This is a genomic window from Paenibacillus whitsoniae, from assembly GCF_003955665.1.
In the GTDB taxonomy this organism is placed as follows: Bacteria; Bacillota; Bacilli; order Paenibacillales; family NBRC-103111; genus Paenibacillus_E; species Paenibacillus_E whitsoniae.
Window position 1 is genome coordinate 1 of the sequence record NZ_RXHU01000015.1, and the last position, 230,686, is coordinate 230,686.

166 protein-coding genes, 1 rRNA gene and 2 pseudogenes are annotated in these 230,686 nt (G+C 51.9%); 42 read left to right on the forward strand and 127 right to left on the reverse strand.

The window, feature by feature from the left end; all coding sequences use genetic code 11:
• Positions 1–123 (reverse strand): 16S ribosomal RNA (locus tag EJQ19_RS04770); the annotation flags it as partial.
• Between the two features lie 398 nt (positions 124–521).
• Between EJQ19_RS04770 and EJQ19_RS04775 the strand changes: the two genes are divergently transcribed.
• Positions 522–1,934, forward strand: a complete 1,413-nt coding sequence (locus tag EJQ19_RS04775) for a sigma-54 interaction domain-containing protein (RefSeq protein WP_126140057.1) — start codon at positions 522–524, stop codon at positions 1,932–1,934.
• Positions 1,935–2,008: 74 nt separating this feature from the next.
• Positions 2,009–3,379 (forward strand): lysine 2,3-aminomutase, encoded by a 1,371-nt coding sequence (gene kamA, locus EJQ19_RS04780; protein WP_126140058.1) that lies wholly within the window; start codon positions 2,009–2,011, stop codon positions 3,377–3,379.
• A gap of 71 nt (positions 3,380–3,450) precedes the next feature.
• On the opposite strand, the gene EJQ19_RS04785 is transcribed toward kamA, so the two are convergent.
• Positions 3,451–4,989: a sulfatase family protein gene (locus tag EJQ19_RS04785; RefSeq protein ID WP_126140059.1), complete on the reverse strand. Its 1,539-nt coding sequence runs from the start codon at positions 4,987–4,989 to the stop codon at positions 3,451–3,453.
• A 210-nt stretch (positions 4,990–5,199) separates the two neighbouring features.
• On the opposite strand from EJQ19_RS04785, the gene EJQ19_RS04790 reads away from it, so the two are divergent.
• The 5 genes from EJQ19_RS04790 to EJQ19_RS04810 all read left to right on the forward strand — a co-directional run bounded on the left by EJQ19_RS04790 (position 5,200) and on the right by EJQ19_RS04810 (position 11,905).
• Positions 5,200–6,120, forward strand: a complete 921-nt coding sequence (locus EJQ19_RS04790; RefSeq protein ID WP_126140060.1) for a carbohydrate ABC transporter permease — start codon at positions 5,200–5,202, stop codon at positions 6,118–6,120.
• The gene (locus EJQ19_RS04795; RefSeq protein ID WP_126140061.1) at positions 6,120–6,971 is read left to right on the forward strand and encodes a carbohydrate ABC transporter permease; all 852 of its coding nucleotides are present in this window, start codon (positions 6,120–6,122) and stop codon (positions 6,969–6,971) included. Before EJQ19_RS04790 ends, EJQ19_RS04795 begins: the two co-directional genes overlap by 1 nt.
• Positions 6,972–7,048: 77 nt before the next feature.
• Entirely contained in the window at positions 7,049–8,812 is a 1,764-nt protein-coding gene (locus EJQ19_RS04800) for a cache domain-containing sensor histidine kinase (protein WP_126140062.1), read from the forward strand.
• Complete coding sequence (locus tag EJQ19_RS04805) at positions 8,787–10,394, forward strand: response regulator (protein WP_126140063.1); 1,608 nt, start codon at positions 8,787–8,789, stop codon at positions 10,392–10,394. The genes EJQ19_RS04800 and EJQ19_RS04805 overlap by 26 nt, the downstream gene beginning before the upstream one ends.
• Before the next feature lie 194 nt (positions 10,395–10,588).
• Positions 10,589–11,905, forward strand: a complete 1,317-nt coding sequence (locus tag EJQ19_RS04810) for an ABC transporter substrate-binding protein (RefSeq protein ID WP_164716319.1) — start codon at positions 10,589–10,591, stop codon at positions 11,903–11,905.
• Between the two features lie 66 nt (positions 11,906–11,971).
• On the opposite strand, the gene EJQ19_RS04815 is transcribed toward EJQ19_RS04810, so the two are convergent.
• From EJQ19_RS04815 to EJQ19_RS04850, 8 genes are all read right to left on the reverse strand, one after another.
• Entirely contained in the window at positions 11,972–12,634 is a 663-nt protein-coding gene (locus tag EJQ19_RS04815) for an MgtC/SapB family protein (RefSeq protein WP_126140065.1), read from the reverse strand.
• Positions 12,635–12,753: 119 nt separating this feature from the next.
• The gene (locus EJQ19_RS04820; protein ID WP_241242737.1) at positions 12,754–14,172 is read right to left on the reverse strand and encodes an aldehyde dehydrogenase family protein; all 1,419 of its coding nucleotides are present in this window, start codon (positions 14,170–14,172) and stop codon (positions 12,754–12,756) included.
• Between the two features lie 636 nt (positions 14,173–14,808).
• Positions 14,809–16,143 (reverse strand): 4-aminobutyrate--2-oxoglutarate transaminase, encoded by a 1,335-nt coding sequence (gabT, locus tag EJQ19_RS04825; protein ID WP_126140067.1) that lies wholly within the window; start codon positions 16,141–16,143, stop codon positions 14,809–14,811.
• 3 nt (positions 16,144–16,146) lie between these two features.
• A complete protein-coding gene (locus tag EJQ19_RS04830; RefSeq protein ID WP_241242738.1) occupies positions 16,147–17,442 on the reverse strand; it encodes a peptidase in 1,296 nt (431 codons plus the stop codon).
• Between the two features lie 33 nt (positions 17,443–17,475).
• A complete protein-coding gene (locus EJQ19_RS04835; protein ID WP_126140068.1) occupies positions 17,476–18,138 on the reverse strand; it encodes a 3-oxoacid CoA-transferase subunit B in 663 nt (220 codons plus the stop codon).
• Complete coding sequence (locus EJQ19_RS04840; protein ID WP_126140069.1) at positions 18,105–18,815, reverse strand: CoA transferase subunit A; 711 nt, start codon at positions 18,813–18,815, stop codon at positions 18,105–18,107. The genes EJQ19_RS04835 and EJQ19_RS04840 overlap by 34 nt, the downstream gene beginning before the upstream one ends.
• Positions 18,816–18,817: 2 nt before the next feature.
• Positions 18,818–20,200, reverse strand: coding sequence for an aspartate aminotransferase family protein (locus EJQ19_RS04845; RefSeq protein ID WP_126140357.1), 1,383 nt, complete (start codon positions 20,198–20,200; stop codon positions 18,818–18,820).
• Between the two features lie 46 nt (positions 20,201–20,246).
• Positions 20,247–20,510 (reverse strand): YokU family protein, encoded by a 264-nt coding sequence (locus EJQ19_RS04850; RefSeq protein ID WP_164716320.1) that lies wholly within the window; start codon positions 20,508–20,510, stop codon positions 20,247–20,249.
• Positions 20,511–20,613: 103 nt separating this feature from the next.
• Here EJQ19_RS04850 and ablB point away from each other — a divergent pair, with 103 nt between their 5' ends.
• Positions 20,614–21,477, forward strand: coding sequence for a putative beta-lysine N-acetyltransferase (gene ablB, locus EJQ19_RS04855; protein WP_126140071.1), 864 nt, complete (start codon positions 20,614–20,616; stop codon positions 21,475–21,477).
• A 38-nt stretch (positions 21,478–21,515) separates the two neighbouring features.
• On the opposite strand, the gene rpoN is transcribed toward ablB, so the two are convergent.
• The 8 genes from rpoN to EJQ19_RS04895 all read right to left on the reverse strand — a co-directional run bounded on the left by rpoN (position 21,516) and on the right by EJQ19_RS04895 (position 36,830).
• Positions 21,516–23,036 carry an RNA polymerase factor sigma-54 gene (gene rpoN / locus EJQ19_RS04860; protein WP_164716321.1) on the reverse strand — a complete coding sequence of 507 codons (1,521 nt, stop codon included), beginning with the start codon at positions 23,034–23,036 and terminating at the stop codon, positions 21,516–21,518.
• Between the two features lie 384 nt (positions 23,037–23,420).
• Positions 23,421–27,062, reverse strand: coding sequence for a hypothetical protein (locus EJQ19_RS04865; protein WP_164716322.1), 3,642 nt, complete (start codon positions 27,060–27,062; stop codon positions 23,421–23,423).
• A 114-nt stretch (positions 27,063–27,176) separates the two neighbouring features.
• Entirely contained in the window at positions 27,177–29,444 is a 2,268-nt protein-coding gene (locus EJQ19_RS04870) for a glycoside hydrolase family 30 protein (protein ID WP_126140074.1), read from the reverse strand.
• A gap of 60 nt (positions 29,445–29,504) precedes the next feature.
• Positions 29,505–31,220 carry an extracellular solute-binding protein gene (locus tag EJQ19_RS04875; protein ID WP_126140075.1) on the reverse strand — a complete coding sequence of 572 codons (1,716 nt, stop codon included), beginning with the start codon at positions 31,218–31,220 and terminating at the stop codon, positions 29,505–29,507.
• A 48-nt stretch (positions 31,221–31,268) separates the two neighbouring features.
• Positions 31,269–32,138: a carbohydrate ABC transporter permease gene (locus EJQ19_RS04880; RefSeq protein ID WP_126140076.1), complete on the reverse strand. Its 870-nt coding sequence runs from the start codon at positions 32,136–32,138 to the stop codon at positions 31,269–31,271.
• A 13-nt stretch (positions 32,139–32,151) separates the two neighbouring features.
• Positions 32,152–33,108, reverse strand: coding sequence for an ABC transporter permease (locus EJQ19_RS04885; protein ID WP_126140077.1), 957 nt, complete (start codon positions 33,106–33,108; stop codon positions 32,152–32,154).
• A gap of 402 nt (positions 33,109–33,510) precedes the next feature.
• Positions 33,511–35,046 (reverse strand): response regulator, encoded by a 1,536-nt coding sequence (locus tag EJQ19_RS04890; protein WP_126140078.1) that lies wholly within the window; start codon positions 35,044–35,046, stop codon positions 33,511–33,513.
• Positions 35,043–36,830 carry a cache domain-containing sensor histidine kinase gene (locus tag EJQ19_RS04895; protein WP_164716323.1) on the reverse strand — a complete coding sequence of 596 codons (1,788 nt, stop codon included), beginning with the start codon at positions 36,828–36,830 and terminating at the stop codon, positions 35,043–35,045. The genes EJQ19_RS04890 and EJQ19_RS04895 overlap by 4 nt, the downstream gene beginning before the upstream one ends.
• Positions 36,831–37,018: 188 nt before the next feature.
• On the opposite strand from EJQ19_RS04895, the gene EJQ19_RS04900 reads away from it, so the two are divergent.
• Positions 37,019–37,522: a CBO0543 family protein gene (locus EJQ19_RS04900; protein WP_126140080.1), complete on the forward strand. Its 504-nt coding sequence runs from the start codon at positions 37,019–37,021 to the stop codon at positions 37,520–37,522.
• Between the two features lie 117 nt (positions 37,523–37,639).
• Positions 37,640–38,605, forward strand: coding sequence for a right-handed parallel beta-helix repeat-containing protein (locus tag EJQ19_RS04905; RefSeq protein ID WP_126140081.1), 966 nt, complete (start codon positions 37,640–37,642; stop codon positions 38,603–38,605).
• Between the two features lie 58 nt (positions 38,606–38,663).
• Here EJQ19_RS04905 and EJQ19_RS04910 read toward each other — a convergent pair whose 3' ends face one another.
• From EJQ19_RS04910 to EJQ19_RS04935, 6 genes are all read right to left on the reverse strand, one after another.
• Positions 38,664–40,220 carry an extracellular solute-binding protein gene (locus EJQ19_RS04910; protein ID WP_126140082.1) on the reverse strand — a complete coding sequence of 519 codons (1,557 nt, stop codon included), beginning with the start codon at positions 40,218–40,220 and terminating at the stop codon, positions 38,664–38,666.
• Between the two features lie 76 nt (positions 40,221–40,296).
• On the reverse strand, positions 40,297–41,172 hold the full coding sequence (locus tag EJQ19_RS04915; protein WP_126140083.1) for a carbohydrate ABC transporter permease: 876 nt from the start codon (positions 41,170–41,172) through the stop codon (positions 40,297–40,299).
• Positions 41,173–41,183: 11 nt separating this feature from the next.
• Positions 41,184–42,143, reverse strand: coding sequence for an ABC transporter permease (locus EJQ19_RS04920; protein ID WP_126140084.1), 960 nt, complete (start codon positions 42,141–42,143; stop codon positions 41,184–41,186).
• 128 nt (positions 42,144–42,271) lie between these two features.
• Positions 42,272–44,152, reverse strand: coding sequence for a cache domain-containing sensor histidine kinase (locus EJQ19_RS04925; RefSeq protein WP_126140085.1), 1,881 nt, complete (start codon positions 44,150–44,152; stop codon positions 42,272–42,274).
• 15 nt (positions 44,153–44,167) lie between these two features.
• Entirely contained in the window at positions 44,168–45,778 is a 1,611-nt protein-coding gene (locus EJQ19_RS04930) for a response regulator (protein WP_126140086.1), read from the reverse strand.
• A 100-nt stretch (positions 45,779–45,878) separates the two neighbouring features.
• A complete protein-coding gene (locus EJQ19_RS04935; protein WP_164716324.1) occupies positions 45,879–46,931 on the reverse strand; it encodes a LacI family DNA-binding transcriptional regulator in 1,053 nt (350 codons plus the stop codon).
• Between the two features lie 157 nt (positions 46,932–47,088).
• Between EJQ19_RS04935 and EJQ19_RS04940 the strand changes: the two genes are divergently transcribed.
• Positions 47,089–48,486 carry an FAD-dependent oxidoreductase gene (locus EJQ19_RS04940; RefSeq protein ID WP_126140358.1) on the forward strand — a complete coding sequence of 466 codons (1,398 nt, stop codon included), beginning with the start codon at positions 47,089–47,091 and terminating at the stop codon, positions 48,484–48,486.
• Between the two features lie 96 nt (positions 48,487–48,582).
• The gene (locus EJQ19_RS04945; protein WP_126140088.1) at positions 48,583–49,194 is read left to right on the forward strand and encodes an SGNH/GDSL hydrolase family protein; all 612 of its coding nucleotides are present in this window, start codon (positions 48,583–48,585) and stop codon (positions 49,192–49,194) included.
• A 105-nt stretch (positions 49,195–49,299) separates the two neighbouring features.
• Here EJQ19_RS04945 and EJQ19_RS04950 read toward each other — a convergent pair whose 3' ends face one another.
• Complete coding sequence (locus EJQ19_RS04950) at positions 49,300–50,187, reverse strand: fructose bisphosphate aldolase (RefSeq protein WP_126140089.1); 888 nt, start codon at positions 50,185–50,187, stop codon at positions 49,300–49,302.
• Between the two features lie 188 nt (positions 50,188–50,375).
• Between EJQ19_RS04950 and EJQ19_RS04955 the strand changes: the two genes are divergently transcribed.
• Both EJQ19_RS04955 and EJQ19_RS04960 read left to right on the forward strand, forming a co-directional pair.
• Positions 50,376–51,248 (forward strand): LysR family transcriptional regulator, encoded by an 873-nt coding sequence (locus tag EJQ19_RS04955; RefSeq protein ID WP_126140090.1) that lies wholly within the window; start codon positions 50,376–50,378, stop codon positions 51,246–51,248.
• A 130-nt stretch (positions 51,249–51,378) separates the two neighbouring features.
• The gene (locus tag EJQ19_RS04960) at positions 51,379–51,816 is read left to right on the forward strand and encodes a rhodanese-like domain-containing protein (RefSeq protein WP_241242739.1); all 438 of its coding nucleotides are present in this window, start codon (positions 51,379–51,381) and stop codon (positions 51,814–51,816) included.
• Positions 51,817–53,008: 1,192 nt separating this feature from the next.
• On the opposite strand, the gene EJQ19_RS04965 is transcribed toward EJQ19_RS04960, so the two are convergent.
• The 4 genes from EJQ19_RS04965 to EJQ19_RS04980 all read right to left on the reverse strand — a co-directional run bounded on the left by EJQ19_RS04965 (position 53,009) and on the right by EJQ19_RS04980 (position 60,596).
• A complete protein-coding gene (locus tag EJQ19_RS04965) occupies positions 53,009–53,371 on the reverse strand; it encodes a hypothetical protein (protein ID WP_126140091.1) in 363 nt (120 codons plus the stop codon).
• A gap of 8 nt (positions 53,372–53,379) precedes the next feature.
• Positions 53,380–58,695, reverse strand: a complete 5,316-nt coding sequence (locus tag EJQ19_RS04970) for an RHS repeat-associated core domain-containing protein (protein ID WP_126140092.1) — start codon at positions 58,693–58,695, stop codon at positions 53,380–53,382.
• Between the two features lie 42 nt (positions 58,696–58,737).
• Positions 58,738–59,430 carry a fibronectin type III domain-containing protein gene (locus tag EJQ19_RS04975; RefSeq protein WP_126140093.1) on the reverse strand — a complete coding sequence of 231 codons (693 nt, stop codon included), beginning with the start codon at positions 59,428–59,430 and terminating at the stop codon, positions 58,738–58,740.
• 398 nt (positions 59,431–59,828) lie between these two features.
• Positions 59,829–60,596, reverse strand: coding sequence for a phytanoyl-CoA dioxygenase family protein (locus EJQ19_RS04980; protein ID WP_164716325.1), 768 nt, complete (start codon positions 60,594–60,596; stop codon positions 59,829–59,831).
• A 136-nt stretch (positions 60,597–60,732) separates the two neighbouring features.
• Between EJQ19_RS04980 and EJQ19_RS04985 the strand changes: the two genes are divergently transcribed.
• Positions 60,733–61,512, forward strand: coding sequence for a helix-turn-helix domain-containing protein (locus EJQ19_RS04985; protein ID WP_164716326.1), 780 nt, complete (start codon positions 60,733–60,735; stop codon positions 61,510–61,512).
• A 43-nt stretch (positions 61,513–61,555) separates the two neighbouring features.
• Here EJQ19_RS04985 and EJQ19_RS04990 read toward each other — a convergent pair whose 3' ends face one another.
• The gene (locus EJQ19_RS04990; RefSeq protein ID WP_126140096.1) at positions 61,556–62,611 is read right to left on the reverse strand and encodes an SGNH/GDSL hydrolase family protein; all 1,056 of its coding nucleotides are present in this window, start codon (positions 62,609–62,611) and stop codon (positions 61,556–61,558) included.
• Positions 62,612–62,853: 242 nt separating this feature from the next.
• On the opposite strand from EJQ19_RS04990, the gene EJQ19_RS04995 reads away from it, so the two are divergent.
• On the forward strand, positions 62,854–63,354 hold the full coding sequence (locus EJQ19_RS04995) for a MerR family transcriptional regulator (protein WP_126140097.1): 501 nt from the start codon (positions 62,854–62,856) through the stop codon (positions 63,352–63,354).
• Between the two features lie 3 nt (positions 63,355–63,357).
• Positions 63,358–63,789: an SRPBCC family protein gene (locus EJQ19_RS05000; protein WP_126140098.1), complete on the forward strand. Its 432-nt coding sequence runs from the start codon at positions 63,358–63,360 to the stop codon at positions 63,787–63,789.
• A 53-nt stretch (positions 63,790–63,842) separates the two neighbouring features.
• Here EJQ19_RS05000 and EJQ19_RS05005 read toward each other — a convergent pair whose 3' ends face one another.
• The 3 genes and pseudogenes from EJQ19_RS05005 to EJQ19_RS05015 all read right to left on the reverse strand — a co-directional run bounded on the left by EJQ19_RS05005 (position 63,843) and on the right by EJQ19_RS05015 (position 66,729).
• Positions 63,843–64,709 (reverse strand): SDR family oxidoreductase, encoded by an 867-nt coding sequence (locus EJQ19_RS05005; RefSeq protein ID WP_126140099.1) that lies wholly within the window; start codon positions 64,707–64,709, stop codon positions 63,843–63,845.
• Positions 64,710–64,825: 116 nt separating this feature from the next.
• Positions 64,826–65,415: pseudogene (locus EJQ19_RS05010) on the reverse strand (SDR family oxidoreductase).
• Between the two features lie 423 nt (positions 65,416–65,838).
• Complete coding sequence (locus EJQ19_RS05015; RefSeq protein ID WP_126140100.1) at positions 65,839–66,729, reverse strand: TolB family protein; 891 nt, start codon at positions 66,727–66,729, stop codon at positions 65,839–65,841.
• A gap of 358 nt (positions 66,730–67,087) precedes the next feature.
• Between EJQ19_RS05015 and EJQ19_RS05020 the strand changes: the two genes are divergently transcribed.
• The gene (locus EJQ19_RS05020; RefSeq protein WP_241242740.1) at positions 67,088–67,984 is read left to right on the forward strand and encodes an SDR family oxidoreductase; all 897 of its coding nucleotides are present in this window, start codon (positions 67,088–67,090) and stop codon (positions 67,982–67,984) included.
• Between the two features lie 38 nt (positions 67,985–68,022).
• On the opposite strand, the gene EJQ19_RS05025 is transcribed toward EJQ19_RS05020, so the two are convergent.
• The 6 genes from EJQ19_RS05025 to EJQ19_RS05050 all read right to left on the reverse strand — a co-directional run bounded on the left by EJQ19_RS05025 (position 68,023) and on the right by EJQ19_RS05050 (position 75,335).
• A complete protein-coding gene (locus tag EJQ19_RS05025; RefSeq protein WP_126140101.1) occupies positions 68,023–68,529 on the reverse strand; it encodes a hypothetical protein in 507 nt (168 codons plus the stop codon).
• Positions 68,530–69,146: 617 nt separating this feature from the next.
• Positions 69,147–69,362 (reverse strand): hypothetical protein, encoded by a 216-nt coding sequence (locus EJQ19_RS05030; protein WP_126140102.1) that lies wholly within the window; start codon positions 69,360–69,362, stop codon positions 69,147–69,149.
• A gap of 145 nt (positions 69,363–69,507) precedes the next feature.
• The gene (locus tag EJQ19_RS05035) at positions 69,508–71,706 is read right to left on the reverse strand and encodes a glycoside hydrolase family 88/105 protein (RefSeq protein WP_126140103.1); all 2,199 of its coding nucleotides are present in this window, start codon (positions 71,704–71,706) and stop codon (positions 69,508–69,510) included.
• Between the two features lie 32 nt (positions 71,707–71,738).
• Positions 71,739–72,620: a carbohydrate ABC transporter permease gene (locus EJQ19_RS05040; RefSeq protein ID WP_126140104.1), complete on the reverse strand. Its 882-nt coding sequence runs from the start codon at positions 72,618–72,620 to the stop codon at positions 71,739–71,741.
• A gap of 13 nt (positions 72,621–72,633) precedes the next feature.
• Positions 72,634–73,575: an ABC transporter permease gene (locus EJQ19_RS05045; protein ID WP_126140361.1), complete on the reverse strand. Its 942-nt coding sequence runs from the start codon at positions 73,573–73,575 to the stop codon at positions 72,634–72,636.
• A 71-nt stretch (positions 73,576–73,646) separates the two neighbouring features.
• Positions 73,647–75,335, reverse strand: coding sequence for an extracellular solute-binding protein (locus EJQ19_RS05050; protein WP_206438365.1), 1,689 nt, complete (start codon positions 75,333–75,335; stop codon positions 73,647–73,649).
• 256 nt (positions 75,336–75,591) lie between these two features.
• On the opposite strand from EJQ19_RS05050, the gene EJQ19_RS05055 reads away from it, so the two are divergent.
• Complete coding sequence (locus EJQ19_RS05055) at positions 75,592–77,883, forward strand: helix-turn-helix domain-containing protein (RefSeq protein ID WP_126140106.1); 2,292 nt, start codon at positions 75,592–75,594, stop codon at positions 77,881–77,883.
• A 126-nt stretch (positions 77,884–78,009) separates the two neighbouring features.
• Here EJQ19_RS05055 and EJQ19_RS05060 read toward each other — a convergent pair whose 3' ends face one another.
• Complete coding sequence (locus EJQ19_RS05060) at positions 78,010–80,892, reverse strand: golvesin C-terminal-like domain-containing protein (protein WP_164716328.1); 2,883 nt, start codon at positions 80,890–80,892, stop codon at positions 78,010–78,012.
• A gap of 174 nt (positions 80,893–81,066) precedes the next feature.
• Between EJQ19_RS05060 and EJQ19_RS05065 the strand changes: the two genes are divergently transcribed.
• The gene (locus tag EJQ19_RS05065; protein WP_126140108.1) at positions 81,067–82,299 is read left to right on the forward strand and encodes an MFS transporter; all 1,233 of its coding nucleotides are present in this window, start codon (positions 81,067–81,069) and stop codon (positions 82,297–82,299) included.
• A gap of 61 nt (positions 82,300–82,360) precedes the next feature.
• Here EJQ19_RS05065 and EJQ19_RS05070 read toward each other — a convergent pair whose 3' ends face one another.
• The 12 genes from EJQ19_RS05070 to EJQ19_RS05125 form a co-directional block, all read right to left on the reverse strand.
• Positions 82,361–84,946 (reverse strand): DUF5054 domain-containing protein, encoded by a 2,586-nt coding sequence (locus tag EJQ19_RS05070; protein ID WP_126140109.1) that lies wholly within the window; start codon positions 84,944–84,946, stop codon positions 82,361–82,363.
• Position 84,947: 1 nt separating this feature from the next.
• Complete coding sequence (locus tag EJQ19_RS05075) at positions 84,948–85,727, reverse strand: glycerophosphodiester phosphodiesterase (RefSeq protein ID WP_126140110.1); 780 nt, start codon at positions 85,725–85,727, stop codon at positions 84,948–84,950.
• Entirely contained in the window at positions 85,724–86,506 is a 783-nt protein-coding gene (locus EJQ19_RS05080; RefSeq protein WP_126140111.1) for an MgtC/SapB family protein, read from the reverse strand. Before EJQ19_RS05080 ends, EJQ19_RS05075 begins: the two co-directional genes overlap by 4 nt.
• Positions 86,507–86,547: 41 nt before the next feature.
• The gene (locus EJQ19_RS05085) at positions 86,548–87,267 is read right to left on the reverse strand and encodes a ThuA domain-containing protein (protein ID WP_126140112.1); all 720 of its coding nucleotides are present in this window, start codon (positions 87,265–87,267) and stop codon (positions 86,548–86,550) included.
• Positions 87,264–88,355 carry a Gfo/Idh/MocA family protein gene (locus EJQ19_RS05090; protein ID WP_126140113.1) on the reverse strand — a complete coding sequence of 364 codons (1,092 nt, stop codon included), beginning with the start codon at positions 88,353–88,355 and terminating at the stop codon, positions 87,264–87,266. The genes EJQ19_RS05085 and EJQ19_RS05090 overlap by 4 nt, the downstream gene beginning before the upstream one ends.
• Positions 88,356–88,384: 29 nt before the next feature.
• Complete coding sequence (locus tag EJQ19_RS05095) at positions 88,385–89,416, reverse strand: LacI family DNA-binding transcriptional regulator (RefSeq protein ID WP_126140114.1); 1,032 nt, start codon at positions 89,414–89,416, stop codon at positions 88,385–88,387.
• Between the two features lie 33 nt (positions 89,417–89,449).
• Positions 89,450–90,019: an HAD family hydrolase gene (locus tag EJQ19_RS05100; RefSeq protein WP_126140115.1), complete on the reverse strand. Its 570-nt coding sequence runs from the start codon at positions 90,017–90,019 to the stop codon at positions 89,450–89,452.
• Positions 89,997–91,028: an ABC transporter ATP-binding protein gene (locus tag EJQ19_RS05105; protein ID WP_126140116.1), complete on the reverse strand. Its 1,032-nt coding sequence runs from the start codon at positions 91,026–91,028 to the stop codon at positions 89,997–89,999. Before EJQ19_RS05105 ends, EJQ19_RS05100 begins: the two co-directional genes overlap by 23 nt.
• On the reverse strand, positions 91,021–92,076 hold the full coding sequence (locus EJQ19_RS05110) for an ABC transporter ATP-binding protein (RefSeq protein WP_126140117.1): 1,056 nt from the start codon (positions 92,074–92,076) through the stop codon (positions 91,021–91,023). The genes EJQ19_RS05105 and EJQ19_RS05110 overlap by 8 nt, the downstream gene beginning before the upstream one ends.
• A 23-nt stretch (positions 92,077–92,099) precedes the next feature.
• On the reverse strand, positions 92,100–93,245 hold the full coding sequence (locus tag EJQ19_RS05115; RefSeq protein WP_126140118.1) for an ABC transporter permease: 1,146 nt from the start codon (positions 93,243–93,245) through the stop codon (positions 92,100–92,102).
• Between the two features lie 3 nt (positions 93,246–93,248).
• Positions 93,249–94,247, reverse strand: coding sequence for an ABC transporter permease (locus EJQ19_RS05120; protein ID WP_126140119.1), 999 nt, complete (start codon positions 94,245–94,247; stop codon positions 93,249–93,251).
• A gap of 90 nt (positions 94,248–94,337) precedes the next feature.
• The gene (locus tag EJQ19_RS05125) at positions 94,338–96,311 is read right to left on the reverse strand and encodes an ABC transporter substrate-binding protein (RefSeq protein ID WP_241242741.1); all 1,974 of its coding nucleotides are present in this window, start codon (positions 96,309–96,311) and stop codon (positions 94,338–94,340) included.
• 490 nt (positions 96,312–96,801) lie between these two features.
• On the opposite strand from EJQ19_RS05125, the gene EJQ19_RS05130 reads away from it, so the two are divergent.
• Complete coding sequence (locus EJQ19_RS05130) at positions 96,802–97,068, forward strand: hypothetical protein (protein WP_126140120.1); 267 nt, start codon at positions 96,802–96,804, stop codon at positions 97,066–97,068.
• A 75-nt stretch (positions 97,069–97,143) separates the two neighbouring features.
• Here the strand turns inward: EJQ19_RS05130 and EJQ19_RS05135 are convergent, their stop codons facing one another.
• The 21 genes from EJQ19_RS05135 to EJQ19_RS05235 form a co-directional block, all read right to left on the reverse strand.
• Positions 97,144–99,492 carry a helix-turn-helix domain-containing protein gene (locus EJQ19_RS05135; protein ID WP_126140121.1) on the reverse strand — a complete coding sequence of 783 codons (2,349 nt, stop codon included), beginning with the start codon at positions 99,490–99,492 and terminating at the stop codon, positions 97,144–97,146.
• Positions 99,493–99,505: 13 nt separating this feature from the next.
• Positions 99,506–101,077 (reverse strand): extracellular solute-binding protein, encoded by a 1,572-nt coding sequence (locus EJQ19_RS05140; protein WP_126140122.1) that lies wholly within the window; start codon positions 101,075–101,077, stop codon positions 99,506–99,508.
• Between the two features lie 207 nt (positions 101,078–101,284).
• Entirely contained in the window at positions 101,285–105,106 is a 3,822-nt protein-coding gene (locus EJQ19_RS05145) for a hypothetical protein (RefSeq protein ID WP_126140123.1), read from the reverse strand.
• A 47-nt stretch (positions 105,107–105,153) separates the two neighbouring features.
• Entirely contained in the window at positions 105,154–106,056 is a 903-nt protein-coding gene (locus EJQ19_RS05150) for a glycoside hydrolase family protein (RefSeq protein ID WP_126140124.1), read from the reverse strand.
• A 2-nt stretch (positions 106,057–106,058) separates the two neighbouring features.
• Positions 106,059–107,651 carry an extracellular solute-binding protein gene (locus EJQ19_RS05155; RefSeq protein ID WP_164716329.1) on the reverse strand — a complete coding sequence of 531 codons (1,593 nt, stop codon included), beginning with the start codon at positions 107,649–107,651 and terminating at the stop codon, positions 106,059–106,061.
• A 46-nt stretch (positions 107,652–107,697) separates the two neighbouring features.
• The gene (locus EJQ19_RS05160; protein WP_126140126.1) at positions 107,698–108,573 is read right to left on the reverse strand and encodes a carbohydrate ABC transporter permease; all 876 of its coding nucleotides are present in this window, start codon (positions 108,571–108,573) and stop codon (positions 107,698–107,700) included.
• Entirely contained in the window at positions 108,567–109,541 is a 975-nt protein-coding gene (locus tag EJQ19_RS05165; RefSeq protein WP_126140127.1) for an ABC transporter permease, read from the reverse strand. Before EJQ19_RS05165 ends, EJQ19_RS05160 begins: the two co-directional genes overlap by 7 nt.
• 229 nt (positions 109,542–109,770) lie before the next feature.
• Positions 109,771–110,082, reverse strand: a complete 312-nt coding sequence (locus tag EJQ19_RS05170; RefSeq protein ID WP_126140128.1) for a hypothetical protein — start codon at positions 110,080–110,082, stop codon at positions 109,771–109,773.
• 64 nt (positions 110,083–110,146) lie between these two features.
• Complete coding sequence (locus EJQ19_RS05175) at positions 110,147–111,178, reverse strand: zinc-dependent alcohol dehydrogenase (protein ID WP_126140129.1); 1,032 nt, start codon at positions 111,176–111,178, stop codon at positions 110,147–110,149.
• A 55-nt stretch (positions 111,179–111,233) separates the two neighbouring features.
• On the reverse strand, positions 111,234–112,232 hold the full coding sequence (locus tag EJQ19_RS05180; RefSeq protein WP_164716330.1) for a hydroxyacid dehydrogenase: 999 nt from the start codon (positions 112,230–112,232) through the stop codon (positions 111,234–111,236).
• Positions 112,225–113,289 (reverse strand): Gfo/Idh/MocA family protein, encoded by a 1,065-nt coding sequence (locus tag EJQ19_RS05185; RefSeq protein ID WP_126140131.1) that lies wholly within the window; start codon positions 113,287–113,289, stop codon positions 112,225–112,227. The genes EJQ19_RS05180 and EJQ19_RS05185 overlap by 8 nt, the downstream gene beginning before the upstream one ends.
• A gap of 24 nt (positions 113,290–113,313) precedes the next feature.
• The gene (locus tag EJQ19_RS05190) at positions 113,314–114,114 is read right to left on the reverse strand and encodes a sugar phosphate isomerase/epimerase family protein (RefSeq protein ID WP_126140132.1); all 801 of its coding nucleotides are present in this window, start codon (positions 114,112–114,114) and stop codon (positions 113,314–113,316) included.
• Between the two features lie 22 nt (positions 114,115–114,136).
• A complete protein-coding gene (locus EJQ19_RS05195) occupies positions 114,137–115,042 on the reverse strand; it encodes a carbon-nitrogen hydrolase family protein (protein WP_126140133.1) in 906 nt (301 codons plus the stop codon).
• Between the two features lie 69 nt (positions 115,043–115,111).
• Positions 115,112–117,931, reverse strand: coding sequence for an endo-1,4-beta-xylanase (locus EJQ19_RS05200; protein WP_126140134.1), 2,820 nt, complete (start codon positions 117,929–117,931; stop codon positions 115,112–115,114).
• Between the two features lie 96 nt (positions 117,932–118,027).
• Positions 118,028–121,282 carry a right-handed parallel beta-helix repeat-containing protein gene (locus EJQ19_RS05205; RefSeq protein WP_126140135.1) on the reverse strand — a complete coding sequence of 1,085 codons (3,255 nt, stop codon included), beginning with the start codon at positions 121,280–121,282 and terminating at the stop codon, positions 118,028–118,030.
• A gap of 87 nt (positions 121,283–121,369) precedes the next feature.
• Positions 121,370–122,893: an extracellular solute-binding protein gene (locus tag EJQ19_RS05210; protein WP_126140136.1), complete on the reverse strand. Its 1,524-nt coding sequence runs from the start codon at positions 122,891–122,893 to the stop codon at positions 121,370–121,372.
• Positions 122,894–122,955: 62 nt separating this feature from the next.
• Complete coding sequence (locus EJQ19_RS05215; protein WP_126140137.1) at positions 122,956–123,822, reverse strand: carbohydrate ABC transporter permease; 867 nt, start codon at positions 123,820–123,822, stop codon at positions 122,956–122,958.
• A gap of 19 nt (positions 123,823–123,841) precedes the next feature.
• Positions 123,842–124,792, reverse strand: coding sequence for an ABC transporter permease (locus EJQ19_RS05220; protein ID WP_126140138.1), 951 nt, complete (start codon positions 124,790–124,792; stop codon positions 123,842–123,844).
• A 165-nt stretch (positions 124,793–124,957) separates the two neighbouring features.
• Entirely contained in the window at positions 124,958–126,556 is a 1,599-nt protein-coding gene (locus EJQ19_RS05225) for a response regulator transcription factor (RefSeq protein ID WP_126140139.1), read from the reverse strand.
• Positions 126,553–128,295 carry a sensor histidine kinase gene (locus EJQ19_RS05230; RefSeq protein ID WP_126140140.1) on the reverse strand — a complete coding sequence of 581 codons (1,743 nt, stop codon included), beginning with the start codon at positions 128,293–128,295 and terminating at the stop codon, positions 126,553–126,555. Before EJQ19_RS05230 ends, EJQ19_RS05225 begins: the two co-directional genes overlap by 4 nt.
• On the reverse strand, positions 128,292–129,071 hold the full coding sequence (locus EJQ19_RS05235) for a helix-turn-helix transcriptional regulator (RefSeq protein ID WP_126140141.1): 780 nt from the start codon (positions 129,069–129,071) through the stop codon (positions 128,292–128,294). Before EJQ19_RS05235 ends, EJQ19_RS05230 begins: the two co-directional genes overlap by 4 nt.
• 123 nt (positions 129,072–129,194) lie before the next feature.
• On the opposite strand from EJQ19_RS05235, the gene EJQ19_RS05240 reads away from it, so the two are divergent.
• From EJQ19_RS05240 to EJQ19_RS31720, 3 genes are all read left to right on the forward strand, one after another.
• Complete coding sequence (locus EJQ19_RS05240) at positions 129,195–129,578, forward strand: Rieske (2Fe-2S) protein (RefSeq protein ID WP_126140142.1); 384 nt, start codon at positions 129,195–129,197, stop codon at positions 129,576–129,578.
• Positions 129,575–130,642 (forward strand): amidohydrolase family protein, encoded by a 1,068-nt coding sequence (locus EJQ19_RS05245; protein ID WP_126140143.1) that lies wholly within the window; start codon positions 129,575–129,577, stop codon positions 130,640–130,642. The genes EJQ19_RS05240 and EJQ19_RS05245 overlap by 4 nt, the downstream gene beginning before the upstream one ends.
• Before the next feature lie 115 nt (positions 130,643–130,757).
• Positions 130,758–130,916 carry a hypothetical protein gene (locus EJQ19_RS31720; protein ID WP_164716331.1) on the forward strand — a complete coding sequence of 53 codons (159 nt, stop codon included), beginning with the start codon at positions 130,758–130,760 and terminating at the stop codon, positions 130,914–130,916.
• A 525-nt stretch (positions 130,917–131,441) separates the two neighbouring features.
• On the opposite strand, the gene EJQ19_RS05250 is transcribed toward EJQ19_RS31720, so the two are convergent.
• The 7 genes from EJQ19_RS05250 to EJQ19_RS05280 form a co-directional block, all read right to left on the reverse strand.
• Entirely contained in the window at positions 131,442–131,894 is a 453-nt protein-coding gene (locus EJQ19_RS05250; protein ID WP_126140144.1) for a universal stress protein, read from the reverse strand.
• A 66-nt stretch (positions 131,895–131,960) separates the two neighbouring features.
• Positions 131,961–132,125, reverse strand: a complete 165-nt coding sequence (locus tag EJQ19_RS05255; RefSeq protein ID WP_126140145.1) for a DUF1328 domain-containing protein — start codon at positions 132,123–132,125, stop codon at positions 131,961–131,963.
• Between the two features lie 91 nt (positions 132,126–132,216).
• A complete protein-coding gene (locus EJQ19_RS05260) occupies positions 132,217–133,092 on the reverse strand; it encodes a CheR family methyltransferase (RefSeq protein ID WP_241242742.1) in 876 nt (291 codons plus the stop codon).
• Positions 133,093–133,104: 12 nt separating this feature from the next.
• Complete coding sequence (locus EJQ19_RS05265) at positions 133,105–135,843, reverse strand: CHASE3 domain-containing protein (protein ID WP_126140146.1); 2,739 nt, start codon at positions 135,841–135,843, stop codon at positions 133,105–133,107.
• Between the two features lie 41 nt (positions 135,844–135,884).
• Positions 135,885–136,667, reverse strand: coding sequence for a sigma-70 family RNA polymerase sigma factor (locus EJQ19_RS05270; protein WP_126140147.1), 783 nt, complete (start codon positions 136,665–136,667; stop codon positions 135,885–135,887).
• Positions 136,664–137,107 (reverse strand): anti-sigma B factor RsbW, encoded by a 444-nt coding sequence (gene rsbW, locus EJQ19_RS05275; protein ID WP_126140148.1) that lies wholly within the window; start codon positions 137,105–137,107, stop codon positions 136,664–136,666. The genes EJQ19_RS05270 and rsbW overlap by 4 nt, the downstream gene beginning before the upstream one ends.
• Positions 137,108–137,164: 57 nt before the next feature.
• Positions 137,165–137,602, reverse strand: a complete 438-nt coding sequence (locus EJQ19_RS05280) for a DUF948 domain-containing protein (RefSeq protein WP_126140149.1) — start codon at positions 137,600–137,602, stop codon at positions 137,165–137,167.
• Positions 137,603–137,753: 151 nt separating this feature from the next.
• On the opposite strand from EJQ19_RS05280, the gene EJQ19_RS05285 reads away from it, so the two are divergent.
• Positions 137,754–138,215 carry a Dps family protein gene (locus tag EJQ19_RS05285; protein ID WP_420901662.1) on the forward strand — a complete coding sequence of 154 codons (462 nt, stop codon included), beginning with the start codon at positions 137,754–137,756 and terminating at the stop codon, positions 138,213–138,215.
• A 105-nt stretch (positions 138,216–138,320) separates the two neighbouring features.
• Here EJQ19_RS05285 and EJQ19_RS05290 read toward each other — a convergent pair whose 3' ends face one another.
• The 3 genes from EJQ19_RS05290 to EJQ19_RS05300 all read right to left on the reverse strand — a co-directional run bounded on the left by EJQ19_RS05290 (position 138,321) and on the right by EJQ19_RS05300 (position 140,532).
• Positions 138,321–138,752 carry an ATP-binding protein gene (locus tag EJQ19_RS05290; RefSeq protein ID WP_126140151.1) on the reverse strand — a complete coding sequence of 144 codons (432 nt, stop codon included), beginning with the start codon at positions 138,750–138,752 and terminating at the stop codon, positions 138,321–138,323.
• The gene (locus tag EJQ19_RS05295; protein WP_126140152.1) at positions 138,749–139,081 is read right to left on the reverse strand and encodes an STAS domain-containing protein; all 333 of its coding nucleotides are present in this window, start codon (positions 139,079–139,081) and stop codon (positions 138,749–138,751) included. The genes EJQ19_RS05290 and EJQ19_RS05295 overlap by 4 nt, the downstream gene beginning before the upstream one ends.
• A 305-nt stretch (positions 139,082–139,386) precedes the next feature.
• Positions 139,387–140,532: a SpoIIE family protein phosphatase gene (locus EJQ19_RS05300; RefSeq protein ID WP_241242743.1), complete on the reverse strand. Its 1,146-nt coding sequence runs from the start codon at positions 140,530–140,532 to the stop codon at positions 139,387–139,389.
• A gap of 160 nt (positions 140,533–140,692) precedes the next feature.
• Between EJQ19_RS05300 and EJQ19_RS05305 the strand changes: the two genes are divergently transcribed.
• Positions 140,693–141,034 carry a YtxH domain-containing protein gene (locus tag EJQ19_RS05305; protein WP_126140153.1) on the forward strand — a complete coding sequence of 114 codons (342 nt, stop codon included), beginning with the start codon at positions 140,693–140,695 and terminating at the stop codon, positions 141,032–141,034.
• A gap of 46 nt (positions 141,035–141,080) precedes the next feature.
• The gene (locus tag EJQ19_RS05310; protein ID WP_126140154.1) at positions 141,081–141,494 is read left to right on the forward strand and encodes a hypothetical protein; all 414 of its coding nucleotides are present in this window, start codon (positions 141,081–141,083) and stop codon (positions 141,492–141,494) included.
• A 43-nt stretch (positions 141,495–141,537) separates the two neighbouring features.
• Here the strand turns inward: EJQ19_RS05310 and EJQ19_RS05315 are convergent, their stop codons facing one another.
• The 5 genes from EJQ19_RS05315 to EJQ19_RS05330 all read right to left on the reverse strand — a co-directional run bounded on the left by EJQ19_RS05315 (position 141,538) and on the right by EJQ19_RS05330 (position 147,842).
• Entirely contained in the window at positions 141,538–143,223 is a 1,686-nt protein-coding gene (locus EJQ19_RS05315) for a sensor domain-containing diguanylate cyclase (RefSeq protein WP_126140155.1), read from the reverse strand.
• Positions 143,224–143,513: 290 nt separating this feature from the next.
• The gene (locus EJQ19_RS05320; RefSeq protein ID WP_126140156.1) at positions 143,514–144,143 is read right to left on the reverse strand and encodes a hypothetical protein; all 630 of its coding nucleotides are present in this window, start codon (positions 144,141–144,143) and stop codon (positions 143,514–143,516) included.
• 8 nt (positions 144,144–144,151) lie between these two features.
• The gene (locus EJQ19_RS05325; RefSeq protein WP_164716332.1) at positions 144,152–144,985 is read right to left on the reverse strand and encodes an amidohydrolase family protein; all 834 of its coding nucleotides are present in this window, start codon (positions 144,983–144,985) and stop codon (positions 144,152–144,154) included.
• Positions 144,976–146,922 carry a DUF8034 domain-containing protein gene (locus EJQ19_RS31725; RefSeq protein ID WP_164716333.1) on the reverse strand — a complete coding sequence of 649 codons (1,947 nt, stop codon included), beginning with the start codon at positions 146,920–146,922 and terminating at the stop codon, positions 144,976–144,978. Before EJQ19_RS31725 ends, EJQ19_RS05325 begins: the two co-directional genes overlap by 10 nt.
• Positions 146,919–147,842 (reverse strand): aldo/keto reductase, encoded by a 924-nt coding sequence (locus EJQ19_RS05330; protein WP_126140158.1) that lies wholly within the window; start codon positions 147,840–147,842, stop codon positions 146,919–146,921. Before EJQ19_RS05330 ends, EJQ19_RS31725 begins: the two co-directional genes overlap by 4 nt.
• A gap of 111 nt (positions 147,843–147,953) precedes the next feature.
• On the opposite strand from EJQ19_RS05330, the gene EJQ19_RS05335 reads away from it, so the two are divergent.
• Positions 147,954–148,784 (forward strand): AraC family transcriptional regulator, encoded by an 831-nt coding sequence (locus EJQ19_RS05335; RefSeq protein WP_126140159.1) that lies wholly within the window; start codon positions 147,954–147,956, stop codon positions 148,782–148,784.
• 645 nt (positions 148,785–149,429) lie between these two features.
• Here EJQ19_RS05335 and EJQ19_RS05340 read toward each other — a convergent pair.
• The 5 genes from EJQ19_RS05340 to EJQ19_RS05355 form a co-directional block, all read right to left on the reverse strand.
• Entirely contained in the window at positions 149,430–153,875 is a 4,446-nt protein-coding gene (locus tag EJQ19_RS05340; RefSeq protein WP_126140160.1) for a family 10 glycosylhydrolase, read from the reverse strand.
• A 199-nt stretch (positions 153,876–154,074) separates the two neighbouring features.
• Positions 154,075–154,605 (reverse strand): P-loop nucleotide/nucleoside kinase family protein, encoded by a 531-nt coding sequence (locus EJQ19_RS05345; RefSeq protein WP_126140161.1) that lies wholly within the window; start codon positions 154,603–154,605, stop codon positions 154,075–154,077.
• A gap of 157 nt (positions 154,606–154,762) precedes the next feature.
• Positions 154,763–154,930, reverse strand: a complete 168-nt coding sequence (locus EJQ19_RS31730; RefSeq protein ID WP_164716334.1) for a hypothetical protein — start codon at positions 154,928–154,930, stop codon at positions 154,763–154,765.
• 74 nt (positions 154,931–155,004) lie between these two features.
• Entirely contained in the window at positions 155,005–156,678 is a 1,674-nt protein-coding gene (locus tag EJQ19_RS05350; protein ID WP_126140162.1) for a ribonuclease J, read from the reverse strand.
• A gap of 745 nt (positions 156,679–157,423) precedes the next feature.
• Positions 157,424–158,320, reverse strand: coding sequence for a LysR family transcriptional regulator (locus EJQ19_RS05355; RefSeq protein ID WP_126140163.1), 897 nt, complete (start codon positions 158,318–158,320; stop codon positions 157,424–157,426).
• Positions 158,321–158,441: 121 nt separating this feature from the next.
• Between EJQ19_RS05355 and EJQ19_RS05360 the strand changes: the two genes are divergently transcribed.
• Both EJQ19_RS05360 and EJQ19_RS05365 read left to right on the forward strand, forming a co-directional pair.
• Positions 158,442–158,813 (forward strand): CidA/LrgA family protein, encoded by a 372-nt coding sequence (locus EJQ19_RS05360; RefSeq protein ID WP_126140164.1) that lies wholly within the window; start codon positions 158,442–158,444, stop codon positions 158,811–158,813.
• Positions 158,810–159,487, forward strand: coding sequence for an LrgB family protein (locus EJQ19_RS05365; protein WP_126140165.1), 678 nt, complete (start codon positions 158,810–158,812; stop codon positions 159,485–159,487). Before EJQ19_RS05360 ends, EJQ19_RS05365 begins: the two co-directional genes overlap by 4 nt.
• Here the strand turns inward: EJQ19_RS05365 and EJQ19_RS05370 are convergent.
• From EJQ19_RS05370 to EJQ19_RS05385, 4 genes are all read right to left on the reverse strand, one after another.
• Positions 159,484–160,164: a YjgB family protein gene (locus EJQ19_RS05370; RefSeq protein ID WP_126140166.1), complete on the reverse strand. Its 681-nt coding sequence runs from the start codon at positions 160,162–160,164 to the stop codon at positions 159,484–159,486. The two genes, EJQ19_RS05365 and EJQ19_RS05370, sit on opposite strands and share 4 nt — an antisense overlap.
• Before the next feature lie 68 nt (positions 160,165–160,232).
• A complete protein-coding gene (locus EJQ19_RS05375) occupies positions 160,233–161,135 on the reverse strand; it encodes an S-layer homology domain-containing protein (protein ID WP_126140167.1) in 903 nt (300 codons plus the stop codon).
• 465 nt (positions 161,136–161,600) lie between these two features.
• The gene (locus EJQ19_RS05380; RefSeq protein ID WP_126140168.1) at positions 161,601–162,383 is read right to left on the reverse strand and encodes a putative protein N(5)-glutamine methyltransferase; all 783 of its coding nucleotides are present in this window, start codon (positions 162,381–162,383) and stop codon (positions 161,601–161,603) included.
• Positions 162,380–163,333 (reverse strand): DNA/RNA non-specific endonuclease, encoded by a 954-nt coding sequence (locus EJQ19_RS05385; RefSeq protein ID WP_126140169.1) that lies wholly within the window; start codon positions 163,331–163,333, stop codon positions 162,380–162,382. Before EJQ19_RS05385 ends, EJQ19_RS05380 begins: the two co-directional genes overlap by 4 nt.
• A gap of 203 nt (positions 163,334–163,536) precedes the next feature.
• Here EJQ19_RS05385 and EJQ19_RS05390 point away from each other — a divergent pair, with 203 nt between their 5' ends.
• Positions 163,537–163,899, forward strand: a complete 363-nt coding sequence (locus tag EJQ19_RS05390) for an ArsR/SmtB family transcription factor (RefSeq protein WP_126140170.1) — start codon at positions 163,537–163,539, stop codon at positions 163,897–163,899.
• A gap of 14 nt (positions 163,900–163,913) precedes the next feature.
• Positions 163,914–164,435 (forward strand): SRPBCC domain-containing protein, encoded by a 522-nt coding sequence (locus EJQ19_RS05395; protein ID WP_126140171.1) that lies wholly within the window; start codon positions 163,914–163,916, stop codon positions 164,433–164,435.
• Positions 164,436–164,509: 74 nt separating this feature from the next.
• Here the strand turns inward: EJQ19_RS05395 and EJQ19_RS05400 are convergent, their stop codons facing one another.
• Both EJQ19_RS05400 and EJQ19_RS05405 read right to left on the reverse strand, forming a co-directional pair.
• The gene (locus tag EJQ19_RS05400) at positions 164,510–165,970 is read right to left on the reverse strand and encodes an RICIN domain-containing protein (RefSeq protein WP_126140172.1); all 1,461 of its coding nucleotides are present in this window, start codon (positions 165,968–165,970) and stop codon (positions 164,510–164,512) included.
• Positions 165,971–166,182: 212 nt separating this feature from the next.
• Entirely contained in the window at positions 166,183–167,529 is a 1,347-nt protein-coding gene (locus tag EJQ19_RS05405) for an aminotransferase-like domain-containing protein (RefSeq protein WP_126140365.1), read from the reverse strand.
• 176 nt (positions 167,530–167,705) lie between these two features.
• Here EJQ19_RS05405 and EJQ19_RS05410 point away from each other — a divergent pair, with 176 nt between their 5' ends.
• Positions 167,706–168,665 (forward strand): DMT family transporter, encoded by a 960-nt coding sequence (locus tag EJQ19_RS05410; protein ID WP_126140173.1) that lies wholly within the window; start codon positions 167,706–167,708, stop codon positions 168,663–168,665.
• 72 nt (positions 168,666–168,737) lie between these two features.
• Here the strand turns inward: EJQ19_RS05410 and EJQ19_RS05415 are convergent, their stop codons facing one another.
• Together EJQ19_RS05415 and EJQ19_RS05420 are read right to left on the reverse strand one after the other, a co-directional pair.
• Complete coding sequence (locus EJQ19_RS05415; protein ID WP_126140174.1) at positions 168,738–169,481, reverse strand: protein kinase domain-containing protein; 744 nt, start codon at positions 169,479–169,481, stop codon at positions 168,738–168,740.
• A gap of 558 nt (positions 169,482–170,039) precedes the next feature.
• A complete protein-coding gene (locus EJQ19_RS05420) occupies positions 170,040–170,672 on the reverse strand; it encodes an NAD(P)H-dependent oxidoreductase (protein WP_126140175.1) in 633 nt (210 codons plus the stop codon).
• Positions 170,673–170,806: 134 nt separating this feature from the next.
• Between EJQ19_RS05420 and EJQ19_RS05425 the strand changes: the two genes are divergently transcribed.
• Positions 170,807–171,154, forward strand: coding sequence for a winged helix-turn-helix transcriptional regulator (locus EJQ19_RS05425; protein ID WP_126140176.1), 348 nt, complete (start codon positions 170,807–170,809; stop codon positions 171,152–171,154).
• Positions 171,155–171,710: 556 nt separating this feature from the next.
• On the opposite strand, the pseudogene EJQ19_RS05430 reads toward EJQ19_RS05425, so the two are convergent.
• Positions 171,711–171,938: pseudogene (locus tag EJQ19_RS05430) on the reverse strand (glutamine amidotransferase); the annotation flags it as partial.
• A 251-nt stretch (positions 171,939–172,189) separates the two neighbouring features.
• Entirely contained in the window at positions 172,190–172,840 is a 651-nt protein-coding gene (locus tag EJQ19_RS05435) for an NADPH-dependent F420 reductase (RefSeq protein WP_206438366.1), read from the reverse strand.
• A gap of 123 nt (positions 172,841–172,963) precedes the next feature.
• Here EJQ19_RS05435 and EJQ19_RS05440 point away from each other — a divergent pair, with 123 nt between their 5' ends.
• Positions 172,964–173,824, forward strand: a complete 861-nt coding sequence (locus EJQ19_RS05440) for a LysR family transcriptional regulator (protein WP_164716335.1) — start codon at positions 172,964–172,966, stop codon at positions 173,822–173,824.
• A 458-nt stretch (positions 173,825–174,282) separates the two neighbouring features.
• Here EJQ19_RS05440 and arfA read toward each other — a convergent pair whose 3' ends face one another.
• The gene (arfA, locus tag EJQ19_RS05445; RefSeq protein ID WP_126140179.1) at positions 174,283–175,791 is read right to left on the reverse strand and encodes an arabinosylfuranosidase ArfA; all 1,509 of its coding nucleotides are present in this window, start codon (positions 175,789–175,791) and stop codon (positions 174,283–174,285) included.
• A gap of 120 nt (positions 175,792–175,911) precedes the next feature.
• Between arfA and EJQ19_RS05450 the strand changes: the two genes are divergently transcribed.
• From EJQ19_RS05450 to EJQ19_RS05465, 4 genes are all read left to right on the forward strand, one after another.
• Positions 175,912–176,691, forward strand: a complete 780-nt coding sequence (locus EJQ19_RS05450; protein ID WP_126140180.1) for a helix-turn-helix domain-containing protein — start codon at positions 175,912–175,914, stop codon at positions 176,689–176,691.
• A gap of 87 nt (positions 176,692–176,778) precedes the next feature.
• On the forward strand, positions 176,779–177,873 hold the full coding sequence (locus tag EJQ19_RS05455) for an endospore germination permease (RefSeq protein ID WP_241242744.1): 1,095 nt from the start codon (positions 176,779–176,781) through the stop codon (positions 177,871–177,873).
• Positions 177,870–179,351, forward strand: coding sequence for a spore germination protein (locus EJQ19_RS05460; protein WP_126140181.1), 1,482 nt, complete (start codon positions 177,870–177,872; stop codon positions 179,349–179,351). The genes EJQ19_RS05455 and EJQ19_RS05460 overlap by 4 nt, the downstream gene beginning before the upstream one ends.
• Complete coding sequence (locus EJQ19_RS05465; RefSeq protein WP_126140182.1) at positions 179,348–180,502, forward strand: Ger(x)C family spore germination protein; 1,155 nt, start codon at positions 179,348–179,350, stop codon at positions 180,500–180,502. The genes EJQ19_RS05460 and EJQ19_RS05465 overlap by 4 nt, the downstream gene beginning before the upstream one ends.
• A gap of 269 nt (positions 180,503–180,771) precedes the next feature.
• Here the strand turns inward: EJQ19_RS05465 and EJQ19_RS05470 are convergent, their stop codons facing one another.
• The 4 genes from EJQ19_RS05470 to EJQ19_RS05485 form a co-directional block, all read right to left on the reverse strand.
• Positions 180,772–181,194, reverse strand: a complete 423-nt coding sequence (locus tag EJQ19_RS05470) for a GNAT family N-acetyltransferase (RefSeq protein WP_126140183.1) — start codon at positions 181,192–181,194, stop codon at positions 180,772–180,774.
• Between the two features lie 81 nt (positions 181,195–181,275).
• On the reverse strand, positions 181,276–181,851 hold the full coding sequence (locus EJQ19_RS05475) for a cupin domain-containing protein (protein WP_126140184.1): 576 nt from the start codon (positions 181,849–181,851) through the stop codon (positions 181,276–181,278).
• Positions 181,852–181,864: 13 nt separating this feature from the next.
• Positions 181,865–183,112 carry a DUF418 domain-containing protein gene (locus EJQ19_RS05480; RefSeq protein ID WP_164716336.1) on the reverse strand — a complete coding sequence of 416 codons (1,248 nt, stop codon included), beginning with the start codon at positions 183,110–183,112 and terminating at the stop codon, positions 181,865–181,867.
• 163 nt (positions 183,113–183,275) lie between these two features.
• A complete protein-coding gene (locus EJQ19_RS05485; RefSeq protein ID WP_126140186.1) occupies positions 183,276–184,874 on the reverse strand; it encodes a xylulokinase in 1,599 nt (532 codons plus the stop codon).
• 712 nt (positions 184,875–185,586) lie between these two features.
• Between EJQ19_RS05485 and EJQ19_RS05490 the strand changes: the two genes are divergently transcribed.
• Entirely contained in the window at positions 185,587–188,112 is a 2,526-nt protein-coding gene (locus tag EJQ19_RS05490; protein ID WP_126140187.1) for a septation ring formation regulator EzrA, read from the forward strand.
• A gap of 53 nt (positions 188,113–188,165) precedes the next feature.
• On the opposite strand, the gene EJQ19_RS05495 is transcribed toward EJQ19_RS05490, so the two are convergent.
• Genes EJQ19_RS05495 through EJQ19_RS05510 form a run of 4 tightly spaced genes read right to left on the reverse strand, consistent with a single transcriptional unit; the run spans position 188,166 to position 192,581 of the window.
• Entirely contained in the window at positions 188,166–189,023 is an 858-nt protein-coding gene (locus tag EJQ19_RS05495; protein WP_126140188.1) for an MBL fold metallo-hydrolase, read from the reverse strand.
• Positions 189,024–189,049: 26 nt separating this feature from the next.
• Positions 189,050–190,690: a type 2 periplasmic-binding domain-containing protein gene (locus EJQ19_RS05500; RefSeq protein WP_126140189.1), complete on the reverse strand. Its 1,641-nt coding sequence runs from the start codon at positions 190,688–190,690 to the stop codon at positions 189,050–189,052.
• A gap of 28 nt (positions 190,691–190,718) precedes the next feature.
• Positions 190,719–191,600: a carbohydrate ABC transporter permease gene (locus tag EJQ19_RS05505; protein WP_206438375.1), complete on the reverse strand. Its 882-nt coding sequence runs from the start codon at positions 191,598–191,600 to the stop codon at positions 190,719–190,721.
• A gap of 33 nt (positions 191,601–191,633) precedes the next feature.
• Positions 191,634–192,581, reverse strand: coding sequence for an ABC transporter permease (locus EJQ19_RS05510; RefSeq protein WP_126140191.1), 948 nt, complete (start codon positions 192,579–192,581; stop codon positions 191,634–191,636).
• A 276-nt stretch (positions 192,582–192,857) separates the two neighbouring features.
• Between EJQ19_RS05510 and EJQ19_RS05515 the strand changes: the two genes are divergently transcribed.
• A complete protein-coding gene (locus EJQ19_RS05515; protein ID WP_126140192.1) occupies positions 192,858–195,149 on the forward strand; it encodes a helix-turn-helix transcriptional regulator in 2,292 nt (763 codons plus the stop codon).
• On the opposite strand, the gene EJQ19_RS05520 is transcribed toward EJQ19_RS05515, so the two are convergent.
• The 9 genes from EJQ19_RS05520 to EJQ19_RS05560 form a co-directional block, all read right to left on the reverse strand.
• Entirely contained in the window at positions 195,146–196,714 is a 1,569-nt protein-coding gene (locus EJQ19_RS05520; RefSeq protein ID WP_126140193.1) for a glycoside hydrolase family 43 protein, read from the reverse strand. The genes EJQ19_RS05515 and EJQ19_RS05520 overlap by 4 nt on opposite strands.
• A 76-nt stretch (positions 196,715–196,790) precedes the next feature.
• Positions 196,791–198,149, reverse strand: a complete 1,359-nt coding sequence (locus EJQ19_RS05525; protein ID WP_126140194.1) for an ABC transporter substrate-binding protein — start codon at positions 198,147–198,149, stop codon at positions 196,791–196,793.
• A gap of 76 nt (positions 198,150–198,225) precedes the next feature.
• The gene (locus EJQ19_RS05530) at positions 198,226–199,065 is read right to left on the reverse strand and encodes a carbohydrate ABC transporter permease (protein ID WP_126140195.1); all 840 of its coding nucleotides are present in this window, start codon (positions 199,063–199,065) and stop codon (positions 198,226–198,228) included.
• A complete protein-coding gene (locus EJQ19_RS05535) occupies positions 199,058–200,002 on the reverse strand; it encodes a carbohydrate ABC transporter permease (protein WP_206438367.1) in 945 nt (314 codons plus the stop codon). Before EJQ19_RS05535 ends, EJQ19_RS05530 begins: the two co-directional genes overlap by 8 nt.
• Positions 200,003–200,140: 138 nt before the next feature.
• On the reverse strand, positions 200,141–201,412 hold the full coding sequence (locus tag EJQ19_RS05540; RefSeq protein WP_126140196.1) for a response regulator: 1,272 nt from the start codon (positions 201,410–201,412) through the stop codon (positions 200,141–200,143).
• 4 nt (positions 201,413–201,416) lie between these two features.
• Positions 201,417–203,207, reverse strand: coding sequence for a sensor histidine kinase (locus tag EJQ19_RS05545; protein ID WP_126140197.1), 1,791 nt, complete (start codon positions 203,205–203,207; stop codon positions 201,417–201,419).
• 103 nt (positions 203,208–203,310) lie between these two features.
• Positions 203,311–209,916, reverse strand: coding sequence for a pectinesterase family protein (locus tag EJQ19_RS05550; RefSeq protein ID WP_126140198.1), 6,606 nt, complete (start codon positions 209,914–209,916; stop codon positions 203,311–203,313).
• Positions 209,917–210,336: 420 nt separating this feature from the next.
• A complete protein-coding gene (locus EJQ19_RS05555) occupies positions 210,337–212,076 on the reverse strand; it encodes an S-layer homology domain-containing protein (RefSeq protein WP_164716337.1) in 1,740 nt (579 codons plus the stop codon).
• 79 nt (positions 212,077–212,155) lie between these two features.
• Positions 212,156–217,225 (reverse strand): pectinesterase family protein, encoded by a 5,070-nt coding sequence (locus EJQ19_RS05560; RefSeq protein WP_126140200.1) that lies wholly within the window; start codon positions 217,223–217,225, stop codon positions 212,156–212,158.
• 290 nt (positions 217,226–217,515) lie between these two features.
• Here EJQ19_RS05560 and EJQ19_RS05565 point away from each other — a divergent pair, with 290 nt between their 5' ends.
• Positions 217,516–218,874 carry an ABC transporter substrate-binding protein gene (locus EJQ19_RS05565; RefSeq protein WP_164716338.1) on the forward strand — a complete coding sequence of 453 codons (1,359 nt, stop codon included), beginning with the start codon at positions 217,516–217,518 and terminating at the stop codon, positions 218,872–218,874.
• Positions 218,875–218,922: 48 nt separating this feature from the next.
• On the opposite strand, the gene EJQ19_RS05570 is transcribed toward EJQ19_RS05565, so the two are convergent.
• From EJQ19_RS05570 to EJQ19_RS05595, 6 genes are all read right to left on the reverse strand, one after another.
• Positions 218,923–219,846: a polysaccharide deacetylase family protein gene (locus tag EJQ19_RS05570; RefSeq protein WP_126140202.1), complete on the reverse strand. Its 924-nt coding sequence runs from the start codon at positions 219,844–219,846 to the stop codon at positions 218,923–218,925.
• Between the two features lie 124 nt (positions 219,847–219,970).
• The gene (locus EJQ19_RS05575; RefSeq protein WP_126140203.1) at positions 219,971–222,226 is read right to left on the reverse strand and encodes a helix-turn-helix transcriptional regulator; all 2,256 of its coding nucleotides are present in this window, start codon (positions 222,224–222,226) and stop codon (positions 219,971–219,973) included.
• A 183-nt stretch (positions 222,227–222,409) separates the two neighbouring features.
• A complete protein-coding gene (locus EJQ19_RS05580; protein WP_126140204.1) occupies positions 222,410–227,119 on the reverse strand; it encodes an Ig-like domain-containing protein in 4,710 nt (1,569 codons plus the stop codon).
• Positions 227,120–227,236: 117 nt separating this feature from the next.
• Positions 227,237–228,790: a type 2 periplasmic-binding domain-containing protein gene (locus EJQ19_RS05585; RefSeq protein WP_126140205.1), complete on the reverse strand. Its 1,554-nt coding sequence runs from the start codon at positions 228,788–228,790 to the stop codon at positions 227,237–227,239.
• Positions 228,791–228,843: 53 nt separating this feature from the next.
• Complete coding sequence (locus EJQ19_RS05590; RefSeq protein WP_126140206.1) at positions 228,844–229,704, reverse strand: carbohydrate ABC transporter permease; 861 nt, start codon at positions 229,702–229,704, stop codon at positions 228,844–228,846.
• Between the two features lie 13 nt (positions 229,705–229,717).
• Positions 229,718–230,629, reverse strand: a complete 912-nt coding sequence (locus tag EJQ19_RS05595; RefSeq protein WP_126140207.1) for an ABC transporter permease — start codon at positions 230,627–230,629, stop codon at positions 229,718–229,720.
• Positions 230,630–230,686: the final 57 nt, after the last annotated feature.

A 230,686-nucleotide genomic window follows, 5' to 3' on the forward strand; every position in this document is an offset into this window, starting at 1 on the left:
AAGGCAGGTTGCCTACGTGTTACTCACCCGTCCGCCGCTAAGCACCGAAGTGCTCCGCTCGACTTGCATGTATTAGGCACGCCGCCAGCGTTCGTCCTGAGCCAGGATCAAACTCTCCATAAAAGTAGACAATCGCTTGTCCATTTATTTTAAGCTGAATAGCTCATTTGACTTGCTAGCGAGATTTTGTCAATCTCATTATGGTTGATTGCTCAACCGTTTTGCTTACTCACTCGTTGTTCAGTTTTCAAAGATCAATGTCTTTCGTACACTGCCGCGCTTCCGAAGCAGCGAAATGTAATATATCATATTGCATCGCATCATTGCAAGCACTTTTTTAAAATTCTTTTTCGCACTTGCCGGTCCGTCTTGCGGCCGAGGTGATAATATAGCACGCGCCTCAGGACTGTGGCAATGTTTTATTTTTCCATTTTGATCGTCTGCATGAAACTTGTCTTCTGTTCTGCCCCGCACCGGCATACTAATGAAGCGAAACCTTCCTAGAAGCTGGGGTGAGTATCTTGTCAGGACAACGGGACCAAGGATCGGCTTACTTTGAAAAAGTGCTCAATTTGCTCGATGTCGGTGTGCATCTCGTTAATGATGAGGGAATGACTGTCTTCTATAACGATAAGATGGCGGAGACGGACGGGCTGCCCCGCGAACAGGTGCTAGGAAGAAGTGTGTTCGAGCTCTTCCCCTCGCTGACACAAGAAACGAGCACACTTACGAAGGTCCTCCAAACCGGTACGGAGATCCGCGAAAAGATTCAAACCTATGTCAGCATGACCGGCAAACGCATCACAACCATTAACAGCACGTATCCGCTCAAAGAGAACGGCCGCATTATCGGTGCTTTGGAGGTGGCCAAGGACATAACCAGCATCATGCATCTCCATGACCAGATTCTCGATCTGAGGCATCAAATCTATGAGGCTCCGGGCTGGAAAAAGCAGGCTGGCTCCGCCCGCTATCATTTCAGCGATCTGATCGGGAGCGATCCTGCTTTTCTGCGGACGATCGCTTTTGCCAAAAAAGCGTCGCGTACAAGCTCTCCCGTCCTCATCTGCGGACCGACGGGGACGGGCAAGGAACTCGTCGCCCAGAGCATTCATAATGCCAGCAGCCGCAGGAGCCGCCCTTTTATCGCGCAGAACTGCGCGGCGGTGCCCGGCGAACTGATGGAGGGCATCATGTTCGGGACTTCGCGCGGGGCTTTTACCGGGGCGATCGATCGGGCCGGCTTATTTGAGCAGGCGAATGGCGGCACGCTTTTTCTGGATGAGCTGAGCAGCCTTGATCTTGTTCTGCAGGCGAAGCTGCTGCGGGTGCTCCAGGACGGCCTCGTTCGCCGCGTCGGCGGGACGAAGGAGCAGCAGGTCGATATTCGCATCATCACCGCGATGAATATCGAACCGACCGAGGCGCTGGCAAGAAACGTGCTGCGCAGCGATCTTTTTTATCGGCTGAATGTGGTCAATCTGACACTTCCCCCACTGTCCCGGCGTAAAGAGGATATTCCGCTGCTGACGCAGCATTTTATAGAGACGTTCAACGAACTGTTCGATATGAAAGTGACGGGCGTTGCGCCGGACGCGATGGAGCGTATGCTTCAGTATGCCTGGCCCGGGAATGTACGTGAGCTCAGCCACGCCATTGAATCGACGTATAATATCATGGAGCCGGAGTGCAATATCATTGAAGAAAGCCATTTGCCCGCTTCCCTTGTTCCGACTATGCTCCCCATTAAGATGCCGGACGTTGCTCCTCCGCGAACGGGTCTCCCCGAAAAGGTGAAACAGCTGGAAAAGGAAGCGATCGAACGGGCGTTGGCCGAGCACAACTACAATGTCACGCTTACCGCGCAGGCGCTCGGAATGAAACGTCAGGCACTGCAGTATAAGCTGAAAAGTTACGGTATCGCCAGAAAATAACCTCAATCCGGAACGGTTGGCACGTTTCTTGCATCCATTACAAGTGAGCAAGTATCACTCATGGAGGTGCAGCGATGGAACGACGTGACTGGAAGCAGATCGAGCTCTGGAAAGACGTGACGGTTGAGCAATGGAATGACTGGCTGTGGCAGTTGACGCATACGATTCGTTCCTTGGACGATTTGAAAAAGGTTGTGAACCTGACCCCCGAGGAAGAAGAGGGCGTTCGCATCTCGACGCAGACGATTCCTTTGAATATTACGCCCTACTATGCTTCATTAATGAACCCGGATGACCCGCGGTGCCCGATTCGGATGCAATCCGTGCCGATTTCGGCAGAGCTGCTGAAAACGAAATACGATCTCGAAGACCCGCTTCACGAGGATGAGGATTCGCCGACGCCGGGGCTGACGCACCGTTATCCGGACCGGGTGCTGTTTCTGGTGACGAACCAGTGCTCGATGTACTGCCGGTACTGCACGCGGCGGCGATTTTCCGGTCAGGTCGGCATGGGCGTGCCGAAAAAGCAGTTGGACGACGCGATCGCCTACATCCGGAGTACGCCGGAGGTGCGCGACGTTTTGCTCTCGGGCGGGGATGGGCTCCTGATTAACGATAATATTTTGGAGTATATTCTAAAAAATTTGCGGGCGATCCCGCATGTGGAAATTATTCGGATCGGGACGCGGGCTCCGGTTGTTTTTCCGCAGCGGATTACCGAGAACCTGTGCACAATCATTCGAAAGTATCATCCGGTGTGGCTGAACACGCATTTCAACACGCCGCTCGAAATTACGGAGGAAGCGAAGAAAGCATGCGCGATGCTGGCCGATGCCGGGGTGCCGCTTGGCAACCAAGCCGTCATTCTGGCGGGCATTAACGACTCCACCTATATTATGAGAAAGCTCATGCATGAGCTGGTCAAAATCCGCGTCCGCCCGTACTACATCTACCAGTGCGACCTTTCGGAGGGCATTGGCCACTTCCGGGCGCCCGTGTCGAAAGGACTGGAGATTATCGAGTCCTTGCGTGGACATACGAGCGGCTATGCGGTGCCAACCTTCGTCGTCGACGCTCCCGGCGGCGGTGGCAAAATCGCACTGCAGCCGAACTATCTCCTATCGCAGAGCCAGGATAAGGTGATTTTGCGCAACTATGAAGGCGTCATCGTCGGCTATCCGGAGCCAAAGAATTATGAGCCGGACCGCGCCGATGCTTACTTCAATGAAGTGTACGGCGTGACCGCGCAGCCGGAGAGCACGGGCATCATTGCACTGATGAAAGATGAAAAATTCAACTTAGTGCCAGAAAATTTGCGCCGCCTCGGTCGCCGGAAGGCGTACCTGGCTTCGCCAGATCATGCTTCGTTGAAGGACCGTCGCGGCAAGCGGGATGAGATGAAGGATAAGCTGATGAAGGCGCAGCAGAAGGAGAGCGGCGTGTAAGTGCAAAGCCGCAGCAAAAAAAGGAGCCACCCTACCGCAGCTTATGCGGTCGGTGACTCCTTTTTCACTTCCTAAGCGCCCCAAATGCGCGGCATCGGAATCGGCTCTTTGCCGAGCTCCGCCCATACATATTTGAGCAGCAACTCTGACTTAAGGCTTGCTGCGGCCGGGTCGTCCCACAGATTGTTGATCTCGCCGGGATCCTCCTGCAAGTCGAAAATCTCGCCGTACGTCTGATTGTAGTACACGGTGATTTTGTAACGCTCGTTGACGTACGTTTTCTGATGAATGGTCGTCGGCTGATGATGGAACTCGCAAATGGCATGGTCTCTCGCCTGTTCCTTGTTCCCCAGCCAAACCTGGCTCTGATCCACGCCTGTCATCGTACGCGGAACCGGAAGGTTGCAGAACGACAGGAACGTTGGCGCCAGATCGACCAACGACTGAATCGCCGCGCTTTGCTCGCCTTGCGGAATTTGTCCCGGATACCGGGCGATAAACGGAATTTTGATCAGGTCTTCGTAATGGAACCCGCCCTTTGCTTGCAGGCCGTGCTGCCCGAAGAAATGACCGTGGTCCGTCGTGAAGACGACGATGGTGTTATCGGCTAAGCCGAGTTCGTCGAGTTTATCCAGGATTTTACCGATATATTTGTCCATCATGGAAATCATGCCGTAATAGACGGCCATTTGCTTCGCTTTGTGCTCGTCCGTGATTCGGTGCTTATCACCATAGTGGTAATAGTGATGCGAATGATAGCCGTGCACTTCAAAGGTTTGATCTTCTTTTAAATAGGAGAAGTCCGGGTTCTCTTCCTGCGTCAAGCCAAAATGCGGCGGATTCTTGTCATGTTCGCCCGGCGTGATGGACGGAACGGTCAGCTTGGACGGGTCGTACATCGTGTCCCAAGGCTCCGGCACCAAGTATTCCGGATGCGGATCGAAGAAAGAACTCCATAGAAAGAAGCTTTCATCATTCTCCTTGTATTGCTCCAGCATGGCATTCGAACGCTCCGCGATCCAGGTATTGTAATGATACTCCTCCGGAATCGGCCACTTGTACGTCAGATTAGGGTCCATCGTGCCGGTTGGCGGCAGGAAGTAGTCACGCCAGTTTTTGCAGCCTTTCTCTTCCATCCAGATCGCATAATGCTGGCCAACGTGCGCTTCATTCGTATGGTTGCGGGCAAGCTCGACATGATCGAAACCGTAGAATTTGTCTTTGTAGTTTTTCCAGAATTCCAGGTCTTGAAGGACGGGATACGACTCCAGTGAAGGATATTCCTCCGACGAACGGAGCGGTTGAAAGTGTGCTTTGCCGATCAGCGCGGATCGATAGCCGCCTTTGCTGAAATCTTCCGTCACAACATGGCGGTCTTCCAGCAGCTTGGTCCCTAGTGTCCAGGCGCCATGCTGGCTCGGATACATACCGGTAATAATGGACGCCCGCGTTGGCGTACAAGTTGGATTCGGGCAGTAAGCACGGTTGAATGTGGTTCCCTCCCGAACTAAACGATCGAGATTCGGAGTAGAGATTTCTTTATTAAAAGCGCCGATGGTATCCCAATGCTGCTGATCGCTCGTTATCAACAAAATGTTAGGTTTTTTCATGGTCATATCGCCTCCTGAATATCCTAATCATAGTTGGATAAGCCAATCATGCCAATGTCTTTATGTTGTTTACATTTATCATAATGTTGTGAATCTAATTCGAAGTGTTCGTTAGCGATTGATTTGTGTTCGTTACTCTCATTTTTCATAAGCGTCCTGCCTTTTATACTAAGTGTAACGCTGCAAATATGCTGAAAGGCGGTTGTCGGGATGAACCCTGTCACTAAAAAATTTACGCTAAAAGGGCGCTGGGAATCGCCTATCGCCGGTTATTTATTTATTTCCCCGTGGCTGGTCGGCTTACTGCTGCTGACGATGTGGCCGATGCTGCAATCCATCTACTATTCATTTACCAAATATACGCTGCTGGAATCGCCGGAATGGATCGGTCTGCGCAACTACGAGCGTATCTTCGGTGATGATGAAATTTTTCGCCAGTCTCTGAAAATCACGATCCTGTTCGTCGTCTTGTCCGTACCGATCAAGCTGTTCAGCGCTTTGATGGTCGCGATGCTGTTGAACCGCAAAGTGAAGGGAATTTCCTTCTACCGCACGGTGATCTATTTGCCATCTCTGATCGGCAGCTCTATCGCGGTTGCGATCCTCTGGCAGAATATGTTCAGCAAAACCGGCTTCTTGAACAAACTTCTAGGTGTTTTCGGCCTGGAAGGCATCAGCTGGATCAGCAATCCGCACACGGCGTTGGGCACGTTAATTGTTTTGGTCGCCTGGCAGTTCGGCTCGTCCATGGTTATTTTCCTGGCGGGTCTGAAACAGATCTCGCCCGACTTATATGAAGCGGCCTCCGTGGACGGCGCAACGAAGTTGCGACAGTTTTACACGATTACGTTACCGATGCTCTCGCCGGTGCTGCTGTTTAACCTTGTTTTGCAGACGATAGGCTCCTTCCAAATGTTTACGCAAGCCTTTATCATCACCAAAGGCGGACCGATCAATTCAACTTACATGTACGCCTTGTATCTGTACGACCGCGCTTTCTCGCGCTACGAGATGGGCTATGCCTCGGCACTTGCCTGGATTCTTCTCATCGTGATCGGCCTCGCAACCGCCTTGATTTTTGCATCCTCCCGCTATTGGGTATTCTATGAGACTGAAGGTGGTAAAAAATAATGAACACGCCAGTCCGTTTCAGCCAAATGTTCCGTTCGCACTTCTTTCTTGCCGTATTCAGCCTCGTCATGATCTACCCGATCTTGTGGTGGGTGGGAGCCGCTTTTAAATCGAATGCGGAAATGAGCTCTCCCAATCTGTTTCCTTCCCAATGGTTATGGAGCAACTTCAGCGATGGTTGGGTAGCGATACCGAAGTTTACCTTCACGCATTTTTATATCAATACGTTCGAGCTGATTTCCGGCGTGTTGGTCACATCCGTGCTGTCCTGCAGCCTGGTCGCTTTCGGGTTTGCCCGACTGCACTTTCCACTGCAAAAGTTCTGGTTCGCCATTCTCATGGTGACGTTGATGCTGCCGAGCCAAGTGACGCTCGTTCCTCAATACATCATGTTTAACGCTTGGGGTTGGGTGAACACGTACCTCCCGTTCTACGTCCCGCACGCGCTGGCCGGTGGCATCGGCGGTCCGTTCTTCATCTTCCTGCTTGTGCAGTTTATCCGGGGAATTCCCCGCGAGTTGGATGAGTCCGCCAAAATGGACGGCTGCAGCTGGTTCGGCATTTATTGGCGCATCATGATGCCGCTCACGAAGCCTGCGCTTGTCACGGTAGCCATCTATTGCTTCCTGTGGAATTGGGACGACTTCTTCGGTCATCTGCTCTACATTAACTCCGTGAGCAAATACACCGTGGGCTTGGCTTTGAAGCTGTTCGTCGACGGCCAATCGGCACTGCCTTGGGGGCAATTGCTTGCGATGGCGCTCGTATCGGTTATTCCTTCGTTCATCATTTTCTTCTTGGCCCAACGTCATTTTGTCGATGGCATTGCCTCCGGTGCCGTGAAAGGCTAAACTATAGGCATTCGGTATGAAAAGGTTGCGATTCGTTGCAGCCTTTTCCCTATTTTCGCGTGGAGGAGCGGCTGCCCTTGTTCAGTATTTTCAAACGTGTTCGCATCGGACGGCTGTTTTTTGGAAGCTTCGCCCTATTCATTGCCCTGCTGCTGCTTGTCTTCACGTGGATCAGTTATCACGTCACGTCAAGCGAGCTCGCGCAAAATACATCTTTATATCAACAGGATCTCTTGAATGAGCTTAATAAAAAATTGGTGATTCAGTTAACCTCGATCGAGCAAATGTCACTGGCGGCGGCGCGAAACATCGATATTATCGGCTTCAATCCCTTGGAGAACGACCTGTTTGAGCGCAACCGACGGAAAAAGGATTTGGAGGATCTGCTCGCAAGCATCACCTACAGCTCGACTTTCGTGCAATCTGTCCATCTTTACATTGAACACCCCGTGCTGACCGATCCCCAGGGGCCTGTTCGCTATTTTGATCTGAAGAAATTGAAAGATGAGAGCTGGTACCCCGAGATTCAAAATAACGATTTGGCCTGGATTAAAGAGCGGACAATCGAGACGAATGTCGGTGAGCTGCCGGTTACCGGCCTGGCTCGAAAGCTGTACAACAATTCGGGTATTTACTACGGCTTGCTGCTGCTCAATGTCAAATCATCGGAAATTAAAAATGTAATCCAAGGTGAAACAGAAGGAAGAAGCCGGGCGCTGTTTGACGCAGGCGGCAGGGAAATCGCTGCAATCGGCGACCTGCGCTTACAGGAGAATGAATTTAAGCAGATTACGATGACACAAGGAAAATCCGGCAGCATTCGGATTAAAACCAATCAGCAAAGCGAATCTCTGCTCGTCTGGAGCAAATCGCCGGCCAATTGGATGCTCGTTGAAGTCACGCCATGGAAACAAATCGTGCAGAGCAGCGTGCGCCTCGCCTATATTCTGGTGACGGTCGGTTTATCGGCAATTTGTGTCGCTTCATTGTTTACGTTAATCCTCTCCAGGCAGTTTACGCGGCCGATTAAGCTGCTTGTCGCCTATATGGGCAAGCTTCCCGAGAAGGGACTGCAACCCGAACTCCCAATGGATTATTCCAATGAATTCGGGAATTTATTTGGCGGTTACCGCAAGCAAATGGAGCGGATAGAAGAACTGGTGAAGTCGCTCAAAGAACAGCATAAACGCCAGCGGGAGGCCGAGATTCAGGCGCTTCAGGCGATGATTAATCCACATTTTCTGTACAACACGCTGGATCAATTAAATTGGTTGGCCATCGATTCCGGTCAGGTAAAAATAAGTAAGATTTTATCCTTGATGGGCAAAATGTTTCGTATCGGTCTCTCCAATGGGGAAACGATGATACCGATCGCCGACGAGATTACGCATGTTGAGTGCTATTTGCAGATTCAACAAATTCGCTGGGGGGAACGTTTGGCATTCGAAATCGAGGTGGAGGAAGAAGCAAAAGATCTGCTGCTCCCAAGAATGACGATTCAGCCGATGATCGAGAACGCCATCATTCATGGCTTTCATGGCCGCAAGAAAGGAAGAATCAAGATCTCGATCCGTCTGCATGGGCAGGATGTGCTGCTGCAAGTGATCGATGACGGCGTAGGCCTGCGCCAAGGTTGGGACGAGCCTAGACGCAGGAAAACGGGCGGTTACGGCCTGCGCAATGTGAGGGAGCGGACCGCCGCGTACTTCGGAGCGCCCTATGGGGTGGACATTCAGAGTGAACCGGGCGAAGGAACGGTCGTGACCATTCGCCTTCCGCAAATACGTGATAAAGATGAAGTGAGGGAGCGATACGATGTGGAAGATACTCATCATCGATGATGATTTTCAGGTTTTGGAAGGTATGCAAAAGTCAATTCCGTGGGAGTCCATTGATGCCGAATTTGTAGGTGAAGCTTGCGATGGCGCCGAGGGGCTCGTGATGGCAGAACGTACGAAGCCGGACATCATCATCACAGATATTTATATGCCTATTATGAACGGGCTCGAGATGATTGAAAAGCTGCGCGAAATGAACTATGAGGGTGAGATTATCATCCTCAGCGGATATTCCGATTTCCAGTACGCCAGACAAGCGCTTCGGCTTCAAGTGAACGATTATTTATCCAAGCCTGTCACGCTGGAAGAACTGAGCGAGGTCCTAGCGCGCGTCATCAAAGAGCTGGAAAACAAAGAGCTGAAGAAGCTGGAGCAGGAAGAAATACACAGCCGCTTGCTGATGTATGAACCTTTTATGGAAAAAGAGTGGCTCAAGTCGGTCGTGACCGGCACTTTCAATAAAGCGATAGCCGCGGAGCAGCTGAAGCGCTCGGAGATTGACTTTTGGCTGCAGCGGAGTCATCTTGTCATGGGCATCGAACTGCTGAACTCCGTCCGAACCGCAGGCCTGTCTTTAATTGATTGGAACTTGTTTCGCTTTGCGTATGCCAATATTATTCGCGAGGTGCTGTCTGAGGACTGGCCCGAGTCAGCGTTCGTCGAATTACACAGCCATCATGCCGCGATCATTTTTAATATCGATCCGTTGATCCCCGCAGATGAAGCGAGACGCCTCATTGGCGCCATCGGAGAACGCATCGCTGCCTGCATTTATACCTATTTGCAGTTGTCAGTCCGCATCGGCTTAGGCACGCTGAAAACCAATTGGCTGGAAATCTCCAATTCGACGGAAGAAGCCTTCCTCGAGCTGCTGCAGCAAAATATCGTCCCTCCGCAAGACAAGGAATCCTCCTTGACATTCGACGATTCGGGCGCCATTCGTCCCATTAAGTTTTATCAGGAATTGGCGGAGGCGATCGTCTACGCCAAGGAGGAAAAGGCGCAGGACATCATCGAGGCTTATTTTAACCAGATGGAGTCAATGCCTGCGATAACACCGGCTTACTTGCAGTATTTATGTGCCGAATTGTGGACGATTTTTGCCTACTCGCTGCACAGTGCAGGTATCGTTCTGGATGATCTATTTCCCGGCATGGCGCTGAAGCAGGAGATTGCCCAAATCCAGACACAGACGCAGGTCAAGGACTGGCTCCGCAGCAAGATCCATGTCATTACGACAAGCCGCCACTGGCATGAAAATTCGAAGCATAAGGAAGCTGTCGATTTTATGATTCAGTATGCACATGACCATTATGCCGAAGAGTTCGGACTCGAGGATATGGCGAAGAAACTCTATTTATCGCGCAACTATTTAAATCAAATTTTCAAAAAAGCGACGGGGGAAACCTTTACGAACTACACCATCCGTGTCCGGATGAAGAAAGCGCAGGCCCTCTTGGCCGAAGGCAAATATTTGATCTACGAAGTCGCAGAAAAGGTAGGTTATAAGAGCGTGCCTTACTTCAGTTCGATCTTTAAAAAGTATACGGGGATCAATCCCAGCGAGGCTGGAAAAACTAGCTAGGATGTTTCTGAATGCTCCGATGGGCCGCAGATATTGCCGATGCCCCTGAGCGTGTTTTCAGACACGCCCTAACCTCTGCCCGAAACTGTGGTCGATACGGGAAGAAGTGTGTTCATTACTGTGCTTTAAGAAAAGAGCGTTGTTTATATAATAGAAATAGAAGAGAGAACAACATTCTTGAAAGGGGATTCACGATGAAAATACAGTTGAGAACATGGGGCTTGCTCTCCATGACGGCTATTCTGGCGCTTTCCTTGAGCGCATGCGGATCTGGTTCTGGAGAAAAAGCAAACGACAAGGCCGGTGCTGCGCCTGCTACGGCTGCACCCCAAAGCACAACGCCTGTGAAGCTCAGAATCGTATGGTGGGGCTCGCAAGCCAGACACGATGCAACGTTGAAAGCGCTGGATGCTTATACGAAAAAACATCCGAACGTGACATTCGAACCTGAATTTTCCGGCTTTGACGGCTATGCTGACAAGCTCGCGACGCAAGCGGCGGCGAAAAACGCGCCGGACATCATTCAAATGGACCCCGCCTGGTTAGCCGAGTATTCCGCAAGAAATCAGTTGGCTGACTTGTCTAAAGGCATCAATACGGCGGACATCGACAAATCCCTCGTAGATTCCGGCAAATACAAAGACAAGCTGTACGCCATTCCTCTCGGCAACAACGCGACGGGGATGATTTTCAATAAAAATGCGGTAGATAAGCTCGGCGTTACAGCACCGAAGACAGGCTGGACGTGGGAGCAATACTGGCAATTCGGCAAAGATGCGAAAGCGAAGCTGGAGAAGGACAAATACGTCTTGATGGACGCCACGTCCGACTATACAACCTACGCCTCGTATCAAATCAGCCAAGGCAAAGGCTATCCGATCACGGAAGACGGCAAGTTCAATTTTGACAAGGACACTTGGTTGACTTTTGTCAAAAAGTATTCGGAACTGCGCGATGCCGGTGTCGTCCCGCCTGCGGAAATCGCCAGCACGGATAAAGAGTCCGATGCGAAGCAGGATTTGATGAACAACGACACCGTGCTCATGAAGCGCACATTCGCCGCTTTGCTGCCTGGATACGAAAGCGTGAAGCCCGCTACGTACTCCTTGGTCGGACAACCGAAAGGGACGCAATCCAGCGGATTTTTGAAGCCCTCCATGTTCTGGTCCATCAGCGCAGATTCCAAAAACATCGAAGAATCGAAAAAATTCATCGACTGGTTCATTAATGACCAAGAGGCTGCGGACATTTTGACGACGACTCGCGGCGTACCGGTATCCAAGAAAATTCTGGAGTACTTGACGCCGAAGCTGACCCCGGCTGACAAACAGCAAGTTGAGCTGATCAAAGCCGTAGCTCCTGATGCGCAGCCATTCAATCCTGGCGCGAAGGGCTGGAGCAACTACACGGCAAAAGATTACAAGACGATCGGCGAAAAAGTAATGTTCGGCAAGGCGACGCCTGAAGCTGCATACGACGAGCTCGTGAAGAAAGCCAAAGAATATCAGTAAAAACAACACTAATACAGGAAAGAGACTGCGGTTTATCTGCAGTCTCTTTTTTCGCGTTAAGTCCCTTTACTGCATCTCAACGACATGAACAAAGGGAGCATCCTGGATCAGCGGCAGCAATTTATTCATTTCATAATGGGCCGGCAGTTTAATCGTAATGTCGAGCACAAGCTCGGCCGATTCCAGCAGTTTTTCGCTATGAAAATGTAAAATAATAAGGTCTCTTTCCTTGAGAAACTGCTGAATGAATTGGGCGGCTCCCGGTTCATCCCGCAAGCGAATGGACAACTGTTCGGTCTTGGGGGCAGCCAGCCAAGGGATTTGGCTATGCAATAATTTCTGTGCAATTAAAATGAGCACGGTCGTCCCGATACCGACAATGTACAGGTCGGCGCCGATCGCCATGCCAATGCCGGCGGTTAACCAAATCCCCGCCGCGGTCGTAAGCCCTCTGACGGTTTGCCGCTGCATAAAAATCATGCCTGCCCCTAGAAATCCGACGCCGCTGACCACTTGCGCCGCAACACGCGACGGGTCGAGCGCAACGCCTTCTTTTCCGATCATATCTTCAAATCCGTATTTGGAAATGAGCATCATCAATGCCGCCCCTGCGGCAACGACGAAATGGGTGCGAATGCCCGCTTCTTTCATCCTGCTTTTGCGTTCGTACCCGATGATTGCGCCGCAGACGCCGGCCAGGATAACGCGCAGCAAAAATCCAACCTCCATGCCAATTCTCCTTTCCAGTGAACGACAGTCGCCTGGCTTCGTTATCCGGCCAAACGCCGAAGGACGCTCCCCTCGCTTGCGCTTGAGTGCGTCCTCCCGTTCTATCGTATTATCGTACACTATTTTCGAATACTTACCAACTTCAATTCCGTTAACTCCTCGATCGCGTACTTCACACCTTCACGCCCCGTGCCGCTTTCCTTGACCCCGCCGTAAGGCATGTGATCGACCCGGAACGTCGGAATGTCATTGATCATCACGCCGCCGACTTCCAACGCTTCCGCAGCGGCAAAGGCGGTGCGAAGATCGTTCGTGTAGACCCCGGCCTGCAAACCGTAGCGGGAGTCGTTCACCAGTGAGATGCCCTCCTCGATGGAGGCGATCCGGTTAATAAGGACGATCGGCGCGAACGCCTCCTGGCAGGCGACTCGCGTCGACGCCGGCGCGTGCAGCAGCACCGTCGGCGCCACGACGTTGCCGTCGCGCCGGTTGCCGGCTGCGACGACGGCGCCGTGCTGTTCCGCCTCGGCGATCCACGCCAGCGCGCGCTCCGCGTCGCGGGCGCTGATCAAGGCCGAGACGTCCGTCGCCGGGTCGAGCGGATCGCCGAGGCGCAGCTTCGCTGTTTGGGCGACGAACTTCTGCACAAACGTATCAAACAGCGCTTCATGCACATAGATGCGCTGTATGGAAATGCACACCTGTCCCGCGAAGGAGAAGGCGCCGGTGACAGCTCTTGCGATCATGGCGTCCACGTCGACGCCTTGATCTACCAGCAGCGCCGAGTTCGAGCCGAGCTCGAGCGTGACTCGGCGGAGGCCGGCTTTGCTCCGAATGGCGATGCCTACCTCGGGCGAACCCGTGAAGGTGACCGCCTTCACGCGCGCGTCCGTCACGAGGAGGTCGCCGATGAGGCTGCCGCTGCCGGTCACGACGTTCAGGGCGCCTGCCGGCAGCCCCGCCTGCTCCAGCAGCTCCGCGAGCAGGAGCGCGGTCAGCGGCGTCTGCCCCGCCGGCTTGAGCACGATCGTATTGCCTGCCGCGATCGCCGGCCCAACTTTATGCGCCACGAGGTTCATCGGAAAGTTGAACGGCGTAATCGCCGCTACCACACCGAGCGGCTGGCGCATCGTGTAGGCGATCCGTCCCTCGCCGCCCGGGGCCGCGTCGAGCGGAATTGTCTCGCCGTGAATCCGCTTCGCCTCCTCGGCTGCGAACTTGTACGTGGCGATCGTGCGCTCCACCTCCAGCTTCGCCGTCGTGATCGGCTTCGCCGCTTCCAGCGCGATCAGCTCCGCGCAGCGCTCGGCGTTCGCCCGGATGAGCGCCGCCAGCCGCTCCAGAATTGCCGCCCGCTCGTGCGCCGGCATGCGCGCCATCAGCGGGCGTGCCGCCTCAGCTGCGGCGAGTGCCTGCTCTACCTCGGCCGCGTCCGCATAAGCGACATCGGCCAGGTGCGCACCGCTGTACGGCGCGTATAACGGGCGGTGCTCACGTGCCTCCAGCCACTGACCGCCAATCCATAGGTGTTTTTTCATGGAGTAGACCTCTTTTCTCTTCCAAACTAAGTTTAAGCAAACAGGAAGGGGAAATTGCATACATAGGTGTCGGGAATGAACAGGCTGGTTTGTGATTGTGTTGCTACGAAATGGTGACTACGGCGTTCCTGTGAGTACGCAGACACTTTAACCGTTACCGTTGCAAGAGGTTGCCTCACTGGCGTCCCTATGATTGTAGCTGCTTAACTCCACCGGGGGAGCCATTTGAATTCCTGCAATTATGCAGGAATTTTTTCCAAAAAACGTCGTTTTTCACACAATTCCTGCGAAAATGCAGTTTTTTAGACCAGTTTACTCAAAAAGAACCCTTCTGGCCCAAAATTCCTGCACAATCGCAGGTATTTCCCAAAATCGGGTGGTTAGGAGGAAAATTCCTGCTTTTTTGCAGGCTTTGATCTTCTAGACCGGGTTGGGGCCGAGTAGCGGGACTTTTTTCGACTCTTGACCATATTACCAAGTGTAAAGACAAGTTTGCGTAACCTAGCTTCCTCCATATCAGCGAGCCTGAAGACGAGTTTGCGTAACCTAGCTTCCTCATCTCTGCCCTCACCACCGACGAACATGATTGCCGCGCTTCTCCACCATACCAGTTGTTGCTTATGAAACAACCCACACTCAAGGCCGCAGCTCCGCAAACACCTGCTCCATCACATCCAGTCCCTCCGCGAGCTGATCATCCGTGATGACAAGCGGGCAGAGCATCCTTATCACATTACTATAAATACCTGCGCTCATCAAAATCACACCGCGCTGATGACAGGCTTGGAGCACTCGCGCCGTCCGTTCTTTATCCGGCAGCTTCGTTCCCCGGTCCTGCACAAGCTCCATCGCGCTCATCGCGCCGAGCGAGCGAACATCACCGATGCACGCATGCTTTTGTTGGAGCTGCCGGAACCGCTCCTGCACGGCGCTGCCGATCGCTGTCGCTCGCGCGATAAGCCCCTCCTCTTCCAGCATCGCAATCACCTGCAAGGCGGCGACACACCCGAGCGGGCTACCGCCATACGTGCCGCCGATCTCGCCGACGCCCGGGGCGTCCATGATCTCGGCCCGGCCGGTCACAGCGCTGATCGGCAGCCCGGCGGCAATCGATTTGGACATCGTCACGAGATCAGGCACGACACCGTGATGCTCCATCGCAAACATGCGGCCCGTACGCCCGAAGCCCGTCTGCACTTCATCGGCAATCAGCAGAATGCCGTACTTGTCGCAAATGCGCCTCACACCTTGAATAAACCGCGTGGATGCGATAACGAAGCCGCCTTCGCCCTGCACGGGCTCAAGAATAACCGCCGCCACATCCTCCCCCGGCACCTCGGACAAAAAGAAATCCTCGAAGCGCCGGAGCAGCCCATCGTCTACCTCGTCCGGCGTTATGCCGTCCGGCGCCCGGTAGTAATACGGATAAGGCATCCGGTACGTATCCGGCGCAAAAGGGCCAAAGCCGTTCTTATACGGCTTCACCTTGCTCGTCAAGGACATCGCCATGTACGTCCGGCCGTGGAAGCCGCGCTCGAACGAAATAATGCCTCGGCGTCCGGTCGCTTTGCGCGCGATTTTGACGGCGTTTTCCACCGCTTCCGCGCCGCTGTTCAGGAAAAATGTCTTCTTCGGATGATCGCCGGGCGTAATCGCATTCAGCTTTTCCGCCAGCTCAATGTACGGCTCATACATGACCACATGGAAGCTCGGGTGCAAGTACTGATCGAGCTGTGCTTTCAACGCCTCGACCACACGGGGCGGAGAATGGCCCACATTCAGGCATCCGATCGCCCCTGCAAAATCGATGAACGTGTTGCCGTCCACATCCGTCAGGAGCGCTCCCTCCCCTTTAGCCGCAAAAGTCGGCACGGTATTAAAAGGCCCCCGAGGCACACTCGCCGCGCGCCGCTCCAACAGCTTGCTCGCCTCCGGCCCCGGCAGTGCGGTCTTCATTTGAATATCACTCATCCCTTACGCCTCCATTCTGTCCCACCCGCACCAGTGAAGCAAGGTTAGCGCGATAATCTCGGCGACCTGAAACACATCGTCGAGCACGATGTACTCGTTCGGATAGTGCGCAACCTGTGTAACACCAGGGCCAAAAACGATGCAAGGCGTATCCGCCAACACGGTGAGAAGACCGCCATCCGTCCCCCATGGCGAGGCCTCGATGACCGGCTCCTGCCCGCTGACTTCTCGGTACTGCGCCATCAACACAGCCATAAACGGATGCGACGCATCGACGCTGCCCGGCACCCAGCGCGCCCCGAACCACGTCAGTTCAGGCGGATACGACGCAAACCACGGATCTTTTCCGGGCAAAAGAGCCAGCCACTTCTGCATTTCCCCCTTCGCATCGTCCAATTTTTCCTCCGGCGCGACGCCCATTCGGCCTTCCAGCTTGACGACGTCCGGCACGGACGACGGCCAACTGCCGCCCTCGATGACCCCGATGTTAATTGGAATCGGGATCGGATTCCCCGCGTAGAGCGGATCGGTCACTCGCAGATTGCGCTGCGCCTCAAGCTCTTGCAGGTGAGACAGGACGATCATGCTTTTCTCGATGGCACTGACGCCTTCGTACCGTGTCCCGCCGTGAGCGGAGCGCCCTTTCACCTCAATTCGAAACCACATGGAGCCCTGCTGCTTCGGAAAAATCCGCAAATTCGTCGGCTCCGGAATGAGCGCCGCATCCGCCTTATAGCCCTGCAGAATTGCCGCCAAGGTGCCCGCGCCGCCGCTCTCTTCTTCGATGACGCTTTGAAAAATCACATCGCCCCGCAGCTTCAATCCGATCCCCTGCACGGCCTGGAGCGCCAACAACAGCGCCGCATTGCCGCCTTTCATATCCGTGGCGCCGCGCCCGTACAGCTTGCCGTCCACCACGGCGCCGCTGAACGGGTCGCGCTCCCACTGGGCGAGGCTGCCAGCCGGCACAACGTCCACATGCCCGTTGAGCAGCAGCGATCGGCCTCCGCCTGTGCCTTGGCATACGCCGACAACGTTCGGGGAGCCGGCGAACTGGGTGCGCGGAGAGTAGAAGTAGGGGTGCGTACCAAGCGCTTCTCCATCGGGCTCCCACACCTCCACAACCATGCCCAGCTCCCGCAGCTGCTCCGCGACCAGGAGCTGCACCGATTGCTCATTCCCCTGCGTGCTCGGCAGCCGCACCATCTGCTGAAGCAGTTCGATTCCCGCTTCTCGGTGCTGCTCCAACCAGCGATGGAGCTGCGTTTTCAGCTCGACGTTCTCCTTCGCCTCCGCCAAACGGATCGCCTCCTTATGCCTTAAGTGTACGGATTACGGAATAAATAGGATGGGATCTGCGAGCCGCAGCTCGGCTTCGGTATGCCGGATAACCTCTTCCACCGTGTACGGCAGCATCACTTCTCGCAGCAGCAGCCCCTCCTCCGTCACCTCGATCACCGCCATTTCGGTAATGATGAGATCGGCGCACCGAGGCGCAGTCAGCGGCAACTCGCAGGCTTTGCGGATTTTGGACGCTCCCAGCTTGTTGACGTGGTTCATGAGCACGATGACCTTTCGGGCCTTCTGCGCAAGCTCCATCGCCCCGCCGATGCCCGCCACCCGCTTCCCCGGCACAATCCAGTTCGCCAGATCCCCCCGCTCGCTCACTTCCAGAGCGCCGAGAATCGTAAGATCGACGCGCCCCCGACGAATCATGGCAAAAGCGATGGCGCTGTCGCAGTAGGACGCTCCCTCAACAACCGTCACCGGATAGCCGCCGGCGTTGCACAGAAATGCATCTTCGCTTCCCGGCTCCGGCGCGCCTCCCGCTCCCAGAATTCCGTTCTCCGCGTGAAAAACGACCTGTAATCCCAGCGGCACATAATCCGCCACCTGCGTCGGGATGCCGATGCCGAGGTTCACCACCATGCCGCCGCGCACCTCCTGGGCGGCCCGCTTCGCTATTCGGTCACGGCTTTCTTTTCCCATACCCATGACCAGTTCACTCCTTTGCTTGGAATGACGATGTCGACAAAAATACCCGGTGTCACGATGCTCTCCGGATCCAAATCACCGAGCGGCACAATCTCGTCGGCTTCCGCAATCGTGAGCTGCCCGGCCATCGCGACCAATGGATTCATGTTCCGTCCGCTCTTGTCGTAGACGAGATTGCCGTACGGATCGGCCTTGCTCGCATGGACAATGGCAACGTCCGCTGTCAAGGCCGGTTCGACGATATACGTAGTACCGTTTAGCACGACGGTCTGTCGCCCTTCAGCCATCATTGTCCCTACGCCGACATCAAGCACAATGCCGCCAAGTCCGACGCCGCCGGCGCGGATTTTTTCCGCCAGCGTGCCTTGCGGGAAAAACTCGACCTCCATGGAGCCATCTTCCATCTTTTGTCCGGCAAAAGGGTTCGAGCCGATATGCGAGGCGATTACTTTTTTCACCCGCCCGGCGGTGACGAGCCGGCCGATGCCGATATGCGGAAACCCGGTGTCGTTGCCGATAATGGTGAGGTCCTTGACGCCTTTGGCCAACAGGCCGTCGATCAAGGTGGGCGGATTGCCGATGCCGCCAAAACCACCGTACATCAAGGTGCAGCCATCATTAATTCGGCTTAACGCTTCTTCCAACGTACTTACCTTACTCGGCAAACTCGCGTGCATGGCTACGTCACCTCCGTCATGGAATCGGGATCGCCATCGCCCGGGGCGGTGGGGGCGCCCAATTCCTCCATCACCTCGCGAATCGCAGCCTCCAGCAGCTCCGCGAGCAGATCCAGCTCCGCCTCCGTAATCACCATCGGCGGCGCTACCAAAATCGCATCCCCGACGCCATCGATGGCGCCGGATGCCGGATACACGAGCAGCCCCTTCTGCAAAGCTTTCTCGATCACCCGAGAAGTCAGCCCTGCGGCTTCGGGAAACGGCTCTTTCGTTGCGCGGTCCCGCACGAATTCAATGCCGAGCAGCAGCCCTTTGCCCCGGACATCCCCGATGATCGGGATGCCGCCGGCCAACTGCTGCAGCTTCGCGAGCAGGTAGCGGCCCCGGTCGGCCGCCTGCTGCACAAGCCCATGCTGCTCGATGTAGCGCAGCACCGCCAGGGCCACCGCCGCCGACTGCGGGTTGGCGCTGTACGTATGGCCGGCCATGACGCTGCGCGAGCCTTGCAGGATCGGCGCCATGACGCGGTCTTTGACCATCGTCGCCGCCATCGGCGTGTAGCCGGCGCTCATGCCTTTGCCGAGCGCGATGAGATCGGGCTCGACGCCGTCATGTTCCATCGCAAACATGGCACCGGTGCGGCCGATGCCGGTCATCACCTCGTCGGCGATGAACAGCAGTTCGTGACGCTCGCAGATTGCCTTGATGCGAGCGTAGTAGCCGGGCGGCGGCGTGAGCGCTCCCCCGGCGGCGCCGACGATCGGCTCGGCGATGAATGCGGCGATATGCTCGGCGCCGATGCGCCGAATCGCCGTCTCGAGATCGTCCGCGCACGCCATGCCGCAGGACGGATACGAGCTGTGCAGCGGGCAGCGGTAGCAGTACGGCGGCGCGACGACCGGAAAGTCCTCCAGCAGCGGAACAAAACGGCGCCGGCGCAGCGTATGCCCGGACATCGACAGCGCCCCCATCGTGATGCCGTGGTAGCTCATGCGGCGGGAGATCACTTTGTTTTTGCCGTGGCGTCCTTGCTCCTGCCAGTGCTGAATGGCGATTTTCATCGCGGTTTCCGTCGCTTCGGAGCCGCTGCCCACAAAGAACGACCAATAGTCTTGCCCGGGCGCCAGATCGCTTAATTTGGCAGCCAGCGCCTCAGCGGGTTTGCTCGTAAACTGAGAACGGTACACGAAGGACACCTTGCCCGCTTGCTCCTGCATCGCGTCGATGATGTCCTGCACGCCATGCCCGATTCCTGCCGTGATCGCGCCGGAGGAAGCATCGAGGTAAGCTTTGCCGTCCTCATCATAGAGAAACACGCCTTGGCCGTAAGCGATTGTCGGGTATTTGTGTCCCAAAAGCGGTTTGATTAAATGCTCGCGCTGCATCTTATGGTCACCTCCGTGTTGATCTCCATCCGGATGCATGCTTGCGTTATTTGAGAAACCAGTTCTGTACCCGTGGCGCTTTCATGAGCGCCGAGTAGCTGAACACGCTGCCCAGCGCAGCGACGTCATGCCAATAAAGCTTTTCCTCGATCAACTGGGAGGTCGCTTCCAGCACGTAGGTGCCGCAGGCCGGGCACTCAATCGCGGGGACCTCTGTGATTTGGACTGCCTTTTTACCGTCGGGCAGAATCCAGTAGCAATCTTTTACGCTCTCGTGTGTAGCTTCGGCATCGCACCAGACACAAGGCATGGCGGGGCCTCCTTTCAACTTTTTTTCAAGGTGTGACTGCTTCTTTCGATTCCATATGATGCATATAACCATGATAGGAAGATGGAGGGAGTGGGTGTGCCCAATGTCCATGGAACGGCGCGGATTTGTGAACAAGGTGGAGCACGGAAGGGATTATACGGTCAGCTTTTGCCTGGACTATACGAATAAACGGCTTCGGGTGGACGATTATCATGGAAATGTGGATCGGATGTATGCGCGCGTGGCGGAAAAAGCGCAAGCCCTGAAGCTTACGAAGGTGTTCATCAAGTCGCGCGAGGACGATTGGCGAAAACTGCTGTCCAAAGGGTGCATGCTCGAAGGAATTTATAAGGGCTATTTTCTCGGCAGCGATGCTTACTGTATGGCGGTGTACTACGACCGAGAGCGGCACACCAGCGATTATTGGATGGAAGAGGATGCGATTCTCGGCAAGGTGCTTGAGCTTCCCCGCAAAACGCAGCGCCCGCCGGTGCCCGAGCGGTTTCAGCTCAGACTCGCCGACAAGTCCGATGCGGAGCGGCTTTCGGAGTTGTATCACACTGTTTTTCAAACGTATCCAACCCCGATGAACGATCCTCACTATGTGACGAAAACGATGGAGGGCGGCACCATTTATTATTTGGTGGAATGCCAACGACAGTTGATTAGCGCCGCCTCCGCCGAGGTGAACACGATCTACGCCAACGCGGAGATGACGGATTGCGCGACGCTCCCGGCCTACCGGAGTCAAGGGCTAATGCGCCTTTTGCTGCACGCCTTGGAAGATGAATTGATTGCACAAGGCGTCTCTTGTGCCTATTCACTTGCAAGAGCGCTTTCTTTCGGGATGAATGCCGTTTTTCATCACATGCAGTTTACGTATTCGGGGCGGCTCACCAAAAACTGCGACATCTACGACAAGTTCGAGGATATGAACCTGTGGTGCAAAACGTTAAGTACCCCGTGACAAACGTATAGCCCTTAGCGGTTTCGGATTGCAGGCGCCTATAGGCGCCTTCTTAACGTGGAAGGCGGGATGCCGAGCTCCTCGCGGTATTTGGCTACCGTTCGCCGGGAAATGCGGATGCCTTCTTGCCGCAGCAGCTCCGCTAACTGCTGATCGGAATAAGGAAAAGCGTAGTTCTCTTCGAGAATACGGGTTTGTATTTGTGCTTTTACGGAAGCGGATGAAGCCGTGTCGCCCACATCTGTCTGCAAGCCGGAAGCGAAAAAGGATTTGAGCTCCTTGACGCCCCACGGTGTCTGTGCGTATTTGCCCGACACCGCTCGGCTGACGGTCGATTCATGCAAACCGAGCCGATCGGCGATCTCCCGCAGCGTGAGTGGCTTTAGCCCAGCCGGGCCTTGACGCAAATAGTCCGCCTGCTCTTCGGCAAGCGCCCGAGCCACCCGCAGAATCGTGTCTCTGCGCTGCTCCAGGCTGCGGAGAAACAGGCGCGCCGTGTTCCACTTGCCCTGCACGAATGCGCCCGCTTCGTCATGGGCGGGGGCGTGTAGCAGCCGCTCATAATCGCGGCTTAACGAAAGCCTGGGCCATGCTGCCGGGCAGGCATAGACCGCAATGCCAGCATCGTGCGGCTCAAGGATCACTTCCGGCACGATGTAAGGCGTAAGGCCGGCGTGGTGAAACCTGGCGCCCGGCCGTGGATGGAGGCGCTTGATCTCGTTAAGCGCCGTTTGCAGCTCTTGCGGCGGGGTGCGCAACCTCGCCGCCAACATCGGCAGCGGACGCTTGCCGATGTCAGCCAGGTGGCAGCGGATAAGCTCCGCAGCCAGCGGCCGGCTGCGCTCCTGCACCTCCGACAGTTGCAGGAGCAGGCATTCTTGCAGGCTGCGCGCGCCAACGCCGGGCGGATCCAACTTGTGCAGGACGGCAAGCGCCGCTTCGACCGCCTCCTGCGCTGTCCGCAGGAGACTTGCCGCCTCCTGCACCGAAAGCGTGAGGTAGCCGCTCTCGTCCAGGCTGCCGATGAGGAAGCGCAGGATGCGAGGCAGCGGGGGCGGCAGCTCGGCTTGCGGGAGCAGGCTGAGCTGCTCGCTCAGATGCCGCTCGAGCGAGCGGTCGTTCGCTGCGGTATGGAGCAGCGGGTCGGCGGCATTTGCGCCGGCAGTGGCGGCAGCGGAGTCACGCCCCGCCCGGCGTAGGGCCCGGCTGCCGCCTGGCAGCCCGCCGAAATCACCCCCTCCGGCGTAGTCCAGCACCGGATTCTTATTCACTTCCTGCTGAATCGCCTCCAGCAGCTCGAGGGTCGAGAGCTTGAGCAGCGTGATCGTCTGACGCATATACGGCGACAGACGCAGCTTTGCCGAGGGCTGCTGGAACATGCCGTACCCGGAGCGCATGCGCATCAGTCCTTTTTCGATGATGCTACTATGTATATTCAGGTGGAGGTGTAAAAATAGCTGACGGGATACGGGGAATGCAGAGAAAGACGTCAATTGCCGGGGACATAGGACATTTCCGCCAGACAAAATCAAGCAAGTTAAGGGACTATGCGTGTCCATGAACTGGAAAACCTCCAGTTCATTTTGCCTGAAAACGGCTCCCGTGTCAGCTATACTGGAAAACCTCCAGTTCATTTCAGTCCTTTTCGGAGGATGGCTGCTTAACGGCCAAATGTACTGGAAGAAATCCAGTTCAGTACCCGGACTTCGGCCAAAATGCGAAAATGTACAGGAGAAATTCCAGTTCATTGGATGAGTGGCCGTAGGCGGACGGGTTGGGCACGGCGATAGCTAAGCAGTGGAAAATCAGCGGAGGCGAACACGGCCACCCTCACAAAAAAAGACACCCTCCCCCGCCCAAAGGCAGAGAAAGGTGCCTGCATCGAATCGACTGCGTCCAACCTATTGTGTCCGACCTACTGCGTCCGACCTACTGCGTCTGACCTACTGCAGCGTCACTTTCACATCGTTCAGCCACAGATTGAAGCCTGTCGTGCTGTCCGCCGTTTTGAACAAAACGCGGTCAAGCCCTGTAAAGCTGCTGTTCGTAAACGCCTGATTCATCAGCTTTGGCACACCGTCCAGGAAGGCGTCGAACGTACGAGCATCGACGTCGATGACAAGCTTAACGCTGTACCACGTATTGGCCGAGATGGCGCCAAGCAGGATTTCGTTGCCCCCGCTGTCCTTGAAGGCGAGTCCGCCGGCCGAAGAGGAATCATAGATTTCAATGGCGCTGTCAAGGCCGTTCGAGACGAAGAAGCGCGTCCACTTGCCGACAGCGTCCTGCTTGAATTTGTACTCCACAGTTACGGTACCGTCCAGCTTGCGGTCAAAGTCGCGCGTTGCCTCCACATGATCCGTGGACAACGTATCCGTGCACTTGAAGGAGCTGTTGCCGCCGCCGGGCGTGGAGGTATCGATTTTGCAGGTCTGCGTGCTGTCCGCGCCTGTGACGGTCCAGTCGAGCACCTGAATGTTTCGCGTGCCCACGGTGGTCAACGGGTCCCCGGCCAAAGCACCGTTCGGGTAGCCGTCGAATGTGTCTTTAATGACGGCCTGACTCGTGCCGCCCGGTGCGGTGATGCTGACGTTGTCCAAGTAAGCCGTCGTCGTCGCTGTGTTGGAGGCAGCCGTCATCACGCGCATCCGGTCAAATTGCGGCACCGCACTCGTGAAGGTCGGCGGGGTTGCAGGCGATTTTTTAACGCCGTCGATCCACACCTCGAAGGTCTGCGTCGCCGTATTGGCTACGACCTTGATGTCGTAGTTCGTGCCCGGTACCAGCGTCGCCAGCGTGACCTTGCTGCCGTCCGGCTTGGCGTAAGCGAAGCCAAACACATCGGTGTCGTACAGCTCAATGCCGTTTGTACCATTGTTGCTGAGCAGGAACCGATTCCAGCTGCCGACCGACGTCGTCCGGTTGTACTCGAACTCCCAGGTGACGGTGCCGCTGGCCGGCGCGATTTTACGTTCGAGCGTCGCTTTGCCTGCCTGCACGGTGTCGTTCAGGCGCAGTTTCTGCGCCGTGCCGTCCAGCTCTACGGTTGCGGTCACGCCGGAATCGGCGGCAATCGCCCAGTTCGGCGGCAACTGTCCTGGGCTTACCGTACCGAACGTATCATGGATGTACTCGTAATCCATCTTGCCGATCGTATTGGCGCCGCCGATCACTTCCACGGCATCAATGCGCACAAAATTGTCGATGGATCCTGTGGCGTGAGTGCCCTTTGGGACGATTGTGATCGTGTGATTACCGACGCTTAATCCGGATACCGTATAGATCGCCCGGCGGTCCTCCTTCTGCGGGGCATACGTATCGATGGTCGCATCCGGCGTTGTGCTGCCGTCGAGATAGACGTCCGCTTGGCCGCCGTCCACATCACGCGTCCCCAGCACGATCGCCGTCGTGCCGTTGAAGGCGAACTGCATTTTATCGCCGGCCGTGCGAGAGCCGACTTGGGAGCGATAGTAGTTCTCGTAATCCGCAGCGACATATTCCCAGGCGCCGACATACGTAATCGCCGGGTCTTCGTTATCGTAACGCCCAACTTCGACCTGCGTGGAGCTGTCGATCTTGCGAATGACGAGATTATCAAAACGCGCAGCGTTGTAGCCGCTGCCAAGCTGAACTTGCCCGCTTGGGAAATCGGTATCTGTTACACTCGCGAGCTGCGTGACGCTGCTTGGGTTCGATACGGGATTGATAAACGCCTTCACATTCGTCCCATTAAATCGCAGCTTCATCGTGTACCACGTATTTGGTGCAAAACCACTGTACGTGCCGGAAGCCAGCACACGGGTTCCCGCCCTTAGCTGCCACGCCCCATTCTCATGCATCTGGATCTGATAGCCGTCACCCGGCACATCCGAGCCTTCGTCCGCAATCGTCTTTCTGTTGTGATTGACACGCCCTCCAACCATCACATAGCCGGTAGAGCTGGTCAGTTTCACATCGGACTGCACTTCGTAGTTACGCCATTCCGGGCTGCCCATAATGGAGTAAGGCTCCGGCGTAGAACGATATTTCCAATCAAGCGGTTTATTAGCAGCCGTAATTTTCTGCTCGAGCACTTTACCGCTGCCCTCCGTCGCGACTTCAAAAGCGCCGCCTTGATCGGAGAAGTAAACCGGCTCCTTGCCAACGCTGTAAGCGTCGAAGTTATCCGTGTAGTCCGTCGTCAGCGGGAACGCCTCGGAGGACGGATTCGTGTAGGAGGCTGTACCTTTTTGCTGGCCTGTCGTGGTCGTAAACGTATAAATCGAATACGGATCAATCGTCACTGTGAACGAACCGCCGGATGGCGTAATGCTGCTTTGCTGGATGAATTGCGCGCTTTCGGTCGTTTTCCACGGACGAATCGTCCCTGTCGACAGTCCGCCGGACAAATTGAACGTGTACTCCCTCGGCGTCGCACCCGTGTTCAGCACGATCAGGCTCCAGTTGCTCGAGGCCGGGTCCTTGAGCATCATATAGCCGCCACGGTCATCCGAGTAATTGCCGCTGTTGATATACTTCCATCCGATCTCGGAAAACTGGGTAAAATGCGCAGCCGTCCATAGCCCGGACGTAATCTCGTAGTGTCCCGTCCATGGCGTGTTGGCGACGATCATGCTTTTGTACGTAAACGGGGTATTCGTGTACGCGCTTTCAATACCTGGATGCATCTCGTACTTCGTCATCTTCCCGACGGCATACATGCGAATGATTCGGTTCGCCATGTCGAGCGGGCCTTTCACAAAATCTTTGCGCGAAGGCGCCAAATCCTCGCCATCCCACAGCTTCAGCCCCGTCGCCTGGGCGTTCGCGGTACTCGTCTGATTGTAGTGAATATTCATCGCGACTAACGCGTTCTTCAGCGGGGAATCCGCCACTGCTTTATCGGCGATGAACCAACCGACATTGCTGTCCGCCGCCACGAGACCCACGCTGCCGTAGCCGTCTGCCGTCAAATTCGGCCGCAGCGTGTTCACGACGAAGCTGCGGCTTGCGCCGGTCGTGCTCCAATCGGAGGCTTTCGTGTTTTCATTTTTATCCGCAGAGAGATAGTTGAAATCCAGGCCATAGGTCGCCTTGGCGCCGTCAAGAAACTTCTTGTAGTACGTATAGAGGTCGCTGTCGTTCGAAATCCAGGACGGTGTTCCCCACCGCAGCGCTTCGAGCTCAATCAGCGGATTCAGCGCCTTCGACTGCTGCGCCGCCCACAGATTCGTTCCCCGGGTGATATCAAAATCGGTGGCCGACCGCATATGGCTCGGCTCCGTGCCCGACGACGAGTTGACGTCGCTGCCGATCTCGACCTTCACATGCTGAAGGGAAGCGCCGAACTTCGGCTTGAACAGAAACTTCATCAAATCGTCCCGCTGATTGGCAGGGTAATCCATCAGCAGCTTCGTCATGCCATTGCTAAAGACGGCGCCGACGCCTTCGAACGTGCTGCCGATGTCGGCGCCGTTAATGTTGACGACAGTCGGGGCAGCGGCTGCCGATACAGGGAACAGGAGCGCTCCGCCAAGGCTGGACGCGACAAGCGATGCCGCCAGTACCGCGCTTGACGCGCGAGTAACTGCTTGCTTTTTAAACATGAATTCATCTCCTTTGGATGTGGTAATGATGCTATACAGGAAAAGCAAAAAACACGGCATTCGCACGAACCTCTTACAGCCCATCTGCTCCTTCCGCGTTCCCTGCTCAAACCTCTACTCTAGCAATACTCCTCCTACAACCTCCACGGCGTCAATGTAGACAAATGCGCCCGCCGCCTCCGGATGCCGGATGCCTTTCACGACAAGTCGAACTTCCGTCTCGACAGACGGATCAAGCCCGTGCACGCTCCAAAGCGCTTTGCGGAAGACCGGCTGCGGACGGTACGTATCCACCGTGCCTTGATATTCACCGCCGACATAGATGTCGAACATGCCGCCGCCCGCAGCCTTCTTGCCGATGATGGCAGCACCTTCGCCCCGGAAGCGGAACGTCAGCTCCGCCCCGGCTTCATCGGACGCTGACAATGTGCGCGCGTAGACGTTCCAGTCGCCGTCCGCCCGGTGCCAGCCGCCGGCGTACGTCAACTCGGCGCTGACATCGTCATAGCGGATGCAGTCCACCGCCGCTCCTTCGCGCAGCGGCTCGATGCGCAGCTCGCGAAACGCATGGCGGTGGTAGCTGCTCAGCAGCGCGATCTGCCCGCTCGCGATCTCGCTGTCCGTGAGGGCAAACAGCTCCTCGCCGTTCCAGGCGGCGGAGATCGTCTTGCCTTCCAAGATGAGCTCGGCGGCGTACCACACGCCGGGGACGAGCGCTTCGGTGTCGCCCTGCAAGAGCGGCACCTTGCCCTTCATGAGCTGCCAACGGCCCGTATGCTGCATGCGCAGCCAATACCCTTCCGGCGGCTCGTTGCTCTTGGACGTGTAGCTGACGCGTCCGCACAGGCCGATGTAGCCGGCGCTTGCCTCCAACTGCACCTCCACGCCGACGCGATAGTTCGCCCACTCGAGGCTGCCAAGCAAAGTGTACGGCTCCGGCGTCCGGCGGTACGTCCAGTCGATCGGAATCTGCGCCTCTGTCACCTGCTGGCGCAGCACGAGCCCGCCCTCCGGCAGCGGCCCCCATTCAAAAGCGCCGCCCTGATCCGACGTGTACGCCGGATTGCCGCCGGGACGCCCTGCCGTGAGGCTATCGCGATACGGCAGGGGGAACTCTGTAGACGCTGCGATGCGCAGCTCCTCGTCGCCCTTGCGCTGACCGCTAGTCGTCGTCAGCGTGTAGATCGCATACGGCTCCGCTGTCAAGTGCAGCGAGCCGTCCGCTTCCAGCTGCGCATCCCCCTGCCGAAAGTGCGCGTGCTCGGTCGTAACCCACAGCGCCAGCCGCCCGTCATGCGATGCCGCCAGCTCGGCAGCGCCTTCAATGACGTAGCTCTGCTCGGCGCTGCTGTTATTCAGAACGACGATCGAAATGTCGTTCGTCTCCGGATTCAGCAGCGTCACATAGCCGCCGCTCTCCGTCCGCCCGCAGGCGTCGTCCAGGTACACCCAGCCCGGCTGCATGAACTGCGTGAAGTGGGCGATCACCCAGAGCCCCGGATCGAGCCGGTAATGGCCCGACCACGGCCACGACGCAACCAGGATGCCTTTATAGTTAAAAGGCGTATTCTCGTACTCCGCTTCGAGCAGCGGATGCAGCTCGTACTTGACCATGCGACCGACGACGTACATGTCGATGATCCGCTGCGCGATATTCAGCGCGCCTTTGCTGAAGCTGTGGCGGAACGGCGCCAGATCCTCGCTCAGCCACAGCGGCTTGCCGCTCGTCTGGGCGGTGTCCGTGCTGTCCTGGCGGTAATGCACGCCGTAGGCATGCACCGCCTCGAACAGCGCCGGATCTCCCGCCGCATGATCGGCGATGTCCCAGCCGTGGTCGCTGTCGTCGGCGACCAGCTTGATGTGGCCGAAGCCTTCGCGCTTCAGGCCGGGCGCCAGCGTGTTCACCGTCCAGTCCCGGCTGAACGCGCCCTCGTTGATGTCCGGACCAAGGTAGTCGAACTCGAGACCGTACGTATCCCTCGCCCCGCGCAGGAAATTCAAATAATACGCCAGCTTATCCTCGTCGTTCTGAATCCACAGCGGGGTGCCCCATCGCAAAGCGTCCAGCATCAGCGCGGGATTGATCTTTTTGGCCATCGCCGCAATCGGCAGTCCGTAGCCCCGCGTAATGTCGAAGTCGTCCCGGCTCCGCATATGGGAAGGCTCCGTCCCCGCCGACGTATTCACGTCGGAGCCCAGTTCCACCTTCAAATGCTGCAAGCTTGCGCCGTACTTCGGCTTGAACAGGAGATTCATAATCTCCTGCTGCTGCGCCTCCGGATAATCCATCAGCAGCTTGGACATGCCGTTGCTCGTTATACCGCCGATGCCTTCAAATACGCGGCCATGTCTGCTGTCGGCATAGCGAATTCTTGTCTCCATCGTCCCGTTCCTTTCCGCAGAGGAGGGAGCCTTAGTAAGCTCCCCCTCCGTTACGCCTCTTTATTTTTTAATCTCACTCATAATTTGCTTATATTTCTGATCCTGCTGCTTTGCGATCTCGTACATATCCTTGGCCAGGAACGCTTTATCCTTGTTCTCGTCGTACCACTTGGCCATCCAGTCCTCCACCTGCTTGCCGCCGGCTTTTTCCCAAATCGCAATGGCTTCTTTCAGAGCATCGTCCGTCGTATATTTGTCGCCTTCCACAATCGCCTTCGCCCAGACCGTTCCGTTGCCGGCGCCAACCATCGAATTCACCTGCTTGTCGGTGTTGGCCACAATCGCCGCCAAATCCTTCGGCAGCTGCGGCATATGCTCGGAGTGCGTCAGCTCAGCATAAGGCAGGTCAAACGTCAGATACGTATCACGCAGCAGCTGGTAATAGTCCTGCACGCGCGGATCGCTCTTGTACTGCACCGCCGGCGTGGAGCATTTATTAAAGCGCAGGCCGGTGTTGGTCAGCATTTTCATGTACACCGTGATATCGCTGACTTCTTTCTTGAATTTATCCGCATCAATAATTTGCGGGCAGCCGTCCACGGTTTTGGTATGTGTGCCTTCAATGCCGTTATCCAGCACGTCTGCCGTTGAATCCTTCGCCATGAAGTCGATGTATTTCATAACCGCTTCCGGGTTTTTCGTCGAGGCGGCGATCGCGCCTGTCATTTGGACCGGGTTCTCAAGCGACGGCGTGAAGCGACCAAACGGGCTTGTCGGGAACGGCATAAGCGTCATCGTGGCGGTCGGCACATTCTTTTGCAGCGGATCGAGGAACTGGGTCACAATATCCTGCGGCGTATTGAAGTTCGGCGAGATGATCCCGACTTTGCCGGTGATGAAATCCTGCTTCGCTTTCGCCATGTTTTTATCGTTGAAAAAGTCTTTATCCACGATGCCTTCACTGTACAGCTTTTTCTTAAAATCGGTGGCGACTTTAATATTTTCCCATGCGTACGTCAGCTTGCCATCCTTCACGACCCAAGGCTTGATCGCGTAGAACATCTGATTGATCGTATATTCCATCGAGCCTGCTAAAGCGATACCGTACGTATCTTTTTTCCCATTGCCGTCCGGGTCCTGTTCCGCAAACGCTTTCGCAACCTTGTACAAATCGTCGGTCGTCTTCGGCATCTCCAGCCCCAGCTTCTTGAGCCAGTCTGTCCGGATAATCACCCCGCGCAGCGGATTCACCCATTGAATGTGGCCGACCTCGTACAGCTTGCCGTCCGGCTTCGTTCCGGCTTTGCGGAGCAGCGGATTTTGTTCCAGCAGCTTTTTATACTCTACGGAGTTCTTGGCAATGAGATCGTCGAGCGGCATCAATTGTTTCTGCTCATAGAGCGGGTTGCGGATTGTCGGATCAAACACCATAAGCAGGTCGGGCGCAGAACCGGAAGCGAACATGACGTTCGTTTTTTCTTTAATCTGGGCAAAAGAAATCGCCGTAAACTTCACGTTCTCCGGTCCGTTATCGTTGATCCATTTAGTCCAACGGTTCTGCTCGTTCGTGCCCTCATCCTGGGAGACCCGCCCCGTATCGTAAGCGGTTACGGTAATGTCTTTGCGAGGCTCGGGCGTTTTGGCCGCCGCAGCGGTTGACGCCGAAGATGCGCCGGGCGAGGATTTGGTCGCGTCGTCCGATTTCGAACAACCGATGACGGTAAGGGCCAGCACGGCGGTGGAAGCGAGGGCCAGCTTAACTTTCATATTTCTCATGAATACGTACCCCTTTCATATATGAACGCTATGGAAGCATGGTGAATCCTAACCTTTGACAGCGCCGAGCATGACGCCTTTGACGAAATATTTTTGCAAAAACGGATACAGCACGATCATCGGCACCATCATCACCATCACGCTGGCCGCTTTGAGCGATTCCGGGACGACCTCAACCTGTGCGCCTGTCAGGACGATTTCCTGCAGCAGCTGTTGATTTTGAATCATCTGCTGGACCAGCACGGCCAGATTGTATTTGACGGATTCATTGATATAGAGCATCACATTGAAAAATAAATTCCAATAGCTCACTGCATAAAACAAGGTGATCGTCGCCAACACCGGCTTCGAAAGCGGAAGGATGATTTGCAGCAGCTGACGCCATTGTCCGCAGCCGTCCATTTTGGCCGCTTCTTCCAGCTCATCCGGGATATTCTCGAAGTATGTCTTCACCACCAGCATGTTATAGGTGTTCACCAGCGAAGGAATCCACAGCGCCCAATAGCTGTTTACGAGGCCGAATAATTTCACGATGAGGTAAGTGGGAATCATGCCCCCTGTAAACATCATGGTAAAAATCATCGCCAGTGTAAACCACTTTCTGCCTGGAAAAATTTTTCTCGACAGCGGATATGCCGTCAATACCGTCGCCAGCATGCTGAGCACGACCCCGACAACCGTGATGATCACGCTGTTCTTGAAAGCCGGGAGGATACGGGTACCCTCAAACATCGAGGTGTAGGCATCGGTGTTCCAGCCTTTCGGCCATAAGGTGACTCGGCCAGAAAGAATTTCCTGGGTGTGGCTGAGCGATAGCGACGCAATATGAAGCAAAGGCAATAGGCAGGTGAGCGCGATCAGCCCCAGTAAGGTATAGTTCAGCCCGTAGAACAGGCGGTCTCCGTTGGTTGATTTCATGTTTTCGTTCCTCCTAAAATAGCCCATGCCCGAAGCGCCGAGCCAGCGCATTTGCGCTTACAACAAGGATGAAGCCGACGACCGATTCGAAAAAGCCCATCGCCGTCGTTAGGCTGAACTGCCCGCCTTGCAGCCCTACGCGGTACATGTACGTCGATATGACTTCGGAGACGCTCGCATTGAGCGAGTTTTGCAGGACGAAAACATGATCAAAGCCGATCTCCATCACCTTGCCGAGCTGAAGAATGAGCAGCAGCACAATGGTCGTTGAGATGCCGGGCAGGGTCACATGCCGGATCTGCTGCCATTTGTTCGCGCCGTCGATGTTCGCCGATTCGTACAGGTGCGGATCGATCGATGTGAGCGCCGCCAGGTAGATGATGGCGTTGAAGCCCATCTCTTTCCACACGCCGGAGGCGATGAAGACGCCGATCCAGCTCTTCGTATTGTAAAGGAAGGGGAACGGCTCGCCGCCGGCCAGCTTGATCCAGTTGTTGATCGTACCGGATTCGATGGACAAAATGGATATGATGAGGCCGCCGACGATAACCCATGAGAAAAAATGCGGCATGTACAGGATCGTCTGTACGATGCGCCGGAACCAGAGCCTGCGGGCTTCGTTCATCATAATCGCAAGCGCAATCGGCACCGGGAAGCCGCAGATGATGGTGAGTCCGCTGAGCACGAACGTGTTGCGGATGATCTCCAGCGTCTGAGCCTGCTTGAACAGCGTCTCGAAGTTCGTCATGCCGACCCATGGGCTTCGCAGGATACCATCTGTGAAGTTGTAATCTTTGAACGCGATGATCAGCCCGCCCATTGGCATGTACTTGAACATGATATAAAAAGCAATGCCCGGCAACAGCATGAGGAACAGCGGCAGGCTTTGTTTGGCGCGCAGCAAGCTTTTGCGCCCTAGCGGCTTGGTCTTCGGGATTGTTAGGCTGGTTGCCTCCGAGTTAGGTTGCATCGTCTCTCTCTCCTCTCTGATTTCAATTATACGAATCGCGGGAGGGGAGCGCCTTGAATCTGTTTAGGGAAATCTGGAGGATTCTACTGGAGTGGGGCGAGTTAACGGCTTGTTAAGGGGGGATGGCCCCTCTTAAATTCGAGATTTTGGCTTACTTTTGGCTAGTTAACTAGGGCTGGCCCCTCTTAGCTTGGCGAAATTGGCCGGTTTTGGGGCTTTTTCTGCTTAATAAGTGGGGCTCCCCCCCTTAATTCGAGATTTTGGCTTACTTTTGGCGAGTTAACTAGGGCTGGACCCTCTTAGCTAGATGGGAGGGGGCGTTGCTTTTGAGGAAGGAGTCGTTAGGAGAATTGAACGGCAAAAGCCAGCCCCACAGAACTTACGAGGCTGGCTTTCTACTTGCTACCCCATCCTCCGGAACTCGCTCGGCGAGCAGCGCACCCAGTTGCGGAACACGGTGGTGAAGTAGTTCGGATCGTCGTAGCCGACGGCTTCGGCAATTTCGGAGATTTTCATGTTGGTGTTGCTGAGGAGGATTTTGGCCTTCTCGAGCCGGAACTTCGTGAGGTAGTTCGTGTAGCTCTCACCGGTTTCTTTCTTGAACAGGTTGCTGAAATAGCTCACGCTGAGGTGCACATGCTGGGCGACATCGTGAATCGAGCAATCGCCTTTATAATGCTGCTCGATATAGCGCACCGCTTTATCGAGCAGCTTGTCGTTTTTGCCGGCCAGCCACGAATTCAGCTGGTACATGAACGCCTGCGCCTGCGCGCGCAGCCAGTGCGCCACTTCCTGCGCTTCCCGCAGGGGCTGAAGCGCCTCGATCCAGACGCCGAGCCCCGGGTCCTCGGCGTGGCCCGCCGGCGAGCCGTCCGCGGACGGCTCGAGCACGCGCTTGCGCGCCGCCTCCATCGCCAGCGCGATGGCGAGCCCCTCGAGCTTGGCATCGCTCGGGGTCATGGCGGCGGCGGCCGCGATCAGCCCCTCCCAGTACGACCGGAGGAGCTCGATTTGGCCTTGGACGATGTAGGCGACGGCCTCGGCCTGGATCGATTTGCTCCGCTCGGCATGGTCCGGCACGAGCGGGTCGTGTTTGCTCTGGGCGGCGTCCTGCGGACTGCCGGCCAGGCAACCGTACAGCGCCGCGAAGGAGGCGCTGTCTACCCGCTCGCTGCGCAGCGTCAGCCCGAGCAGCGCGTGTGCCATGCCGGTGGCTTGCCCGGCATAAGCGTCCAGTTCGGCGGCTGCGCCCGCCGCCGCAACGGCAAACACATCGTGCTTCACGCTAACGATGGTTCCCTCGCCTCCCGCCTGCGCGAACAGTTCCTGCATCACGTTCAGCACGGCGAATTGCAGCAGCCGCGCATCCTCGCGCCTGTAGTCTTTCCCCGCCGGCGTGTACGAATCCACCGTGAAGACGAGCAGCGCTCGGCCCTCGCATGTGCGCCGCAGGCGCCGTACCGCCGCTTCTTCCAACGGCAGGCCCAGCAGCCACGCCCGGAGAGTGTGCTCGAGCAGGCGGTTCTGCTCGGCCAGCGAACGGACAAGCTCCTCCTGCCGCTCGGTGAACAGCTTGAACGCTTTCGCCAGCGGCTTCGTCAGTTCTTCCGCCGAGAGCGGCTTGAGCAAAAAATCGATCGCGCCGTACCGCAGCGCCGCCTGCGCAAATTCAAAATCTTTGTACGCCGTTAATACCATAACGTCAATCGGTCGCTCCAATTCTGAAATATGGCGGCAGAGCTCGACGCCATCCATCTCCGGCATGCGGATGTCCGTGATGACGAGATCCGGCCGAAGTTCCTCGATTAGCGCCATCGCTTCCATGCCGTTATCCGCTTCCCCGGCGACAGACCAGCCGGTCTGCGAAGCTGCGATCATTTTCATCAGCCCTCTGCGAATCAAAGGTTCGTCGTCGACGATCAGTACTTTTCCTTTCATGTGAGCCTGCCCCCTTCCCCTGTGCGCGCTGGTAAAACCAGCTTCATCGTTGTCCCCGAATCGGGCTCGCTAAGGATCGTTAACCCATAAGGCGGACCGTACAGCAAATTGACGCGCCGTATGACGGTCTTCAGTCCGATTCCGCCACGCTTCGGTGCTTCCTGCGCCTCATCCAGTCTGCGTTCCTGCAACTGCAGGACAGCCTCGACCTGCTCCTCGGCCATGCCTTTCCCGTTGTCGCTAACCTCAATGCACAACACCTCCGGCTCCTGCAAATACGCTTTAATCCGTAAGATACAAATCCGCGACATCTGCGAAAACGCATGCACAAACGCATTCTCCACGAGCGGCTGCAGAATCAGCCGGATGACCGGCAGCTCCTCTACCCCTTCGTCGACATGGATAAACGTCTCCAGCCTGCCGCCGATGCGCGCGCTCTGAATGTTGATGTATTTCTGGATGTGTTCGATCTCGTCCTGCACCGTAGTATGGGTGTTCGGGCTTTGCAGCGCATAGCGAAGCAGGCCGGACAGTGACAGGACAAGCTGCGCCGCTTGTTCGTCATATTCGCCCAGATACAATTTCATATAAATCGTATCCAGCGTGTTGTACAGAAAATGCGGATTCAGCTGCGCCTGCAGCGCCGTCAACTCCGCTTCGCGCTCATGCAGCTTGCGCTCGTACACTTCCTTGACGAGCGACTCGATGTTCGCCGCCATTTCATTGAAGCTGTGGCCGAGAAACGCCAGCTCATCCTGCGTCGAGATGCGGATTCGCGTATCGAAGCGGCCGCCGCGCAATTTTTTCATGCCGGCAACAAGTGTGCGAAGAGGCCCCAACAACCTGCGGCCGGTGAAAAAGATCAGCAGTGACGCAAGCCCGGTGCTGACGAGACCCGAGTACAGGGCAATCTGGAAAATGCCTCGACTCTTCTGGCTAAACGATTGCAGCGACAGCGCCGAGATCAGCGTCATGTGCGAGCCCTGCGTCGTGCTGCGGCTCACATAGATCGGCTGGCCGCCGATATTCACGGTCTGCGAATCGGCAGCTTGCAGCAGCGCCTCCAGATCGTAGCCGTCTTTTTTATGATTGGTATAGACAACATGGTTACGGTCATCGAGCAGCACCACCTGCGCGTTCTCGCCTTTGGTCAGATCGTCCAGCATCGCGCCAAACAGCGACTCGTCCCAAAACAATATCAGGATGCCGTACAGTTCCTGCTGCTTATTCTTCATATAGCGGGCGGCGGAGATAACGTTCTTGTAGCCCGAGCTCTCAATACTGGAAATACGCATCGCTTTCCATACGATTTCGCCGTTTGAGCCCTCGAGCGACTGCTTGATTGCCGTATAGTCGGCGTCGCTGAGCGGGATGACGGTGCCTGAATTATTTTCGAAAAAGTAGCCCGAGCCCTTCGTATTGTACACGTACATGCTCGACAGCTTGGGCTCGTCGATGGAAATTTGATTAAGCAGACGCGTCAATTCGTCCTGATCCAGCAGCCGGTTGTAGAACGTATCCTCCGCCCGCTCCGCCGAGCGCCGCAAAATATCTTCAATATACGGATGAAAGACGATGTAGTTCGTCGATTTGTACATATTTTGAATCTGGAACTCAACCCGGGCTGCGGCCTGCTCATTCGCCTTGGCAAATTGCTTGGAAATCTCGCCCGTAAACATCTTGAGATACACGGTATAGGTCACATAGCCGGATATCAGAAACACGACCATAATTAAGGCCGAGAGGGAGGCGATCAGCTTGAAAGATAGATTTTTTTTGAACATGTCGGCAGCGCACCTCCGTACCTCCATTATAAAGGAGATGGGCGGCAGATTCCTCGAAAATGTTGCGATTTGTCTCGAAAATTGTGCGATACAGGAACATAAAGCGAATGAATCATAAAGAATCGATAAAGTAAGTTTAATGCAACACGTTATGGTAAATAATGGAATTTTAAAGTCGATAGGAGGACGTGGTTCACATTCATATTGCAATCGCATTATGGGCTATTTTTGCCGCATTACGATGGGGAGATTGGAAAAACTTCAAAGACTATTATCCAACTTTGCTTTTCGTCATTGCCTGTCACTTACTGTACAAAGTTTTCGCCTTCGATCAGCATCACATCTGGCGGCTGCAAGGGGAGGTTTTCCTGAACCACCTTGGGGCTTATTTGCTGCATGTGTTCGTCATTCTTCCGATGGCGATTTTTGTCTACCTTTCCACTTATCCCGTGACATGGCTTAAACAATGCCTCCACATTATCAAATGGATCTTGATCTTTGTCGTTGTTGAGCTCATCGGATGGAAGTATGGACGAATTGCTTATCATCACGGCTGGACGATCTGGTGGTCAGGTCTATTTAATCTGAATATGTTTATCGTAACGCGGATCCATTACAAGCATTACCTTTGGGCCCTGCCTTTAGGTGCTTGCTGCACCTTCTTTTTCTTGATTGTTTTTGATTATGTGTAAAATGGATGGCCGGCTTCCATGAATTATGCATCCTCAGGTAGACTTTTGTTCCTTACCATTTCCCCGCTTGTGGAATCTACTATACTAGCTATATAGATGCTAGTGAGGTGATCCCCCGTGCCCATCTTTCCTGTGTATCCAGGCAGTCCGACCGCGATCCAAGATGCGGTGAATGCAGCGAATCCCGGAGATGTAATTCTCGTTCAAAAGGGCGTGTACCATGAAACCGTTCTAGTGCCGAGCGGCAAAGACAATCTTCGCATCGTCTCCAAAGAACCGCATGCTGCGATTCTTGATGGCAAGTTCAGCTTGGCGGAAGCCTTCGGCCTTGAATTTACGGCGGGGGTTGAAATTAACGGTTTTCACATCAAAAATTACGTATCCAACGGCATTCGCTTGTATAATGGCAAATCTCATCGCATTATGAACAATACCATTCGGCACATAGCCGGCGCAGAGCTTCCACTCGGCCTCTTCGTGCTGCTTTCGACCGGCACCCTAATTGTCCGAAATACGATTGAACGCATCGGCCGCGGCAGCGCAGGCACCGGCATTCAATTGAACAGCGGGTCATCGAACTGGATCATCGATAACAAGCTGCAAGCCAACCGGTCCTACGGTATTCAAGTTTTGGACAGCAATCATAATGCCATTGCAGAGAATCACATCTCCCGGAATCGGGGCGACGGCATCCTGCTCAGCGGTTCAGACAACAACCTGCTTCTGCATAACACGGTGGGGCGCAATCGGGGGAACGGCGTCATGTCGCGAAGCACGAATTCACTGATTGTTGACGGCAGTACGAAAGAGAATCTGGGCAATGGCTTGCTGTTCATGAGCAATTACGGCTTTGCCGGGTTTACTGACCTGAAGAACAACCGCCAGAGCGGGATCAAAGCGTCTTCGGATTTTAACGATATGCAGGAAAATCACATCGATAAGAACGGAAATTACGGCGTGCTGATTGAGGAGCCGCATACCGCCAACCTTGTGTTCGAGAATCAGTTCAACAAAAACGAGCCGCGCAATTTGAAGGATCAGGGCGTAGATAATCCGATTTTGCAGAATCGATTTCGGTCGTAGACAGCGATCGCAAGCAAAACAGCCCCGGACGAAAGATCATCGCCCAGGGCCGTTCGCTTTATTTCTTCACTTTCGCATACCACTCATTCACTTCTTTAAAGCTGGCGTCGCCGCCGGAGGATTTGAATTTTGCGATAAAGGTATCCAGATTGCTTATCTGCTCTGCACCGAAAATCAGCTTTGTCGTAAATTCATTGGACATCGTGTTCAGCGTTTGGAAGTTCTTCGAGAACTCTTGCATGTACGGCGCGTAGCCCAGCAGGTCAACGACCTTTGCTTCAGCCGGCGCTTTCCCGTTCATGAAATCCCAAGCTTCAAACAAACGCATATCTTTGCGCACGCGTGCTTGCCAATAGGTCGGATAGTTTTTGTCGTCGGTGCCTGTCAAGAAGTTGTTCGCTTGGTTGCGCTCATCGGTAAAAATCGGTTGAATCGGCGTATATTGACCGTCTTTAAACGTATAATGCTTGTTCTCTTCCCCGATTGCCATTGTTCTGAACGTATCTTTCTCCAGCTTCGCATTCATCCATTTGATAGCGTCCTCCGGATGTTTGGAGGATTTCGGAATATACGTAATGCGGTCAAAGCCTTTCGCAGCGGACAAGCCCATTTTGCCGTCCTTGCCTTTCAAAGCCGGGATAAAGGCTGCTTTGGCAGTCGGGATATTTTTGGTCAAAGCATCCGCAATGGCAGGCACATCCGACCAGTTCATCATAATCATGCCGGCTTTGCCGCTGGTGAACTTCTCTTTGGCCGTGGCGTCTTTATTGGCGGCAAACTCTTTGTCGATCAAACCTTGTTTGAACAGATCGCTGGTAAACGCAACGTAATCTTTATAGGCAGGGTCCAGTACGCGCGGCGTCAATTTGCCGTTGACGTCATTCCAGAAATTCGGAAGACCGAACGCACCCGCAATATTCGCGATAAAGGCGGAGTCGCCGTTAATGGTCAGCGGAATGTTCTTATCGCCGTTGCCGCCAGGATCTTTTTCCTTAAACGCTTTCAAAACCGCAACCAATTCATCTAACGTTGTCGGTGCCTTCATGCCGACTTTATCCAGCCAGTCTTGGCGGATGTACAAGCTTGTCGCAACGAAGGACAATGTTCTCGTTGGAATCGCATACAATTTGCCGTCGACTTTGGCAGCTTCCAAAGCTTCCGGGTCGATCGCCGCCTTGATGTTCGGACCATATTTATCAATCAGCGGGCCTAGGTCGATCAGCGCGCCTTTTCTCGCGTAGTCGGAATACAGCGCTTTAAAATCGGTAGTTCCGGCCGTAGTTACAGCGTCGTACGGCTCGCCGGAGGCAATCAAAATGTTGAGCTTATCCTGCGGTTTATCCTGCGGCAGCATGTCGTACTGCACTTTATAGCCTGTCGCCTGCTCAAGGTACTTGGCTACCGGGTACGTATTGTAGTCGTCCTTTTGCCAAATTTGCAGCGATTTCAGCTCGGGCTTAGGACCAGCAGGCGTAGCAGCTGCGGTTGCTGCCGCCCCTGTTGCTGCAGGTGCGGAGCTGCTTGTGCTGCTGCCGGAGGAACAAGCGACAAGCGAGGAAGCGGAGAGAACCGCTGTGAGCGTAACGAGCATCAGCTTTTTGTTTTTCTTTAACATGCAAAACCCTCCCTAGATATTGTGTGTATCTTATCATTAAGCCCGAAGCGTTGCCACTTCAGGCGTTAACGCACGCTTACCCTTTCACGGAGCCGATCAAGACGCCTTTTACAAAGTGCTTCTGCAGGAATGGATACACGAGCAGCATCGGTATGATGGACGCGATGACCGTTGCCGATCGAATGCCTTCCGGCGATATGTTCATGAGATCGTCGACGCTTTTGTTCATCGCTGACGAGCTGTCGGCATCCATGACAATATCACGCAGATACAGTTGAAGCGGCTTCAAGCTCGCGTTCGAAATATACAGCATCGGATGGAAGTAATCGTTCCAGAAATACACCGCATAGAACAGCGCGATGGTCGCGATAACCGGTGTGCTCAGCGGCAAAATAATTCGGAACAGGATCGTAAAGTTGCGCGCCCCATCCATTTTCGCCGATTCTTCCAAAGCTTCCGGCAACGATTCGTAGTAGCTTTTGATGACCAGCATGTTGAACACCGAGATCAGCGCCGGCAGGATCAGCGACCACAGATTATTGATCAGATGGAGCTCTTTCATCAGCAGATAGTTCGGGATAATGCCTCCGTTGAACAGCATCGTGAAGATGAATAAGAGCAGAATGAACGGGATGCCCGGCAGATGCCTTTTGGACAATGGATAAGCTGTCAAGGCGGTCAGCAGAATCGAAAGCACGGATCCGACAACCATGACGAACAAGGAGACAGAAATCGAATGTAAAAATTGACTGGAAGACGCCACGTATTTCATCGTATCAAGTTGAAAGCCGACGGGGATGATCCCCACTTTCCCGGAAATAACGGCGGATTCGTCGCTTAGCGCCTTCGACAGCACGTTGGCCATCGGGAGCAGCGTCACTAATCCTGACAGGATGAGCGCGCCGTAGACGCAGACGTCCAGAGTCCAATCGCCGAATGTTTTTCTTCTCATGCCTGCACCTCCTACCAAATGCTGCGTTTGACTAATTTTTTACTAATCTCATTCCCCGCAATGATGAGGATAAAGCCGATCAGGGAGTTAAACAGACCAACAGCTGTGCTAAAGCTGTAATCTTGCTGACCTAGACCCATGCGGTATACGTAAGTACCGATCACATCGCCGCTTTCATAGACGACCGAATTATACATGGTTAGAATTTGCTCCGTACCTGCATCGAGCAAGTACCCTAAGCGCAAAATCAGGATCAGGATAATGGTAGGGACGATGCCCGGAAGCGTAATGTACAGCATTTGCCGTAGCCGTCCCGCTCCGTCAATCGATGCCGCTTCATATTGTTCTTGCTCGATACCGGCGATGGCGGCGATAAAGATTATGGCGTTCCAGCCGGATTCCTTCCAACCAGCCGTAAATACGACTACGCTGCGGAAGAAGTTGTTGTCGAGGAAGAAGGAAATCGGCTTCCCACCGAAAAACACGATGAGATTGTTCACAAGACCGCCGCTCGGCGACAAAATTGTAATGAACAATCCCGAGATGATGACCCAGGACAGAAAGTGCGGAAGAAAAATGACAGTCTGTACAGTTCGCTTGAACCATGCTCTCCGAACTTCATTCAGCAGCAGCGCAATGATGATCGGTACCGGGAACAACAGCACAAGCTTGTACAAGGAAATGAGCAGCGTATTGATGAACACCTGCATGAACTCATCGGAATGAATCAGCTTGCTGAACTGCGCCAGTCCAACCCAATCGCTCCCTGCAATCCCGTCGAAAATATTGTAGTCCATGAACGCGATAATAATCCCGTACATCGGGGTGTATTTGAATAAGAGCAAGAACAATAGGCCCGGAACTAGCAGCAAGTACATATCGAAATTGCTCCGAAACAGCTTCCATCTGTTCTTTTTTACTTTCGTCGATGCAACCTGCTGCAGGTTGTCTGCCGGTGCTGTAATTTCCATCTCACGTTCACCTCCAAGTTGTTATAGCCCTATTATAGAGAGACTTCGCCGGTATCTGTAGATGGTGATCTTTGTGTTTCTGGTATTATTTTATGGTCTTGTTCTAAAAGAAAAAAAGCACCTCTCGCTTAAGAGAGATGCTCTTTCTGTGAGATCGGCCGCCGGGGAAACCGCGCCGTGATGGTCGTGCCTTCGCCAAGCTGCGACTCGATGAACAGCCCCTGCGCCTCGCCGGTGAACAGCTTGATGCGCTCGTTGACGTTATACAGCCCGTACGAGCTGCCGGAACCGTCAGACCGCATCGTCGGCCTCGGCTCGGTCAGCAAACTTTGGGCAAAAGCAGGCTCCATGCCGATACCGTCGTCGCGCACGGTAAGCGTCAGCTCGTCCCCGTCGATGGCCGCGGTGAGCGTAATTGTGCCGGTTTTGCCCTTCGACTTGCGTATGCCGTGAAGGAGCGCGTTCTCGACGATTGGCTGAAGCGTCAGCTTCGGAATGAAAAACGCCGACAGCTCTGCCGCTGCGTCGGTTCCGTCCTCAGACGATCCCGTCGATTGAATGACGATCGCGAACTCGAAGCTTTTGGGGAAACGCGTCTGTTGGATTTCCAGATACACTTTCGCCAGCTCCAGCTCATCCGTCACCGTCACGACATCCTTGCCTTTATTCAGGCTGAGCCTGAAATATTTGGCCAAGCTGTCGATCATTTGGGAGATGTCCTGGGCGCCGCGGCCGATGGCAATCCAATTGATCGTATCGAGCGTATTGTACAGGAAGTGCGGATTGATTTGCGCTTGCAGCGCGCGCAGCTGCGCCTCCCGCTCCTGCACCTTCGTCGTATACGTCTCCTCCATGAGATCACGGACGCGGTGAATGAGGTGGTCGACGCTATTCTCCAGCACCTTGAAATCCCCGATCGCCATCGTGCCGCTGCGGTCCTCCAGCCCCTCCAACCCTTCCCGTTTAATCGCTCTAATCACCGTCTGCACCCTGCGATTCATTCCCTGCACGATAAACGCCATCAGAATGAAGACAAGAATAAGGAACATAACGGTAACGCCGGTCAGCGTCGCCACACTGGAAAACTGATTGAGCGAAACCGCACGCGAATTGATGCCCTTCTTCGGCACCTCGGCGACCAGCTTCCAGCCCGTAGCATTGATTGTCGTATAGACGACGTAGAGGTCTCGGTTCCCTTCCGCAATCGGCGAAACGCCTTCCGCATTCGTTTGCACAGCATTCAGCACCGCCGTAGAACTGAGCTTGGTGCCCAAGAGCTTTTTATCACTGTGCAGTACAATTTTACCGTCCGGCGCCAGCATGTAGACCGTTTGATCCTTATTAAGCTGTATGGTCGACAGAATGCTGTCCACCTGCCGAACGTCCATATCAACGGAAAGAACGCCGGGCAAAATATCGTAGTGATCGGGATCCCGCAGCATACGCAGATTCGAAAAAATATACGTTTCCCCGACGTCGATATAATTTTCCAAATAGGCGCCTGTCCAGGTCATCATTCCGCCCGCCTCGGCGATCTCTCCGTACCATGGCCTGGACTGGATGCTATCGAGCGGAAAGAAGTTGAACTTTTCATGGGAAAACAACTTATCTTCATCCACATAGATGCGCACCCGGAACACATTGAGGTTGGTTTTTGCATTATCGATAATGTATCTAAGCTCCTTCAAAGCTTCCAGTTGGTCCGCCGGCGTAGCCGCAACCTTCAAATATTTCAGCAAGTTCGGGTTCGTGAACAGCGAATTCGACGTATCGCGAATGGAGTTAAACTGGTGATCCAGGTTGATTTCCGCCTGCTTGAGCGTCTGCAGCATCGTGCGCGTCACTTCTTCTTCGAGAATGTGCGAATAGCGCTGCGAATATAGGTACAGAAAAATGGAAGCCGGTATGATGATCAGCACTGCATAGGCAACGAGCCACAGCCTGGCCGCCATCGCCCCCCTAAAGATCAACGAGAGGTAGTTCCAGTTAATTGTCTTGAATGGTCTCATGCGGATCGACCGCCTTTACATGACTTGTTCGCGAAACGTGCTGGGGGTGTAGCCGGTATATTTTTTGAAAATTTTACTGAAATAACTCGGGTCCGAATAGCCGACCGCATAGCACACCTCATAGAACTTGGTGCCGGGATCCTTCAGCATCTCCTTCGCCTTCTCAATGCGCACCTTCGTCATATATTCGTTGATCGTTTCGCCGGTTTCCTGCTTGAAGAGCAGGCATAAGTATGTCGTCGATAAAAAAACCTCCCCCGCGAGGTCGCCGACCTGCAGGTTCTCGGCATACCGCTGCTCGATCAGGTGCCTCGTGCGCTCGATGACGTTGTTCGCTTTGCCGCTGCGCTTCTCACCGATTCGGTGGCACACGTCATTCAGATAGGCGGCAACGAGCATCCGCAGCTCTTCAAGCGTCTCCTGTTCAAAAACTTTGGACATGAGTCCGGTTTCCCGGCTTTCATTATTGCGAATCCCGACTTCAAGGAGAATTCGGTTGGCCAGCAGAATCAGCTGCAAGCTTACGTTGCGCCCGTAGGCGATGCCGTCCGTGCGATTGCGCAGCAGCGCCTGATAGATGGCTTGAAGTTCCTCGTCCACTTTCGCGGTGTCCGCCGCTTTCAGGGAGGAGCTCATCCGTTCATTTTGCGATGGATCGTAGCGGTAGGCGCCGCCTTCATCGTGCTCCAGGTTGTCCATGGAGATGATCTGATTTTTACCGAGGAACCACCGTTGGTCCGCAGCCTCCCGCGCTTGGGTATAGGAGTTGGGAAGCGCACTGAGCAGCTTTGTACGCTCGCCGACGCCGATGGTGACACTGATTTTAAGATAACGATGGAGGCTGTCCCGCACTTCTTCCGCCAGCTTGAACAGCTGGTTTTCCTGGTCTTCTTCTTCCGTCATGCGCAAAATGCCGACAAACTCGCCAAGCTGATGTTCGAAGACGTAGCCGCCGATTTCGCGGTCGATAAGTTCTTGCACGATATTGACGACCGAATAGGCCAGGAGCTGCTGATCCCGTTCTGAGCGCGTCTGCGCGACCTCGCTTGCGTTATCGATCCGAATGGCGATCACCATGTAGGCGCCTTCCATCGGCAGGTTCAGACCAAGGAACTCGATCCGGTCCTGCATGCGCGCAGGGCTGAGCAAATTCTCGCGAATGAGCCCCATGAGGAACTTCTCCCGCAGCAGCGGCATGCTCTGCGTCAGCTTGTACTGCATCTCGCTGATCAGCCTGCGCTCTTCGCGCTCCGCATCCAACTGGCTGACGACCTTCTCAATCACATGGCCGAGCTCAGCCAGATTGACCGGTTTGAACATATAATCCACGGCTTTCACTCTGAGTGCCGATTTCAAATATTCTGCGTCGTCGTGCCCGCTGATGAAGACGATCTTCATATGGGGAAACCGCTCGCTGAGCAAGTTCGACATTTGAATGCCGTCCATCGCGGGCATGCGCACATCGGTCAGCACGATGTCCGGCATTTCGCGCTCCACAACGTCCAGACCGTTATCTCCATCGTCCGCCTCGCCGACGACTTCAATGCCGTAAGCAGCCCAATCGACGTAATGGCATAATCCGTAGCGAACCGTCGGCTCATCGTCGACAATGACCAATTTGTACATGGGGGGCTCCTCCTCGCTTTTCATAACACTTGTAAAATCTATTATAACGTGGAACCTCGACGGATACGCTGGTAGCTTCTTACGATTTCTGGTTGGATTCTCAGGTTGCGTCGGCGACGGCAGGCGGAGCGGTCGTCTCGCCTACGAAAAAATCGCCTTGAATGCGAATATGCTCATATGGCAGCGTAGGGTTGGCGATCCGCCACAGCATGCGGTCCGCCGCCCTGTAGCCCGTCTCGCTGATCGGGAGCAGCGGGCGGGTGAACAGCGGGAGCGTGTCCGGCTGTGCGTTCAGCAGGCCGACGAGCGAAATATGTTCGGGCACACGGAGGCCTAGCTCCCGGCATGCCGCATAGACGTCGGCGACCTCGCCGTCGACGCCGCACAGAATGGCGCTCGGACGATGCGCCTTGATTCGTTCGCGGAGCTCGCTGCGCAGCCGCTCCGATCCTTGGCGCTCGCCCGTGGCGTGCATCGCGGGATCTATTGCGATGCCTGATAAGCGCATCGCATAGTCAAAAGCCTGCCAACGCAGCGCGAAGCCCCGCTGCACAAGCGTGGTGCCCACGTACATGATGCGTTCGTGGCCTAGGCTGCGCAAGTGCGCGACGGCTTGGCACGTCGCCTCATAGACGTCCCAGATCACGCTGTCGATCTTGACGCCGGACGGCGGGAAGCTGAGCAGGATGCGCGGCACCGGCAGTTCGAACAAGGGCCGCTCCCAGGTCTGCGGCAAAATGCTCGGTGCGATAAACACACCGTCCGCATAATGCGCGCCGTTCTCTTCGAGCCAGCCGGCCATCGCCTCCTCGCGGATCGCTTTGGGCAGCTGCAGCAGTTCGATCCGGTGGCCGAACGAGAAAAAACGGTCCTGCAGCCCTTGCAGCAAACGGACGTTGTAAGGAACGGACTCCGCCGTTTGGATAAGTAGAAAACGCATGCGTTCACTCGGATATGGCGCGATGTGGTCGAGTCGCAGGCTGCGGATCTGATCCATCGTGTAGTATCCGAGCTTCTCGGCGGTCTGCACGATGAGCTGGCGGGTCGCCTCGGACATGCCGGGCTTGCCTTTAAGCGCTTTGGAGACGGTCTGGACCGTTATGCCCAGCTCTCGGGCAATCGTGCGCAGCGTGACGGATTTGCGGACAGGCATGGCGGGATACCTCCTTCTTCGATGCGTGTTCTTTTTTCTTATCATAGCATGCGCTATTTTTACGTTAAACAAAAATTAAACTAGTTCCTTGGGGGGCGGGTTTTATAATGAGAAGCAAGGACAGCAATTTCAAGGAGGACGAAAAGTTATGACAACAATGAAAACTACCGTTACAATTCCCGCTCAGCAGCTGGCGGTCAGCTATACCCCCGATGTCGTCGTCATTGGCGGCGGCGCCACAGGCGTTGCCGCTGCGATTGCGGCGGCGCGGGAAGGCGCGGATACGCTGCTGATCGAGCAGCGCGGTTACCTTGGCGGCATGGGGACCGCTGCGTTGGTGCCGGCATTCTGCCCTTATACGGATGGGGAGAAACCGGTCATCCGGGGCATTGGCCTCGATCTGCTCGAGAAGATGAAACAAGCGGCAGGGCCGGATTTTCTGGGGCGGTACAAGGAACAGCTCGACTGGGTGCCGATCGACGTCGAGACGTTGAAGCGCGTTTACGATACCGAAGTGCTCGCAAGCGGCGCGAAGGTGCTTTTCCACACGGTCGCGGATCAAGTGTTGTTGGACGGCGACCGCATTAGCGGCATCGTGATTTCCAACAAGACCGGCCGCTCGGTCGTCCAGGCGAAGCTGTACATCGACGCTTCCGGCGATGCGGATTTGGCGGCGCTGGCCGGCGTGCCGTTCCAGGTCGGCGGCGAGCAGGGCGAGCTGCAGCCGGGCACGATGTGTTATGTCGTAACAGGCGCGGATAAAGCGCGGTACGACCAGTACTTGAAGGAAAGCGGCCATCATCCGCAGCAGGAAGAGCTCGTGTCGGAAGCGCAGAAGAACGGCGACCTGCCTGAAGGCCGCAAGCGCATCTCAGGCAAAGCGTGGATTACGGACAGCGTTGTCGGCTTTAATTTCGGGCATATTTTCGGCATCGACGGGACCAAAGCGGAAGATCTGACGCGTGCTGCCATTGAGGGGCGGCAATTGATTGAGACGCAGATCCGCTTTTTGAAGAAATATGTGCCTGGCTTCGAGAACATCGTGCTCGTCCACTCCGGCGATCAGATCGGCATTCGCGAAACGCGCCGGATTCAAGGCGATTACACGCTCGTTGTCGAAGACTTCTTGTCGATGCGCACGTTTGAGGACGATATCGCCCGCAACTCGTACTTCATCGACATTCATCTTGCGAATGCGGGGGCGGCTATGACAATCAAGCACTTGCCCAAAGGCAAGTCGCACGGCGTCCCTTACCGATGCATGCTGCCGCAGGGCAAGTCGAACTTGATCGTGGCGGGACGCTCCGTGTCGTCCGACCGGCCGGTGCAAGGCTCGCTGCGCGTCATGCCGAATTGCTTCGCCATGGGCGAAGCGGCAGGCATCGCCGCGGCGATGGCGGGCGCGGAAGGCACAGGCTTCCGCGACATCTCGGTGCCGGAGCTGCAGCGCAGGCTCGTCGCGCACGGCGCGTGGTTGGGCGAGCGCCCGGGGCAGGCGGATGTGGAACTGGAAGTCGCCGCGAGCGATGTGACGTTTGAGGCGGAGTGCAAGTAGGCTTGACTTGATCGTGACTTGGCTTGATCGTGACTTGGCTTGGCTTGGCGAGATCGTCTTAGGCACAGGATAGGAATTAAAGGAGATGTATTCGGCATGAGCAGCAAATGGACAGGAAAGTCCTGGGGCACCCTCGGGGACAGCATAACCGAAGCCGGCGGCTACCAGCCGCTGGTGCAGGCGGAGCTTGGCTTCGCGCGCGTCGTCAATTACGGCAAGAGCGGCTGTACGATGACCGCCGGCGGCGAACGTGATTATGGCGCAACGACGCACATCGGTAAAGCGATCGACACGTCGCTGGATTGTGTCACAATTTTTGCCGGTGTGAACGATTTCCGGCTGGATAAGCCGCTCGGCGAGCTGGGTACGGGCGATATTTATACGTTTTACGGTGCATATGCATCGGTCATCGAGGATATCTTAACGAAAAACCCGGCATGCCGGCTAAGTCTCTGGACACCGCTGCAGCGGGATAAAGACCAGTATGACATTTTCTATGTCAATGCGGCGGGACACCGGCTGTCCGACTATGCGGACGCTGTTGTGGCCATCGGGCGCCGTTATGCGCTGCCCGTGCTGGATTTGTACGCAGAGAGCGGCTTCAACAGCTGGACGCTGCCGCATTTTACGTCGGATGGTCTGCATCCGAATGAGACCGGGCACAGGCGTATCGCGGATATGGTGGTGCCGTTTTTGAATCGGTTGTAGGAGGGGAGTTCCAGCCTTTCGTTCGGCCACTTGGCTGCATCGGTGGCTGTCTGAAAACGCACAAAGCCCGCGCTAGGGATAGCGCGGGCTTTGTTGTTATCTCGCTTAAGTGATCGACGCTTTGTAGATGGATTGAATGGTGTCGGCCAGCACCTCATTGAATTGCTCATCCGACTGTTGATCGTACAAGCCTTCCGCCAAAGCGCGCGAGAAGCTGGCAATCAGGCCGTGATTGCGAGCCAGACGCTCATTGGCTTCTTCGCGTTCATAGCCGCCGGACAGGGCGACTACACGGGCAACGTGCGGCTCGTCCATCAGTTCGCGATAGAGATTGTCTTCGCTTGGAATCGACAGTTTCAGCATCACGGTCACGTCAGGCGCAAGAGCGGACAGTTCCCCGAGGATCTCCTCCTTCAAGATGCGTTCCGATTCACTTTTATCCGCGCTGTGAATATCGACTTCGGGCTCGATGATCGGCACAAGTCCTGCCGCCCAAATTTGCTTGCCGATTTCAAACTGCTGCTTCACGACTTTCCGAATGCTATCCGAATTCGCCTCATAAATGACGGAACGCATTTTCGTTCCGAAGACGCCGCGTGCTACCGCCCGCCGGAGCAGATCGTCCAGATCGGGCATCGGTTTTAGCAGCTGTACGCCGCCCTCTTTGTCCGCCAGCCCCTTGTCGACTTTCAGGAAAGGCACGATGCCTTTTTTCTCCCACAAATACTCGGCCGTAAACAGTCCGTCAATCTTCCGATCCATCGTGTTCTCAAACAGAATGGCTCCTAGGATGTATTCGGCATTAAACGCCGGGCTCTTGATAATGCGCGTCCTCATTGCGTGCACCATGGCAAACATCTCTTCATCGCCAGAATACCGGCTCGGCTCGATGCCGTATTGCTGCAAAGCCTTTGGCGTACTCCCGCCACTTTGATCTAGTGCTGCGATAAAGCCTTGCCCATTGCGAATGCGTTCCAACTGCTTTTCGTTCATGTCGGAGCTCCTCTCTGAACTGCTTTTTCTTCATTGTACCTCTGCCGGGCAAGCATCGCAAATGTGCAGGAAAGCCCGGTGGATTCACCCGCTTCCCAACTCTATAGCCCCCTGCCGCAGCCATCTTGCGGGAAACCGGAGATCGTGGTAAAGTGTTTGGAACTTGAGGATGGAGCGGGGGAAAACCGGTGGAATTGACGTATTTAAAAACCTTTCGCGAGGTTGCCAAATGGGGAAGCCTTACGAAAGCCGCAGAGACGCTGGGCTATGCGCAGTCCAGTGTGACAACGCAGATTCAGAAGCTGGAGGAGTCTTACGGCGCCGTCTTGATCGAACGATTCGGGAGAACCATGAAGCTGACGATGGCCGGCGAGGCGCTGCTGCAGTATGCGAACGATATCTATCGCCTGCACGAAGAATCCAAAGAAGTCGTAGCCCGGCAGTCCAAGGGAACCCTTTCGATCGGCACGATTGAAACGCTGGCTTCGTTTTTTCTGCCGCCGTTTCTTCAGTCTTACCGCGGCACTTACCCTGACGTTCATGTGATGATTCAGCCGGGGAACGAACCCTACATCATCGATTCGGTGAAAGAGGGGACGTTGGATGTCGGCTTTATTCTGGATCCACCGTTTCGCGATCCGGAGCTTGAATGCGTCATGCTGAGGGAGGAACCGCTGGTTATCGTTGCGAGTCCCGATCATCGATTCGCCGGACAGCGCGAAATTCGTGCCGAAGATTTGGCGCATGAATCCTTGATTTTGACCGAAGACGGCTGTACGTACCGCGCTATGCTGCTTAAGGTTTTGAAGGAGCAGCAGATCAGTTGCAAGCTTTCCTACGAATTCGGCAACTTGGAAACGATCAAGCAGTGCGTCAATTATGGGCTTGGCGTTGCGCTGCTGCCCCGGATTACGGTGGCCGAGGAAATCCGCAAAGGCCAGGTCGCGGCGATTCCTTTTCAGCATCCCGCCTGCCAATTCTACACCCAGCTCATTTACGCTAAGAAAAAATGGAAACCGAAAGCTTTTCTAGGATTCATCGAGCTGGTTAGCGGTACTTAGGGCCGCCGTCGCGTAGTATCAAAATTATTGAAGTTTGCTATTGAAAACTACCGATAACGCCAGTTTCGAGGACTGTGCTACAGTGAAATCAAGTTATTCACGACAATCCAACTAACTGGAGGTAATTCCAATGACCCTGACAACTCGCCAATCGCTCGTCCTCGAGACACCGTTCGCCTCGCCTGAACACACGCATCGCCATTATATGAACAAGCTTTCCGTCGAAACCGACGTTGCTGATGTCCGCTTTGACATGCTGCACGGTCTGGATGACTTCCTCCTGATCGATGTGCGCAGCGCCAAAGCGTATGAGGAATGCCATATTCCGGGCGCGATCAATCTGCCGTCCAACCTGATAAGCGCGGAGACAACCGCGGCTTTCTCGAGTAGCAAGGCCATCGTCGTCTACTGCTGGGGACCCGCTTGCAACGGCGGCACCAAAGGCGCAGCCCGCCTCTCCGGCCTTGGCTTTATGGTCAAGGAGATGCTCGGCGGCATCGAGTACTGGCGGAGGGAAGGGCACCCCGTAGAGGGAACGCTGGGGCAGTCGGCTCCTTTGGTGGGGTAAACTATTGTGACAAACAACAGCTAATTTAGATACATCGTAAAATAAAGGAAGAACAGCCAGTCAAGCTGCTCTTCTTTTCATTTTGCATCGACAAGTTGATTCATGTTACTGTGAGGTCAGCGACAGAACGTGCAGTACTGGAAAATTCAGAAGATTAGAAGTGGAGATGCGCAAAAAAAACTTGCAAGGGTTAGTCGCAAGGCGACTCGTCTTTTAAAAGGTTGCAAGTCTAGCTATTTGTGAGAGTTTAACACTCAGTCCATAGCTCTCATTTGCCGGGTTCCCCCAGAACTTTGAAACTGTACTAAGAGGATTAACGAACAAATTAGTCTTACCTCTAATCTGGTTCACCACAGGGATATTTCTTAATTCGTCCCACATCCATGCACCAGAATAATTCATTCTAACTACTTCCCAAAATAAGCCGCTGCTTCTAAAATCAACTCCCAATCCACGTCCCTAGTCTCCGATCTTTTTTTCAGGAGCATATCTTCTAATTCAGTTAAAGAATGTAGGGAACTTGAAAAATGATTACTACTAGCAAATTTCTCGGCAATTCTTATCGGGTCTGCGTCTGCAATCAGTTGACGTCCATGTTCAACATTTGTCTCTAAATCGGGGATACTAAGCATCTCTAGCTTCCAATCATATTGAACAGGTACATAAACCCCTTGCCCATTCGCAGATAGGTGATGTCGATTCCCCAGACCTGGTTCGGTCTATCGATCGTCAAGCCGCGGAGCAAATAGGGACGTCTATACTTGGCAGGAGCTCCAAGGATATATGAAAAGGCCTCCTCCTTATTTGTTCGGAAGATGGCCTTTCATGCCGATTTATTGCTGTTCCCCATGTTTCTAAGTTCACCTCGTAAAATACAGAATACCGGGTTGTTTCCGACATAACGTATACAAATTCAAACTCAACGGATTATCACTCTGCCCTTCATACGTATCCTCATTAATAAACCGCCCCATACTACGGATTCTCCACTGTCTCCTAGGTTGTCGGTGGATTGCCCAAATATCTTTACGAATTTATTTTACGTAAGAATATGCGGTGCAGTGTTTTAGTAGCTGCTTTGGTTACTTTGGGATACAGTAGCAGAAAAAAGAACCTTGCGAGGGTTAATCGCAAGGCGGATGTTAAGGAAAGAATTGGACAACCCTACTAGTCTGAAAGCGGCATTAATTTTTCACTCTTCATTCTCTTTCTTTATTGTTTCAATCATTTGGTCTAGTCCTCTAATGTCGAAAATTGCTTCTCTTGTACCAGAGAGATAATATACCTTTAACCAATAAGCATTTCCTGCTGCAAAAGACGCCACAGCATTTTGAATATTTTCTTCCGTAATGCTTTTTACAATAATATCCGGTGGCCGCGGTGGAATGTAGTTAATTCCTTCCTTTTCCATGTACCATAGTTGGTTTTTAGGTGTACTAACTACTAAAGTATAGGTCATTCCATCTTCGAGCTCAACAAAGATGTCGATATTATCGTTTTCTATATCAACTATTTTTGACAATGGTGTTGGATAAAAAATATTTTGTACCTTCATAATAACTTCTATCTCCCATAAATATCAGTTAGTATTTTTATGACTTTGTCTTCATTTGCCTTACTGGATTTTGCCAGTATTTGCATTTCTCCATTTGCCATTCTATAAAAAACCCTGGCCCCTTCATCACCCCTTAAGTAATAAATATCTTTAAACAAGTTTTTTGTTCCAAGTCCTGGGTTTGTATTTCCAGAAAGAAACTTTGCAACCAATTCATCGGCCTCTTTCTGTACCATTTGATTTTTCCCCATTTTTTCGGCAGCCTTTACTAAACCTATCTCATTTTTAATCAAACTGGCTGCTTTACCTACAAATTTTATTGTACCACTGAACCCCATAGCGCTGTCTGCCGCTTCTTCATTTTGGGTTATACTATCATACATTTTAATAAGTTCTTCTTGTGCCCAATTTGCGTTCTCAAGGGTATTCTCATTTGGATCATAATGGTTGAGAGTAGCCATATTAAATAAATATTTAAACTGGTTATTATCAGTTAAACTATTTAATATATTCTTTCTGGCTTCTATCCCCATTGTAGAACGAACATCCCACCAGGCTTGTGACGAAGCACCCTCCAGCCTAGCAATATTTATAAACGTTTGGACTTCAATTCTTTCGTAGGAATTTCCTGTTGGATCAACCCTTGTCAATGGGTTATTATCTACATAAGTGTAAAGATTTAGCGATAGGGGGTTGCTCAGTTGCCCCTCATACGTGTCCTCATTGATAAACCGCCCCATACTCGGATCATACCATCTTGCCCGCAAGTATTGAAGTCCCGTCGTGTCGTCCCAAAACTCGCCTGAATAACGGAACGGCTGCGGAACCGTCTCTTGGATCGTCAGCGGATTGCCCCAAATATCATAGCTGTACGCATTTAAGGTCTGTCCAAGTTCATCGGTCAGCTCGGTGATGTCGCCATGCCCGTTGCGCACGTAATACTGCATCGTTTGGGTTGCAGCATCAAATCTGGCGGCAAGTGTGCCTCCGTCGTAAATATAACTTGCTCTGAGTTGGAATTGTCCACTTGCATTCACAGTGCCTTCGCGGAACAGGTTCCCTTGTTCATCGTAGTAGTAGCGGCTGGTCACTCCGTTCTCTGTTCGCTCGAAAAGTAAGCCATCCCCGTTGTAACGATACGTCACGGTTTCTCCGCTTGCTGTCGTTGCACTAGTCAGACGATTGCGGTCGTCATAGGTATAGGTCGCACCGCGAAGCTCGGGCATGCTGCTGCTTGTCAGCACTTGACGATTGCCACGATTGTCATATGCATACGTTTCATTGAACTGGCTCGATGTTTGAATGCGTTGAAGCGGGTCATACGTAAACGACGAACTCTCGCCGTTCTCATTTTTACCAATGATGTTGCGATTGTGATCATAGGTATAGCTATAGGAAAGCGATTGACCGGCTTTGGCATAGGAGATGGACGATAAATTAAATCCATCGTACGTATTCGTTTGGGTCCATAGTCCGCCATGATAGGACACCTGAGAAATCTGGCTGTTTTTCCTGTACTGCCGCTGAGCAAGCCCTGCATTGTACACAAACCATTGATCACCTTCGACGTGATCGGTACCCTGAATAAGGGTGGAAGTCAGGCGATTGCGATTGTCGTACTCAAATTCCAATCGATAATCGAAAGCCACATACTTGATGGATACATCTTGAACATCGTATTCCAGATCCAGCATAGTTCCGTCCGGATAGAGAATATCCCGCAATCTGGCTGAATTATAGTAGCTGTATTGTGTCGTGCCTGTTCCGTCTGTCATCGAAAGACGCTTGCCCATCACATCGTACGTATAAGAGATGCTCTCCATCGGAGTCGAACTGTTCATCAGGAAGTTGCGATTGTTGTAGGTGTACGTCGTTGTCTGGTTCTTCGCATCTACGCTGCGTATCAAATTGCTGTTGGCATCGTAGAACATTTTCTCTTGCTGCCCGAGCGGATTGGTTGAAGATATGAGACGTCCTAGCTCGTCATAATGTTTTTGCGTCTTTTGCCCGTCGGGGTATTGAATTTCAATTAAATTGTTCGCTGTACTGTACGTATAGCGGGTGACCTTTCCTTCAGCATCGGTCGCGCTGACAAGTCGATTCAGAATATCGTACTCGTAAACTGTAGAATGATTGGCCGCATCGGTTGTTTTCGTTAGATTGCCTTGCCAATCATATTCATAGCTGGACAAAACAATGGTTTCGTTCGGCTTGATCTCTTCTTTGCGAATCACTCTGCCAAGCAGATCGTGAACTTCCCGTATGGTGTTGTTCTCTTCATCGGTCGTTGTCATCGTTTGCGCTACATCGTCATATTGCACGGACGAAGCAGATTGATCCGCATGCGTAGTCGAAGTGAGACGTCCCCATGCATCGTAGGCATACTGCGTTTGATGACCTTTGGCATCCTGGTCCCAAGTCTTCCGGCCATACGAATCGTAGCCATAGGTGGCATAGCCCAGTCCCAAGGTCTCGGCCGTTTTCCAGCCAAAAGGATTAAATATCGCTTCGGTTATTTTGCCCAGTGCATCTGTCGTAGTAATTTTATTTAATACATCATCGTAGACGATGTTGGTCTCGCTATTGTCCTGCATCCTCTGTTTCGTGACACGACCGAGCTTGTCATACGTATTGGAAAGGGCGTTGCCTCGGCCATCAATCAGCGTGGTCAGTTGACCTGTAACTTTGTTGTATTCCATATTTGAAGCTATGGTTGAAATCTGTCCTTCCGCATCGGTTACCTGAGCAATTTGCTTTGTTGGAAAACCGAAGTTGTAAGCAGCGCCATATTCATTCGTAATGTGCACAGTGCGAGCATCGTCTGTAATGTTAATACCAACGATATTGCCGTAGGCATCCAGGTCATAGGCCACATTCTGCTTAATCGCGCCGCTCGCGTTGTTCTCTCTAACTGTCATGCCCGTTATACTACCTTGCGCATTACGCGTATAGGCAGTGTACTTGGTCAATGAGCTGGATACAGGAGCAGCGCTGCTGGCGAGCAAGTGCTGCGCATCATACGTGAACGTCGTCGTCACGCCAAGCGGATCGATGGAAGTGAGCACGTTTCCGTAATCATCGTAAGTAACACTTGATGTCAAAGCTTGCCCAGTTGTTCCCTGAACCGTCACGCTTTTGCTTGTTGCAAGTGGGACTGGACGCATTTTTGCGGGGTCATCAAAGGTATTCGTGGTTGTGACAATTTGTGTCCCGGATTGTTGCGTAATTGTGGTGTTGTAATACACATCCGGTGTATTGGCATCAATAAAATCTTTATTGAACGTGTATGATGTCGTGACAAGTCCATCCGAAACCGTATTGGTAAATGTGGTATCGACTCCATAATTGCCAGGATTCCCATAAGTGAAGTCGTTATGGTTGCTCTTCACCTGCGTCCCGTCCGAATAATCGATGAGGTCTTCTCTAGACTGAACGAACCAGGTGTCCTCGGAGGCTGTGCTGCCGATTGACTTACGATAGGAGCCATAAGTATACGTCGTTTGCGCCTGTGTGGGATGCACCACTTGGGTTAATAGCAAGTTGTAGTTGGAGCCATCTTCATAGCCGCTGCCCAGCAAGTTGTATTTCGTTTCCGCACCGGAATATCCATAAGAGGTTGTTCTTCCTTGTGCATCCGTCACTGAACCGAGAAATTCCTTGTCGGCCCATGGACCTTTGTGGTACGTAACCGTCTGGTCATTCAAGGTCAGCGTGACTTCTGTCGTTGAATAGGCAATCTGAATAGCATTGTCCAACGCATCAGTCACTTTTACCAAGACCTCGCCATAGGGAGAAACATTCGCATAGTAAAACTGGATGGCGTTGTCGTAGTTATCGCTAATTTGGATGAGTTTTCCATCACTGGAGAAATACTGAGATACCCCATTTGTTGACCTCAAGACGTAAGAGGAAGTCTTGCCGTTTACGTTCTTGGTGGCAGGGTCCGGTGCAAAACTGAGATCCTTCCACGGATAACCGATAAGTTGGTTCGAACCCGAAATTTCATACGTGCCTGACCCGGCAATGGATATGAACCTTTTGCTGTCTTTAAATCGGATATAAGAAATGTCCCACGACCAGCCTTTCCCAAGAGGGAAACGGGTATCATTAGCTGCAGGACTTGGAATATTTTTGTAACCTGCGGTCAAGTTGTCATGTAAATATGGAAGTTCAATCACTTGGCCGGTAGGATAGTTCATGTACCAGATTGCTTTCCCATACCCGCTTATACCGCCTTGCCACGGCGCATAGTAGGGCAGGTTATTATGATACTGCGCAACTTCGTTCTGAACAGATGCAAGCGCATTCGTCTCATCGGCATACTCATAGGCAAAATATGCGGGTGGAGTAACACCCCAAATGATATTGTCATACTGAAAGTAATAGGGATCCATGTAAATTAAGGCCGGTGGTAAGCCGCTGCTGCTGCGGAACCCTGTTGAAGGGTCTACCTTGTCCACGTAAAGCTGGACGACAGGGTAGAACCATTTGCGTTGATACTGCTTCCATTTGACGTCATTATCGAAATACGTGGCAGCCGAACTGTTGTACGTCCTATTAAGCGAGAAAGAAAGGCCGTTTCTGCCCGGCAGCGTAAGATCGGTATAGTTGAGTGTCAGCGATCCATCTACCGTAGAGATATGTTCGCTGCCGTTCGATACACTGTAAGGTGCATTGTCCGTATGGAACGTCATTTTATTGGCAGCAGCCTCATCATAGGTAGAAGCCAAGTTCGGAAGTTCAGGAGCAGAATTCGCGCTGGATGCCATCGCTTGCTTGAGAGGTGAGCTTTTCGCTTGATAGACCTCGACTGCAACCGTCGACTCTCCTTCGACGACCTTGGAATCCGCATCAATACGCACAGAAGCTGCTCTCTCCGGTAATGCGCTTTTCGCCTGCTTCGAAGTCGACAGTTTCTCAGAAGTGGACACAAGTTGTTTCTCGACATTGCGAATAGATGTATGAATGTCCAGATCCTTTTCCCTCGGCTCAGGAGCAATCGCATTCAAGACCGTATCCAGAGACTGTCCGTTGTCCTTGGACTGCTGCAAAGCTTGGAATAGTTGTTGTAAGGAATATCCTTTGTTTACCTCAGCAATGAGTGTCTCTTCTTTTTGCTGAAAAGCTTGGCTGAGCCAAGGAATCGTTATAATATCCGCTTTGGCGTCTGGGAATTCTTTGACAGCCTCTTCGTTTTTCTGAGTGACGCGTTGAATCTTCTTAGAGAGTATACCATGATTGGAAATGCCCGCCGCTTCAGCACTTGGCAAAAATAGCGACAAGACGAAAGTGATGACTAGCGTTAGCGATATCCATTTCTTCATAGGGGATACGAAACTCCTTTATCTTAGTAAAATTTGCTTTAATTAAGGGATAATGACGTTGAGCAAATTACCGTTATCGTCGTAAACATACGACTGAATCGTTTGGCCAGTCTGTTGAATCGTGATGGATTGCAGCCTCCCTGCGCTATCATAGTTGTAATGGAGACTGCCATTTAAGAGAATAACAACCTTGTTACTCGGGGAAGATTCGTTTCCGAGACCATCTACAGCTTTAACAACAAAGGAATAAACCGTGTTTGGCATTAAGCCGTTCACATTAACGGCTGAGTACTCCGCCCCTATTCCGCCGAGAAGCACATTGCCATTATAAATATGATAGCCGTATACACCTGCCGTAACGGTAGGTTCACTCCATTTCAGTGTGACAGCGTCGCTGGCTCTTGAAATAACTTTCAAATTAGTTGGTGCTGGTACAGAAGCTTGTATTTGCATAACTTTCGGCTGATAGACCGAATATGTGACACTAGTGACGGTTCCAGATTGAACACGATTTTGAACTTGACCGACAATGGTTGCACCTGTTTTGTCAGCACTTGTTGGCTTCCCCCAGGGGATTACGTAGGGAGCAGCCCATACAGCATTACCTCCAATTAACAGCATGCAGTATACAAGTACTGCAAATGAAACAGATACTGCACATAAACGCGACTTCCTTCTTGAGTTCACTTCACCAAACCCTTTCTGCATGTTTTTTCTTGAAGTGCGTAAGAACATAGAACTCACTCCACGCACAACAAAAATCAGTATAATAACCAGTAATTCCCTTGTAAATCCGATAATTTGTATGTATTTGTAAGATATTGTCGAATAATCGAAAATTCAAATTATTGTAAAATTTTGTTCGTAACTAAACCTAATTGGTTCTAAATACCCTTTCCAGATATTTCTTTTAAAGAAATTGAATACTCAAATACATTGCAAAAAACACAGAAATCGTTTAAATACCTAAAATATATCTTTACGCGTTAAACCAGAAATCCTCGTTGAATTGTAAAAATAAGTCTAAAGTCCGAACACCAAAACGTCCCCACCGCCTTGTCGCGGATGGGGACGTTTTGGTGTTGCAGCGCGCCGACAACTACCGACGCATTCGGCAGCGCTTGCTGCATCCCTTACAGAAAATAGTACTCACTCGCATCTTTGCCTGCGAGCGCATACCGCTTGTAGTGCTGATAGTGCGCCTTGTACAGATCCCCGTCCTTCGCCGGCGAGTAGGTCAGGAACAGCTGCTTGCGGCTGCGGTCCGACGTGTTCGCTCCGCTTTGATGCGGCGTAAAGGAGTGGAAAAGAATGATGTCGCCCGGATTCGTTTCGACGATTTCCCCCGTAGACGGGTCGATTTCGGCAATCTCCTCTGCATTCATATTGCGCAGCTCGCCCGGTGTGGAACGGAGACGATCGTGATAGCCAGGGAACAGCTCCAACCCGCCGTTAACCACCGTTGCACCGTCAATCGCCACCATTACGGAGATCAGCCCCTCAATCGGGAAGCCCTGCCACCACGAAGCGTCCTGGTGCATGCTGTAGCCTTTTGCTCCGGGCAGTTTGAAGATCAGTTTGTCTTTGAACAGCTTCGGCTCATCCAGGTAAATGTCCCGCAACGGAGACAAAATGCGCTCATCCTTTACCAAATCCGCAAATACGGCGGAAATGTCATGAACGGGATCGAGGCGCTCAATTGCGATCGAACCGTCGGTATAGCCTTTGTGCCCGGCACGAACATTGCGCGGTGTCGTGTACGCCTCCAAGGTGAGCAGCTTGTCGCACTCCGCTTGCAGCACGCGCGCCTCCTGCTCGCTGAATACATTCCGCAGCACCAGATAGCCCTTCTGTTTGTAGCTCTCCAATTGTTCATAAGACAGGATGTTGATTTTTTGCATGATCATCTTCTCCTTCACTTTTTTGATTATCGCGCCCTTCATGAGTATCATATTACGCGGAGTTCTTTACTTTTCACATGCACCGTCTTATGATAATTCATATACTTTTTTGCGAAATCAAAAAGGAGGAGCCCACATGCCGAATGTCGCGATCTGCCGAAGCTATTTCAGTGGAGTTCGGACGTCCTTTAACCTCGGGGAAGATCTCTATGAGCATTGGGTACTTCTCGCTGCGCAGTCCGGAAGCTTCTGCTTTCAGCTGGGGGCCGGCGAGGCAGAGGACACAAAACTGATCAAAGCCGGAGAACTGGTTCTTTGTCCGCCCGGCACGCCTTTAAAACGGTGGGTGGTCGATCCGCTGACGTTTGTTTTTATCGAATTCGCCTCCGACAGTCCCCATCCCACCGGCAAAATCACGGTCAATGACGTGCAGCGCCTCACCTCGACCTTCACCTATTTGCGCCAGGTGTCGCAGCATAATCAAGCCGAGACCTCGAACGTAGACTACATGAATCATCTTCTGAGAGACCTGCTCCGGATGATCGATTGGGAACGCAAGCTGGCCGGCCAGGCGGTTCCGCGCGATCAACTCGATCCCCTCAGCCAGCGAGCCCTGGCCTATCTCGATCTTCACGCTTTCGATGAGTCGCTCAACTTGCAGCACCTCGCCCAGGAACTCGGACTCAGCGCTTCCCAATTGACCCGGCGTTTCCAGGACGCCTACAAGCTGTCGCCCATCGCGTACGTCACGACGATTCGCCTGCGCAAAGCGTGTGCGCTGCTGGTGGAAACCGACGACACGCTGGAAGCGATCGCGGAGCAGTGCGGCTATCAGAACGCATTTTATTTTAGCCGCATGTTCAAAAAGAAACAGCAAATAAGCCCCTCGACGTATCGAAGGACTTATCGGATTTAACCGGAAACGATGCGGGGTCCGTCTGTTTCTGTTTCTACGCATGCTATGAACGACGTTTCATTAATCGCAACTTCGAAACCGTCGCTCCCAGCAAGGAAGCCAGCTGCTCGCCCATCCGCATATGCCCGTATTCCGATGGGTGAATGAGATCCGTCGTCAGCGAAGTAAAATCCGTCATAATTTCCCGCCCATCCAGCAAAAACAGGTTCTCATGCCGCTTCGTCTCCCGGTATCTCTTCAACACATCGTTGAAAGCCAGCTCAGCCACCGCGTATGGATGTGAAGTGTCGAAGAAATGCGTTGCCCGATTCGGATAAATCGTCGTCAGAAAAATCGGCTTTGTCGGATGCCGCTCTATCAGGCCATCCAGCATGAGGTTCACACGCCGCTCGAATTCCTCCACCGGCACAACGGCCCGCATATTGACACCCAGCTCCAAATAGGCAAAATCCCAATCTTCTCGAACAGCAAAATGGCGGGCAACCTCCGGTTCGCAGAAGCAGGAGCCGCTGAGCCCCATGTTCAGCACGTCAACACCTAATCGGCGTCCCGTTTGCTGCGCATAGCAGTTATAATGGCTGATGGCGCCCACCCCATGCGTAATGGATGAGCCGTATGCAAGCATCGTCAGCGAAGGCATCTCCTCTTGGCGTGGCGGCCTTAGCCCATAGCCAAACGTATCGATGTCCGCCACAACCGCGCTGTACCGTTCAAAATACACCCGCCACACCTGCGGAGAAAATGCCCCACTCGTCAGCAGTGCTTCCGGCACCTCCGCAAACCGGTCGGGCTGCTCGAGCTCCAGCGTCGTAAAAACGCCGGCTTTCAGCGTGTAGGCCGCGTGGAACAAATCGCCTTTGAAGACGAGCACCTGGCCGTCTTTCTCCTGCGCTGCCAGCGTCAGACGAAACACTTTTGCTTCCGTTACGAACCGCAGCTCGCAACCGCTGGACTCAACGGCTGCGGTCCGTCCTTTTGCCGTCAGCGCCTCGCGCACTTCCTTCGGAAACCGCTGGAGCCTAAGCCCCGGCAGAAAGGCCCGCTCCTCGAGCTCCGCCACATTATGAAAATAAACCTGATCCAGCCTCGTGCTTTCCATCCTTACTCCCTGCCTCCTTTTATTTATATAATGGGAATTACTCTCATTATAAGGAGGCAGGTGAGAGAAAACCATGCATCTTTAAACAAGTTTGCTTTTTTAAAGAGAAAGCGGATTAACGGAATCCAATTTATGGTATATTGTGTAATAAGGTTATTTTAAATTTCCTCTTGCACCTTACGTTACGTCATCTTTTATAGTTACAATACCGGTATAACGTTAGCGCTAACGAAGGAGTTGCGATGGAACGATATTGGAAAGTAGGAGATCTGTCCAGAATGACAGGACTCACTGTCCGGACGCTGCGGTTCTACGATCAGATCGGCTTGTTCTCACCATCCGCACAGACGGATACGGGCCACAGGTTGTACAATGAACGGGATCTCTCGCGTCTGACGCAGATTATGTCACTCAAGGAGTTGGGAATTTCCCTGGAGGAGATCAAGTCCATCGTTGGCGGCAAGCAGATCTCCCCGCTGGAAATCGTCAATCTGCAAATGACCCGAATCAAAGAGCAGATTCAAGTGCAGCAAAAGCTTCTAGAGCAGTTGCAGCATGTCTCCAAGTTAATGCAAGGGAAGGCGCCGCTTGAGGTTGAAGATTTCACGCAGCTGCTGCTGGCGATGAAAACAGTCCATGAAAAGCCGGTCATCCAACAAAGGACAAGCTGGGAGTATCGTCTGGATGTACTTGGCGAGGTTCTCGGTGAAGAAAAAGAAGCAACACAATCAGAGGAGGATTAACACATGACTGAACGATTTGTCAAACACGCGACCTTCGTCGTTGAGCGGACTTATGCAGCGCCGCCAGCGAAGGTGTACATGGCCTGGGCCGATCCAGCCCTCAAGGCAAAATGGTTCTCAAAAGCCGATATTTTCGAATTTCAAGTGGGTGGCAAAGAATACAGCAAGGGAGGTCCACCAGGGGGGCCCATCTTCACCTTCGACGCCTGCTACCAGGAAATTGTTCCCGAGCAGCGCATCGTCTACAGTTATACGCTGGATTCCAATGACACGCGCATCTCCGCTTCGCTCACAACAATTGAGCTGATTCCAACCGACGAGGGGACGAAGTTAATTTTTACCGAGCAAGGAGCCTTTTTCGACGGACATGATACGCCGGAAATCCGTGAGCACGGAACGGGTGAAATGCTCGACGCTTTGGGCAAGTCGCTCTAAATTAGAGGCGGGCCCTCGCTGTTATACTTGCGCCGAACCCGCTATCGCTGCATTCATTCCCTAGCTTGCAAAGCGCTTGCAACCAGTTCTTTTAAAGAGGTATGACGACCGATGAGACACGCTAAATCATCGGTCGTTTTCTCCATATGTCCTTCCGCAATTGTATGATAAATATAAGCGGCTGTCTCGGCAGCCCTTTCCGGCATGCCGGCTTGAACAAGCTGACGCTTGAGGTCTTCCATAGAAACCGATTTGTGGATCACGTTCGTACCGGACACCTCCGACAGCGTGGCAGCCAACTCATCGAAGCTCCACGGCGTACTGGAAACAAGCGTATATGTCTTGTTTTCATGCCCATCCTCTGTCAGAACCGTTGCCGCTGCCAGAGCCAGATCATTGCGACTAACGGCATTCACTTTGCCCTTATGGGCGTTCGTAATGATGGTCCCGTCTTTAATGTAAGTCTGGAGAGATGGCGTGTTAACAAAAAATTCCACATAACCGCCATTGCGCAAGAAGGTGTAAGGAATTGGGGTCGTCCGAATCGCATGCTCGGTAGCCAGATGAACGCGAGCAAACGGATTGTCCTCAGCAAAGGCGAAGCTGGTGTAAGCGATATGCCGGATATTGCGATCTTGGGCTGCTTTGACCACGTTATCATGCTGAACGATACGAATGGCATCATCCATCTCCGAACTTGAGATAAACAGCAGTTTAGCTCCAGGTGTAAAAGCATCGTGCAGCGATTGCGGATCGTTATAATCCGCCTGACGGACTTTAATCCCAAGCTCAGCAAGGGCAGAAGCTTTTTCAAGATTTCGGACGATTGCGATAAGCTGATGTCCGGGAACTTTTTGGAGCAGATGCCGGACAACCAGATTTCCCAGTTGCCCCGTTGCTCCTGCAATAAGTATTTTCATTAAGCGATCTCCCTCTCGTTTCATTCCTGATCTCCGTTAACGCATGCTGTAGTCTTACCATAGCTCGCGCTTTAGGGAGCCGCAAGTGAGATAATCGCTATAATGAAATTCTACTTTTATAAATGAGAGCCCCCGCTTGCATCGAGCAATTGTCCCGTTACCCAGCGACTGTCGGGAGAAGCCAGAAAAGCAGCGATATCCGCAACATCTTCAGGCTGCCCCCATCTGCCAAAGATCGAAAAATCAGCGCCATATTGATGGGAGGCAGGATCTTGCAGCATGGCGGCATTCATATCCGTGGCGATAAAGCCAGGCTGGATTGCATTGAAAACGGCATCTTGACATTGATAGCCATGACTTCATCGAATGCCTCTTCCGTCGTATCCTCAATGGGGACAACCAGACCCATCCCTGCGTTATTGACCAGGATATCGAAGTGATGCTCACCTGTACGCACTTGCAACTGTTCATCCAGGGATTGATACAATGACTGAACGCTTTCGGAAGTACCAAGTTTCGTTCCAATCGTGAATGCATTCCCGCCATTCTGCTCAATAACCCGTACGACTTCTTCGGCAGCTTCCTTGTTCGTGCCATAATGAACAGCAACCAAGGCCCCCTCTTGGGCTAAACGTAAGGCAATGGCACGTCCAATCCCCCGGCTTGCTCCCGTAACTACAGCAACTTTCCCTGTTAATCTCGTCATGACTTCTTCACCTCTCCTGTTTGATAAGTACACGATAGTTATAACACAGGGGGGTTTTTGCAATGTTGCTCTTCTATTTTCTAGGAGAGCGGCGAGACTGCGTGAAGCCTGTGCAGGTCGGGAGATCGGGTCGGATCGCGTTTCAAAGCCTGCAAAAAAGCAGGAATTCCTCTCGTCCCGAGCCTGATTTGATACAATACCTGCCTATTTGCAGGAATTTTTGGCGTGAACCCTCTTTTTGAGCTGAATCCGTGAAAAAAACTGCTTTTTCGCAGGCATTTTGCTGAAAAAATCTTTCTTGCTAAAAATACCTGCCTATTTGCAGGAATCCATCTGCCCACCTCTTACCGCACCGGCAGGTACCTAAGCATGAATAAAATGCCGCCCATACAGGGCGGCATGTAATAACCAACTTGAATGCGATTATGATTTCAATTGATAGCTGACAAAAGCGAGTTTGCGCCCATCGGGGGACCACGAGTTCACGTTGATCGTACCTTGGCCGCCGAAAAGCTGGACCAGCGTCCGATACGGACCACCGCTGCTCGGCATCAAGCGGATCTCCACGTTTTTGTTCGGCGGATGCGCATTCGGAGCGACGTCGCCTTTGCGGTACGCGAGGTATGCAACCATGCTGCCGTCCGGTGACAGATGCGGGAACCAGCTGTTGCTGTCCTCGTCCCACGTCATCTGCGTGGGCTCGCTGCCGTCGGTTCCCATCCGCCACACTTGCATCAGGCCTGAGCGTGTGGAGTTAAACCAAATATGCCGGCCATCCGGCGCGTATTCCGGCCCGTCATTGAGGCCGGGCACATCCGTGAGCTGGCGCTCTACACCTCCATCCACCGGAATCGTGTAGATGTCGTAATTGCCATTCCGCTCGGCGCAATAAGCAAGCTCCAGGCCATCCGGCGACCAGCCGTGCAGGTAGCTTGGCGCCATCGGCGTGATAAGCGTTGGCTTGCCGCCGGCGAGCGGCAGCACGTAAATGCGCGAAAGGCCGTCCTCCGCCGTCTGATGGCTGACAGCGATAAGCGTGTTGTCCGGGTCCGGCGACAGCACATGATCGTTATTGCACGCGTTGGCAAAGCCGGAATCGATCCGCGTGCTCTGGCGTGCGGCGAGGTCGAAGCTGTAAAGCCGCCCTCTGCTGTTATAGATGAGGCGCCGGCCGTCGGACGTCCAGTTCGGCGCCTCGATCAGATCATCGAATTGTGCGAGCACTTCCCGCTCGCCGGTTTGTACATCAACTTCCTCCAAGTAGGAAATCACTTGGCGTACTTCCGCTTGGCGCGGCTGCTTCAGGGTATTCAAGGCGGATACCGTCCTTTCGGTTACGGAGTGTCCACGACCTGATAATGATTGATAATCGCTGCTGCGAAGGTCACCCGGTTGTTGCGGAAAAAATGATACAGCATACGGGCTTCTGGACTCTCTTCATCATACCCTGAAAAGTTGAAAAAGTCTTCATCCTGCCAGCCCTGGCTGCGCAGGTTCTCAATAGATTCCGCAATTTTGATAGGGATTGTTGGTATTTTCAGAATAGGGATACCGTGACTAAAGGGCGCTTATCTTTTTTTAATATGGGGATGAGAAAAGCATTATCCTGGGCACCAAATTCGGCCTCAAGAATAATTTGATACTAGTTAACGCCGAAACGGAGGAAATCCCCTTGCTATCCCATGACCCTCGAGTAACGAAATGCGAAGAAGTCCCGGTCGAGTTTCCTCCACAGTATCAGCCCGGACAGCCTGGATTGGAATATTTGATGATACCCAGGCCTGTTTCGGAACCGCCGGGAATAGCTAGCTCGGGTAAGCTGCAGAATAAGGTTGCGATCATTACAGGGGGAGATAGCGGAATCGGTCGGGCGGTCGCTTATTTATTTGCCCGAGAAGGCGCGGATATTGCTATCGTATACCTCAATGAACACGAGGATGCCTCTGAGACACAGGAGAGAGTCCGGCAATTGGGCCGCAGTTGCTTGACAATAGCTGGGGATATCAGTGATGAACAATTTTGCAGAGAGGTAGTAGCGTATACCTTATCCCGATTCGGACGGGTTGATATCTTAATCAATAACGCGGCTGAACTGATTTATGAAGAAGATATTGCTACCCTAGCATCAGAGAAGCTGTTGCGGATATTCCAGACGAACGTATTCGCTTGTTTTTATTTTATTAAAGCAGTACTTCCCTATTTAAAGCCGGGCAGTGCAATCATCAATACGAGTTCTATTGCAGCGGACACAGGCTATCCGGCAATGGCTAGCTACTCCGCCTCTAAGGGTGCCGTTAGCGCCCTAACCCGTTCATTGGCGGTTTCTCTTGCCGATCGGGGCATTCGAGTCAATGCCGTAGCTCCTGGTCGAACATGGACCCCGCTTATCCCTGCATCACTTCCGCCTGAATTTTATATGTTTTATGGGTCCTATCATAATCCCGGGCCGATCAAAAAAGCAGCACAGCCATACGAAATCGCGCCTATTTATTTATATTTGGCATCGGAGGAATCGCGTTACGTCATTGGTCAGACGATTCATGTGAATGGTGGAGAGTATTTGGGATAGTAACACAGAAAAGCCCTCGGAATCAGTTCCCAGGGCTTTTATGCTTTCTTTTGCAAGGGGGAATTATGTTCAATGAAATGGTAAACCTTCAATAAAATGAAGGCGGCCAATAGATACATGGGGAAGGAATAATACAACTTCCAGCCCGTATATGTCATAAAACCGTTCAGAACGTTCAACCATTCAAAGAAAACCGAGAATGCGCCCCATCCAATAAAATAAAGCACAAGACGCTTTCGATTCTTTTTATCGCGTAGATGCCATTCATCATAAAGAAACAAAAACATAAAAGAAAACGGCGTATACATGAAAATATGAGCAATTGCTGTAATAGGCTCGTAAGATACATTATCGCCGCAATAATAAAACTCAAATGGCGTTGCTGCAAGTCCATAATCAATCGTAGCAACAAAACCAACATTAAACATCCAAATGATGACGATCGTGATCCAGTTAAAGTGCTTTCGTATCAGAAAAAATATTAACATCGCAATCACTGAGCATATTACGACGAACCATTCGTTCCAATCAATGTGAAAATTCATGGTTGATGATATCCTTTATAAAATGTTCTACGAAACATCCTCATAACCATCATCATCAAAATCAAATAACCTAGCCAATATACGCCTGACCATAATAAATACGGTTTCATGTGTTTAAATACGCCTAGCCAATCGGAAATCCACTCTAAACCAAGCAAATATGCTGAATATTTGATGATCGCCCATATTTTCATTTTGGATTCAGCGGCGGCGATTTCATTGAGACATAATAGCGTAACTAACGGATACAGCACTAGGCGTATAAGCAGATGTGAAAACTCATACGTAGCTAATTGCGGAATCACGACAGTTTTAATATTCATCGTATAAATGGCTGACCTGTTTTGAATCAGTACAGAAGCTAAGCACCAGTAGAAAAAAATCTCTAACGAATGAAGATGTTTTTTTCGAAATTTCATGAAGTATACATAGGCAAACAAACTAACCAAGCTATACAACAAAAAAACCATATAGCGCTCCCTCCCTGGGGATCTAATGGTTTTATTATGTACTGTTTTCCAAATTCTATGACATTTTGTCACCAAAAGAGATGACTTGGCGTTCCTCCACTTGACGCGGCTGTTGCAAGGGGTTCAGGGCGGATACCGTCCTTTCGGTTACGGAGTGTCCACGACCTGATAATGATTGATAATCGCTGCTGCGAAGATCACCCGGTTGTTGCGGAAAAAATGATACAGCATACGGGCTTCTGGACTCTCTTCATCATACCCTGAAAAGTTTAAAAAGTCTTCATCCTGCCAGCCCTGGCTGCGCAGATTCTCAATAGATTCCGCAATTTTGATAGGGATTGTTGGTATTTTCAGAATCGCCATCGCTCTCATCCTCCGCTGATTTAGGTAACTGCTTCACTAGTAAAAGCATTGCCAAATCTAGCAGGCTGTAAACGCGCCGCTCCTATTGCTGCGGCAATAAAAAACGACGAAACACATTTTTTTCGTGTGCTTCGTCGTTTTTTTATTACCGCAACGCCGCCTCTTGCTGCAACCACTTCGACATCTTGCCTGTTTCGATGCCCGCCAGCAACACAATGCCTATACCGTGTGTGTCATTTGTCACCGCATTCAGCTCAATTTTATAATACTCCGGTGTAAAGGAATATCTGGAACCCCGGCACACCCCGTGTACATTGCCGAATCGGTCAATTCCATACTTGATTAACGCCTCCCAGCCTCTGTTCACTGCCTTAACCGCTTGGGACTTCATGTCATCCCTGATCCAGCCATGGCGGACTCCTCTGGACAAACCGTAAACAAACATGCTGGTACAAGACGTTTCCTCGTAGGAATCCGGATGCGTCAACACCTGATGCCACAGCCCGCTGGTTCCCTGCAAAGCCATATATCCTTCGGCAAGCTCATTATAGAAGGTCAACAAGACCTCCCGCTCCGCGTGCGTTTCCGGCATTACCTCCAGCAACTCCGACAGTGAGAAGAACACCCAGCCGTTGCCCCGGCCCCACGGGACATTCGTAGGCTTGTTGTGCTTAAAGTCATACACATGGGACATAATCTTGTGTTCAGGAATAAACAGATACTTTTTAAACCGATTAAATTGCTTTGCAGCGTCATCCAGATATTTGACTTCCCCCGTAAGCTGATAGTAGCGGATCAAGAACGGGGTGCTCATATACAGGTCATCAGCCCATAACGTATTCTCCTGGAAGCTGTTTAGACAAATGCGGTAGAAGGCACCGTCCTCAAGCCGTTCCTGTTTATAGGCCATATGATTCGCGATCTGTTCAACTAGATATGGCGTATGAGGATCTTGGGAATCGCTGTATGCTTCGAGCACAGCAGAGCCGAAAGATCCGCAGTCGTCCAGCATATCCATTTCCACTAATTGATTGTTTACCGAGGGATAGCCGTACTGCTCCGCATCCCATCTCGCATATTTATAGATCCGGGTGCATTCGGTGATATGGTTCACCGCATAATCGAGAATTCCCTGCTTCTGCAAGAACCTGCCTGTTTGCAGCAGCCCGTAAAGCGTAACCCCCAAAGGATAATTCCACTTAGCGAACAGCGCATTGTCCAAGTAAGGTCTTACCCATGTATTCGGCCGGTCCAGCCGCCAGAAAAATTGATCATCCCCCTGTTCAAACAAACGGTACAGGGAACAAATGCTATCCGCCGGCTCCTCCAACTGCTTGTCAAAAGGCCCCAGATACAGCCAAGGTTCACCACTCCCTTTGACACCTCTGGGAATAGAGAAGGCAACCTTTTCCCCATCAAGGATAAAGTCAAATTCGTACTCCCATCCATTGTCCGAAGCACATAGTTCCACCAGCAGCTCATGCTTCCCCGGATCCAGTCTGAATTCCACCGTATCCGATGTCTTCAGTATCCCTGAAAACACCTCATTGCCATCAAGCCACATCCTCAGCTGCCCTGCAGAACTCCCCTTCAGACTGCACATCTTGGGATTGGCACTGGAATGACGAATCTCCGACCAGAGGTAAGCTACCTTGTGGGGGATATTGCCAAAAATCCGCGTGCACGGATTTAACCTTATTTTTTCTTCATTCCAGGAAAGTGCAGGATACCAATCCATCCCGGATTGCTCCTCCAGGTCTGTGGATGCCGGAATATGCGCTTCGTTGAAGCCGTCCGCATTCATTGCATCTGAATAGATCCAGCCCGCCTGTCCCCTTCTTTCCTGAAAAGGTGACATAAACTCCATAGGATTCCATTTGGTATGCAGCGTACCAAATACCCCGCCAAAGCCTGATGCTGTCTTGACAAACTTAATGCATACAGAATTCCAACCTTTTTGCAGCTTCGCACGAATGCCTTTTTTCGTATTGGGATTTACTTCTTCATTGATATCGGCTCTATACAGAAATTCCTGGTTTATATAAATAGTAGCAGGACCGTAGCAGTTCAATCCAAAGTCCGTCCACCCATCATGGTTGCTCCAGAGCAGACCAAGGACATAAGCATATTGCCCAGGTTTGGCTTCCGGCAGTTTCTCCCCCAAATTCATGATATATCTGCCATTCCTATTCTTAAGAAAGCCCTCTCGAGAGAAACCGCGGAAATCAAATGGAAGCGCGGGATTCCTCCCCATGTAGGCATTGGCTACGGTTTCAAGAATCTCATCCGTACGGTCATACAACTTGGCATAAATGCTCTCGTGTTCATCAAAATATGGCTTCATTCGTGCCACTCCTTTATGAAATATTCTACGATTTAACCTTTTAATGCGCCAACCATGACACCCTTCACAAAATACTTCTGCAAGAAGGGATAGGCTGCCAGAATTGGGAGTGTTGCAACCATAATGGTTGCATATTTGATCGTTTCTCCGATTGACTGTCTATCTTGCGCTACGGTTCCGGACATCATTTCATCCGTACTGTTGGAAATCAGAATTTCCCTCAGTGCCAGCTGCAACGGCCATAAATCCCGATTTCTCAAGTAAATCATGGCGCCAAACCAAGCATTCCAGTGGCCTACCCCATAATAAAGCACCATAACGGCAATGGTTGGCAAAGCTAACGGCAATATGATTCTGAATAGGATCGTAAAATCATGTGCCCCGTCGATGTGGGCGGATTCGATTAAACTTTCGGGAATTCCCTGAAATGCCGTTCGCATGATAATCAGGTTCCAGGTTCCGATGGCTCCGGGAATGATCAATGCCCATAATGTATCCATTAAGCCTAGATTCTTGACTAACAGGAAATTGGGAATCAATCCTCCACCGAAAAACATGGTAAAAACAATCATAATGGTCATTGGCTTTCTCCAGAAAAAATCTTTCCTGGAGAGAACAAAGGCTCCCATAGATGTCATCATAATATTGTAAACGGTGCCCACCACGACAATAAAAAGGGTATTCATATACCCGGTATAAATGATGGGGTTGTTTAGCACAGCTTTATACGCATTCAAACTAAAGCCCAATGGCTTCAGCAGTAATCCGCTATGAGCTGTAAGCTCATCTGCATTGCTTAAAGATGCAAAAATGACATAAACAAACGGATAGGCCGTTATCACAGCTAGTGCCGCTAATAAAATAACATTCACCGAATCGAAGATGTAATCCCCAGCTGTCTTTTTGACAACCATAAACTTCCACTCCTTACCACAGACTGGTTTCATTAACCTTTCGGCTAGTATAATTAGCTGCTACGATTAGAATCAAATTCACGATAGAGTTAAATAGCCCCACCGCTGCGCTAAAGCTGTAATTGGCCTCCACCAATCCGCGCCGGTATACATAGGATGAAATGATATCCGCAGTCTCATAGGTGCTGGGATTATATAGCAAAATAACCTTTTCATAACCTTCACTCATCATATGTCCAATATTCATGATCAACAGGATCACAATGGTGGGAGCAATTCCCGGCAGAGTAATATGACTAAACTGTCTCCACCTTCCAGCACCGTCGATGGTTGCCGCTTCATATAGCTCCGTGTCAATGGCAGTGAGGGCGGCGAGATAGATAATGGACCCCCAGCCTATGCCCTGCCAAATACCTGTACCTACATATATGGTCCTAAACCATCCCGCTTCGACAAGAAAGATCGTTCGGGAGCCTCCGAAATAAGCAATAATATCGTTAATCAGCCCGCTCTTGGCGAAAAAGTCGATGATCATGCCGCAGATGACGACCATTGAAACAAAGTGCGGTAAATAGGTAACCGTTTGAATCGTCTTTTTAAAATATTTACTTTTGATTTCATTCAGCAACAACGCCAGTATAATGGGCGCCGGAAAAGCAAAGATAAGCTGATAGATATTAATCAGTAAGGTGTTTCGAATGACCCTCCAGGCGGAGATACTGTTAAAGAAATCATAAAAATGTTTTAATCCTACCCAGTTGCTGGCCCAGATGCCCTTTACAGGACTAAACTGTTTAAAAGCGATGATGACGCCATACATGGGGACGTAGTGAAACAAGATATACCAGGCTACTACGGGCAGTGCCATCAAGATCAACCATTTATTTTTTCTATAATCTTTTTTTATTGCCTGAATGAGGCTTGGCTTCGTGTGTATCACTTGTTGTGGCTGCATCGTTACCTCTGGCACTATCAGAACCTCCCTGTATTGTGAAATAGGGGAATTTCTTCCCCCGGTTCAATGATCTATTTGTTATAGATGTCGCTGATATTAAACGATTGCGGATTTAATGCCTGTGGAAATTTTTTAATGAACCGATCGTAAGCACCCTGCCTAATTTTGTTGATATCCTCAATACCCAGTTTTTTGATTTGCTCCACATATTTATCCCACGTAGCATCCACATCTTCTTTGCCCATCAGCCACTTCAGGAACATTTCATCCTTATACGTGTTAATTTCATTTTGTTTGGTAGCTGTTTGAGAAACCTCGTCCGGTGTCAATGTTCCTCTATAGTTTTTATTCGCTTTAGTCACCTGCTTGGCATATTTCGTCCATGTTTTTAACGATTCTTGCTGCTGGGGCAATGCCATATATTGCTCAAAATATCGTTTATCCTGTACGAAAGGTCCGTCTTTAAAAGCACGGGCGTAAAACTGTCCCATCGTTGCAATGGGCTGACCGTTGGGATTATTCGTAACCAGCTCCGTATATTTGGGATATCCGTTCTCCATCTTATAGCTCACACCCTCTATACCGAAGTTATAGAGCATGGAGCCTTCCTTCGTATAGCCATAGTTCAGAAATGCAAGCGCTTCCTTTAGATGTTTCTTAGCTGAGCTTGTAACGTTCCAAGCGCCGCCGCCGGTCGTAGGTCCATCCTTCGGCATAAAGGGATTGAAGTCACCTTTGTTAAGGACGGGATATGGCATGGCGACCAAGTCAAATTTGGGATCCTTGTTCTTCATCAGCGGCAAGTATTTGCCAAGACCCGAGCCGGTGTTTCCGACGGTGGCGCCGGCTTGATTGCCGGTAATTTTGGCATCAATCGTTTTGGAATTATTCGTTGCCAATTCAGGATCCAAGAGACCTTCCTTGTACCATTGCACCATGGTCTTGGCATACTCTTTAAACCTAGGGTCGATCGCTCCATAGACAACCTTGCCATTCTCAATGAAATGATCCTGGTTAATCCCCCAGGCTCCTGTAAAGTAGATGCCTTTAATATTTCCGACATTTCCAGTTAAAGGCGCCGCCGCCCCCTTCTTTTCTTTGAACGCTTTCAGTACCGTATGCATTTCATCAATCGTTTCCGGCACTTGCAGTCCCAGTTCGTTCAACCAGTCCTTGCGCAAGTAACCGCCAAAGTACGTGTAGATACTCTCGTCACCTTTGAGGAAAGGGGCATAAAATTGCTGTCCACTCTCTGTTTCGACATCCATTAGCAGATCAGGATAGGCTTTATAGATTTTGGCAAGATCCGGTGCATACTTGGGTATTTCATTCTTGATGTCGATCAGGATGCCATCTTCGAAGGCTTTCACCCTTCCTCCCGGGTAGTCTCCAAAGGTGCCGACAATAAAATCGGGGATATCACCGGACGCCAGCATAAGATTAAATTGTTCCTTCGCCGAGCCCTCTGTAGGATGAATATACTCGAGGGTAACATTCAATCTCTTCTCCAGTTCTTTATTCAGGGCGGATTCGCTATAATTCTTCATAACCGCAAGCGCCGTGCTTGGCAGAGGCTCCCAGACGCGGAATTTTACCGGTTTCTCAAAAGGTAATTGGATTGCACTATCCGTCGGCGTCGAGTTCTTGGGTTCAACGCCCTTTTCCTCTACGCTGCATCCTGCCATCACCACAGATGAGAAAAGCGCAATCAGGATCGAACCGGTCGTGAACTTGGTCAAAGTCTTTTTACGTTTCAACATTGTTGCCTCCCCGTTTAAAATAAGTTTCATGATTTCCAATTGCTAGCGCCAGTATAGTTTTTCTATCCACATAGATCAATCACAATGCAACAGAATGCGTATTCAAATTCCCTAAAACGCAATATCAAATATGCGAAAACCATCATCAAAAACCAGAAAATGATGCAATACCGTATAGGATTCAAGGGAAATTGTGGTATTTTATACTATGTAGAAACGTTGGCTCTCCACTATTCCTGATACTGAGGGGGATCTCATGAATGTAAAGCGCGTTTTGAATACGAGAAGCAGTATCATTTACTCCCAAATATTGTCCTATATTTTGATTCTGCTCATTCCTATCATTTTCACGGGAATTGTGTATTGGGTGACTGTGAAGACCATTGATCAAGAAACAAACCGAGCAAATCTGGGTATGTTGAAACAAGTTCAACTGAATATGGACAACATCTTAAAGGATGCCGAGCGTTTAAGTTTTGATATCGCATTTAACCCGGATATTCAATTGCTGGCCACTTCGCAGGAAACGAACTGGTATAACAAGCAGTATGAAGTTTCCCAGATCGTCAAAGAATTCAAAAGGATGAATATCACGAATGGCTATATAGATAACTTTTATGTGTACCTGAAAAACTTGGATGCTGTGATTTCTTCAACAGCCGCTTCCAGAAGTAATTATATGTACCCTCTTCTTGTCAGTAACGGCATCCCGTATGAACAATGGATACATACACTACAAAATACGTATAGCGGCAGATACATCTCATTAGACAATAAGGCACATTCATCTGAGGATTCCGGATCGCTTGCTTACATGCGTTCAATCCCCATATCCAATTCAGAGAAGTCACTTGCCACAATCGTCATCCTGCTGAATAAAGAGCGTTTTACGGAAATGATTCAAAATATACAATTGGCGCAGTTTGGAAGTATTTTTATTTTGGATGGGGATAACAACATTCTGGCGTCGACCGCTTCTTTTCATTTATCGGACATTTTACAGGTGAATGAGCTGGGCGATAGCGATACGATGCTCGTGAAAGGGCAAGGGAAGGATTCGTTTATCATCTCCTATACGAAATCCGAAGTATCCAAATTAAAGTATGTTTCCATTGTTCGGCGAGAGATTGTGATGGAAAAAAGTGAGTTTACAGAAAAATTAATGATAGCCAGCATTATCTTATGTTTAATTTTTGGAGGAGCCGTATCGGTTTTACTTACATGGCGCAATTATAATCCAGTTCGCAATCTGATTCGTGTCGTCCAAAATGGAAAAGTAAAGAACGCTTTTGACAGATCCAGTAATGAATATCAGTTTATTTATGAGGCGATCCAGGATGCACTTCAAGAAAAGGAACAAATCAACCTGAAACTTAAACAGCAAAGCAGTGTCGTTAGAGCGGATTTTCTACACAAGCTAGTAAAGGGAAAATTTGGCAACATATCGGTACATCACAATGCCTTTTACGCGCTTGACATGCAGTTTATCTCCAACGAGTTTATCGTAGTGCTCTTATCCATAGAAGAGAAAGGCAAGCTGATTTCCTTAGGGGCTGAAGATGATTTTGAAGCGAAGTCAAAGCTCCCCAGCTTTGTGATCACCAATGTTTTTGAGGAGCTCTTGGGACACAGGTATAAAAACTTCGTTACAGAAATTGATGAGAAAATCGTATTCCTCGTGAACCTGCAGGACTCTGAGGCGGAAGATCATGTGCAGGAAATGGTGAGCATAACAGAAGAGCTGCAAAATTTTTTCGGCACCTATTACAACATGACTCTGACCGTTTCGATCAGCGATCCCCACACGGGTGTCCATGGGATGCAAGATGCCTATCAGGAAGCAGTAGAAGCCCTGGAATACAAATTGATTGCCGGCAACGGAACGATCATCAGCTTCCAAAGTCTGAAACATACTGTCAGAGATTATTTCTATCCTCTTGAAAAAGAGCAAAAATTAGTGAATTGTATTAAATCCGGGGAGTTTGAGAAGGGTAAGCAATTACTTGATGACATCATTCACTCCAACTTTATTGACGGCACTCCCACTGCAGAGATGACAAGGTATTTCATGTTCGACCTCGCAAGTACAGTCGTAAAAACAGTAAAAGAACTATTTGCTGACGAGCCGGTGGAAAAACTATTTACCTGTGAAACCATAGCTGATTTGCAGGAGGAAATTACTAACACGTTATCCTCCGTATGTAACCGCATACAAGCCAAAACCGGTAATCGTTCCTATGAATTGAGCAAGAGTATTATGGAGTTTGTGAACAGCCACTATGGAGAAGTTACCTTGAATGTTGCGATCATTGCAGAACATCTGGGGATTACCCCCAGCTATATGTCCAAGCTCTTCAAAGAGCAAACCGGAGAAACCTTGCCGGATTACATCAATAAGGTAAGGCTGGAAAAAGCGAAAGTATTATTAAAAGAAGAAAAGCTCAATATCTCCGACGCGGCTGTCAAAGTCGGGTATTTAAACAGCAATGCGTTAATACGCAGTTTTAAGAAATACGAGGGCATTACCCCAGGTAAATATAAAGTGTAAGGATCTGAAAATCGCATCGCTTCCTGCCAAGCAGCAAGTCAACTAACTTGCAGATGCCATAAAATAGCAACTGGCGTACGATCCCAGCAATGAGATCGTACGCCAATTTGTTCTTGACGATGCACCCTACGTGACGGTCACTCGCACCGTCTTTTTAAACAGCCCGATGCCGTACGACACATCGAGATAGCTCACCCCGCTCGGCACGGTCAACGTGGCCGTGAAATAATAATCGTTCACGCTAGCCTCGCTAAGCGTGACCTTGCTCCGCGCGCCGGCGCTCGTCGTGACGACGACCTGGCCGGTCTCCACCGCCGCCTCATTGAAATTCAGCGGCGCTTTCAATTTAATGCCAACGACCGAGCCGGCGGCGGCGGCGCTTATTTCGCTGCTGAAGGAAGCGTTCATCACCTTCAGCTCCAGATCGTCTGCGGCGGCGTAAGCGAGGGAGTCGTTCCATGCGGTGTTGAACGCGACCCAGCCTTCGGTGTAGCCGTAGTCCGCGGTCGGCGAGAACGGATACGCCGACTCCTTCGGCGCGCCGTCCAGCACACCGGGGACACTCATCAAATCCCCGTAGCCGCCATTTAGAAACGTAAACCACCCCTTATCCACCCCGGCAATCTCGGTAGGCGCGTCATAGCTGAAATGCCGCCCGAACGGGTTGCGGCCGAATACATCATCGATCTGCGCGATGCCGATTTGCTGCAGCCTGCTCTTCACAGCCGGGTCCGTCAGCACCCGACGCGCCGCGTATGCGGACGCTTGGAAGCCAGCCGGGCTGCCCGGCTCATTGTACGCGCTGAGTCCGCCGGTCCACTGGTCCAGCGTGCCGGTGCCGTCCTGCGGATCGGCGTATTTGCGCAGATCCCACAGATTGGCGGATCGCTTGATCATCAGATCGCTCCAACCGGCAATTTTGGCCGAGAGTCCAGGTGGCGCCTGCGCCCCGTACATCTCTTGAAAATACGCCAAAGCCTCCATCGTCACATGCTCGCTCATGCGCTGCCCCTTGGTGTTGGCCGGATCATTCAAATTCACACTGTTCACAAGCCACGCGCAGTTGTTATACGCCGCATCCCAGAACGCCTGCGCATTCGGGAGTCCGTCTCTTTTGGCCACTTCGTACATCATCAAGTTCGAAACGATCGCGTAGCCAGGCGGCTGCTGGCCTTTAATCGTGCCGATGACCGACTGCGTCGCAAACAGATTGTTGTCGCTCGAACCACCGACATCGTACCACTGCAGACTGCTGTTCGGATTCGACCACTGCGCGACAGTAAAGTCCCGAATTTGCGCATAAAAGCTGGCGCTCACATACTGGCTAATCTCCGGATAAATGTACAGGAAATACGCCAGCTGCCCTTTAATCAAGGCATGCAAGTCCTTGCCTTCATTGACCTTCAGATCGTAATACCGCTCGGCGGCAAATTTCATAAGCCAGATGATGTCGGGTTCATTTTGCACGCGAAGGTCGGGGTACTCGGTCGTGCTCAGATTGGAAATTCCGTACGGCATCCGTTCGTAAGCGCTGGGGTTCGCCATGTACTGCAGGACGAGGGAATTCAGCTCAAAAGAAAACTGATGGCTGTCCCGCCAGCCATACCCCGTGTTGCCGCCGACATCGAACGTGTCCTGCCGGGATTGGTCCATGAACCGCAGTGCCGGCCCAATCGACACCCGCTGCATCCAGTACTTGCCAATCGCGAACGGGTAGGAGTTTTGGCCGCCGCTCTGCACGTAGTATTCTGCAACACTACTTGGATTCCATGCTGAAAAATCCGCAATCTGCCCGCTCACACTGCCTGTAAACACCGTGCTGTTGTCCGAAACCTTTTTCACGTAAAAAGGGGTCCCGTCCGCCACGTTCGTCACCGTCGCCCGCTTCGGCTTATCGAGGTCGTAGCCGCTCTGATTCACAAAAACCGCCACCGTTGTCGTATCTCCGTTCCCGCCTGGCGGCGTCTGCGGCTCCGCGCTGTTCGCGGTGTATTCAACTTTGACCGCATTGGCCCGCGTATTGCCGGAGATGACGTTCAGCGTCACAGTTAACGCTGTCCCTGAAGCGGCGCTGACAGTTGCGATGAGATTCCAGCCGTTCGGGTTCAGCGTTTGATTCACACTTTTCGTCCACGTACCATCTAACGAGTTGATCATGTATTGGGCGTTTGTCGTGTTGTTGCTCGTCGGATACCAGACGTACACGTTGTAATTGCCGGTTGCCGGGGCATACTGACTCCATTTGGCCGTGCTGCCGCCCGTCGTCGAATATCTGGTAGCGCTTCCATTATAACCGGACAGCGAGCTGTTGAGCCAAGTGCCGGACTCCATGTAACTGGCGTCGCCGTTCAGCATCACGATGGGCGCAACTGCCGCTCCATCATCCACCGTCAATGAATCAAAGCTGGCGCTCTGCCCGTACGTGCGCAGCCCGACCGCCCCTTGCGTGATCGTCGCATCGGTCACCGTAATCTTGGCTGTTGCGAGATCATCCACATACCCCTTCAGCGTAGAGCCGTTCATCTCCAGCTTTAGCGTATGCCACGTATTCAAGTCCATCGTATAAGGGGAAGAACCGAGCAGCGTAAACGTCCCTCCGCTTTTGCGGTACAGCTGAAGACCGCTCGTGGCGTGCAGCCGCAGCAAATAATAGTTATTGCCGTCCGCATAACGGCCAATAACGCCGGAAGCCGCCGTCGCGTTCATCGTGTTCAGCTTCATTTCAGCCGACACGGTGTAATTCGCCCAGCTTGAATTCCCCGCGTACGTGAGCGATTCAGCCGTTGAGCCTGTGCCGGACTGTTTGTACACATAAGTACCGTCGATCACTACCGACCAGCTTCCGCTCGAAGCCGTCCAACCCGTCGCATTGCCGTCCTCCCAGTTATCGCTGAATATCGCAGCGGCATACGCCGATCGCTCCAGGGGCAATCCCCCGAAAGCCAACGTCAGCAAACAAATGAACAAGACGCCCATTCTCACCTTTTGACCCCAGCCCCTCCTGCTCATTACCACGCACCTCCCCATGGTTCGGTTTCGCACTTCACTTTACTCATATGATGCGAAAACAGGGAAAAGCACGTGGAGAAGCGGCTATGATGAAAACGTTTTACACGTGTATGCATGAAAAGGCTGAATCGGTGGAAAATAGAGGTAAACGCCGGTAGATAGGAGCGCGGACTTATGCAAATGACTACTTTACTGCGGGAACCCGCAAAGCGAAAATTACTGCTCAGCGCAGGGCTCAGCTGGCTGTTCGATGCGATGGATGTCGGCATCGTCTCATTTGTCGCGGCGGCGCTGGCCGCGGAATGGAAGCTGGGCCCGCAGCAGATCGGCTTCCTGGCCGCGATCAATTCGACGGGCATGGCGGTGGGCGCAGCCTTGGCGGGAGCGTATGCCGATCGGTTCGGGCGGCGCGCTGTGCTGGTGGCGACCTTGCTCATTTTCTCCGTCGCCAGCGGACTTTCCGCCTTCGCGACCGGCTTCGCCATGCTGTGCGCGCTGCGCTTCGTAACCGGCTTCGGACTCGGCGGCGAACTGCCGGTAGCGTCCACGCTGGTGTCGGAATCTTTCCCGGCCAGGGATCGCGGGTCAGCCGTCGTGCTGCTCGAGAGCTTCTGGGCGGCGGGCTGGATCGCAGCAGCGCTGATTTCCTTCTTCGTCATCCCCGTCTACGGGTGGCGGGCGGCTTTTCTCATCGGAGCGATCCCGGCCATTTATGCGATCTATATCCGGCGCGCCATACAGGACTCCCCTCGATTTCAGGGTGAGCGCAAGCTGCCGTTCCGCTCGCGTATCGCAGCCGTCTGGTCAGCGCCGTACCGATCCTCCACAGTGGCCTTGTGGGTGCTGTGGTTTTTCGTCGTTTTCTCGTATTACGGCATGTTTCTGTGGCTGCCGACCGTCATGGTGCTCAAGGGCTTCAGCCTCGTCAAGAGCTTCTCCTACGTGCTGATCATGACCTTGGCGCAGCTGCCCGGTTATTTTACAGCGGCCTACTTCATTGAAAAATATGGCCGCAAGTTCGTGCTCGTCACCTACTTGCTGCTCACCGCCGCGAGCGCAGTGTGGTTCGCTTCCGCGGTCAGCGAAGGCGCGCTGATCGCCGCCGGGCTCTGCCTCTCCTTCTTCAACCTTGGCGCTTGGGGCGCCATGTATGCGTACACGCCCGAGCTGTACCCGACGGCCATCCGTTCCACGGGCGCCGGGTTCGCCGCGGCGTTCGGCCGGATCGGCGGCATTCTGGGGCCGTATCTGGTCGGCTTTCTCGTCGCGCGGGCGTATAAGGTTACCGCCGTGTTCGGGATTTTTTTCGCGGCGATTGTGGTCGCCGCGCTGGCAGTGCTCCTCTTCGGCCGCGAGACGAAGGGGACGGATCCGGACGGGTTGCCGGCGGGCCGGCCGTTGGAATAGCAAAGAGCTCATCTCTGGCTGGAGATGAGCTCTTTGCTATTCGTAACAGGTACCCGCGAGCTTATGGCAGCGCCGCCAGGAAAAGCTTCAGCGTTACAATGCCAAACGGCTGCATGGCCACCGTGAGCGTATCGCCGCCGCTGAAGCCGGCAACCGCCTGCACGTCTCGCTCCACGAGGTCGCACACGACAGCTGATGCGATCGTTTTCGTGAATGACAGCGTCACGGTGGAGCGGACGTCGTGCAGATTTTGCAATCGCAGCACGTACGCATCGTCTCTCTCGGCCTTTTTGAAGGCCAGGATCTGAACCCCCTCTACGCTTTCCTTAAGGAAGCTATAGCTGGAAGGGCTGTCAGGGTCCCAAGCGGCTGTCGCTTGAAGCGGTGTGAACGCCTCCAACGCTGCCTGCTGCACGCGCCCCTGCTTCCAATCCCCGGCATGCGGAGCAAGCCGGAACGCGTAGTGAAAGCTTCCGCCGAGCCACTGCGGGAAGTTGGTTCCCCATTGATTGTTGAACAAGTTAAAATGCAAATCAGGCTGCTGCGGTGTATACGTCTTCGAGTATTGGTAGATCCCTTTTTCGCCGATGGAGAACAACGGCGTATCCATGGGCATAATCGCCAGTCCGACAGGGCCATCCTGGACATCGACCCAGTGACTTGCGCAATGGAGACGTGTATTTGCACCTTTCTCGATGTCTGCCAAGGGGTTCACAACGCTGCCCAGCTTCTGGAAGCGATAGCTCGGATGGGCTGCGTTCAACGCAAAAGTGAAATGCCCGCTCTCGGCATATGCGGTAGAAGCTTTGCGAAGGACATGAACCCCCAGATCCGCAAAGGGCTGCCCCTCATCCAAACGGATCGATAAACGAACTTCTTCCCCGTTTCCGAACCTCTCCCAGCTTTCCTCGGGGGTCGTGAAATGAATCTCAATCGCGCCCCAACCCTCGCCATTCGAAATGCTCACTTTCTTGAGCTGAACGGCATAACTTTGATGATCGATTCGCGGGTAGCCGGGCTTGCCAAAATCATTGACATACCAATCGGTTAAATCGTAGCTGTACGCTTTGACAAAATCCAGGATCTCTACTTTCCCATAGACCTCGTACTCGTACCGGCCGAAGCTTCCGCCCGCGGCCCATTCTTTCTGATTCCGCTTATCATAAAAGCTGACAATCGCGCCGGTTGCCTGACTAACCTCAATGCGTATCGTCTGATTCTCCAGAACTGCATGTCCCGAAGCGATCCCGGCCATTTCGCCTGCCTTTTCCGCTTCCGAATTCGCTTCAAAAACAAACGTCCGGTAACGCATGGGACCGATCCTGTCGAGGCAGACCTCGCCGTCTCTATTCACGCGATACGTTTCCTGCGTCTCTCGGTCTATCAGCGTTCCGCTTCCATAAACATCCAGCGATACCTTCGCCGTCCTGCGTTCCCAAGCAGACGGGTTGTACACGCCGACAATTGCCGAGCCCTCCGCGGTCAAAGGGCGAAGCCGGCTTAATGCTTCCTCGGCACGATCGACGTAGGCTTTCTGCTCAAGCCAGGATGCTTCCGTCTTCGCATAGGAGTCCGGGAATCGCTCACGGTCCTTCGCCATGGCTTCTTTCCCGAAAGCGCGCATGCTATTGCGACCGGGCAGCAAGTTCGACTTGATGTCGATCCCCCAGGTATGCTCGCCAAACAATAAGGTATGCTCATAGGCATCCGCGATAACCGCAGCGTCGCACTTATCGCCTAAACCTTGCACAGCTGCGAGCGTCGATAAGCTCTCCAGCTTGGCAATCGCCGGGCGCAATCGGCGAACACGGGCTACTTCCTCCGGATAGGTGCCGATGCCATGAATCCAGGTATCCGCCAAATCCTTGCGGACCACGGGGATATCCTGGAAATCCCTGCGTATAAAATCCTGTGCAAAATCATCCATGGTTCCGATTTTCACCACGGTATCAGGATACTTCTTGGCGATTTCGGCTAACAAGCCTCGCACGGCATGGCCGTCATGAGGCCCATCGTTATCCGACGTTTGCAGCAGTGCAAGCCAGATCGGATAGGGCCAGTCGTCGGGAGGCGTCAGGTCCGTGCCGTACGCTCCTTTGGAATAGTAGGTCAGCACCCTGCTGCCATCGGGTCCTTCCCATTGAAACAATCGAGGGACATCAACAGGCGCCGAGCATGCGTTAACACCAAGATGCAAAAATTCAATCCCTGCCTGTTTCAGCAGGGTGGGCAGCATCCAAGTGTGGCCGGGGACGTCTGTCATTTTCGCGGAGATTGCCGTATGTCCGTATTGTTGGCGCAGGTTCTCCGAGTAATAGAGCCCCCGGATATATTCCTCTGTCCCGCAAAACTCCGTATGTGTCGTAAAAGGAAGCCCATGCCACCGCAGCTGGCCGTTACGAATGAGCGCCTCGATCCTCGCTTTCCTTTTCGCATCCTTGGTGTCCAAGCACACACTCAGCATCCAGGCGGGAAGCGTCCAGACATAATGATGGTCAGGCCCGTCCGCTTTCGTTTCTTCACACACCGACGCCACTTCATCCATCATCTGCTCTTTGTACTGCGTGACAACATGGCTGGCCAAATCCGTAAAGCCCAGATCTACATGAGTTTTAAAAACAATATAAATTTTCTCCAACTGTTTCACGTCATACGCCTCCGCTGTCGTTCAAATGATCGCCCATTTTCAGCTGCTTAAGTGCTATCAACGCCTGGACATTCCGAGACGTAATCGACTGCACGCCCATTTCAACAAACGGCTTCATCGCTTCTTGCTCATCCACGGTCCATACATAGACGTCCAGCTGATGTTGTGCCGCAATTTCGAGAAGATCGGGTTGAACCAGACGATAATTCACATTAATCCCAAAACAATTGGCGCTCCTCGCATCCTCACAGCTCCAATGCGCGGCATCCCCATAAGCGTTTGCTTGAAATAATGCCGGATCGACGTTCAACAGCTTGCGGAGGCGCGGATTCGAGCGCTGAACGAGACGAGCGCGGCTGGCCTCGCATCCGCTGAGCAGAACTTTATCGTATAAGTCATGCTCATCAACCATACGGGAGACGGGTTCGATGCAGGCATCCGATTTCAGGTCCAGATTCATCCTTGCGCCTGAAGCCTGCAAAAGCGGCAGAACGGACGCTAACGGTAAGAGACGCATCGCTTCGTTAGATTTCCCGTCAGGCGCCTTGAACACACTCGTCTCGATGTCCGCATACCTCGTCTGCGCAATGCTGTATGCCGTTCCCTCCACTGCAGCTACGCGATCATCATGTGCGAGAACTAAGACACCGTCAGCCGTAACGCGGATGTCGTCTTCCACAATGTCCGCTCCGCTGCGGAAGGCAGTTTCGATGGACAGCCGGCTGTTCGCAGGCGTCCCCATACAGCCGGTATGTGCCGTAATTAACGGGAACGGCTTCATGCTTTTCCCCTCGCTTCCTGCACAGGATGAATGGCGCGGTCCCCGATGTCCAAGGATCGCACTTGGGATTCGATTCCCAGCACAAACTCTAGCGCACGAATTCTTTCCAAGGCCATCATGAGCTTGGTTGGATGAGGAACCGCAAGAACAAAATGCATATGGAGAAACGACGCGTCTTCGGCATCCCGTTTTGTGTTTGCGCTGTCGTGGACCGTCTTCACTTTGACAATTTGAAGCCCTTCTTCAACAAGCGTCGTCACGATTTGCCCCAACGCGCTCGGGGTATTCCGCGCCTGAATCGTAAGCTCCTGATTGCGGCGGTTGCGCATCACATATTTCTCCCATTTATTAAGCACGAGCAGGCTGACTAATAGCAGCGCTGTACAGCAATAAGCCGCATATTCAAAGCCAGCGCCTATGCACAGTCCTATGGCCGCCACGACCCAGATGGATGCGGCCGTCGTTAATCCGCTGATCACCGAGCCGTTTCTTAGAATAGCGCCCGCTCCAATGAAACCGATCCCGCTCACCACCTGCGCCGCGATGCGCGCCGGATCGATCCGAACATTCGTTTCATTCACGAATTGGGAGAACCCGTAAATCGAGAGCAGCATGATGGTCGTAGACCCCAGACAGACGAGAATATGCGTCCGGAAACCCGCGGCATGGTTATGCCATTCCCGTTCAATGCCAACCGCACCCCCCATAAGAACGGCTAATACGAGCCGCAGAAACAGCTCGCCGTGACTAATCGTCCACACACTTGCGGATGCCGTCATCGAGCGGGGTCACTTCCCTTCAACAATTAAGTAGGCTGAGCTTACTTTCTAATTTCCTCCAGCGGCGTATGATGACCATAAAAGGTTTTCGCTCTTTGGGTCGGAGCCGTCCACTTCACGGCATTCGCGATGACGCGTTGAACGTCCTTATTGTGGTAGGTCGGGTAGGTTTCATGGCCAGGACGGAAATAGAAAATTTTTCCTTGGCCGCGACGGTACGTGCAGCCGCTTCGGAACACCTCGCCTCCCTGGAACCAGCTGACGAGAATTAATTCCTCTGGTGTCGGGATGTCAAAATGCTCACCGTACATCTCTTCCTCGGCCAGATCAATGTAGGGTCCAACTCCCTCGACGATGGGATGGGACGGGTCCACCACCCACAGCCGCTCTTTCTCATCCGCTTCCCGCCACAGCAGGTCACAGGAGGTGCCCATCAATTTCCGGAATAGCTTGGAGTGGTGACCGGAGTGCAGCACGATGAGGCCCATGCCTTCATGCACACGTTTGCAAATACGGTCCACGACATGATCCTGGAACCCCTTATGCTCCACATGCCCCCAGTAAATCAGAACATCCGTCTGATCGAGCCTTTCTTGCGTCAAGCCATGCTCAGGCTCTTGAAAGGTCGCGCAAGTAATCTCCAAGCCCTCCTGACGGATTCCATCCGCTATCGCACCGTGCATGCCAGCCGGATAAATGCGGGCCACTTCCTCTTTGCGCAGCTCTTGCAGAAATTCATTCCATATCGTCACTCGAATCACACAAGCCCCTCCTTCTGGGTGAGATCTGTATGCAGTGTTCTCGACTTGCCGTCTTTCGCCGAGTCGATGATCGCTTGCAGCACCTGCTGGTTCCGATAGCCGTCGATCAGCGTGGGGACCGTCGTCGTACCCTTCTGTTCCAAGTAATCTACAAAATCCTGCAGCATCCCCTTAAACTGTTTCCCATCCAAATGAATGCACGTCTCGGTCAATTGGTGATTGACCCCGGCTCGCAGCGTCAGATGCACTTCATTCGGCCGTTCGACGGCAATACGGACGGTGCCCAGATCGCCGAACAAGGTGACGTTGAATTGATTGCCCGTGCCGATCGCATTTTTATGGGTATAGAATGATCCCATCACGCCGCCTTCGAGGATGCATTGAAAGCTGGTAAAGTCGTCTACATCGACTTCCCGCAGCTCACCCGTTCGCGCATCCGGGCGCCGATCGATGAACGTGCTCATAAGCCCCGACACCTGAACAAACTCGCCTACAAAAAAGCGCGCCGCATCCACCATATGCGATCCGATATCCGCCAAAATGCCGGACCCCGCCATCGCTTGACTGAAACGCCACGTGTACGGCTTGTTGAACATCGGCGCATTTTCTTCTTGCAAATAGTGCGCCGCGATATGCCGAATACGGCCCAGCGTCCCTTCGGCGACGAGCTGCTTCACATATTGGAAGCATGGCCGATACCGGTAAGAAAAGCCGATCATGCAAGGAATCGGATTGTGCTCATATAAATTCGCTAATTCATCCGCCTCTTCCATCGTTCGGGTAAAAGGCTTCTCCGAAAAGATCGGCTTGCCGCAGGCAATCGCCGTTTTCAAAATATCCGCATGAAACTGATTGGAGACACCAGAGATGAGAAAATCAATGTCAGGGTCCGCGATAATCGCCGTAAATTCGCTGTACCGCTTTTCAGCCGGCACATGCAGACGATCCCCAACCTGTTCAACCGCCTTCGTATTGACATCACAGATGGCTGCAATCTGTACGTTCTCGACTTTCGCCAAGTGATTCATATGGTAGTCGCCAATTCCGCCTAAGCCGATGATGCCTGCTTTCCATTCTCTGCGATTCATCCCGTCCACGCTCCCAATTATGCGCCGATTCACGAACTGATCGTCGACACGGAGTTACGTTCAATGATCTTGCTTTCAACGATCACATGCTCAGGGAACTCTCCTTGCAGCACGCCCAGTTGGTTCATCAACAATCGGACCGATTGCGCGCCTAATTCCGATGGCTGCAAATCCATGCTCGTCAAGGAAGGATCCGATTGCACCATCATCGAGAGATCGCCGCATATGACAAATAGCGAGACATCTCCCGGCACGTTGAGATTCAAATCCTTGAGCGCCTTGAGCGTGCTGAAAGCCGTACGATCGTCATCGGCGATAATGGCGGTTACCTTCCTCCGCTCGGTGCCGAGAACACGGATGGTCTCTGCATAGCCATAATCGAGGTATTCGCTTGAATTCAGGGCCGGTTTATGATGAAGCATATGCGCTTCCACCGGCAATCCGTGCTTCTCCAGCGTTTGGATAAAGCTGGCTTTCCGGTCGAGCGACACGGTCATCAACGCATTCGCGTTAAGAAACATGATAGCGGTATGCCCTTTGTCGATTAAATATTCGCAGATGCTGCGCATGATCTGGGGATTATCGTTATCCACGCTCGTAAAATGGGCAATCTCCTCATTCATCACCTTTCCGACGGTGACGAAAGGAATCTGCCCCGCATGCATCAGCGCAATTCGCTCGTCATTCGTGGTTGGACTCATGACGACCGCACCGTCAATCGGATAACTCGTTAAAAACGGTGTTTGCACCTGCTGCTCAGGGATGATGTCCAGCAATACCCTGTATCCATAATACGAGGCTTCCAAAATAACCCCATTAATGAACTGAGTATGGAACAGGCTAAAAAAGAAGCTGCCATGCGGAATGGTGAGTCCAATCGCCATCGTTTTCTTCGTGACCAAGCTTCGCGCCGTATGATTCGGGACGTAATTCAACTGTCTGGAAACGCGCAGCACACGCTCTCGAACTTCATCGCTTGTCGGCCTTTTTTGGCTGAATACGTTGGAAACCGTTCCCTTGGAAACCTTCGCCAGTCTTGCAACATCATCAATTTTTGCCATGTTCGGATAAACATCCCTTCATTCCAATATCCCTTATGCTAATTGTTCATTAAGCCTCTCTACCAAATCGATCAATTCAACCGGATTGTGAATGGTATACTTCGGAATTTCGCTTTCATCCCCGTGCACCTTCGGATATCTCGGCGTCCAGCTCAGGAAAATACTCGTGATCCCCATCTGATTCGCCCCTTTCACATCGCGGCTCAAATTGTTGCCTACCATCACAATGCGGGAGCAATCCTGCTCTGTCAGTTCCAATGCCCCGAGCGCGGCCTTAAACATGCGCGGACTCGGTTTGGCGGCTTTAATCGTCTCGGAATATATCATTGTTGTAAAATAATCATACAAGCCATGGTCGGTCAACATGTTTTTGAACGATTGCGCCCGGCCATCGGCCACCAAGGCCAAGGTGTACCCCCGCTCAGCAAGCGTCCTGACCATGGTGTCCGCCCCTGGAATCAGGTCCGCTTTAATCACGACATCCTGGTCATCTCTAATTTCCGTACCTTCATCTATGATGGTATCTCCGCAATCCAGAAATACAATCAGCTTCTTGGCATTCGGATCGATCGCTTTCGAATCATTGGTTAGCTGCCTCGCCATGAACGACACCTCTTAAGTTTAATTGTTCTGCATAATGACACGCTACATAATGTTTGCTGCCGATGTCCTGCAGCTCCGGCGCTTGCTGCACACACCTGTCCGTTTTGTACCGGCATCTGGGATGAAAATGGCATCCGCTCGGCGGATTCGCCGGGTTGGGCACTTCGCCTTCGAGGATGATACGTTCCTTCTTATAATCCGGATCAGGCTCAGGCACCGCAGACAACAGCGCCTCTGTATACGGATGCTTGGGCGCGTCGAACAGCGCGTCGACAGGCGCTAGCTCAACGATTCTCCCCAAGTGCATGACCGCCACGCGATCGGAAATATTTTGCACAATAGATAGATCGTGCGAGATGAAGATATACGTAATCTGGAATTGCTTCTGCAGATCCTTCAGCAAATTAATAATTTGCGCTTTAATCGATACGTCCAGCGCAGACACCGCTTCATCGCAGACGATCAGCCTAGGCTGGGAAATCAGCGCCCGCGCAATCGCAATCCGCTGCCGCTGCCCGCCGGAGAAAGCATGCGGATACCGCTTAAGGTAGCTGACATTCAATCCGGTTTTTTCCGCGATCAAGGTTACTTTTTCGTCCAGCTCCGCCTTCGACAGCTTAAAATTGGCGAGCAGCGGCTCGGAAATAATATCATATACACTCATGCGCGGGCTAAGCGAGGAGTACGGGTCTTGAAAAATCATTTGAATGTTTTTTCTGTATTTTTTAAACGCTTTGCCGCGCAGCCCTAGAAAATCAATCTCTTCCTCGTTTTCCGTATGATACATCACTTGTCCCGAGGTGGCGTCCATGCCCCGCACGATGCATCGGCCGAGCGTCGTTTTGCCGCAGCCCGATTCACCGACAATGCTGAGCGTCTCGCCTTCCATCAGCTCAAAGGAAACGTCACTTAACACGCGCACAGAAGTCGGCTTGCTGAATAGTTTATTTGTGGCTTTCACTTCATAATGCTTCGTTAATTGATGAACTTTTAATATCGGTTTAGACATCTGTTTTCTCCTCACCTTCTTCCTTGTAAAGAAAACATCTGACCATATGGTTATCGGATATCCGGGTTTTCGGGACGGCACTTGCATTGCATACGCCTTCCATTCTGTCTTTGCACCGTTCGTAAAAGCCGCACATCGGAGGCATATCAATCGCCATCGGAACAGTACCCTCGATCGATTCCAGTCGGGTATGGCGATTCCCGGCCAATCGCGGCATCGAGCTCAGCAATCCTTTGGTGTACGGATGTTTGGGATTGTTGAAAATTTCACTCACCGTTGATTGCTCTACGATTTTTCCCAAGTACATCACCGCCACTTCATCACACATCTCCGCGATGATGCCCAGATCGTGCGTGACCAGCAGGATCGCCATGCCAAGCTCCTTTTGCAGCCCCTTCATGAGCTCCATCACCTGGGCTTGTATCGTAACATCCAGCGCAGTCGTCGGCTCATCGGCGATCAGCAGCTCCGGATTGCACGATAAGGCCATGGAAATCATGGCGCGCTGGCGCATGCCTCCGGAAAATTCATGCGGATATTGATGAAATCGCTTCTCCTGATCGGAAATCCCGACTTTTCCGAGCATTTCTAAGGCGATTTTCTTGGCTTCTTTCTTATTCTTCGTCCGATGGATCAGGATGGATTCCATAATCTGATTCCCGATCGTATACATGGGGGAAAAGGCCGTCATCGGCTCCTGAAAAATCATCGCAATTTTCCGACCGCGAATCGTTCGTATTTGCTTGCTGCGCGGATGCAGCGACAGCAGGTCCAACTGATTCAGCGACTTCTCCGAAGCGGAATGATACACAATTTTCCCGGAGGTCTCGCACTCTTTGGGATTAATGCTGATGATGGCTCTGCTCGTTAAGCTTTTTCCACAGCCGGATTCGCCGACGAGCCCCAGTGTCTTGCCTTTTTTGATCTCAAAATCAACCCCGTCAACGGCTTTCATTTCCCCATTATCCATCTGAATGCGAATCTTCAAATCCTGAACAGACAGCAGAGGCTGCTCAGCTTGTAAATCGACAGCAGCTCTTAAGGTCATGGACGTCCCCGCCTTACTGTAGTTTATTTCTTATATGGATCGGCCGCATCCCGCAGACCGTCGCCTAGAAAGTTAAACGTTAACACGGCGATAATGACAAAACCGAGCGGAATCAGCTTCCAGGGATACAAAGCGATATTCTCAATTTGCTGCGCTTCCTGCAGCAGTACGCCCCAGCTTGTCGCCGGCGAGCGAATGCCGAGTCCTAGAAAGCTCATCGCCGTCTCGCCAAGAATCATGCCGGGGATGGCAAGTGTCGTCGCCACAACCAAGTAGGAGATAAAGCCGGGCAGCAGATGCTTGATAATGATTTTGGCGTCGCTGACGCCGGCGATTTTAGCTGCGAGCACGTATTCTTCATTTTTTAACGAAATGAACTTGCCTCTCGCTACCCTGGCTAAATCGGTCCAGCCGATAAAGGCAAAAATAATGACGATATACAGATACATCGTGACAACGGGAACACGCGCCGGAATTGCAGCCGATAGCGCCATCCATAACGGAAGCGTCGGAAAGGAACGAATGATTTCGATAATGCGCTGAATCACCGAGTCAAGCCAGCCGCCAAAGTAGCCGGATACACCGCCGATAAACAACCCCAGCACAAAGCTGATGGACACCCCGATCAGGGGGATGCTCAGAGAGATTTGGCTGCCGAGGACGACGCGCGACAATAAATCTCTGCCCATGCCGTCTGTGCCGAATAGAAATAACCGACCAGGCTCATCGACTCCGAAAAGGTGAATGCTCGTTGAGAACAGACCGAGAAATTTATAAGTCTCACCTTTTACCAGGAATCGCACCGGATGGCGCAGCTTCTCGTCCTGCACGAACACTTTACGAAGCGTAACCGGATCTCTGCCCGATTTCAGTTCATTCACATACGGTCTAAGATGAAAGTTCCCTTCGGCATCCTTGAAGCTTAACTTTGTGGGCGGCGCATTAACGTATTTGCTGTCATAGCTTTGCAAGCCGTAGGGAGCGATAAACTGGGCGAAGATAGCGACGAGATAGAAGCAAGCCAAAATGATTAAACTGATACGAGCTAATTTATGTTTTTTCAACCTTTGATAGATGAGGCGCCACTGCGAGCTGTAATACACTTCGTTGTTTTTGGGGCGCTTGACGGCGGTCGAAAGTTGTTTTCCAATTTGTGCAATAGGTTTCATAGGTCACGCACCTCTGAACGCCGTGCGAATTTTGGGATCAAGCCATGCGAGCAGGATATCGGAAATCAGTGTTCCTACAACTGTTAACACGGCCATGAATAATAACCACGTTCCCGCAAGGTACATATCCTGAGCCAACAGGGCGTTGTACATGACTGGTCCTTGAATCGGCAAATTCAACACAATCGCCGTAATGGTCGAGCCTGTAAAAATCGAAGTCAACGACCACCCGATCGTACTCACGATGGGATTCAGCGCCGCGCGTGTCGGGTATTTCAGCAGTATTTTGCCCTCCGATAACCCTTTCGATCTTGCTGTGACCACATTCGGCTTGTTTAATTCGTCCAGCATCTGGCCTCTCATCACACGAATCAACTCAGCCGTATTCGCTAGCCCGATGACGATCACAGGGATGATCATATGCTTCAGCAAATCAAGCATTTTGCCTGCGGACCAGGCGGCATTGGCATACTCGCTTGAAAATAGGCCCAACAGCGGATCTCCAAAGTACACATAGGAGAGATACATGAGAATTATCGCCATTAAGAAATGCGGCGTAGCCATCCCCAGAAACCCGAAAGCGGAGAAAATATAATCGCCAATGGAGTATTGCTTAACGGCACAGTAAATGCCGATCGGAATCGCAACGCCGTAGGTAAAAATCATCGTCGCCAGCGAGACAATCAGCGTTAACGCCATATATTGCGAAATGACAGAGAGCACAGGCTTTTGGTAGCTGAACGAGTACCCGAAATTAAAGTGGAGCACGATGTTCTTCATCCATTCCAAATATTGAATGAACCAGGGCTGGTCCAGCTTCAAGCTGGCCCGCATGAGATCGATATCTTGCTGCGTCATGACCTCGCCCGCCGCAGACATTTTGGCAGCATAAGAGGATACGTAGTCGCCGGGCGGAAGCTGAATAATATAGAACACAATGATGGATATAAAAATAACGACCGGGATCACCAAAATAATTCGCCTTAAAATGTATTGAAGCATCTCTATCCGATCCTCTCCGGTTATTTCAGTGACGCCTTGGAATCGCATAATGGGGAACCCTCGCTCCCCATTATGCGGTGACAGAACGAACTACTGCTTAATGAAGAATTGAGCCGGATGCCCATGACCGATGCTGCGGAATTCGTCGGCAAAGACTAACGTTTTAGGCACATTGCCCATCTTGTTCGACGCAACAATCAATTTAGGCGTAGGACCCGCATAGCCGATCAGCCATTGATTTTTCTGATGCAGCTTAATAATTTCATTGCTCCACTTCAAAATGTCTTCCTTCGTCGTCGAAGATTTGACTTTGTTCCAGTCATCCAGAATTTGCGCCACGTCACCTTCCGGTTTAACCCCCTCTTTACCGTTCGAGGATGTATACAAACCGTAATTCCCCAGCCAAGGCGTCAATACACGCAAAGGCACCAGCGTATCGGGTCTGAAGGCTACATTGACAAGTGAAATATTTTCAGTCGTAACCGGAATTTTATTGGCATATTTGAGATCGTTATGCGTACCTGTGTCCACAACCTTAATATCTACTTTAAGGCCAACTTGCTCGTAATACTTTTTGACTAATTCCAAGAAAGAGGCGCTGTTTGTATTCGGTTCAATAATCGTAATCGTGAGATCGGAGCCGTCCGCGTTCATACGGAAATTGTTCTTATCCCGCTTGGTAAGCCCGATCTCATCAAGAAGCTTATTGGCGCGTGCTTGGTCGAATTGGCTCCACTGTTCGGCCCAACCTTTTTGATACCCTACCAAGCCTTCCGGAACCGAAGCCTGCTGCGGCGCCCCCAAGCCGTTCGTTACAATCTCCGAGACTTCCTTGCGGTCAACTGCAACGGAAACAGCTTCCCTGAAGCGAATGTCCTGGAAAAGCTTACGCAAATTCGGATCTTCAATGGTCTGGTTAAATTGAAGACCTGCGCTTGACCAGGTTGGCGTCGACCAGGACAACACGCTGAAGCCTGCTTTTTTCTCATTTTCCTTCAGGACCGTGAAATCTTTAAAATCAAAATCAAGCAGATTATAATTGCCCGCTAATGCGCCAAGCACCCGCTGTGCCGGATCCTGAACCTTCGTAGCGACAATGCGGTCCATATAAGGCAGTTGATTGCCTTCGCTGTCCACTTTCCAGTAATAGGGATTGCGCTCCATGATGAATTGGTCGCTGTTCGGATCGTTCTTCGCTACCCACGCTCGCAAGGTCGGGATTTGCGGGTTGATCCAGTAGTAATAACCCGTTGCGACGAGGAACGATTTGACATCCGCAAAGCCCCATTGTTTGGCAATTTCCAGCGCCTTGTCTTCCCCTACAAACTCAGGCAAAATCGTCTTCTGGAAGTGGGCGGGCGCAAAGAACCATTTATTATCGATAGCGACACGCTCCAGGAACTGTACGCTTGGGTATTTATGCGTAACTTTAAAGGTGTAATCATCGACCTTCGTCACCTTGGCCAACGCCTTTTCGCCGGTTACCGGATCGACCGAATAATAAGCATCATAGATCTTTTTGCCGAACGTTTCTTTCGTAAGCATATGCTCCCAATAGAAAATGACATCGTCCGCTGTAAAAGGCACACCATCCGACCACTTCATGCCTTTGCGCAAGTGAATCGTGAACTCCGTTGAGTCCTTGTTCACTTCGTAGCTTTTGGCCACGTTAGGCTCGACCCCGCTTCCATCTTTGTTGAAACGGAAAAGCGCCTCTTCCGTCGGCTGGCCAACCGCCCAACGATCGTTAGGACCGCCCCACGGCATTTTCCAATCGCCGCCGTATTGGCCGATTTGATCCGTTACTCTTTCCACCATAATGTCGTCCTTGTCGGGCATCCGATCCGTTACAGGCTTCAACGAGCCTGCGCTGACAAGCTTAGCGAGCATAGGGGCTTCCTTATAACCTGCAATCTGGCTAGGCGCTGCTGCGGTTGGACTTGCGCTCTCTTTCCCTGGTGCACTTGCGCTCGGTGATGGGCTACTTGCACTGTCCTCACATGCCGTAAAAACAACTGCAGAAATCAACAACATCATGGCCGTTAACACCCTGTTTCTTTTCAAGCCAGTCCCCTCCAACGTGTTAGAATTGGTATTCATCTGAATGGCCTTGCTTCACCCCAAGGCAGCATGGCATTAAACCGGTTTAATAAAGAGGCAGAGGCGTCCATCGCCTTGGTGGTAAAGGATGAACCGAACCGTTTAAACCGGTTTAATATAAGCTGAGCTACATCCTAACGATGTCTGGGATCCCCCCCTGCTCCAATACTTCAAACCGGATGTATTAAACCGGTTTAATTCTTGTAAGCGTTTACCCGTTGTTAGTAGTATCTTACCTCGGTATTCATTCGCTTGCAACCGCTTTCTTTGTCATAAATTGGATGAACTTGTCGAAGTGGTCAAGTGTCATCGATCCAGCCATTAGGGCAGAGCTATGATTCAGCCCCATGATTTCTCCCTTGTAGAATTTCATAGAAACGTATACACTTTCATTAGAACATCACAGATTCGTGCTAGATACCATTCATCCAACTTTGTAGGGGGACGTCGACCGATGGCAGCTAATGAAATAAAACGCGTACAAGCCCTGCTGAATCATGCTCAGCAGCTGGCTGGCAGCAGCAAAGGCATAGACGAAAGAGTGAAAAGCCTAAGCAGCCGCTTGGAAGCTCTGAAGCAGCTTCAAGACGGACAAGCGACTGAAACGGAAACTGCTGCGGCAAGTGAAGAGGCAGGCGCTGTGGAAGAAGCCAAGGAAGAGGCGGCGGGGGCGGAAGAAGCCGCAGAAACGGCTGAAGCTTCCGCGGAAGAATCGGCTTAAGCGGGGAGTTGAAAAGGCGGTGCTCGGGATCATCATCCCGACACCGCCTTTCTCATGTTTTCACCATGCTCCCCATTACCCATGGACACGCAACAACTCTGCACGGTACTCCCCTGGCGTCCTTCCGGTCTCCATTTTAAACGCCTTCGTAAACGATTGGACTGTCAAATAACCTACTTGATCCGCAATCTCCTGGATTTTCAGACGTTGATCGCCCAGAAGCATCCTCGCAGCCGCGATCCTTCGCTCCGACACTCTGTCTTTAATCGTCATGCCGGTTTCATCTTTATAAATTTTACGCATATGCGAAGTACTGATAGCAAAAATTTCGCTCAATCGTTCGATGGTCAAGTCATCCGCAAGGTGCGTATCAATGTAAGCCGTAATGGCGACCGCCAACTCCTGATTTTTCATAGAGCGCTTCTGCTCCAGCTGATCGAGCACAAGCTCATATAGCACCTGCATGTAGCTGACCATACTCTGCATCGTTTCCATCTCTAGCAGATCGGTATGTCTCAATTGCTGTATGACCGGCTGAAAGCCTAGATTGGCGTCGATTTCGTAAACGCAGCGCAGCGACGAGGAAAATAACTGCAGGAAGTAATGCCTGACCACCTCAATTTGCCTTGCGTGATGTGCAATCAGATGCGCTTCGAATTCTTGCAACCCAGAGATAAGTCCTTCGCGGTTTCCTGTTTTGAAATGCGTCAGTATTTGCTTCTCCAGACCAAGCGGGTACATGACAATGCCAGCTTCCGGTCGGACGGCCTCATAATAAATGACCGTATTGCCTCCGTATACGAGCTTTTGTCTAAGCGCTGAGCCCGCTTCCTGATAGCATTCGCTAAGCTCCTCAATACTCGTGTGCAGCGTGCTGACGCCAATTGTGAACGTCATCGTCGGTACCTGGCCTAGCAGCGTCAGAAGCTGACGGAGCCAAGAGCGCAGACTTTCGGGCAGCATCTCCGAATCAATTGGCTCTTCGGCCAAATAAAGCACCATCACCATTTCGTTCGGTTCTGCTTCCACGAGATAGCCTTGATAGCCCATCTTACTAAAAGCTTCCTCCTGAAGTCTCTCAGACAATTGCAGAAGCCATGTATTCCGTTCGGATTCATGCATGTTCTGGGTAAACTTGCTGTACTCATCCATAGATACAATCAAGACGACGAAAGAGCCTGTTTCGGGCAAGCTCAAGCCATAATAAGTTAGACGTTCCATAGTATGAGGCGATATCTGTTCGTCACCGCATACCAACCGCTGCAAAAACTTGTTCCGGCTCTGGATTTCATAATCCATAAGCAGTGTAGTCAAATCCCTGTTCTGATCCATCAAACGGCTTACACTGCGTTCAATCTGTACAATTTCCTTGGCATGCTCCGATTTACTATCGTAGGATTTCTGGTCAATGCCACGCATCATATTCAACAATCGGTGCATCGGGTTAACAATTCTTCGCGACAGCAGCAGCGAGCCAATCAAGCTGAGAACAACAGCCATCAGGCAGATGGCAACCGTTAGCCGGCTCCACAAGTGCAGGCTGTGCGTTACCACGGACTTTGGAATCATATAGGTGTACACCCAACCGCTCGTTCCGGAAGTCACATAGCAAACCAGCGAGTCTACGCCGTGCACCTTGGTAAACAAACTTCCGGATGTTTCACTGAATTGTGAAATGTCCAGACCGCTAACAAAATCGCCAAAATCGGAGGTCTCCTCCTCCGGAGCTTTCTGCGAAAGAATATGTCCTTCTTGGTCAGTAACAACCAATTGAACATCCGGATTCGTACTTAGGGACTGCATAATTTGCGCCAAATAATTGCCCTTGATATTGATAACCACATAAGCAGACGGCGTACCGGTTTGAATCACCGGCAGCGTCTTGACGATCGAGATCACAGACTCTTCCTTTGCTGAGGATATTTCCGGAAGAAATCTGGTGCGGACTGTCGATTTGTTCGACGTTCGTTCGACCATGGAGCGAATAAAATCCCGATCTTGAAAGCTGCTAAGCGGTAACGCCCCCTGAAGCGAGGACAAGATCATCTGCGAGCTGGTATAGTAGATGGATACCGAGTGTATATAGTCGCTGGATAGCACGACATTCTCAAGCCGCTGCCTTAGCTGAAGCTGCATGTAAATATCAGCCTGTTCGTAATAATCCATAAAATGGAGAAATGAGGAATCCAAGAATACCGCTTCCATGGCCTTATCGACCTCAGCCAGTACGATTTCTTGCCCATTCTTGATCAAATTCAGCGTATTACTGCTGTTCTGGATGGCATCTCGCCAGAGTAAAGTCGAAGATGAATAATACAGCGCCCCCCCTGAGATCGCTGCAACCAGTAAGGAAAGCGCTAGAAAATAGTTAAAGTATTCAAATAAACTGCTCTTCAAAAAGCGCTTTTCTTTTTTTTCTTTCATATTTGCTGTCCCCCTAAATACCGGGACTCACTTTGCCCGATTTCAACGTGTTATATGTTTTAATTTTGGAGTTGAGCAAATCTTCGCCGCCTTTCCTCTTCCACGTAGCGACATATTCGTCCCACTTGGACAGTGGTTCCTTGCCTGTAACGAATTTGATAAACATCTCTTCCTCGTATTTCGCTACATCGGGACCATACGATTTTTGTTCATCTGTCAGTGGCATGCCATAAAAAACGTCCTTGTACAAGTTGTACTTAGCTGCCTTTTCGATAAAGCGGTTATTTTCGAGCTGCACGGGATCTTTGGAGGAGGCACTAACTTTTTCTCCGAGTTCCTGTCTCGAGACGATTTGGCTCAGCGGGTCCAGCCATTTCTCATCGAACGCCTTCTGCCCTACCGGTGTCCGCCCCGAGTTCATATCGCTATAATGCTCGCCCTTGATCCCATAGTGACTAAGCTCCCAGCCCTCGTCCGTGGATAAATAATCGAGGAAACGAAGAATCGCTTCCACATTTTTCGTCTTCGACGAAATCGCAACGACAGCGCCTAGGTTGCCAAAAGACAGCATGCCGCTTTTCCCTTCAGGTCCTTTAATCCCCGGAAAGACGGGCTCCCAGTCCGCATTCGGAACAATTTCCTTCATTTTAAGCTGTTGACCCAGCGTTTGCGGCGCGAAGGACCACCAGGCGTTGAAGTAACCAATTCTCCCTTGCGCCGCCTTCTGCGTCGCTTGATCCGACTTAATTGTGAAAATCTCTGGATCAATCACCTTGGCGTCCCACAGGTTTTTGATATAACTCAGTGCAGCCTTGTACTCCGAAGAAATCGCAACGGGATAAATCTTGTTATCCTTTAGATAACTGTTCATCGGAGCACTGTTCGCAAACATTCCCGGGGAAATACCAAAGGCTCCAAAAATCGGCATGAAGCTCTCCGCATAAGTGTTAACTGTCCCGATACCATACGTATCATCCTTACCGTTTCTATCTGGGTCCCTGTAAGTAAACGCTTTCATTATCTGCTCAAATTCGTCCAGATTCGTCGGCATCTTCATATTCAGCACGTCCAACCAATCCTTGCGAATGACGGGAACTTCCTTTCCTGCCGCATTCTCGTAAGGGATCACATACTGTTTCCCATTGTACTTCGTCAACTCCCATAACTCGGGCTTCAAATTCTTCTTCAGATTAGGAGCGAATTGATCCAGATAGGGGGTCACATCCAGAAACAAACCTTGATCCACGAATTTCTGATAGTCAAACGATCCCAGCCTGCTCATATCCGGAATCTCGCCCGATGCAGCAAGCGCGTTGTACTTGCTATTGAAGTCGTTATTCGGCAGCATATTCACACTTAACTTCACGTTAGTTCTCTTCTCGATCATTTTCGTAACCGGGTTGTCATCTTTCCAAACGCGGCCTCCATCCGGTTGTATGAGCGAGAGCGTCACCGGAGCAGCAGATGCCTGACCATTCGACGGTGGATGACTGGCTTCCGTGCCGCTGCAGGCCGAAGCCATTGCTGCGACCAACGATACCATGCATAGCAAGGCGATAGCTCGCTTAGATGAGTCGGTTTTCATTCATGGACATCTCCCCTTTTTTCTTGTTTATATTATAAGGCATATCATCCAATAATCACTTTTATTTTTTCACGAAAGCGATTTCATTTGTAGATGACAATGTGCTTTTTTGTGCTCGTTCTGCCGAATCGTCAATTTAGATAAAAAAAAGCAAAAAATACTTGCTCAGCTTTCGAAATTCCCGAAAACTGAGCAAGTATTCAGCTATTACTTCTTTACCGTCACAGTTAACATATCACTTGAGATCACACCTGCGGCGTTGAACAACTCGGCACGATACTGATGCACACCGATTGTGCGGCCGGTGAGAGCTGTAACTGCCTTTTGAGCATTAGGCGAATTGGCTTGCAGGCTTTGGGTATCGATAAGAACACCATTCTCATAAAGGCGATACCCTGTTGCGTTGGTGCCCCACCACATGTTCATCGTGATTCGGTAGTCTCCATCTCCATCCCAGTTATCCTGCGATAAGACAGGGTTGCCTGGGACCGCATCCGTGACGTTTACAACAAGAGGTTGACTGGTTGTTGTTCCAAATGTATTCGCAAGTTCACTCATGTAGGTGTATGTACCGTTCAGTTTATCAGATATCTTCACTTTGGCTAATTGTGCCGTTGGCGAAGCATCCGAAAGTGTTTGCTGGTTCATGAGAACACCATTCTCATATAGTTTGAACAGAGTGCCATTATTGCCCCACCACATGTTCATCGTGACTGCGAAGTTGCCATCTTTTAGACCAGAATAGCCGTTATCCGAGGACAAAACAGGTTTTCCAGGAGCGCCGCTTGATAATGGCTTTTCAGCACTTGGCACCACAGTCACAGTGGATTTGACGGACATCAGTCGTCCGAGCACATCAAAGGCCTTTAGACTCAAGCTGTGAACACCTGGCAAAAGTACCGTAGAAGCCGTTAGCGTCTGGCCGTTCATCAGATAAGGGACTGCTGCACCGTCCACTAGAAGCTCTGCTGTTCCCGCTGCGATGGGAATCTCACCTTGCACCAACTCCGCTGAGATGGCAACATTCCCTGCCGTAAGTTCCTGATTATTTGCCGGAACCAGATTGATAATTTTACTGTACAGACCTATATCAGGCTGCGTATAGACGCCCACATTCTCCACCTTGAAAGAAACATCGGTTGCCGTCCTGGAATTGATACCGATACTAAACCTCCGGACTTGATCGGGATCGAGATGGAAATTGTCATCCGGCGTTCCGAAAGCGGCGAAATCCGACCAAGGCAATTTAACTTGCTGCCATCCACCGACTGGCGTAATGCCCGTTCCTGTGAAATAGCCGGAACCATTGCTTTCATAAATAAAGCTCCGAACAACTACACCGTCTATAGGAGCTGGGAAATAGACATTGAAGGTAACCCCTTCCGTTCCCGCGAATGACAACTCGCTTGGTAAATCATAATTCGGATACGTCCACTTGTCCCCACTACCGAAATGATAATCGAACTGAATGACCCCAGGGCTCGGCTGGGTCACCGTAGCGGTAGAACCCGGCGAAATATTCTCCCCCCACTTGGCAGGATTATCATAGTCAGGAAGCAACAGACTCGGCGTTACTGACTTGTTCTCATTGGAGGCAATCAACGTCACCGACTTGGAAGTAGCCTCTCCACCGAACGAGCCTTGGAACACGACCGGAAACTTCACATCTGCCGCAATATCCTGGCTTCCTGTCAGGGTAAACGTCAATGTCTCTTTCGAATACGGAGCAACCGTTACGTTCTGGGAAGGTGTCGCTAAGGTCCAGCCGCCATAAACGGTGCCGCTGACAGTTCCACTCATCGGTACCCCGTTGAAATTGTAAACTTCCACCTCAATGTTTGTTGCCGCTGTCTTATCCAGCAAGTACCCTTTGGCTTTCGCCTTAGCCGCTGTGGCTTCTGGATACTTTTGTGTAATTACGATTCTATCCGCATTCGAAAGTTCATCTGCCTTAGGTACAGGAGCCGCGTATACCGAAGTGCTCAAGCCTTGGAGGCTGCCAGTAATCCTCAAATAATGTATATCAGGGACTGATGTCAATGCATAGCTGCCCGAGGAGGACGTCAACTGCTGCTCTTTCCCCATAATATCCGTTAATAATGCCGTGTTCGTGCCTGTCGACAAGGTTAGTGGGGTCTCAAGCTCGCTCCAGTACGCGACCACGCTGTCTGCTCCGTCCTTGAACACATAACCGGCCACTCCATCAGGCAATCCCGGCAGCTTACCCAGATAAACGGCTTCACCTAGCGCATGCGTCATCGCTGCTTCTGCATTCACTGCGGCATATGGCGTCCCTCGGGAGGTGAAGCTGCCATAATTCCCAATGGTTTCCTGGTAATTCGGGAACACGAACCAGAAATGCTTATCCACGCCACTAGCGATAGATTGAATCGTGGAGGTTGCCAAATATCGTGCCTGTGTCCGCAACTGCTCGCCGTACAGCGTCTGTGTGCTGTCGGTGAACATTTGGGCTACTCCTGCTTCCGTCACATAAATGGGTTTCGTATCCAAATCGTAGCCCTGAATAAACTCCGTATGGGCGGCGAAGGAAGGCGGCATATCCAGTATTTTCTGACTCCCACTATCGCTGCGGTGACCGTGATAGTTGTAGACGTCGATAAAGGGCGCGATATCGTTCTCCATGAGAAGCTCTGTATATCCCCCTGGCGGATAGGCGATGCCCCCCAATGCTACCCGAGTGCCTGACCCCGAATCCCTCGCTGCGATCGTCGTCGCCTTCACGAATGCGGCATATTGATCGGCGGGCTCACTATCCGCTGTATAGGCAATATCCGGCTCATTCCAAAACTCCCAATCCGACTGGCTTCCATAATGGCTAGCGCTTGCTTTTGCCAGTTGATAAGCATCCAACAGGTTGCGAGGCAGCTTTTTGTCGTCACTCTTCGTCCACGTAGGAGCAATGTGGTTCAATTCCAAAACGCGAATGCCATTCGCCGCATAGGCGTTGTTGTATGGATCATATTTGCTGAAATCATAGGTTCCGCTGGCACTGCTAATGGAGTTCCAATGCATCCGCTCTCGCACATAATCGACCCCCGTCAGCCTGACCGCACGAGCGTATTCCGCCGCTTGCGCGACAGGTATCAGAGAGCCTCCCGCCACATCCAAAGCGAAGGGATTGTTTGCGGTAGCACGGCGATCTGACGTATTCATCACGATGGAGAAGTACTCGCTGATCGGCTTGCCGTTCTGGTCAGCTTCAGCAGTTATCGTATAATGGCCGCGTGGCAGCTGCGGCAACGTAACCGTGTAAGAAGGGGCGTACACATTCATCGTCACGCTATTTTGAAGAACAACATTGCCATCATAATCTTCCACTTTATAGTCAATGACATGTCCATGGCTGGCGGAATCTGTGAATGCGATGGACAATTCCTTGACATCCTGTTCTTCAAATAGGTTGTTAGGCGCATTCGTTACGATTTTGTTCAATCCCCAGGGGAGCTTCTTCAATTCTACATAATCAAGGAAAAAGTAGATGCGCCCATCTGAAGGTCTTCCGTTGGGAATACGAAAGGAGATGGTGTTGCTGCCGGCTTTAAGCGTCACCGGATTCAGCTTGAATTTATGGAAGATGTTCGCCGGCGTATCAATTTGACCGATCTTTGTGGCAACGGTGGAATTGACAGGAAAATAATTGCCATCATTGATTTTCATTTCATACGGCGGGATTGATGCCAAACCGATCGGGCTTCCCATCATCTCCAATCCATAAATGCCGGGAACGGCAATGTTCACTTCATAGTCTACGCTGTAGTTGGACGCGGGAACGCCGCTTAAGCTCTTGAGGTAAAAAAAGTCACCATTGCTCAGCGAGCTGTTCTTATAACCATCCTTCGTACCACCGATCTCGTTGCCAACTTTAGAGGTGTAGTTCTCCCCTTCGATTCTAATCACAGTAGGTTCTGAGCTTGTTTCTGTCTCACCGGCAGCGAGAGATGGATTGACTTGTAAAATAAGCGTGAATGCCAGAATGAAAGCGAGTATAAATGATAAATGTTTTTTCAAAGGTTACTTCCCTCCTAATCGATAGGATGCATGTTAACGCTTACAAATCACTTGCTTGCCTTGCCCGGCCAATCCCACACCTTTAAATCCCGGCTCCAAGCTATACCAATTGAAGCATGTGTATCGAACAACACACGCTCATCCTCGGGGCCGCTGCCGTGAAAAAACATCACAAATGCCTCCACACCTTCCTTATGCCTGAGGTCCAAGACGAATCCAGCCGTTATTCGGCCTTTCGCCCATTCCCACTCCTGCTGGCCGAGCGTAATTAGGCTGTCCTCCTCTCGCCAATGAACCAAATCATACGACCTCATGACGCCAATTCCGTTCTCGGGAGAATGAAACATCACATATTCCCCTTCATCCCGAATTATGCAGACATTCTCTCCTGCGCTTTCGTTGCCGCAGTACGTCCACTGCCGGAAATTATCCGTTTTCGAGAGGCTGACGCCATTTTGCTTATAGAAACAAAACCATTCCCCTGGCTTAGCTGCATTCTCGATGAAGTAAGGATCGATCATCCGGCCCATATCCTTGTCGGCCACATGGTCTCCTTTGACACGAAGCAGCTCCGGAGCCGTCCAATTCACCAAATCTTCACTTTCCATCATCCAAATACGGCAATCACCGTTGCCATATTTCTCGCCATTTGGCCGTGGATACGATTGTAGACACATTCGCCAGCGGTTGTTGACACGAATCACATTGCCAGGACTGGAGAAATTGAGGTGCTGATCCCTCGGTGTCAGAAGAAGCGGCTTGCTCCATTCACGAAGATTCGCGCTTTGGCTCATCGCCGTATACAAATAGACGCGGCCGTCTTCTTCTGTCTCCACAAGGGTGTAGTACAGCCACCAAATACCGTCCTGATAAAGTGCGCACGGATCCCGAAAAGCTTTCTTGTGATCTCCCCTCAAGAGAACGGGCGACGTCATTTGGTAGCCTTCCATCCTTATAGACCTGCGCTTACATTGCTTGATTTCAATTCATTGTACTTTTTAATTTTAGAATCCAACAACGATTTGCCGCCCTTCTTCTTCCATGTCTCTACATAGGAATCCCAGTTAGACAACGGCTCAGCGCCTGTAACGAACTTCAGGAACATCTCAACCTCATATTTGGCAACATCCGGACCTAATGTATTTTGCTCATCCGTTGCTGGGATGCCATAGAAGATGTCTGAAATCAAGTTATAACTGGCTGCTGCATCCGTATATTTGTTGTTTTCAATTTGAATTGGATCTTTCGTAGCCGCATTGATTTTGTTTTGGATATCTACTCTGGACACGATCTGGCTTAGCGGATCCAGCCATTTCTCGTCGAACGCTTTTTGACCCTCAGGTGTACGTGCCTCCGTAATGCTCGTATAGTGCGTACCCTTAATGCCGTAATGATTGAGCTCCCAACCCTCATCGGTTGACATATAATCCAAGAAGCGCAGAACGGCCTCGGGATTTTTTGTTTTTGCCGAAATCGCGATGGTTGCGCCTACATTACCGAAAGACAGCATGCCGCTTTTACCTGCCGGCCCCTTGATTCCCGGAGAGATTGGTTCCCATTTCACATTAGGCACAATCTCCTTCATTTTAAGCTGTTGAGTCAGCGTTTGCGGAGCGACGGACCACCAGGCATTAAAGTAGCCGATTTTCCCTTGCGCGATTTTCTGCTGCGCTTGATCCGCTTTAATCGTAAAAATTTCCGGATCGATTACCTTCGCATCCCACAGCTTCTTGATATAGGCAAGTGCGTCCTTGTATTCCGGCGATACCGCAACGGGTACAATCTTATTGTCTTTCAGATAACTGTTCATAGGCACACTGCTGGCAAACATGCCGGGTGCAATGCCATACGCCCCAAATATCGGCATGAAAGCTTCCGCGAAGCTGTTAGCATTGCCCATACCGTACGTATCATTTTTGCCGTTTTTGTCCGGGTCGTTGAACGTAAAAGCTTTTAGCATCTGCTCAAACTCATCAAGATTGGTCGGCATTTTCATATTCAAGGCATCCAGCCAATCTTTCCGAACGGCAGGTACTTCTTTACCTGCTCCATTCTCATACGGAATGACGAACTGCTTGCCTTTGTGCTTCGTCAACTCCCACAGTTCCGGCTTCAGGTTCTTCTTCAAGTTGGGGGCATATTGGTCAATGAGCTTGGTAAGATCCAGGAACAAGCCTTGATCTACATATTTCTGGTAGTCAAACGAGCCCAGTCTGCTCATGTCCGGAATGTCGCCAGAAGCAGCAAGTACGTTGAACTTACTGTTAAAGTCGTTATTGGGAAGCATCGTTACGTTCAATTTGACGTTAGCTTTCTTTTCAATTTCTTTGGTGGCTGGATTATCATCTTTCCAGACACGGCCGCCATCGGGCTGAATAAGCGAGATGGTTGCTGGGGCAGCGGATGCAGATGCGGATGGCTGACTGCCTCCCCCTGTTGCTGCTGGCTTGCTCGGTTCCGAGCTGCTGCAGGCTGCGGTCAATGCCGTAGCTACCGAAACTGTACATAAGGATGCGATAACGCGCTTCGTAGATTGTTTTTTCATGATTTTGTGTCTCCCCTTGGACATTTTTTTATGATAAGTCAATGCTTTAGCCCTTCACAGACCCGACCATCACACCCTGCACAAAGTACTTCTGCAGGAAAGGATAGACGATGATGATTGGCAAAGCTGACAGAATCACCGTAGCGGCACGAATCGTCTCTACCGGTGGCGGCAGGCTGTCTCCGTCAATCTGTTCGATCGAAACCGTGTACATTTTTCGCAGGATCAGTTGCAGTGTCGAAAGCTTCGGGTCGTTGATATAAATAACCACGTTGATATATTCGTTCCAATGCCCAACGCCATAGAACAGAGCTAGCGTGGCTACGATTGGAAGGGACAGCGGCAGCATAATGCGAACGAGTATGCCTAACTCCGAGCAGCCGTCCAATCTGGCCGATTCGCTCAGGCTAACGGGAATGCCCTGAAAGAAATTGCGCATCAAGATTAATAACCAGGCATTAATGGCGAAAGGCACCATAAGCGCCCACACGGTATCGACCAAGTGAAGCGATCGGACGACCAGATACGTGGGAATCAATCCGCCATTGAATAGCATCGCAATGACGATAATGGTCATGAGTACATTGCGCCCCGGCAGCTCCCTGGTAGAGAGCACATAGGCACCTAAAGAGGTCATGATCAAATTGATCAGCGTGCCTACAATCGTAATAAAGATGGTGACTCCATAGGCGTCCAGCAGTCCTGAATGACGGAGTACATAACGATAACTGTCCCAATGGATCGAGCGTGGATAGAGTAGAACGCCTCCTTGCTGCACGTAATCCTTCATATCTGCGAACGATACGATAAGCACATTCACAAATGGATACAAGGTGCTCAAGCAGAGCAGTGTCAGGAGGAACCAGATGATATAATCTACGATGCCAGCCTTGGACATGGACTTGGATTTTCCGCTCACCATATCGCCCCCTCCTCATCAAGTTTCTTGGATACAAAGTTAGCAATGAGCACGAGGGCAAGCGCGATCACGGAACGGAACAAGCCTACGGCCGTAGCGTAACTGTAATTATTCGTATTCAGTAATCCGATGCGATACACATAGTAGTCGATGACCTCGGCTACTGGGGCTACTTGGGGATTGATCATGACCAACGTTTGCTCAAAGCTAACACTGAGAATGCCGCCCAGGCTTAGCACAAACATAATGCTAATGACGCTTCGAATGCTGGGCAGGGTGATATGCCACAATCGCTGCCATCTGTTCGCACCGTCAATCGCTGAAGCTTCAATCATATCGGGGTCAACCCTTGTTAAAGCAGCCAAAAAGATAATGGCCCCCCAACCAATTTCCTTCCAAATGGCACTGCCTACAAACATCATTCGGTAATATTCGGTAGATGACAAAAACTCAAGTGTATGCCCAATGGACGATTTGAGCAGCAGATTGATCAATCCGCTTTCGGAGAATAAGTTGTACAGGAGCGCGTACACGACTACCCAGGAAACAAAATGCGGCAGATAGGAAACGGTTTGAAAAAAACGCTTCCATTTTGTGAATCGCATTTCATGGATAAGCAGCGCAAACAGAATAGGTGCCGGAAACCCGAATAAAATGCGGTAAAACGCCAACACCAACGTATTTCGAAAAATGACCCAGAAGTCGCCGCTCTCGATAAAGCGTCTAAAATGAGTAAGCCCTGCCCAGCGGCTTCCGAAGATGCCATCCATAAAGGTGTATTGCTTGAACGCGATCACCACGCCGGTCATGGGTGCGTAATGGAAGACCGCGTAATAGACTAGCACCGGCAAGAATAAAAGATAAAGCGGTAAAAAGCGCTTCATCGTTCGCCAAGTTTTGCTCCGTTTCTCTGCAGCCGAGGGCTCCCGGATCAACGACTGGGGCATGGCGTGATCAGTAGCAGGTTTCATCTCTTATATCCCCTCTCCGATTTCTAACAAGGCAATTCATAAAGCTGCATTCGTTTCATGATGTAAGCGATTGCGTTTTACAATTCCCTGCTGTGCCCCCATTGTTACACGAGGAGCGCTGGCAAATATAGAAACGAAATCGCTTTTTTGTGCCCGTAGCGCCGATTCAGCAGTTTGGATAAAAAAAAACAGGGCGCATTCGCCCTGTCCATAAGTCTGATTTTCCTATTTAGCTCGTCATCGCATACACTAAGAAGCCAGCAATCGGCACGATCCACACCAGCGGAATGCCGTTCCAGATCATCGCTGCCCGGTATTTCCTTCTTGCGAACATGATCCAGCTTCCGATCAATCCGGCGAGCAGCCCTGCGGGATAAAGAATAATCGAGATAAAAATCGTCCATGTCATGGCACTGCCGGACGCATCCAGCGAATCGAACATCATCACAGACATGCCTGATACAAACAGCCATACGAATACAAAAAGCAAATAAAAAAGTTGAGACCCCACCAACGTCCATAATGCCGTTTTTCTACTCATACCATAAGCCTCTATTCTCTCTAGGATGACTTCATTAAATAGAAAGGGAGGCAGTTCTGTCAATTTATTTTTGGTGACAATCCACCATGACATGGATCGTATCACCCTTATGCTCGTTACGCAGTTGAAACGCACGATCCACCTCAGCGAGCGGGATAATATGGGTGATCATCTCTTCGGTATTAACCAGTCCATCCAGGACAAGACGCAGTCCTTCATCAAAATATCGCCGGTTATCGATATCCCGCTTCGGCTCTGTTGACAGAATATCCAGTCGCTTCTTATGGATTTTGAAGAAATCAACCGGCTTGCGGCAGGTGCCGATGCAGCCGTACATGACGATTTTTCCGTTTTGGGCGGCGGCATTGATCGCATCCACCATGCCCTCGCCTTCCAGCAGGCACGGAATTACAACGTCGAAGCCGTCTGGAAAATCATGCTGGAGCATTTCCATCGTATCCGCATGTTCATGTGGAATTTTATACGTATGCGTAGCGCCATATTTGCGGGCAAGCGCCAACTTTTCGTCGAATAGATCGGTCACGACCAGGTTGCGCGGGCTGTACAGACGCACCACTTGGGTCATGATGAGTCCACTCACCCCTTGCCCCGTGATCAACACGTTCTTGTTCGGCGAGATGTCGGCCAGTTCGGCAGCATGAATGATGCCTGGCAGTACCTCAATCAAGGAACCTTCAATGAGTGGCAAATCCTTGGGCAGCACCTTGACCGAGAACGGCTCGCAGATGACGTATTCCGCAAACGCGCCCCACACGTAACGCAAAGCGACATGATCTCCTTGTTTTAGTCCTATTACATTAGGACCCACCTTATCAATGACGCCCGCTACCTCGTGTCCAAGACGAGTCGGATACGAAATGAACTCGGGTTCGCGCGCGCCTCGAAACACCTCGACATCACTGCCGCAAATCCCTACCCATTTGACTTTGACACGCACCTCCCCATCGCCCGGCTCAGGAATCAGCGCCCTGCGCATGCTGACTTTCCCAATGCCGTCCATCACCGCACACATTTGCGTGTGGGGTCCTTTATCATCAACCAGTTCCATTGGAGGAACGGACATTTTCCTAACCATGTGTGGCTCACCTCTCTTATTTATGGGTCCAGTTCTATCACTGACAGCGAAACCGTCAGGTCATCAACGCTAATCGCGCTTTGCTCACCCCGTGCTGAATCCCCTCACCGTTAAAATAGCGATGCATATCCCCCACTAAGGTTCGCCCGATTCTTAGGCGGGAAGAGGGATTCACGCCTGCAATATGCGGCCTGACGAGCACATTGGGCAGGCGGCGAAGCTCGCTGTCCAGCGGCAGCGGCTCCTGTTCAAATACGTCCAGCGCTGCGGTAAAACGGTTCGTGCGCAATTCCTCAATCAACGCTTGCTCGTGAATGACGCTGCCTCGTGACGTATTAATCAGCAGGCAGCCGTCGGGCAGCAAGCGAAGTTCCTCGCGTCCGATCATCCCATCGGTCTCCGGGATCTGGGGAAGATGAAGCGATACGATTTGCGCACGCTTCAGGACGTCCGGCAAAGGCATTAACGTCACGCCGAGCTCGGCCGCCTTATCCGGCTTCATATAGGGATCGTACGCGATACAATTCACGTGGAATGGCTTCAGCAAGCGAATCACTTCTTGAGCCACCATGCCAAGGGCGACAAATCCTACGGTTTTCCCCCGCAGCTCATCCGCCTCCATCTCGGGCGACTTCCAGCGGACAGCTCCTCGCATCGCCGCATCGACCAGTTGGATACGATGGCCCACAGCGAGGATTAGCGCCACGATGGACTCCGCAACCGCTTCAGCGATGGCGTGGCCTCCGGATAAAACCGTGATGCCTTTATCAAAAGCCTCAGGCGCGATGACATTTTTTACAGAACCCGCCATATGTACAACTAATTCGAGCTTAGGGGCCGTTTCCAACATCGCTGGCGTGATGGGCGAACTCTCCCACGTCGAGATACAGGCGGAAGCAGTCTCGAGCCGGGTTGCCAATTCATCGGGTGTGAACGGCCGGTCAAACGGATTCAAGACAAGCTCGCCCAACTGCCCCAGCTTCTCCTCGACATCCGGCTCCAAAAAAGCCGCACGCGCATTGGCGGGAATTTGTACGACGATTTTCCTAGTCATGGGTTCTCTCCCTTTCCAGTCCCACTTCATCCAAGCGAATCACGCGATTCGCCAGCATGGACGCAAAGATCGCATCCATCACACGCATAACCCCCAGCACTTCATGGCCCGCCGCTAGAGGCACACGCTGCTCCAGCAGCGAATCAATAAACTCCTCCAGCTGCCAGGTAAAATTGGAACCATGCTTGCTTGGGCAAATCACTTGCTCGCCATTGTCCCAAAGCTCATGTTCATCCTTAAGGTGCAGGATGCCCTTCGTCCCCGTCATGTAGCGCACATACACACTGTCTTGCGTGCTCCAGATGCGTGTGCCGCCGAGCCCTTCCTCGTCGCCTGGCACTCTTCCCGCGTTAAAGGACATCATCACATTCGCCATGCGATTGCCAGCAAACTTCAGCGAGATCGCGACCTCATCCTCCCCATCCCAATTGGCATTGTGGGAGTAGCCTTGCGCATAAACCGTCTCCGGCAATTCGCCGTAAGCCCATACGATATAGTCCAAAATATGGCTGCCCCAAAGCGGGATGATAAAACCGCCGATGTGCTTAACATCCTTCCACCAATCCACGGCCGGCTTATCGATATAGGCTAAAAGCATCGCATGAATGGTAAATAATTCGCCGATTTCGCCATTACGGATTTTCTCAATTGACTTCATGACAGGGGCAAAATATCTTCGGCTCTGCCCTACCATCAGCGTCACGCCGTTCTGCTCGGCGGCCTCAACCATCTGCTGGCCTTCCCAGTAGTTCAGCGCCATCGGCTTTTCGATCAACACGTGCTTGCCTGCCTGCATCGCTTGAATCGCGTAGGGCGCGTGCAGATCGTGCGGCAGCAGCAGCAGAAAAGCATCAATGTCGGGGTCCTGCACTGCTTCCTCGAAAGTCGTATATAGCTTCGCGTTGTCCCACCCTTCAGCCGCTCGCGCTGCCTTCTCCGGGTCACGGGATACAATCGCCTGCAACGTTACCTTATCTCGCAGCTCTTCAATCGCCGGCAGGTGCGAGCTGGCTACCCGCCCCAAACCAACGACACCCAAGCGTATTTTCCGCGTCATTCCGATCCCGCCTTTCTAGGTAAGCTATTCTGCTTGAAAAAGCGATCTCGCATAACGAATATCCTCACGGATCAGCCGATCGACATCCGCCTCCGCCGTATACTCCGCTGTCAGACAAATGACGCCCTCGTACTTCCTTTTCTTGAGATAGGCCGCCACACGCGCCCAAGAAGCCATGCCTTGGCGTCCGGACGTAAAATGGCGCGTCCATTCCGCTTGTTCCGCTTCCGGCCCGTTGGTGCGGGTATAGAAAACGTTTTTGAGATTGACCATATGCAGCTGCGACCAGACAATATCCAAGCCAAATTCAGGCTGCTGCCCAGCCAGCGCATCGTGTGAGCAGTCCCAAACGGCCCCGATATAATCGGGATTCAGCCCTTGCAGCAGATGCATCAGCCCCGAAGAATCCGGTATGAAATCCCCGTAATGCTGCTGAATGCCAACCTTAACGCCGTATTTTTCGCAAAGCAGCGACACCTCCTCCAGATGCTTGCGAAGCGCAGCGACCGATTGGAGATAACCCGCTTCATGTGAAATCGCAGGCATAATTCGAATGCTAGGAATCCCCGCTTCCGCACAAGCCGAGAAAATGCGCTCATCCGTTTGACTTGCCACACTGAAAATACGCAAACCATGATCGGCAAAATAAGCAGCTAACTTCGGCAAGCCTTTCTCCGCGTCAGCGGGCTCCAGTTGGAAGCCTTCCCTCAAGGGAAATTCGACACCATCAAATCCGCTCTCTTTCACAAACTTAACTAAATCTTGCACGGGCGTCGTTCTCCACGGTTTGGTGAAAACAGAAAATTGTACAGGCAGCTGTGCCATACTCTCCACTCCTTCTATGAATTTATCTCTTGTCTTTCTGCGCTTGCTCAGCCCTCATATGATAGTCCCTATTCGTTTCAAGCTGGAACTCCTCCTGAATTCTCGCCATTGGCCACGCCTGGTCGTTGGACTCGAGGGTGAATACATTTTCCTGCGAAAAGCTTTCAATGCTCACCTTGCTTCCCAGTCTGCTTTGAATATCAAGCAGCTTCCCATATTGATGATCGATATGGAAAATCTGTTTCTCCAAGTCGATGGTTCTGGCCGCCCATCCCCCCCACTTGGAAGTCGAAGCCAGCACTTTTCCAGTCTTGTCAATCACCTTGGCATGATCCGTCCTAACGGAAGATATGACATAATAGGCATTCATCCAAGCATGAGCCTCGAGCGGGAAACCGCCGTCATACGCAGACAGCCAGGCGACAAGTTCGGCTCCTTTCGCTTTCAACGTTCGCCAGATCTCGGGATAGCCGATATCAAAGCAAATCGCGATGCCGATCCTGCCAAAATCGGTATCGAACACAGGCACTTCGCTGCCCGGTGTGACACCATCCTCCTTCATTTCATAGTCGGTCGGATGATGTTTGAGATACTTTCCGGCCAACTGCCCGCCTCTATCGAAGACCCAAGCGGCAACATATTTCTTGCCATCGATCCACTCATGAACGCTAGCGATGATGTAGCTGTTGAGCCTCTTCGCTTGCGCAGAGAGCGCACGATACGTTTGCTGCGTTATTTCATCGGAAACTTCCTTACGATCTGTGCTGCCTGACTTGAGAAATACTTCCGGAAAACAAATCAGATCCGGCTGCAGATCGGTGAAGGCATCCAGCATGTTTACCGCCTTCTGGAGATTGTCCTCCGGTAAAGAACCCATGATGGATTCTTCCTGAAAACAGGTGGTAATGACGTTCACTTTTCTTGGCATGGGTTAAGCTCCTTTATGATGGGCCGCCCCCAGGGCGGCCCTTTCGTTCCTTCTATTGCAGTGTGCCAGTTAAGGGGTCTCTACTTTGACGAAATCCATGGATTCGATGACAAAGGAACCACTGCCGCTGCCAGCCGGTATCCCGATGCCGACGGTCGCGCTGACGGGTCCAGTAACCGTGATATTTTTGGAAATGGTGACGTAATCGGTTCCTAGGTTCGTCTTGGGCTCAGAGACATAGTTCGCGCCTTGATACCATAAGTAGACGTTGGGATTTCCTTCTACCTTTTTGATTACCGCTGACAATCGATATGTTCCGGCTTCCTTGATTGAGACACCCGATTGTTTGATCGTAACGCGCTCCTCGCCGGAGGTCGTTTTCACCTGAACCGCATAGTTCCCAGCCTGCTGTCCTTGCACGGTGCAGATGCTGCCGCCCTTGCCAGATAAATAATCCCAGTTTTGCGGAGTCGCTGTACACAGGTTCATCCCGGGATCTCCGGTTAGATTGACAAAGTCCGCGTTCTTTAGCAATGATCTCGACTCCAGCGCAACTGCGCTTTTGACTTCAATCGGCCCTGAGCTTTCAATATAGGCTGTATTCGGAACGCGGATCACTTTATAGCCGTTCGCATCTGTTGTCACAGGGAGCGGCTTGTCGTAGAGATCTACAGCGGATACGATGTTTCCGCTAAACTTCATTTCGTAAGGCCCATCGACCGCATAGTCGGTGCCAATGATCGAAAGCGTGTTGCCATTGGTTAAACCGAAGGAATGTCTGACTTTAAATACTTGGGCAGAGACGCCTGGCCACGTCAGCAACTCCTTGACAGTGCTCGCCTTGCGGATTTTATTATTAAACACGCCCAATACGTAGTAATCCGGTGAAGGAGAAAGGGTATTGCGATTGAAAAACACATCGAACGTCCCCATATTGATAAATTTACTGTAACCCCACTTCAAATAATGAACGAACCATTCGACCGTTTTGTATAATCGTGTATCGGTATCCGGTGTTTGAAAGAGCATGTGCTCGGTCATCCAATATGAAGTGCCGGGACGGGCCGCCTTCAATTTATTCACCCAAGGTGTTGATTTCGAGGCTCCATCGATGATCTCGCTGTACCCATGGACATTATAAATGTCAAAGTAATCCGTGCCATTATGATACAGATTCGCTTGATCGAAAAAGGCTGTCGGCAGACTGACATTATTGGCTTCGTCCGAAAAGCCGCTCGTTAAAACCTGGGCATTCGGGTCTGCGCGCTTCACCTCCCGATACGCAATGGCAAGCAACTCCAGGTACTGGGCATTCGTCCCTGCAAACGTAGCCGCATTGCCTGAGCCTGGTTCTCCATTGAAATTCACTTCATTGTAGATTTCCCAGTACTTGACTTCACCTTTATAACGGCTGACCGTCTGATAGATGTAATTCGCCCATTCGCCTTCAAAATCTCTCGGCACCCACCGTTCAGGTCGTTTCGCCAGGTTGCTTGTATTCATAATGGCTTCCGTCGATGGGATCGTTGCCCAGCGGGATGGGTAGCCCAGCACACCTAGAACGTCAAGCCCTGCTGCCCGGCTTTTGGCAACATATTGGTCTGTCTTCTCCCAGTTGAAAGCCCCTTTCACAGGTTCAACCACATTCCAGAGAAAGACTTTGGCATCCGCCCACGTACGTGAGATTCGCGCATTCACATCTGTCCAGATCTTGGGGTCCCAATCATAGCGGGAATGAAATCCATAGAAGTCCGCATAGACCCCGTCCGTGACAGAGGCATTATTCGCCGGGAGCACGGCAATTGCGCTATCATAGCTGCTAAGCAGGCTGCTCCCTGAGAATACCTTCGTTTTCAGCTTGTAGTACCCTTGCCCATTCAGTTCAGGCAAAGCCAATTCATGAATGGCATATTTGCCATCGTTCGCTGATTGGACGGTGAAGCTTTTACTCATGACATCTTGATCGTAAGGATCCTTCGCGGCGATTTCCACCGTGTAATTCTGATTTTGTCCGCTGTAGTTCAGCGATAGCATAGGGAAGATAACGTTCTCCCCCGCAACGTATTGCTGCGTCTCTGCGCGCCAAGCCGGAGCCAACGTATGGTAATTCGTGGCTCTATGCCAATTGGTTCGATACCGCTCCACCGTCTTCATGTCATTCTTGACGAGCAGGCTTGTATCGCCGTCTGCCTGAAACTTACTATCGGGCACGCTTAGCAATTCTGAAGCAGCTAGCTCTCTTGTTGAGATTTTGAGCTGCTCCACGTTAAAGGGTTCCGATTTCTCCACCTGAAACACATGCGAATACATATCTTCCGTTAACGGCCCTGTAATCGCCACTTCACTGACAATGTTGTTTAAGCTGGCGAGCTGCTGTTGAATCCCATTTAGATATAAGCGGATGCGGCTAATGTTATTCGACGGCGTATAATTCCAGGATAAGGCCACATTAATACGCTCTCCCGGCGTGTAGGCAAAAGAAGTAAGCGCACCGCTAAACGATTCACTGCCATTTTTGCGATACACAAATTTCAATTGCGCGTTCTCTTCAGCAGGCGGGATATAAATGCCTAATAATGTATTACTGCCACTGCCTAGATCTTTCGAGGGCGTTACGGCAAATGCGAACTCATAGTCATTCCCCGATTCTTCGGCTGGCTTGGTTGGATGCATGGTCATTTCAATTGTGCCTTGATCAGGGCGAAGAATGCCTCGCGTGTAATGCTTAAACAATGTGTCGTTCTGGTAGTAATACGTATTCTGTGCATTGGCAGTGGCCGCATTCCCAATTGAGGGCGCAAGCGGCAACGCTGTAAGTGCTAGAACTGAAATCATCAACCATATCAGGATGGCTCTACTCGGGATTCTGTTCCTTGATTTAGATCTCATGCTTTCAACCTCCTTTGATTGTATTAAAAACCAGATTCCCCCAACAACTGGACAAAAAGAAGATATTCCTGACAATCCTACGAACTAAATGCTTAGCTATTCACCGCTTATTCTGGCTGCCATAAACGCCATGTCGCTCATGCCAACGACTCCGTCATGATCCACGTCCGCAACCTGCGCCTCTGACCAATTCGAACTGGCTGTTGTACTGCCATAGTAGTAAGCGACGATCGCCAGATCGCCAACGGTAATACCGGGTTGACCGTTAATATTGCCGGTTTCAGTCAATATGCGGGCCGATTCGAAATAGCTGATCGCTGCTTCCAATGCTTGAAGCGCAGCATCCACTTCAGCTTGCGCAGCGTTGTCCGACTGAACGATCGCTTGTGCGGCAAGAAGCGCTGCGGTAAGCCCCGGCCCTCTAAGCGCAAGAGTCCCAGGGAAATAGCTGCCGATCGCATAGCCTTCTACGGCACCCTGCATAAGCGCTTCGCCTGCTGCAATCCTCGCAATCAGCTCTTCTTTGTTCACATGCCCGAGAATTTGAATCGTATAGCTGGCCGCGCCCACATTCGTTTCCACACCCTGCCCGGTGGCAATTTTCACTTGTTGAGCGGCAAACCCGGACGTACTGGAAACCGACGTTTCCTTGGCTGTAAACTTCAATTCCACTACGCTTGCTGCCCCGGATATCGCATTGCTGCTTCCTAGGCCGGCAAGGACCAAATGAATTTTGCCCTGTGCGGCTTGCTGCTGCTCCTGAACAATCTGGATGCCGCTGCGAGCGCTTTGGGCGCTAACATATTCCAAGCGTTCCGGGTCATATACAACGGAAAATTCCAAAGCAGATACGTTCAGCACATCCTTGAGACCTGCAGTTAGGACCATATCCTCGCCTGAACGGACATTCATCGGCCCTGTGAGGACGAGCGCTGCCGTTGGGTCTGTCCCTGGGTCTGGCTGAGCCTGAATTTGAAAAGAAACCTGCGTTACGTTATAAACATCATCCGTAACCGTTAAACGATAGAAGCCTGGATCGTGAATTACCGTTCCTGACAAGAAGTTGGGATTCACCAGAATCTCCGTCTCCAGCGTGACCGGGGACAAGAGGTACTCGGTTGCCCATTCGCTTACTTCCTTGTCGACTTTGCCATCTGGAGCATCCACGGTTGAGACAATCTCGTAAGTCCCTGTCTCCGTCTGCCTTTCCCCGGTCAACGTTGATAAGCGGTAGAGCATGCCTCTTCCTTTGTTAAATACCGGCGTAACGTCGCCTGTATATAATTGACCGTCGACGACACCCGTCACAACCGGCGCTGCCGTGTCAATGGTGAAACCGACGATGGTCGTCTGCGAGCGATACGTCACACGCAGCTCATAGACGCCGGACTGTGCAATCGGCGTGCCAGACAGATAGGCAATCGGCGTATCGCCATTGCGCGTGAGCCAGGCTTCCCCACGATCGTAGGTCGCTGCAACAACGCTGCCGTAGACCTGCCCGTTCATCACGCCGGTCACAACCGGTGCTGGGATGAACGGATGCTGTTCCTCATAAGCGCCGATGTCTGGCGCATCCCCCGCTGGAATCGGATTGCCTAGAAAATCAACGGCAAGGCCGACATTAGCCCCGGCGTCAATGGCAGGCGATATCGGCTGCAAGGCATAATTGGGCTGACTCGTATCCATGAACAGCGGATCGCCCATTATGGCGTGCAGATCCTGATTCTTTTCTACTGAATAGCTGGTCGAAGCCCCAAACATCTGATTGGCTTTGTAGATCTTCTCGGTTCCGCCTTGATTCCAGTACACGCCGCCAGCGTTCGCATCTGAACGCGCATATAAATTATGGTCGATCGTAAGTCCGCTAATCGCTGCTTCGTTATCGGCGTGGAAGGACATCATGTAGTTGCCTTCATTGCCGGCGATCACATTGTTGACGACAGCAACATTGTGCAGCGCGCCGTACGCCCCTGGAACGGTCTTTCCTTGAACCCGGATGAACACCGCCGCTTCCCTGTTGACCACATCCGCTTTAAAGCGTGAACTGGCAATCGTGTTGTTGTAGACCGTTGTACCGTCAATGAGGCCAAGCTTGGTATTTAAATAAATCCCTGAATTAAAATAGTCTGTCGAAGTGACCTTGCCGGCATGATGAATGAGATTGTGGTGGATCGAGGTGTTGGTAGCATCTGCGGAAGAGGTAAAGATAAGAATGCCTGAGCGGTACACATCATGAATGTGGTTTTGCTGAATGATGGTTTCGGTGGAAGAATCCACTAGAATACCTGCGTGGTATAAGTTCCCCCTTGCGGATGTTCCGCCTTTGCCTTTGTAAATATCACGGCCGATCTGATCGATTTCATTTTTTTCAATCGTATTCTGCTTGGAATTCGCGCCAGCGGCCCCGCCCACGATTTGGATTCCGACGGTGTCTCCATCGTCCGTATCAAGCAGACCAATGCCGTGCACATGATTGCCGCTTATGACATTATTCGAAGCCCCTCCCTCCAAGGCAATGCCGAAATAATTCATATCGTAAATCTCGTTATTGAGGAGCTGAATATCACTAGCCCCGCTAATGCGCACCCCCGCTCTGTCCACGCCATGAATACTGGAATTTTTAATCGTGACATGATGACTCCCCGTACCGATGAACATGACAAAGTCGTATCCGCCACGGAAGTCTATACCATCAAGAATAAGGTAATTTTTTCCATTTGAAGAAAAAGCAAAGGTGCCATTTTTTTTCGCTACTTCGATGACATGATCGTTGAGCGTTCCTGTTGATGGTTTGTAATACACACTCCCCGTGACAGAGTCTGCGACGAAGGAGCCTGGCGTCAACGAACCGATCGTCGGGCCTTGCAATCGGGCATCGATATGATTGCCGGTCAGCCGTTTCCCATCTTCCAGCATAACGATCCTCAAGGCATCCCCCGTCAGTCCCGTTTGCTTATACTCGCCGTTGGCATCCGGGCCCACCCAGGAATCCGCTCGCGCTGCGCCGCTGATCACCGGCTGTGCCAACGAGGGGTCGCCATAGGCGCCGAATCGGATCGGATCGCTGCTCGTTCCGGAGGCTATAGGGCGTAGCGTAACCCCCTGCCAAGTCTGCCCGCTTTTAAACAACACCTGATCTCCGGGCTGCAGGGACACACTGTTCACCTTCGTAATCGTTCTCCAGGCTCCCTCGGATGAAAGCCCATCATTGTTGTCGTTTCCATCCGAGGCATCCACATAGTACGCAACTCCAGCCGCATGAGCGGTATGCGACAGGGCCAACATCCCGATTACACCCAAGCAAACCATGAACAAGAGTACAATTTCTTTGCGAATTCGATTGGCTAACAAACCATTTGCCTCCTTTCGATTTACATGTGAGAGGCCGCTCAGTTCTTCCTGAACATGAACGACCTCCTGCTCTTTCAGTGCCCAAAGCTATTTCTTCTTCGTGTACCACTCGTTCATTGCGTCGATGGCCGCTTTGCCGCCTTTGGCGTTAAACTCCTCTACGAATTTGTCGAACTCGCCAAGATCGCGTTTGCCCATAATAAATTTGAGGGCATTCTCCTCCGTAAAATTGCGCAGCTCTGTAAATTTCGTGTCATACGCATCGATAGCTGGCGCATAGGCCGTTTCTTCGCGGTTTTGTTTGAATTTCAGCAGCGGCTCGTAGTAGGGTAGGAAGCCTTTGGCCTTCAAACGGGCGTTGAAGCTTGGGTCGGTATCGCCGAAGAAGTAGAGCGTGCGCCACGCGATATTGTTGCTCTGATCCAGCGTCTGCACAGGTTCGCCGTTCTCCACCTTGTAATCCTGGCCCTCAATGCCGTAGGTCAGGAACTTATCCGTTTCGCTGCTCAGAATGTAGTTGATATATGCTGCGGCGCCTTCCTTATTTTTAGCTTGCTTCGGAATGACGACATAGGAGGCCGGGATGCCTTCCTCCTGGAAGCCGGACTGTCCGTTCTTGCCGGCAATCGGAGCAATATATTGGAGCGTACCGCCGTTTTTCTTCTCAGCGATGGACTTGTCGATCGCGTAAGCATCCGCCCAGTATACGGAACTAAAGGCGGCTGTGCCGTTGATCATTTTATCTTTAATATCTTTATTAATGGCAAATTCCTGATCAATCAGCCCTTCCGAGTACCATTTTTTCATTTCGGTAAGAAATTCCTTATACTCCGGCTGCAGCCACGAGAAGACCAGCTTGCCGTCCTTCACCATCGTTGCGTTGCCGACGCCGTACGTTGCCGCATATGGAGCGAACGACCCCATGAATGCCCCGGGATTGCCGCCGGTCGCAGTGAGCGGAGCGATGTTTTTCTTCTCCTTGATCGTTTTCAACGTCGTATACATGTCATTCATCGTCGCAGGATCTTTCAGACCGAGCTCCTTCAGAATGTCAGTGCGTTCCAGCATCCCGTTGCCAACTTTTTGCGCGACTCGGACCGGCATGCCGTAAATTTTGCCGTCAAGGCGAGCTGCGTCTGTAATTTCCTTGGGGAGATAGGTGGACATGTTCGGGATATACGTCTTGATCAAATCGTCCAGCGGTTCGAAAGCCCCCTGCTGCGCCAGCTTGAAGTAATTTGATTTGCCGTTGACCCATAGAATATCAGGCACATCGCCGGAAGCGAGAATAATCGAAACCTTTTGATCGGAATTATCTTTGGGCAGCGATTCGTATTTGACGTTAAAGCCGGACTTCTCTTTCAAAACGTTGACGAGCTTATTGTTGTTCATCGTATCGGAGCCCTTGAACTGCTCCATCGACGGATGGTAAACCCGCATGACCGTTACATCCTTGTTCTTCACACCGCCGGCATTCGTTGCCGTACTCGAGGATCCAGGCGTAGACGTGGACGTGCTTGTACCGCCCCCCTCGTTGCCTCCACACGCAGCCGCAACGCCGGCCAGCAGGATCGTCGATAATCCGAGAAATGCCATTTTTTTCATATTCATGCATATACCCTCCCTTTGTCATCTCATGCTTATGTTAAGCTTCGCACAGATCCAGGGCAGCGCTACCCTTTCACCGCACCAATCATAACCCCTTTGACGAAATACCGTTGAATAAATGGATATACGAACAATATCGGCAGCACCGCACATAAAATCGCCGCAGCCCGAACGGTCTCGGGCGTCACTTCGCGAAAGACGTCGCTGACGACCAGATCCGCCGACTTCTCGTCCGTGACGAGTTGGAGCAAAAACATTTGCAGCGGCATCCACGCTCGATCCGTGATATACATCATGGCCTGGAAAAATTGGTTCCAGTACCCCACTGCGTAGAACATCCCGACAGTCGCCAACGACGGCACCGAGAGCGGCAAGTAAATCGCGAACAGAATGCGGAAGTTTGAAGCGCCGTCCATCCGGGCCGACTCCTCCAATGCGTCAGGGACGCCCATAAAGAAATTGCGGATCAGGATCAAATTAAATGGCGCCAGCGCCCCCGGCAGAATCAGCGCCCACAGCGAGTTGAGCAGCCCGACGCCTTTTACCACCAGGTATGTCGGAATGAGCCCGCCGCTGAAGAACATCGTAATGACGAACAGCAGCATCATGAAGCGTGTATACGGCAGCCCTTTGCGTGATAAGGGATAAGCCGCCAGCACGGTAAGCGCCATCGAGATCAGCGTACCGATCACGGTGATGAAGATCGAGTTGCCGAAAGACGTATAGAACTGTTTGTTGGACAGGACATACTCGTATGAAATCGTTGTGAACCCTCGAGGCCACAGCACAATATCTTTCGCCAGCACATGCGCCTCGGAGCTGAATGATTTGGCCGCAATATGGATAAACGGCAGAATCATTGTCAAGGACAGCAGCGTGAGCAGCACTACATTGATATAGCTGAATACATTTTCCCCTTTTGAACGGAGCATCTTGCCGCCTCCTTTCCCTTTAGTATATCCCTTCCTCGCCCATGCGTCTGGCGATCGTATTCGCCATCACGAGCAGGATGCAGCCGATCACCGATTTGAATAAGCCGGCGGCCGTTGTCAAACCGAACTGCATGGTCCCTAATCCCACGCGGAATACGTAGGTATCGATAATATCGCCGACATCATAAACCGTCGGATTATACATGACGAGCACCTGCTCAAAGCCCGCATCCAGCACATGTCCGATCCGCAGCAGAAGCAGGATCACGATGGTCGAGCGAATCCCCGGCAGCGAAATGTGCCAGATTTGCCGCAGCCGGCCTGCACCGTCCACCGTCGCCGCCTGAAACAATTCTTCATTGATGCCGAGAAGCGCCGCCAAATAAATGATCGCGCCCCAGCCGATTTCCTTCCACGTGTCGGAGAAAACGAGAATCCAGCGGAACAGCCCCTCGTCGGATAAAAAGAAAATCGGCTGGAAGCCCAGCGCCTGGATCACTTTGTTCACAATGCCGCTGTTCGGTGACAGCAGATCGACGGCGATGCCGCCGATGACGACCCATGAGATAAAGTGGGGCAAATAAGTGACCGTCTGTACGGCGCGTTTGAACTTCTCCAGTCGGAGCTCGTTCAGCAGCAGCGCCAAGGCGATCGGTGCGGGAAATCCAACAATCAGCTTCATGAGAGAAATCAGCAGTGTGTTGCGGATGACGCGTGGAAATTCATCGAACGTGAACAGCTCGCGAAAATATTGCAACCCCACCCATTTGCTATGAAACACGCCCTGGATCAGGTTGTAATCCTTGAAGGCGATGATGACGCCGTACATCGGCACATATTTGAATATGATCAGGAAGACGAGCGCCGGAAGCACCATTAGATACAAATCCCAGTACCTCAACAGCGGATGCCTTTGGGCACGTTTCTCCCGCTGCCGATCTCGAATCGATGTCAGTGTTGCAGCTTTCATGTTGTCTCTCCTCTCTTGGAAGCGTTTTTTATGAGGTATGAGACCATCATAGACCTTTTTCCGTTCTTTTCGTATTCACCTTCTTTTACTATCGTTGCAACTTTTTTTACTTGTTGGCACAACGCAGGGACAAAAAGAAAGAAGCCGCTGATCGGCTCCTCCCCGCTATTTATTCATCTCGCTGGGCTTGACGCCCCAATATTTCTGGAAGCTCTTGGAGAAATAGTTAACGTGCTTGTACCCGACCTGCTCGGCCACATCGTACACTTTGAGCCCCTTCGCCAAGAGCTCCTTCGCCTGCTCCATCCGCATTCGCAGCACATAGTCGGAGAATGACTCGCCGGTTACCTCCTTGAACGTCCGGCTCAAATACGAATAATTGACATAGAGCTGACCGGCGACCGCGTACAAACTCAGCTCTTCCTCGTGCAGCCGTTCCCGGGTATACCGGATCACCTCTTCAACCGTCAGCTGAGCGCCGGACTTGCGCTGTCCGGTAATAGCGTCGCCAATACGCGCCGACATGCGGAGCAGCCACTCTTCAATCTGCTCCCGTGCGAGCAGGCGGCCAAAGCTTTCAAAATACGCATAATCGTTCCCTAGCGTTTCGCTCAGCGTCCAGCCCTGACCATGCACGATGCCGGCAAGAAGGCACATCAGACGCAGCAGTTGCTCTTTCGCTTCGGTGAGCGGCTTGTCCGGCCCGAAGCCTTGCTCCATCAGCCGGGCCACAATCTCCTGCCTGCGCTCCGCATGGCCGGACAGAATGGCCAGCTCCAGCTCCTTTTCCAGCTGGCCGAGCTCCGCCTGCCGCTTGGCGCCGATGCTCGCGCCTCGGTACGGAATGGCGACATCGTGCCCCAGCACAATCCGTTCCTGAAGCGCAGCGCGACTGTGCTTATACGCCAGAGGCAGCAGCGCCGGCGTCGCGGCGATGGAACCGATGCCCGCGCTGGCCGTTAACTTCAGGCAGTCCTTGACCGTGCCAAGGAGCCGGGCGATGAGCGGATTGACCAGGCTATACAGCTCGTCTTCGCCGTAAGCCGGCGGTTTGATGAATAGCGCGACCACCATGCCGTCGTCCTCCTGAATGACCGCACAGTCCTCGCCCTCTAGCAAATCTCTCGCAATCGTATACAGCGAGAATTGTACCAGAGCCCGGTCGTCCGCTTGGAACCGTTCATTTCTCTTCAAAATCGGATCCATATCCAGCGTCACGGGCAGCATGAGACCCGCCTGCCCTTCCAGCTTCAGATCGCGGCGGTGCCTGTCCAACTCCCATTCGGCATAACGGCCATGGAGCCAGCCTTTATAGAACATTGCCTTCAAATGGGGCACATGCTCCTGCCACCGGCTTTCCAACTGCGCAAGATGATGCGCCTCGCGCAGATCTTTTTCGCGCTGCGCTTTCGCTTCCAGCACCGCACCCGCAATCTCCTCATTGTCTGCCGGCTTGATCAAATATTTCAACACACCGTGCTCGATGCCTTGCCGCGCGTATTCAAAATCATCATAGCCGGTCAGAATAATCAGCTTGATATAGGATGCCTGCCGCCGCACTTCCCCGGCGAGTTCGAGGCCGCTCATTTCCGGCATTTGAATGTCCGTCAGAATGATGTCGACATGATCGCTGCGCACAACAGCCAGCGCTTCGCTACCCGTCGACACGGCATCGACCAGCTCAACCCCTAGCTCCCGCCAATCAATCCCCTCCGCCAGACGCTCACGCACATGCGGTTCATCTTCCACAATTAACAGCCTCATAGCTCCTCATCCTCCTGTTTCACCGGAATTGTCAGGACGACAGTCGTCCCTTGACCGAATACACTTTCAACCGTGACATCCGCCTTCTCACCGTAGTACAGCTTCAGACGGGATTTCACATTTTTCAGCCCAAAATACATCTTCGACGGACTTCCCTCCGCCTGCCGATACGACCGGCTTGTAATCAGATTCAACGCCTGCTGCAGATCAGCCAGCTTCTCCGGCGGGATACCCTGCCCGGTATCCTTAACCTCGATGCTCAGCTTGTCCGCCTCAAGCGAAGAACGAATGGACAGCTCGCCGCCCTGCCGATTGCGTTCCAAACCATGCACGATCGCATTTTCCACCACCGGCTGCAAAATCAGTTTCAGCAGAACAAGCGGCTTCGTTCGCTCCTCGAGCTGAATGTTCACCGTAAGATGATCCGAACGCAGCTGCTGAACCCGAATGTAATACATAAGATGCTGAATCGTTTCCTCCAGCGTAAACGTCTCTCTCCCCTTACCCAGACTAACACGGAAAAACCGCGCCAAATTAATGACCATATCGCTGATCACATGCACCTTATGCTTCAGCGCGACCGAGTAGATGGAATCCAGCGTGTTATAGAGAAAATGCGGATTAATCTGCGACTGCAGCAAGCTGAATTCCGTCTTGGCGAGCCGCAGCTCTTTGGCGTAATCTTCCTCGATCATTTGCCGCTGCGCTTCCGCCATCCGATTGAAGCCGTTCATCACATAGCCGAACTCGTCCTTGCGGCGATGCTTCACGCGGGCGGACAAGTTCCCTCCGCTGAACTGCTTGAACGCGCCGGACAACTCGCTAAGGGGCTTTGCAATTGCGGCATAGACGAGCCAGGCCGTCCAGACGGCCAGTACGATACTGACCGCGATAATCCAGTAGGTGATTTGTTGGAGCTGGTGCGACAGCTTGAACAATTCCACGCGCGGCTGCTGCAGTTGAATCGACCAGAAGCCGTTGCCTGCCTGGATGGACAAGTCTTTCTTTTCCGAATCCAAGGCGACCGCCGGCTGCTGCCTATTCGTATCCAGCACAAACTCCTCGTTGTAATACAGCGTGATATTCATGTTCGCTGACGTCTGTAAGTGCTGAATAATTTGGCGAAAAGAGGACTTGTCCACCGCCAGCACGAGCACGTTCGGCTCCTTGTTGCGGCTGAGCACATCCAGCAGCCTGGCAAAATAGATCGTATCCCGCGTCAAATACTTGGAGGCGCCGGAATTGGAGGCGGTCGGTACATACACGACAAGGCCGCCGTTCGCGTCCAGCGTCCGCCTGAACCACGTCTCCTGATTCACCCCCGGCCATTTAATGCCGCCGGTCGCTGTGGAGAGCCCATTCTCACTGCTCCCATGCAAAATAAAAGCATCTTTGATCGCGCCATTGACATTGGTCAAGGCGGTCAGCTGCTGTTGCACCGTATGAAGCTCATACAGGTGCTCCGGACTTAACGGATCGTCGATATTGTTCCAGACGTCGACAATCGTCGGGTTCGAGCCGATCAGCAGCGTTTGCTGATCCATATTTTTGGTCAGCTGCTCGATGTACTCGAGCGTCGTCAGCAGCGCGCCCCGCGTGCGGTCGTTGATCTGTCCGTTCAGGATGCGCTGCGAATAATCGTTAGAGAAAATGCTGACAAACACCAGCGGCAGCAAAATAAGCAAAAACGTGCCGGTCAGTTTGAATTGAATCGAATGTAAGCGCTCTACAATTCTCATGTCAGCCGCTGCACCTCCCGCACGATGGACGAGGGCGGGTAGCCCATCGTTTTTTTGAATACCCGATTGAAATGCGCCTGGTCGCTGTAGCCCAGATAGTCGGACACCTCGCGAATCGTCATGCGGGTATTCAGGATCAGATCCCGCGCCGCATGAACGCGAACTTGATGCATGTAACTGATCGGCGTCAAGCCCGTCACTTCCTTGAACGACTGCGTGACATAATTCGGCGCTCGGTCGACAAGCCGGGCCAGCTCCTCAATCCGAATCGGCTCGCGGTAGTGCGCCGCAATGTATTTCTGAACCTCGCTCATCAGGCGCAGCTTGACGGAGGTGAACCGGCTGTCCATCGTTTCCTGAACGAAGCAGCCGAGCAGTTCAATCGCGATACCGCTGCAAATCACATCGGCGAAGGGCAATTGCCCGAACCAATGCTGCGATAAAATGGTGAACCGCTGCTTCATATAGTCATAGCTGCGGGCTCGCAGCATGCGATAGCCGCCTGTGTCCGCCAGCAGCTCCCGACCCCGCTCATCCAGATGGAAGTGCGCGGAATATTTCTGATGCGGCCCATCCGCCGCGTTCTCGCCGGCGCGCATGACCCCTTTGCGAATCAGCAGCAGGTCCCCTTTTTCAAGCAGCAGCGTCTCGTCCTCCAAGGTATACAGAACACTGCCATGCGTGACCAAAATCAAAATATCCGTCAACGTCGCCTCGGCTTCCTTGCGCCACTCCGCATGCATATCGTCCAGATACACCGATACCAGCTCCAGCACAGCTTCGCCTCCTCTCTTTTAACAAAACCTTAGAATCGTTCAAATAGAAATGGTTTTCTCAATGGTTTTCGATGCTGATTATCTCTACAATGAAATCATAAACCACTAAGGGAGCTGAGGCAAATGGATTTATATCCAGTCTCCGCAGTAGACGATCTGCCAGAGGGTAAATTTAAAATCGTTCAAGTAGGGAAGCGCTCCATCGGCGTGTACAACGTGAAAGGCGACTATTATGCCGTGCTCAATTACTGCCCTCATCAAGGCGCCGAATTGTGCAAGGGGCCGGTCTGCGGGACGACGCTGGAGTCGAACGTGTTCGAATTCATCTATGGCCGCGACCAGGAAATTGTCCGCTGTCCCTGGCACGGATGGGAGTTCGATCTCAAAACGGGGAAATCGCTGTTCAGCGAGAAAGTCCGCACGCGCAGCTATCCGGTCGTCGTGGAGAACGGCACCGTACACCTGGTCATCGGCGCGGAAGCGAATAAGGAGGGAACTCACGTATGAAAACCGTAACCAAACTGCCTGTCATCGATTGCGACGTCCATAACCAGCTCCGCAGCGGCAAGGATCTGCTTCCTTATCTGGATGAACCGTGGCGCAGCCATGCCGCCCAGTTCGGCATTCCCGGCGCAGGCCTGCCTTATTCTTCGCCGATCGGCAATAAACGCAAAGACGCTAATCCGCCCGGCGGCGGCCCTGTCGGTTCCGATCCCGCGTATATGCTGGAGCATTACGTCCATCCGTTTAACGTCGAGTACGCGCTGTTGTGCTCGGATTCCTTCATTAGCGCATCGGGTTTGGCCGATGCCGACTATGCCGCTGCCCTGTGCCGCGCCTACAACGATTATGTACTCGCGGAATGGATTCCGCAGAGTCCAAAGTACAAAACCTACATGTGCATCGCCACGCAGGATCCCGAGCAAGCGGTACGGGAAATCGACCGCATCGGCCCGCACCCGGACATCGTCGCCGTCAGCGTGACCGGCGGATCTCGCATGCCGTACGGCCAGCGCTTCTTCCACCCGATCTATGAAGCGTGCGAACGGCATGGCCTGCCTCTGGTGATGCACCCCGGCGCAGAAGGCGCGGGCATCTTCAACCCTCCTACCGCCGTCGGCCACGTCACCAACTATTTGCAGTGGCACACGTGCCTCTCCCAGACGTTCATGGCGCATCTTGTCAGCTTCGTTTGCGATGGCGTGTTCGAGAAATACCCGAACTTTAAAGTCGTGCTGTGCGAGGGCGGCGTGACCTGGCTGCCTCCTCTGCTGTGGCGGCTCGACAAGAACTACAAGGCGCTGCGCTCCTCGGTCCCTTGGCTGAAGCGGCTGCCAAGCGAGTATGTCCGCGATCATATCTTCATCACGACGCAGCCGATCGAAGAGCCGGACAATCCGAAGCATCTGGCGGCGATGTTCGAGATGTTCGACGCCGAGAACATGCTGCTCTTCTCGAGTGACTATCCGCATTGGGATTTCGACGATCCCACGAAAATCCTGCGCTGGCTACCCGAGGACAAGCAGCGTAAAATTTTCAGCGAGAATGCACGGAAACTATTTCGGTTGTAGGGGGAGGGGGCCCTCCCTCCGCACCTTCCTTGCGCCTGCCTGTGATTCAGCATCCGTCCAAACGGGTACTGATAAATAGGAAGATTGACCATTCCAAGCGAGGGAGCTGATCGAAATGGAACCGATGAAAAGCGTAGACATTGAAGAGAAGCATATCGAGCAAAAATACGACAAAGGCCTTGTCGCCTCCACCTTCATCAAATATGCGGCGTATATCGTGATCGTCTTCGGACTGTTGTATTTCCTGGTTCGTTACGTGTTTCCGTTATTCTAAGAGTAGTTCCAGTCCTCAGCCCCTGTGTTCGTTCAGAGCGCAGGGGCTTATTATGCGTTGCGGGAGGTTGCCCCTCCATAATGCGCCTGCCGCCACTCCTCCAATGTACTGGAATTTCTCCAGTTCATTATTGCGTTTCTGAACAAATCGGGGGTTCGAACTGGAATTCTTCCAGTATATTTGCCCCGTTTAGCGTTCATTCTCCGTAAATGGCTGAAACGAACTGGAGGTTTTCCAGTTCACCTAGCACATGTGCAGCTTCCACGCGAAATGAACTGGAGGTTTTCCAGTTCATGGACACGCAAAACGCTTAACTTGCTTGACGCCGTCTGGCTCCCCTTGATATCTGTTTAAGCGAACAACCAGTTGCCTTAACCTCGTCACAATGGCTTTGCACCCGCTAAGCGTACACCAAAACGCCCCTTCCAGCTCATCATTGAGCCAAAAGGGGCGTCTACATTCATGTGCGTAGTTCCCGGCCGCGGCCAAGCGTCGACTTCGCGGCTTGCTTCCTGCGTCTGCGCACTACATGTTCTCCTTAACCACCAGCACCGGAATCGAGGCGTTCTGCACGACATCGTGGCTGACGCTGCCCAGCAGGAACTTCTTTATGCCGCTTAATCCCCGATTGCCGATCACGATCAGATCGCAATCGTTGGTTTCGGCAAAGCTTACGATAGCAGCGGCCGGATTGTTATCGATGAGCGATTCATACGAGCACATTGCATGCAGGGCAAGCCTCGACTCCGCTTGTTCCAGCGTCTGCCTTGCCTCCGCTTCCAATTGCGACTGCACCTCCACCGATGCGATAGCCGGCATCATGTAGGCATCCCCAGCAGCAACCAGCTTTGGCTGATTTACATTCAGCACATACACGTGCACATCTTTATTCCATTTGCTGAGCTCGATCGTTTTCTCGAGCGCTTTATTGGCTCCTTCAGAACCGTCATACGCCAGGACAATTTTTCGACAAAACATAAGATACACCTTCCTTCCAGGATTTGAATGGAAATGATGGCTGCTCTTCTGCCAGCCGGGATTCGTCTACACGCTGCTGCGTTTTCCGAAAATAAAGGAGAGGATCGACATGATCAAGAAGACGAAGAACAATATTTTAGCAATGCCTACCGCCGTGGATACGATGCCGAAAAATCCGAAAACAGCTGCAATCAACGCAATAATCAGAAACATGACAGCCCAACCTAGCATAGACAACACCTTCTTTTCATTATTGTAATTCGGCTACAAGATCTATTACCCGCCTTGCTTATCGTTGAAACACCCCAATGTTCAAGAACGTTTATCGCCGAGGCGCTGCTTTTCGATATATTTTCTCGCGAGGAGCAAACTCCTCATAGAGCTGCCGATCCGCACTATTAAAGATCGATTCTTTATTGCCAAGCCCCAAAAATCCGCGATTGGACAAGCTGCTATACAAGAGACGATGCACGTGCTGCTGAAGCTCGTAATCGAAGTAGATCAATACATTCCTGCATAGAATCACATGGAATTCATTAAAAGAGCCGTCCGTCACGAGATTGTGCTGGGCGAATATCAGCGACTTTTTAACTTCCTCGTCCAAATAAGCATATTGGGAATCGGTCGTGTAATACTCCGAAAACGATTTCGCTCCGCCGGATTCCTGGTAATTCCTGGTATAAGCCTGCATCTGTTTCAGCGGAAAAGCGCCCCTCCGGGCGACTTCAAGCGCCTTCTCGTTCATATCGGTCGCATAAATTCTCGTCTTCTCCGCCAGTCCTTCCTCCAGCATCATAATCGCCATGGAGTACGCCTCCTCGCCGGTTGCGCATCCCGCATGCCAAATGCGGATTTCGGGAAACGCTCTCAACTCAGGGACAACCTTGGAGCGGAAAACCGAGAAAAAGTCCGGATCCCGGAACATTTCCGTGACACGAATGGACATGTCATTCAGCAGTCGCGTCAGACATGCTGAATCGTGCAGCACTTTATTGAGCAGTGCAGTAATTGTCTTCAGGCCCTCGGCCTTCATGCGGTTCAGGACCCGCCTGCGAAGCGAAGACCGCACATAATGGCGAAAATCGTATTCGCACAGCTGGTAAAGCCCTTCCAGCAATAAACTCAGCTCAATATGCTCTACGCTGTTCATTTCCTGCTCCTCAGACTCCACCAGGGGACTCATCGGTTGAATGGTCATGAAGCGCCCCCCTTACTTGGCCAGCCATACTCGCATCAGCGAGAAGAGCTGCTGGATTTGAATCGGCTTCATAATGTAGTCCGAAGCGCCAGCTTCAATGCATCGCTGACGTTCACCTTTCATGGCCTTGGCCGTCAACGCAATGACCGGCAGATCCTGCAGATCCGGCTGGCTCCGAATCGCTTTCATCGCATCGTAGCCGTCCATGACCGGCATCATAATATCCATCAGCACCAGATCGTAGCGCTCCTGCTCGAGCTGCTCCAGTGCCTGCTTGCCGTTGCTCGCAGTATCGACTTTGATGTTTTTCATCTCCATGGCGGTGATCAGTGCGTAAATGTTGCGCACGTCGTCATCGACAAGCAGCATTCTTTTTCCTTTAAAAATACGGTCATCGGGAGAAATCGAGCTATCCGCCTCTATCTGAGACGCCTCCAGCGCATTTCCGGAAGCGACATGCTGCTCGGCAAGCGTCAGTTCCCGCTTCACGATCGTCTCTTCCATCATATCCGACTGCTCATCCGGCATATTCGGCAGGTAAAGCGTGAATGTACTGCCCTTATGCACCTCGCTTCGCACCACGATGGCGCCGCCAAGCAGCCGCGTAAATTCACGGCAAATGGACAGACCAAGTCCCGTTCCGCTATACTGGCGGTTCATCGTGCCGTCCACCTGTTGGAACGCTTCGAAAATAATCTGCTGCTTGTCCATTGGAATTCCGATACCGGTATCCGTAATGGAGATTGCAAGCACGTCTGTCTCTTCCCCTCGTCGCAGCACTTCCTTCACACGCGCAGCGGTTGCGCGCTCAATACGCATGTGCACCGAGCCTCGCTCGGTAAATTTAAAGGCATTGGACAGCAGGTTTTTCAAAATTTGCTGCAGTCGTTTCCCATCCGTCAAGAGAACAGGAGGCACATCCGGCCCGATCGTTGCATGGAAGTGCAGCTGCTTCTTGTCCGCAATCGGGCTGAACATCGCTTGCATCAGCTGCGGAAGCTCCGTCACGTTCACTTCTTCAGGAAAGATCTCGACTTTGCCCGCTTCTACCTTGGAAAGATCCAGAATATCGTCGATCAGCGACAGCAAGTCTTTGCCCGCATCATGGACTACCTTGGAATACTCATAAATATCCGTTCGCTGCAGCTCCTCGCTGTTCTCCGACAGCATTTGCGACAGGATCAGAATGCTGTTGAGCGGCGTTCTCAGTTCATGCGACATGTTCGCAAGAAACTCGGACTTATACCTGGAACTCTTTTCCAGTTTAATCGAGTACTCCTCCAGCTCTTGCTTGGCCTGCTTCAGTTTGATCGATTCCTGCTCAGCCAAATAGTTCTGTTCCTCCAGAAACTTGTTCGTCAATTGAAGCTGCTCTTGCTGCGTTTGAAGCTCCTCGGATTGCATCTGAAGCTCTTCCGCTTGCGCCTGCAGTTCTTCGGTCATGACTTGGGACTCCCCAAGCAGCCGCTCAATCTCCATATGATCCAGAACACTGTCCATAACGGAGCTGAATTTGTCCTGCAGCCGATCCAGCAATTCCAGATGCTGTGACAGGAACGGCTTCATCCCCGCCAGCTCCACCACCGCCTCAACCCGGCCGTCGGCCATAATCGGGGCAACCAATAAATGGGTTGGGGCCGACTCTCCTAATCCAGAGACGACCCGTACATGCCCATCCGATAAATTGTCCAGCAAAAACATTCGCTGATCCGCAGCGCACTGACCCACAAGCCCTTCGCCCATTCGGAAGCTGACGGCCGATTCGGCTTTCCCGGAAGCGGCGTAGGCCGCGGTTTTGCTGAACAGCGTCTCGCCGTTCTCCATTGTACGGAAATAAATGACGCCATACGTCGCATCCAGCAGGCGCCCTAACTTACCGATGAACGCTTGCGCCAAAGAAGTAAGATCCGTGAGCCCCTGGTACATAAAAGAAACGTCGGTAACGCTTTTCTCAATCCAGCTCTTTTTGCTGAACGTATCCAGCAGCCGATTGGTCGCTTCGGCGAGTTCCCAGATTTCATCCTTCGTGTTGACATGGATGCGGGTGGTAAGCTGGCCATCGGATTTGCGAATGTCCTCGATCGCGCGCGTCACCTGACGAATCGTCTTGACGATCGTGCTCGACAGCACCAGGCCGATGGCGACTGAAATAACGGCCGCCAGGCCAACGAGAACGAAAATAGCGATACGAAGATTATAGTTGCTCTGTTCCAGCTGCCGCGTCCGAGCGGTCGTCAACTGCTTCTCCAATTGCAGCATCGTATCCATCTGCGTGCGCAGTTGATCCATCAGTTTTTTGCCTGTGTTCTGTTTGAAGTACTCATTCAGAGCAGCGGTCTGGTTATCTTTTTTGAACCGGATCGCGTTGTCGCTGCTTGCAATCCAGTTTCGAAAGACAGGCCTAGTCTGCTCCAGACCGCGCAATTGCTCCGGATTATCTTCCAAGAGCTGATACAGCTTGTTATAGTTGTCCAGCCAGGTTCGGCTCCCAAGGTCGTAGGGTTCCAAATATTGTTCGTCTCCTGTGATGATGTAGCCGCGAACCGACGTTTCCATCTCCAGCATATTCTTCTGCACGAGATTGAGCAGATCGTGAACGTCAATGTCGTGACCTGACACAAAGTCAACCTCCTTTTGCAGCGTTGAAATGCGCCCGCTAATCGTGATCAGCGACAGGCCCAGACACAGAAGAATGAACAAATACCCTGCAAGAATCTTGGTGCGAACAGTAAATCTGATGGGTTGAAACAACGATGACGCCCCCTGCTTTCATTTTATCCGTTGCCGTCTCATTACGGCGTTTCGGCTTGCCATACGCCCGCTTGCAGCGCCGCCTTCATCTTGGCCATCGCCCGCTTCTGAATTCGGCTGACACTCATTTGGGACACTTGTAGCCGGCTGGCAACCTGCCTTTGCGTCTGGCTCTCATAATAAATCAATTGGAGCACTTGGCGCTCTTCTTCCTTAAGTCCTTCCATCGCCTCGCGGAGATCCAGATGGTGTTCGAGCTGCTGATAGTCGTTGGAGGGAACCGCCACCACATCTGCAATCGTAGCGCTGTCCGTTTCGCTCGATAGCGGTGTGTCCAAAGACGTGTAGTGATAATAATCGCGCCCTGCGAGAATTTCAATTGTCTCCTCCAGAGACAGGTCCAGCCGTTCAGAAATCTCCTCCAGATTCGGCGAACGTTCCAACTGCACGGTCAGCTCATCGATGGTTCGCTGAATCGCAGTGCCCTTTTCTTTAATCCGTCTGGGCACTTGAATGTACCAGGATTTATCCCGCAAGTAGTTTTTCAAACTCCCGACGATACTCTTCATCGCATAAGCTTCAAACGGAACGCCCGCCTCGCTGTCATATTGCTTGAACAGCCGCAGCATCGCCATTTGCCCCACTTGGAACAAATCCTCGTACAGATCGGGACGACTGCGCGCAATTTTCCCGGCTGCCATGCGGACGACAGGCTCGTAATGCTGCAGCAGCGTAGTCGCTGTTTCCTCGCAGTCCGTCTCCCGGTACAACTTCATTTTACCGTAAATTTCATATAACGGGTTAGTCGAAGAATGAGCACTCATAGAATGACCTCTTTTCCGTGCAACCGCTTGGTCAGCACAACCGTCGTCCCTTTACCGCTCTCCACTTCAACCTGAACGTCATCCATCAGCGCTTGCATCAAATAGAGCCCCATCCCGCTCGTACGAATCCGGGTAATTTCCGTTGGTGGAACTGGCGCTTCAAAGGACAAGGGGCTCACTGCAAAGCTGCGGCCGTAGTCCTGGACAGTGATGGCCATCTCCTCACCGATAAGCTCCATCCGAATGTCTACCGAGCCTCCAGGCTCCTCGCCATACGCATGCAGAATCGCGTTATTACAAGCCTCCGCGACTGCCACTTTCATGTCCTCGACATCTTCGTACGAGAATCCGGCCTTAGAAGCAAAGCCGAATAAATTCAATCTGACAATATCCAGATACTCGGCTTCGGCCGGTATGGTTAATTGAATGTATGGATGCATAAGATCTCTTCCTTTTTTCACATGTTTGGACGTACACCGCCACGTTCTCGACCTGCGTTACGACATCGGCTTCTTACATTTGGACTCAGCAAATGATTTGCGTCTTGCGCGTATGGTTCGCCAGACATCCCAAGCGATGCCAAGCCCGCTTAGCACAGCGTTCGGCTTGGCCGCCGAGGCCGGCGGCTCGCTGGCGACAGCCATTTGCTTCATGGAGGACGTTAGACTGTGTACGACACGACCGATGTCATTTGCGGAACCGAACCAATGATTGAGCGTGGACAGCTTGGACTTCACATCGATGGCGAGCTCATTCGTATGCTGGATGACGCTTCGCACGTCCCCGCCGATTTCTTTCACTTCCATATTGACTTGTCTCATCGCTGCAGTCGTCTCCTCCAGTGACGCCCGAAGCGACTTTAACGTTTGAACTAAATAAACAACAAGAACAGCAAAAGCAATAGCAACAATTAGCACACTAATCTGCAGCAGCATCACGACCTACCTCCTCTTGCAGCTATACGCTTTAGTTACCCCGAAAGTCGAATGCCGAAACACGCTGGATGTCAACATTTCGAGTTTCAACTCAAGCGGTGTGGGGTAATGATAGGTGTCAGCAACTTTACTCATATTCGGAGGTGCTTCTATCATGAAGACAACAACGCAAACCAAGCCTGACTTGAACGTCATTATGGACAAGCAGGTTGCCAACTTTTCCATCCTGTATATGAAGCTTCATCACTTTCACTGGTATGTGAAAGGGCCTGACTTCTTCACCCTGCATATCAAATTCGAGGAATTATACAATGAAGCCGCCCTGCATCTGGACGCGATTGCCGAGCGCATGCTCGCCCTGGGCAAGCGGCCGACGGCCACACTGAAGGAACAGCTCGCCCTCTCCTCTGTGAAGGAAGCAAGCGGTCGAGAGAACGCACAGGAGATGGTACAGTCCCTGAGCGACGATCTGGAGGTCGTGCGGGCCGAGCTTAGCGAAGGCATCAACCTGGCTGAGCAAGGCAGCGATCAACCTACTGCCGATCTGTTTATTGCCATCCGCGCCTCGCTGGAGAAAACCGGCTGGATGCTGCAAGCCTACCTGGGCAAATAAAGCGCAAGCGGTGATTAAGCAAAGAAGCCTAGCGGGAATGTGCTAGGCTTACTTTGTGCGTTTGGCGCCGGATCCCGCCCACAAACACCACAAAACGGACAACCGTCATTTCGTGGTGTTTGTGTTCGTATACTTAATGAGCGTTACTTCCATGCCATGCTGCGCATCCACTTCAACTTCGTCCATCAAAGCCTTCATCAAATAGAAGCCCAAGCTGGCCGTGCTCGCCTCGGCCGGAAGCCCCGCCTCCGTCAGTCCCGCCGGTACTGGCAAAAAAGCTCCTGCCCCAGGTGCTTTAACCGTCACAGCCAAAGCTTCCGTGCGCGCATCGAAGCGAATTCCGAGCTCGCCGGAGACCGCATTACCCGAGAGCCCGGCATGCAAGATCGCTTGATTGCAAGCTTCCGAGACGGCTACCTTCAAGTCTTCGATATCTTCATAGGCCAAATTTAATCTCGACGCAATCCCGTAGACGGTTAGTCTGACGAGTTCCAAAAAATCCGCTTGGGCTGGTATTTGCAGATGTACTTCGCTCATTTGCCGCCTTTGGCTCCTTCGTTCAAATATGGAGAAATGCCTGTCATATCAAAAAGTCGTTTAATTTTAGGCGGAATGTTCGTCACATACAGGGACGCTTTCAGCTTGTCTCGGGTTTTCACCGCAGACACCAGAATGCCGATGCCCGTACTGTCGATATACGCAAGCTTCTCCAAATCAAGTGTAAGCTCGCGGTCTGCGCTATACACGACGGACTCCAGCGCCTCGCGAAATGCTGCGGCAGCAGCCAAATCCAGTTCACCGCGAAGGTGAAGCTTAATGGCCGAACCGTTCTCTTGCCTGTCAATTTGGAACTTGTCCACTGTCATAAACCTCACTCCTCATGTTTGCTCTCATCTCATGGATGCATGCGCTTTTCATTAGGGGTCGTTCAGATAGAGCAATCAAAGTTCTTGTATTAAAGATATATCATGCTTCTATACTCTTCGTAAATAGAAGCGTAGATAGGACCGCCGCCCGGCAGGAACAACCTCCCTGAAAGGCGGAATTGCGGGACGCAAGCTCCTCTCCTTGCAACTGGTCCATAAAGGTTATATACACACGAATCGTCCCTTTGAAACAAAAACGCCCAAACTCGTTCCGAGAGGAATAAGTTTGGGCGCTTCAAGGTTGGCTAGGAAACCGAAACCATAATCAAACACATATCGTCCGGCACCGGTTCATCACCGAAATCCGGCTGCAACTGCTGGAATAACGCATCCGCATCCTGCGCCTCAGTCTTCTGTATGCCCTGCATGATCCGATCTGCCGCTTCGTCCGGATCCCCTGACATCCACTCGGCCAAGCCGTCGGTATAAAGCACAAGGCGAGCCTCCCGTTCATAGGTCATACTGCCGGTCGTGACCTGAATGTGATCGAACAGTCCCAAGGCGCAGCATCCGATATCCAGCTTTTGGACCTTGCCGTCGACAAGCGCAAGTCCTGCAGGATGACCTGCATTGACGTACTCGATTGTGCGGGCATCCGTGTCCACGACCAGATAGATCGCCGTAAAATAGTAATTCATTAAGTTGTCCGCCCAGTGCAGCTGCATCATGCGCCGGTTTAATTCCTGCATGACGCCATCCAATTCGGATATACCCGTTAGGGTATCTTTTAAAAACGAATAAATATACATGCACACCAGCGAGGAAGCAATACCATGCCCCATCATATCCAATAAAATAATACCGAAGCGATTGGCGCCGATCGGATACCAGGCGTAGAAATCCCCGGCAAGCTCGGAAGAAGGCACGTATTTGACCGTAACTTGCACCTGATCGTTCGCAAACGGCTTGCTGAGCACATTCTGCTGCACCTGCTTCGCCAAGCTCAGCTCATACTGAATCCGTTTGTCCCGCTCGCGATGCCAGTCCTTCTCATATTTCAAACGCAGGGCCGAGCGAATACGCGCCAGAAGCTCCGTCTTGTTAATCGGCTTCATCACATAGTCGGTCGCTCCCGCATCTAACGCCTCCGCCATCTTGTTCGAGTCCCCTAGGGCCGTTACGAAAATGATCGGAATGTCCCGAAACCTTTCCTGCGCCCGGATTGCGCGACAAGCTTCGATACCGTCAATTTCCGGCATCATCATGTCCATGAGAATCAAATCGGCAATGCTCTCCGAAGCAAGCACCGAATCCATGCCCATAAACCGGTACAGCTCCTTGGCCGATGAGAACATCGACAGATTGCTGTAGCCGGCCATATGTAAAATTTTTTCAATAATAAGCAGATTCGTTTTATTATCGTCCACGATGGCAATGTTCATCTCGTTCATAGCGCGATTCCTCCGATTCCCGATCGCCGAAGCTTGCTATCGGTCGGGATATTAGAAAAGAATATAGCATACTTGCCCTTTGTTTCAAATCACTTTCGATGGGGTATAGGCTAGTAGGATCGGTTGCCTACTTATACCCCAATCAAAGGAGAGATGAAACATGAATACAGAGACGGCAGGACAAAGAAGCGGACTTCTATCCGGGATGATCATCGGTGCGGCGTTAGGTGCGGTCGCCTCCTTGTTGTTCGCTCCCAAGAAAGGCGCGGAGCTGCGCAAGGAGTTGGCCGATACGTGCCTGACCTTCCGCGATCACGCGGTGCAGCTCGCCAGCACGGTGAAGGACAAGGCGGAGAATATGGCGCAAAGCGCCTACGAGCACTCCCGCGAGCTAGTCGACGAGGCTCGTGAGGCGGGACAGCAGATTGCCGAAACGGCAGAGAAAATAAAAGACGAAACATTAGAACGACCGAACCGGGAATTCACGACGGAATCGTTATAAGGCCTGATCACGAGAATAAGCCATTCCTATCGAGGAGGGATTTCATATGGAACAAGCCGCACTCCAGCAATTGCTTACCGAACATGGTTTTGAACGTACCCGGCACGCGGAAATATCGACCTATCGACTGAATATCTCCCATGGCGCTTCCGGGAATGACTATCCGTTTATCGTCACAGCGGTTTCAAGCGAAGAAGACGGCGTCACCATTCACTGGGACGAAGCCCGCTTCGAGGGCACGGAATCTGTCCCGCTTCAAGTCCGCAAGGCGGCGTTGGAGAAGCTCATCGAGCTGGAAAAGATGCTGAAGCGACCGACCGGCAAATCGATTGAGGAGGCGGATAACGGCTCCATGTCCCAGGACATGCAAGAGGTCAAAAAACTCGGTGCTGAGATGAAACATATGAAGACGAACAGCGAGCTGATGGCGCAAGGATTGGTACCGGATCCCCTTCAATAAAGGAAACGAGCCGCCTCTATTAACGAGGCGGCCTTAATCATTTTTAACGTTCAGGAAATTTACGGCGTCCATTGTTCATAAGCCGGATAGGACTCGTCAGATTATCCATCTGATGGTTGTTGTCGGCCCCTAATACGCTTCGCTTGCGCATATCCGCTATAACGGTTTGGTTTCTTCCAGACGCTTTAGCTTTATACAAAGCCTGATCGGCTATATGAATAAGCTCTTCTGCTGAATTGGCGTGCGAAGAATAGTAAGCGATGCCCTGGGAAACAGTGACAGGATGCCCTAAGGGATTTGCACTATGTTCCAGCCCAAGGCGTATTCGTTCTGCAACGAGATAAGCCTCTTCAGCAGCAGCATGAGGAATAAGCGCAATGAATTCTTCGCCTCCGAAGCGGCAGAACACATCACTGGGTCGGACAACCGAAGTAACAATTTGTGCGAAATGCTTCAGCATTTCATCTCCAGCCTGATGACCATACGTATCATTAATTGATTTAAATCTATCAATATCCATGATAATCACTGAAAACGGGGTTTTCTCCTCTATCCACTTATGCATGATTGCTTCAAGCGTCCTTCGATTTATTAACCCGGTTAAAGGATCAGTCGTTGCGTCATGCTTCAATTGATCCGTCTGCTTTTTCATATCAATTAGTGCAGTACTGATCGCTTTGGTTAATAAATCAGCCTCTCTATTCCAATGCTGCTTTTCTTCAGGAAGCTTAATCCTATCCTTTGTATTTTGGCTCACCAAGTCGGCCAAAGCTACAAAAGGCTTCGCCAATCTGCGAGCAAGCACGATGACAATGAGCATGAGCAACGAAAATGGGAGAATCATATACAACAGAATCGTTATTATGTAATGACGTAATTGTTCATTCACCACACTGATGGGTGATACGACAACTACACCCCAGCCGTTTTCCGGAACTTTGACGTATCCCGCTAACAAAGACACGCCCCTTAAATTGACCATCTGTTCATAACCGCTCTGACCTTGAATAAGCTTTCGAACGACTTCATTTGCACGGATATCTTCGCCTAATCGAGTACGGTCCTGATGATACAGTAAACGGCCTTCGGATTCCACAATATAAAAATACGATCCCATTTTATCCGTCGGGTTGCTCCCGAAAATCATATTTAAGATGTTGTTTTCTTCAAGATAAAGCGTTCCACCGATAAACCCTCGATAAATCCCTGCCTTATCGAATATCGGTTCACTCATAAATACGATGAGGCGCTTGGAGCTTGCAGTGACATAAGGTTTGGAGAGGTAGGGCTTTTGCGATGCTAATGCTTCCTTGGCAGCTTCTGTTGTAATGGATCTTCCGATGGTGTCGACGGATTTAGGAGACACATTTCGCACAACTCCCGTTTCATCAACCACAGTGACGGAATTAAAATAGTTGCTGCTGTGGCGCATTAATTCGAGTTTATTGCTGACTTCGTCAACATTCATATCATTTATATCTGAGAAGAGGCTTGCAGAATATTGCAGACTGCTCCTCATTGATTTAAACAAGGAGTCAATGGTCAGGCTCATTTTTCCAGCACTTGAAAAATTTAAAGTAAGGGTCGTGTCGATCAACGAAGTTTTCTTGGATTGATAGGAAGCCACGAGCAGAATGGTAAAAGTGAGAAGAACCGATAAGGAAACCAGCGCCGTTAAAAGTGTGGTTAAGCTAATTTTTCTTGAGTTGGCTTTAAGTTCCTCTAGCATAGGTGTCGATTGTCTCCTTTTACTCTATAAGCAAAAAATTCATGGTCGTTCATACGCGCGTCTCAATTATAATTCAAAAATAACGATAAATGGAGTAAAAAAATCCCTTATTTCTTTTCAAGTGCTCTATTAATGGAATCCACATTTGAGGAGGCAGTGAAGTAATAAAAATTTACGTCTTAACGTTCATCGCAACCATCTCATAATGGCAAAAACGGTAATCTTTTCGCTGCCAATCACGTGCAAAAAAGCCTGGTAGCCGCAGAATCTCCACAGCAATCAGGCTTCACTTAAAAACAGTAGATCAAGTTCATTTTCTCCCACGGCACCGGCCCTTGGTCGCCTCCGGGCCATAGCTGAAAATGCGACTCCATGAGCGCATGCCAATTCGTGCTCGGCAGAACCGACTCGGGCCACGCATGGCGGGCAGCCCCAGGCTCGAATACCGGCGCAGGCAGCTCGTGATAAGAAAAGATCAGTTCCTCATGGGCGCCAATTGCATACGTAGGGTTGAAGCCGTACGGCTTCTCTTCCTGCAAGGCAAAGTGATAGAAAATGTAGGAACTGTACATCTCCGGCCGGAGCCTCGCCAGACTGCCCAGCCGCTCGTGGGCGTCCGTTCGCCGGGCATTCGGGGGCTCCCCATCACGGTAAATCGGCATCATCGGCACCGTGTGTCGATGTCCCCCGTCTGCGCCAGGCCACTCCTCCAGCAATACCAGGCAAGGGGCTGGCCATTGCCAAGCTACAGCCTGTTCGCCTACCGCCTCCAAGTAAAGAAAGAGGCTGCCTTCCTTCGCGAAAACCGCAACTGTGTTCACGCCTTGCTCCCGCAGCTCACGTTCCCATTGGCCCGCGGACGCCGTGAGCGCAGATACAAAGTTCACCGCGCCGCCCTTTTTCACCTGCGCTCGGTACATCCATCGCTTCATCGCTGTATCGGGTAGAATCGCCGGGCGTTGCCCGCGCGAATCTTCCCCTTCTCCTCCTCTGCGAGTTCGTCTCCCAGCACCGCTTCAAACAAGCGGATGACGTCACCGTAGCCGCCGGCTTGCAAGGCAATCGGCCAGTCGCTGCCGAACAGCAGACGGTCGGGGCCATAGAGCTGGAGCAGCCGGTCAACATACGGCTGGAGCAGGGCCGGGCGGTACCCGCCGGCCATCGTGATCATACCGGACAGCTTCACCGCTGTCCGCGGAAGCTCGGCTAACCGTGCCATGCCGGTCAGCCATGATTCTGAAGGCTGCTCCCGCACAGGCGGGCAGCCCAGGTGGTTCACAACAGCCGTGAGCTGCGGCTGTTCCTCGAGATAGCCGGCGACCGCTGCGAGGTCGCCGGGCTGCACGAGCAGGTCGAGCGTCAGCCCGACCTGCTGCAAGGACGCGAGCGCCGCGCGCAGCCGGCGCTGCTCCGCTGGGGGGCGGCCGGCGCGAAACGCGCTGCCGCCGAAGCGGACGCCGGCGAAGCGCGTGTTCGCCTGCAGCTGCGCGAGCTCCGCGTCGAAGCGCTCCGCGAGCGGGTCGAGCCCGCCGCTGACACCGGCAATGGCCGGTGCAGTCTGCGCCAGCTCGAGCAGGAACGCCGCTTCGGCCGCTGTCGGTGCGGCCTGCACGGCGATCACCGCCTCGACGCCGTGCACCGTCATCTCCGGCAGCAGCTGCACGGGCAGATAATCCTGATAGAGCAGCGGATGATCGGGCTTGAGCCAGCCGTAGTCACCGCGCGCCGGCTGCCAAAAATGAACGTGACTGTCTACATACATGTCGCGTCGACATCCTTTCGCCCAGCCAGCACGCCGTCCCGATACGGGCTCGGCCATGGCATGTCGTAGCTCGGCGAGTTCGCATACCGCTGCATGCCAAGCTTCAGGCGAATGCCCGTGCCGCGCAGCAAATGGACAGCGAGCCATTTGCCGGCGATGGCTTCAGCGTCGCCGACCGGTTCGCCTTCGCGGTCCAGCCGCTGCACGCTCGTGAACGCATGCTCGCCGAACGTCCCCGCCTGAATGACGACCTCGCGCTCGTCGAACAGGCTTGTGTTGCACAGCTGCAGGGTCACGCTGTCCGCCGTGAGCGCTTCGACGAGCGCCGATACGCCTTGCGGCAGTCCTGGCCGCCGTTCTTGCGCGTCGAAGTAGCGTACCCGCGCATGCTGCAGGCCGCCGTGCGAGATGTGCATCGGGCCGCCAAGCGTCAGCTGCACCAGCGACTCGAAGTACACCGGACACATCTCCTGCCAAATATGAATGGAAGAATAGTTGCCGTCCGCGTACCCGATGCTCCATTGGTACGGATCGCCCTTATCGGAACGCATCCGTTCCAGCTGCCGGCCGATCAGCTCCATATTGGCCGACAGTATCCGGCTCGGATAGTCCGGGTTCAAGCCGCGAATGTATTGGAACCACGGCTCCGTGTTGCCGATGTAGTGCTTGGTCTCCCGTCCGGTACGGCTGTCTCTGCCGGAGACGACGGGCACCGTGATTTCATTCCAATCATGGTCCTTTGGAATCCGGTCGATGCGTTCAAGGTCTTCGTCCGCCATCGACATCGTCCAGAGATAGACCGGGTACTTCGGCAGCGCCTTGCGCCAATCGTGCCAGCCATGATCGCCATGCTTATTCGGCACGAGCGTCAGACCGTTCTCCTCCTTGCGCAGCGCCCAGTTGGCGTCAAGCTGATTCCGCGCCAACGCCAGCTTGCTCATGTCGCCAGTCAGCAGCACGGCGTTCATACACGCATTTGTCAGCGGCTCGATGATCGTCATAAAGCCATGCGGCCAACGCCAGCCGTAATAGCCGCCCCACCATTTGCCGTCGTTGTATTCGCCGATCTGGCCGGAAAGCCCGACATTGTCGGGAATGATGCCGCCATTCTCACGTGTCCGCTCTTCCCAAGCGGCGAGATACTGCGTCACCCATTCGCGCAGCGCCGTGTCGCCTGTATACATGTAAGCGTGTGCAATCAAACCGCTGGCATTGAGATTCAGCGGTACGTCCCCGCGATTCATCCGCTCATTCATCATGTTGAGGAGGTGCTCATACACCTCATCGTTCGACCAAGGACATTTGCGGCTGGCATAATCGACGCCGGGAATATCCTCATACGGTGCAGGATAGTGATCCAAAATCGCGCGATGCGTGCTCCAGTCCTCCGCCGTAACGACAAAACGCGGGCCATCGCTGCCCGTAAGCGGCGACCGGATCAGCTTCAGTTCTTTATCGTAATTCGGCGCTGCCGGGTCGTCTCCCGTATACATGCGGGCAAAGTTTAGGGCTCTTTGCCGGTCCTTCAGCGTGGCCGGCCCCGCCAGGCCAAGGAAATACAGAAACAAGTAGCCCTCTCCGTGGTGCATCCAATCGTAGTACCGATCAAACTCACGGTTCACCTGTCCGTATTCCGTCCATTGCCAGGTAATCGCTTCCCATAGTTGGCGGGATACACCGTGCAGTTCCTTGCTGCCGCCCAGCACATAAAGCAGTGCCAAGTTCATAAAGCCCTCGTACGGGTCGTCCGAGCCGTCCATGCCTGGCCATTCCTTTTGCCAGATGAGGGTTCCATCCGGTTCCGTATACCGCGCCACAAATTCCTTCGCCGCCTCATTCAGCGTTTGAAAAAGCCACTGCTCCTGCAGCGCCCACGCCGGGGGAGCCATCCGCTCCTCTGCCGTAATTCTCGGCAAATTGCTTTGCTGCTGACTCATTTCCCCACCTCCTTCTCCGACGGGAACAAGTTTTGCCCTTGAAAAAGAGTGTACACCCGGCTCAGCTCATCCGGCTCCAGCCCGCGCCCGTCGCAATAGGTCATATTCGCGCGAAGCTTCTCACACGTCGTAGCGCCTGTTAACGTCACATGAATCGCCGGCTGGGTTAAGCTAAAACGCATCCCCGGCTCCACAAGGCCGTGCGGTTCCGTCTTCCGCAGGAACTGAAGCTGCGCCATTCTGCGAGCGGCTTCCTCCACAATCGGCGGCCTTAGAAACGCGGCCGGCGTATCCGCCAACAGGCCGAGTCCCAGCACGCTTCCGTTAATGACGCCGATGCCCTTCTCTTGCGTTAGCGGCAATAATTCATCTTTCGCCGTGTGATCGATCAGCATATACCGCGTGTAGAACTGGATGCTGTCAAACCGGTCGAGCTCCACAAACCGCTTCAGCAGCGGAAGAATGCGCGTCGAGATGCCGATATAACGGATTTTCCCGTCTTTGCGCAGCTTTTCGAGCGCCGGAAGCGTCTCGTTCACGACTGTTTCATAAGGAACTTGCTCGGCATCGTGAATTTGCAGCAGGTCGATCCAGTCGGTCTGTAATCTCGCCAAACTACTTTCAACCGAACGAATCGTGTTGTCGTAATCAAACGATTCCCCCGGGCCCACCGCTTTGGACGCTAAAATAATGTCGTTCCGCCTGCCGCCTGCCAGCGCCTGCCCGAGCCTGCGCTCGGATTCGCCCCGGCCATAGCTCGGCGCGGTATCTATGAAATTAATCCCACCGTCAATTGCCTCATGGATCATCTTCTCGATCTCGTGTTCATCTGCCGGTCCGAAAACGCCGCCTAACGGCGCCCCGCCAAGCCCCAGCTTTGACACGCGAAGCCCGGTACGACCAAAAGTTGTATATTCCATCTCGATCCCTCCTACTGTAAATTGTAGCGGGCCTCCGCTATAATCAGAATAGCCAGAGTTCCCCATCTTATAGCATATCTTCTCTATGCCTTGAAAGGAGCGGATGCAAGCATGGAGTTTATTTATACCGACTCGATCGGGCTGACCGATCTGAGTGTGCTGGAAGTCGGCACGCAGCAATGCCTGCCTGCCATGACATTCGGGCCCAGTGTGCGGGATATGTACATTCTGCATTATGTGCACAGCGGGTACGGCACTTACACGGCTGGCAGACACACGGAGCAGATCGGCCCCGGAGGGCTATTCCTCGTGGTACCGGACACGGTGCATACGTATGAGGCGGATGCGGACGAGCCCTGGCGCTACTCGTGGTTCGGCTTCGTCGGCACGATGGCTCCCCGGCTGGCCCTGCTGGCCGGCTTTACATCCCCGACGCCCGTTCGCGAGGCGCCGCCCTCCGGGGCGGCCGCCGCTCTTTTCGCGGATCTAATGAGCCTGCGCGACGAATCGGCCAAGGAGCTGCTGCTGGTCGGTCAGCTGTATCGGATTTTTGGCATGCTGGCAGTCCCGGACGACACGCCTGCGCTGCAAGCCGATGTCGGCCAACATGTTCGCAAGGCCGTCTCCTATATGAATGCCCGCTATGCCGAACGCATCGGGCTGGATGACATCGCCGCCTACGTCGGGCTCGATACCAAGTATTTGTGCCGGCTGTTTCAGCAGCGGCTTTCGATGTCGCCGTACCGGTATTTGACGGACATCCGGATGCGCAAAGCGTGCCGGCTTCTCCGCCGGCAAATGCTCAGCATCGCCGAAGTGGCGCGTGCCGTCGGCTATCCGGATCCGCTGCTCTTCTCGCGGATGTTTAAGCGAACGATCGGCGTCTCCCCCACCGCTTACCGGGAAAAAGCGAAGCTGGAGAGTACTGCAGGCTCGCCGTGAGCGGAGTCGCCGGGGGAGCCGATGCGAACAAGCATACGGGATAGACGGCTCTTGACGGCCTAGGGGGGGTTGGAGGCACTCAGCCCCTCAAACGGCCGCAAGCGCGCCTAACTTAGCGAATATTCGCCTTTCAACACGTAACGGTTGTGGTGAGACTGTCGATTAATTGTGGCCAGTTTTATCCGTGAACGGACACTCGAAGAGAATGTGTATGATTATTCGAATACATATTCAAAATCAGGCCTCAAATCACGAAATGTGTATGATATTTCGAATAGAATTGATTGATTTTATGGGAATGCAGCACATTATATATGATTTTTCGTATACATTTTGTGTTCTCTCGCAGATTCCCAAAGCATAAACAATTAATCGACAGTCTCGTGGTAGCGGCTACTTGCCAGAAAACGGACGGATTTCACCTTTTTTAGGCGAATAAGCGCTGTGGCAACCGCTATAATTTCAAACACAGCATTTTTAGGGAAATAGACGCTGTGACAACCGTTAATCGACATCGCTGCCCGCTGCCACCAATGGGCTCCTCCGTCCTTCATGGACGGGAGCGTTTAGGGATGGCACAGAGCCGCTTCGAAGCTCTATATGCTTAGCAAAAAGGTGCCCCTTCAAATGAAGAGACACCTTTTTTTATGGCCAAAGCTTCATCGCGCTATAAATCACCTGCGCACTCTCCGCGCGCGTCAACTCAGAGGCCGGGGCGAACAAGCCGCCCTCCCGTCCTGTAATGAGACCGAGCTGCGCTGCTTGACGGACGGCGGACTGTGCCCAATCGTGCACGTTCGCCATGTCAGCGAAGTCCGTAACCGCTGCCGATTCAGCCGGTTTGCCTTGCACTAGCGAAGTGGCTCTCACCAGCATAACCGCCATCTGCTCCCGGCTGACAGGGCTGTTCGGATCGAAGCGATCCCCAGTAACGCCGGTTACGATGCCAAGCTTATAGGCTGCTGCCACTTCTCCGGCAAACCAGTCGGATGCCTTCACATCCTGGAACGGAACAGCCGCAGCTCCCTTACTCAAGCCGAACGCCCTCACCAGCAGCGCAGCAAATTCGGCACGAGTCACGCTTCTCTCAGGCGAATACGAGTGATCATCCACGCCATGGACAATCAGCTTCCGGCTCAGGTCATCGACGGCCGGATAGGCCCAATGGCTGGCCGACACATCGGCGTACGGCTTACTGAGTTCCAATACGCCATATGCGCTAAAGTGGGAGACATCCGCAGTCATCGAACGCTTGTCTTCGGACAATTGCCCTTTGATATACTGCATCGTGCCGTCCTCCGCAATAAAATACACTCCCGCCTTGGAAGCGTCGACCCCCTCCGGTAGTACAAATGTAAGCGAAATCGGCGTGCGGAACGTATTAATGCCCTCTTTGGTACCATCCCCCGAAAGGGTACTCAAATTAAAATTGTACATCGCAGCTGCTTTCAGCTGCGCCCCCTGCGCATGCTCCCCCTTGTCCACTAGAGCTTCCAGCTGCTCACCTTTAACCGGAACGGCGGAGAACACAAGCTTAGCATCGGAACTTTTGCCAACCGCACTTTGCTCAATCGCAGACAAGACAGCTGCCGGAATAACGGCTGAAATCTCATTAAATCTAAGCACAAGATCGTTGCCGCTTCCGATAGTGCTGCTTGCATTTGCCGGCAATTGAACAGTGTCGACATCCGCTTTTAGCTTCATAGTCGCTTGACCGCCATCAACTGTGAGTGCGCGCAGTTCAGACGCATCAACGCTTTGGACGGTGGAAACTTGTGGAACGCTAGGTGTCGTTGGACCTGACGTCGGATCCGTTCCTGGACCAGTCCCTGAATCCGTTCCTGGATCCGTTCCTGGATCCGTTCCTGGATCCGTCGACTGCACATACTGCAACGTCATGCTGTCGCTGGCTTCACTTTCGTTATGGAGCCGGTCTGCAGCCGTCACGATGTACGTGTACGTTTCGCCGGATACAGCGCTCGCATCGACGAAGCTCTGCGCGACTCCTGGCCGTTTGCTAACGATTTGAATAATCGTTGCGGGATCCTCGATATTCGGTGCATGTTCCCCCGCTGCCCGATAGATGATATAGGACTTGGTGTCCTCCCCTGCATCCGTCCAGTTCAGCTGGACGCCCGAGCTGGCGGAGCTAACGGCCAGTCCTTGCACGGCATTCGGCGCTATGCTGTCCAGCCAGCTCATTTGCGGCGGCAGCGCTGGGTATTTAAATAGGCCGTTTTTCAAATTATTCGTGACATTCAGCGGGTTGCTAAGGAAAACGCTCGCCGAAAAGAACATCGTCCCCTTCACGTTCGCGAAGTTTCGATTGTAGCGAATCTGATTCGGAATCTGCTCCGGGTCGAGCCAGTTCGCATCGCTGCCATCACCGACTTTATACACGCCATTGCCTGTATACAGGTTGATTGGCTTACCGTTAACTTGATCTTTCCACCAGTTCACGAGCTTATCGTAAGCCGCTGGACCGTAATTAATATACCAGTATAATTGCGGTGTAATGTAATCCAGCCAGCCCATCTGCACCCATTTCAGCGTATCCGCATAGATCGCGTCGTAGCTTTGCAGCCCGCTCGTATCGGAGCCTCCCGAGAACGACGATTTGTTTCGCCAGATGCCGAACGGACTGATGCCGAATTGGACATAGGGCTTTTCCTGTTTGATTTGCGCGGATAAACTTTGGATTAATGTGTCGACATTGTTTCTGCGCCAATCGGCCAAGGACATGGTGCCGCCGTATTGGGCATATTCATTGCTGTCCGGGTAATTGACGCCTTCGACCGGATATGGATAGAAATAGTCGTCGAAATGAACGCCGTCAATATCATATTTTTTCACAACTTCCATCACGCTGTCGATGACGTACTGTTTCACAGCCGGAATTCCCGGATTGTAGCCCAGTTTGCCGCCATACGCGATCACCCACTCCGGATGCAATTTCGCCGGACTGTTCGAAGCGAGCGCGTCTGTCTTCAAATCGTTTCTCACCCTGTATGGGTTAAACCACGCATGGAACTCGATATTGCGCTTGTGCGCTTCCTCGATCATAAATGCAAGCGGATCATAGCCCGGATCTTTGCCCGCTACGCCAGTCAGCCACTCCGACCAAGGATTAAGCTGAGACGGATAAAGCGCATCGGAAGTCGGTCTGATTTGCACAATAACCGTATTAATACCATTCATAGCCAATTGATCCAACGTATCTTTAAAATCTTGCCGCTGCTGTGCCGCATTCGTGACGCCTTTCTTCGGCCAGTCAATATTCTCGACAGAGGAGATCCAAGCGGCTCTCATCTCCCTTTTCGGACTGACGGATGCCTGCGCCGTGTTGACCACGAGCGAGTAGTTGGCCGTTTTGCCTCCATAAGTCGCTGTTATGACTGTCACCCCCAAGCTGTTCGCTGTAATTAGCCCTGAAGAAGAAATGCCTGCAATCGCTGGCGTACTGCTCTGGTAGCTCACTCCCTGGGTCAAGGGAACCGGTGATTGCGGCTGATCCAGCACATTATAAATCGCGTTCACATTGGCCTGGAACGTATCCCCTGCTGTAAGAGATTTCATATTGACCAACTGGATGCCGGCGAGCACTGGGATTGGAGGCGTCACCGTCAGTTGGAAGGAGGCGTTCTGTCCCCCATATGCTACAGAAATCGTAGCCGTTCCAGGGATAATCGCCTTCAATTTGACGTTACTGTCGATAGCAGCAACAGAAGGGTTCGAGCTTGAATATACCGCGCCGCTGTCTTTCGTAACATCCAGGAGACCTGTATCCGAAGCAAATTGGGCCATCAACTGCACATCAGCGGACCGGGTTATTTCCATCGTGGAAGGCCCAAAAAGCTGTATCGATTGCACCGGAGGTTTCGCATCGCTCACTGTCAGGTCAAACACGGCAGGCTGCGCGTCTGCATACAGCGCCACAATGGACGTTTTCCCTGCTTGTAAAGCCGTAACTTTCCCGTTCGCATCCACAGCAGCAATATCCGGACGACTGCTTAGGTAGGTGACCCCGTTCGTTGCTTGTTCAGGGGCCGTGCTGTCTTTTTTTGTGATGTAAGCCGAAGCCGTTCTCGTATCTCCCACCTGCATCGGGGCAAGCCCGCGAAGATCGAGACCGAATGTCGTCGTTTGCCCATAAAACACGCTCAGTTGATCGAAGTAGATCGCGCCTTTGGTATACTTCAGACTGTTCGTTTCAACCAAATATAGGTCCATGAACTTAAAAGGGCCCGTTTGTCCGGTAATGTCAGCGGTCACATACTTCCACCCGTTCCAGTTGAAACCCGAGCTAGAGGTAAAATCAACCGTGAAGGACGTGTTTGCACTATTTCTCAAACGCGCACGAAGCCAGTGATTGCCTTGATCCCCGTACACCCAAACCCCGATCTTCGTCGGTGTTCCGGGAATTACACGATCCAGACTGCCTGTCGTCATATCGCGAGTGCTTACATATACAGCCTTCGTTCCCGTCTCCGGGCCGGTCGTCAAATCATAAGCCAGCTTGCCGGCATGGCTGCCGTACAGTACGGAAACTGCCGAGCGGTCTACGCTCGAGACGGTCGCACCGACAGCGGAACCTGACGGAAGCCGGTCAGCCGACAGCACGGTTTTACCATTTTTAACTAGACTCTCGAAATCTTCAAAAATCGCAGCCACATTATTGCCAACGAGTACGAGATAGTCTGCCGTAAGCCCGTCATAGGTCGCATGGACGTAGCCATAAGCAAACCTGCCCGCCACTGCCACCGCCGTCAGCACACCGCTCGCCGAAACCGTGCCAATGCTGGCATCCGCTGTCCATACTGCTTGACTATTGGCAAGCGTTGTCGGATTGCCGCCAAAATCATAGCCGGTCAACGTCAAGGTCTGCGTCGATCCGGGAGCGATGATCAGTGCATTGGAAGCGATTTCAATTCTGCTGTAGGTCGCACTTGTCACACTGGAGGTACCGGCATCGCCAGATTCACCGGGAACCATTTCGTTAGCGCTTACAATGGATCTAGAGAAAGAGCAGAACAGCATAATGATGGCTAGAAGCAAAGCACATGGGGATCGGAATCTTTTCCTGTTAATCAATTTTTCGCCTCCTAAAGATGGAATGAATTGTCATGCTTTGGGGCCATTATAAACGAAGTCGCTTACATTCTGCAATAAAATTTTAAAAAATACATTTACATTGAAATAAAATTTTGAATTAAAAGTCGAAATGTGACGAAAGTCTTGGGAATGAAAAAAAGACGACCCTCCCTTCGTGTGGGATAAAAGTCGCCTTTCCTCAAGCGGAAGTCCCTCTCGTATACGCCAAAAAAGAAAGGATCGTCGCTATGCTGCTCTCTATCGGCAGAACCGTATCGACAGACAGTTCTCCAGCCATATGCGCGTCCGGCGCGTTATAATGACTATGCAGCGTTTCCAAATCCGTGATGCGTTGATTCGGCAGCGGGTTCACGCTTCGCGCAGCAAGCCGCTGCGCCCACACCCGCTCGTCGCTGCAGTGGCAATGGATCGTTGCGAGCACGCCGCCGCGTTCAGCAATCCACGACTTTAGACGCAGCACATCGTCCGGCTGATTGAAGCCAAAGTCCAAGATGACATGCGCTTTTGCAGAGATGACGTCCGCCAGAAACCGGTACAAAAAATCAAAACAAATCCGATTCCTGACGCTGTGCTCCTGCACACTGCCTGCAACCGTGTCGTAGATGTCATCTTTATGCAGCACCGGATACGCAAGCCTCTTCGCAAGCTCGTTCGACAACGTCGACTTCCCCGTCCCTGCCCGGCCTCGGAGCAAAATGATCATCGACATGCCCCTCCTCCTAGTCGTTGTATCCATCTGAAACAACCTCACTAAGAAGACTTCCGGCCGTTATAAAAAGTTCATCGCGCTCCGCTCTTCCCGTCAGCAGCCTTATAACGAACAAAAAGCTTCCCATTCGCATAACGAATGGAAAGCTTTTTTGTGGCTACTCCAGCTCATCCAATTCGGAGCTATCCTCGTTCGCCGCCGCTTCGATGGCCTGATCGACCTCGCTGGCTCCCTGAATTTGCTGTGCAGCTTCTGCTTGCTTGTTCAGCTGCTCCACAATCTGACCTGCGCCATGCGCGCCTTGGTGTCCTCTGCTTGATGTCATGGGCTCGACTCCTTTTTGCCAAAATCATGTAGTACCCGTATAGTATGGCGCGAATTAGAGCCGCTATGCATCCCTTACACTTGAATAATGATCGGAAGAATCATGGGCCGCCGCTGCGTCTTCATAAATAAAAACTTACCTACCGCTTCCTTGAGCGCCTGCTTGTACAACCCCCATTGCGTAGCTTCCTCGTCCTGCAGCTGCGTAACCGCCGCAAGCGCAATACGTTGAACTTCGTCCATTAATGCTTCGGACTCTTTCACGTATACGAAGCCGCGCGAGATGACATCGGGTCCCGATACCAATTTGCCGTCCGATTTGGCCAAGGACAGAACAAAGATGAGAATTCCATCCTCGGACAGCACCTTCCGGTCCCGCAGTACAATGTTGCCGACATCTCCGATCCCAAGCCCGTCGACCAGCGTATTGCCGTTCGGCACCCGGCGTCCTTGCTGCGCCTCGCCATTCCTGAAATCGACTGCCTCTCCATTGTTAACGATAAAAATGCGCTCCGGCGCCACCCCAACCGCTTCCGCCAGCAATCGATGCTGATACAGCATCCGGTATTCTCCGTGAATCGGGATAAAATAAGTCGGCTTCATCAGCGTCAGCATCAGCTTCAGCTCCTCCTGACTCGCATGCCCGGAGACGTGCATGCCGGTGACCGAGCCTGAGCCGTAAATGACCTTGACGCCTCTAATAAACAAATTGTCCACGATCCGCGCGACATTTCGCTCATTCCCCGGAATCGGGGTCGCCGCTAAAATGACCGTATCCCCGCTCGACACTTCCACCTGCCGGTGCGTGCCGCTCGCGAGGCGGGACAGCGCCGCCATCGGCTCGCCCTGGCTTCCCGTACACAGCACGGCAATCTCATGCGGCTTGAAGCGGCCCACCTCATTCGCCTCGACCAGCATGCCCGGCGGCATCGCGAGATAACCCAGCGCCAAAGAGATGTCGACCACATTCACCATGCTTCTGCCGAGCAGAGCGATTTTGCGGTTCGTTTTCTCCGCGGCATCAATGACTTGCTGAAGCCGATTCACATTCGATGCGAAGGTGGAGATAAAGATTTTGCCCGTCGCTTTGGTGAACGCCTCCAGAATATGATCCCCCACTGTTCGCTCCGACGGGGTAAAACCCGGCCGCTCCGCGTTCGTGCTCTCCGAGAGCAGCGCAAGCACACCCTTTTGCCCGATCGCCGCCATCTTGTGAATATCCGCATGCTGGTGATTGGCCGGGGTCAAATCAAATTTAAAATCCCCCGTATGCACCACGGTTCCCTGCGGGGTTTCAAAAACGATCCCCAAGCAGTCCGGGATGCTGTGGTTCGTGCGAAAGAAACTGAGCGGAATGCGGCCCAGCGTCAACGTTGCCTCCGCATCGATTTCGTGCAAGCTGGTCGCGCTGAGCAGGCCGTGCTCTTTCAGCTTGATCTCAATTAAGCCAAGCGTCAGCCGGGTCGCATAGATCGGCATGCTCAGCTGCTTGATAATATACGGGATGCCGCCGATATGGTCCTCGTGCCCGTGAGTGATGACGAGCCCTCTGACTTTTGAAGCATTTTCGAGCAAATACGTAATATCCGGGACGATCAAATCGATGCCGAGCAAGCTCTCGTCCGGAAATTTGGAGCCGCAGTCAATGACGATCATATCGTCGCCGTACTGAAGGACATACATGTTTTTCCCGATTTCATGGACGCCCCCGAGGGCAAAAATGGATAGCAAATCTTGGTTGGATGCCACGACGAAAACCTCCGTTATTGCTGAAAATGTGCAGCTATAGTGTGCCAAAAGCACCCAGTTTACATGCATGCGCTGGCGGTTTCCGGCTGAAATGGCTGTGGCATGCGGAATTTCAAATATTCCTTGATGAGAAAACAAATTCGCTTACCGCCTGCCGCCTTAACCTGACAGCATCGCCTTTGCCCCTACTTTTTGCGCGTTCCTCGATCATTTTGCTTGTGCGGGGTGTCCTCACACCTTCCTGCCCGACCCTCCGATTGCCAACTGTAAAAAGTACAGCAAATCGGGCCGAAAATAGGCAAATCGCGAGAAATCCTGCATTTTATACAGTAGAAAATCGGATAAATACGTTTGCAAACGCTTTCACAGGTGCGACTAACAAAATCACCTGTACTTTTTACAGGTTGTTCCACGAAAATAAGCCTGATTGGCAAAATTTGATGTACAAAATACAGGTTTATGCAAGTTGGGGACGCTAGGGGACGCCTAGGGTACGTTGGAAAGGTGCCGCCCGTCCATGTTCCCCGCCAATTTCATCTACTTACCGCCCAACCCCCACACCCCACTCCATCACCAATTCCATCTACTTTGCCGCTTCCCCTACTTCGACGCCAATTCCATCTACTTTACCGCTCGGCCCGCTCGGCCCGCTCCATCAAGCTCCATCTACTTTGCCGCTCCCCCAACTCCATCACTAATGCCGTCTGCCCTCGCTCTACGTCAGCCCTCAGCCCCTCGCCAACTTCTATTCCCCAGGCTTTCCTCCAAAAACCTCCTGCGTAAACGAAATCCACGCCCGCGTCGCCAGCGATAAGTACCCGTCCCGCTTCCAAACCAGCACCAGCTCCCACGGAATGACAGGCTGTACCAAGGGAACGACGACGATTCTCTCCGCCGGCAGCGTCTGGCAAATCGTCTGCGGCAGCATCGCAATGCCCAGTTCCGCGCCGACCATGGCGGCGATAAAGTCCCACTGGGAGCTTTCATGCACGATCTGCGGCTCAAAGCCCACTGAGCGGCATCGTCCGATGATCTGGTCGTGAAGCGCGAAATTGCGATTAAACAGGATGAAACGCTCCTCCGCAAGTTCCGCCAACTTCACCTCGTCTCGACCCGCAAGGCGATGCGACGGCGACACGACCAAACTAAGCCTGTCCTGGATCAGCGCAAAAGAATCGAAAATATCCGCCTTGATCGGTGAAATGACGACTCCGACATCCAGCGTCCCATCGATCAGGCCTTCTTCGATTTTGACCGCGCCTTCCTCAATCATCGTAATGGCGATGCCGCGGTAGCGGTCTTGGAACCTTTTGATCACCGTCGGAAAAAAACTCGCCCCGGCCATAGGTGGTAGCCCGATGCGGATGCTGCCTTGATTGAGATAGTTCAAGTCGTTCAGCTCCGACTGCAAGCTCTCGAATAGTTGCAAAATCGGCCCCGCATATTTGAGGATCGCACTTCCGGCATCGGTCAGCCTGAAATGCTTGCCTTCCCGGATGAACAAGTCCGTTCCCAGCTCCTGCTCCAATTGCTTAACCGCCTTGCTGATGCTGGGCTGCGTAATGTGCAGCGTTTCCGCGGCTTTCGTAAAGCTGTTCAGCCGTACAATTTCCTGTATGTATTGCAGATGACGAATGTCCATTGCGAATGCTCGCCCCTTCATCATAGCCAAAAGGAATGAAAATCATGGTATCAATTCATTTTACCCATGCAAGTCGTTTTTGTATACTGGTTTCAACGAAACAAAAGAGGCGGCGTACACGATGAAAAACCTGACATTAACCATCCTGCAAGTGTTGTTCTTCCTTGGCATCGCCAAACTGTCCGACGCATGCGTCGCTTGGCTGCATTTACCTGTGCCGGGGAGCGTCTTCGGCATCTTCCTGCTGTATATTCTGCTCAAAAGCCGAATCATCCGACTCAACTGGATCGCCGCGGGATCGAAGTGGCTGCTGGCGGAGATGCTGTTATTTTTCGTTCCGGCGGCGGTTGGCATCGTCAATTACAAGACGCTCATCGTCCATAGCGGGCTCGGGATCGTGCTGACCATTGCGGTCAGTTCGCTGATCGTCATGGCATGTACAGGACTGGTTGGGGAATGGGTATCGCGAAGAAACGGGAGGCAGGCAGGATGATCAAGGCGTTCATGTGGTTAGGTTTTACAATCGTTATGTATGGGATGAGCAAGAGGGTTTACAAGCTGTATCCGAAAATATGGCTATCCCCCTTGCTCGTCACGCCGGCCGTCGTCATCGCAGCCGTCGAATTCAGCGGCGCTTCTATCACGACCTACAACAAAGGAACGAGCGTGCTCGGCCAAATGATCGAACCCGCAACGATCGCCCTTGCCGTAACGCTCTATAGGCACGGGGAGGTAATGAAAAAGCATGCCTGGCCTATCATCGCCAGCGCCTTGTGCGGGGGGGCCGCCGCTATCGTCACCTCGGCAGGCCTCGCCCGACTGTTCGGGCTGTCTCCCGAGGTGATGGACAGCTTGGCGCCGCGCTCCGCAACCACGCCCGTCGCGCTCGTCATCTCCCGCTCGATCGGGGGCGTGCCGACGATTACGGCTGCAGCTACGCTTGTGACCGGTTTGCTCGGCCTTATCGCCGGCCCGCTCATCGTCAAATGGCTCCGCATCCGCGGACCCATTGGCCGGGGTGTGCTCTACGGCACGGGCGCCCATTCCGCCGGCATCAGCAAAGCGATGGAGGATGGCGCCGTTACCGGCTCCGTGGCCGGCATCGCCATGCTGGTCACCGCCCTTGTTACGCTGTGCCTGGCACCGTGGCTGGTGGCGCTTTTTTAACCCGCCATATTGTTGACGGAATGTATCGTATCAAAAACCGAAATATGATCAACCTTGCCGGTAGATTGCGGAATGACAAATTTAAGCTGGAACTCGTCGGAAGCTTTGTAAATATAAATCGTATCGCCGCCGTTTACCTTCGTATCCGCCGGCTTGCCTAGCGCCTGCTCGATCTGGCTAAGTGTAATCGTCTTGAGCTTAGGATCGTAAGAACGGATGTCGATGATCTGGCTGCCTTTGTTGTAACCGATCGCCGCATGCTTCTTGCTATACGTCGCATAAATGCCGCTGCCCGCCGACTCTGTGGTGTCGGCTTTGCCCCACGCCTTCTCGACATCTTCGGTCAGATTCTTCTGCGCAGTAAAGGCAATGCCTTCCACTTTGCCGCTCTTCGCGAGCTCCAGCATCGCCTTCATGGATGCCGCTGACACCGACGCAGCGGGCGTCGACGCAGCCGGCGTGCCGCTTGGCGCCGATGTCGCTGCAGGCGCGGACGGCGATGGCGTCGTGCTTGGCGCGACACTTGCCGGAGCGCTCGGCGTCGCAGAAGGCGCTGTGCTGACGGCCGGCGCCGTCGCACTTGCTTCCGGCTTCGCTGTGGACGAGCAGCCGGCGGATATCAGCAGCCCCGCGAGCAGCGCCGGGTATATAAACGCTTTTGTATAATGGATTGCCATAACATTATCTCCATTCTAAGTTGAAAGGGCAGGCCCCCGCTCCCCAGGGAACGAGACCTGCCTGTTTTTTATTGTGCCGCTTGTTCCAGGACAACTTCATAGGAGGACGGCACATACGTAACAGCCGTTGGGGTCGTCACCGCTTGCGTCGTCATATCGCCGGCGGCGGGATCTTGCAGACGATATTGAATAACCGCTTGCCCGTCCACTTTAAACTGGATATTCGTGACTGCGATACGGTAACCGCCTGTCGGTTTTTGCTCACGGCTGAGCGTCACCTTGTTCACTTCGCTGTTTACTTTCTCTACGTTGAACGTCACTTTTTCTGTTTGCACCGGGGGCTTGACGGTAGCCATCACGTTCAGCGCATTGTACACCCACACCGCCGATTCGCCTCGAGTCAGTTCACGTTGCGGATTGAACAGGCCGTCCTTGTCGAGGTCAGCGACTTTATAATGAACCAGACGCAGCACGCTGCCTTGGTACCCCGGCGTAACTGCGCTGTCGTCTTTGAGCTCCGATTTAATATTGATCATCGGAAGCTGCGCCTTGCGTTCAAACGCCGTGTCGAGCAGCTGTGCAAACTGTTCCCGCGTAACCACCGCATTCGGGTTCACATCTTTCGGAATGTCAACGCCATTATAATGCGCGGCGATAAAGGCATCGGCATACCAAGCGGAGTCACCGACGTTGGTGAACAACTGCGAAGCCACCGGCTGCTGCTTGAAACGCATCGCATCCAAATTATAGCCGAATGCCCGTACCAACAATTGCACGCTCTCGGCGTAAGTAATTTTCCCCAGCGGAACAAAATGATCCGCATCCACGCCGCTGACGATCCCGCTCGCTTGCAGCTTCGCAATCGCCGCTGCCTGGCTGCCGTCCACATCGCTAAACGCGAACGCGCTCCCCAAAGACAGACTGCTCATTATCATGGTCGCGGAAAGCGCGACAGCTAGTTTCTTTTTCATACTCGATTGCCTCCTAGCGTTATTGCCCCTCCCGATTGGGGGAGACAATCCCTAAACGGCAATGTTACGAAAAAAGTTACAGTTTCGGTATGTAAAGGTTTTGTAAACGCATTTTTACTCCACAGCTGAAATAAAAAACCTAGTCACAACAAGTGACTAGGCTTTTGCGGTAAGCTAATCTTGACTGTGCCGAAGTCGAAGCCAATCTAACGGTTGCCCCAGCGCTTATTTGGCTCAAAACACTTCGTTTCGCAATCTAGCGGATGCCACGGCGCTTATTTCACCTAAATGCCGGGTAAAAACGGCTCCCACTCCACCAATAGCCGCTGTCGCGACCGTTATACGCTGAAAAGCGGTCTTTTTAGCGAAATAAGCTCGCTGGCAACCGTTAAACAAATGCCCGAATATCATGGGGTGTGACCGCAGGCAAGCATTGCGAACCCAGGATTCGCCGGCGTTGGGACATTAATCGCTCGCCCCCGCCCGCTTCCCGATCATCACGTTCGCGTCCTCCTCCTCGGAGCTTACCCACTCCGGCTGCAGCCCCTGCGAGGCAAAAAGCTTCGCAGCCAGCGGCGCCTGCTTCTCGCTCATCTCGATGAGCAGGCAGCCGCCCGGCGCCAGCCAGGCATGCGCTTCCGCGACGATGCGGCGCTGGATGTCCAACCCGTCCGCGCCGCCGTCGAGCGACAGCCTGGCTTCATGGATGCGCGCCTCCGCCGGCATCCTGGCAATAGCATCGGTCGGCACGTAGGGCGCGTTGGCGACCAGTACTTGGACATGCCCGCGGAGGCGGGGCGGAAGGGGATCGAACAGATCCCCTTCATAGACCGCGCCCTGTCCGGGCAGGATGTTGCGCCGCGCGCAGCGGACCGCCGCGGGGTCCAGATCGGCCGCGTGCAGGTCGAGCGGTCCCTTCGCCGCCAGCAAGGCGGCGCTGAGCGCGCCGGAGCCGCAGCACAGGTCGACGACAATATCCCCCGGCCGCACAAGCGCCGCCGCCTGGCGCAGCAGAAATTCCGTTCGCCGCCGCGGAACGAAAACGCCTGGCTCCACGGCGATGCGCAGGCCGCCGAACGCCGCCCAGCCGACGACGTGCTCGAGCGGATAGCCGGCTGCTCGCCGGGCGACCCCATCGGCCAATGCATCGCTGTCTCCCGCCCACTCCATCAGAATGGCCGCCTCTTCCTCGGCGAACACGCAGCCGGCCATACGCAGCTTGTGGGCAATTTCATTCTCATTCATCATGTGTTCCGCACCACGATCGGATACGGCCCGTCAATGTCATCATCCTCATCGACATAGAAACGGCCAGCCACGTCGTACCACCGCCCAGCAATCAAGTTCTCGTCGATCATATGATTGCCGTTGCCCGCCAACTCCGTCTCAAACTCATCCTGATCCTCATACGTATCGTCGATCAAAGCGCGCATCGCTACAGCCTGCTGGGCGTTCAAGCCGAATTGCCGCAGACGTGCGTTCGTAATTTGCGCTGCCGGCAAGTAATGGTTGTTGTCGTTATCGTCGGGATTCACCTGGCCGAGATTAGCTGTGCCCGCCCTGCGCCATTGGTTCGCTTGATCCAAATACCCCCACTCGGCGGAAATGCTTTCGGGAATGCCTGCCGGATAGTCATCGTTATAGTTCAGATCGACCTCCACATAAGTCCAGTCATTATCATCGATGGCGCTCGATTTGGCTCCCTCTTCAAGCTGACGCCAGCCTGCGTTATGGTTGAGCGCCGTCGTTGTCGGCACGAGATTGGTTGTATCTCCCCCCGGCCCTCCGAGCTCAGCATTAATAATGTGAAAACGCACCCAGCTGCCTTTCAACCGGCCATACTTTGTCTTCAGCCAGTCCCAACCTGGCGGGTCAACGCTAGGCGTGCCGCCGTAGTCGGGATTTTTCATGACGGCCAGCACCTGGCTGGGCACAGTTGCACCGTTGTGATCCTCCGTCTCGTCCGTTTCCCAATACGTGCCGTCCGCCTCATTCGTATAGTCTTCACTCGGCGCACGTTGAATGCGCGGGCTTTGCCCCTGCATCATGCTGGAAACAGCGCGATTGCCGATCGTGCGCTGCATGTGCATAATTTGCGAATAAGGGGATGCCGACAGCTTGGCTGCTCCCCGAACCTCTTTGCCCGGTTCCGTCGATTCGTTCTCTTTTCTATTCAATCTTGCGTGATCCCGCATCATGTCGAGGTCTACCTCCGCTAATCCGCTTGGTTTATTGGCACTCTGCAACCTATAACCTGTTTCAGTAAAATAATACCATAATTCAGAACCGAGCTGCTGCAAAAAAACAGAATATTCCTTGACAGGAATATTCCTTATGGGGTATATTGTGAATATCAGAAAACACAGTCACAAGAAAGTTGAGATTCATCGAGGTGAGCGGCATGGCAGGCAATGATACGGGCATGGACATGAACACGCTGAGTGTGCTGACTGAACCGAATCGCATTCGAATCGTCGAGCTCTTGCGTGACGGTCCCCTCACGGTAGGGGAAATTGCCGATCGGCTTGAGATGCGCCAGCCCCAAGCTTCCAAGCATCTGAAGGTGCTGAGCGAGCATGGCGTTTTGACGGTTCAGGCAGATGCCAATCGCCGGATTTACAAGCTTCGGCCCGAGCCCTTTCAAGCGCTGGAGTCCTGGGCCCAATCGTTCACTCGCCTTATGAGTGAACGATACGATAAGCTGGACGCCTATTTGCGCGAAGTGCAGAACAAAGCTAAAAAGGAAGATAACCCAACCACTTAAAGGAGGATTTACAAATGTCTAACAACACTATCGTTTCACGCGTAGAAAATGATCGGGTACTGGTGCTGGAGCGCACGTTCGACGCGCCTCGCGAACTGGTCTACAGCATGTTTAAGGAAGCGGAGCATCTCAAACACTGGTGGGGGCCACGCGGCTGGGAAGTACCTGTGTGTACCGTTGATTTTCGTCCAGGCGGCGTGTGGCACTACTGCATGAAGTGCGCTGACCCGAATCAAGGCGACTTCTACGGCATGGAATCTTGGGGCAAAGCTATCTACAAAGAGATGATCGAACCAGACAAAATCGTCTACGTCGACTTCTTCTCGGACGCGGAAGGCAATGTGAACGATGCAATGCCGTCGACGGAAGTGACGTTGGAGTTTATCGACCTGGGCAACGGTACGACAAAGCTCGTTAACCGCGGCTTGTACGCTTCCGCCGAGTCGCTGAAAACAGTCATCGATATGGGCATGATGCAAGGTATCACAGAAACATGGGATCGTTTGGAAGAGCGTTTGAACGCGGTCAAAGGTTAAGTATTTCACCAAAAAGGAGTGCCCTGCAGCAAATTCGCTGCAGGAGCACTCCTTTTAACATATATGGAAGTCGGTTACGGACTGACAATCTGCCACTGCTGGTTCGTGCTGCCGCTGTTTGCATATTGCCCGAGATCGCTGCCGTTCGTTGTTCGGCCCATGCCGTCCAGGTAGAGGCCGGTTGCGACATTTTTGAAACTGACGTTGGCGCCGGAGGCAACGAGCTGCCACACTTGATTGTTCGATGAGCTGCCGCTGTATTGGCCGGCTGCGCTGCCGTTCGTGGTACGGCCCATGCCGTCCAGATAGAGGCCGGTAGCCCGGTTTTTGAGCTTATAATTGTACCCCGAAGGCTCAAGCACCCACTGTTGGTTCGTGCTGCTGCCGCCTGCGTACTGGCCTTCGGCCGATCCGTCCGACGTACGGCCCATGCCGTCGATGTACAAACCCGTAGCAGCATTTTTAATTTTAACATAAATAACGGAAGGATCGTCGCTGCCCATCCCCCACGCGTACTGGAGGCGATTCAGCCCCGTTGCGTTATTTACCGTCAGATTGATGCTCGAGCCGCTGCCGGATTTGGTTGTCATACTGTAGCCGTCACCATCGCGCAGTCCCGGCCAGTAGACGCTGCCCATTCCCCATGCGCGAAGCTGATTGCTGATACCTCTCACATAGCTGACCCAGAGAGATCCGCCCGGCGTCGTGTAGTCCTGCAGCGGATACGTCACATTGTATCTGGAGCTGTAGCCCGCCTGCATCATCGCGCCCCATTCCGTCATGATCGTACGGGACGCATAGCTGCCAACATAGCTTTTGAGGTGATCGGCCCATTGGGCTTCACTCATATACGGCGTTCCTGCGAAGAACACATAGTCATGTACGGCAAGCAGCGTGCCGTTCAAACGCGAATCTCCGCCAGGCACGGAAGCGTTCTGCGCATAGCCGGCGCCATCCAGAATCACTCTTCCCTTCGGCACACTGGCGTACGTCGTCAGCCAGCTGTTGTACAGATTGTTCAAATCTGTGTTGCTGTAGCCATAAGGCTCGTTTATCACCTCGAAATACACGTTGGCATTGCTGCCGTACTTGTTCACGACCGTCGTCCACATGTTCCAGAAATCGGTCATACTGGCCGGCTTGCCGTTGCTGTACGCCCAGTAAGCGAGAATCACGTTTCCTTTGGTGATCGCCTTGTCGATCGCTCCGGTGTAGGTGCTCCAATAGCTGGACACCGTCGCTTCATTGATCGGCATACGCACTGTATTGGCGCCGAGCGCAGACACGAATTGGCCAACCACGCGATCCGCGACTGTCGAAGCGGAGGCATACGTATCCGTCGAGCTTAGACCCGACACGTACAGTACGCCGTTAACGAAGTTGTCTCGCGAGTCCGCCCAGTTCACACCTTTGAAATTGGTCGCCGCAGCGGCCGGCTGCGGTTGGCTCAGCCCCAGCCAGCTAAGCAGTGCGAGCGAAAAAGCAAGGAGCAAGGCAAGTGTGAGCGGCAGCCGTCTTTTTCCAGCAATCATCATCCTCATCCTCCTTAAATTTAATAGCGCTTACATTTCCAATCATAGCCAATGAATGAGGAAAGCGGATGCGCCTCTTTTTACTGGTTGTGCAAAAATATTTACTTGCCTGCGCCAGTATTGCCACGCTTGCTATGCTGTCTCAATGGCATAAAGGAAAGCCCGCTCTCTTCCCGAGCGGGCTTTTCACACTTTCATGCAGGCGGCAAGCATCGTCACAAATAGCGCATCCCCCGCCTAACCTCCTCGACGATGACCTGAACCGCTTCGCCAATCTGCTCCGGCCTTGCCCGCGAGATGCTGACTCGCACGAACTTCTCCCTCTCGCGCCATCCCGACATATAAAATCCGCCTCCGGGCACAACGTGAATCCTCCTGGCTGCGAGCCGCTTCATGAGCTGATCCAGGTTGACTTGGCGCGGCAGCTTAAACTGCATGTATATCCCCGAGCGGACGTCAGCCGCTTCGATCAATCCTTCCGCGCCCTGCTGCTGCAGCACCTCGTTCAGCAGACCGATTCGAGCGGTGTACTGGCGGGAGATCGTGATCTTGTGCCGCTCGTACATGCCGTTCCGAATGTACACCTCGAGCGACGCCTGAGATAAGAGCGAAGTATCGGCGTAGCTTTTCTGAGCTAGAAAGCCTGCAAGCAGGCGCTCCGGCAGCACGGCGGCCCCCAGGCCTAGGCCGGGAAAAATGATTTTAGAAAAGCTTTTCACATAGACGACATGCGAAGTTCGGTTGTAAGCGTAGACCGGATCGTAGCTCTTCTCCTCCCCCAGATCGGCCATGTAATCGTCCTCCACGACGTACACGTCATACTTGCTGGCCAAATCGGCAATCGCCTTCCTCGTCTCCGCCGAATACGTGGTGCCCAGTGGATTATGATACCTCGGCATCGTATAAAAAAATTTAATATCTCCGTCCTTGAACGTCTTCTCCAACTCCTGCAGATCGATCCCCGCGGCTGTTCGTTTCATTCCCCGTGTCGGCAGCCCCGACATCTCCAGAAAGCGCAGGTAAATGTCATACCCTGGCTGCTCGACCAGAATCGTCGACTTGCCGTTCGGGAACGGCATTCGCGCGACAATCTCCAACGCTTGCTGGGCGCCCGATGTGACAACAATTCGCTTCGGCTGCGTAAACACCTGACTGTCCGCCAAATGGGACACCAGCGTCTGCCGCAGCTTGTCCAGCCCCTGCGGATCACCGTAAGTAAACAAATTGTACTTAAACGTATCAATCGCTGTATTCAAGCAATGCTGAAAATCCAAATAAGGAAACACACTGACGTCCGGCGATGCCGAGGCCAGATCAATCCTGCTTGTTTCCGCACCCACACGACTGTCTCCCTGCTTCTCCACGACGTAAAAGCCACTCTGCGGCATCGCATATATCAGGTGAAGCTTCTCCAGCTCCGCATAAGCGCGGATAATCGTGCTGATACTGCACCCGTACGTATTCGCCGCACTGCGGACCGAAGGCAACTTATGGCCGGAACCGTACCGCCCTTCGCGGATTTGGTGTTCCAGATCTGCAAGTACTTGCGCATATTTTTTGATCACACCGCTTACCCTCCTGTCAGAACAGAGCCAACTCTCTCTCCGATTATACACGCGAGGTCAACTGTACCGATACAGTTATGAGGAATGCACATTGTACCCGCCCGCAAATTCCCTTATCTTGGAGTTGACCGACGCCGAAGAACACATTTCAATTGCAAGGAGTGTAAGCCAAGATGACCAAATTTCATGGGCGCAAGCTAGCCTATTCATTCGCCGTGCTTAACGCGACGATCATTGGATTTTCATTTTTATTTGCTAAAATCGCACTCGACTACGCCTCCCCGCTGGATACACTGACATTACGCTTCGCGGCTTCTTTTGCCGTCATGTCGATCCCGGTGGTGTTCGGCTGGACGAAACTGAACTATCGCGGCAAACCGCTGCACAAAGTGCTGCTCCTGGCGGCTATGTACCCGCTAGGCTTCTTCACGCTCCAAGCGTACGGGCTCAAGCATGCCTCTTCAGCCGAAGCCGGCATTCTCTATGCTTTTACCCCCATCGCCACCATGATGCTGGCCTCGCTGTTTCTGAAGGAAACGACGACCGTCTTCCAGAAGCTTTCCGTCCTCCTGTCCGTTGCAGGCGTCGTCTTCATCTTCGCGATGAAGGGGGGTGGGATCGACTTGTCCAACCTGATGGGCATTGGCTTCTTGCTCTTGACCTGTCTGGCATTTGCCGGATACAGCGTCATGGCGCGGTCACTTGCCTCGCAGTTCAGCCCGGCAGAGATTACCTATTTGATGCTCGGTACCGGATTTGTCACGTTTTCCATTGTTTCGCTCACAACGCATGGAGCAGCCGGAACGCTCGACCTTTTGTTCCAGCCGCTTGCGAGCAGCGTTTTTGTGGCCTCCATTCTTTTCCTGGGCGTCATTTCTTCCCTGGTCACGGCGCTGACGTCCAATTATGTCTTGTCCATCCTTTCCGCTTCCAGAATGAGCGTGTTCTCCAATCTATCCACCATCGTATCGATTGGCGCCGGGGCGATCTTCCTCGGAGAGCGTATTACGGCGGCAGCCATCATCGGATCGATCTTTATCATATGCGGGGTCGTCGGCGCCAATCGTCAGAAGCAGCATCAGGCGAACCACACCCGCGCCTCGGTCAAAACAAGGGACAGCTCTGCCTCGTGAACAGGCGGAATCGTTGAGTTTTCGACTCATCCATTAAAAAAAACAGCGGCTGACCAAGACGCTATTACTCGCTTACGACTTGCTTGCGTAGACGACTTTACCAATGGAGGAATTGAGCTGTCTCCATTCATTAGGAAAATTTTTTTGAGATTGCGAATCTATCTCTTTGGCAATTTTGCAGAATGAATACGCATCATCCCATTTGAATGCACTCGGTTTGTAAGATTTCTCTCCAAGAGCTTCCAATATGTCTCTTCTGGACTTTAGAAATGCAAGTTCCTGAACGTGACTCGGGTGCTTCAAAACGGAAAATGCAAAATCAATTAGTACTAACTCCATTTGTTTACCGTCTTTTCCTCTACGGACCAATAAATTGGCTGGTCGAATATCGCGATGGATGATCTTGTTTTTATGCAAAATTTGCAAAATATCGTTCATTTGCCGCAACAGTTGTCGCTTGTTATGTTGACTTTGTATTTTTCTTTCACTTAAGCATGTTTCCAATGAAGTTGCCTCCTGAACATATTCGAGAACAACAAAGGGATATTTGCCCTTCACATTATACGCCAACAATTTTGGGAAATATTTCGATCTGGTTCTACGCTCGAGCAGTTGAAGTAATAAGGCTTCTCTTCTGGCAACCTCCGGTAGGTTTCCATACATTTTAATGAAAACAGTTTTTCCTCTTTGAACATCTGTCCCCACATAATATTGAAAATTAAGTTCATTGGAAGGCATATACTGCCTTACGTTTATATAACCATATCTTTTCTTTAGGTATTTAAGAAATAAGTTGTTAATTCTTGTAGACTTCATTATTAATCCCCCCTCAATTAATAGTTTAGATATCAATATATGTTAATTGTTAGAGGTTCATAATATATATCTGTCCGTTGTCCGAAAAAATAGGCTCTAGAAAGGGCTTTGGTTATGTATACCAATCTCTGTTTAATAGAAATTTTGCTATGCATGTGGATCTTCAAAGGACAGAATCTTTCCGTTAGAATAGTTTGCCAACAAGTAACAGAGTCTTTTGAATTGTAGAGAACCGACCTCTGGCAAAGCATCGACACGACATCCAGTGATGCCTTTCAGAAGTAACGTAGCGGTCACCTACCTTTTGATTCGTCCTCCTACACGTTACAGCATTAACAATAATTTCAACACATATTGGAAGTAATCTCCCTCTATGAATAAACGCTGCCCGATAGCTTAATGATGCTGCAAGTGGTGCGGGTGTGTCTTGTTTCGGCAGACTTTGCTTCTAGTTTTTAGGTGAAGATCCTTTCTTTTTTAACAGAAAAGGTGCTCTTTTGAGCGCCTTTTCTGTTAAAGCATTACTTTACTTTTGGAGGTTCGCGAACGATGCCGCCATTAGAAACGTTTGGCAATTTCTGCAGTATGAGCAATGGCTTTTTCTTTAATAGCTGAAGCTTGATCTAATGATGCCGTGCCTTCAACAAATAGTGCCTCAAGAGATTGAATCCCGTAGAAACGTAAAACCTTATTCAAATAGCTGTATCCCATTTCAAGCGAGGCAAGAGGACCTTCCGAATAAACGGAACCGCTAGCTTGAATGTGCAAGGCTTTCTTGCCCGACAACAGACCAACTGGACCATTTTGGGTATATTTGAACGTCTTCCCCGGAATTGAAGTCGCATCCGTGTATGCTTTCAAAACCGGTGGGATCGAGAAATTCCACATGGGGGAAACGTACACGTACTTATCGGCAGCCACGTATTGATCAACAATCGCCTCAAGACGGGCTACTTTTGATTGCTCGGCATCGGACAATTGATCGAAAGACAAACCCGAACGAAGCTTTCCCCAACCGCGTAAAACATCAGCATCAAATTGTGGAATATACTCCTTGTACATATCCAAATGAATAACTTCATCTGTTGGATTTGCCTCACAGTACGATTCAATAAATTCTTTGCCTACCGCGAGGCTAAAAGATTCCTGAGGATCAAGGGGATGTGCGGTGATATACAGTACTGTTGCCATGAATGAAAACTTCCCTTCTGTAACTAAAATAAATACACTTTCTAGGTTTATCATATAATATAAACTTACTTATGGTAAGTAGGCACAATAATGTGGTATAGTATGAAAAAAGGTACTGTAACGGAGGCCGATGTATGCAAAAGAACCCTGTCCAATGTCAATTCGTTGCGGCGCTGGATTCGATCGTCGGCAAATGGAAGCCGATTATCCTTTATCATTTGCTTCAAGGTAAACCTTTGAGGTTCAATGAGATAAGAAGATTGCTACCCGATATCACTCAAAGGATGCTTACGCTCCATCTGCGCGAATTGGAGGAGGAAGAGCTCGTTAAACGAGTCATTTATCCACAAATCCCGCCGAAAGTGGAATACTCCATCACGGAATACGGCATGAGCCTATCTCCGGTGTTGGAAACCTTACATCAATGGGGATTGGCCCATGTCGAGCGAAAGCAGCTGAAAAAAGCGAAAAGCGAAAAATGAACAAACGGAAACGGACTAGCGTTCGACATTACGCTAGTCCGTTTCATTCTGTGCCTGGTCATTAAAATATAACGATAGTGATTACGTGGCATGTCTGGGCGGCGCGGCCAAAAAACTTTGCCCTACTTATGATAAGGTTTTCCCCACGTCACTGACTGGTAAAGCAGATTCCCTAAAGGAATCGTCTTCCGAGAACCAGAAGACGATATTTTTAATGCTCTTGCGGTCAGCTTCCACGTGGATTTCCTTAATCAGTGCCCGTAGGAGCGACCGTTTTTCATCATTTGTTGCTTCCTTAAACAACTACCTCGAGCCAGATCAAGAAATTGCGGTTTGAAGACGTATCTGTATTCATAAGTAAATTCCTCCCAACAATATTTGTGTGGTAACTTAACTCTGTTGGGAGAAGTCTGCAAGTCCATTTCTGTACAAAAAGGAAGACACAAGCAGTATCGAAACTTGGGTTTTGTCCAGATAAGTATAGGTAAATACGGCCCCGATAAGCTATCCTGATTAGCAACACACTGCATTCAACAGGCCTTGTATCCCTATACTGTCATTTCATTGAGTTCATTAACTCGTAGAAGTATTTAGGTTCATGAGTTTTGTTAAGACGATACCAAGCGTCTAATGTTTTTGGAGAAAATACATCTAGCGCTTTTAAAACATGAACAGAAAATTCTAATGGAGCTACTCCGGATGCAGTGATCAATCTCTCATCGGTGACAGCCGATTCCATGTTGTAGTATTCTTCTCCGGTGTAAGAAGGGCAAACCATTTTAAGTATTAACTCTGAAGCAATCGCCACAAGTTTATTCTTTAGATTCTTTGGTTCTATAACTCGAATGGATTTCCCATAAGGAAGAATGATTAACGGAACATGTGTATACAGTGCTTCTTCCTCAAGTAAAAAAATGACTTGCGTCGATGTCCGCTCCTGCAAAAGGTAGCTGTCATGTATACTTGAAATTTTTCTTGGTCGTGTACATCAATAAACAAAAAAATATTGTGAAAATCATTAATCAAAACTGCCCGTTACTCCGAAAAAAGCCCTTTATAATCGCTCCCCCATAGCCCCCAGGATACATAGGGATAGTGGCCGTAGCGTTGAGATAGCTCTCTTGAAAATAGAGTCATACGTTCAATGGTTCGGTTGTTTTTAAGCGTTCCTGCGTCCAAAAATCGAAATGGAAGAGGCTGCAAAAGCTTCATGACCATCTCTTTAGCCCCTTCATCATCTGAAGTAACAAATACATCGCTTTTGATGCCTTGATGGACGGGTTGATTAAAAACCTTCCAGAAAGTATTTTTAAAAGCTCCCACGACCTTGGTATCCGGTAAAGCTTGTTGAATTTCCTCTGCGGCAGAAGTTCCCCATTCTATAGCGAGATCGGAAAAATCCGAAGTGAACGGAACGCAAATATCCACCAGTATTTTACCTTTCAATGCTTCTTCGTTATGTTTTGCCCATGGCAGTAGATCACGAAACCAAAGCGTGTGAAAAATTACATCAGCGGCAAGTGCCTGGTCATAAGATCCAGGAAGAGCCTCAGATCCGAGCTCCTTAATCAAGCCATCGACCTTCTCAATAGAACGCGATCCCCATATTACATTTTGGATTTGAGGTGCTGCGGCCTCAATCAAAGCCTTACCCATACGTCCGGTTCCTATAATGCTCACTTTCATAATATCCCTCTCCTTACTAAAAGTTATAGAATCACATCAACAATTTACCACTATTTGAATAAGTACGGAATTTCCATTATGCTAGATGGGTATAACGAAAAGTTTGAACTAGGGTGTGATGCATTGGATACTCAATGGCTTAAAAGCTTTGTAATGACCGCACAACACAAGAGCCTTTCAAAAACGAGTGAATTGTTGAATCTTTCCCAACCGGCGATCAGCAAACAAATCCGAAAACTTGAAGAGACGTATGGGGTTGCTTTGTTTTATCGCTCAACCCAGGGGGTTGAGCTGACTAAGGCTGGGGCTATGCTATTGGAACGCATTCACCCCTTACTTATGGATTTGGAACTGATTTATAAAGAGTTGCAGGATTTCAAATCAACTCAAAAAATTTGGCTTGGAGCCTTGCCAAGTATAGCCACTTACTTTCTTCGGAGAATAATACCGACCCTGGAGATCAATACGGATGTAATGGTTTGTAATACTTCAGCGGAGCTATTGTCTTGGCTGAAGGCTGGAAAGCTTGACGCAGCCTTGATTGATAAAAGGTCTGCAGATACTCACCTCTGGAGTAAGGATTTGTTTTCCGAACCATACTTGGCTGTCTTCTCCAGATCCCATCCTCTCGACGAACGGCAATGTGTCAGCATAGCCGATATAAAAGATGAGCCCTTTGTTTTCTACCCAGAGTCGTGTGACGTTCGTCAATGCATTACGCAAAGGCTTCTTATGTTAGGTATAGAACCCAAGGTTTCTACTGAGGTATCCTTTGGAGATTTTATTTTGGGGTATGTCGCGGCAGGGGCAGGCATTACAATACTTCCTAAGATAGTCACTGACCATCTGTCGGATGTGTCCTTGACAGCCGTACCTATCATTGATTTTGACACTACCCGAACCATTTCCATTATTGCCCGCTCAGAAAAGCTGGGCAAACTGCTTTATCGCTATTTGGATCCCAGTGTTTATAAAGAGAGCTAACGCTTTAAGAGCATACATTAAAAACCTAATCCCCGATAAAGTACAAAAGATTAGGCTATTTGCGGTCGTCCGATAGTCTAGCAGCCACCATTCCGGATGGTGAATGCTTGCGTTTTTTTTCGATGGCTCTGTTATTGTAATTGTTGATTTTCGAGCAAAAGAAAACCGCCTCTCATAAGAAGCGGTGATTAAACTCCCTCGGTACGGTAATCCTCTATTCCCAAGGATATTTAGTTACCATGACTAGATTTCATAAAATGCAGACATACTCACAGAAATTTTAGCCGTCATTTATGGTAAGGTTCACCGCGAATGATCTTAAACTATCCGCCTGTCGCACATAATTGTCCCGCTCCATCAAAGGCTCGTGCGCCATCGTTAGATATCCTCTTCGTATCAAAACCCCGCCGGCAGCGACACCAGCGGGGTTGGTATTCCTTTTCGCTATTTCCGGCGCCCTATGACACCTTCACGCGAATCACATTCCACGATGCCTTGGCAAGTTGGGCACTGATCTTCAACCCGTCAACGGTCGCATTCCCGTTCGCATGCGGCTTCACATTGTCCGGATTGTTCTCCGTATTCACCGCCTTCAAATCTTCGTGCTGCAGCACAAGATGCTCGATAAGGCGGCATTTTCCAAAGCTGCGCAGATCCACCTCCAGCGCCAGCGATTCCTCCAGGCTGCGGTTCACGGCAAAAACCGTCACTTCGCCCGCTTCCTCGTTGTAGACTGCGATGGATTCCAGATACGGCACATCCGTGATCGTCTTCGTATCGTATTTGGGCGATTGAATGAGCGGTACGAGCGCTTTTCCGCGCCCATAAACGGAAGCGTGCAGGAATGGATAAAAAATCGTCTGCCGCCAAGCGCCGCCCCCATTCGACGTCATAATCGGGGCGATGACGTTGACCAGCTGCGCGAGGCATGCCATTTTGATACGATCAGCATGTTTGAGTAGCGTAATCAGCATACAGCCAACCAGCAGCGCATCTTCATGGGTGTACACGTCCTCAAGCTGCGGCGGCGCGATGCTCCACGGCTCTCTTTTCGCATCAGCTGCATGCGAGTGATACCACACGTTCCATTCGTCAAACGAGAGATACATGGTTTTCTTGCTGCGCTTCTTCGCTTTGACAAAGTCGCAGGTCGCCACCAGCGTACGGATAAAATCATCCATTTCGACCGAGCGGGCCAGAAACGTCCGGGTATCGTCGTCCGAATTGCCGTAATATTGATGCATCGACAAATATTCAACGTGGTTGTAGGTGTGATCGAGCACGGTAGCTTCCCAATCCGGGAAAGTTGCCATGTTCAGATTGGAGCTGCCGCAGGCCACAAGCTCCAAAGTTGGGTCAACCCATTTCATCACCTTCGCAGCTTCGACTGCAGCTCGGCCATATTCCTCCGCTGTCTTGGCGCCGATCTGCCACGGCCCGTCCATTTCGTTGCCGAGGCACCATACCTTGATATTGTGCGGCTGTTCGTAGCCGTGCTGGCGGCGAAGGTCGCTCCAGTATGTACCGCTTGGATGATTGCTGTACTCGACGATATTGCGCGCCGCATCCGCGCCCCGCGTACCGAGGTTGACCGCCATCATCACGTCGGTGTTGGCTTTGCGTGCCCAATCTACGAACTCATTAAAGCCGAACTCATTCGTTTCAATCGTCCGCCAGGCCAGCTCCAACCGCCGTTTCCGCTGTGCAACAGGGCCCACGCTGTCTTCCCAATTGTAACCGGATACGAAATTGCCCCCGGGATAACGGACAATCGGCACTTGCAGCTCTTTCACCAATCCCATCACATCGCCGCGCAGACCTTGTTCATCCGCCGTCCCATGGCCGGGTTCATAAATTCCGTTGTAGACCGCCCGACCCAAATGCTCAATAAACGACCCATAAATTCGTTTGTCAACCTCGCCGACGACAAAATCCTTATCTACGATCACAGATGCCTTCAATGCCATATCATTCATCTCCTAAATTAAGCGTTTCCTGCTGACTCTATGGTAAAATGTCCGACCGCTGTGTACAATAAATTATTATGTTCAAAAACTGACCAATCGTGCTTTTTGGAGGTGAAGCTGATGATTGAATTATTAAGCTGCGGGTATAATTACATCCACCCAAATGGAATTACAATTGACCGCCCGGCGGGGGCCGGAAACTATGCGTTTGTGTTTTTTAAAAGTTCAGCAGAAATCATGGTGAACGGGATGTGGTGCCCGGCCCCGAAACATACGTACATCCTGTTCAGCCCCGATATCCCCCATCTCTATCGAGAATTGGAGAAACCGTTCGTCAACGACTGGTTTCATTTTCTAGGAGAAGGCGTGGAGGCCTTTCTATCTCACATTCATTTCCCGCTGAATCAACTCGTTCAAGCAGTCGACCCGCACCTGATCGGCCGATCTATCATGGAACTGCAGCGCATCAAGCTCTCCGGCGGCCCTCTCTGTGAAGCGATTGTGGAAGCTGACGTCAGGACGCTGTTTATGAAACTCAGCAACTTGCAAGAGAAACCTGCGGCTGCCGAAAAAGCAAGGCGATATTACCGCCAGTTCGAAGAGCTGCGCAACGAATTGTACAGTTCGCCGCAGAGGCATCGCACCGTGGACTCGCTTGCTGCTTCCTTGAATCTGAGCAAATCTTATTTTCAGCATATTTATAAAGCGTTGTTCGGCTGTTCCGTCATCCAAGACATGATAACCGGCAGACTGGAATACGCCAAGTTTCTGCTCGACAACGGCTCGCTGCCCATTGCCGCCATTGCCGACATGTGCGGTTATGAGAACGACACCCATTTCATGCGCCAGTTTAAAAAATACGAAGGCATGACACCCCGCCAATATAAGTCTCGTCCGTAAAATCGGGGGCCAGCGCATAATTCTCGGCATTCTCGCTCACAATAGCCATGCTGTCAATTTTTTCCCCCCCAATAGGCGGTGAAGGCCTTGTCCGATACAACGGGACGTATTAATTTTTTTCAAGCATGCCTGATTCTTTTCCTTATGAACGGACTCACGAACCATGTGATCGTCAATCCTATGCTGCTAGACGCTTCCGGCAGAGACGCTTGGCTGACTGTTCTGCTGTCAGGCGCCTTGTTCTTCGTGTGGTCAATCCCTTTGACCTGGATGATCCGCAAGACCAAACAGCAAAAATTGCTGCTTTGGCTGTCCGCCAGTTCCCACCCTGTCATCGGTTGGCTGCTGGTGATCCCGCTGTGCCTGCAGCTGTATATGATCGGCGGCATGACGACGATTCATACGGCGACGTGGACAGTCGCCAATTATTTGCCGACAAGTCCTAAGCTGCTCGTTGTGCTTACGTTAACGCTGCTTTGTCTGCTTACCGCATACTGGGGCCTTCGGACGATCGCCATTGCCGCGGCTTTGCTGCTGCCGATTGTGGTCTGCCTGGGCTACTTCGTTTCTTTCTCGAATATGAAACAGAAGGATTTTACATTGCTGACACCGGTCATGGAGCATGGGCTGCCGCCAATCATCCATGGCATGACGTATGCCTGCGGGGGATTTATTGAAGCTGTAGTGCTTCTAGCCATGCAGCACAAGATCACGACCACCATCAAGCTGTGGAAAATCCTCCTGTATGCCGGACTCTCCATGTATGTGATGCTGGGCCCGGTCATTGGCGCCATAACCGAGTTTGGCCCCATCGAAGCGGCACTGCAAATGGAGTCGCCGTACGAACAGTGGCGGCTTGTCAAACTAGGCGAATATATTGAGCATGTGGACTTTTTTTCCATTTTCCAATGGTTGTCGGGGGCTTGCGTGCGTATTAGCTTGGCCGTGTTCCTCTGCGTCGAGCTTCTTCCGATTCGTCGAAAAGGAGCGCGACTAGCAGCCGTCTCGTTCATCTGTGCGACCTACATTGCCGCTGGCCTCGTTCCAATTAACGAATATGCATTTTACTTGTGGATGTACAACTACTATTTTCCAATCTCTTTGGGGCTGATGCTATCCGTGTTTGCCGCTTGGCTGCTCGTCGCCATATTCGGCAAGAACAATGTGGAGGTGGAAGCATGAACGCCGTCTGCCGGAACGATGAGCTAGGCTGGACAGAAGAACGGCTGTGCGCCTTATTCAGCCATTCGGCCGATGTTACTGTCCGTGTCTGCCAATTCGGAACGGAAGAAGCGACGAAGGTCGTCATCGCCTATTCTGACGGGCTCAGCGATACGAGCGCGCTGGCTTTGACCGTGCTGCCTGCACTTGGAAAGCAATTTGAAGCGAAAGGCAGCTTTCAGGCCCAATCGCTGCAAAGCCTGGGGTCTCTTCAACTCATCCCTTACGCCCCCGCGGTCACGTCTGATGAAGTTGCGGAATCCCTCTTTCAAGGCGAGCTCGTCCTCCTGTTCCCTTCCTTCGGGGGCCTTTATCACGTTAGCATCGAGCATCGTCCCCAACGAACACCGTACGAGTCCAGTACAGAAATTTCAATAAAAGGACCGAAGGACTGCTTTATAGAAGATATTGTGGTCAATGCCGCGCTGATCCGCAAACGAATCCGCAGCACCACGCTGCGGTATGAAACGTTCACCTTGGGCCAACGGACGAAAACCAAAGCAGGCCTGTTTTATTTCGAGGATCTTGTCCCCCCCAAAGCATTGCAGAAAGCCCGAAGCCGCCTGGCAAACATAGATGTCGAAGGAATTTTCACGACAAATCAGATTGACGAGCTGCTGGCAGATGCCAAATATGCGATTTTACCTCAGCTTGCGACTACCGGCAGGCCGGATTTTGCCGTAAATGCGCTGCTTACCGGCCGGTTTGTTATCCTGATTGACGGCAATCCGATGGTGCTGATCGGACCTGCCGATCTGCCGCTGCTGCTGAAATCGCCCGAGGATGCGCATTTCAGTTTCTATTATGTGTCTTTTGCACGGATAATTCGCATACTGTGCTTGCTGGTGTCCATCTTTCTTCCCGGCCTATGGGCAGCTCTCATGGCTTTTCACCCCGATCAGCTGCCTTTCAGGCTCATGGCTACCATCAGCGTCTCGCGGATCGGGCTGCCCTTATCTGCGCAAATTGAAATGTTCCTGCTGCTCATGCTGCTCGAAATATTCCGCGAAGCCGGCGTACGTCTGCCAAGTTCGATCGGACAAACGATGACCTCGATCGGCGGTCTCATCATCGGCGACGCTGCCATAAGAGCAGGGCTCGTCTCACCCTCCATCGTCGTCATCGGCGCGATTACAGCCGTCGCAGGGGTCACGCTGATCAACCAAACGCTGAGCACCATGACCAGTATTATGCGGCTGCTGTTCTTTTTCTTTGGCGCGCTGATGGGCATGTACGGCATGATTCTTGGGATCATTCTATTCTTCATCTACGTCTCTCAGTTGACGTCATTCGGCATTCCGTACCTGCCGGCACTCTCGCCGCCTCGTCTGCTGGAAGCGATGAAAGCCTTCATCCGGCTTCCCTGGCGATTGATGAACAAGCGGCTGTCCTTCCTGGGCCGAAATGCTTCCGGCGATCGCGAGGCGGATGAGGAATGAACGACGCTGTGTATACACGTTGGCGCCGCTTGCTGACGATCGGCCTCATACCGCTACTGCTCGTCAGTCTGACAGGCTGCTGGGGTTCGCAAGATATCCAAAGCCAAGCTTACGCGACGGCCATCGGGCTCGATTATGAGAATGGCGAATACATCACCTACGTGCAGGTGCTCAACTTCGGTAATGTGGCGCGATCCGAAAAAATTGAGATTGGCAATGGGCTCCCCATCTGGCTAGGCAAAGCGAGAAACTTGCTGTTGTCGGAAGCCCTTACCACCATTCATTTTACTTCCCAGCTGCCGATGTTCTGGGGGCACGTCCGAATCGTGGTCTGCACAGAACGCTTTCTGCGGATGAAAGGCCTCCAGACGGCCTATAATGCCATGAACCGCTATCGCGAAATCCGCTACAATATTTACTTGTACGGCACGAAAGAGAAGCTCGAGGACTTGTTCACGCAGAAGTCCATGCTTAACGAATCCCCGATTGATTCCTTGATCGCCAACCCGAAACAAGTGTATGAGCCGCTCTCAAGCAATCAAATTACAGCGAGGATTAATGAGCCTGGGAACCCGGCCGTCCTGCCGTCTATCTCCCTCGATGGCTCCGTCTGGAAGGAAGATAAGAAGGGTAAACCGATGTTTCGTATTGACGGGGGTTACTTTTTCACCGATCGGCAATTTGGCGGATGGATGTCTACTGACGAACTGGAAGGCGCGAGATGGAGACAGAGCAAGTTGCGCGACATCGGCATCATGGTCCCAGCCAAGAATCCGTATGCTTCGCTCATGATCAAGAAATCGAGGCTCAAGATTACTCCCATATGGGAGGCGGGCGAGATGAAGTTCGATATCCAAGTCAAGCTCCAAGGCTTTGTTATGGAGCTGCTCGATGACGTTGCTATGGATCAGCTTGTGAACGATGCGAATGAAGTGATCCGCGCAAGCATTCAGCATTCTTTTCAAGTCGGTGTAGAAAAGAAATGTGATCCCTTCGCGCTTCAGCAAGCCTTCTATCGTAAATTTCCGAAGATATGGGACAGGATAGGCGGCAAATCGGAATTTATGTTAAAGTCTGATTCCTTGCGGAACATTCATGTGAAATTGGATATCCTTCACACCGGCAAGTACAAGGGACGCACGGCGAAATGACAGATAGCAGCCGGCTAAGCAGGTGTTCCGTGTCATTGTGTTGGACGTTAATAATAGACCTTTCCTACAGTTAACCTATTTCTATGATGATCAAATGGGGCGAGTTGGGGATAAATGCGAATGGCTACATGCAGTAAAAATAGGAGGTCACTGTAAAACGCAGTGACCTCCTATTTTCGGCTGTAGGATTGAGCTATCGGTCTTCGTTAATGAAGCTGCCGATCAACTTTCTCGACAGCCTGACAAGGAACCCCATTGGGTTCCTTGTTTTATTTATATTCCATAACCCAGTACTTCTCTTCTCCCGGACGGCCTTCCTCAACAACCTTCTCCCAACCGTTGCGTTCATAAAATGTCAATGCTTTATGATTTTTAGATACACATTTTAATCGCATCGGTTTATTCATTTTATCGTCTGCTGCTTGCAGCAAACGACTGCCGACTCCTTTACCGGAGCAATTCGGGTGAACAAAAAGATTATGAATGAAGTTATCCGGCAAATATAAGGAGATAAATCCCATAAGGATACCGGCCTCTTCTGCTACGATGATGAATTCGTCCTCCGTATGCTTATCGAAATCCTCCAAAGTCATTTCAATAATATTGTCCCATACGAAGGCATTGCACCGTGATTCGAGATACAGCTTTCTTAGTTCAGGGTAATCCCCTTCATGAGCCTCTCTAATATTCAATTGCTGACTCCCTCTGCATTGAAGATTTGATGTGATGTATGCCTCTCTTATAGCCTGTCCGTCATGATGCTATCACATTCTTTAGCTGGGTGATATGGTATCCATACAATAGGTTTGATAAAGACGTTTTTTTATGCCCAAACCTGTTGCGATTAGATAGAGACATCCAAACAGTCCCTTTTGTATATATCTAGGGAGTCCCGGCAGATAGCTTTCGCCGAGTTGAAAGATTATCGCTAATTCAAAAATGTTTCGCGGTATTCCTTTCGAATTTGTTTTACCGTCTTGTATGAGGCCGTAAGCGATCCTAAGCATCGGCTCAAAGCTGCGGGCAGGGGAAATTTTCACGCGAAATTTTATGGGAGTCGGGCCCGGGTTATAAAACCGGTGAACGGACCCGATCTGAATGGTTTTCTTCTCTCCAGGTTGCACGATATACGTACCCCCACTACAATCGACGTACACAGACCCTTCCAGTGCCTCGAACTCTTCGCAGTAGGAGATATGATAGTGAAGATCATTTTTACCGCCCGGGTTCAATTCAACTTCCACCAGTTCATGATCCCCGTCTGTTTCCATTGATGTAGATAGAAACGTAACACGGTCGCCAATAATTGGATTTTCTATCGTTCGGTTATTCCGATTATGGTGTTCCATCGAGCGGCTCAACCTATCGTGGCCTTTGATCTGAAGCCGTTTGAACCACGGAGGCCGCAGCCGGTCGTGCCTGCTCAAGCTTTCCGTAAGTTAACCGCCTCCATACCCATTCCATCGGTCCGAGCGAAAACCGGTTCATCCACCATCTGCTAAACCCGATTTCAACCGCGATCACGATCAGACAATACCCCGTCACGGTAAGAAAATCCAGTTTGGCATAGAAGTTAAGCCCTGCAAAAAAAACTACTGAGACTACCGACTGCATAATATAGTTGGTTAAACTCATCTGTCCCACGAACTTCAGCGGTTGAAGGAGTTTATGGCCGATCGGCTTCTGGAACAACAATACAATAAACGAGATGTATAGAAAACTAAGGAATATCCCGCAGCCATATATCAGAAATTGATCGAGCAGCGCTTGATAGGCTCCTAATGCGAAAAACTTCAACCGGGTACACGCAAATGAAACAACGACAATGACACTTACGATACTGCTAATGTTCCTGATCTTGCGAAATAAACCCGTATATTTTCCCATATTCTCGAACACACCGATTCTGCCAAAATAAAATCCAAGCAGCATCATGGCAAACATGCTGGGATAGCCGATCTGCTCCGACGCCAAATTCGGCAATACTTCGTGTTGGATACGGAAGTTCAACCACTCTCCATAATTACCGTGGTGATAGACCTCAATCGCGGCGGCAGCGGAATCCTCCGCAATTTTATAGTTCGCTGCGCTGCCGGCATTTAACGACTCTGCCGGTTGGAGGAAGGACAATGAAAACATGACGAGGAAGAGGATAAGAATCGAAATAGCCCATCTTAGTATGGTCTTGTCTTTACGGCGATAAAACAACATCAACAGGCTGCCGAGTAATGCATATTGGTGCAGAACGTCACCGTTATAAAAAAACACACCATGCGCGATGCCGATAAGGAACAGGATAAGCATCCGTCGGGAGAAGAGCTTGAACACACGTTTTCCCTTTTGCTCGGCACGGCGCATAAATAAGTAGAAGCCCACTCCGAATAACAAAGAAAGAATCGGATAGCATCTCCCCGTGAGGAACATGTCAATCACAAGCCGTACCCCTTGATTGACCGCCGACTCATCCGGCAGCACGCTATTTCGCTGGTAAAACAAATCAGGTGAACTTAAGAAAATAACATTGACGAAAAAAATCCCAAACACAGCCAATCCCCGTAAAATGTCAATTAATGAAATCCGGTCGGTTGTTGTTGTTGGTTGCATATTCATGATAACATCCTTCCCTATACTCTTATCCGGCGCCATAATTGAACTATAATGTATTTCTTGGAATAAAAATATTATCCTCAGGGATAACCCAGCCATATCCTTAAGGTGAATGGCAACAAAAAAACCGGCGAACGCTATCGTCCGCCGGTCCTGATCCAATCCACTACTTCAAACTCGCCACAGCGGCCCGCTCGATCGCGAGGCCGTCCTTATAGCGCTGCATAAACGTCTCGAAGCCTGCCGCGTCCTGCGGCCGCGGCGCAAGCGTGGTGCCCGCTTTGTCTGCGAACACGCGGCTGCTCAAGTACGCCTCCAGCGTCTCGCCGCTGGATTTGCGCAGCATATACGCGGCCAGCAGGGCGATGCCCCACGCGCCGCCTTCCCCTGCCGTCTCCATCACGGAGACGGGAACGTTCAAGGCGCCAGCCATCACGCTCTGCCCGACGCCCTCGGTCTTGAAGAAACCGCCATGGCCGACGATTTCCTGCAGCTTCACCTGCTCCTGCTTGAGCAGGATGTCCATGCCCATTTTCAAAGCGCCCAGCGCCGTGAATAAATGAACGCGAATGAAGTTCGCGAGCGTAAAATTACTGCCGGAGGAGCGCACAAAGAGCGGTCGCCCTTCCTCAAAATGCGTGATATGCTCGCCGGACAAATACCCGTAAGCAAGCAAGCCGCCGCAATCCGGATCCCCTTGCAAAGCCAGATTATACAGCGTACTGTATAACTGGTTGCGATCGGCTTGCAGGCCCATCGCCTTCCCGAACTCATCGAACAAGCCGACCCACGCGTTGAGATCCGAGGAGCAGTTGTTCGAATGTGCCATCGCCACAAGATGGCCGGAAGGCGTCGTCACCAAGTCGATCTCGTCGTAGACGCGAGATAACTCTCGCTCCAGGACGACCATGGCAAAAACCGACGTCCCCGCCGACACGTTGCCGGTACGCTGCGCCACGCTGTTCGTCGCTACCATGCCGGTACCGGCATCGCCCTCCGGCGGACAGAGCAGAATCCCCGCCTGCAATTCGCCGGTCACATCCAACAGACGCGCGCCCTCTTCCGTAAGCACGCTCCCCGTGTTCCCTGCGGAGAGCACCTCAGGCAGAATTTCTTCAAGACGCCAAGGAAGCTCGCGATCCGCGATTGCTTCATTAAACTGCCGAACCATGTCGGCGTTGTAGGTCTTCGTCTGCAAATCAATCGGAAACATGCCCGACGCTTCCCCGACCCCCAACACCTTTTGTCCCGTAAGCTTCCAATGAATGTAACCCGCTAGCGTTGTCTGAAAAGCAATGTCTGGCACATGCGCCTCTTGATTGAGAATCGCTTGATACAGATGCGCGATGCTCCAACGCTGCGGAACCGGGTAGTTAAACAAAGCGGTCAACGCCTTGGCAGCTTGCTCTGTCATATTGTTGCGCCATGTGCGGAACGGTACCAACAGCTCCCCGTCCTTATCGAAGGCCATATAGCCATGCATCATTCCGCTGATGCCGATGGCGCCGATTTTGTGCAAGGATACGCCATATTGCCGTTTAACCTCGTCAGCCATGTTGCGGTAACAATCTTGTAAGCCCTTCCAAATGTCCTCCAGGCTGTAAGTCCACACCTGATTCACATAGCTGTTCTCCCAATCGTGGCTGCCCGAAGCAATCGGCGTGTGATCTTCCCCAATGAGCACTGCCTTAATCCGTGTCGAGCCAAACTCGATTCCGAGTGTTGTGCGTCCTAGCTCAATCGCATTTTGGATATCTCTCTTCATTCCTTGCTCCTCCATCCCGTCATTTAACAAGTAATCGCAACTGTCACCCCTGAACCATGCAACAGGTGCTGCTACCACCATTATAACTTGTACGTACAAGTTAATCTACCATTTTCAAGTAAATATTCTCCTTCCAAATCAATCAGAAAAACCGCCAAGGAAATTCCCCTAGCGGTTCTTGACGCGCACTAGCTTTGTATCAGTTTACTTTAAATCTAACGACGAGATGCTGCAGTTGTTCAGCCATTCTGGACAGGGAAGACGAAGGCCAAGTGCTGCCGAGTTGTGCTAGGTAGATCTAGCGCAAGGCTGATCCCCCTCTGGCACCCAAAGCTGCAAAAAAGCAGGAATTTCCCTCGATCCTCACCTGATTCAAGCAAATTCCTGCCAATCTGCAGGAATTTTTGGCGGGAACGCTCTTTTTGAGCGGACTCGAGGGAAAAAACTGCTTTTTCGCAGGAATTTTGCCGTAAGAGCCGTTAGTGTCAAAAATTCCCGCTTTTTTGCAGGAATTTCGTCTGTCCACCGTGTCCACCGCCCTCCTCTCCCCCCGACAGGTGCCGGAGTCGTAACGATCCAGCATCGGCGCCCTACAAAATGGACAATTGCGAGGCAATTATCGCATTACGGACGCTGACTCGGATTTTTAGATACAAATTATTCCATAGCTAGTGTTACAATAGAAGGAATCACCGAATGGAGGACGTCTGGCGTGAAAAAAGCGTTATGGTTCATTTTTGTTTTTATGACTCTTTGTGTTTCCGTGGCCCACGCGGCTGGTCTGCCCACGAAAAGCGCTTCCCACATATACGATACCGCAGGGATGATCTCGCCGGACCAGCTGCCTGCCCTGGAAAAAGCCGCTGGCGCGGGAGCATACGCCTTGTATGTGCTGACGGTGGATTCCCTGGGAAATGAAGGGGCTGACGCCTACGCCAAACGTGTCTACGAGACGTGGTCGCTTCAGGGGAATGACGTTGTCGCCCTGCTCTCGAAGGCCGAGCGCCGCATTCAGCTCTACTTTGTGAACGAGGCGCTCCAAGCCAAGCTGGATGCCCTGCCCGCGGATTACGCCGGCAGCGACTATGCCTCCCGACCGTCCATCGATCGATTCGTCGGCAAACATTTTACGCCGGCGGCGAAGAACGGCGACTTTGGGAAGGGGCTTGTGCAGCTCATCACGGAGCTGAACGGTTTCGCTGCGCCGCAAGCGCAGGAAGCGCCAGCCGCCGCAGGCGCTGCAACCGCACCGCAACCCACCGCACCAGCGGCGCCAACCGCGCAAAATGAGCGCTCTGGCGAGACGACCCTCACCTTCCCCAGCGCACCGCAACGGGAAAGCGCCGATGCTGCTGCTTTGGCGCTGAAGACGGTCATCCTGATCGTCGTGAGTTGCGTCCTCTTGTTCGCTCTCTTCCTGGCCGGGCGCTATTATTATTGTGTCTTTCTGAAGCGCAAGGGACGCGCAGCGAGTGAGAAAATCTGGCTCGAGCTCACGAAATCGCAGGAGAAGCTGAAGCCGCTCCTCGACATTTACAACGGTCCGGCAACAAAACAAAATCTGTTCCCGTTAGCCAGCCTCATCGAGGAAACGATTCAAGCTGTGCAAATGCTGTTCCAGTCCATTCAAAACCAGCCCATTCTGATTTTCTCCGGCGCAAGTAAAAGAGAACTGGATACACTGCTTGAGCGCGTGGATACGAGCCGTCAGGAATCTTGCGGGATTGCCGAACAGGCGGATGAGCTGGTGCGATTAGATCAGACGAACAGCCAGGAAGTCAAGGACGTGCAGAACCTGCTTGCCGCACTGACGGAACGCGTGAAGGAGACAGCCAGCCAATATCCGACGTCTTTCCGAAGAATAAAAGAAGAAATACTGGCGAATAGCCAAAAGGCGGAAGCCGTGTATACCCAGCAGCTTACCGACTTAGTCGATGCAGCGGCCTTGCTTCGCCCGCAGCGCGAGCAAACGGCCGAGCACCACAAGCTGCTCGACGAGCTGCCGAATCTGCTTGCCATGCTCAGCGAAGGACCGAGCAAAATCCAGACCACAGAAGCTACAATCACAGCGGAACTCGAAAAGCATGGGCTGCGGTTAGTGGAATGGAATCCCTATGAGAAAACAGCGTATGCACTGGATTCGCATAAGAGACTAAGCCGCGCACTGGAGCAAGGAGACTTGCGCGAAGCCAACAATTGCGCGAATGCCATTCGAGCGGCACTCGCCGAAGCCGTTCAGATGATTGCGCAGCGACTGGAGCTTCGTGCTGCCGTCCAGAAGCAAATGGCGTGGGCGGGGGAATTTATCGTGACGTTCGACGTGAACGTGAAAGCTTGCCAAACGGCTCTCCACACGATGCAGAACCAATTCGCCCCTTCTGACTGGTCCGTCATGCGGGAGCGGTACACAGCGGTCGCCGAAGCGTTCATTCAAATTACGGGCTCCGCCGAAATGATAAAAAAAGCATGGGCTGAGCAAAGCTACGCCTTTGCGCATCAGTTGCTAAACAAAATGGAACAGCTGTCCGCATCAGCAGAGTCCACTTTGCAAGAAGCCTTACAGATTTATACCCGATCTATGGAAAGACTGAAAGAAATTCGTTCCGAGGCCTCGAGTAAATGGAGCCACTATCAGAAAGCGGTCACGCTCCAAAATCGTAATGCCATCGCGATCCCTCGCCAGCTTGCCCAGCTGGATGATACCATTCGCCGTCAGAAAGCGAAACTGGATGATCTGCTGTCACATCCGCTGATCCCGCTTCATGAGCTGGATGCCTTGCACGTTTCCTTCTCCGGGAACGTCGCCAGCTTCGTCGATGAAGTCGAGCGCATCGTCAAGGAGAAACAGCAGGCCGAGCGGCGCATTCGCGAAATCCGCGATCGCTACAACTCCGTCTATGCCCGAACGAGAAGCCGGCGCATCTCAGGAAGCCATGGCCGAAACTACCAGGCCCAAATGGGAGAGATTGACCGGCTCTTTATGCTGGGAATGTATGCGGAAGCCGTCAATCATCTCCGCGATGCCGATCATGCGATTGATGGAATGCAGCGTGAATACGATGAGATTATTCGGGAGGAGCATCGCCGGCAAGAGGAAGAAAGACGCCGACAGGAAGATGAGCGCAGACGGCAAGAGGAGGAACGCCAGCGGCAATCGTCCAGCAGCTCAAGCAGTTCGTGGAGTTCCTCTTCGGATAGCTCCTCTTCGAACGGTTCTACCGGCGGGGATAATTGGTAGCATCACCGCCAAATACCAAAAGGCACTCCTTCGAAAAGGAGTGCCTTTTGGTTTTACACGTCCAATCCATCCCAAGCCACGGTAATCGGGCATGGGAAGTTCTGCTCCTGGAACCACCCTACGAGATCCGCATGCGTAGAGGTAAAGTGGTTAATATGCGTCAGATAAATGCGCGTGCCCTCATGCAGCGTCCCTTGCTCCAGCAGCTTGCGGAACAGTTCCATGCAGGAGTAGGCGTCCAAATGACCGTTCGGATGAAGTCCACGCCCGCCGGTAAGCCCGAAGGTGCATTCGCTAATCAGCACATCCAGCACAACGTTTTCCAACTGTTTGAGTGTCTCCGGAAAATACCAGCCTGTATCTACGCCATAATAAAGCTTCTGACCATCTTGCTTTCGAATCAGATAATTGGCGCAGTGCTCTCCCATATTGCCCAGGTGGTTGCCCCGAAGGGGCGTCACGTCCATCCCGGCAATGCTCACCGTTTCGTTAAACGCCAGCTTGTGGAAGGCCACAATGCCGCGCGCCTCCAAATCGGACGTCATCCCTTTCATAATCGGCCGGCTTTGTCGGTAGAAATTGACGATCTCATAGGCTTGATCGGTAAAATAAAAGTTCAGCGGCTCCTTCAATCGCTCGATCGACATATTTCTAACATTCATCATCATGTAATTAAAGTGGTCTTCATGGGTATGCGTGACCAGCACATGCTGAAGCTTGGTAAAGTCGCCAAAGTCAATCGCCTGTTGAAAAGCGTCAGCCCCCAGATCAATACAGACTCGTTCATTCATTCGAAACATCGAACGGCGGCGAATCTCCGCTCCTCCCTTCAGGCGCGCATGGCTGCAAACTGAACAGGAGCAGAACGGATTCGGTATGCCCTCGGCTGCACTTGTGCCGTAAAATTTCATCGTGTAGACCTCTCTCCCACAGCGGATTATTTCTTCTGATTCCAGCGGTCATACGCCGTTTGATAAATTGCCAAATATTTATCCAGCTGCATTTTGTTCAACGTGCTCACATACTTATCCCACTCGCTGAGTGGCTTCGCACCCGTAATGAATTTAATGACTTGCTCATCCGTAAACGCTTTAATATCCGTCGCGTAAGAGCTCAGTTCGATATTCTCTTTCTCGGTGAAGTTCGGAATCATCAATTTCTCATCCGGCACCAGATTAGGACGAATCACATCTTTATTGGCGATCATTTCCGGCAGAACCGCTGCGCTTTGGTCAACTTTTTGCGTAACCCGCTGCGGAATGCCGCCGCCTTGGAAAATGGTATATTCGGAAAGCGCCTCATCCACCGTAAGCCCTTTCGGATTGTGGGCAAATTCATCCTTCAATTTATAGAAACCGTCGCTGCCGATGGTGTACGTCACGCCTTCAATCCCAAGCCGAGCCAAGGCCGTTCCCTCTTCGCTCAGGAAGTAATCTCCCCAGCGCAGCGTAGCGGCAGGGTTCGGATTTTTGCTTGTGATGACAAAGGAGCCTGTATCCCGCACTTTAGGGCTGATGCCTGTCCAGTAGACAGGGCCGTCAATCGCTTTTATAACCGGGTTCTGGACGTAATTGCTGCGATTTTTGCCCATCCATAGATTGTTGTTGCCTTTGGCGACGTAGCCGACTCTTTCACTATCAATTTTCGCGACTTCCTGATTCATATTCTGCGAGAAGATTTCCTTATCAATCAGATCTTCCTGCCATAGCTTATTGAAGAAGGTGAGCATGTCTTTGAAGGTATTGTCGGCTGCGATATAACGAACTTTGCCGTTCTTATCGACATCCATGTAAGGCGCGATGATGCCGGAATTGCCGCCGAAGCCCCAGCTGCCATAGAACGATCGGAAAAATTCGTCGCCGCTGCTGCCGCTGCCTTCTTTATATCCGGACATCGGCACTTCATCCGCTTTGCCGTTCCCGTTCGGATCCTTCTCCTTAAATGCTTTCAACACTTGGTAAAATTCGTCCATGGTCGTCGGCATTTTGAGCCCCAGCGTGTCCAGCCATTTTTTGTTCAGCCAGGAGGAGCTGATCCGTCCATCGGCTTCACTAATATTCGGAAGCGAGTAGATATGGCCATCCGCCGAAGTAATCGCTTTGCGAATGCCGTCATTGTCTTTCATCAGCGCAGAGAGATTCGGCGCATAGCCGGCTTCAATCAAAGGGTCCAACGGGATAATCTGCCCCGCCGCGGCATAGGACGTAATTAACTGCGGCGATAAATTCGCCCGCATCACAAAATCCGGAAGATCATTGGAAGCAAACAAGAGATTGCGCCGCTCCTCAAACGAATTCTGCGGGACGGTATCCCACGTGATCTTGACGTTTGATTTCGCTTCATAGCTTTTCAAGCCTTTGTGCTCGTTCCAATCCTTGACCAGTTCATACTTCGAGACCAGCCCCTTCAGTTGGACAGGCTCCTTGGCGATCGGCATTCCGGTTTTAGTAATATTGGCTGCGGCGTCTTTGGCGCCCGGGGCTGCCGATTCTGCAGGCGTATCCTTGCTGCAAGCGCTCAGTGCAGGAATGGCGGCAATCAGCATCGTGGTTGCCACTATCGTCAATGTTTTTTTCATAATAATTCGTCATCTCCCTTAATTTAGATTAACCTTTCAGCGCACCGATCATCATCCCTTTGACAAAATACTTCTGCAGGAATGGGTAGAGCAGCAGGATCGGCCCGCTGGATACGATAATGACGGCGTATTTGACGCCTTCTGCCACGAGGAATTTGCTCGTATCCATCTCAATCGAATCCATCATCACGTTATCCGACTGATTCATGACTAGAATTTCCCGCAAGAAGAGCTGCAATGGATACAAGGAACGATCTTTCAAATAGATCATTGCTTCGAAATACGAATTCCAATGATAGACTGCATAGAAGAGCACCAGCACAGCCATAATGGGCGCGCTAAGCGGCAGGACAATATAGAAAAACGATTTGATATTGCTGCATCCGTCCATATATGCCGACTCGTAGATCTGCTCATTGATGTTCGTTTCCAGAAACGTTCTGGCTACGATCATATTATAGACGCTGATCGCCGAGGGCAGAATTAACGCCCACATCGAGTTGTACATCCCAAGACTCTTCACCAGCAAATACATCGGCACGATGCCGCTGCTGAAAAACATCGTGATCGTGATAAAAATCATCATCCCTCGACGCCATGGAAAATTTCGGCGCGACAGCGGATACGCCCCCATCATGGTCAGCGTAATATTGACGAAGGTGCCGATGACCGTATACAGCACCGTATTGCGATAGCCGGTCCAGATCTCGGCATTCATAAATACCCGACGATAGGCTTCAAGATTGAAGCCCTTGGGAAACAGCCCGATCTGGCCGTTGATGACCAGCTTGGGATCGCTGAACGAGGCATTCACCACATAGAGCAACGGGTACAGGACAATTAATACAAGAAGTCCGATCAGGACATAAGTCATCAGCAGGAAAATGCGATCCCCGTAAGATTCTTTCATTCCGCGAGAAGCTGCCTCCACGCTCATTCCTCCTTAGAACAGGCTGCTGCTGCTGTATCGTTTGGCAATCTTGTTGGCCGCGAGCAGCAGCATGATGTTGATCACATTGTTAAACAGCCCGACAGCGGTCGAGAAGCCATAGTCCATATTTATCAGCCCTACTTTATAGGCATACGTGGAAATGACCTCCGATCTTTCCAGGTTCAGACTGTTCTGCATGAGCAGGATTCGCTCGTAGCTGAGGGTCATCATTTTCCCCATTTGCAAAATAAATTGAATAATAATCACAGGCATGATACAGGGCAGATTCACATGGATAATACGCTTCCACCGGCTGGCCCCATCGATCTGGGCCGATTCATTCAGCTGCGGATCGACGGCAGCCAAGGCCGCGATAAAGATAATGGAATTCCAACCGCTGTTCCGCCAAATATCAGAGCCTATATAGACCCCGGGAAAGTACCCCGGACTGTTCAAGAAAGGAAGCGGAGAAAGTCCGATCATCTCCAGCAGGTGATTCAGATACCCGTTCTCGCCGCCGAGAAACAAATTAATGATGCCGACGAAGACGACGGTCGAGATAAAATAAGGGGCGTACGTAATCGTCTGAAACGTCTTCTTCCATCTTTCGCTTCGCATCTCATTGAACATGAGCGCAAGGATAATCGGGATGGGAAAGCTGATCAGCGTTTTAAACAGATTGATCAGAAGCGTATTATTGAGAATGCGTATGAATTGAAAAGAATGAAACAGCTTGTCAAAGTTGTCAAAGCCGATCCACGGACTGCCCATAATCCCCAGTGCGGGGTTGAATCGTTTGAATGCCAGCTGCACGCCATACATCGGTGCGTAGCAGAAGATGAGAAAGTACAAGATGACCGGGATGACAAAAATCAAATAGTCCCAGTGGCCTCGCATCCGGGGCCTCTTTACTTTCGCTCCCGCGACAGGTATGCTTGCAGCTTTCGTTTTCGCAGCCATATGACAGGCCTCCTTCGTGTTGCCGTCAGAATCGCGATTCGGCGCCTGAATCGTTGTCCTCTGGCTCCGATTATAAGGAATGCGGCGAAGGTTCAACAACAAGCGATCTTTGCCTTTTCGCTGCAAAAGTTGAGATTCGTGCTAAGGGGATACCCTGCAATTTTTTCAGTCACCCGGCTTTTTTTGCTACTTGCCCCAAAAGAATTGATCTCATGGCGAAATCTGCGTATACTCTTGAAGACATAAAGATCTATTTCCGCATGGGATGTGTTGACAGTGAGGAAAGCGCTTCAGTCCAAGCTCTATCGAAAATTTCTTCTAAGGCACCTTCTGATTCTGGCCGTAACCGGTCTTTTATTGTTATGCACCAATATCATTTCGCTCTCGAATACGTACCATCGGCTGACGGAAAGTACGCATCGCTCGATGGCGCATATGACGGATCTCCTGGATACGCGTATCGTCGACCTGCAAAAATTGACCTTAACCTTGTCGCGGGACACCAAACTGCTTCCCTATCAATTGCAGGAACAATTGCAATATCCGTATGAAATTGCCAATGAGCTTGTAAAGCTTAAAGCGCTGTCTGCTGATCTCGATTCGATTGGCTTGTTTTATCGGAACACGGCCTACCCTTCTCTTAAAAATATGATTTTTACCGATACCGGCATTTACACACCGGAAAGCTACAGCCGGCTCGTCAGCGAAGGCCGGATCGCGTCGGAAGTTCTGTCGCAGCAGTTAGAGCAGTTACGTGCGCCAATGCTGATTTCCTCGCTGACCAACGAAGATCAGCATAACGCCAAAGAACAAGTTCTGCTGCTCCTGGTTCCGCTTGACAACACCCCGTATTCCAGCGGGATTATGATTTATAAGCTGAACTATGCCGCGCTGTTAAGCAACTTCCAGACGACGATCGACAGCGGCAGCAGTCTTATGGTTTTTGACCAACATCAGACCCCGATCTTCTATATAAAAGGAAACGCCGATCTTGGCTGGGACCAGCTTGCCCTTGCCGCCCAGCATGCGAACTTGCGCATCCCCGGCTACCTGCTCCTGCAGGAAACGTCGGAGAAGCAGAAATTTCTTGTCGTGAATGCTATGCGGCGCCACGTCTATTTCCATGAATACTACTCGGCACTCACCGTCTCCGTCAGCATCTTCCTGGTCTCGCTTACATTGGGACTCATGCTTTGCTTTCGGGCGGCCCGCAAGAGCTATCAACCGATTCAGGAGCTGTCCAGCCGCTTTCCTGCCTTGTCGTCCGACAAAGCGTTGGCGGGTGAAAGCAATGAATTGGAGCAGCTCACGCAATATATTGAGCAGATGCGGGATGAAAGCATCCATTTATCGAACAAGATGCATAATCAGGAGGTACTCACGAGGAACCAGCTGCTTCTGGCTTTATTGATGGGGAAGCTGAATGTCGACAATACGACGCAAAATAATCGGAGCACGCTCCAGAAGTTATTCGGCTCCAGGCCGACAAGCAGCGTGCTGGTCATTATTTTTGACGATTACAACGCCAAATTAAGCAAAGAGCCACTGAGCGAGCAGTGGCTGATGAAATATGCGATATGCAATGTATTGGAAAATTTATCGGGGGAGCATGGGGTCAATTATGCCCTTGATCTGGCCATTGATAATGGCATCGTGGGCATCGTGTCGTGGAATAAAGAGTTTGCGGATCAATGGGAAGCCCGCAGCCGCGCCTTTGCCGAGCAGATCGTCGCCTTCATGCAGCGGCATTTCTCTCTATCGATATCCTGTACGGTCGGCGAGCCTCAGCCTTCGAATGATTTGCATCAATCGTTCAGTTCCGCCACAGCGCTGGCGGAGTACCGGATTTTCGCCGGCAAGCAGTCGATCATTACGCCCGCAGACTTGTCCCAGCAAAAAATGGCGAATACCGACACGGACAAGCGTCACATTTCGGATTTGGCCGAAGCGCTCCACGTGGCGGTCCGCTCCAAAAACGCCGAGAAGCTGGAAGCGCTCATCGAGGAACTGGAAGTGCAGTTTACCAAACTGGAAGATGCGCAGACGTTCCGTCTTACGCTGCAGAAAATCATTTTCACCTTAAATGAACTCGTGAACAATATCCCGCTCTCCCATCGCGAAGCGATTAAATACAAGCTGGATGCGCTGACCGAGTATCAGTCCAACACCGTGGCGGAAGCGTGCGCGACCCTGCTCGACGCCGCGAGCAGCATCCAGGAAAGCTTAGGCGAAGATGCCACTAATAATCGTCTCTATCATGCGATGCTCGAGTACGTTGGCGAGAATTACATGGACTACAATCTCAGCCTTTCTACCGTCGCTGAGGCGTTGTCCTTGACGCCTTCCTACGTCACGCGCTATTTTAAAACAAAAAACGGACTGCCCTTCATGCAATACGTCTCGAAAATTCGAATTGAGAAAGCCAAGGAACTGCTGGAAAGCAGCCAGCTTGCCATTAAGGACATCACCGCGCAGGTCGGGTTTGTCGACGAAAATAACTTTTCGCGCGCTTTCCGCAAGCGAGAAGGGGTGTCTCCGAGCCAGTATCGGTCGGTTCACTCACGTTAAGGGGATACGATTTGCGATACACGAAACCAATCAACATCTGCGAAACCGCCACCGCTGCCCAGGCAGAAGATCCCTGCCTTCGCGCCAACCCACTTCCCTTCGCTGGCGATCCAAGGCTCAGATGTGATCACGGAATGAAACTCCGTTTCATCGAAGCTATAGCTGTACACGCAGCTGGCATCCTCTCTAATCTCCACGCGGAGACAGAGAGGAGCTTCTGCCTTCAGCTGAGTTGACCACAATTCCTCTTCTCCTTGCTCGTTGCCTGAACCGAGAAATAAAACAAGCAGCCCCTCCTCCGTGCAGCGCAAACCGAGATAACAATAACGGTATCCGAACACCAGCAATCCCGCTGTATCCCCTTTCGTAAGCCCAGATGGGTCGATGGCTATCGTGATCCTCGAAGAAGGAGCAACCATTTTCTGAAGCAGCAAATTTGGCGCATCGTATAGGCCGCTCCTCCCTTCGCCTTGCGGAACGGCAAACAAACGCAGCCAGCTCGCTCTCGCTTCCAGACTGTACCACGCGCGTTCCGGATTGGCCTGCCACTGCCACTGTAGACCGAGCACAGCGCCGTCAAATTCATCCGATGACGCCGGAACCTCAACCGGATAGGCTCGCCCAACATTGGGCTTCCGGTAATGGACTACGGGCTCTCCAATCTCATGCCCTTCTCGCCTAACCCCCATCAGCGGCCAATCGTCGACCCAATGTACGGGTTGCAGATGCACAACACGTCCGAACGCGCCTTTGTCCTGAAAATGAACAAACCACGACTCGCCGGACTCCAATTCCACTAGGCCGCCCTGATGCGGGCCGTTAATCTCTGTCTCTCCTTGGTGCAGGACAATCTTATCCTCATACGGCCCCCAAATATCGCGGGAACGAAACACCGTCTGCCACCCCGTTGCAACCCCGCCAGCCGGAGCAAAAATATAATAATAGCCATTGCGCTTGTACAGCTTAGGCCCTTCCAACGTCGGATGGTTTTCCGTTCCATCGTAGACAAGTTGGCTCTCGTCCAGCAGATGCCGTCCGTCCGGGGACATTCTGCACAGCCGAAGCTTATGCTTGATGCCGGCGCGACTATTCGCATAAGCATGGATCAAGTAGGCCTGGCCGTCCTCATCCCAGAACGGGCACGTGTCGATAAGCCCCCGCCCTTCCTTGACCAGATGTAAGGGCGCCCACGGTCCGGCAGGATGATCTGCCGTCGTCATCATAATGCCGACATCGGGATCGCCGTAAAATATCCAATATTTTCCCCCGTGATAGCGAAGGCTTGGCGCCCAGACACCGTTCCCGTGCTGCGGTTTATCATAGCCATCCAAGTCCATTCTTGGAATAGCATGGTTAATAAGCCTCCAATTCACCAAATCACGTGAATGCAGAATCGGCAGCCCGGGAATATGACCAAAGCTGGAGGCTGTCATGTAAAAATCTTCCCCAACCCGAATGACATCGGGATCGGAATAGTCTGCATGCAGGATCGGATTCAGATATGTGCCGTCGCCTTGATCCGAAATCCATGGCGCGTCTTCCAAGAAACGATCTGAGGTATTCATATAACTGATCTCCTTCGCAAGTTGAAATAAACGGCTCCGCGCGCTACTTCCTCCACGCCGAGCCGCTTTACCTGTCTTATTTTTTAGCAGCGTAGGCCGCTTTTTCCTTTTCCAGCTGCTTCGCCCACTCGTCCAGCAGTTCCTTCGCTGTCATTTTCTTCGCCATCACCTTTTGAATCAGCGGTTCCATCGTTTTCTGCACATTGTTGTAGCCCGGCAAATAGTATGGATTTTTGCTGAATTTGGTGTCCTTGGATGTCAGCAAATCGGCAGCGGATTTCATATACGGAATTTCCTGAACCCACGAATCTTTGGCTGCATCGTTATTGGCCGGAATTTCACCGTATAGTTTGCCATACTGGCTGTTAATGTCCTTGGACAGATAGAAGGTCATAAATTTCCATACCGCATCTTTGTCTTTGGATGTTTTCGACATCGTCAGACCGAGCGCCGCCAACCCCGGATGAATGCGTTCCCCTTTATCGTTTTTCGGGAACGGCAGCGCCATAAATTTGCTGCGATCTCCATTAAAGGCTTTCTCATGCGAGCTTGCAGAGCCCAGATTGTGCACCACGATGCCTGCTTTGCCCGATTGGAACGTAGCTGCCAGTTCTGTCCAGCCTTTATTCAAGTCATCCTCAGGCGTGTAGACATTGTATGCACCCAGATATTTCTCAACAAACTCCACGTTTTTAGGATCGTTGATCGTCGCTTTGCCATCTGCCGTAAAGTAATCCGAAATACCCGAGTACGTATACATCAGAGCCTCAAGCGTATTTGCGCTGCCGGCACCGCCGCGAATGCTTAGGGCGTATCTATCCTTCGACTTGTCTGTCAGCTTAGGCAGCGCATCGAAAAATTGGCTCCAGGTATCCGGAAGCTGGAGATTGGCTTCTTTAAACCAATCCGGCCGTACCCACAGATTCCAGGTTTGCGAGCTATAAGGGAGCGCATACAGCTTCCCTTCTTTCTGATCGAGCAACCGGTTGCTTTGCAGCGCCCCCGCAGAGATCGAGGCTTTTCCATCCCACTTATTAAAATAATCATCCAGCGGCTCGTACGCTCCCCGAGCAATATAATCCGCTTTAAAATCATTGGTAATGTCCGGCGCTTGTCCCGCCGCAATCGCAACGTCCAGTTTTTGTTCATAGGCGCTCAAATCGCCTGGCACACCCAAATAATCCACGTGGATGTTCGGATTCTGCTCCTCAAATTTTTTCACAATTCCCTCGAAGAATGCGTTTCTTTCCGGCGTTACCGCAGCAGCCCAGAACGTAATCGTCGTTTTCTTGCCGCTAGGCGCAGCGCTGGAAGCGTTGGCAGCACTTGATGCCCCTGGCGTGCTGGAACTTCCGCTTCCGCTACCGTTGGAACATCCGGTAACGGTAAGCGCAGCAGCCAATGTCAGCAAAGTCGTCAATCGAGAAATTTTCATTGCAAAGACCTCCCATGATTTTTATCATCTTGCCTATATGGTTTGAAAATGCCCTCTCGGGCACTAAAACACCTCGTTAGCCTTTTACCGAGCCGCCAGCCAAGCCCTGAATGAGAAAACGCTGGATATACATGAAGAGCAGGATCGGTGGAATCAATCCAATAATACTCCCAGCAGCAAGCGAGCCATACTCCACGCTGTATTCTCCGATAAGAAACTTTAAACCGATCGGAATGGTAAAGTTTTTGGCCGATGTGATGAAGGAAAAGGCGACAAGGAACTCATTCCAGCAGCCAATGAAGGCAAAAGCGGCCGTCGCCACAATACCGGGAAGCACAACCGGCGTAATGATCGTAAAGATGATGCGCAAGCGGCCTGCACCATCCACCATCGCCGCCTCGTCGATTTCTTTGGGAACGCCGGAGACGAAACCTTTCATAAGCAGCGTATTGAACGCGACCTGCGAGACAATGTAGAACAAAATAATCGCGTAAGGCGTATTGATAAGCCCCATATTTTTAAAGATTAAAAACAGGGGAATGACGAACAAGATCACCGGCAGCATCTGCGTACTCAGCAGAATCAGCATAAACCCGCTTTTGCCATAAAATTTGAACCGGCTTAGCGCGTAGCCATTGGCCATCGACAGCAGCGAAATGAAAACGATCGCGACGAAGCTAATGTACAAGCTATTCAGAAAATAGGTTGAAAAGTGGTTGACGCTCCATACTTTTACGAAATTATCAAAAGTAAGCGGATTCGGCCAATAATGCACGGTTGAGCTAATAATATCATTTTCCCGTTTTAACGATGTCGACACCGCCCATAAGAAAGGCAGCAGGACAAACAATAGTGTCACGGTCATGGGAAGATGGAACAATGTTAGGGAAGATAGCGTCTTTTTAAGCTTAGTCATCCTGTTCACTCCTGCTCAGCCTCAGATACACAAGAACAAAGATCATCAAGAAAATGAAGGTGATTACGCCAATGGCGGAACCGTATCCATAATTTCCTTTTAGAATCGCTGTCTGCATCATATAAATCGGAAGCGTTGTGGTCATATTCATCGGGCCGCCATTCGTCATGGTGAAAATCATGTCAATGGAATTGAACTCCCAGATGGCCCTCAGCAGCGTTGCAAAAATGATGCTTTCCTTCAGGTAAGGAAGCGTGATATAGAAAAGCTTTTTGACTTTTCCGCAGCCGTCAACTTCGCAAGATTCATACACGTCGTTAGGAATCGACTGAAGTGAAGCAAGCAAGGTTACGGCAAAAAACGGAATGCCTCGCCATAGCTCTGCGACAATAACGGAACCGAATACCGTCTTCGTATTCGCCAGCCAGGCGATGTCTTCATGGATCAAGCCGATCTTCTTGAGCAGATCGTTGATGACACCGATGTGCTGGTTGTACATCAGCGACCACAGCATCGTCGTCAGCACGCCCGAGACGGCCCAAGGCACGAGAACGAGAGAGCGCACCAGGCCTCTGAGACGGAAGCTTTGGTTCAGCAGCAAGGCGACAATCAGACCGAGCACAAGCTGCAGCACCACTTCAATGAGGACCCATTTGGCGGTCACCCACACCGTGCCAAAAAACAGATCATCCTCAAATAGAATACGTTTGAAGTTGAGGAGTCCCGCGAATCCGAATTCTTGCGGCCTCGTGAGGTCATAGTTTTGCACACTCAATTCAAAAACTCTGAGAATCGGATAAAACATAATGACGGCAATCAGAATCAGCGTTGGAGCGATCAATATGTAGGGCAATGTACGATCACTATTAAACCTTCTTCTCTTTGTCTGCATGGTACGTATGGATTCACTTGTTGTGAGATGCTGGCGCATCTTCATATGATCACCTCCTTTATTATCATAAGAGAGATCGCTTTGTATCTAAATAAGATATCTTGCAAAGATTGTTTGTTTTTTTAAAAAGAAAAAACCGGCTCCGTCGTCTCCACGAACGTAAGCCGGTCTTGTTCTTCACCTCTACTTGCGATGCTGCTGCCTGTACTCCATAGGCGTTAATCCCGTATATTTCTTGAATAATGCGCTGAAATATTGGGTGTTGGGGTAGCCGATGCTCTCCGCGATCTCGTACGCTTTTAGGTCTGTATGCACGAGAAGCTCCATCGCCTTGTCCATGCGCACGCGAATGACGTACTCGCTGAAATTGATGTCGTTATATTTTTTGAACAGCGTGCTGACATAGGACGGCGTAATATGAACCGTTTCCGCCACTTCCTTGAGATCCAGATTTTCGTTGTGGAAGTGCGCTGCAATATAATCCGTTACTTTTTTTAAAATCGCTTGATGGGAGTTGTTCGAATGCTTGACTTGCTCGTAGAAAATGATCCCCTGCTCATTCGCCATGCCCTTCATCTGCGAAGCAATCAAGGCTTCCTCGTAAGAGAAAGGAATGTGCTTGATCCCTTCGCCGGGGCTGCCGATCCCGATTTGCACCTTGATTTTCAAAAACTGTTCAATCGCGCTCAGCACCGCCAGGGAAATGCGCTTCGCTTCCACTCTAAACCTTTCAGCGTCAGTCAGCCCCAAATTAAATAACAGATTAATCCGATGATTATAGTGAACGACCTGCGCTTGACACTCGCCGTTCACTTGAAGCGCAAGCACTTCGGTGCACACATTTTTGATGGAAAAAAGCAGCAGCTCCAAGTCCTCCGATTTATTCGGCTTGAGAAAACGCTCAACGCCGTCCATGCGAATCGCCGCAGCCCCGAACAAGCTGCCGCAGAACGAGATATCGAGCAGCTTGCTGTCGCGTTCCACCGTCGCTTCATTGCCGGCCCCTGAGATCAGATCGCTGTAAAACTTGTTTACCATCAGCCCGTGGCCTTTGCGATCCTTCTCCACCACCGCTCTTTCTTCCTCCAGCTTATCGCAAGCCTGCCGAACGGCCTTCAACACTTTCGCGTTATCTTCATATTTTAAAATATAGTCAAACGCCTGCAGACCAATCGCCTGCTTGGCGTAGGAAAAATCGTCGTAGCCCGTCAAGAAGACTACTTTGGTATCCAGACCGTGCGCTTTCACCAAGCCCGCGAGCTGAAGCCCATCCATAAAGGGCATGCGGATGTCGGAAAGCAAAATATCCGGCTTCGCCTGCTGTATCAAATCCCACGCCTCTTGACCATCTTTGGCGGCTCCAACAACTCGAATACCGCCTTCCTCCCACGGAATGCTGCGTCTCATTCCCTCTCGGATCCATTCATCGTCATCCGCGATAAGCAGCTTATACATGCAGCTAGACCTCCTCCATTGTGATCGGGATTGACACGCTGACCATCGTATACTCCCCTTCTCGGCTTTCCAGTCTCAATCCGAAGCCATCGCCGAATTGAAGCACGAGCCGTTTGTGCACGTTGCGAAGCCCGAACGTCACAGGAACTTCCTCAACCGTCGGGGATTGGATGGAGGCTTGGATCTGGACCAATCTTTCCTTCGACATGCCCGCCCCATCATCGAATACCTCCAGTACGGCGAGTCGCCCTTGTCGGCTTCCCGTAATGCGAATGAGGACGCGACCGTGCTTGTTTTTGGCGCCGTGATAGATCGCATTCTCGACAATGGGCTGCAAGGTGAGCTTCATAATCGGCAAGTCGAGCAGCCCTTCTTCGATGTCTATTTCGAACTCGAAATCGGTGCTGTAGCGGATATGCTGAATGAGCAAGTAATTTCGAACATGCTCGATTTCCTCGCGCACTGAGATCACTTCTCTTCCTTTGCTGATGCCGATGCGGAAGAATTGCGTGAGCGCGCTCACCATGGTAGAAGCCTTCTCTTTCTCCCCCAAGTCCACCAAATGCTTAATTGAGCCCAGCGTATTGTACAGAAAATGCGGCTGGATTTGCGCTTGCAAAGCCAGTAACTCGATCTGTCTTTTTTGCTCCTGCTCGTCTTTCACTTTATCCAGCAGATCGCGAACCGACTCCACCAGACTCTCCAAACCTTGCGCCAGCACCCCGATTTCATTTTGCTCGTTGAGCCTAAAACTCACGTTCAAATCGCCTTTGCCGACCCGTTTCACCTGCTTGGACAGAAAACGGATGGGATTGGACAAGCTGCTGGCCACAAGCGTCGCCACCACGCCGAACACCAGCAGAATGATGACTACGATGTACAAGGTGATCGTTTTAATCTGGGAGGCATTGCTCAATATATCGCTTTCCGGCACAATGGCGGCCAGCTTCCAATGATTAAGCGATAAGGTTGTGTAACGGATCATCATGGGACGATCAGATTGGCTGACTTCCCTCAGGCTCCCCTGCGCATCGGCGCTATGCCGAATCTCATTCATGACCTTGTCACTGATAACATAAGGGGACTGCAGATCCTTCGAGTACATAACACCGTCCGGGCTGATTAAGGCAAGCACGCCATTCGGACTTACTTTCACATTCAGCAAAATGTTGCGAATATACGACTCCCGCATATTAATCAGCGCCACACCGCTCACAGCGGATTCCTGACTGCCGATCATTTTAAACAGACTGACGACATTGCGGGTTTCGACGGTATCAAACACTTCGTCCACGTGCCGGTTCAACCAATAATAGCCCGCTTGACTATCGCGGTTCGAGTACCGGGCCATCCAGTCGCTCAGATTGATCCCGACATGCTTGGGAACAAAGTCCTTCTGCAAATTAAACGAGCGTCCATTGTTAAAAGCGACATAAATCGAATCGATGATTTGAAAATGATTCTGATACGCTTCTTCAAATTGCCGGCGAAGATCGATCAGATCGTCGTACCGACGCTGATCCACCGCTTGGCCCTTGTTCTCCATAATATTGCGAAACGCACTGTTGTTCTCAATCAACACCAACTGCTCGAATACCGTATAAAATTTATCATTGATAAATCCCCCTGTCTGCTCCACGGTATCATTCAGCAAATAATAAGCATTCTTCTCCAACTGTTTGACGGCGGATAAATACGATAACAGACCGGTCAGCACAACGGAGAGAATCAGGATAGGCACAAAATAGATCAGCAGTTTGATGCGAATCGGGCTTCTCGATAGAAATGCGTACATGCGCCGTCCCCCGAATACATGATTTTCTTCATCTTAACAAATGCAGATACCGCATGACTATAGCAAAGCGAGCCCGATGACCTGCATCGGACTCACCTGCCTATTATTCAGTTAACATTTTTCTCGCGATGGCGGCAAGATCCACAATATCCAGAACATGATCGCCGTTCACGTCGTAGCGCCCGTACAGGCTCCAGCCCGCATTCCCGCTCGTCATGCCGTAATGGGCGGAAATGATCGCCAGGTCGCCAATACTTGCCTTCGGATTGCTCGCTTGCCGGAAAACCTGCAGCGCCGCATCCAGTTGCGCGACGGCCTGATCGACAGCGGATTGATCCGCATTCGGATTGTTAGCGACCGTCTGCGCGCTGGCAATCGCGGAGCTGAGCGCCGTCGCTGCGCTCTGGGCATATTGCCCCCAGCGATCGCCAATCGAAGCGGCAGCCAGCGTTGCTTGCGCATCCGTCACTTTCGCCAGGAGCGCTGCCTTCGTAGACAAGCCGCCCAGCAGCTCCATCGCCGTCTGCAAGTTGCTTGCGGCAGCATCGACTTGCGCTTGGGTAGCCTTGCCATCGCCATAGATCAGGTTGGCGGCGCCCAGATACGTTTGCAGCAGCGCCCAGGAAGAAGGCGTGTAGCTGGCCGTTTGCAAAGCGCCGGCCGCGGCGAGGGTGCTTGCCAGCGCTGTCTTGTTAATAGCGATCGCCACTGCGGACAACGTCGGAGGCAGCTCCGTTTCTGCCCCTAGGCTGTCAGAGCTAATCACCTTGCTTAAATAAATAACGGTGCCGACGTTCCCTGGCTGTTCGAACCCGATCGCTTTCCAGGTCAGCGCGAGCAAATCGCCATTCGTGCTCACGCCTGTGCCCAAACTAGCCGCCAATACTCTCACTTTGCCAGTGGGATCGTTGTCAGCGACCACGGAAAGTCCGGGCAAGAGCGCCTCTGCCGAAACAAATTGCAAGAGCCCCGGATCGTACTGGAAGGTGAGATCCTGCGCATAAACAGCCGAAGACACGCCGGATAAACCGTTTAAGCCGTAGTGAATCGTCAGGTTATGTCCGACCTCACCGGCGGTATGCTCCGTTAGCGTCGCCAGCGGCGTACCTGCCGTGCCGCTTGCGACGATGGCGACGGCTTCGCTGGAATTTCCACTTTCACCGCCGCTGCCGACAGCCGTGACGACATAGTAATACGAATTGGCGAGTAAACCGGTATCCAAATACGTATTGCCTGTGACATTGGAAGCGATGGTCAGATACCCGCTTCCGCTGGCCGTACTCCGTTTCACTTGATAGTACTCGGCGCCAGGCACAGCGTCCCAAGCGACAAATACGCGCGCATTGCCGGCGAGCGCCGATACGTTGGCCGGCGCATTCGGACGCTGCGTCGTTTCCGGCGCCACAATGGTGATCGCGCTTTGGCTAATCCCCGGGTCCAATTGGAATGGCGTCAGCGCTGCATTGTAATTCGTGTCTCGCAGCACAATGCCGCTGGCACTGCCGACCAAATGGATGAAGGTTGCGATGCCAGGCGGACAATACACGTTCTTCATCTCAAAACCGACTGTATGATTGAGCGTATACACGGCTCCGGACGCAGGCGTGATCTTGACGTTCGTTAACTTCACATTAGACACGTAATCGGATTCCCAGCCTTTTTGCGCCCGGATTTCGACGTTTTGCAGATCGAGGTCACGGACAGGCACATTAGGCAGAGCTTCCACATACACCGCTTGTACGGCCCCGTCGACAAACACATTGCGAATATGAATGTTTTTGAACTCCGGCACGCGGTAATCGACGCCAACTTGCGCCTTATCCAGAACAGCGTCGTGCCCTTTGTAGAAATCGCCGATATTAATCGCGGTATCCAGCAGATTTTGCATGTGAATGCCGTCAATGTAGAGGTTTTCCACGGCACCGCCGCCGCCTACATAGCTTTTGAAATTCAAACCGTTATCCGTGCCGATGTACTGATTGTTGCGTACCGCCATATTCTTGATGCCGCCGGACGTATTGCTGCCGATGGACAAGCCGCCGTGTCCGCGGAATACGATATTATCGGCAATCACGACATTCGATAACGCATTCGTCGGGCTGGGATCGTTGCTGGATTTCATGCCGATGGCATCGTCTCCGGCATTGACCGTGTTATGGTACATCACAACATTCTGGGAGGACGTGACGTCCAGGCCATCTCCGTTTTGCATCCACCATTCATTATTGACGGTCGTGTTGCGAATCACCACGAATTGGCTGCTTGTGATGCTGGAAGCAAACTGCGGCGAGTTCATAAATGTAGGTCCGTCAATCAGCACATTCGAGCTGTTGTTAATATCAATCATCAGCGGACGGCCGACATCGACAGCCTGCTGCGACGGATACCATTGGCTTCCGTCCGCGCTCAGCACGCCGCCCAGCGACAACAGATACGCCCATTGGGAGGCGGTCGTCTTGGATTTCTTGATGTAGCGCCAGTACTGGCCGTTGCCGTCAATGGCTCCGCTGCCCGTGATCGCCACATTCGTGAGTCCTGTCCCTGTCAGCATGGACTGATATCTTGTCGAGCCCGGTGTGTAGTCGCTGTAATCGGGACTGAATAAAATCTTGGCACCAGCCTCCAAATGGAGATTGATATTGCTTTTCAATTGAATCGGCCCTGTCAGCCAGACGCCTGCCGGCACGACTACCCGGCCACCGCCAGCGCTGGATGCAGCGGCAATCGCATTCTTAAAGGCGGTTGTATTCTTCGTGACGCCATCGCCTACTGCGCCATAGTTCTGAATATTGTAATCCCGATCCGGGTATGCATAGAGATTGAACGAAGGCATCGCGAACGGCAGATTGGTCAAATACCCCGCAAGATCGTCCCCGCCCGAAACTGCGCTGACATCGCTTAAGGCTTGAACCGTGATGTCCGTAGACACCGGAATGCTCGTTCCCGTCAACACACCTTGCAGCGAGAAGCTGCCTGGCGCTGCGTATTGCTGCGGGCTGACAGCTCCCCAGGTCACGTTGCGCGCTCCTGTCATTTGATCCGTGTAATTCACCGGCACCAGGGTAGGCAGATACGGCGCAATCCCCGCAATCGTGTAGAGATGAAGGGCCGGCACATTCGCAACGACTTGGCCTGGCAGTGGGGTTGTATTGATTACGTGAATCGGATACGCAATGCTGCCGCCATTCGCCAGAAGGAACGTCAGCGTGGTCGTTCCGATCGGCAGCTGCGCCAGATACGTTTTGCTGATCGTGTACGTATTGCCGTCAAGCGTATAGTCCTTGGCAACGATCAACTGATAATTTCCGTTAGCAAGGCCGGTCACGTTGTCCCCCGCCAGCTTCACCGTTACGCTAATATCCGCCTGATTTGCAGCATTCCGATCAAAAGTCGCGGAATTAGCGGCATAGAATTCATTCGAAAGCGCGCTTTCCCCCAGCTCATTGCTAGCTGTGACCGCATAATAATACGCGGTTTCTCCCGTGATGCCGGTATCCGCATACGCCGCTATCGTCAGGCCCGTGGCGACTTGCGTATAAGGCCCTCCGGAGGAAGTGCTTCGGTAAACCGCGTAGCTTTGCGCGCCGGCTGTGACATTCCACGTTAATTGAAATCCTGAGGATCCCATCGCTGCCGTTAGCCCGGTTGGAGCCGCCGGTTTGGCCTGCTGCGGCTTCTGCGGCACAATGCCGAATAACGTCGGGTCCCAGCCGTCTGTCCCTTGCAGGACATTCTGCACGGTGTACACATTGGCCTCGTCGGCGATCAGTTGGCTGGACCATTTGTACCGGCCTTTGGCATTCGCTCCGGGACCGGACGTGTTGTACTCTCCGTAGGAGGCTGTCGCTTCATTGGCTGCGCTCCCCCAGTTATCCCAGCCGACCGCTTTGATATGCGCATCCATCCAGGTATTGATATATTTCACATTGGCATACGGCCGCCAAGGTCTGCCCAAGTCCACGCTGCCACCGGTCGCGGCCAGATTGGCATCTGTATCCCAAGAGGCATCCCACGTACCGACGGTTACGGCATTTTTCATCGCCGATGTGCCTCTCGTCAGTTTCGAGTTTCTGAACACATAGCCATAGCTGCTGGCTTGGTCCGTGGACGCCGCCGTCGTATGTCCGCCGGCATTGCCGACAAATTTCAGTTCCGAGTTATCGAACAGGACTGTCGCATTGCCGAATACGTAGTCGACGTCGCCCTCGATGATAACATGGTCATAGTACTCCCTGCCGGAGTTGGCATACACGGTGTCCTGGAAACCCAGCACTTTGACATTGCGGAAAATGGCTTTGTCGCCGGTCACGTACAAGGCAACCGCAGGTGCTACGACCGATCTTGGAAAAGACGTATTGCGAATGGTCACATTCTCGGTCGACACGTTTGCGGCCGAAACCGCCATCGTATAACTGAGGCTTGTGCCCAATACATTGGTGCCCGCAGGCAATCCTGCACACGACGTGGAAGTAGCTGTCGGGTTATTCACGATCGAAGTCGAGACCGGCTTGCAGGAATAATCGTCATACGTAATGACCGTGCCGTCCCTGCTTTCGCCAACGAGGCTGACATTCGGCTTATTGACATTCAATTTCTCGTAGTATTCGCCATCCTTGATAAAAATGACGGTTCTGACCGTATTCGAAGCCGAAATCGCATTAACGGCCGCTTGAATGGTGCTGAAATCTCCCGTGCCGTCTTTGGCGACAATCAGGCTGTGCGCCGGCGTTGCGATGATCGGCGTGCCGAAGGGACTCTCTCCGTTTGCATTCACAGCCGTCACCGCGTAGTAATATTTGGTGCCGTTCAATGCGGCAGTATCCGCGTATTGCCGCGCTGTTACGTTGGCAAGGGTTGTGTAAGGGCCGGTGAAGGAAGTCGCTCTTTTGACATTATACGACACGGCTCCATTCACGGCGCTCCAGGACAAGCCCACTTCATTCTCCCCTGCGGTGCCCGTGACACCCGACGGAATGGCAGGAGCACCTTGCGGTGCATTCATCGGAAAAGCGACAACCTGCTCCGAGTTCAGGCTTTCCTTCTGTCCGTTCGATGCTGACACGACATAAAAATAAGCAGTTCCGTTCACGGCCGTTGTGTCCGTAAAGGCCAGCGACGCCAGGTTACTTGCAATCGCAGCATAGGACTTGCCCGAAGCCGTACTCCGTTTCACCGAATACGAGACAGCGCCCGGCACGGCATTCCAGGTAAGTGCTACTTGATTATTTCCCGGGACGGCCGCCAGATTGGACGGTCTGTCGAAGGGAGCCGCAGGCGTGATCTGCAGGGGGACGGAATTCGCACTGACGCCGCCCACGTTCTTGGATTGGACGGCATACGCATACGTGGTTCCATTCGTTAGCCCTCCGTCCGTGAAGCTTGTCGCTGTGAGACCGCTGGCAACCGCGGTATAATTCGCCCCGCCGTCCGCGCTTCTCAGCACATTATAACTTTCCGCTCCTTGAACACTGTTCCAAGCCACATTAACTTGACTGTCCCTCGCCGTTCCCTGAAGTCCTACAGGAGCAGTCGGAGGATCCGGCGTATATACAGGCGTCACGCTGGCTTGGAAAGAGTCGGGGCTTTCGCCATCCCCGGTCACTGCGCTTACGACATAATAGTAAGGAGTGTCGTTCACCAGACTGGCGTCAGTGTAGCTGTTAGAGGCCACATTGGCGACAACCTGATAAGGCCCACCGGACACCGCGCTCCGCTTGACGTTATACGAACTGGCTCCGGCCACGGCTGTCCAGCCGATGGTAGCCTTTGTATTCCCTGCAACCGTATAGAGGCCGACAGGCGTTGCCGACGACAGCGAGTTCGGAAACACGGTATTGCCGAATGCATCGACAATTTTGACTTCGCTGAAATCAACCGTTCCATAGTCCACTCCAAGACCAATGAAGACGCTGCCGGTGCCGAAAACTGCATTGTTGCTGTCTGTGTAGGTATACAGTGCGGTCCCTGACGTTGTTCCATTGCCATAGGTGACGCCGTCGTTCGAAATATAAGCGGCATATGTACTATTCTTGGATACTGGATCTGTGCTTTTGACCAGTTTCAAATATACCGCTTTATCCGCTGTCGCCAGATCGCTCTGAGTGATCGGATAACCGGCGAGTTGCTTGGTCTCGCTGACCGCCGTAGCCACATTGTTCGCCGTCGTAGGTGAGATCACATGGTTCTGCCAGGCATACACATAGTTGCTGTTCTTCAGATTCGAACCGCTGAGTTCTGTCGCTTGCTTCGGCTGAAAAACGAGCGAAAGCGACGGGGATATCGAGCTGGCGTCGGCATTGCTGGCGTCAATCGATTTTTTAATGAACAGCAGCGCCTTATTCTGATAGCTCAGCGAGCCTCCCCCTGCCGTATCGCTGGCATTCGCCGGTTGATTCTTAAAACTCTTGACTCTGGCGGTAACCGTAAAATCGCCGGTCATCGAGGTGTAGGCGGCATACATCGTGTCGCCCTCATTCTGTAATTTTCCGTTGCTTGTTCTTACGGAAATCATAGCGTTCGCATAGTTGGCATCCGAATTCGCCAGACTGGGACACGCCGCAGCCGCACATTTAATCGCGAACGAGCTCCAGTATTGCGGCAGCGTGCCGGCGGCGCTGACGCCCACCGCACCAATCGGCAATGCCAGCGATAGCAGAAGAAGTGCGGTCATCATTTTGCCTACGAACTGGCGATAACGCAATATACTCATATTCGTGGATTCCCTCCTTTTAACGTTACTGATTAGATAGCTACCGAATGCTGCTTGACCTCACAACATCGCGGCCAGGTCGGTACAGGAGAAAGCTGTAACGGATGCCACAGCGCTTATTGTCCCGAAAAGCCGGGCAATATGGATGCTAACGGTCGCCACAGCGCTTATTTAGATAAAATCTGGTGACATCGGGCCCATTTCGTACAAATAGGCTCTATGGCAACCGTTACGGTTTAAAACTAACGATTTTCGGCTGAATAGCCGCTGTGGCGCCCGTTAGCGCCAGCAACGTACCGTCGGCGGCCCCACGAAGCACATCTCCGTGCTCACGGTGCTGATCGTGTCGCCTCCGAGCCTTGTTCTCACGTTCGTTAAGCAGGTCGTCTAGACCATTTAAGCAATAATCTTTTAACTAGATTATTGACCGTTGTACAGGTTGTACATCAGCATAGCTGTCTCTGCGCGTGTTGTAGTCGCTTGCGGGTGAATCGCTTGATCGTAGCCCTGCACTAGACCTGCGCGCACCAGTGCAGCTACGCTCTTCACGGCGTATGCCGAGATGTCATCCCTATCGCTGAATGTTTGCAGCGAGACCATGTCGTTCGCATCAGTTGGGGCCGAGGAATGAGCCGCTTGCAGCGCTCTCGCCGTCAACACCATCATATCTTCGCGCGTAATCGGCTCTAGCGGATGAAACGCATTGTCGCCTGCTCCCTCGGTAATGCCAAGACCTCTGGCAAGCCGCAACGGCTCATTGTAATACGCCTGCTCTGGCACGTCTCCGAAAGCAGCGCCCAGATCTCCGCGCAGCTCCAGCGTTCTCGTCAGCAAGACCAGGAAATCGGCTCTCGTAATTACTTGAGCGGGGCCAAATTCCGTTTCGGACATGCCGTTGACAATGCCTTTAGCCGCCAAAACTTCAATCGGATTTCTGGCCCATTGCGTGGAAGCGAGATCCTGGAACATTTTGTTCACATACACGACGGCATACTTGCTGAAATGCGTTGTCTTGAACGTCACGCTGCCGGTGGCCTTGTCATATCTTCCATTCGGAACTGCAACGATGTTCCCCTGATCGTCCAGATACCACACCGTCAAATGCTCAGGATTGCGCAGCTCCTCAGCAGAAGGCGTATAAGGCACACTTACCGTTACCGCTGCCTGACTGTTCTTCCACGCAATCGTCTGACCGTCGGATCGCAGACTTACTTCGATGACCGGGGCATTTCCTACCCGGCTTCTCACATCATCCTGCAGCGATTCGGGATTGACCCTTCCGATATGAAGACCGACCTCTGAATCTGCTGGGATGCCGCTGGACAACAACATATTATTGGGAATAACGATTGTTCCCAGATTCGTCTTGATCTCAAATTCTACTGTTTTTGATGCCTTGCTTAACACTGCAACGGGAAAAGTCTGCACGTAAGCCTTCGATTCAGCTGGTTGTTGAAGGTCAATCTCAATTCTTTTGATGCCAATGGCATTGCTGGCAGCTTGCTCCACAGCTTTGTTCAACTCATCCGAATGAAGCGCAGCGCTTGCTGTTTGCGTAGCGTTATCCAAATTTACAACCGGCTTCAGCTTGCCGCCGGATCCATTTGAGTTTCCGTTACCCGAACCGCCTGAGTTCCCGTTACCGGATCCGCCTGAGTTTCCGTTACCTGAACCTCCGCTGCCGTTGGACTCCTTTACATTAACGTCTACCGCCGCATGGCTGGTATAGACATCGGATACTAACTGCGAGTTAACCAGCTTCAAACTGGCTATGCTAATCTGAGCGCTCCCTTTTTGAAGCGCTTTAAAGGTCACTGTCGCAAGCGTAACATCCCCGCTTCGCCCCGACTTGCTGCCGATTTCAGTATGCGCCAGTTGCACGGCATTGCTTTTGATCTGAGGATCGATATTAAAGCCGCTGCCACCGGTACTGTAACCGATAAATTGCAGCTTGGAGCTGTCATACACAAGATTAAGTTCATAACCGTACAAATCCGCCACCCCAGTGGCATTCACGTTAATTTGAAACTGGTTATCAATGAGAGGATTTGTATTTGCCGTCGTTAGTGTAAACGAAGGATTTGTGTCAGCCTGCGCAAGCGCAGGCGTAACCAATAGAAATGCACATATGAACAGCAGCATTATTCTAATTCTTACCATACTGCACCCCGTCCCTTCCAATTTCAACAATTTCAATGATACGAGAGCAGCAGTGCTGCTCCCGCCAAATACTGCCTTGCTAGTTGCCGATAATTTTTCGCGCCATGGCCGCCAAATCAACAATATCCAATTGATTGTCATGATTGAAGTCATAGCGTTTGACACTCGCCCAAGCGCTTCCAACCGACGTCAGGCCGTAGTGGGAAGCAAGAATGCCCAAATCGCCGATACTTGCAGTCGTATTCACAGAGGCTGTGAACACTTGAATGGCCTGGGTCAGACTGACGACCGCTTGATCCACCACCGTTTGGGAAACATGGGGCTGATTCAGCACGGAACTGGCGCTTGCCGTTGCAGCATTCAACGCACTCAGAACTGACTGCGTATATTGCCCCCATCTCTCGCCAACCGACGCGTCTGTGAGCTTGATCTGCGCTTCCTGAAGCTTGGCCGACAACGCCGTAGTATCTGCTGTGACTTCGGAGGCCTTAATCAGCACGGAATAGGAAGTTCCGTCCACAACTGTTTCATGGCCGTTTCCGTCTGCGATCACAGCCGACGATAAACTTACTGCAGCCGTGCCTAGCGCATCGTCAGCCGCCATAAAATGAAGCTGAACAATGTTAGCCAGATTGCCCGTCAAGGAAACACCCGGCGTCGAGCTGGCCAACACGACTCTGACTAGCCCCGGCGCCGTAGATTGATCGATCACCGATACACCGCTAACGAGTGAATTCGCCGAAACAAACTGCAGCTGAGCAGAAGGATAGTTGACGGTTAGATCAAGCCCGTACACTTGCTCCGTTACGCCCGACCATCCGTAGTTCAGCACCAACGGCTGGCCTGCCGTTACCGACTGCGGTCCAGTCAATACACTGCCCGCCCGAACAGTCACGATAGCCGTCGCTTGAACGGCAGTTCCCTGCACCGCCCCCGCAACCGTAAAGCTGCCGCTTTGCGCATACTGCTCTGGCGCAACAGGTGCCCAGTCGACGGGTACCGACCGTATCATCCCATCGGTGTACACCGCATCAATAACCGAAGGGAGCACAGGCGCTGCACCTACCGACGTTGTAACCTGCACAGCCGGTAGAGAAGCAATAGTCGTTACCGGCGAAGCATCCAGCGGATTCCAGTCGTCGGTACCGCCAATCAGGCTGGACGCGCTGAAAATTTGCTGAAGCGTATACTTTTGAGCCTCGGTGCTCGTCAGTTGACGTGTCCACGCCAGTCGTGAAGCCGGATTCGCTCCTGGCCCCGTACTTTGATATTCCCCGTAGTAGGCCGTAGATTCATTGCTCGTTTTTCCAAAATTGTTCCAGCCCACCTTGGCGATATGCTTGCCCAAATACGAATTGAGATAGACGGTTTTCGCATAAGGGCGCCACGGTCTTCCCAGATCAACAGGCCCGGTATCCGTTTGAGCCGCCTCTAATAACGCTTCGCCGCTAAGCGTGCTGTTCAGGAACACGTAGCCATACTTTTGTCCGGCTGGCGTTGAAGCTGCTGTGACATGTCCGGCTAATCGGGAGTGAATTTCGCTCTGGTCGAATACCGCAATGCCCGGCCCGAAAATAAAGTCAACGGAGCCCGCAATGTAGCAATCTTTGTAGTAAGAGCGGTAGGTTTGCAACGTATTATTATTCGCATAATTGCTTGGGTCCGCATTATCGGTCAGGTTGCGCGTCAGCAGCGTATCCTGGTACCCCAGAATGCTGCACGATTCAAAATAGGCCTTGTCCGCATACACATCGACCGCAACGGATTGACCCGCGCCGGAACCCGAGGAATTCGCGATGGTCATCGTTTTCGCATTGAAATCATGCCCCTTGATCATCAACGTGTAATCCGTGTACGTCCCAAGCCCTAACGACGTCCCATCAGGCAGCGTCTTCTTCGGATTGTCGTCATAGGTCAGAATCGTGCCAGCTTGACTCTCGCCGATCAAGGAAATGTATGGCTTGCTTTCTGGAATCAATACTTTTTCGTAATACACGCCATTCTTGATATAAATAATCGCTCTTTGCTGATTCTGATCAGGAACCGCGTTAACCGCTGCTTGAATGCTTGTATAATCCCCGCTGCCATCGGCGGCGACAAGGATTGGCTTCACGCCGGAAGCCAGATCAGGGAGTACGGAGACATGCGCAATCACAGGGCGTGTTTGGCCTTGAACCGTACCGGAAACCGTAAAGCCTTTCACATTCGTCTGAGCGAAAAGGGCTGGCGATACAGGGCTCCACACCACAGGAAGCGACTGGGTCGTGTTATTGTTCAATTGCACATCCACGCTGCTTGGCAAGCCAGGCGCGATTCCCGCTGTAGTTGTGACAATGACCGGCTTATAGCCGATTGCCGCTGTCGGTACAACCTGGATCTGGGCGGACGGCCTTTGAGCGTAACCCGATACGGTACCTTGAACGGTCACCGTCCCTTCCTGGTTATACCGCGAAGGCGGCACCAGATCCCAGATCACAGCAGCGGACGTAATCGAGCCGTCGTCACGAATAACGGACACGGCCGCAGGCAGAACAGGCGCTACGCCAACTGCGGTGCTGATGGCAACCGGTTTAAAGCCCGAGAAGCTTTCTTGGCCGGTAATGGCTACCGGGAATAATCCTTGGGTTGCTGTACCATCATTCATGGATACTGCCACAACGACATTGCCATTCCCTCGCGCCGTCAACACACCGTTCGCGTCAATCGTCGCTGCGGTGGTCGGCGTAAGGTCGTAATTATACACCGCCCATGTAGGGCTGGCAGTGGAACCAGACGTTTTCGAGGCGCTGAACGGCAGGCTGCCTCCTTTGACCGTAATGCTTTTCGCATTGTTTAACGAAGAAAGGTTAATGCCATAGCCCTGGTCGGCAACCACGGGAGCTGTTACGGATAAATTATCGATGAAAGCCTGAGCCGCTACCGACGTATTGTTATTCGGCGTGATGGATTTAAACGTGCCGATATCTTTCGGTACACTGCTTGTGTCATAGAATGCTTGACTGCTCAATACTTTGGTGCCGTTATAATACACGTCCACCCGCTTATTCGGATAATCAACAACCGCTTTAAGTTGGAACCAGGTATCAAAAGGAACCGTCGGAATAATCGTCCCTCCGGTCGAGCCTTTGAAGGCATAGGCGAGCGAGCCGTTGTTCTGGGTAGCAAGGGAAACGGCAATTTTGCCGTCGGAACCCAATAACTGGAATAAATTGTGGCTTCCGGTTACAACGGTTGCGTAAGTGCCATTCGGCACTCCGTTCGTCAGCTTCGGCGGCGACGGCAATTTAAAATAAGCCGAGGCGGTAACAACGCCGGTTTGCGCTGTAAACGTGCGGTAAGCGGAGGCGTAGCCTGCACCCTCATCATCGAAGTACAAGCTGTTCGGCTCCAGATTACCCGCACTTGCCACTTTGACAGCGCCTTCAATATAGCTGGAGCCTGATTGCACCGTCCAGTAGCCCGAAGGCAGCGCGCCTACGCTATACCCGGTGAAATCCTCATTCACGGGAAACGAACGATCATAGATCACATCGCCGTCGTGAACGACGTTGTTGCTGCTCGTCGCGCTGATCGGCTGGGTGAAGGTGCAATTATTAAAGAAAATATTTTCCGTATACGTCAATTGAGCCTGATAAAAAGAACAATTCGAAAACTGCACATTCTTCAGATTATTATCCGAAGTCGGCGTAGAAGCCGAACCCGTCAACGAAATCACATTCGACGCATTGGTCGGGTCGGAATTTTTCAGATTGCTGAATCTCAGGTTCGTGATATCCGATGGATAATCGCCCGGCGTCGTCAGTTTGTCGTAGTTGGAATTGAGCTCGATCCGATTAATAATGGAATCCCGGATCTGAATGTTCCGGATATAGCCGCCCCGGGTGGTGCTTGTCTTAATTTTGAAGCCTGCATTCACGGCCGAACTTTTCACATCAATCGGTGTCAAAATATTGTCCTCGGCATATACATCGCTGACGCCGCCCGACATTTCACTGCCGAGCACGATGCCGCCGTGTCCACCGCTAAACGTATCTCCTCGGTAGTAGATGAAACGCGATGGCCTGCCAATATCCCGGCCCTCTTGATCCTTACCCGACTTGATTGCGCTGCTGTCGTCCCCGGTCTGGAACGTAGAAGCAAGAATGTACACATTCTCCGAGGAGTTCGGGTCGAACCCGTCGCCATTATGAACCGTCGTGTTCACATCAATGCCGTAAGCGGTGATATCTCGGCTATACACCGGTACGATGGTCCACATCATGCCATTGCGAATTTGCAGCCCGTCCAGATACACATTTCTGGCGTTTTTCAATGAGATCAGGCTGCCGCCTCCATAATGAACGCCTGGATTGGCGAGTTGTTCCGCATCGTATTCCTCACGCAGCGCCAGCCCGTTCTCTTCATCCCCCACTGTGCCAGGGCCGATAATGGCAATATCGCTGATGGAGAAGCCATAGTTGTTGCGATCCATGATTCCGGCATTAAAAAGACTTGCGTACGATTGCGGCTCCTCAATATCATGTCTGGCCGCTACGAAAGGAAGAAAGTCCGCTTTGTGCGTACTCGGCTTGATCCGTGCGCCTGCATCTACATAGACCGTGATGTTGCTGTGATTAAAAAATAACGCGCCGGTCAGATAGTTCCCTGCCGGGAAATACACCGTGCCCCCGGGGGGAGCGGCATCCAGCGCAGCTTGTATAGCGATTGTATCCAAGCTTATGCCATCGCCTGCTGCGCCGAAATCTTTGACATTCAGCCTGACGCCTTCCGGCTTGGTTGCCACTTGAATGCGATTACTGTCCAGCGATTCGATTCCGCTCGCATCCTGTGCCCGAACCGTATAGCTGTATGCCGTATTCGGCGCCAAGCCTTGAACCTTGTAGTACGTTCTGGGCGTAGTTCCAATCAGAACGCCGTCACTGTTATAAATGTTATAGTTCGTTACATTGGCATACGACATGGGCTTTTCCCAGGCAAGCACGACGGAATTGTCCGTGTTGGACGCCGGTGTCATTCTCAGCTCTGTCGGCGCATAGAGTTGGCTTGCCATGGGGCCGGCGGCCGAAGCGCTGTTCAGCGGCATCCCTGGCCAATAAGAGACAACCAGCAACAAGATCCATAGGATGATTCCCCTTGAAGACCTTCTCAAATCATTTCACTCCCTTTTCTTATCATTAGAAAATCTCTTCTCACAACTTGACGTTCATACACAGAATACGCTGAATAAATCGCTTTCAAAATAAGTTTTCTTTTAAAGTTTGTTTGTTATTATTCATTTTTTGAAAGCGCTGTAAGGTAGCGCGAGATTGTTTTAATAAAAACAAACAAAGCTTGAATGGAATCTGATGTCATCTTTCAGCGGTATTCTTTACACTAAACAAGGCAAAGGGATTTATGCCATGGATGAGGTTTTATTTTAAAATAAGGGAGAGGGTTCAATTGAAGAAAAAAACGTGGGGACTCGCCATGACCTCGGTCATCCTGACAAGCCTGGTGCTCAGCGGCTGCGGAGCAGGCAGCACAGGGACCGGTGCGAGTGCCGCACCGAGCAGCGGGAGCGGGACTGCCGTGCCCGGGAAGAAAACGACGATCGAATTCTGGGCAGCGGCGATTACGCCGGAACGAGAAGCGTTCTGGAAATCCGTTACCACTGATTTCATGGCCAAAAACCCGGACATTACCATCAATTACTTAGGTGTTCCCGGGGATTTAAGCGCTTACAATCAAAAGGTAAATGTTGCCCTCTCGGCTGGACAGGCGCCCGATCTGATCAATAACTTTACTTCCGATCTTGTAGGGCGTGGCGTGCTTGAGCCTCTGGATGATTATATCGCCAAATGGAGCGGTAAAGACAAAATTACCCCTGGCGCGATCGCTTCCATCAAAGCGGCCGATCCGAAAGGCGGCAAAATTTACGGGCTCCCTTATGGTGTCCAGCCTTGGATCATGTGGTACCGCCCAGACTGGTTAAAGGAAGCGAACTTGCCTGAACCGAGGACCTGGGATCAATTTCTGGATGATGCCAAAAAATTGACAGACAAGTCGAAAGGCAAATTTGGCTACGGCATTCGAGGCGGCGCCGGAAGTGCGAATACGTTGGAAATGCTGATGTACTCCTATTCAGGGATTACCAATTATTTCACCAAAGACGGCAAAGCGACCATTAACGACCCGCTCCATGTGGAATTTCTGGATAAGTATCTGGGTGGTTACAACGTCTATACGCCGGAAGATGATTTAGGCAAAGGATGGACAGAATTGGCGGCTTCCTTCCAATCGGGGAAAGTCGGGATGATCTTTCATAATCTCGGATCTGCCAGCGCACATGAGAAGGCATTTACTAACGACTTGTCCAAGTTCAGTGCGGCTGCCTTCCCTAAGAGTGTAAAAGGCTACAACGTGCATCCAGGTGTCACGCCAACCTCGATGCTCATGCTGAAAAGTTCCAAAAACAAGGACGCTGTTTGGAAGTTTATGACCTATTTTGTGGAAAATCATAACGGGGCTTATGGCAAACTGTACGGGGAAATTCCTCCGAATACGGCAGCGATGAAAGAAGATTGGATTCAAAAAATACCTTACATGAAAACAGGCGCCGATTTAATGGCCTCCACGGAAACGAAATTTACAGATAACCCCGTCTACCTTCCAAATTATTCCAATATTCAACTGAATATGGAGCCGATGATCCAAAAGGTCATGGCCAAAAAAATAAACGCTATAGAACTGCTTGACGAGTGGGCCAAGCAGTTGGAAACTGCGAAAGCAGACTTTGACGCTGCGAATAAAGGGAAATAGCGAAAGCAGCCAATAGGAGCAAGTAACCCTCTCCAAAACGGATGACGGTTACTTGCTTTCCTTGCTTTCAGTCAATTCAGGAACGGTGACGATCTGGAAGTCATTCTGCTGCAAAAACGCAATAATCTGTGGCAACGCCTCAACGGTGTTGTCCAGCTTGCCATCTTTGCCGCCGAAGCTGTGCAGCAACACGATACTGTCTGCTTTGGCATGGGTCTGCACATTGTACACAATATCTGAAACCGAAGTGCCGGCCCAGTCTTTGGGGTCGACGTTCCAACTGACCAGCGGACGTCCCGTCAGCTCGACCTCTTTTTTGACCGCAGGCGATACTGCGCCATAAGGCGCTCTGACCATACTGGGGACAGCGCCAATCAGCCCTTTCACCGAATCATCGGTCTGTTTGATTTCCTGCGCAATCCGAGTCGGTGTCAGCTTGCTCAAGTCGGCATGATCCCAGCTGTGATTCCCGATCGCATGCCCCTCGGCGTAGATGCGGCGAAGCACATCAGGATACTTTTTAACTTGATTGCCGACTACAAAAAATGTCGCTTTAACGCCGCTGTGTTTCAAAATATCCAAAACTTGAGGCGTATACTTGTGATCCGGTCCATCGTCGAAGGTTAATGCAATTTTCTTGCTGCCGGCCACCTTGCTTGGGGGTGTTGGGCTAGTCTGGTTGGTCTGAGCACTAGGTGCCGGTGGCGGCTCAAGTGAGGCATGTTTCACGGCTGGCTCTTCGTGGGGAGAAGGCAGCGGCTGCTGTTCCTGCGGCATGCTGGGCTTCTGCACGGCGATCACGTCGGGATGCGGCGAAGCCGCACTCTCGCTGATGGCGGTTTTGCTAATGTGCGGGATCGGAAACACACTGCCTGTCACTGAATAATTGACGAGCATCATGCCTAGGGCTCCGCTGCAAGCAATGCCCAGCATCCAGTACTGCTTGCGTTCCATTGTAAATCGTACAATCATGGTAAGACCTTCCTTCGACGAATATGCGCATATTAGATTTTGTATATATTTGACGAAGGATGTCGTAGAAAAGTTGTTCGATATCTAAACTTATTTGACGAACTAGACATGCCTATTTGTTGGGCTAATCCGCATTCACTTTGCGATATTCCCCCGGCGGAACCCCAGTGTATTTCTTAAATGTGCGAATAAAGGCATTCACGCTGTAATAGCCCACCATGGAGGCAATATCTAACACCTTTAAATCCGTCGTGGCTAATAATTCTTGTGCCTTTCGCATACGAACGTTGCTGATATAATCACTGAAGTTAACGCCTTTCTTATTTTTAAAATAGCTCGATAAATACGTCCCTGTAATGCCAAGCTTGTCGGCTACGACCTCCAGCGTAATATCGTCGCCAAGATGGGAATTGATATAGTCCGTAGCAAAATCAATGATCGGGTCCGATTCCTCAGACTTCTTGCGAATAAAGGCCAATTCCATTTGCAGAAACCATTCGAGATAGCGCTCCATTTGCTCCAGTGTAAAACATTCGCGCACACTCTCGTACGGGGACGTCTGCGAGATCTCGGCAAATTCCCTCCCTCCGATATGTTTCCCGGAAGCAAGATGAACCTTCCGAATGACTTCTCTGGCATATTCATGCAGATGCTGCAGCGATGCCCCCTTCCGATCCAACTGGTGGAGACGCCGTTTGACAATCTGAATGATTTCCGAAGCGTTGCCCTTGTCCAAGTTGGCATAAAACACGCGCTCCTCTTCTTGATCAAAATATACCGGATCTTTCGGCACGACCTCCGTCATAATTTGCGTATCGTCGCCGGGACGCCGTCCGCGTAATAGGTGAAGAATCTGATTGTACGCAGCAGAAAATTTAGAAGAGTCCCCATACCTGTCGCTAACTGAAATCGTTACGAGACAATACTCCCGGTCCAGATCAAATACCTGCTTCCATCTCCGCAAGAAAAAATCTACGTGTGCAGGCCCCTCCTCCTCAAGAAAGATGAGCGATAAAATAATATCGTTCTCGATCTGGAACGTGACCGATTCCTCAAAGGCTCCCGTCAAATCCGCATGAATAAACTCTTTGAATAAGTTGGCTGCCTTGTCCTGTGCGATGTCCATTTCGGTTTGCAACCGTGATCTGAACAACAACTGAAAACCGAGCAGAATAAACGGCTTATCAATATCCGGCGGAATACTGGCTTCCTTCGCATAACCGCGAATATTTTTAAATTTATTCGTGTAGGCGTAATGTTTTAGCAATGAACTCTGACGATCCAAATCCTGGTGAATAACAAGATTCGTACGGATTAAATCATTTATTTTTTCGCTAATTAGGTTAAATTCTTTGATTTGACTTTGCTGCGGAATAGCGGTGTTCCGCTGTCCGATCGATTCTATGATTTTACGAATCGGGTTATTCAGACGCATGCTAAAAAAAATGGAAGCAGCAACGCTCAGCAACAGGGATACAACCAGAATGGAAGCCAGAATGAGATTTAATCGTGAGATTTGCGAGTCAATATTCGCGGTTGGAATGACATTCACGTAAGTAAATCCACTTAGCGCGCCTTTTTGATAAAAGATGTACTGCGCCCCTGCTTTCATGTACCCTTTATTCGACTCCAAGGAAGGAAGGGATATCGCAAATGAACGATCGGAAGTATAGATCACGGCCTTCTTTTCATTTAAAATCAAGAGTTTATTACCCGGCGAGGCGTTCTTATAAAATTCCTCCACCATTTTGTCGTTGTCCAAAAGGGCAATGATCGCAATGTTCTTATTGTCGCTGCTAAATAGAAGCGGCATTACGTTTGGGCTGTTTTTTTGCACATCCATCGCTTTAAGCGAAAACTCGGAAGACGGATACATGGTGAAACCGTTGTCTCTCCTAATTTCTTGCTGCCAAAATTCGTAGTTGTAGGTCGGATTAGCATAGAACTTATCAAACATATCATGCAGAGAAGCGGACCCGTCTTTATCAATTGCCAAATCGAGACGATTCAGCACGAAAATCATATTGTGCAGGTACAAGGACGGATTCGTTAAATACGCCTGCAGTTCGTTGCGCAGTTGGGTAACCGCCACATAATCGATGCCACGTACTTTATTCCAATTGACAATACTGGCATTTACTTTTAAATATTGGGTAAACGTAAAGTTCTTAATCGTGCGGATCTGATCTTCATAATGCTTGACGGTCGTATCCGTGACAACGGTGTTGTTCTCAATCAATTTCCCTTCCAGATTGGAACGAAAAAACGCATACGAAACAAAGTTAAAGGAAACCGGCAGCAAAATAATAACAATAAAGCTGATCAACAGCTTGAAGAATAAAGAACCTGCCTTCTTTTGAAAAGGTCGTATACTGGCCAATCATCGCGCCCCCTCTAGTTGCCCAGATTATATCATGTTACCTATGAGTTTAGAACAAGCAGAGCCGAAGAGGAAATGTGCTGTTCTATCAAAAGTTAGCTGATGTTCACATCGATGGACGACAAAAAGCCGCGCTCTCGAAAAATATCGAAAAGCGTGACTTTTCACCGTTAATCTTTATGATTAATTACTTGATGGACGATAGGGATTAACCTCTTTGATACTTGTGTAGACCCCTAGATTGGTGCCATGTCCAAGTATCCGCACGTACTTCGCGTTGACCGCCTGGAACGTATAGCTTTCATATTCAGCCGTCGTCCCGCTGCTCGTGCCCGAATATACATTTTGCCATATCGTGCCGTCTGTTGAGACTTGAATATCAAAGGTCGCCTGGCGTTGATGGCCCAAATACCAGGCAATATCCACTTGATTTACACTCTGAACAGCACCGAGATTCAACTGCAGCCACGGATAGCCTTGCGGATTGTCCGTCGTCACAAGTGAGGAATCCGCTTTCGCCGACCAGATCGTGTTCATGTTGTCATCAGCGCCATTGGCCGCGCCAAAATCCGTACTCAGCACATTGCTTTCTGCTCCGGTTACCGTCAACAAGGAAGAATCCTCAATCGTGAGCGTATACGTGTTCGTGACCAGCCCATTTGCCGAAGTCACATGAATGGTGGCGACTCCCGTCGCAGCACCGCTCCAATCCGTCTGCACGGTCGCATACTTGTCATGCTTGATGACGGAAACCGTAGCCTGCGGCTTCTTCGAAGACTTCGCCACCGTATAATCAAAGACGCCCGACGCAAAGCCTGGAATAAACTTCCCGTTTAATACGATCGCATCCAATGTCGCATCGTTGCCTGTCTGACCGCTGCCCGAGCCTGGCACCTCTTGAACGGCAGCCGTCGCCAGATTCAGCGACACCGCGGTTCCTTCGGATTCAAAGGTCCATACATCCCCTTGCTGCGACAGCGTGACGTTCTTCGGAATGCTTTCCGCATCCGACCAGGAAAAGGCTGCCGCATTGACCCAATGGGTTTGCGTGGTATTGATCAACCGAAATGCCTGGCGGTCCATATTGCTTTCATCGGTGACATAAGGAACAGTGGACACACTGGAGACCACGTTGGTTCCGGTCAATTCTTTGTATCTGAGATTGGCCGTAGCACTCGTTGTCAAATAGCTGCCATCGCCCAGCGATTGAATGTTCTGGCTTTCCGGGAAAAACCGCAGCTCCAGACTTTTCGGCTCATTGACTTCGATATCGTCCACGACCACGAGAATATCCGGCTTCATGTAGAGGAGATGGCGTTGATATTTCTGAAGACCAAGCCCACTGTCATATGCTTGCGCCGCATTCCCCAACATATAGTCGTAGACAGCCGTTGACACGGTTTTGACGATACTGGGCTCGGCATGCACACTTTGCAAAGGGATGTTATTCAAAAATTGGCTGCCCTCGCCTAATTGTCCTTTTCCATCGACCAACAGTGTATTATGATTGGACGTCCGCTTATCCGCATACCCATCATCCCGAATTAACCATTCCCCCTCGCCGAAAATCATAAAATGATTGGCATCGGGATGCACATGGTCCACGCCCCAGTTATCGAACGTTTCCGACTGGTTCATATGGAGCGCTTTATGACCGATGGATGGGCCGCTTTTGAACGCGACGACGGATTCATCTCCCGACCAGTCGGATCTTGCAGACACGATGCCCAGATTATCGAAGAGATGCAAGGTCGGCAGGCTGCTTGCCGAAGCTTCCGGCACGGTCGGGTCATACCACCACAGATTGCCGTACTTCACATTGTCCGATTCGATATTGGCACGATCAATCTCGCCTGCGAGCCCTTGCGCGAGTCCATCCCCGTATTTGCCGGCGAGCAATCGCAGCGACATATCCGGCCCATACCAGTTCACATTGGCGTCATCGCCAAAATTCAGATGGTTGACGTCGGGTTTCCAGCTGTTCTTCGGCAGTTGCATGTAGGTGGCGTATGTCGAAGCTTGCTCCAGCCACGTATTGTCCGTATAGATGTCCACACCCATAAATTTCTGGGCAAGCTCGCCATACTTCAACAAGTATTCAAGGCCGTACTGCCAATACGGGTAGCCCTCCTGACTCGCTCCATCATCCGACAAAGCCTGCAGGACGTTATCGAATTTGCCTATCGTGTATTGCAGCCAAGGCAGTGTATCGCCGCCGGTTTCATAAAGCGCAATGCCTGCCGCTGTCAGTCCGCCCAGACTTACCCACATATGGTTCTGCAAGTAGGCTTCCGTCCAGTAGATATTGTATGTCGCGCCTTCGAAAGGCTGTCCGCTTGCCTTGAGATACATTTCATTGCCGCGCGTTTCCAACGTTTGTTTAATGGCGTTTCTTGTCGGCACATCCAGATCGTTATACAGCCAATCATAGACGATGGCAAGACTTAATAATTGATGTCCCGCCGCCAGATCCGTATTCTGGAGAGCGCCCCTTCCCCACGAGGTGTAGCCAACGGAGGCAAGTGCGTACGTCTTGGCGGCGGTATAATATTTGCTATCTCCGTCGATTAGATAGGCCAAGGCCAGATAGATCGTATGATCCGCCGTGTCTCTTTGCCACGAGTCTCCCTCGTAGGTATCCGTGGAACTTAGCACAGGCGGGATACTCACAAAAGCATCCGCTTTCGCTTTAATTTCCTGCCACAGGTCCGCATGGGTTCCGCCTGGCAGAATCGCGGTTTTCAGTTGGTTGACTTTCGCCTGGTCAAGGAATAGACTCGGGTGCACATTGGCATAAGGTGCTAAAGCAGTCGCCAAGGGCTGTATACTGACGTTGACCGTTGCATAAGCGGAGCTGCCGTGATGATCGGTGACCCCGATATAAAACCGGTCGGACGCACCGCTTCCCGGATGGGCTTTATAGGTCCAGGTGCCATCGCTCTGCACCTTCAGCGTTCCATGATCAGGCTCCGCCAGCTTCGAGTACGTGAGCGCATGACTGCTCGAATCCGTAGCCGCAACCTGCCCGTTAACCGATCCGCCATACGTTGCGGTAACGGTGTAGTCAGGCACGGTGATGTCGGTATTTCCCCCGACCCGCACAAGACTTGCAGCTCGGAATCCGCCATCTTGAGCCGTGGCGGTGACACCGGCAATACCTTGGCTGATCGCTGTCACGATGCCGTTGCTTATGCTAGCAACGCTCGCATCCGAAGTCGTCCATGTCACCTGCTGGTTGCTCGCACTGACCGGCGCGATCGACGCGTTCAGCACGCTGCTTCCGCCAACCTGCAGGAATAACCGATCGGGGGTGACGCTGACTCCGCTGACGTAAACCCAGGGAATGACGCTTTCGCCGTCATACCAGGAGATCCCCGTGCCGAGATCCGGCATGTTTTCAATCCGCATTTTCACAGCTCCGGCCGGTGCCTGGACGATCTTCTCAACGTGCCGCCAGTCCTGGGTTCCTTGGAGACCGCCAACATACACCATCGAACCGACGACGGAATTCGAACTGTTATAGAAGCCAATTCGGACTCGGGCTCCTTCCGTTGAAACCACATGATCCGTCTTGATCCACCCTGAGAATTTATAATAACTCCCAGCAACAATGGAGGTAATTTCTCGCGCTACGCTGATTCTGCCGCCAGCGGCCGCATTAATTTTCAGGGATTTCCCGCCATCCTTGGCCGTCGAGCTATCCACGGTGGCTATGGGGCCAGCGGCATAATTCGTCAGCCCCCAGCCTTCGGGCAGTGAGCCGCCGGTCGGCACCATGTCGAAGCTTCCATTTCGCAGCAGATTGCCGCCTTCAACGACGGTTGATGCGGTTTTATTGCCATCTACCGAAGTCACCGTTATCGTTGCGGTTCCTTGGCCTGCCACCACGACGTGGCCGCTGTCGTCCACCGTCGCAACGGCAGGATTTGAAGAAAGCCATGTGACGCGTTGATCATAAGCATTGAACGGCGATACCGTGGACGTCAGCTCAAACTTGTCGGTGATGGCGCCGGTGAGGTGATCGGTATTTAGCGTCACCTGATTCACACTCACGCCTGTCTCCCCTACAGACACATAATATTGTGCACAAAAATCCCCCTCGTTCGTTGTCGCAGTAATCCTGGCTGTTCCATACCCGATTGCTGTTACGATCCCCCCGCTATTTACCGTGGCAACGTTCGCATTCGACGAAGCCCACGTCATTTGTTGATTTGTCGCATTCGTTGGCGTGATCGACGCATGCAAAGCTAAGCTTTGGCCAATAGTCATCACCCCTGACGTCTGATCCAGCGTTATGCCCTGAACCGGATACACAGCAACCACGTTGACATCGTCATACCAAGTCACACCCGTGCCAGTATCCGGCATAAGCTCAACCGCTACTTTCGATGAACCCGCAGGCGCTTGCAGCGTTTTCCCCACAAGGCTCCAACTGTTGCTGCCTTTCAGTCCTGAGGTGTACACTAAGGAACCGATTAAGGCATTGGCATTGTCATAAAATCCGATCCGAATACGCGCTCCTTCCAGGGAGGCCACATTTTCCGTTTGTATCCAAGCCGAAATATTGTAATATTGTCCAGCTGTAATAGAAGGGATCGTCTGGGCAAGACTCTTGCGCCCGCCAGCTGCTGCATCCACCTTAATGGCATGTGTCCCCTCATGATAAACAGCGCTGTCTACCGTGACGACAGGCCCTGCGGCATATTCCTTAATTGTCCAATTGGACGGATTGCCACCGGCCAGTTGCGTTTCAAAACCTGCATTCAACACCAGGTTACTGCCCTCCGCCTGTACGACTCCGCCCATGGGAAGAAGGAGCCACACGACCATGGCTGTGATTAGACAGTGCACAGTGAACCGGTATACATTGGGATGTACACGTTTAGCTCTCACGCAATCATCTCTCCTTATGAAATGAGTAAGACCCGCATCGTGCAAGCGAGCGCGAATCAGTTGCGCGAAGACGCAGATGCGGGTTACGAGCTTAACTGCCTGTTTCCTAAAAGGGGCTTACTTGGCTTTCTCCGCCCGATCAAAAGCTGCCTGATACACATCAAGCGTTTTTTGAAGCCCCAGCTTCTTCAGTTCTTCTACATATTGGTCCCATTCGGCCAGACTTCTTTGGCCTACGATAAACTTGGATATATTTTCCTGAAAAGCATCGTTAACCGCTTTGCCCGTGATGGATAACGTATCCAGCTCCGCCTGCGTGTTCTTCGGCAGCGGGCTATACACATCCATATACTTGTCGGCCTCATCGTAAGCCGATTGCAAGCTAGGCGAAATGATGGATTTGTACGCATCAAAATCAAACCACGTATACGTACCGAGCGTCGTCAAGCCGTACTTGTTTGCTAACTCCGTCGCATTGGCAAATAAGCCAGGCTTGAATTTCTTTTTCCCATTTTCAACCGTAAAGGTTTCGCCTTCTTTGCCCCAGCTTGCCATCGTTTTGCCATCTTCACTGTAAAAGAAGTCCATCATTTTCATGATTTCTTTAATTTTTTTGGACTTGGCCGATACCATCAGCCCGCCATCGACGGCTTGCGTGTTCAGCAGCAGCGGCTTCGCTCCCGCGAAGCCCGCAGCAGGCGGCATGAAGGCAAGCGTAGAATCCGGATTCTCCTTGCGCATCGGCGTGTTGAAGAAGTCGATCCGAACGATATAATCGTTCGTTACAAAGCTTTTATTCGTGGAAATCATGTCCTGCCAACGTTTCGTGTCCACGGTAAGAAAGTCAGCCGGAATCAGACCTTCCGCATAAAACTTGTGCAGATATTCCACCATCTTCTTGTAATTAGGCTCAATCGGACCGAATTGGGCTTTGTTCGTTTTCTTGTCGAGATAGAACCCGCCATTCGTATCAAACGCAGGCGCCATGTTGCTCAGAATGTTTAAGCCGTTGCGGAAGACAAAAGGAGTGGAATCCGGGTACGTTTGCTTGAGCTGCTTTAAAACCTGATAAAACTCATCGTAGGTGGCTGGTGTTTTTAAGTTATTTTTCTGGAAAATATCCTGCCGATACAGCCAGCTCATGCCATTGGCTTTACCGTAGCCTTCATTCGGAAACACATACATTTTCCCATCCGACGCCAAGGACGCCTTCACATACGTCGGGTACTTTTCCATCCACTTTTTAAAATTAGGCATGATATCGGTGTAGTCGAGAATATTGGCGAATACTCCTTGAATGCCATACGTGTTGGCAATCGGCGTATAGCCGAAGGTAAGATCCGGCAATGACCCCGAGGCGACATTCAGCGTCGTGGTATCTTGCAGATTCCCTGAAGGAAGCTGAACATTCCACGTAGCACCGGTCTTCTCCTCGAGATATTTCCAGAACGGCCAATCCTTGTTGTACGGCCAGCTTGCATTCGTCTCCAGCAGCGCCGTGAACGTATTCTTTTCGACGGGTTTACTTGCCTCTGCCGTACTTCCCGGACTGGACTGCGGCTTTCCGCTGCTGCCAGGCGTCGTGCTCTCCGTGCCTGATTTGTTCGTGCACCCAGCCAGCACCGTAATGGCTAAAGCAATATGCAATGCGACCAACCCTGCTTTTTTCATTCAACAACGTCCCCTTTATAACCAATTGATGTCAACCAGCGTATGTGCAGCGACTAGCCTTTAATCGAGCCTACCATGACCCCTTTGTCGAAATATTTCTGTACAAACGGATACAGCAGCAGAATCGGCAGGGTCGATACCATCAGAACCGCGTATTTCAGCGACTCGGAAACAATGGCATCGCCTTGAGAGCTGGTGGCCTCAGAAGCCATCTGCCCGGCCAGCATAATATTGCGTAAAACAACGGATAACGGGAACAAGTTCACATCTCTGAGATATAACAGCGGTGTAAAGAAATCGTTCCACAGGCCAACGGCCGTAAACAAGCCAATGGCGCTAAATACAGCCTTGGACATTGGGAATACAATCCGTACGGCAATTCCAATCTCGTTCAAGCCGTCCATCTTTCCCGACTCTTCCAATTCCTTCGGGATGCCTCTGAAAAAAGAGCACATCACGAGCAGATTCCAGGAATTCACCGCATTCGGGAGGACCATAGCCCATACGGTATCCATGAGCCCGTAGGATTTCACGACAAGAAAGGTCGGGATCATCCCACCGCTGAAGAATAACGTAATGACCACCATGATGGTAAACCCTTTGGCAAACACCATCTCTTTTTTCGTAATCGCATAAGCGCCGAAAGCCGTGATCGTTAACGAAATCGCCGTTCCCAGCACCGTATACAGGATGGTATTCAGATAACCTTGCATGATGCGAGGATCATCGAAAACCAGCTTATACATAGCCAGATTGAACCCCTTGGGGTACCACGTCACCGCGCCTTTCATGACAAACGTACTTTCACTCAAGGAAACCGCCAGCATGTAAAGAAAGGGATAGAGCGTGATCACAACCACACCAAGCATCAGAAAGAAGTTGAGGACAGAAAATAGAGTGATTCTTTGCTTCATACTGAATTCCCTTCTACCATAGGCTCGTTTGCGTAAATTTGCGGCTCATGTAATTGGTGACCAGAAGAAACACCAAACTAATGACGGATGCAAACAACCCCACCGCAGAGGCGTAGCTATATTGCCCGCCGATAAGCCCCATCTTATACACATTGGTGCTAAGAATCTCCGCCGTTTTCAAATTGATCGGATTCGTCAACAGGAATACTTTTTCAAAACCGACTTGCGTAATGTTGCCTACATTGAGAATAAACAGCGTGACTATCGCAGGCGCAATGCCCGGCAAGGTGACATGCCACATCTTCCGCCACCGCGAAGCGCCGTCCATTTCCGCTGCTTCATACAAGGTTGGATCGATTGCCGATAAGGCTGCTAGATAGATGATCGATCCCCAGCCAAAGTTTTGCCATACGCCGGAGGTGACATAAATCGTTCGAAATAGTCCTGGCTCCATCATGAAATTGATCGGCGGATAGCCCAGCGATTGGATGATGTGATTAATCAACCCGCCAGAAGGCGTCAGAAACGTGACAATCATCCCGACGACGACGACATTGGAAATAAAATGCGGCAAATAGCTGACCGTTTGCACAAATTGTTTGAACAACCGATTCTTCACTTCGTTGAGCAGCAGCGCCAGCAGAATCGGCGGCGCAAAACCAAATACTAAGGCGTACACCCCTAATAAGAACGTGTTCTGGATCAGCTTAAGCGCGTTCCCATCCTGAAGAAACATGAGGTAGTATTTGAGTCCCACCCACTCACTTGCCCAGATGCCTTTGACTAAGTTGTAATTCTTAAAGCTGATGACGATTCCGAGCATTGGCGCGTATTGAAAGAAAATATAGTACAACAAACAAGGCAAGAACATGAGAAGCACATATTTTCCTTTGTCTACGCTTCGGAATAAGCTTGGCTTGATCATGCGAATTTCCCCTCCTTTCCTGCAAATGACTTGTCATCCCTGAACTCACGCCCTGAT

Excerpts from the sequence above, each read along its gene's own strand:
- EJQ19_RS04810 (WP_164716319.1), top strand. The coding sequence starts at position 10,589 with ATGAAAATACAGTTGAGAACATGGGGCTTGCTCTCCATGACGGCTATT.
- EJQ19_RS05590 (WP_126140206.1), bottom strand. The coding sequence starts at position 229,704 with ATGAAGCAAAGAATCACTCTATTTTCTGTCCTCAACTTCTTTCTGATG.
- EJQ19_RS05475 (WP_126140184.1), bottom strand. The coding sequence starts at position 181,851 with ATGGAACACCATAATCGGAATAACCGAACGATAGAAAATCCAATTATT.
- EJQ19_RS04895 (WP_164716323.1), bottom strand. The coding sequence starts at position 36,830 with ATGTTCAAAAAAAATCTATCTTTCAAGCTGATCGCCTCCCTCTCGGCC.
- EJQ19_RS04790 (WP_126140060.1), top strand. The coding sequence starts at position 5,200 with ATGAACCCTGTCACTAAAAAATTTACGCTAAAAGGGCGCTGGGAATCG.
- EJQ19_RS05075 (WP_126140110.1), bottom strand. The coding sequence starts at position 85,727 with ATGAAGCCGTTCCCGTTAATTACGGCACATACCGGCTGTATGGGGACG.
- EJQ19_RS05550 (WP_126140198.1), bottom strand. The coding sequence starts at position 209,916 with ATGAGTATATTGCGTTATCGCCAGTTCGTAGGCAAAATGATGACCGCA.
- EJQ19_RS05185 (WP_126140131.1), bottom strand. The coding sequence starts at position 113,289 with ATGACGCGGAAAATACGCTTGGGTGTCGTTGGTTTGGGGCGGGTAGCC.
- EJQ19_RS05505 (WP_206438375.1), bottom strand. The coding sequence starts at position 191,600 with ATGAAAGAATCTTACGGGGATCGCATTTTCCTGCTGATGACTTATGTC.
- EJQ19_RS05540 (WP_126140196.1), bottom strand. The coding sequence starts at position 201,412 with ATGTATAAGCTGCTTATCGCGGATGACGATGAATGGATCCGAGAGGGA.
- EJQ19_RS05135 (WP_126140121.1), bottom strand. The coding sequence starts at position 99,492 with ATGAAAGAAAAAAAAGAAAAGCGCTTTTTGAAGAGCAGTTTATTTGAA.
- EJQ19_RS04880 (WP_126140076.1), bottom strand. The coding sequence starts at position 32,138 with ATGAAATCAACCAACGGAGACCGCCTGTTCTACGGGCTGAACTATACC.
- EJQ19_RS05435 (WP_206438366.1), bottom strand. The coding sequence starts at position 172,840 with ATGAAAGTGAGCATTATAGGAACCGGACGTATGGGTAAGGCTTTGATT.
- EJQ19_RS05270 (WP_126140147.1), bottom strand. The coding sequence starts at position 136,667 with ATGAGTGCTCATTCTTCGACTAACCCGTTATATGAAATTTACGGTAAA.
- EJQ19_RS05400 (WP_126140172.1), bottom strand. The coding sequence starts at position 165,970 with ATGATGATTGCTGGAAAAAGACGGCTGCCGCTCACACTTGCCTTGCTC.
- EJQ19_RS04995 (WP_126140097.1), top strand. The coding sequence starts at position 62,854 with ATGGAACGATATTGGAAAGTAGGAGATCTGTCCAGAATGACAGGACTC.
- EJQ19_RS05420 (WP_126140175.1), bottom strand. The coding sequence starts at position 170,672 with ATGGCAACAGTACTGTATATCACCGCACATCCCCTTGATCCTCAGGAA.
- rpoN (WP_164716321.1), bottom strand. The coding sequence starts at position 23,036 with ATGGACACGCATAGTCCCTTAACTTGCTTGATTTTGTCTGGCGGAAAT.
- EJQ19_RS05005 (WP_126140099.1), bottom strand. The coding sequence starts at position 64,709 with ATGAAAATACTTATTGCAGGAGCAACGGGGCAACTGGGAAATCTGGTT.
- EJQ19_RS05595 (WP_126140207.1), bottom strand. The coding sequence starts at position 230,629 with ATGATCAAGCCAAGCTTATTCCGAAGCGTAGACAAAGGAAAATATGTG.
- EJQ19_RS05290 (WP_126140151.1), bottom strand. The coding sequence starts at position 138,752 with ATGAGCGAAGTACATCTGCAAATACCAGCCCAAGCGGATTTTTTGGAA.
- EJQ19_RS05375 (WP_126140167.1), bottom strand. The coding sequence starts at position 161,135 with ATGAAAAAGAAACTAGCTGTCGCGCTTTCCGCGACCATGATAATGAGC.
- EJQ19_RS05480 (WP_164716336.1), bottom strand. The coding sequence starts at position 183,112 with ATGAATATGCAACCAACAACAACAACCGACCGGATTTCATTAATTGAC.
- EJQ19_RS05500 (WP_126140189.1), bottom strand. The coding sequence starts at position 190,690 with ATGAAAAAAACATTGACGATAGTGGCAACCACGATGCTGATTGCCGCC.
- EJQ19_RS05520 (WP_126140193.1), bottom strand. The coding sequence starts at position 196,714 with ATGAATACCTCAGATCGTTTCTTGGAAGACGCGCCATGGATTTCGGAT.
- EJQ19_RS05045 (WP_126140361.1), bottom strand. The coding sequence starts at position 73,575 with ATGCAGCCACAACAAGTGATACACACGAAGCCAAGCCTCATTCAGGCA.
- EJQ19_RS04950 (WP_126140089.1), bottom strand. The coding sequence starts at position 50,187 with ATGAACGAAAAGCAGTTGGAACGCATTCGCAATGGGCAAGGCTTTATC.
- EJQ19_RS04935 (WP_164716324.1), bottom strand. The coding sequence starts at position 46,931 with ATGCCTGTCCGCAAATCCGTCACGCTGCGCACGATTGCCCGAGAGCTG.
- EJQ19_RS05245 (WP_126140143.1), top strand. The coding sequence starts at position 129,575 with ATGAAAACCGTAACCAAACTGCCTGTCATCGATTGCGACGTCCATAAC.
- EJQ19_RS05130 (WP_126140120.1), top strand. The coding sequence starts at position 96,802 with ATGGCAGCTAATGAAATAAAACGCGTACAAGCCCTGCTGAATCATGCT.
- EJQ19_RS05095 (WP_126140114.1), bottom strand. The coding sequence starts at position 89,416 with ATGGCAAAAATTGATGATGTTGCAAGACTGGCGAAGGTTTCCAAGGGA.
- EJQ19_RS05120 (WP_126140119.1), bottom strand. The coding sequence starts at position 94,247 with ATGCTTCAATACATTTTAAGGCGAATTATTTTGGTGATCCCGGTCGTT.
- EJQ19_RS04795 (WP_126140061.1), top strand. The coding sequence starts at position 6,120 with ATGAACACGCCAGTCCGTTTCAGCCAAATGTTCCGTTCGCACTTCTTT.
- EJQ19_RS04975 (WP_126140093.1), bottom strand. The coding sequence starts at position 59,430 with ATGTTCTTACGCACTTCAAGAAAAAACATGCAGAAAGGGTTTGGTGAA.
- EJQ19_RS31725 (WP_164716333.1), bottom strand. The coding sequence starts at position 146,922 with ATGAGTCAGCAGCAAAGCAATTTGCCGAGAATTACGGCAGAGGAGCGG.
- EJQ19_RS05260 (WP_241242742.1), bottom strand. The coding sequence starts at position 133,092 with ATGACCATTCAACCGATGAGTCCCCTGGTGGAGTCTGAGGAGCAGGAA.
- EJQ19_RS05570 (WP_126140202.1), bottom strand. The coding sequence starts at position 219,846 with ATGATTGTACGATTTACAATGGAACGCAAGCAGTACTGGATGCTGGGC.
- EJQ19_RS05115 (WP_126140118.1), bottom strand. The coding sequence starts at position 93,245 with ATGAAACCTATTGCACAAATTGGAAAACAACTTTCGACCGCCGTCAAG.
- EJQ19_RS04985 (WP_164716326.1), top strand. The coding sequence starts at position 60,733 with ATGCCGAATGTCGCGATCTGCCGAAGCTATTTCAGTGGAGTTCGGACG.
- EJQ19_RS05525 (WP_126140194.1), bottom strand. The coding sequence starts at position 198,149 with ATGAAAATTTCTCGATTGACGACTTTGCTGACATTGGCTGCTGCGCTT.
- EJQ19_RS04805 (WP_126140063.1), top strand. The coding sequence starts at position 8,787 with ATGTGGAAGATACTCATCATCGATGATGATTTTCAGGTTTTGGAAGGT.
- EJQ19_RS04815 (WP_126140065.1), bottom strand. The coding sequence starts at position 12,634 with ATGGAGGTTGGATTTTTGCTGCGCGTTATCCTGGCCGGCGTCTGCGGC.
- EJQ19_RS05395 (WP_126140171.1), top strand. The coding sequence starts at position 163,914 with ATGTCTAACAACACTATCGTTTCACGCGTAGAAAATGATCGGGTACTG.
- EJQ19_RS05100 (WP_126140115.1), bottom strand. The coding sequence starts at position 90,019 with ATGGCGAGGCAGCTAACCAATGATTCGAAAGCGATCGATCCGAATGCC.
- EJQ19_RS05425 (WP_126140176.1), top strand. The coding sequence starts at position 170,807 with ATGCAAAAGAACCCTGTCCAATGTCAATTCGTTGCGGCGCTGGATTCG.
- EJQ19_RS05150 (WP_126140124.1), bottom strand. The coding sequence starts at position 106,056 with ATGGAAGGCTACCAAATGACGTCGCCCGTTCTCTTGAGGGGAGATCAC.
- EJQ19_RS04850 (WP_164716320.1), bottom strand. The coding sequence starts at position 20,510 with ATGCCTTGTGTCTGGTGCGATGCCGAAGCTACACACGAGAGCGTAAAA.
- arfA (WP_126140179.1), bottom strand. The coding sequence starts at position 175,791 with ATGGCATTGAAGGCATCTGTGATCGTAGATAAGGATTTTGTCGTCGGC.
- EJQ19_RS04865 (WP_164716322.1), bottom strand. The coding sequence starts at position 27,062 with ATGTTTAAAAAGCAAGCAGTTACTCGCGCGTCAAGCGCGGTACTGGCG.
- EJQ19_RS05370 (WP_126140166.1), bottom strand. The coding sequence starts at position 160,164 with ATGGCAATCCATTATACAAAAGCGTTTATATACCCGGCGCTGCTCGCG.
- EJQ19_RS05355 (WP_126140163.1), bottom strand. The coding sequence starts at position 158,320 with ATGGACATTCGTCATCTGCAATACATACAGGAAATTGTACGGCTGAAC.
- EJQ19_RS05060 (WP_164716328.1), bottom strand. The coding sequence starts at position 80,892 with ATGAGCAGGAGGGGCTGGGGTCAAAAGGTGAGAATGGGCGTCTTGTTC.
- EJQ19_RS05345 (WP_126140161.1), bottom strand. The coding sequence starts at position 154,605 with ATGTCGATGATCATTTTGCTCCGAGGCCGGGCAGGGACGGGGAAGTCG.
- EJQ19_RS04840 (WP_126140069.1), bottom strand. The coding sequence starts at position 18,815 with ATGCACGCGAGTTTGCCGAGTAAGGTAAGTACGTTGGAAGAAGCGTTA.
- EJQ19_RS04870 (WP_126140074.1), bottom strand. The coding sequence starts at position 29,444 with ATGGAGACAAGAATTCGCTATGCCGACAGCAGACATGGCCGCGTATTT.
- EJQ19_RS04835 (WP_126140068.1), bottom strand. The coding sequence starts at position 18,138 with ATGGGTATGGGAAAAGAAAGCCGTGACCGAATAGCGAAGCGGGCCGCC.
- EJQ19_RS05110 (WP_126140117.1), bottom strand. The coding sequence starts at position 92,076 with ATGACCTTAAGAGCTGCTGTCGATTTACAAGCTGAGCAGCCTCTGCTG.
- EJQ19_RS05380 (WP_126140168.1), bottom strand. The coding sequence starts at position 162,383 with ATGATGAATGAGAATGAAATTGCCCACAAGCTGCGTATGGCCGGCTGC.
- EJQ19_RS05065 (WP_126140108.1), top strand. The coding sequence starts at position 81,067 with ATGCAAATGACTACTTTACTGCGGGAACCCGCAAAGCGAAAATTACTG.
- EJQ19_RS05300 (WP_241242743.1), bottom strand. The coding sequence starts at position 140,532 with ATGAACGAGATGAACATTGCCATCGTGGACGATAATAAAACGAATCTG.
- EJQ19_RS05105 (WP_126140116.1), bottom strand. The coding sequence starts at position 91,028 with ATGTCTAAACCGATATTAAAAGTTCATCAATTAACGAAGCATTATGAA.
- EJQ19_RS05320 (WP_126140156.1), bottom strand. The coding sequence starts at position 144,143 with ATGTACCGAGCGCAGGTGAAAAAGGGCGGCGCGGTGAACTTTGTATCT.
- EJQ19_RS05190 (WP_126140132.1), bottom strand. The coding sequence starts at position 114,114 with ATGGCACAGCTGCCTGTACAATTTTCTGTTTTCACCAAACCGTGGAGA.
- EJQ19_RS05410 (WP_126140173.1), top strand. The coding sequence starts at position 167,706 with ATGACCAAATTTCATGGGCGCAAGCTAGCCTATTCATTCGCCGTGCTT.
- EJQ19_RS04920 (WP_126140084.1), bottom strand. The coding sequence starts at position 42,143 with ATGGAAATTACAGCACCGGCAGACAACCTGCAGCAGGTTGCATCGACG.
- EJQ19_RS04885 (WP_126140077.1), bottom strand. The coding sequence starts at position 33,108 with ATGCAACCTAACTCGGAGGCAACCAGCCTAACAATCCCGAAGACCAAG.
- EJQ19_RS31720 (WP_164716331.1), top strand. The coding sequence starts at position 130,758 with ATGGAACCGATGAAAAGCGTAGACATTGAAGAGAAGCATATCGAGCAA.
- EJQ19_RS04965 (WP_126140091.1), bottom strand. The coding sequence starts at position 53,371 with ATGAAGGTACAAAATATTTTTTATCCAACACCATTGTCAAAAATAGTT.
- EJQ19_RS05230 (WP_126140140.1), bottom strand. The coding sequence starts at position 128,295 with ATGAGAATTGTAGAGCGCTTACATTCGATTCAATTCAAACTGACCGGC.
- EJQ19_RS04915 (WP_126140083.1), bottom strand. The coding sequence starts at position 41,172 with ATGAGAAGAAAAACATTCGGCGATTGGACTCTGGACGTCTGCGTCTAC.
- EJQ19_RS05365 (WP_126140165.1), top strand. The coding sequence starts at position 158,810 with ATGATCAAGGCGTTCATGTGGTTAGGTTTTACAATCGTTATGTATGGG.
- EJQ19_RS05240 (WP_126140142.1), top strand. The coding sequence starts at position 129,195 with ATGGATTTATATCCAGTCTCCGCAGTAGACGATCTGCCAGAGGGTAAA.
- EJQ19_RS05155 (WP_164716329.1), bottom strand. The coding sequence starts at position 107,651 with ATGAAAAAACAATCTACGAAGCGCGTTATCGCATCCTTATGTACAGTT.
- EJQ19_RS05220 (WP_126140138.1), bottom strand. The coding sequence starts at position 124,792 with ATGAAAGCTGCAACACTGACATCGATTCGAGATCGGCAGCGGGAGAAA.
- rsbW (WP_126140148.1), bottom strand. The coding sequence starts at position 137,107 with ATGCATCCATACATTCAATTAACCATACCGGCCGAAGCCGAGTATCTG.
- EJQ19_RS04970 (WP_126140092.1), bottom strand. The coding sequence starts at position 58,695 with ATGAAGAAATGGATATCGCTAACGCTAGTCATCACTTTCGTCTTGTCG.
- EJQ19_RS04785 (WP_126140059.1), bottom strand. The coding sequence starts at position 4,989 with ATGAAAAAACCTAACATTTTGTTGATAACGAGCGATCAGCAGCATTGG.
- EJQ19_RS05310 (WP_126140154.1), top strand. The coding sequence starts at position 141,081 with ATGGAACAAGCCGCACTCCAGCAATTGCTTACCGAACATGGTTTTGAA.
- EJQ19_RS05255 (WP_126140145.1), bottom strand. The coding sequence starts at position 132,125 with ATGCTAGGTTGGGCTGTCATGTTTCTGATTATTGCGTTGATTGCAGCT.
- EJQ19_RS05545 (WP_126140197.1), bottom strand. The coding sequence starts at position 203,207 with ATGTACGCATTTCTATCGAGAAGCCCGATTCGCATCAAACTGCTGATC.
- EJQ19_RS05090 (WP_126140113.1), bottom strand. The coding sequence starts at position 88,355 with ATGAATCGCAGAGAATGGAAAGCAGGCATCATCGGCTTAGGCGGAATT.
- EJQ19_RS05530 (WP_126140195.1), bottom strand. The coding sequence starts at position 199,065 with ATGACTAAGCTTAAAAAGACGCTATCTTCCCTAACATTGTTCCATCTT.
- EJQ19_RS04910 (WP_126140082.1), bottom strand. The coding sequence starts at position 40,220 with ATGTTAAAGAAAAACAAAAAGCTGATGCTCGTTACGCTCACAGCGGTT.
- EJQ19_RS05180 (WP_164716330.1), bottom strand. The coding sequence starts at position 112,232 with ATGACTAGGAAAATCGTCGTACAAATTCCCGCCAATGCGCGTGCGGCT.
- ablB (WP_126140071.1), top strand. The coding sequence starts at position 20,614 with ATGTCCATGGAACGGCGCGGATTTGTGAACAAGGTGGAGCACGGAAGG.
- EJQ19_RS04980 (WP_164716325.1), bottom strand. The coding sequence starts at position 60,596 with ATGCAAAAAATCAACATCCTGTCTTATGAACAATTGGAGAGCTACAAA.
- EJQ19_RS05165 (WP_126140127.1), bottom strand. The coding sequence starts at position 109,541 with ATGAAACCTGCTACTGATCACGCCATGCCCCAGTCGTTGATCCGGGAG.
- EJQ19_RS05415 (WP_126140174.1), bottom strand. The coding sequence starts at position 169,481 with ATGAAGTCTACAAGAATTAACAACTTATTTCTTAAATACCTAAAGAAA.
- EJQ19_RS05050 (WP_206438365.1), bottom strand. The coding sequence starts at position 75,335 with ATGTTGAAACGTAAAAAGACTTTGACCAAGTTCACGACCGGTTCGATC.
- EJQ19_RS05215 (WP_126140137.1), bottom strand. The coding sequence starts at position 123,822 with ATGCTCCGTTCAAAAGGGGAAAATGTATTCAGCTATATCAATGTAGTG.
- EJQ19_RS05315 (WP_126140155.1), bottom strand. The coding sequence starts at position 143,223 with ATGCTAGAGGAACTTAAAGCCAACTCAAGAAAAATTAGCTTAACCACA.
- EJQ19_RS05555 (WP_164716337.1), bottom strand. The coding sequence starts at position 212,076 with ATGGTAAGAATTAGAATAATGCTGCTGTTCATATGTGCATTTCTATTG.
- EJQ19_RS05510 (WP_126140191.1), bottom strand. The coding sequence starts at position 192,581 with ATGGCTGCGAAAACGAAAGCTGCAAGCATACCTGTCGCGGGAGCGAAA.
- EJQ19_RS04940 (WP_126140358.1), top strand. The coding sequence starts at position 47,089 with ATGAAAACTACCGTTACAATTCCCGCTCAGCAGCTGGCGGTCAGCTAT.
- EJQ19_RS05485 (WP_126140186.1), bottom strand. The coding sequence starts at position 184,874 with ATGAAGAGAGATATCCAAAATGCGATTGAGCTAGGACGCACAACACTC.
- EJQ19_RS05325 (WP_164716332.1), bottom strand. The coding sequence starts at position 144,985 with ATGTATGTAGACAGTCACGTTCATTTTTGGCAGCCGGCGCGCGGTGAC.
- EJQ19_RS05175 (WP_126140129.1), bottom strand. The coding sequence starts at position 111,178 with ATGGTTAGGAAAATGTCCGTTCCTCCAATGGAACTGGTTGATGATAAA.
- EJQ19_RS05585 (WP_126140205.1), bottom strand. The coding sequence starts at position 228,790 with ATGAAAAAAGCAGGGTTGGTCGCATTGCATATTGCTTTAGCCATTACG.
- EJQ19_RS04945 (WP_126140088.1), top strand. The coding sequence starts at position 48,583 with ATGAGCAGCAAATGGACAGGAAAGTCCTGGGGCACCCTCGGGGACAGC.
- EJQ19_RS04845 (WP_126140357.1), bottom strand. The coding sequence starts at position 20,200 with ATGCAGCGCGAGCATTTAATCAAACCGCTTTTGGGACACAAATACCCG.
- gabT (WP_126140067.1), bottom strand. The coding sequence starts at position 16,143 with ATGAGTGATATTCAAATGAAGACCGCACTGCCGGGGCCGGAGGCGAGC.
- EJQ19_RS05200 (WP_126140134.1), bottom strand. The coding sequence starts at position 117,931 with ATGAGATCTAAATCAAGGAACAGAATCCCGAGTAGAGCCATCCTGATA.
- EJQ19_RS05465 (WP_126140182.1), top strand. The coding sequence starts at position 179,348 with ATGAACGACGCTGTGTATACACGTTGGCGCCGCTTGCTGACGATCGGC.
- EJQ19_RS05385 (WP_126140169.1), bottom strand. The coding sequence starts at position 163,333 with ATGATGCGGGATCACGCAAGATTGAATAGAAAAGAGAACGAATCGACG.
- EJQ19_RS05335 (WP_126140159.1), top strand. The coding sequence starts at position 147,954 with ATGGAGTTTATTTATACCGACTCGATCGGGCTGACCGATCTGAGTGTG.
- EJQ19_RS05305 (WP_126140153.1), top strand. The coding sequence starts at position 140,693 with ATGAATACAGAGACGGCAGGACAAAGAAGCGGACTTCTATCCGGGATG.
- EJQ19_RS05495 (WP_126140188.1), bottom strand. The coding sequence starts at position 189,023 with ATGAAATTTTACGGCACAAGTGCAGCCGAGGGCATACCGAATCCGTTC.
- EJQ19_RS05140 (WP_126140122.1), bottom strand. The coding sequence starts at position 101,077 with ATGAAAACCGACTCATCTAAGCGAGCTATCGCCTTGCTATGCATGGTA.
- EJQ19_RS04990 (WP_126140096.1), bottom strand. The coding sequence starts at position 62,611 with ATGGAAAGCACGAGGCTGGATCAGGTTTATTTTCATAATGTGGCGGAG.
- EJQ19_RS04960 (WP_241242739.1), top strand. The coding sequence starts at position 51,379 with ATGACCCTGACAACTCGCCAATCGCTCGTCCTCGAGACACCGTTCGCC.
- EJQ19_RS05210 (WP_126140136.1), bottom strand. The coding sequence starts at position 122,893 with ATGAATATGAAAAAAATGGCATTTCTCGGATTATCGACGATCCTGCTG.
- EJQ19_RS05030 (WP_126140102.1), bottom strand. The coding sequence starts at position 69,362 with ATGGCGATTCTGAAAATACCAACAATCCCTATCAAAATTGCGGAATCT.
- EJQ19_RS05280 (WP_126140149.1), bottom strand. The coding sequence starts at position 137,602 with ATGCTGCTGCAGATTAGTGTGCTAATTGTTGCTATTGCTTTTGCTGTT.
- EJQ19_RS04930 (WP_126140086.1), bottom strand. The coding sequence starts at position 45,778 with ATGTACAAATTGGTCATTGTCGACGATGAGCCGACGGTTCGCTACGGA.
- EJQ19_RS04820 (WP_241242737.1), bottom strand. The coding sequence starts at position 14,172 with ATGAAAAAACACCTATGGATTGGCGGTCAGTGGCTGGAGGCACGTGAG.
- EJQ19_RS05330 (WP_126140158.1), bottom strand. The coding sequence starts at position 147,842 with ATGGAATATACAACTTTTGGTCGTACCGGGCTTCGCGTGTCAAAGCTG.
- EJQ19_RS04890 (WP_126140078.1), bottom strand. The coding sequence starts at position 35,046 with ATGAAAGGAAAAGTACTGATCGTCGACGACGAACCTTTGATTCGCAGA.
- EJQ19_RS05225 (WP_126140139.1), bottom strand. The coding sequence starts at position 126,556 with ATGAGGCTGTTAATTGTGGAAGATGAACCGCATGTGCGTGAGCGTCTG.
- EJQ19_RS05450 (WP_126140180.1), top strand. The coding sequence starts at position 175,912 with ATGATTGAATTATTAAGCTGCGGGTATAATTACATCCACCCAAATGGA.
- EJQ19_RS05295 (WP_126140152.1), bottom strand. The coding sequence starts at position 139,081 with ATGACAGTGGACAAGTTCCAAATTGACAGGCAAGAGAACGGTTCGGCC.
- EJQ19_RS05170 (WP_126140128.1), bottom strand. The coding sequence starts at position 110,082 with ATGAGTAGAAAAACGGCATTATGGACGTTGGTGGGGTCTCAACTTTTT.
- EJQ19_RS05390 (WP_126140170.1), top strand. The coding sequence starts at position 163,537 with ATGGCAGGCAATGATACGGGCATGGACATGAACACGCTGAGTGTGCTG.
- EJQ19_RS05250 (WP_126140144.1), bottom strand. The coding sequence starts at position 131,894 with ATGTTTTGTCGAAAAATTGTCCTGGCGTATGACGGTTCTGAAGGAGCC.
- EJQ19_RS05195 (WP_126140133.1), bottom strand. The coding sequence starts at position 115,042 with ATGCCAAGAAAAGTGAACGTCATTACCACCTGTTTTCAGGAAGAATCC.
- EJQ19_RS05035 (WP_126140103.1), bottom strand. The coding sequence starts at position 71,706 with ATGAAGCCATATTTTGATGAACACGAGAGCATTTATGCCAAGTTGTAT.
- EJQ19_RS05040 (WP_126140104.1), bottom strand. The coding sequence starts at position 72,620 with ATGGTTGTCAAAAAGACAGCTGGGGATTACATCTTCGATTCGGTGAAT.
- EJQ19_RS05160 (WP_126140126.1), bottom strand. The coding sequence starts at position 108,573 with ATGGTGAGCGGAAAATCCAAGTCCATGTCCAAGGCTGGCATCGTAGAT.
- EJQ19_RS05535 (WP_206438367.1), bottom strand. The coding sequence starts at position 200,002 with ATGAAGATGCGCCAGCATCTCACAACAAGTGAATCCATACGTACCATG.
- EJQ19_RS05360 (WP_126140164.1), top strand. The coding sequence starts at position 158,442 with ATGAAAAACCTGACATTAACCATCCTGCAAGTGTTGTTCTTCCTTGGC.
- EJQ19_RS05000 (WP_126140098.1), top strand. The coding sequence starts at position 63,358 with ATGACTGAACGATTTGTCAAACACGCGACCTTCGTCGTTGAGCGGACT.
- EJQ19_RS05055 (WP_126140106.1), top strand. The coding sequence starts at position 75,592 with ATGAATGTAAAGCGCGTTTTGAATACGAGAAGCAGTATCATTTACTCC.
- EJQ19_RS05025 (WP_126140101.1), bottom strand. The coding sequence starts at position 68,529 with ATGAATTTTCACATTGATTGGAACGAATGGTTCGTCGTAATATGCTCA.
- EJQ19_RS04875 (WP_126140075.1), bottom strand. The coding sequence starts at position 31,220 with ATGAGAAATATGAAAGTTAAGCTGGCCCTCGCTTCCACCGCCGTGCTG.
- EJQ19_RS05080 (WP_126140111.1), bottom strand. The coding sequence starts at position 86,506 with ATGACGGCATCCGCAAGTGTGTGGACGATTAGTCACGGCGAGCTGTTT.
- EJQ19_RS04925 (WP_126140085.1), bottom strand. The coding sequence starts at position 44,152 with ATGAGACCATTCAAGACAATTAACTGGAACTACCTCTCGTTGATCTTT.
- EJQ19_RS31730 (WP_164716334.1), bottom strand. The coding sequence starts at position 154,930 with ATGACATCAAGCAGAGGACACCAAGGCGCGCATGGCGCAGGTCAGATT.
- kamA (WP_126140058.1), top strand. The coding sequence starts at position 2,009 with ATGGAACGACGTGACTGGAAGCAGATCGAGCTCTGGAAAGACGTGACG.
- EJQ19_RS05460 (WP_126140181.1), top strand. The coding sequence starts at position 177,870 with ATGAACGCCGTCTGCCGGAACGATGAGCTAGGCTGGACAGAAGAACGG.